The 230686-nt window shown below is 71.4% G+C and carries 183 protein-coding genes, 1 tRNA gene, 4 pseudogenes and 1 riboswitch (1 of these 189 cut by a window edge); of the genes and pseudogenes, 122 read left to right on the plus strand and 66 right to left on the minus strand.

Going from position 1 to position 230686, the window contains the following annotated elements; all coding sequences use genetic code 11:
- Nucleotides 1–115 precede the first annotated feature (115 nt).
- Both AC27LF_RS03795 and AC27LF_RS03800 read left to right on the plus strand, forming a co-directional pair.
- Nucleotides 116–778: a DegT/DnrJ/EryC1/StrS family aminotransferase gene (locus AC27LF_RS03795; protein ID WP_479657863.1), complete on the plus strand. Its 663-nt coding sequence runs from the start codon at nt 116–118 to the stop codon at nt 776–778.
- Nucleotides 779–864: 86 nt separating this feature from the next.
- Nucleotides 865–937 (plus strand) — tRNA-Thr (locus AC27LF_RS03800).
- Nucleotides 938–1010: 73 nt separating this feature from the next.
- Here the strand turns inward: AC27LF_RS03800 and AC27LF_RS03805 are convergent.
- Nucleotides 1011–3758, minus strand: a complete 2748-nt coding sequence (locus tag AC27LF_RS03805) for a SpoIIE family protein phosphatase (RefSeq protein ID WP_479657859.1) — start codon at nt 3756–3758, stop codon at nt 1011–1013.
- Nucleotides 3759–4156: 398 nt separating this feature from the next.
- Between AC27LF_RS03805 and AC27LF_RS03810 the strand changes: the two genes are divergently transcribed.
- The 10 genes from AC27LF_RS03810 (at nt 4157) to AC27LF_RS03855 (ending at nt 19019) form a co-directional block, all read left to right on the plus strand.
- Nucleotides 4157–9616 carry a HAMP domain-containing protein gene (locus AC27LF_RS03810; RefSeq protein WP_479657858.1) on the plus strand — a complete coding sequence of 1820 codons (5460 nt, stop codon included), beginning with the start codon at nt 4157–4159 and terminating at the stop codon, nt 9614–9616.
- A 187-nt stretch (nt 9617–9803) separates the two neighbouring features.
- Nucleotides 9804–10487, plus strand: a complete 684-nt coding sequence (locus AC27LF_RS03815; RefSeq protein ID WP_479657857.1) for a response regulator — start codon at nt 9804–9806, stop codon at nt 10485–10487.
- A 124-nt stretch (nt 10488–10611) separates the two neighbouring features.
- Nucleotides 10612–13326 carry a DNA translocase FtsK gene (locus AC27LF_RS03820; RefSeq protein WP_479657856.1) on the plus strand — a complete coding sequence of 905 codons (2715 nt, stop codon included), beginning with the start codon at nt 10612–10614 and terminating at the stop codon, nt 13324–13326.
- Nucleotides 13327–13595: 269 nt separating this feature from the next.
- On the plus strand, nt 13596–14438 hold the full coding sequence (locus AC27LF_RS03825) for a helix-turn-helix domain-containing protein (RefSeq protein ID WP_479657855.1): 843 nt from the start codon (nt 13596–13598) through the stop codon (nt 14436–14438).
- A gap of 93 nt (nt 14439–14531) precedes the next feature.
- Nucleotides 14532–16031, plus strand: coding sequence for a 30S ribosomal protein S12 methylthiotransferase RimO (gene rimO, locus AC27LF_RS03830; protein WP_479657854.1), 1500 nt, complete (start codon nt 14532–14534; stop codon nt 16029–16031).
- Nucleotides 16028–16771, plus strand: coding sequence for a CDP-diacylglycerol--glycerol-3-phosphate 3-phosphatidyltransferase (pgsA, locus tag AC27LF_RS03835; protein WP_479657853.1), 744 nt, complete (start codon nt 16028–16030; stop codon nt 16769–16771). The genes rimO and pgsA overlap by 4 nt, the downstream gene beginning before the upstream one ends.
- Nucleotides 16768–17313: a CinA family protein gene (locus tag AC27LF_RS03840; protein WP_479657852.1), complete on the plus strand. Its 546-nt coding sequence runs from the start codon at nt 16768–16770 to the stop codon at nt 17311–17313. The genes pgsA and AC27LF_RS03840 overlap by 4 nt, the downstream gene beginning before the upstream one ends.
- Before the next feature lie 109 nt (nt 17314–17422).
- Nucleotides 17423–17797: a helix-turn-helix domain-containing protein gene (locus tag AC27LF_RS03845; protein ID WP_019981938.1), complete on the plus strand. Its 375-nt coding sequence runs from the start codon at nt 17423–17425 to the stop codon at nt 17795–17797.
- A gap of 247 nt (nt 17798–18044) precedes the next feature.
- Nucleotides 18045–18518: a Dps family protein gene (locus AC27LF_RS03850; RefSeq protein WP_479657851.1), complete on the plus strand. Its 474-nt coding sequence runs from the start codon at nt 18045–18047 to the stop codon at nt 18516–18518.
- Between the two features lie 207 nt (nt 18519–18725).
- Nucleotides 18726–19019: a hypothetical protein gene (locus tag AC27LF_RS03855; protein ID WP_479657850.1), complete on the plus strand. Its 294-nt coding sequence runs from the start codon at nt 18726–18728 to the stop codon at nt 19017–19019.
- A 653-nt stretch (nt 19020–19672) separates the two neighbouring features.
- On the opposite strand, the gene AC27LF_RS03860 is transcribed toward AC27LF_RS03855, so the two are convergent.
- The 3 genes from AC27LF_RS03860 to AC27LF_RS03870 form a co-directional block, all read right to left on the minus strand.
- Nucleotides 19673–20437, minus strand: coding sequence for an SDR family NAD(P)-dependent oxidoreductase (locus AC27LF_RS03860; RefSeq protein WP_479657849.1), 765 nt, complete (start codon nt 20435–20437; stop codon nt 19673–19675).
- Nucleotides 20438–20469: 32 nt separating this feature from the next.
- Complete coding sequence (locus tag AC27LF_RS03865) at nt 20470–21312, minus strand: DNA-formamidopyrimidine glycosylase family protein (protein WP_479657848.1); 843 nt, start codon at nt 21310–21312, stop codon at nt 20470–20472.
- A 528-nt stretch (nt 21313–21840) separates the two neighbouring features.
- A complete protein-coding gene (locus AC27LF_RS03870; protein ID WP_479657847.1) occupies nt 21841–26883 on the minus strand; it encodes an ATP-dependent helicase in 5043 nt (1680 codons plus the stop codon).
- 275 nt (nt 26884–27158) lie between these two features.
- On the opposite strand from AC27LF_RS03870, the gene AC27LF_RS03875 reads away from it, so the two are divergent.
- From AC27LF_RS03875 to AC27LF_RS03885, 3 genes are read left to right on the plus strand one after another with little or no spacing between them, the layout of a single operon-like run.
- Nucleotides 27159–28121, plus strand: coding sequence for an AraC family transcriptional regulator (locus tag AC27LF_RS03875; protein WP_479657846.1), 963 nt, complete (start codon nt 27159–27161; stop codon nt 28119–28121).
- On the plus strand, nt 28022–28813 hold the full coding sequence (locus AC27LF_RS03880) for an AzlC family ABC transporter permease (protein ID WP_479657845.1): 792 nt from the start codon (nt 28022–28024) through the stop codon (nt 28811–28813). Before AC27LF_RS03875 ends, AC27LF_RS03880 begins: the two co-directional genes overlap by 100 nt.
- Complete coding sequence (locus AC27LF_RS03885) at nt 28810–29118, plus strand: AzlD domain-containing protein (protein WP_479657844.1); 309 nt, start codon at nt 28810–28812, stop codon at nt 29116–29118. Before AC27LF_RS03880 ends, AC27LF_RS03885 begins: the two co-directional genes overlap by 4 nt.
- Before the next feature lie 83 nt (nt 29119–29201).
- Here AC27LF_RS03885 and AC27LF_RS03890 read toward each other — a convergent pair whose 3' ends face one another.
- A complete protein-coding gene (locus tag AC27LF_RS03890; protein WP_479657843.1) occupies nt 29202–30164 on the minus strand; it encodes a hypothetical protein in 963 nt (320 codons plus the stop codon).
- Between the two features lie 80 nt (nt 30165–30244).
- Between AC27LF_RS03890 and AC27LF_RS03895 the strand changes: the two genes are divergently transcribed.
- Together AC27LF_RS03895 and AC27LF_RS03900 are read left to right on the plus strand one after the other, a co-directional pair.
- Nucleotides 30245–30439 carry a DUF3046 domain-containing protein gene (locus tag AC27LF_RS03895; RefSeq protein WP_404032330.1) on the plus strand — a complete coding sequence of 65 codons (195 nt, stop codon included), beginning with the start codon at nt 30245–30247 and terminating at the stop codon, nt 30437–30439.
- A 60-nt stretch (nt 30440–30499) separates the two neighbouring features.
- Complete coding sequence (locus AC27LF_RS03900; RefSeq protein WP_479657842.1) at nt 30500–31762, plus strand: AI-2E family transporter; 1263 nt, start codon at nt 30500–30502, stop codon at nt 31760–31762.
- Between the two features lie 37 nt (nt 31763–31799).
- Here the strand turns inward: AC27LF_RS03900 and AC27LF_RS03905 are convergent, their stop codons facing one another.
- Nucleotides 31800–32543 carry a hypothetical protein gene (locus AC27LF_RS03905; RefSeq protein WP_479657841.1) on the minus strand — a complete coding sequence of 248 codons (744 nt, stop codon included), beginning with the start codon at nt 32541–32543 and terminating at the stop codon, nt 31800–31802.
- 266 nt (nt 32544–32809) lie between these two features.
- Here AC27LF_RS03905 and AC27LF_RS03910 point away from each other — a divergent pair, with 266 nt between their 5' ends.
- A complete protein-coding gene (locus AC27LF_RS03910) occupies nt 32810–33382 on the plus strand; it encodes a dihydrofolate reductase family protein (protein WP_479657840.1) in 573 nt (190 codons plus the stop codon).
- A 129-nt stretch (nt 33383–33511) separates the two neighbouring features.
- Here AC27LF_RS03910 and AC27LF_RS03915 read toward each other — a convergent pair whose 3' ends face one another.
- Nucleotides 33512–33901: a VOC family protein gene (locus AC27LF_RS03915; protein WP_479657839.1), complete on the minus strand. Its 390-nt coding sequence runs from the start codon at nt 33899–33901 to the stop codon at nt 33512–33514.
- Nucleotides 33902–33969: 68 nt separating this feature from the next.
- Nucleotides 33970–34695: a class I SAM-dependent methyltransferase gene (locus tag AC27LF_RS03920; RefSeq protein WP_479657838.1), complete on the minus strand. Its 726-nt coding sequence runs from the start codon at nt 34693–34695 to the stop codon at nt 33970–33972.
- Nucleotides 34696–35231: 536 nt separating this feature from the next.
- On the opposite strand from AC27LF_RS03920, the gene recA reads away from it, so the two are divergent.
- The gene (gene recA, locus AC27LF_RS03925) at nt 35232–36353 is read left to right on the plus strand and encodes a recombinase RecA (protein ID WP_404032312.1); all 1122 of its coding nucleotides are present in this window, start codon (nt 35232–35234) and stop codon (nt 36351–36353) included.
- A 3-nt stretch (nt 36354–36356) separates the two neighbouring features.
- Nucleotides 36357–37337: a recombination regulator RecX gene (gene recX, locus AC27LF_RS03930; RefSeq protein ID WP_479657837.1), complete on the plus strand. Its 981-nt coding sequence runs from the start codon at nt 36357–36359 to the stop codon at nt 37335–37337.
- Nucleotides 37338–37508: 171 nt separating this feature from the next.
- Here recX and AC27LF_RS03935 read toward each other — a convergent pair whose 3' ends face one another.
- From AC27LF_RS03935 to AC27LF_RS03970, 8 genes are all read right to left on the minus strand, one after another.
- Nucleotides 37509–37925, minus strand: coding sequence for a rhodanese-like domain-containing protein (locus AC27LF_RS03935; RefSeq protein WP_479657836.1), 417 nt, complete (start codon nt 37923–37925; stop codon nt 37509–37511).
- Entirely contained in the window at nt 37922–38476 is a 555-nt protein-coding gene (locus AC27LF_RS03940) for a cupin domain-containing protein (protein ID WP_479657835.1), read from the minus strand. Before AC27LF_RS03940 ends, AC27LF_RS03935 begins: the two co-directional genes overlap by 4 nt.
- A 78-nt stretch (nt 38477–38554) precedes the next feature.
- Complete coding sequence (locus AC27LF_RS03945; protein WP_351741692.1) at nt 38555–38602, minus strand: hypothetical protein; 48 nt, start codon at nt 38600–38602, stop codon at nt 38555–38557.
- 166 nt (nt 38603–38768) lie between these two features.
- On the minus strand, nt 38769–40382 hold the full coding sequence (locus AC27LF_RS03950; protein ID WP_479657834.1) for an FAD-dependent monooxygenase: 1614 nt from the start codon (nt 40380–40382) through the stop codon (nt 38769–38771).
- A gap of 280 nt (nt 40383–40662) precedes the next feature.
- A complete protein-coding gene (locus AC27LF_RS03955; RefSeq protein WP_479657833.1) occupies nt 40663–41565 on the minus strand; it encodes an amino acid ABC transporter permease in 903 nt (300 codons plus the stop codon).
- Nucleotides 41562–42227, minus strand: a complete 666-nt coding sequence (locus tag AC27LF_RS03960; RefSeq protein ID WP_404032297.1) for an amino acid ABC transporter permease — start codon at nt 42225–42227, stop codon at nt 41562–41564. The genes AC27LF_RS03955 and AC27LF_RS03960 overlap by 4 nt, the downstream gene beginning before the upstream one ends.
- A gap of 74 nt (nt 42228–42301) precedes the next feature.
- A complete protein-coding gene (locus AC27LF_RS03965) occupies nt 42302–43138 on the minus strand; it encodes a glutamate ABC transporter substrate-binding protein (protein WP_479657832.1) in 837 nt (278 codons plus the stop codon).
- A 79-nt stretch (nt 43139–43217) separates the two neighbouring features.
- Nucleotides 43218–43994 carry an amino acid ABC transporter ATP-binding protein gene (locus AC27LF_RS03970; protein ID WP_479657831.1) on the minus strand — a complete coding sequence of 259 codons (777 nt, stop codon included), beginning with the start codon at nt 43992–43994 and terminating at the stop codon, nt 43218–43220.
- A gap of 315 nt (nt 43995–44309) precedes the next feature.
- Between AC27LF_RS03970 and AC27LF_RS03975 the strand changes: the two genes are divergently transcribed.
- Together AC27LF_RS03975 and AC27LF_RS03980 are read left to right on the plus strand one after the other, a co-directional pair.
- Nucleotides 44310–44996, plus strand: coding sequence for a response regulator transcription factor (locus AC27LF_RS03975; RefSeq protein WP_479657830.1), 687 nt, complete (start codon nt 44310–44312; stop codon nt 44994–44996).
- A 9-nt stretch (nt 44997–45005) separates the two neighbouring features.
- Nucleotides 45006–46430: a sensor histidine kinase gene (locus tag AC27LF_RS03980; protein WP_479657829.1), complete on the plus strand. Its 1425-nt coding sequence runs from the start codon at nt 45006–45008 to the stop codon at nt 46428–46430.
- On the opposite strand, the gene AC27LF_RS03985 is transcribed toward AC27LF_RS03980, so the two are convergent.
- Complete coding sequence (locus AC27LF_RS03985; protein ID WP_479657828.1) at nt 46420–47418, minus strand: TAXI family TRAP transporter solute-binding subunit; 999 nt, start codon at nt 47416–47418, stop codon at nt 46420–46422. The two genes, AC27LF_RS03980 and AC27LF_RS03985, sit on opposite strands and share 11 nt — an antisense overlap.
- Before the next feature lie 616 nt (nt 47419–48034).
- Here AC27LF_RS03985 and AC27LF_RS03990 point away from each other — a divergent pair.
- From AC27LF_RS03990 to AC27LF_RS04000, 3 genes are all read left to right on the plus strand, one after another.
- A complete protein-coding gene (locus tag AC27LF_RS03990; RefSeq protein ID WP_479657827.1) occupies nt 48035–48439 on the plus strand; it encodes a pyrophosphohydrolase domain-containing protein in 405 nt (134 codons plus the stop codon).
- Nucleotides 48440–48518: 79 nt separating this feature from the next.
- Complete coding sequence (gene miaB / locus AC27LF_RS03995; RefSeq protein ID WP_479657826.1) at nt 48519–50045, plus strand: tRNA (N6-isopentenyl adenosine(37)-C2)-methylthiotransferase MiaB; 1527 nt, start codon at nt 48519–48521, stop codon at nt 50043–50045.
- Between the two features lie 15 nt (nt 50046–50060).
- Nucleotides 50061–50774: a class III extradiol dioxygenase subunit B-like domain-containing protein gene (locus tag AC27LF_RS04000; RefSeq protein ID WP_479657825.1), complete on the plus strand. Its 714-nt coding sequence runs from the start codon at nt 50061–50063 to the stop codon at nt 50772–50774.
- A gap of 64 nt (nt 50775–50838) precedes the next feature.
- Here AC27LF_RS04000 and AC27LF_RS04005 read toward each other — a convergent pair whose 3' ends face one another.
- Complete coding sequence (locus AC27LF_RS04005; protein WP_479657824.1) at nt 50839–51162, minus strand: antitoxin; 324 nt, start codon at nt 51160–51162, stop codon at nt 50839–50841.
- A gap of 262 nt (nt 51163–51424) precedes the next feature.
- On the opposite strand from AC27LF_RS04005, the gene miaA reads away from it, so the two are divergent.
- The 6 genes from miaA (at nt 51425) to hflX (ending at nt 60555) form a co-directional block, all read left to right on the plus strand.
- Entirely contained in the window at nt 51425–52363 is a 939-nt protein-coding gene (gene miaA / locus AC27LF_RS04010) for a tRNA (adenosine(37)-N6)-dimethylallyltransferase MiaA (RefSeq protein ID WP_479657823.1), read from the plus strand.
- A 108-nt stretch (nt 52364–52471) separates the two neighbouring features.
- Nucleotides 52472–52978, plus strand: a complete 507-nt coding sequence (locus AC27LF_RS04015; protein ID WP_479657862.1) for a hypothetical protein — start codon at nt 52472–52474, stop codon at nt 52976–52978.
- A gap of 300 nt (nt 52979–53278) precedes the next feature.
- Nucleotides 53279–54148: a diaminopimelate epimerase gene (gene dapF / locus AC27LF_RS04020; RefSeq protein WP_479657822.1), complete on the plus strand. Its 870-nt coding sequence runs from the start codon at nt 53279–53281 to the stop codon at nt 54146–54148.
- Between the two features lie 283 nt (nt 54149–54431).
- The gene (locus AC27LF_RS04025) at nt 54432–56726 is read left to right on the plus strand and encodes a RelA/SpoT family protein (RefSeq protein WP_479657821.1); all 2295 of its coding nucleotides are present in this window, start codon (nt 54432–54434) and stop codon (nt 56724–56726) included.
- Nucleotides 56727–57191: 465 nt separating this feature from the next.
- Nucleotides 57192–58919 carry a M1 family metallopeptidase gene (locus AC27LF_RS04030; RefSeq protein ID WP_479657819.1) on the plus strand — a complete coding sequence of 576 codons (1728 nt, stop codon included), beginning with the start codon at nt 57192–57194 and terminating at the stop codon, nt 58917–58919.
- A 142-nt stretch (nt 58920–59061) separates the two neighbouring features.
- Nucleotides 59062–60555 carry a GTPase HflX gene (hflX, locus tag AC27LF_RS04035; RefSeq protein WP_479657818.1) on the plus strand — a complete coding sequence of 498 codons (1494 nt, stop codon included), beginning with the start codon at nt 59062–59064 and terminating at the stop codon, nt 60553–60555.
- Between the two features lie 67 nt (nt 60556–60622).
- Here hflX and AC27LF_RS04040 read toward each other — a convergent pair whose 3' ends face one another.
- Both AC27LF_RS04040 and AC27LF_RS04045 read right to left on the minus strand, forming a co-directional pair.
- Nucleotides 60623–61828: a trypsin-like serine peptidase gene (locus AC27LF_RS04040; protein ID WP_479657817.1), complete on the minus strand. Its 1206-nt coding sequence runs from the start codon at nt 61826–61828 to the stop codon at nt 60623–60625.
- Between the two features lie 134 nt (nt 61829–61962).
- The gene (locus tag AC27LF_RS04045; protein ID WP_479657816.1) at nt 61963–63186 is read right to left on the minus strand and encodes a trypsin-like serine peptidase; all 1224 of its coding nucleotides are present in this window, start codon (nt 63184–63186) and stop codon (nt 61963–61965) included.
- 1315 nt (nt 63187–64501) lie between these two features.
- Between AC27LF_RS04045 and AC27LF_RS04050 the strand changes: the two genes are divergently transcribed.
- The 3 genes from AC27LF_RS04050 (at nt 64502) to AC27LF_RS04060 (ending at nt 70201) form a co-directional block, all read left to right on the plus strand.
- Nucleotides 64502–66499 carry an IucA/IucC family protein gene (locus AC27LF_RS04050; protein ID WP_479657815.1) on the plus strand — a complete coding sequence of 666 codons (1998 nt, stop codon included), beginning with the start codon at nt 64502–64504 and terminating at the stop codon, nt 66497–66499.
- An 83-nt stretch (nt 66500–66582) separates the two neighbouring features.
- Nucleotides 66583–67545 (plus strand): GNAT family N-acetyltransferase, encoded by a 963-nt coding sequence (locus tag AC27LF_RS04055; RefSeq protein WP_479657814.1) that lies wholly within the window; start codon nt 66583–66585, stop codon nt 67543–67545.
- Between the two features lie 679 nt (nt 67546–68224).
- On the plus strand, nt 68225–70201 hold the full coding sequence (locus AC27LF_RS04060) for an ATP-dependent DNA helicase (RefSeq protein WP_479657813.1): 1977 nt from the start codon (nt 68225–68227) through the stop codon (nt 70199–70201).
- A 148-nt stretch (nt 70202–70349) separates the two neighbouring features.
- Here the strand turns inward: AC27LF_RS04060 and lexA are convergent, their stop codons facing one another.
- Nucleotides 70350–71129 carry a transcriptional repressor LexA gene (gene lexA, locus AC27LF_RS04065; protein WP_479657812.1) on the minus strand — a complete coding sequence of 260 codons (780 nt, stop codon included), beginning with the start codon at nt 71127–71129 and terminating at the stop codon, nt 70350–70352.
- 507 nt (nt 71130–71636) lie between these two features.
- Here lexA and nrdR point away from each other — a divergent pair.
- Together nrdR and AC27LF_RS04075 are read left to right on the plus strand one after the other, a co-directional pair.
- Complete coding sequence (gene nrdR, locus AC27LF_RS04070; protein WP_479657811.1) at nt 71637–72188, plus strand: transcriptional regulator NrdR; 552 nt, start codon at nt 71637–71639, stop codon at nt 72186–72188.
- A 164-nt stretch (nt 72189–72352) separates the two neighbouring features.
- The gene (locus AC27LF_RS04075; protein ID WP_479657810.1) at nt 72353–75238 is read left to right on the plus strand and encodes a vitamin B12-dependent ribonucleotide reductase; all 2886 of its coding nucleotides are present in this window, start codon (nt 72353–72355) and stop codon (nt 75236–75238) included.
- Nucleotides 75239–75774: 536 nt separating this feature from the next.
- Here the strand turns inward: AC27LF_RS04075 and AC27LF_RS04080 are convergent.
- Nucleotides 75775–76323, minus strand: coding sequence for a TerD family protein (locus tag AC27LF_RS04080; RefSeq protein ID WP_479657809.1), 549 nt, complete (start codon nt 76321–76323; stop codon nt 75775–75777).
- Between the two features lie 150 nt (nt 76324–76473).
- Here AC27LF_RS04080 and AC27LF_RS04085 point away from each other — a divergent pair, with 150 nt between their 5' ends.
- The 3 genes from AC27LF_RS04085 (at nt 76474) to AC27LF_RS04095 (ending at nt 78772) form a co-directional block, all read left to right on the plus strand.
- Nucleotides 76474–77079, plus strand: coding sequence for a YdbC family protein (locus AC27LF_RS04085; protein WP_479657808.1), 606 nt, complete (start codon nt 76474–76476; stop codon nt 77077–77079).
- A 118-nt stretch (nt 77080–77197) separates the two neighbouring features.
- Nucleotides 77198–77857 (plus strand): histidine phosphatase family protein, encoded by a 660-nt coding sequence (locus tag AC27LF_RS04090; RefSeq protein WP_479657807.1) that lies wholly within the window; start codon nt 77198–77200, stop codon nt 77855–77857.
- Nucleotides 77858–77869: 12 nt separating this feature from the next.
- Complete coding sequence (locus AC27LF_RS04095; protein WP_479657806.1) at nt 77870–78772, plus strand: ADP-ribosylglycohydrolase family protein; 903 nt, start codon at nt 77870–77872, stop codon at nt 78770–78772.
- A gap of 284 nt (nt 78773–79056) precedes the next feature.
- Here the strand turns inward: AC27LF_RS04095 and AC27LF_RS04100 are convergent, their stop codons facing one another.
- Nucleotides 79057–80604: an MFS transporter gene (locus AC27LF_RS04100; RefSeq protein WP_479657805.1), complete on the minus strand. Its 1548-nt coding sequence runs from the start codon at nt 80602–80604 to the stop codon at nt 79057–79059.
- Between the two features lie 187 nt (nt 80605–80791).
- Between AC27LF_RS04100 and AC27LF_RS04105 the strand changes: the two genes are divergently transcribed.
- The 3 genes from AC27LF_RS04105 to AC27LF_RS04115 all read left to right on the plus strand — a co-directional run bounded on the left by AC27LF_RS04105 (nt 80792) and on the right by AC27LF_RS04115 (nt 82900).
- The gene (locus tag AC27LF_RS04105) at nt 80792–81415 is read left to right on the plus strand and encodes a TetR/AcrR family transcriptional regulator (protein WP_479657804.1); all 624 of its coding nucleotides are present in this window, start codon (nt 80792–80794) and stop codon (nt 81413–81415) included.
- Between the two features lie 82 nt (nt 81416–81497).
- A complete protein-coding gene (locus AC27LF_RS04110; RefSeq protein ID WP_479657803.1) occupies nt 81498–82199 on the plus strand; it encodes a ribonuclease HII in 702 nt (233 codons plus the stop codon).
- A 68-nt stretch (nt 82200–82267) separates the two neighbouring features.
- Nucleotides 82268–82900: a hypothetical protein gene (locus AC27LF_RS04115; RefSeq protein ID WP_479657802.1), complete on the plus strand. Its 633-nt coding sequence runs from the start codon at nt 82268–82270 to the stop codon at nt 82898–82900.
- Between the two features lie 283 nt (nt 82901–83183).
- On the opposite strand, the gene AC27LF_RS04120 is transcribed toward AC27LF_RS04115, so the two are convergent.
- Nucleotides 83184–83804, minus strand: a complete 621-nt coding sequence (locus AC27LF_RS04120; protein WP_479657801.1) for a hypothetical protein — start codon at nt 83802–83804, stop codon at nt 83184–83186.
- Nucleotides 83805–84084: 280 nt separating this feature from the next.
- The gene (locus AC27LF_RS04125) at nt 84085–86250 is read right to left on the minus strand and encodes a RecQ family ATP-dependent DNA helicase (RefSeq protein ID WP_479657800.1); all 2166 of its coding nucleotides are present in this window, start codon (nt 86248–86250) and stop codon (nt 84085–84087) included.
- 143 nt (nt 86251–86393) lie between these two features.
- Here AC27LF_RS04125 and AC27LF_RS04130 point away from each other — a divergent pair, with 143 nt between their 5' ends.
- The 6 genes from AC27LF_RS04130 to AC27LF_RS04155 all read left to right on the plus strand — a co-directional run bounded on the left by AC27LF_RS04130 (nt 86394) and on the right by AC27LF_RS04155 (nt 95386).
- A complete protein-coding gene (locus AC27LF_RS04130; RefSeq protein WP_479657799.1) occupies nt 86394–87902 on the plus strand; it encodes a DUF4192 domain-containing protein in 1509 nt (502 codons plus the stop codon).
- Between the two features lie 258 nt (nt 87903–88160).
- Complete coding sequence (locus tag AC27LF_RS04135) at nt 88161–88919, plus strand: NUDIX hydrolase (RefSeq protein ID WP_479657798.1); 759 nt, start codon at nt 88161–88163, stop codon at nt 88917–88919.
- Nucleotides 88920–89077: 158 nt separating this feature from the next.
- Nucleotides 89078–91288 carry an ATP-binding cassette domain-containing protein gene (locus AC27LF_RS04140; protein ID WP_479657797.1) on the plus strand — a complete coding sequence of 737 codons (2211 nt, stop codon included), beginning with the start codon at nt 89078–89080 and terminating at the stop codon, nt 91286–91288.
- A 163-nt stretch (nt 91289–91451) separates the two neighbouring features.
- Nucleotides 91452–92339, plus strand: a complete 888-nt coding sequence (locus AC27LF_RS04145; RefSeq protein ID WP_479657796.1) for a FadR/GntR family transcriptional regulator — start codon at nt 91452–91454, stop codon at nt 92337–92339.
- A gap of 444 nt (nt 92340–92783) precedes the next feature.
- On the plus strand, nt 92784–94328 hold the full coding sequence (locus tag AC27LF_RS04150; RefSeq protein ID WP_479657795.1) for an RNA polymerase sigma factor: 1545 nt from the start codon (nt 92784–92786) through the stop codon (nt 94326–94328).
- A 200-nt stretch (nt 94329–94528) separates the two neighbouring features.
- Nucleotides 94529–95386 (plus strand): serine protease, encoded by an 858-nt coding sequence (locus tag AC27LF_RS04155; RefSeq protein WP_479657794.1) that lies wholly within the window; start codon nt 94529–94531, stop codon nt 95384–95386.
- Between the two features lie 108 nt (nt 95387–95494).
- On the opposite strand, the gene AC27LF_RS04160 is transcribed toward AC27LF_RS04155, so the two are convergent.
- On the minus strand, nt 95495–95725 hold the full coding sequence (locus AC27LF_RS04160; protein WP_109495566.1) for a DUF7455 domain-containing protein: 231 nt from the start codon (nt 95723–95725) through the stop codon (nt 95495–95497).
- 440 nt (nt 95726–96165) lie between these two features.
- Between AC27LF_RS04160 and AC27LF_RS04165 the strand changes: the two genes are divergently transcribed.
- The 6 genes from AC27LF_RS04165 (at nt 96166) to AC27LF_RS04190 (ending at nt 103397) form a co-directional block, all read left to right on the plus strand.
- Nucleotides 96166–98289 (plus strand): DNA gyrase/topoisomerase IV subunit B, encoded by a 2124-nt coding sequence (locus AC27LF_RS04165; RefSeq protein ID WP_479657793.1) that lies wholly within the window; start codon nt 96166–96168, stop codon nt 98287–98289.
- Between the two features lie 551 nt (nt 98290–98840).
- Nucleotides 98841–99365 carry a DUF1453 domain-containing protein gene (locus AC27LF_RS04170; protein WP_479657792.1) on the plus strand — a complete coding sequence of 175 codons (525 nt, stop codon included), beginning with the start codon at nt 98841–98843 and terminating at the stop codon, nt 99363–99365.
- Entirely contained in the window at nt 99362–100513 is a 1152-nt protein-coding gene (locus AC27LF_RS04175) for a sensor histidine kinase (protein ID WP_479657791.1), read from the plus strand. The genes AC27LF_RS04170 and AC27LF_RS04175 overlap by 4 nt, the downstream gene beginning before the upstream one ends.
- Nucleotides 100510–101190, plus strand: a complete 681-nt coding sequence (locus AC27LF_RS04180; RefSeq protein WP_479657790.1) for a response regulator transcription factor — start codon at nt 100510–100512, stop codon at nt 101188–101190. Before AC27LF_RS04175 ends, AC27LF_RS04180 begins: the two co-directional genes overlap by 4 nt.
- 69 nt (nt 101191–101259) lie before the next feature.
- Nucleotides 101260–101808, plus strand: a complete 549-nt coding sequence (locus tag AC27LF_RS04185) for a DUF485 domain-containing protein (protein WP_479657789.1) — start codon at nt 101260–101262, stop codon at nt 101806–101808.
- Nucleotides 101805–103397: a solute symporter family protein gene (locus AC27LF_RS04190; RefSeq protein WP_479657788.1), complete on the plus strand. Its 1593-nt coding sequence runs from the start codon at nt 101805–101807 to the stop codon at nt 103395–103397. The genes AC27LF_RS04185 and AC27LF_RS04190 overlap by 4 nt, the downstream gene beginning before the upstream one ends.
- A gap of 45 nt (nt 103398–103442) precedes the next feature.
- Here AC27LF_RS04190 and AC27LF_RS04195 read toward each other — a convergent pair whose 3' ends face one another.
- A complete protein-coding gene (locus AC27LF_RS04195) occupies nt 103443–104135 on the minus strand; it encodes a response regulator (RefSeq protein WP_479657787.1) in 693 nt (230 codons plus the stop codon).
- A 161-nt stretch (nt 104136–104296) separates the two neighbouring features.
- Here AC27LF_RS04195 and AC27LF_RS04200 point away from each other — a divergent pair, with 161 nt between their 5' ends.
- From AC27LF_RS04200 to AC27LF_RS04210, 3 genes are read left to right on the plus strand one after another with little or no spacing between them, the layout of a single operon-like run.
- Nucleotides 104297–105112, plus strand: coding sequence for an ABC transporter ATP-binding protein (locus AC27LF_RS04200; RefSeq protein ID WP_479657786.1), 816 nt, complete (start codon nt 104297–104299; stop codon nt 105110–105112).
- Nucleotides 105102–105965 carry an ABC transporter permease gene (locus AC27LF_RS04205; RefSeq protein WP_479657785.1) on the plus strand — a complete coding sequence of 288 codons (864 nt, stop codon included), beginning with the start codon at nt 105102–105104 and terminating at the stop codon, nt 105963–105965. Before AC27LF_RS04200 ends, AC27LF_RS04205 begins: the two co-directional genes overlap by 11 nt.
- A gap of 60 nt (nt 105966–106025) precedes the next feature.
- Nucleotides 106026–107099, plus strand: coding sequence for an ABC transporter substrate-binding protein (locus AC27LF_RS04210; protein ID WP_479657784.1), 1074 nt, complete (start codon nt 106026–106028; stop codon nt 107097–107099).
- A 33-nt stretch (nt 107100–107132) separates the two neighbouring features.
- On the opposite strand, the gene AC27LF_RS04215 is transcribed toward AC27LF_RS04210, so the two are convergent.
- From AC27LF_RS04215 to AC27LF_RS04230, 4 genes are all read right to left on the minus strand, one after another.
- Entirely contained in the window at nt 107133–107813 is a 681-nt protein-coding gene (locus AC27LF_RS04215; protein ID WP_479657783.1) for a response regulator, read from the minus strand.
- Nucleotides 107810–109504 (minus strand): ATP-binding protein, encoded by a 1695-nt coding sequence (locus tag AC27LF_RS04220; RefSeq protein ID WP_479657782.1) that lies wholly within the window; start codon nt 109502–109504, stop codon nt 107810–107812. The genes AC27LF_RS04215 and AC27LF_RS04220 overlap by 4 nt, the downstream gene beginning before the upstream one ends.
- Before the next feature lie 177 nt (nt 109505–109681).
- Nucleotides 109682–110623 (minus strand): ferredoxin family protein, encoded by a 942-nt coding sequence (locus AC27LF_RS04225; protein ID WP_479657781.1) that lies wholly within the window; start codon nt 110621–110623, stop codon nt 109682–109684.
- A 64-nt stretch (nt 110624–110687) separates the two neighbouring features.
- Nucleotides 110688–111941: a citrate/2-methylcitrate synthase gene (locus AC27LF_RS04230; RefSeq protein ID WP_479657780.1), complete on the minus strand. Its 1254-nt coding sequence runs from the start codon at nt 111939–111941 to the stop codon at nt 110688–110690.
- A 110-nt stretch (nt 111942–112051) separates the two neighbouring features.
- On the opposite strand from AC27LF_RS04230, the gene AC27LF_RS04235 reads away from it, so the two are divergent.
- Entirely contained in the window at nt 112052–113218 is a 1167-nt protein-coding gene (locus AC27LF_RS04235; RefSeq protein ID WP_479657779.1) for a citrate synthase, read from the plus strand.
- Nucleotides 113219–113388: 170 nt separating this feature from the next.
- Here AC27LF_RS04235 and AC27LF_RS04240 read toward each other — a convergent pair whose 3' ends face one another.
- Nucleotides 113389–113625 carry a hypothetical protein gene (locus tag AC27LF_RS04240; protein ID WP_479657778.1) on the minus strand — a complete coding sequence of 79 codons (237 nt, stop codon included), beginning with the start codon at nt 113623–113625 and terminating at the stop codon, nt 113389–113391.
- Between the two features lie 230 nt (nt 113626–113855).
- Nucleotides 113856–114440 (minus strand): DUF6082 family protein, encoded by a 585-nt coding sequence (locus AC27LF_RS04245; RefSeq protein WP_479657777.1) that lies wholly within the window; start codon nt 114438–114440, stop codon nt 113856–113858.
- A 320-nt stretch (nt 114441–114760) separates the two neighbouring features.
- On the opposite strand from AC27LF_RS04245, the gene AC27LF_RS04250 reads away from it, so the two are divergent.
- A complete protein-coding gene (locus AC27LF_RS04250; protein ID WP_479657776.1) occupies nt 114761–115891 on the plus strand; it encodes a CobW family GTP-binding protein in 1131 nt (376 codons plus the stop codon).
- A gap of 180 nt (nt 115892–116071) precedes the next feature.
- Here AC27LF_RS04250 and AC27LF_RS04255 read toward each other — a convergent pair whose 3' ends face one another.
- Nucleotides 116072–118531 (minus strand): DNA gyrase/topoisomerase IV subunit A, encoded by a 2460-nt coding sequence (locus AC27LF_RS04255; protein ID WP_479657775.1) that lies wholly within the window; start codon nt 118529–118531, stop codon nt 116072–116074.
- 311 nt (nt 118532–118842) lie between these two features.
- Here AC27LF_RS04255 and AC27LF_RS04260 point away from each other — a divergent pair, with 311 nt between their 5' ends.
- From AC27LF_RS04260 to AC27LF_RS04275, 4 genes are all read left to right on the plus strand, one after another.
- Entirely contained in the window at nt 118843–120249 is a 1407-nt protein-coding gene (locus AC27LF_RS04260) for a M16 family metallopeptidase (RefSeq protein WP_479657774.1), read from the plus strand.
- On the plus strand, nt 120246–121634 hold the full coding sequence (locus AC27LF_RS04265; RefSeq protein ID WP_479657773.1) for a M16 family metallopeptidase: 1389 nt from the start codon (nt 120246–120248) through the stop codon (nt 121632–121634). The genes AC27LF_RS04260 and AC27LF_RS04265 overlap by 4 nt, the downstream gene beginning before the upstream one ends.
- Before the next feature lie 231 nt (nt 121635–121865).
- Nucleotides 121866–122024, plus strand: a riboswitch (cyclic di-AMP (ydaO/yuaA leader).
- Between the two features lie 11 nt (nt 122025–122035).
- Nucleotides 122036–122788: a M23 family metallopeptidase gene (locus AC27LF_RS04270; protein WP_479657772.1), complete on the plus strand. Its 753-nt coding sequence runs from the start codon at nt 122036–122038 to the stop codon at nt 122786–122788.
- A 188-nt stretch (nt 122789–122976) separates the two neighbouring features.
- The gene (locus tag AC27LF_RS04275) at nt 122977–123672 is read left to right on the plus strand and encodes a GntR family transcriptional regulator (RefSeq protein WP_479657771.1); all 696 of its coding nucleotides are present in this window, start codon (nt 122977–122979) and stop codon (nt 123670–123672) included.
- Between the two features lie 182 nt (nt 123673–123854).
- On the opposite strand, the gene AC27LF_RS04280 is transcribed toward AC27LF_RS04275, so the two are convergent.
- Nucleotides 123855–124136: an HPr family phosphocarrier protein gene (locus AC27LF_RS04280; protein WP_479657770.1), complete on the minus strand. Its 282-nt coding sequence runs from the start codon at nt 124134–124136 to the stop codon at nt 123855–123857.
- A gap of 176 nt (nt 124137–124312) precedes the next feature.
- On the opposite strand from AC27LF_RS04280, the gene AC27LF_RS04285 reads away from it, so the two are divergent.
- The 4 genes from AC27LF_RS04285 to AC27LF_RS04300 all read left to right on the plus strand — a co-directional run bounded on the left by AC27LF_RS04285 (nt 124313) and on the right by AC27LF_RS04300 (nt 130129).
- Nucleotides 124313–127237 (plus strand): GNAT family N-acetyltransferase, encoded by a 2925-nt coding sequence (locus tag AC27LF_RS04285; protein WP_479657769.1) that lies wholly within the window; start codon nt 124313–124315, stop codon nt 127235–127237.
- Nucleotides 127238–127564: 327 nt separating this feature from the next.
- The gene (locus AC27LF_RS04290; RefSeq protein ID WP_479657768.1) at nt 127565–128161 is read left to right on the plus strand and encodes a DUF5998 family protein; all 597 of its coding nucleotides are present in this window, start codon (nt 127565–127567) and stop codon (nt 128159–128161) included.
- Entirely contained in the window at nt 128161–129357 is a 1197-nt protein-coding gene (locus tag AC27LF_RS04295) for an alkaline phosphatase family protein (protein WP_479657767.1), read from the plus strand. The genes AC27LF_RS04290 and AC27LF_RS04295 overlap by 1 nt, the downstream gene beginning before the upstream one ends.
- Before the next feature lie 121 nt (nt 129358–129478).
- Nucleotides 129479–130129, plus strand: coding sequence for a thymidine kinase (locus AC27LF_RS04300; protein ID WP_479657766.1), 651 nt, complete (start codon nt 129479–129481; stop codon nt 130127–130129).
- 227 nt (nt 130130–130356) lie between these two features.
- Here the strand turns inward: AC27LF_RS04300 and AC27LF_RS04305 are convergent, their stop codons facing one another.
- Entirely contained in the window at nt 130357–131157 is an 801-nt protein-coding gene (locus tag AC27LF_RS04305; protein ID WP_479657765.1) for a VOC family protein, read from the minus strand.
- A 317-nt stretch (nt 131158–131474) separates the two neighbouring features.
- Here AC27LF_RS04305 and AC27LF_RS04310 point away from each other — a divergent pair, with 317 nt between their 5' ends.
- Complete coding sequence (locus AC27LF_RS04310; RefSeq protein WP_479657764.1) at nt 131475–132326, plus strand: sulfurtransferase; 852 nt, start codon at nt 131475–131477, stop codon at nt 132324–132326.
- A 77-nt stretch (nt 132327–132403) separates the two neighbouring features.
- Here AC27LF_RS04310 and sepH read toward each other — a convergent pair whose 3' ends face one another.
- Nucleotides 132404–133435, minus strand: coding sequence for a septation protein SepH (sepH, locus tag AC27LF_RS04315; protein WP_479657763.1), 1032 nt, complete (start codon nt 133433–133435; stop codon nt 132404–132406).
- 472 nt (nt 133436–133907) lie between these two features.
- Here sepH and AC27LF_RS04320 point away from each other — a divergent pair, with 472 nt between their 5' ends.
- Nucleotides 133908–134687 (plus strand): hypothetical protein, encoded by a 780-nt coding sequence (locus tag AC27LF_RS04320; protein ID WP_479657762.1) that lies wholly within the window; start codon nt 133908–133910, stop codon nt 134685–134687.
- On the opposite strand, the gene AC27LF_RS04325 is transcribed toward AC27LF_RS04320, so the two are convergent.
- Together AC27LF_RS04325 and AC27LF_RS04330 are read right to left on the minus strand one after the other, a co-directional pair.
- On the minus strand, nt 134611–135930 hold the full coding sequence (locus tag AC27LF_RS04325; RefSeq protein ID WP_479657761.1) for a D-arabinono-1,4-lactone oxidase: 1320 nt from the start codon (nt 135928–135930) through the stop codon (nt 134611–134613). The genes AC27LF_RS04320 and AC27LF_RS04325 overlap by 77 nt on opposite strands.
- Nucleotides 135890–137128 carry an MFS transporter gene (locus AC27LF_RS04330; RefSeq protein ID WP_479657760.1) on the minus strand — a complete coding sequence of 413 codons (1239 nt, stop codon included), beginning with the start codon at nt 137126–137128 and terminating at the stop codon, nt 135890–135892. The genes AC27LF_RS04325 and AC27LF_RS04330 overlap by 41 nt, the downstream gene beginning before the upstream one ends.
- Before the next feature lie 207 nt (nt 137129–137335).
- On the opposite strand from AC27LF_RS04330, the gene AC27LF_RS04335 reads away from it, so the two are divergent.
- Nucleotides 137336–138463, plus strand: a complete 1128-nt coding sequence (locus tag AC27LF_RS04335) for a ferrochelatase (RefSeq protein ID WP_479657759.1) — start codon at nt 137336–137338, stop codon at nt 138461–138463.
- Nucleotides 138460–139296 carry an inositol monophosphatase family protein gene (locus AC27LF_RS04340; protein WP_479657758.1) on the plus strand — a complete coding sequence of 279 codons (837 nt, stop codon included), beginning with the start codon at nt 138460–138462 and terminating at the stop codon, nt 139294–139296. Before AC27LF_RS04335 ends, AC27LF_RS04340 begins: the two co-directional genes overlap by 4 nt.
- A 184-nt stretch (nt 139297–139480) precedes the next feature.
- Here the strand turns inward: AC27LF_RS04340 and AC27LF_RS04345 are convergent, their stop codons facing one another.
- Nucleotides 139481–139654, minus strand: a complete 174-nt coding sequence (locus AC27LF_RS04345; RefSeq protein ID WP_351737074.1) for a hypothetical protein — start codon at nt 139652–139654, stop codon at nt 139481–139483.
- A 414-nt stretch (nt 139655–140068) separates the two neighbouring features.
- On the opposite strand from AC27LF_RS04345, the gene AC27LF_RS04350 reads away from it, so the two are divergent.
- The 4 genes from AC27LF_RS04350 to AC27LF_RS04365 all read left to right on the plus strand — a co-directional run bounded on the left by AC27LF_RS04350 (nt 140069) and on the right by AC27LF_RS04365 (nt 143702).
- The gene (locus tag AC27LF_RS04350) at nt 140069–140722 is read left to right on the plus strand and encodes a response regulator transcription factor (protein ID WP_007387794.1); all 654 of its coding nucleotides are present in this window, start codon (nt 140069–140071) and stop codon (nt 140720–140722) included.
- 6 nt (nt 140723–140728) lie between these two features.
- The gene (locus tag AC27LF_RS04355) at nt 140729–141961 is read left to right on the plus strand and encodes a sensor histidine kinase (RefSeq protein ID WP_479657757.1); all 1233 of its coding nucleotides are present in this window, start codon (nt 140729–140731) and stop codon (nt 141959–141961) included.
- Between the two features lie 471 nt (nt 141962–142432).
- Nucleotides 142433–142729, plus strand: a complete 297-nt coding sequence (locus tag AC27LF_RS04360; RefSeq protein WP_351348258.1) for a DUF4193 domain-containing protein — start codon at nt 142433–142435, stop codon at nt 142727–142729.
- Nucleotides 142730–142742: 13 nt separating this feature from the next.
- Nucleotides 142743–143702, plus strand: coding sequence for a hypothetical protein (locus tag AC27LF_RS04365; protein WP_479657756.1), 960 nt, complete (start codon nt 142743–142745; stop codon nt 143700–143702).
- A 37-nt stretch (nt 143703–143739) separates the two neighbouring features.
- Here AC27LF_RS04365 and AC27LF_RS04370 read toward each other — a convergent pair whose 3' ends face one another.
- On the minus strand, nt 143740–144207 hold the full coding sequence (locus AC27LF_RS04370; RefSeq protein ID WP_479657755.1) for a DUF3093 domain-containing protein: 468 nt from the start codon (nt 144205–144207) through the stop codon (nt 143740–143742).
- Between the two features lie 749 nt (nt 144208–144956).
- Between AC27LF_RS04370 and AC27LF_RS04375 the strand changes: the two genes are divergently transcribed.
- The 10 genes from AC27LF_RS04375 to AC27LF_RS04420 all read left to right on the plus strand — a co-directional run bounded on the left by AC27LF_RS04375 (nt 144957) and on the right by AC27LF_RS04420 (nt 154320).
- A complete protein-coding gene (locus AC27LF_RS04375) occupies nt 144957–145160 on the plus strand; it encodes a hypothetical protein (protein WP_479657754.1) in 204 nt (67 codons plus the stop codon).
- Nucleotides 145161–145171: 11 nt separating this feature from the next.
- On the plus strand, nt 145172–145756 hold the full coding sequence (locus AC27LF_RS04380; protein WP_479657753.1) for a PaaI family thioesterase: 585 nt from the start codon (nt 145172–145174) through the stop codon (nt 145754–145756).
- Between the two features lie 56 nt (nt 145757–145812).
- Complete coding sequence (gene dut / locus AC27LF_RS04385; RefSeq protein WP_479657861.1) at nt 145813–146349, plus strand: dUTP diphosphatase; 537 nt, start codon at nt 145813–145815, stop codon at nt 146347–146349.
- Between the two features lies 1 nt (nt 146350).
- Nucleotides 146351–147115 carry a DUF3710 domain-containing protein gene (locus AC27LF_RS04390; protein ID WP_479657752.1) on the plus strand — a complete coding sequence of 255 codons (765 nt, stop codon included), beginning with the start codon at nt 146351–146353 and terminating at the stop codon, nt 147113–147115.
- 267 nt (nt 147116–147382) lie between these two features.
- Nucleotides 147383–148561: an alginate lyase family protein gene (locus AC27LF_RS04395; protein WP_479657751.1), complete on the plus strand. Its 1179-nt coding sequence runs from the start codon at nt 147383–147385 to the stop codon at nt 148559–148561.
- A gap of 67 nt (nt 148562–148628) precedes the next feature.
- The gene (locus tag AC27LF_RS04400) at nt 148629–149324 is read left to right on the plus strand and encodes an ABC transporter ATP-binding protein (RefSeq protein ID WP_479657750.1); all 696 of its coding nucleotides are present in this window, start codon (nt 148629–148631) and stop codon (nt 149322–149324) included.
- 430 nt (nt 149325–149754) lie between these two features.
- A complete protein-coding gene (locus tag AC27LF_RS04405) occupies nt 149755–152310 on the plus strand; it encodes a sensor histidine kinase (RefSeq protein WP_479657749.1) in 2556 nt (851 codons plus the stop codon).
- A complete protein-coding gene (locus AC27LF_RS04410; protein WP_351737092.1) occupies nt 152307–152993 on the plus strand; it encodes a response regulator in 687 nt (228 codons plus the stop codon). The genes AC27LF_RS04405 and AC27LF_RS04410 overlap by 4 nt, the downstream gene beginning before the upstream one ends.
- Before the next feature lie 133 nt (nt 152994–153126).
- Entirely contained in the window at nt 153127–153525 is a 399-nt protein-coding gene (locus AC27LF_RS04415; protein WP_479657748.1) for an OB-fold nucleic acid binding domain-containing protein, read from the plus strand.
- Between the two features lie 3 nt (nt 153526–153528).
- Nucleotides 153529–154320: a DUF3159 domain-containing protein gene (locus AC27LF_RS04420; protein WP_479657747.1), complete on the plus strand. Its 792-nt coding sequence runs from the start codon at nt 153529–153531 to the stop codon at nt 154318–154320.
- Between the two features lie 681 nt (nt 154321–155001).
- Here the strand turns inward: AC27LF_RS04420 and AC27LF_RS04425 are convergent.
- Together AC27LF_RS04425 and AC27LF_RS04430 are read right to left on the minus strand one after the other, a co-directional pair.
- A complete protein-coding gene (locus AC27LF_RS04425; protein WP_404035086.1) occupies nt 155002–155673 on the minus strand; it encodes a potassium channel family protein in 672 nt (223 codons plus the stop codon).
- Nucleotides 155673–156344: a potassium channel family protein gene (locus AC27LF_RS04430; RefSeq protein WP_479657746.1), complete on the minus strand. Its 672-nt coding sequence runs from the start codon at nt 156342–156344 to the stop codon at nt 155673–155675. The genes AC27LF_RS04425 and AC27LF_RS04430 overlap by 1 nt, the downstream gene beginning before the upstream one ends.
- 389 nt (nt 156345–156733) lie before the next feature.
- Here AC27LF_RS04430 and AC27LF_RS04435 point away from each other — a divergent pair, with 389 nt between their 5' ends.
- Both AC27LF_RS04435 and AC27LF_RS04440 read left to right on the plus strand, forming a co-directional pair.
- Complete coding sequence (locus tag AC27LF_RS04435; RefSeq protein WP_479657745.1) at nt 156734–158782, plus strand: APC family permease; 2049 nt, start codon at nt 156734–156736, stop codon at nt 158780–158782.
- Between the two features lie 233 nt (nt 158783–159015).
- A complete protein-coding gene (locus AC27LF_RS04440) occupies nt 159016–160356 on the plus strand; it encodes a class I SAM-dependent RNA methyltransferase (RefSeq protein WP_479657744.1) in 1341 nt (446 codons plus the stop codon).
- A 188-nt stretch (nt 160357–160544) separates the two neighbouring features.
- Here the strand turns inward: AC27LF_RS04440 and AC27LF_RS04445 are convergent, their stop codons facing one another.
- The 3 genes from AC27LF_RS04445 to AC27LF_RS04455 form a co-directional block, all read right to left on the minus strand.
- A complete protein-coding gene (locus tag AC27LF_RS04445; RefSeq protein ID WP_479657743.1) occupies nt 160545–160820 on the minus strand; it encodes a helix-turn-helix domain-containing protein in 276 nt (91 codons plus the stop codon).
- Nucleotides 160817–161581, minus strand: a complete 765-nt coding sequence (locus tag AC27LF_RS04450; RefSeq protein ID WP_479657742.1) for a hypothetical protein — start codon at nt 161579–161581, stop codon at nt 160817–160819. Before AC27LF_RS04450 ends, AC27LF_RS04445 begins: the two co-directional genes overlap by 4 nt.
- Before the next feature lie 283 nt (nt 161582–161864).
- Nucleotides 161865–162023 carry a hypothetical protein gene (locus AC27LF_RS04455; RefSeq protein ID WP_479657741.1) on the minus strand — a complete coding sequence of 53 codons (159 nt, stop codon included), beginning with the start codon at nt 162021–162023 and terminating at the stop codon, nt 161865–161867.
- Nucleotides 162024–162394: 371 nt separating this feature from the next.
- On the opposite strand from AC27LF_RS04455, the gene AC27LF_RS04460 reads away from it, so the two are divergent.
- Nucleotides 162395–165019: a tetratricopeptide repeat protein gene (locus AC27LF_RS04460; protein WP_479657740.1), complete on the plus strand. Its 2625-nt coding sequence runs from the start codon at nt 162395–162397 to the stop codon at nt 165017–165019.
- A 30-nt stretch (nt 165020–165049) separates the two neighbouring features.
- On the opposite strand, the gene AC27LF_RS04465 is transcribed toward AC27LF_RS04460, so the two are convergent.
- On the minus strand, nt 165050–165952 hold the full coding sequence (locus AC27LF_RS04465) for a serine/threonine protein kinase (RefSeq protein WP_479657739.1): 903 nt from the start codon (nt 165950–165952) through the stop codon (nt 165050–165052).
- 39 nt (nt 165953–165991) lie between these two features.
- Here AC27LF_RS04465 and AC27LF_RS04470 point away from each other — a divergent pair, with 39 nt between their 5' ends.
- From AC27LF_RS04470 to AC27LF_RS04490, 5 genes and pseudogenes are all read left to right on the plus strand, one after another.
- A complete protein-coding gene (locus AC27LF_RS04470) occupies nt 165992–167557 on the plus strand; it encodes a PD-(D/E)XK nuclease family protein (protein WP_479657738.1) in 1566 nt (521 codons plus the stop codon).
- Nucleotides 167554–168699 (plus strand): pPIWI_RE_Y domain-containing protein, encoded by a 1146-nt coding sequence (locus AC27LF_RS04475; protein WP_479657737.1) that lies wholly within the window; start codon nt 167554–167556, stop codon nt 168697–168699. Before AC27LF_RS04470 ends, AC27LF_RS04475 begins: the two co-directional genes overlap by 4 nt.
- The gene (locus AC27LF_RS04480) at nt 168692–172195 is read left to right on the plus strand and encodes a pPIWI_RE_Z domain-containing protein (protein WP_479657736.1); all 3504 of its coding nucleotides are present in this window, start codon (nt 168692–168694) and stop codon (nt 172193–172195) included. Before AC27LF_RS04475 ends, AC27LF_RS04480 begins: the two co-directional genes overlap by 8 nt.
- Nucleotides 172196–172227: 32 nt before the next feature.
- Nucleotides 172228–174996 carry a pPIWI_RE module domain-containing protein gene (locus AC27LF_RS04485; protein ID WP_479657735.1) on the plus strand — a complete coding sequence of 923 codons (2769 nt, stop codon included), beginning with the start codon at nt 172228–172230 and terminating at the stop codon, nt 174994–174996.
- Nucleotides 174997–175201: 205 nt separating this feature from the next.
- Nucleotides 175202–175354 (plus strand): annotated as a pseudogene (locus AC27LF_RS04490) (type I-E CRISPR-associated endonuclease Cas1e); the annotation flags it as partial.
- A gap of 33 nt (nt 175355–175387) precedes the next feature.
- Here AC27LF_RS04490 and AC27LF_RS04495 read toward each other — a convergent pair.
- Nucleotides 175388–176479 carry an IS630 family transposase gene (locus tag AC27LF_RS04495; protein WP_479657734.1) on the minus strand — a complete coding sequence of 364 codons (1092 nt, stop codon included), beginning with the start codon at nt 176477–176479 and terminating at the stop codon, nt 175388–175390.
- Between the two features lie 207 nt (nt 176480–176686).
- A pseudogene (locus AC27LF_RS04500) lies at nt 176687–178376 on the minus strand (ISAzo13 family transposase).
- A gap of 149 nt (nt 178377–178525) precedes the next feature.
- Between AC27LF_RS04500 and AC27LF_RS04505 the strand changes: the two are divergent.
- Nucleotides 178526–178999 (plus strand): annotated as a pseudogene (locus tag AC27LF_RS04505) (IS110 family transposase); the annotation flags it as partial.
- Nucleotides 179000–179169: 170 nt separating this feature from the next.
- Here AC27LF_RS04505 and AC27LF_RS04510 read toward each other — a convergent pair.
- On the minus strand, nt 179170–180132 hold the full coding sequence (locus AC27LF_RS04510; protein WP_479657733.1) for an LLM class flavin-dependent oxidoreductase: 963 nt from the start codon (nt 180130–180132) through the stop codon (nt 179170–179172).
- A 168-nt stretch (nt 180133–180300) separates the two neighbouring features.
- Between AC27LF_RS04510 and AC27LF_RS04515 the strand changes: the two are divergent.
- The 6 genes and pseudogenes from AC27LF_RS04515 to AC27LF_RS04540 all read left to right on the plus strand — a co-directional run.
- Nucleotides 180301–180555 (plus strand): annotated as a pseudogene (locus AC27LF_RS04515) (hypothetical protein); the annotation flags it as partial.
- 376 nt (nt 180556–180931) lie between these two features.
- Nucleotides 180932–181021, plus strand: a complete 90-nt coding sequence (kdpF, locus tag AC27LF_RS04520; RefSeq protein WP_358717709.1) for a K(+)-transporting ATPase subunit F — start codon at nt 180932–180934, stop codon at nt 181019–181021.
- Between the two features lie 8 nt (nt 181022–181029).
- Nucleotides 181030–182691, plus strand: coding sequence for a potassium-transporting ATPase subunit KdpA (gene kdpA / locus AC27LF_RS04525; protein ID WP_479657732.1), 1662 nt, complete (start codon nt 181030–181032; stop codon nt 182689–182691).
- Nucleotides 182692–182810: 119 nt separating this feature from the next.
- Nucleotides 182811–184910, plus strand: coding sequence for a potassium-transporting ATPase subunit KdpB (gene kdpB, locus AC27LF_RS04530; RefSeq protein ID WP_479657860.1), 2100 nt, complete (start codon nt 182811–182813; stop codon nt 184908–184910).
- Nucleotides 184911–184915: 5 nt separating this feature from the next.
- Entirely contained in the window at nt 184916–185584 is a 669-nt protein-coding gene (locus tag AC27LF_RS04535; protein WP_479657731.1) for a potassium-transporting ATPase subunit C, read from the plus strand.
- Nucleotides 185585–186142: 558 nt separating this feature from the next.
- Nucleotides 186143–186826 carry a response regulator gene (locus AC27LF_RS04540; RefSeq protein WP_479657730.1) on the plus strand — a complete coding sequence of 228 codons (684 nt, stop codon included), beginning with the start codon at nt 186143–186145 and terminating at the stop codon, nt 186824–186826.
- A gap of 21 nt (nt 186827–186847) precedes the next feature.
- Here the strand turns inward: AC27LF_RS04540 and AC27LF_RS04545 are convergent, their stop codons facing one another.
- Nucleotides 186848–187690, minus strand: a complete 843-nt coding sequence (locus AC27LF_RS04545; protein WP_479657729.1) for an FkbM family methyltransferase — start codon at nt 187688–187690, stop codon at nt 186848–186850.
- Nucleotides 187691–188173: 483 nt separating this feature from the next.
- Between AC27LF_RS04545 and AC27LF_RS04550 the strand changes: the two genes are divergently transcribed.
- On the plus strand, nt 188174–188893 hold the full coding sequence (locus AC27LF_RS04550; RefSeq protein ID WP_479657728.1) for an FAD binding domain-containing protein: 720 nt from the start codon (nt 188174–188176) through the stop codon (nt 188891–188893).
- A 180-nt stretch (nt 188894–189073) separates the two neighbouring features.
- Here AC27LF_RS04550 and AC27LF_RS04555 read toward each other — a convergent pair whose 3' ends face one another.
- Nucleotides 189074–190156 (minus strand): fatty acid desaturase family protein, encoded by a 1083-nt coding sequence (locus AC27LF_RS04555; protein WP_479657727.1) that lies wholly within the window; start codon nt 190154–190156, stop codon nt 189074–189076.
- Between the two features lie 219 nt (nt 190157–190375).
- Between AC27LF_RS04555 and AC27LF_RS04560 the strand changes: the two genes are divergently transcribed.
- On the plus strand, nt 190376–191194 hold the full coding sequence (locus AC27LF_RS04560) for an SAM-dependent methyltransferase (RefSeq protein WP_479657726.1): 819 nt from the start codon (nt 190376–190378) through the stop codon (nt 191192–191194).
- Between the two features lie 553 nt (nt 191195–191747).
- On the plus strand, nt 191748–193124 hold the full coding sequence (locus tag AC27LF_RS04565) for a cation:proton antiporter (RefSeq protein ID WP_479657725.1): 1377 nt from the start codon (nt 191748–191750) through the stop codon (nt 193122–193124).
- Here the strand turns inward: AC27LF_RS04565 and AC27LF_RS04570 are convergent.
- Together AC27LF_RS04570 and AC27LF_RS04575 are read right to left on the minus strand one after the other, a co-directional pair.
- Nucleotides 193084–193743, minus strand: a complete 660-nt coding sequence (locus tag AC27LF_RS04570; protein WP_479657724.1) for a response regulator — start codon at nt 193741–193743, stop codon at nt 193084–193086. The two genes, AC27LF_RS04565 and AC27LF_RS04570, sit on opposite strands and share 41 nt — an antisense overlap.
- Nucleotides 193744–193746: 3 nt before the next feature.
- Nucleotides 193747–194694: a sensor histidine kinase gene (locus AC27LF_RS04575; RefSeq protein WP_479657723.1), complete on the minus strand. Its 948-nt coding sequence runs from the start codon at nt 194692–194694 to the stop codon at nt 193747–193749.
- A 267-nt stretch (nt 194695–194961) separates the two neighbouring features.
- On the opposite strand from AC27LF_RS04575, the gene AC27LF_RS04580 reads away from it, so the two are divergent.
- From AC27LF_RS04580 to AC27LF_RS04590, 3 genes are all read left to right on the plus strand, one after another.
- Complete coding sequence (locus AC27LF_RS04580) at nt 194962–195243, plus strand: DUF3040 domain-containing protein (protein WP_404038453.1); 282 nt, start codon at nt 194962–194964, stop codon at nt 195241–195243.
- Between the two features lie 494 nt (nt 195244–195737).
- Entirely contained in the window at nt 195738–196952 is a 1215-nt protein-coding gene (locus tag AC27LF_RS04585; protein ID WP_487231264.1) for a cation:proton antiporter, read from the plus strand.
- Between the two features lie 184 nt (nt 196953–197136).
- A complete protein-coding gene (locus tag AC27LF_RS04590) occupies nt 197137–198258 on the plus strand; it encodes a PucR family transcriptional regulator (RefSeq protein ID WP_479662444.1) in 1122 nt (373 codons plus the stop codon).
- Between the two features lie 484 nt (nt 198259–198742).
- Here AC27LF_RS04590 and AC27LF_RS04595 read toward each other — a convergent pair whose 3' ends face one another.
- The gene (locus AC27LF_RS04595; RefSeq protein ID WP_487231265.1) at nt 198743–200002 is read right to left on the minus strand and encodes a cation:proton antiporter; all 1260 of its coding nucleotides are present in this window, start codon (nt 200000–200002) and stop codon (nt 198743–198745) included.
- Nucleotides 200003–200008: 6 nt separating this feature from the next.
- A complete protein-coding gene (locus AC27LF_RS04600) occupies nt 200009–200479 on the minus strand; it encodes a cation:proton antiporter regulatory subunit (protein WP_479661618.1) in 471 nt (156 codons plus the stop codon).
- 154 nt (nt 200480–200633) lie between these two features.
- Here AC27LF_RS04600 and AC27LF_RS04605 point away from each other — a divergent pair, with 154 nt between their 5' ends.
- Nucleotides 200634–201050, plus strand: a complete 417-nt coding sequence (locus AC27LF_RS04605) for a hypothetical protein (RefSeq protein ID WP_479661617.1) — start codon at nt 200634–200636, stop codon at nt 201048–201050.
- 249 nt (nt 201051–201299) lie between these two features.
- Here AC27LF_RS04605 and meaB read toward each other — a convergent pair whose 3' ends face one another.
- The 4 genes from meaB to AC27LF_RS04625 all read right to left on the minus strand — a co-directional run bounded on the left by meaB (nt 201300) and on the right by AC27LF_RS04625 (nt 206929).
- Nucleotides 201300–202307, minus strand: coding sequence for a methylmalonyl Co-A mutase-associated GTPase MeaB (gene meaB / locus AC27LF_RS04610; protein ID WP_479661616.1), 1008 nt, complete (start codon nt 202305–202307; stop codon nt 201300–201302).
- Between the two features lie 6 nt (nt 202308–202313).
- Complete coding sequence (scpA, locus tag AC27LF_RS04615) at nt 202314–204488, minus strand: methylmalonyl-CoA mutase (protein WP_479661615.1); 2175 nt, start codon at nt 204486–204488, stop codon at nt 202314–202316.
- Nucleotides 204488–206296: a methylmalonyl-CoA mutase subunit beta gene (locus tag AC27LF_RS04620; RefSeq protein ID WP_479661614.1), complete on the minus strand. Its 1809-nt coding sequence runs from the start codon at nt 206294–206296 to the stop codon at nt 204488–204490. The genes scpA and AC27LF_RS04620 overlap by 1 nt, the downstream gene beginning before the upstream one ends.
- Before the next feature lie 135 nt (nt 206297–206431).
- Entirely contained in the window at nt 206432–206929 is a 498-nt protein-coding gene (locus AC27LF_RS04625) for a MarR family winged helix-turn-helix transcriptional regulator (protein ID WP_479661613.1), read from the minus strand.
- Nucleotides 206930–207038: 109 nt separating this feature from the next.
- Between AC27LF_RS04625 and AC27LF_RS04630 the strand changes: the two genes are divergently transcribed.
- A complete protein-coding gene (locus AC27LF_RS04630; protein WP_479661612.1) occupies nt 207039–207554 on the plus strand; it encodes a YceI family protein in 516 nt (171 codons plus the stop codon).
- 188 nt (nt 207555–207742) lie between these two features.
- Here AC27LF_RS04630 and AC27LF_RS04635 read toward each other — a convergent pair whose 3' ends face one another.
- Nucleotides 207743–209467, minus strand: coding sequence for a hypothetical protein (locus tag AC27LF_RS04635; RefSeq protein ID WP_479661620.1), 1725 nt, complete (start codon nt 209465–209467; stop codon nt 207743–207745).
- A 220-nt stretch (nt 209468–209687) separates the two neighbouring features.
- Between AC27LF_RS04635 and AC27LF_RS04640 the strand changes: the two genes are divergently transcribed.
- From AC27LF_RS04640 to AC27LF_RS04655, 4 genes are all read left to right on the plus strand, one after another.
- Nucleotides 209688–210107 carry a cell division protein SepF gene (locus AC27LF_RS04640; RefSeq protein WP_404038090.1) on the plus strand — a complete coding sequence of 140 codons (420 nt, stop codon included), beginning with the start codon at nt 209688–209690 and terminating at the stop codon, nt 210105–210107.
- Nucleotides 210108–210461: 354 nt separating this feature from the next.
- The gene (locus tag AC27LF_RS04645; RefSeq protein WP_479661611.1) at nt 210462–211592 is read left to right on the plus strand and encodes an AAA family ATPase; all 1131 of its coding nucleotides are present in this window, start codon (nt 210462–210464) and stop codon (nt 211590–211592) included.
- Nucleotides 211589–211975 carry a nucleotide pyrophosphohydrolase gene (locus AC27LF_RS04650; RefSeq protein WP_479661610.1) on the plus strand — a complete coding sequence of 129 codons (387 nt, stop codon included), beginning with the start codon at nt 211589–211591 and terminating at the stop codon, nt 211973–211975. The genes AC27LF_RS04645 and AC27LF_RS04650 overlap by 4 nt, the downstream gene beginning before the upstream one ends.
- A gap of 173 nt (nt 211976–212148) precedes the next feature.
- Entirely contained in the window at nt 212149–212622 is a 474-nt protein-coding gene (locus tag AC27LF_RS04655) for a DUF6099 family protein (protein ID WP_479661609.1), read from the plus strand.
- A 153-nt stretch (nt 212623–212775) separates the two neighbouring features.
- On the opposite strand, the gene AC27LF_RS04660 is transcribed toward AC27LF_RS04655, so the two are convergent.
- Nucleotides 212776–212970 carry a hypothetical protein gene (locus AC27LF_RS04660; protein WP_479661608.1) on the minus strand — a complete coding sequence of 65 codons (195 nt, stop codon included), beginning with the start codon at nt 212968–212970 and terminating at the stop codon, nt 212776–212778.
- A gap of 180 nt (nt 212971–213150) precedes the next feature.
- Here AC27LF_RS04660 and AC27LF_RS04665 point away from each other — a divergent pair, with 180 nt between their 5' ends.
- On the plus strand, nt 213151–214074 hold the full coding sequence (locus tag AC27LF_RS04665) for an LLM class F420-dependent oxidoreductase (RefSeq protein WP_479661607.1): 924 nt from the start codon (nt 213151–213153) through the stop codon (nt 214072–214074).
- Nucleotides 214075–214211: 137 nt separating this feature from the next.
- On the opposite strand, the gene AC27LF_RS04670 is transcribed toward AC27LF_RS04665, so the two are convergent.
- Both AC27LF_RS04670 and AC27LF_RS04675 read right to left on the minus strand, forming a co-directional pair.
- Nucleotides 214212–214850: a YdcF family protein gene (locus AC27LF_RS04670; RefSeq protein ID WP_479661606.1), complete on the minus strand. Its 639-nt coding sequence runs from the start codon at nt 214848–214850 to the stop codon at nt 214212–214214.
- A 23-nt stretch (nt 214851–214873) separates the two neighbouring features.
- On the minus strand, nt 214874–216301 hold the full coding sequence (locus AC27LF_RS04675) for an NsdA family TPR-like regulatory protein (protein ID WP_479661605.1): 1428 nt from the start codon (nt 216299–216301) through the stop codon (nt 214874–214876).
- Nucleotides 216302–216793: 492 nt separating this feature from the next.
- On the opposite strand from AC27LF_RS04675, the gene AC27LF_RS04680 reads away from it, so the two are divergent.
- Nucleotides 216794–217000 (plus strand): DUF397 domain-containing protein, encoded by a 207-nt coding sequence (locus tag AC27LF_RS04680; protein WP_479661604.1) that lies wholly within the window; start codon nt 216794–216796, stop codon nt 216998–217000.
- Between the two features lie 12 nt (nt 217001–217012).
- Nucleotides 217013–217195, plus strand: coding sequence for a hypothetical protein (locus tag AC27LF_RS04685; RefSeq protein ID WP_479661603.1), 183 nt, complete (start codon nt 217013–217015; stop codon nt 217193–217195).
- 92 nt (nt 217196–217287) lie between these two features.
- On the opposite strand, the gene AC27LF_RS04690 is transcribed toward AC27LF_RS04685, so the two are convergent.
- Nucleotides 217288–217671 (minus strand): VOC family protein, encoded by a 384-nt coding sequence (locus AC27LF_RS04690; RefSeq protein ID WP_479661602.1) that lies wholly within the window; start codon nt 217669–217671, stop codon nt 217288–217290.
- A 200-nt stretch (nt 217672–217871) separates the two neighbouring features.
- Between AC27LF_RS04690 and AC27LF_RS04695 the strand changes: the two genes are divergently transcribed.
- From AC27LF_RS04695 to AC27LF_RS04715, 5 genes are all read left to right on the plus strand, one after another.
- Entirely contained in the window at nt 217872–219332 is a 1461-nt protein-coding gene (locus tag AC27LF_RS04695; protein ID WP_479661601.1) for a 3' terminal RNA ribose 2'-O-methyltransferase Hen1, read from the plus strand.
- Nucleotides 219329–221872 carry a polynucleotide kinase-phosphatase gene (locus tag AC27LF_RS04700; protein ID WP_479661600.1) on the plus strand — a complete coding sequence of 848 codons (2544 nt, stop codon included), beginning with the start codon at nt 219329–219331 and terminating at the stop codon, nt 221870–221872. The genes AC27LF_RS04695 and AC27LF_RS04700 overlap by 4 nt, the downstream gene beginning before the upstream one ends.
- 1005 nt (nt 221873–222877) lie before the next feature.
- The gene (locus AC27LF_RS04705) at nt 222878–224101 is read left to right on the plus strand and encodes an arginine deiminase (RefSeq protein WP_479661599.1); all 1224 of its coding nucleotides are present in this window, start codon (nt 222878–222880) and stop codon (nt 224099–224101) included.
- Nucleotides 224102–224225: 124 nt separating this feature from the next.
- On the plus strand, nt 224226–225233 hold the full coding sequence (argF, locus tag AC27LF_RS04710; RefSeq protein WP_479661598.1) for an ornithine carbamoyltransferase: 1008 nt from the start codon (nt 224226–224228) through the stop codon (nt 225231–225233).
- A 186-nt stretch (nt 225234–225419) separates the two neighbouring features.
- Nucleotides 225420–226883, plus strand: coding sequence for an amino acid permease (locus AC27LF_RS04715; RefSeq protein WP_479661597.1), 1464 nt, complete (start codon nt 225420–225422; stop codon nt 226881–226883).
- Here AC27LF_RS04715 and AC27LF_RS04720 read toward each other — a convergent pair.
- Nucleotides 226843–227295 carry an ATP-binding protein gene (locus AC27LF_RS04720; RefSeq protein WP_479661596.1) on the minus strand — a complete coding sequence of 151 codons (453 nt, stop codon included), beginning with the start codon at nt 227293–227295 and terminating at the stop codon, nt 226843–226845. The genes AC27LF_RS04715 and AC27LF_RS04720 overlap by 41 nt on opposite strands.
- Nucleotides 227296–227608: 313 nt before the next feature.
- On the opposite strand from AC27LF_RS04720, the gene AC27LF_RS04725 reads away from it, so the two are divergent.
- On the plus strand, nt 227609–228430 hold the full coding sequence (locus tag AC27LF_RS04725) for an enoyl-CoA hydratase family protein (protein ID WP_479661595.1): 822 nt from the start codon (nt 227609–227611) through the stop codon (nt 228428–228430).
- 6 nt (nt 228431–228436) lie between these two features.
- A protein-coding gene (locus AC27LF_RS04730) for a bifunctional salicylyl-CoA 5-hydroxylase/oxidoreductase (protein WP_479661594.1) crosses the window boundary here: on the plus strand, nt 228437–230686 show its 5' portion. Its footprint extends 138 nt past the window's final position; the window shows 2250 of its 2388 coding nt (coding positions 1–2250); the start codon lies at nt 228437–228439; its stop codon lies beyond the right edge, outside the window.

Consider the following 230686-nt stretch of genomic DNA (forward strand, 5'->3'; position numbering starts at 1 on the left):
CATTCTTCAAAAGGGTTGGGCTCTGAACTTCGGTTCGGAGCCCAACCCTTTTCTGTTTGCCGTAACTTGACGTTCACGTTGCGCGCTCAGCATCCAGCACATGGGTACTGCTGCCATGCTCAGGGCCGCCGGTGTCGGAGTCGGTGACGAGGTCGTCGTGCCGGCCTTCGGGAACATCGAAGTCGCCGAGGCCGTGACCCTCGTCGGTGCGCTCCCGGTGTTCGCCGACATAGACCCGGTGACGTACTGCCTCGATGCCTCGGCCGTCGAAGCGGCCGTAACCTCCCGTACCGCTGCGGTCGTCGTCGTGCACCGCTTCGGGCGGCGGGCGGACCTGGCGCAGTTGCACGGGACGGGGCAGCGGCACGGGCTCCTGGTGCTGGAACGCACCGAGTCCGAGGTGCCGCACGACGAGATCGCCCAACGGCGGCAGCGGGCCGCCTACCTCGACGCCAGGCTGCGCGGTGTGCGCACCCCTGACAGCGGTGACGGGCACACCTTCCAGCAGTACGTCGTGCGCGTGCCCGGGAACGGCCGGCCGGACCGGGACGCCTTCGCACGGGCCGTACGGGCCAGGGGAGTCGAGTGCCGGGTGCCGGTGAAGACGCCCGTGCACAGGATGCCGGAGTTCCGTCGGTGCGTGTCGCTGCCGGAGACCGAGCGGGCCGCCGACGAGACGCTGGCGCTGCCCGTGGACGCCTCCTTGACGAAGCGGGACATGCAGCGGATCGCCTCCGCGTGCAATGCGCTCGGCGGACTGCTTCAGCCCGCCTTCTGAACGGCGCTGAACGAGTTTGGGAGCACGGCTTCCTTCAGGGTATGCTCTGGACCGTTGCCACGAGGGAAACCTCAAAAAGGCGACAGGCCCCTATAGCTCAGTCGGTAGAGCGTCTCCATGGTAAGGAGAAGGTCAACGGTTCGATTCCGTTTGGGGGCTCCCATGAGAAAGGGCCCCACCCGACCGGGTGGGGCCCTTTCTCATGCCTCGGTGCTTTACCGGCCCTTGCGCTCTACTGGAGTTCCGGGACGCGCATCGCCAGGATGGCCATGTCATCTGAGGGCGCGTCGGAGGCGAAGCGTTCCACCGCGCGCATGATGCGGGACGCGACCGCGCCGGCCGTCAGGCCCGTGCAGGTGGTGAGGACGTCCGCGAGTCCGTCGTCGCCCAACATGCGGGCGCCCTCCCGGCGTTCCGTGACACCGTCCGTGACACAGAGCAGCACGTCGCCCGGGTCGAGGGTGACCGTTTCCTCGTACAGCTCCAGATCCTCGATGACGCCGAGGAGGGGCTGGGGCTCGGCCGCCGGCTCCACCGTGCCGTCCTGGCGCAGCCGCAGCGGGAGCGGATGACCGGCGCACACCACCTTCAACTCCGCGCTGCCGTCCGTCCGCGGGCGCATCTCGCCGTACAGGAGCGTCAGGAACCGGCTGCGGGAACCCTCGTCGAGGATGGCCGAGTTCAGGCGTTCAAGGACCGCAGGGCCGCTCAGGCCCTCGCGGGCCAGCAGGCGCAGCGCGTGGCGGGCGAGGCCGGTGACGGCCGCCGCGTTGGGGCCCGTGCCGCAGACGTCGCCGATGGCGAAGCCGTACGTGTCGTCGCTGATCGGGAAGACGTCGTAGAAGTCGCCGCCGACCTCGTTGCCCTCGCCGGCCGCACGGTAGATGACCTCGACCTCGACGCCCTCGATGTGCGGGGTGCCCGGCGGCAGGAGGCTGCGCTGGAGGGCCTGGCTGATGGCCGTGCGCTCCGAGTACAGCCGGGCGTTGTCCAGGGCCAGGGCGGCCCGGCGGGACAGGTCCTCGGCCAGTTCGAGGATTTCCTGCCGGAAGTGCTCGTCGGTCGGCTTGCCCAGGGTCAGCATGCCGATGACACGGTTGCGGGCGACGAGCGGCAGGACCACGGTCTCACCGCCGACCGCCGAGGCCGTGGCGAGCGTCGGGCCGATGCCGGAGGAGACCTGGTGGGGCTGCCCGCCGGTCAGGCCGAGGCTGCGCATGGACGTGCGCAGCGCCGCCTGGTGGGCCACCTCGCCGGGGGCCGTCCAGACCCGGGCACCCGGGGTGGGCACCGGGTCCGGCGGCGCGATCTTCGACAGCAACGACTTGATGCCGTCGATGAGTTCCTCGTCCTCGTGCAGGACGTACGACAGATAGGGGTCCGATGCCTGGTCGGCGATGGTGTAGACGGCGCACCAGGTGGCCAGGGTGGGCACCGTCATCTGGGCCATCAGGGCCAGTGTCTGGTCCCGGTCCAGGGTGCCGGCGAGCAGGTCGGACGCCTCCACGAGGAAGCTCAGCGAGCCTCGGCGCAGGCGCTCCAGCTCGCCCAGGCGGGCCGATTCCACGGCCAGCGCGATGCGGTCGGCGGCGAACTGGAGGCGCAGCGCCTCCTCGTTGGAGTACCGGCCGGGTGCCTCAGCGGCGACGCCCAGGGAGCCCGTGAGGCGGCCCTCCACCTTGAGCGGGACGGTGACCACCGAGCGCATGCCGGTGCCGGCCAGCAGCGGAACGGCGCCCGGCACGGCCGTGAGGTCGTCGTGGACGGCGGGCATACGGGCCGAGCCGTACCGGCCGGGGCCCGCCTCCACGGGCACGCGCGCGAAGCGCTGACGGGCCGAGGGCAGGCCGGTGGAGGCGCGGACCTCCAGCTCCGTCTCGTCGTCGGTCGCCAGCAGCAGGAAGGCGGAGTCGCCGTCGAGCATGTCGCGGGCGCGCTCCACGGTGCGCTGGAGGAGGCCGTCGAGGTCGTCCGGGGCGGGGGAGCCGATGAAGACCTCGAACGGGTCGGCGCTCTGGCCGTCGGAGACTTGGGGCGTGTCGGAGGCCGGGACGCGCAACGGCGTCTGAAGGACGGCGCGTTCGTGGTCCCGCACCAGCAGGCAGACCGTGGAGGGTTCGCCGCCCGTGTCACGTACCCGCAGGTGCGAGGCGTACACAGAGGTGACCCGGCCGTCGGCGCCGCGGATGCCGTAGCTGCCCTCCCAGCGCGACAGGCGCAGCGCCTCCACGATGCCGGTGCTGGTGCCGGGGGTGTGCGGCCAGGCCGCGAGATCGGTCAGGGGCTTGCCGGTGACCTGGTCGGCGGTGTAGCCGAACAACTCCTCCGCGTCCTCGTTCCAGGACGTGATGGCGCCCTCGCGGTCGATCTGCACGACCGCGACCCGGACCCGGCCGTCGGCGAGCGGGAGCAGGTCGGCGGGCAGGGACGGGCCGGCCGCGCGGGTGCCGACCGGTCGCTCGGGCGGGTCGAGTTGGAACCAGACGTTCTTGTGCGTGGGCGTGTACTCGACACCCCAGCGCGCGGCCAGGGCCGCGCACAGCTGGAGTCCGCGGCCGCCCTCGCGGTCCGGGCTGCCCATGGCGATCGCGGCGCTCTGCACGGGCAGCTCGCGCTCCGGGTAGCGGTCGGCCACCTCGATGCGTACGCCGTCCTCGGTGCGCAGGCACAGCACGTCGGCGTGCGTGCCCGCGTGCACCACCGCGTTGGTGACGAGTTCGCTGGTGAGGACCACGGCGTCGTCGACGATGTCGGCGAAGCCCCAGCCCTGGAGGGTGTCGCGGACGAAGGAGCGGGCGGTCGCGACGGATCGTCCGACGGGCTCGAAACTGGCGGCCGCGCGCGCGGTGATCACAGAACTCCTCGGCCGGTTGTCGACGGGCAGGGCTGCGTGGCCGTCCCGCTCACGCCGCTGCTGCGGCATCCGCGCCCCCTTCGGCCCCTCCGGGGGCTGTCCCCCGGGGATCAGTCCGGTGGTCATGGTTCTGCGGCCGCCCCTCCGATGCCCGGTCGTTCTCCTGCCACCGCCCAGGCCGGACGGACCGGTGCGGCTGGACAGCCGCATGCAAGGTTACTTACCTTCGCCGTCCGGACGGATGCCGGTCGCCGGTCTTTACGCCCCCAGGGTGTGCGGACGATGTGCGAAGCTGCCGAACTGTTATGGCCTGGTTCCGCAGGGGTGAAACACTGGGCAAGCTTCTTGTGAAGGTCCGGACAGGCTGAGTGTGTTCTGTGCACGGGGGGCAGCAGCCCTTGGTGTGGCCGGATCGATCTGGAAGAAATAACCAGCGGTAACCGGTACGCGGCAGTAACCGGAACACCGATCGGCAGTACCCGACGAGCACAGCAGTGACGGTCGACCCCCGCGGGAGGGACACAGTGGAGTCTGGCGCAGCGACGCGGGCCACGAAAACGCGCGCGAAAGGCGGACGCTCCCTGGGCAAGCAGGGCGGCACCACCGCGGTGGACACCGCTGCCCTGAACCGGCTGCTGGCGGCGCTCGTCGCGATGCGCGAGGGGAACTTCCGCAAGCGGCTCACGGTCTCCGGCGACGGCGTGATGTCCGAGATCGCCGCGGTCTTCAACGAGGTGGCCGACCGCAATCTGCATCTGACCGGTGAGCTGTCGCGGGTGCGGCGCATGGTGGGACGTGAGGGAAAGCTCACGGAACGGCTGGAGACGGGGGCCTGCGAGGGCTCCTGGGCCGCCGCGATCGACGCGTCCAACGCGCTCGTCGACGACCTCGTACGGCCCGTCTCCGAGGTCGGCCGGGTGCTGACCGCGGTGGCCGAGGGCGATCTGTCGCCGCGCATGGAACTGCGCACGCACGGGCCGGACGGCACCGGGCACCCACTGCGCGGCGAGTTCCTGCGGGTCGGGCGGACCGTCAACAATCTGGTCGACCAGTTGTCCACGTTCACGGACGAGGTCACGCGCGTGGCCAGCGAGGTGGGCACCGAGGGCAAGCTGGGCGGCCAGGCCCGGGTGCGCGGCATGTCCGGTTCGTGGAAGGACCTGACGGAGTCCGTCAACACCATGGCCAACCGGCTCACCGCGCAGGTCCGGGACATCGCCCTGGTGACCACCGCGGTCGCGCGCGGTGATCTGTCGCGCAAGGTCACCGTGCACGTCGCCGGCGAGATGCTGGAGCTGAAGAACACCGTCAACACGATGGTGGAGCAGCTGTCCGCGTTCTCGTCCGAGGTGACGCGGGTCGCGCGCGAGGTGGGCACCGAGGGCATCCTGGGCGGCCAGGCGCAGGTGCCCGGGGTGGCCGGCGTGTGGAAGGAACTGACCGACTCGGTCAACACCATGGCGGGCAACCTCACCGCCCAGGTGCGGGGAATCTCACAGGTCACCACCGCGGTCGCCAACGGCGACCTGTCACAGAAGGTGACCGTCCCGGCGCGCGGTGAGGTCGCACAGCTCGCCGAGACGATCAACCAGATGACCGAGACGCTGCGGATCTTCGCCGACGAGGTCACGCGCGTGGCCAACGAGGTCGGCGGCGAGGGGCGGCTCGGCGGGCAGGCGAACGTGCCGGGCGCCGCGGGGACCTGGAAGGACCTCACGGACTCGGTGAACACGGTGTTCCGGAACCTGACCACCCAGGTGCGGGACATCGCCGCGGTGACCACGGCGGTGGCGAGCGGTGATCTGTCCCAGACGGTCACCGTCGACGTGGCCGGCGAGATGCTGGAGCTGAAGAACACCGTCAACGGGATGGTGGACCAGCTCTCCGCGTTCGGCGCCGAGGTCACGCGGGTGGCGCGGGAGGTCGGGGTCGAGGGCGAGCTGGGCGGCCAGGCACAGGTGCCGGGCGCCGCGGGGACCTGGAAGGACCTCACGGACTCGGTCAACACGGCGTTCCGCAACCTCACCGGTCAGGTCCGCAACATCGCCCAGGTGACGACGGCGGTGGCCAACGGCGATCTGTCGCAGAAGGTCACGGTCGACGTCTCCGGCGAGATGCTTCAGCTGAAGAACACCGTGAACACGATGGTGGACCAGCTGTCGAGCTTCGCCGACCAGGTGACCCGGATGGCCCGGGACGTGGGCACGGAGGGCCGTCTGGGCGGTCAGGCCCGCGTGGACGGCGTCTCGGGCACCTGGAAGGAGCTGACGGACTCCGTCAACACCATGGCGGGCAACCTCACCGCCCAGGTGCGGGGAATCTCACAGGTCACCACCGCGGTCGCCAACGGCGACCTGTCGCAGAAGATCGACGTCGACGCGCGCGGGGAGATCCTGGAGCTGAAGAACACCATCAACACGATGGTGGACCAGTTGTCCGCCTTCGCCGACCAGGTGACCAAGGTGGCCCGCGAGGTGGGCACCGAGGGCCGCCTCGGCGGGCAGGCGCAGGTGCCCGGCGTGGCGGGTGTGTGGCGCGATCTGACCGACTCGGTGAACGGCATGGCCGGCAACCTCACCGCCCAGGTCCGCAACATCGCGCAGGTGGCCACGGCGGTGGCGCGGGGCGACCTGTCCCAGAAGATCACCGTGGACGCGCGCGGGGAGATCCAGGAGCTGAAGAACACCCTGAACACGATGGTCGACCAGCTGTCGTCGTTCGCCCAGGAGGTCACGCGCGTCGCGCGCGAGGTGGGCACCGAGGGCATGCTGGGCGGCCAGGCGGAGGTCCAGGGGGTCGCGGGCACCTGGAAGGACCTCACGCAGTCCGTGAACTTCATGGCGAACAATCTGACCATCCAGGTCCGCAACATCGCCGAGGTCACCACCGCGGTCGCCAAGGGCGACCTGTCGAAGAAGATCACCGTCGACGCCAAGGGCGAGATCCTCGAACTGGTCACCACGGTCAACACCATGGTCGATCAGCTGTCGTCCTTCGCCGAGCAGGTGACCCGCGTGGCCCGCGAGGTCGGCACCGAGGGGATCCTCGGCGGCCAGGCGCACGTGCCGGGTGTCACGGGCATCTGGAAGGACCTCAGCAACAACGTGAACCTCATGGCCAACAACCTGACCATGCAGGTGCGCAACATCTCCCAGGTCTCGGCGGCCGTCGCCAACGGCGACCTGACGCGCCAGGTGACGATCGAGGCGCGCGGCGAGGTGGCGCAGCTCGCCGACACCATCAACACGATGGTCAAGACGCTGAGTTCGTTCGCCGACCAGGTCACCAAGGTGGCCCGCGAGGTGGGCACGGACGGCATCCTCGGCGGCCAGGCGCACGTCCCGGGCGTGGCCGGCACGTGGAAGGACCTCACCGAGTCGGTGAACCAGATGGCGTCCAACCTGACCGGCCAGGTGCGCAACATCGCCATGGTCACGACGGCCATCGCCAAGGGCGACCTGACCAAGAAGATCGACATCGATGCCCGGGGCGAGATCCTGGAACTCAAGACCACGATCAACACCATGGTCGACCAGCTGTCCAGCTTCGCCGAGGAGGTCACGCGGGTCGCGCGCGAGGTGGGCACGGAGGGCCAGCTCGGTGGTCAGGCACGCGTGCGTGACGTGGACGGGACCTGGCGCGACCTGACCGAGTCCGTGAACGAGATGGCCGGGAACCTGACCCGGCAGGTGCGCGCCATCGCGCGCGTGGCGACCGCGGTGACCCGGGGCGACCTGAACCTGAAGATCGACGTCGACGCCTCCGGTGAGATCCAGGAGCTTCAGGACTACATCAACAAGATGATCGCCAACCTGCGCGACACCACGATCGCCAACAAGGAGCAGGACTGGCTCAAGGGCAACCTCGCGCGCATCTCCGCGCTGATGCAGGGCCGCCGCGACCTGGAGGACGTCGCCTCGCTGATCATGAGCGAGCTGACGCCGGTGGTCTCCGCGCAGCACGGCGCGTTCTTCCTGGCGATGCCGCTGGTCGACGGCAAGGACGTGAACGACGAGCGCGAGGACGCCTACGAGCTGCGCATGCTCGGTTCGTACGGCTACTCGATGGGTTCCATGCCGACGTCGTTCCGCCCCGGTGAGGCGCTGATCGGGACGGCCGCCCAGGAGAAGCGCACGATCCTGGTGGAGAACGCGCCCAGCGGCTACCTGAAGATCTCCTCGGGTCTCGGCGAGGCGCCGCCCGCCCAGGTGATCGTGCTGCCGGTGCTGTTCGAGGGCACGGTGCTCGGGGTGATCGAGCTGGCGTCCTTCACGCCGTTCACGCAGATCCAGAAGGACTTCCTCAACCAGATCGCCGAGATGATCGCGACCAGTGTCAACACCATCTCCGTGAACACCAAGACCGAGGTGCTGCTGAAGCAGTCGCAGGAGCTGACCGAGCAACTGCGGGAGCGGTCGGCCGAGTTGGAGAACCGGCAGAAGGCGTTGCAGGCGTCCAACGCGGAGCTGGAGGAGAAGGCCGAGCTGCTGGCCCAGCAGAACCGGGACATCGAGGTCAAGAACACCGAGATCGAGGAGGCGCGGCAGGTCCTGGAGGAGCGCGCCGAGCAGCTGGCGGTCTCCATGCGCTACAAGAGCGAGTTCCTGGCCAACATGTCGCACGAGCTGCGCACCCCGCTCAACTCGCTGCTGATCCTGGCCAAGCTGCTCGCCGACAACGCCGACTCCAACCTGACGCCGAAGCAGGTCGAGTTCGCCGAGACGATCCACGGGGCCGGTTCCGACCTGCTCCAGCTGATCAACGACATCCTGGACCTGTCGAAGGTCGAGGCGGGCAAGATGGACGTCTCGCCGACGCGTATCGCGCTCGTCCAGCTGGTGGACTACGTGGAGGCCACCTTCCGCCCACTGACCGCTGAGAAGGGGCTCGACCTGTCCGTACGGGTCTCTCCGGAGCTGCCGGCCACGCTCCACACGGACGAGCAGCGCCTGCTCCAGGTGCTGCGGAACCTGTTGTCGAACGCGGTGAAGTTCACCGACTCCGGATCGGTCGAGCTGGTGATCAGGCCGGCCGGCGCCGACGTCCCGGTGGGTGTCCGCGAGCAGTTGCTGGAGGCCGGTTCGCTCACCGACCCGGACGCGGAGCTGATCGCGTTCTCGGTGACCGACACCGGGATCGGCATCGCGGCCAGCAAGATGCGGGTCATCTTCGAGGCGTTCAAGCAGGCGGACGGCACGACCAGCCGCAAGTACGGCGGCACGGGCCTCGGGCTGTCGATCTCGCGGGAGATCGCGCAGCTGCTCGGCGGTGAGATCCACGCGCAGAGCGAACCGGGACGCGGCTCCACGTTCACCTTGTATTTGCCGTTGCACCCGAGCGAACTGCCGCCGCAGGGCTACCAGCAGGCGGCGCCCGCGCTGGCGGCGGGCGACCTGGTGGCCTCCGAGCAGCTGCTGTCCGAGCTGTCCGGCGCCGAGATCGAGACGCCGGCCGAGGTGAAGTCGTACCAGGAGACGCAGAACGGCGCCGCGGCCCTCTTCAGGCGCCGCCGCAAGGGCGCCCCGGCCGTCGAACAGCGGCCCGGGCAGTGGCCGGCCGCGGAGCAGGAGCCGGCTTCGCAGACGCGCCGAGGAGTGCGGTTCGGCGGCGAGAAGGTGCTGATCGTCGACGACGACATCCGCAACGTCTTCGCCCTCACCAGCGTCCTGGAGCAGCACGGTCTGTCCGTGCTGTACGCCGAGAACGGCCGCGAGGGCATCGAGGTCCTGGAGCAGCACGACGACGTGGCGGTCGTGCTGATGGACATCATGATGCCCGAGATGGACGGGTACGCGACGACCACCGCGATCCGCCGGATGCCCCAGTTCGCCGGGCTGCCGATCATCGCGCTGACCGCGAAGGCGATGAAGGGCGACCGGGAGAAGGCGATCGAGTCGGGGGCGTCCGACTACGTCACGAAGCCGGTCGATCCGGACCATCTGCTGACGGTGATGCGGCAGTGGATGCATGAGGAGGCCGTGTGATGGTGTGGGGTGCGGGGAACCATCCGGTTCCCTGCCGCGTTTTTGCTATGTGCACAGTGACATCGCGGTGACAGGGTGTGGCGACGGGCGGGGTGCGGCTACCATGACCGGCACAAGGACGGGCGGCGATAGGGAGTCGTCTGCTGGGGCGGCGCCCGGTGTACCGCCGGGGCGAGGAGGGCGGGCCATGGTGCAGAAGGCCAAGATCCTCCTGGTCGATGACCGGCCGGAGAATCTGCTGGCGCTGGAGGCCATCCTCTCTGCGCTCGATCAGACGCTGGTGCGGGCATCGTCCGGGGAGGAAGCGCTCAAAGCACTGCTCACGGACGACTTCGCGGTCATTCTGCTGGATGTCCAGATGCCGGGCATGGACGGCTTCGAGACCGCCGCGCACATCAAGCGTCGGGAGCGGACGCGGGACATCCCGATCATCTTCCTCACCGCGATCAACCACGGCCCGCACCACACCTTCCGGGGGTACGCCGCCGGCGCGGTGGACTACATCTCCAAGCCCTTCGACCCGTGGGTGCTGCGCGCGAAGGTCTCGGTGTTCGTCGAGCTGTACATGAAGAACTGTCAGCTGCGGGAGCAGGCGGCGCTGCTGCGGCTCCAGTTGGAGGGCGGCGGCAAGGGCGCGGTCGGCCCCGGCAAGGAGCCCGCGGGGCTGCTCGCGGAGCTTTCGGCGCGGCTCGCGGCCGTCGAGGAGCAGGCGGAGGCGCTGTCCAAGCAGCTGGACGACGAGTCCGCGGACGCGGCGGCGGTGGCCACGGCCGCCCATCTCGAACGCAAACTCACGGGGTTGCGCCGGGCGCTCGACGCACTGGAGCCCGGCACCGGCGGCGGTGCCCCGTCGCTGCCGACACAGAACTGACGCCCGCCCGGCCCGTAGTTGCGCATGAGCGTGCGTCAGTTCTGTGCCCCGGTACGAGCGACACGAACGGGTGAAGCTCTGGGCACGCGTGTCCACTGTCGTCTCTCCCGGTAATCTCACATCTATGGCCTCACGTCCCTCCGCAGCCAAGAAGCAGCCCGCCAAGAAGGCGGCTGCTCCGGCGAAGGCTGCGGCGAAGAAGGCCCCCGCGAAGAAAGCTCCTGCCAAGAAGGCCCCTGCCAAGAAGGCCGCGGCGAAGAAGCCGGCGCCCAAACCGGCGCCCAGCCCCACCGGGGGCGTCTACCGGCTGGTGCGCGCGCTCTGGCTCGGCCTCGCGCACGCCGTCGGCGCCGTCTTCCGCGGGATCGGGCAGGGCGCGAAGAACCTCGACCCGGCGCACCGCAAGGACGGCGTCGCGCTGCTGCTGTTCGGCATCGCGCTGATCGTCGCCGCCGGCACCTGGGCCGATCTGCGCGGCCCGGTCGGTGACCTCGTGGAGATCCTGGTGACCGGCGCCTTCGGCCGGCTCGACCTGCTGGTGCCGATACTGCTCGCGGTGATCGCCGTGCGGTTCGTCCGCCATCCCGAGAAGCCGGAGGCCAACGGCCGCATCGTGATCGGGCTGTCGGCGCTTGTCATCGGCGTGCTCGGCCAGGTCCACATCGCCTGCGGCTCGCCCGCCCGCAGCGACGGGATGCAGGCCATAAGGGACGCCGGCGGTCTCATCGGCTGGGCGGCGGCGACCCCGCTGTCGTACACGATGACCGACGTACTGGCCGTGCCGCTGCTCGTGCTGCTCACGGTCTTCGGGCTGCTCGTCGTCACGGCCACCCCGGTCAACGCCGTGCCGCAGCGGCTGCGGGCGCTCGGCGTACGCCTCGGCGTGCTGCACGACGCCGAGGGCGACCGGCGCACCGAGGACGACGACCGCTACGAGGAGCAGTGGCGCGAGGCGCTGCCCGCGCGCCCCCGCGGACGCCAGGGCGGCTCCCCGGCGTACGACCCGGACGGGGCCGAGCAGGAAGCGCTCTCCAAGCGCCGGGGCCGGCCCAGGCGCTCCGCGGTGCCGCAGCCCGCGCCGGACCGGCGACTGGACGCCGTGGACATCGCCGCGGCGGCCGCCGCCGACCTCGACGGCGCCGTCCTGCACGGCATGCCGCCCTCGCCGCTGGTGGCCGACCTCACCCAGGGCGTGAGCGTGGGCGACCGCGAGGAGACCACGCCGACGCCGGTCCCGGTGCCGGCCGCGCGCCCCAAACAGGAGAAGCTGAAGGCCGACGCGGTCGTGCCCGACCTGACCAAGGCGGCACCCGACCAGATCCGCGACCTGCCCCCGCGCGCGGAACAGCTCCAGCTGTCCGGCGACATCACCTACTCCCTGCCCTCGCTCGACCTGCTGGAGCGCGGCGGCCCGGGCAAGGCGCGCAGCGCGGCCAACGACGCGATCGTCGCCTCGCTCACCAACGTCTTCACCGAGTTCAAGGTCGACGCGGCCGTCACCGGCTTCACCCGTGGGCCGACGGTCACCCGCTACGAGGTCGAGCTGGGTCCCGCCGTCAAGGTCGAACGGATCACCGCGCTCACCAAGAACATCGCGTACGCCGTCGCCAGCCCCGACGTGCGGATCATCAGCCCCATCCCCGGCAAGTCCGCGGTCGGCATCGAGATCCCGAACACCGACCGGGAGATGGTCAACCTCGGTGACGTGCTGCGCCTCGCGGACGCCGCCGAGGACGACCATCCGATGCTGGTCGCGCTCGGCAAGGACGTCGAGGGCGGCTATGTGATGGCGAACATCGCCAAGATGCCGCATGTGCTCGTCGCGGGCGCCACCGGCTCCGGCAAGTCGTCCTGCATCAACTGCCTGATCACCTCGATCATGATGCGTGCGACCCCCGAGGACGTCCGCATGGTCCTGGTCGACCCCAAGCGCGTGGAGCTGACCGCCTACGAGGGCGTCCCGCACCTGATCACACCGATCATCACCAACCCCAAGCGGGCGGCCGAGGCGCTCCAGTGGGTGGTGCGCGAGATGGACCTGCGCTACGACGACCTGGCCGCCTACGGCTACCGGCACATCGACGACTTCAACGAGGCCGTCCGGGCCGGCAAGGTGAAGCCGCCGGAGGGCAGCGAACGAGAACTCCAGCCCTACCCGTACCTGCTGGTCATCGTCGATGAGCTGGCCGACCTGATGATGGTCGCGCCGCGCGACGTGGAAGACGCGATCGTGCGCATCACACAGCTCGCGCGCGCGGCCGGCATCCACCTGGTGCTCGCCACCCAGCGCCCGTCGGTCGACGTGGTCACCGGTCTGATCAAGGCGAACGTGCCCTCACGGCTCGCGTTTGCCACCTCCTCGCTCGCCGACTCGCGCGTCATCCTCGACCAGCCCGGCGCCGAGAAGCTGATCGGCAAGGGCGACGGGCTGTTCCTGCCGATGGGCGCGAACAAGCCGACCCGTATGCAGGGCGCCTTCGTCACCGAGGAGGAGGTCGCGGCCGTCGTCCGGCACTGCAAGGAGCAGATGGCCCCCGTCTTCCGGGACGACGTCACCGTCGGCACCAAACAGAAGAAGGAGATCGACGAGGACATCGGAGACGACCTCGACCTGCTGTGCCAGGCGGCCGAACTGGTCGTCTCCACACAGTTCGGATCGACGTCGATGCTGCAGCGCAAGCTGCGCGTCGGGTTCGCCAAGGCGGGCCGGCTCATGGACCTCATGGAGTCCCGCGGCGTCGTCGGGCCCAGCGAGGGATCCAAGGCCCGGGACGTTCTGGTGAAACCCGACGAACTCGACGGCGTGCTCGCCGTGATACGCGGGGAGTCTGAAGGGTAGGGACAGGCCGTTCGGCGGTCCGGAACGGGTGACGGCGGCACCGTGATCCACCCGTTAGAGACCGGCGAGCAACCGTTTCCCTTTGACAAACGTCAAGTTGAGCGAGCGGTCAGCCGCGGACCCCGGAGCGGTCCGGGCCTGACCCGGCATCGGGATGACCGGCCATTCCGATGGCGTACAAAGTCGTACCGCCCGGTTGCCCCACCCTTTTGCACCCCCCCTAGACTGAACTTCCAGCACAGGTGGCTACACGCTCGAAAGGCGCCCCCGTGTCCATCGGCAACTCCCCTGAAGACGAGCGTCCGTTCCCAGACGTGTCCGAGGAATCCCGGGTCTCCGTCGGCCGCGCCCTCCAGCAGGCGCGCATCGCGGCCGGGCTGACCGTCGACGACGTCAGCAGCGCCACTCGCGTCCGCATCGCCATCGTGCACGCCATCGAAGCGGACGACTTCGCCCCGTGCGGCGGAGACGTGTACGCCCGCGGGCACATCCGGACCCTGGCCAAGGCCGTCCGCCTCGATCCCGCCCCGCTCCTCGCGCAGTACGACACCGAGCACGGCGGTCGGCCCGCGCCCACGCCGGCCGCCCCGCTGTTCGAGGCGGAACGCATCCGACCCGAGCGGCGCGGACCCAACTGGACGGCGGCCATGGTCGCCGCGATCGTCGCCGTGATCGGCTTCGTCGGCTTCACCGCGTTCAAGGGCGGCGACAGCGGGAACGACGCCAAGGCGCAGGTCGCCGAGGGCGCCACACCCACGACCAGCAAGCCGGCCACGCCCAAGCCGACCGACACCGTGCCCGCCGGCCAGACGCCCGCGCCGTCCGACAGCGCCATCGCGGCCGCCCCGCAGGACAAGGTGACCGTCCAGGTGAGCGCCGCCGACGGACGCAGCTGGATCTCGGCCAAGGACCACAACGGCCGGATGCTGTTCGACGGGCTCCTGGAGAAGGGCGATTCCAAGACCTTCCAGGACAGCTCGGAGATCAACCTCATCCTCGGCGACGCCGGGGCGATCCAGCTCTACGTCAACGGCAAGAAGATCCAGGACGACTTCAAGCCCGGAGCCGTGGAACGCCTCACCTACACCAAGGGCGACCCCGAGGTCGGCTAGGCGGAGCCCGGGGATGTATCCGTCGACGGGGTCGGTCATGATCGCCAACCCCGTCGACAGGGGCTGTCAGTGAGACGAAGTAGTCTTGAGCGCATGCCTGAACGCCGTACCGTCGCACTCGTCACACTCGGCTGCGCCCGTAACGAGGTGGACTCGGAGGAGCTCGCAGGCCGCTTGGAGGCGGACGGCTGGCAACTCGTCGAGGACGCCACGGACGCCGATGTCGCCGTGGTCAACACCTGTGGCTTCGTCGAGGCCGCCAAGAAGGACTCCGTCGACGCGCTCCTGGAGGCCAACGACCTCAAAGGGCAGGGCAGAACGCAGGCCGTCGTGGCGGTGGGCTGCATGGCCGAGCGGTACGGCAAGGAACTGGCGGACGCCCTCCCCGAGGCCGACGGCGTACTCGGTTTTGACGACTACGCGAACATCTCCGACCGTCTGCAGACGATCCTGAGCGGCGGTATCCACGCCGCGCACACCCCGCGCGACCGGCGCAGGCTGCTGCCGATCAGCCCCGCCGAGCGCCAGGAGTCGGCCGCCTCGGTCGCCCTGCCGGGGCATGCGCCGGCGGACCTCCCCGAGGGCGTCGCCCCGGCGTCGGGACCGCGTGCGCCCCTGCGCCGCCGCCTGGACGGATCCCCGGTCGCCTCGGTCAAGCTCGCCTCCGGCTGCGACCGGCGCTGCTCCTTCTGCGCCATCCCCTCCTTCCGCGGCTCCTTCATCTCGCGCCGCCCGAGCGACGTGCTGAACGAGACGCGATGGCTGGCCGAGCAGGGCGTCAAGGAGATCATGCTGGTCTCCGAGAACAACACCTCCTACGGCAAGGACCTGGGCGACATCCGCCTCCTGGAGTCGCTGCTGCCCGAGCTGGCCGAGGTCGACGGCATCGAGCGGGTGCGGGTCAGCTACCTCCAGCCGGCCGAGATGCGCCCCGGACTGATCGACGTGCTGACCTCCACGCCGAAGGTCGCCCCCTACTTCGACCTGTCCTTCCAGCACTCCGCGCCCGGCGTGCTGCGCGCGATGCGCCGCTTCGGCGACACCGACCGCTTCCTGGAACTGCTCGACACCATCCGGTCCAAGGCCCCGCAGGCCGGCGTGCGCTCCAACTTCATCGTCGGCTTCCCCGGCGAGACGGAGGCCGACCTCGCCGAACTCGAACGCTTCCTGAACCACGCCCGGCTGGACGCCATCGGCGTCTTCGGCTACTCCGACGAGGAGGGCACGGAGGCGGCGACGTACGACGACAAGCTCGACGAGGACGTGGTGGCCGAGCGGCTGGCGCAGGTGTCCCGGCTGGCCGAGGAACTGGTCTCGCAGCGGGCCGAGGAGCGCGTGGGCGAAACCGTGCACGTGCTGGTGGAGTCCGTCGGACAGGACGCCCACGGCGCCGGCGACGACACCGAGGACGGGGTGTACGGCCGCGGCGCGCACCAGGCACCGGAGACGGACGGCCAGGTGCTGCTCACGAGCGGCGCGGGCCTGGGCGTCGGTCGTATGGTCGAGGCGAAGGTGGTCGGTACGGAAGGTGTCGACCTGGTGGCCGAGCCGCTTGAGGGCTCGCTCGCGTGTAGTGAGGAGGCGGGCAGATGACGGGAGTCCCGGCATCCGCCGCGGGCGGCTCCTCCGGCGCGCAGGGGGCCCCGGGCTCCGCCGCCGAAGGACCGGCGGGCGCGGCCGTCCCCGGCGCGCAGGGGGCGACGCGGACCGCGCGCGGCGGGAAGCTGGCCGCGGCGGCCGTCAACCAGGCCAGCGTCTGGAACGTCGCCAATCTGCTGACGATGCTCCGGCTGCTCCTCGTCCCCGGTTTTGTGGCCCTCATGCTGGCCGACGGCGGCTATGACCCGGCGTGGCGCTCGTTCGCCTGGGCCGCCTTCGCCATCGCCATGATCACCGACCTGTTCGACGGCCACCTCGCACGCACCTACGACCTGGTCACCGACTTCGGGAAGATCGCCGACCCCATCGCCGACAAAGCGATCATGGGGGCGGCGCTGATCTGTCTCTCGGCCCTCGGCGACCTGCCCTGGTGGGTGACGGTCGTCATCCTGGGCCGGGAACTGGGCATCACCCTGCTGCGTTTCCTCGTCATCCGGTACGGCGTCATTCCCGCGAGCCGCGGCGGCAAGCTCAAGACGCTCACCCAGGGCGTGGCCGTGGGGATGTATGTGCTGGCGCTGACGGGCTGGCTGGCCACCCTGAGGTTCTGGGTGATGGCGGCGGCGGTCGTGCTGACCGTCGTGACCGGACTCGACTATGTGAGACAGGCCATTGTGCTGCGCAGGCGGGGAATGGCCGAGCGGACGGCGGTGCTGGAGGAGTCGGAAGCGTGAGTTCCGCGGCTGCCGAAGTGGTGCGGCTACTGACCGTGAGGGGCGAGACGCTCGCCGTCGCGGAGTCGCTGACGGGCGGTCTGGTCGCGGCGGAGATCACCGCAGTCGCCGGGGCCTCGAAGTCCTTCCGCGGTTCGATCACCGCCTACGCCACCGACCTCAAACACCGGCTGCTGCACGTCGACGCCGACCTGCTGGACCGCAACGGAGCGGTGGATCCGCAGGTCGCGGCGCAGATGGCGGCCGGGGTGCGCACGGCACTCGGCGCCGACTGGGGCATCGCGACGACCGGTGTGGCCGGGCCCGAACCGCAGGACGGCCGGCCCGTGGGCACGGTGTTCGTCGCCGTCGACGGTCCCCGCGGACCGGGGTCCGGTTCTGCCGGTGGCGGAAAAGTGGAGGCCCTGCGGTTGAACGGTCGGCGTGCGGAAATCCGTATGGAGAGTGTACGGAGCGTACTCGCACTGCTCCTGAAGGAGCTTGTGGGCGAACAGACCGGGAATGAGCGGGCACAGGATACGGAACAGAACGGGGGGTTTTGATGTTTGCAGCCCTGAGTGAACACGACATCGCTCCCCGCACGGCCGCGGCGCGAGGCGGTACGGTGGGGCGAGAAGGATGCGGCTACGCGGTCCGAGGAGGGAGCCACCGATGATTCTGCTCCGTCGCCTGCTTGGTGACGTGCTGCGTCGGCAGCGCCAACGCCAGGGCCGTACTCTGCGCGAAGTCTCCTCGTCCGCCCGAGTCTCGCTCGGCTATCTCTCCGAGGTGGAGCGGGGGCAGAAGGAGGCTTCCTCCGAACTGCTCTCCGCCATCTGCGACGCGCTGGACGTACGGATGTCCGAACTCATGCGGGAAGTGAGCGACGAACTCGCCCTCGCCGAGCTGGCCCAGTCCGCCGCGGCCACCGAGTCCGTGCCCACGCCGGTTCGTCCGATGCTGGGTTCCGTCTCGGTGACCGGTGTGCCACCGGAACGGGTGACCATCAAGGCCCCCGCGGAGGCGGTGGACGTGGTCGCCGCGTGACCCTCACGCGCGTGGCCCTGTAACGCGACACGTGGAAGGCCCCGGCCGGGGCCGCCGCGGGGAGAGAAACCCCGCGCGGCGCGGCCGGGGCCTTCGTGCTGCGGGCAGGCGGGGCGCCTGGGCCTTCATGCCGCGCGGGGGCCGGGCGCCTGGGCCCGCGGAGTTCACTTTGCGCCCATTTGCCGGTACCGGGCAGGGCGGTCATGGTGGAGGGACACATGACCGGGTGAACCAACGGAGGCTGTGGATGTACGTCGTCAAGAGCCCCCTGTCCGACGACGCGGACCTCAAGACCGTGGCCGAGGTGCTGCAAGGAGCCCTCGTCGACCTGCTGGACCTCTCACTGGTGGCCAAGCAGCTCCACTGGAACATCGTCGGCCCTCGCTTCCGGTCCGTCCATCTCCAGCTCGACGACGTCGTCGCCACCGCCCGCACCCACTCGGACACCGTCGCCGAGCGGGCGGCCACGCTGGGTGTCCCGCCCGACGGGCGCGCGGCGACGGTGGCCACCGGCAGCGGCATCGGCGTGACGCCCGAAGGCTGGGTCAGGGACGCCGACGCGGTGCGGACGATCGTGGACGCGCTGGCCGCGGTGATCACACGCATGCGGGAGCGGGTGACCGCGACCGCGGAACCCGACCCGGTGACCCAGGACATCCTCATCGGCATCACAGCCGACCTGGAGAAGCACCACTGGATGTTCCAGGCGGAGAACGGCTGAGCGGGCCGTCCGCGGACGCGCCTCGACCCCGCTCGCGCGGCCTCGGCTTCGAGCGCGGCGGGGCGGCGGTGCGGGGGACAGCGGCGGCCCGGCGCTCTGTGTCCCGGTGGTGCGCGGCGCGGTACGGTGGGGCCGCCGAACGGGGCGCGGCCCGGCATGACGCCGAAGCGTGCCCCTTCGCGTTCGTCGGGTGCAGAGGGGTGGGGCATGGACGTGTTTTTTGCCGTGGCCGGGGTGGCCATCGGCCTGTTGGCCGCCTGCGGCTGCGTGGCGTTGGCCACCGGGTGGCTGCTGCCGTGGCTGCGCGGCCACGTGGTGCGGCCGGACCTGTGGGGCTATGGGGCGGTGTCGCTGGCCACGAGCCTGGCGGTCGGCATGTCCTTCAAAGTGGCAGGGCATTCGATGATCGTGCTGAACACGCTGTTCGCCGTCACCATCGCGTTGGCCGTCCTGGGCGGCCTGCTCCAGAAGCGCTCACTGCGGCGCCCCGTAGGCGGCTGAACGGCCCTTGCCCGCTCGGTCGCTCAGCAGGGTGCGCGGGCACGCGCGGGCCGAGGAGCGGACACGGTCGTCCTGGATGCGGCTCGGGCCCGGCCGGGGGACACTCACACGAAGGACGGCGAATCTCCGGCGCCGACCGGAAGGCAGCCCGAATCCCGCTCCCGGGAAGGCGTTCTGGTGCAGATCCATGGATGATCCGAGGCCTCACCACGGGACGTGCCAGCCGGACGGTCCGGATGGTCTGGACTTCCTGGACTTTCTGGGCGTTCTGGCCGGAGAACGGGCGACGGGCCCGTTCGGTGGGGCCCGTCCGCCCGGAGGCCGTCCGGGTGCGGACCGGAGGGCCCGGTGCCGCATCGGTGAGCCGTCGATGCGCCTCCACGGCGGGTGAGGCGGCGTTCTGGCGTCCGGCTGGAGGTGAACGGCCATGGTGCGGCGGGCAGTGCGGTGGGGGATAGGTCTCGGGTTCGGGGCGGCGTGGTCGTGGGCCGTCGTGCGGATCGTGCTGGGCGCGGACGTGGGGGCGCTGGAGGGCGCCGTCGCGGCCGGCGGGTGGGGGCTCAGCCTGCTGCCGGTGCACTGCATGCCGAAGGCGAGCGCCGCGGGCGCCGTAGGGCCCGAGCGGTGGGTGGCCGCCTGGCGGGCCGGCGATGTCACCAGGGCATCGCGACTCCCCCGTTCGGACGCAGGATCTGGCCCGTCGTGAACGAGGACGCGTCGGACGCCAGGTACAGCACGGCGTGCGCCACCTCCTCCGCCTCGCCGCCCCGGCCCAGCGGCGACATGCGGCTCATCAGGGCCTCCGTGTGGGCCTGTGCCGCGTCGTCGTGGCGGGCGGTCATCGGGGTGCGGATCCAGCCGGGGGCGACCGCGTTGACCCGGATGCCGTGCCGGCCGACCTCGCTCGCCAGCGTCTTCGTGAGCTGCACCACGGCCGCCTTGGCCGCGCCGTAGCAGAGCAGCCCCGGGCCGCCGGTGTCGACGGCGCCCGAGGCCATGGTGACGATGCTGCCGCCCGCTCCACGGTCGAGCATCAGCCGCGCCGCCTCCTGGCAGGCGTGGAGCACGCCCTTGAAGTTGACGTTCAGGACTCGGTCAAGGTCCTCGTCGGTGGTCTCCAGGACCGGGCTGCTGTGCATGATCCCGGCGACCGCCGCCAGCACGTCCAGACGCTCGCAGGACCGTACGGCCTGCCGCAGCCCGGCCCGGTCGGTGACGTCCAGCCGATGGGTGCGGGCGGCGCCGCCCCGGGCCTCGACGCGGGCCGCCGTCTCGCGCAGTCCGGCCGCGTCCCGGTCGGCGCAGTGCACGGTCGCGCCCGCCTCGGCGAGCAGCACGGCGCAGGCACGGCCGATGCCGCTCGCGGCGCCGGTGACGAATGCGGTGCGTCCGGTGAGGTCGTACGCGTCGACGGTCATGAAGTGACCGTACGAGCGTTTCTGACGGGCCGTCAATTGTTGCCGCGGGAGCGGCTTCCGCGGGCCTGCGGGGAACCCGGTGCCGGGGCCGGGCCCCGCTGGCAGCGCGGGCACCAGTACGTGGGCCGCTCCCGTGAGCCGTCGCCCTGGTCGGCCACGTGGATCTGGGTGCGGCAGCGCAGGCAGGGGCGGGGCGCCCGGCCGTAGACGAACAGGTCCTGGCCGCGGCGGCCCGTGGTGGTGCGGACCGGTCGGTCGCGGTTGGCCTCCAGGAGCCTCTTGGCGAGGGCGGGCAGCTGTGCGGCGCGGTCGTCGGGCAGGGCGCCCACCGGCAGCCACGGGGTGACGCCGAGCAGGAAGCACAGCTCGCTCTTGTAGACATTGCCGATTCCCGCCAGGTTGCGCTGGTCGAGCAGGGCCTCGCCGAGGGGCCGGGCGGGGTCCGCGAGCAGATGGGCGAGGGCGGCTTCCGGATCCCAGTCGGGGCCGAGCAGGTCGGGGCCGAGATGGCCCACGACGCGGGACTCCTCCGTGGTGCGCAGCAGTTCCAGCACCGGGAGGCGGTAGCCCACCGCGGTGTGCTCCCCGGCGCCCAGGATGACGCGGATCTGGTGTGCCGGGCCGCCGCTCCAGCGCTCGCCGTCGCCGTACACCTTCCACGCGCCGTCCATGCGCAGGTGTGTGTGCAGCGTGAGACCGCCCTCGATACGGGTGAGCAGGTGTTTGCCGCGCGGCGTGACGTCCAGCACCGTGCGCCCGGTGAGGTCGACCGTGGCGTACCTGGGCACCCGCAGATCGCTGCGGGTCAGCACCCGGCCCGCGAGCGCGCCGTGCAGCCGCCCCGCGGCCTGCCAGACCGTGTCACCTTCAGGCATGCGTCCAGGGTGGCACGGCCGATGGTCGTCGACGCACCCGCCTGTGCGCGGAGTGCGCGCACCTGACGTGGGCTTTGGGCGGCGTGCCTGCCTGTGCTGCTTGTGCGGTGCGCCTGCCGTGGGTGTGGGGCGGGCCGTGCCTGCGCGATCCGGTCCGCGCCGGTGCCGTTGCGTTCCGCGACGGGTTCCTCGGGGGCGGTCACGTCGGAGCGGGTGGGGGGTCCGGGGCGTCCCCATCCGGCCCGGGCGTGATCCGGCCCGGCGCGATTCGGCTGACGCCGAGCCGGCGAGGGCCCCGGCGCGGGGGCACGGTAAGACGTGGCAGCGGTGCCGGGCGGTGTGGGCGGGTCCGGGCGTGCCGCCGGCTCGGCGGGAGCCGGGTAGGTGCGTACGACGGTCCGCTCCCGTTCCGTGTGCCGCCCGACCTCGGCGGCGGCAGGGCGGGCCGGGGCGGGGGCGGGCGGCACCCGGACGCGGCGGGTGGTTGCCTGCCTGGGCGCGGGTCGCGCGGTGGGTCGGCGGCGTTGGTCAGGCTCTGAGGCGCAGGCCGCGCGGGGTCGCCACGAAACCGGCTCCTTCCAGGAGAGTGCCGACGGGCGAGGTGAGCGCCGAGGCGCCGTTCACGCGCTCCACCGTGACCGTGCCCAGGGCGCCCGCGCGGGCGGCGGCGGCCAGGGCGTCCGCGGCGGCCGGGAGGCGGGGATCGTCGGCGGGCTCGGTGTCGGCGGCGGCGGGCCAGGCCAGCAGGGTCTTGCCGCCCCGCTCCATGTAGAGCGTCAGCTCGCCGTCCACCAGCACCACCAGCGAACCCGCCTTGCGGCCCGGCTTGTGCCCGGCCCCGGTCGGCGGGTCGGGCCAGGGCAGGGCCGAGCCATAGGCGTTCGCCGGGTCGGCCGCGGCGAGGACGACCGCCCGGGTGTCGGCGGCGGACGTACGGGTACGGCGGTCGCCGTATCCGGCGCCGTACGGCAGGGCAGGGCCCCCTCGGGGGCCGCCGTGCCCGGGGGAGGCGAGGTCCCTGAGGTCCTTGGGGGAGACGTAGTCGCCCGGTGCGGTGCGGTTGCCGGGCGGCCAGGAGAGGTCTTCCTCCGGGGAGGCCCAGTCGGTCCCGTCCGCCCCGTCGGTTCCTTCCGCGCCGCCCGGCCCGCCGAACGCGCCGGAGGCCCGCTCGAATCCGGTGGCCGGACTGTCGTCGTCGGGCGGGCCGAAGCCCTGGAAGCCCTCGTGCCCGAAGCCGGGGATGCCGTCCCCCGCGGATCCCGGGGCGCCGTTCCCCGCGAAGCCGTGAGGGCTGCCGTTCGCGGCGCCGGGGGCCGGCAGGCCGTCGCCCCGCTCGCGGGCGTTGGCGACCGCTCGCAGCCGGTCGACGGCCCCGTCCATCGCGAACTGCGCGGCGCCCAGCCCTTCGACGACATAGCCGCGCCGGGCCTGTCCGCTCTCCTCGAAGGCCGACAGGATCCGGTAGACGGCCGAGAAGCCGCCCTCCACGCCCTCGGCGGCGACCGCTCCCCGGGTGACCACACCGTGCCGGTCGAGCAGGGCGCGGGCCAGGGCATGGGCGCGCACGGTGCCGTCCGGCTCGCGCTCCGGGAGCAGGGACCAGCGGCCCGCCACGGTCGGTGGTCCGGCGCGGGAGACGGGGCGGGCGGCGGCCGTCAGCGAGCCGTAGCGACCGCGCGGGACGGCGCGCCTGGCCCGGTGGGCCGTGGAGCCCGCCGTACGGCCCGAACCCAGCAGCGAGCGCATCGGGGCGAGCGTGTCGTTCGTCAGCCGCCCGGACCAGGCCAGCTCCCAGAGGGCGTCGGCCAGTTGGGGATCGGTGACGTCCGGGTGGGTGGTGGCGCGGACCTGGTCCGCGATCTGCCGGAAGAACAGGCCGTAGCCGCCGGAGAGGGCATCCAGCACCGACTGGTGCAGCGCGGTCGGCTCCAACGGATGCGGCGGTGGCAGGAGCAGCGGGGCCGCGTCCGCCAGGTACAGCGACACCCAGCCGTCCTTGCCGGGCAGCGCCCCCGCTCCCGCCCAGACGATCTCACCGGCCGAGGTGAGTTCGTCGAGCATCGACGCACTGTAGTTCGTCACCCGCGACGGCAGCACCAGCTTCTCCAGGGCGGACGCCGGGACGGAGGCACCCTGCAACTGCTCGACGGCGCGCACCAGTCCGTCGGTGCCGCGCAGGCCGTGCCCCTTCCCGATGTGCTGCCACTGCGGCAGGAACTGCGCCAGCGCGGGCGGCGGCACCGGCTCCACCTCGTGCCGCAGCGCGGCCAGCGAACGGCGGCGCAGCCTGCGCAGGACGGCCGCGTCGCACCACTCCTGGCCGATCCCCGCCGGGTGGAACTCGCCCTGGACGACCCGGCCGCCCGCCGCGAGCCGCTGGAGGGCCCCCTCCGTGACCGCCACGCCCAGGCCGAAGCGGGCCGCAGCGGTGGCCGAGGTGAACGGGCCGTGGGTGCGCGCGTACCGGGCGAGAAGGTCGCCGAGCGGGTCCTTGACGGGCTCGGTGAAGGCTTCGGGCACCCCCACCGGCAGCGCCGTGCCGAGCGCGTCGCGCAGGCGGCCCGCGTCCTCGACGGCCGCCCAGTGGTCCGCTCCTGCGATCCGCACCCGGATGGCGCGGCGGGCGGCGGCCAGCTCCCCGGCCCACCGCCGCTCGGCGCCACGCTCGGTCAGTTCGGCCTCGGTCAGCGGTCCGAGTAGCCGCAGCACGTCGGCCACGCCCTCGACGTCCTTGACCCGGCGGTCCTCGGTGAGCCACTGGAGCTCCCGCTCCAGCTCGGTCAGCACCTCCGCGTCGAGCAGTTCGCGCAGCTCCGCCTGGCCCAGCAGCTCGGCCAGCAGCCGCGAGTCCAGGGACAGCGCGGCGGCACGGCGCTCGGCCAGCGGGGAGTCGCCCTCGTACAGGAACTGGGCGACGTAGCCGAACAGCAGGGACCGCGCGAACGGCGACGGCTCGGGGGTCGTCACCTCCACCAGACGCACCCTGCGGGACTCGATGTCCCCCATCAGCTCGGTGAGCCCGGGGACGTCGAAGACGTCCTGGAGACATTCGCGGACCGCCTCCAGGACGATCGGGAACGAGCCGAACTCGCTCGCCACCTGGAGCAGTTGCGCGGCCCGCTGGCGCTGCTGCCACAGCGGGGTGCGGCGGCCGGGGTTGCGGCGTGGAAGCAGCAGCGCGCGGGCGGCGCACTCGCGGAAGCGGGAGGCGAACAGCGCCGAGCCGCCGACCTGGTCGGTGACGATCCGGTCGACCTCGCCCTTGTCGAAGGCGACGTCCGCCGCGCCGACCGGCGCCTGCTCGGCGTCGTAGGCCGTGGACGCCTTCATGGGCTCCTGGTCGAGCAGATCCAGGCCCATCAGGTCGGCGTCGGGCAGGCGCAGCACGATGCCGTCGTCGGCGTGCATGACCTGAGCGTCCATGCCGTACCGCTCGGACAGGCGGGCGCCGAGCGCAAGTGCCCACGGGGCGTGCACCTGCGCACCGAACGGGGAGTGGACGACGACACGCCAGTCGCCCAGCTCGTCGCGGAAGCGCTCCACCACGATCGTCCGGTCGTCGGGTACGTGACCGCACGCCTCGCGCTGCTCGTCCAGATAGGACAGGACGTTGTCCGCGGCCCAGGCGTCGAGGCCCGCGGCGAGCAGCCGCAGCCGGGCGTCGTCCTTCGCGAGCGAGCCGACCTCGCGCAGGAACGCGCCCACGGCGCGGCCCAGTTCGAGCGGGCGGCCCAGCTGGTCGCCCTTCCAGAAGGGCAGCCTTCCCGGCACGCCGGGCGCCGGGGAGACCAGCACGCGGTCGCGCGTGATGTCCTCGATGCGCCAGGAACTCGTGCCCAGCGTGAAGACGTCTCCCACCCGCGACTCGTAGACCATCTCCTCGTCGAGTTCGCCGACCCGGCCGCCGCCCTTCTTCGGGTCCGCGCCGGCGAGGAAGACGCCGAAGAGTCCCCGGTCGGGGATCGTGCCCCCGGAGGTGACGGCGAGCCGCTGCGCGCCGGGGCGGCCGGTGACCGTGCCGGCGACCCGGTCCCACACCACGCGCGGACGCAGTTCGGCGAAGGCGTCGGACGGATAGCGGCCGGCGAGCATGTCCAGGACGGCCGTGAACGCCGACTCCGGGAGCGACGCGAACGGCGCGGCACGGCGCACGGTGGCCAGCAGGTCGTCGACCTGCCAGGTGTCCAGCGCCGTCATGGCGACCAGCTGCTGGGCGAGCACGTCCAGCGGGTTGGCGGGAACCCTCAGTGACTCGATGGCGCCGGAGCGCATCCGCTCGGTGACGACCGCGGCCTGCACCAGGTCCCCGCGGTACTTCGGGAAGACGACGCCGGTGGAGACGGCGCCCACCTGGTGACCGGCACGGCCGACACGCTGCAGTCCGGAGGCGACGGAAGGCGGGGACTCCACCTGGACGACGAGGTCGACCGCGCCCATGTCGATGCCCAGCTCCAGGCTGGAGGTGGCCACCACGGCGGGCAGCCGGCCCGCCTTCAGGTCCTCCTCGACCAGGGCACGCTGCTCCTTGGAGACCGAGCCGTGGTGGGCGCGGGCGATGACCGGCGGCGCGCCCTGGGCCGCGCCCGACCCGCCCATCAGCTGGGCGGGGGAGTGGTGCTCCTCCAGGGGCTCGCCGGTCGCCCGCTCGTAGGCGATCTCGTTGAGCCGGTTGCACAGGCGCTCGGCGAGGCGCCGGGAGTTCGCGAACACGATCGTCGACCGGTGGGCCTGCACCAGGTCGGTGATCCGCTCCTCCACATGCGGCCAGATCGACGGCCGCTCGGCGCCCTCGTTGCCGTCGGCGACCGGGGAACCGACCAGCTCGCCCAGGTCCTCCACCGGGACCACGACGGAGAGGTCGAACTCCTTGCCGGACTCGGGCTGGACGATCTCGACCTTGCGCCGCGGCGAGAGGTAGCGGGCCACCTCGTCGACCGGGCGGACGGTCGCTGACAGGCCGATGCGGCGGGCCGGCCTGGGCAGCAACTCGTCCAGCCGCTCCAGGGAGAGCGCGAGATGCGCGCCGCGCTTGGTACCCGCGACCGCGTGCACCTCGTCCAGGATCACCGTCTCGACGCCGGTCAGCGCGTCGCGGGTGGCCGAGGTCAGCATCAGGAACAGGGACTCGGGGGTGGTGATCAGGATGTCCGGCGGGCGCGTGGACAGGGCACGGCGCTCGGCGGCCGGGGTGTCGCCGGAGCGGATGCCGACCTTGACCTCGGGCTCGGGCAGGCCCAGGCGCAGGGACTCGTGTCGGATGCCGGTCAGCGGGCTGCGCAGGTTGCGCTCGACGTCGACCGCGAGGGCCTTGAGCGGTGAGACGTACAGCACACGGCAGCGTTTCTTCGGATCGGCGGGCGGCGGGGTCGAGGCGAGCTGGTCCAGGGCCGCGAGGAACGCGGCCAGCGTCTTGCCGGACCCGGTCGGGGCCACCACCAGTACGTCGGAGCCCTCGCGGATGGCCTGCCACGCGCCCGCCTGGGCCGCGGTGGGCGCGGAGAAGGCCCCCGTGAACCAGCCGCGGGTCGCGGGGGAGAAGCCGTCGAGGGCTCGATGTGCGGAGCTGACCATGCGTCCATCCTGCACCCGAGCACTGACAAACGCCCTGACCTGCGCAAATGCCGCCGGTGCCGGTGCCGGTACGCCGGGTGCCGGTTGCGGTTACGCCGGGTGCGGGGTGCCGTTCGGCGATCGTGGCCGGACCGGCAGGGACCGGGACCCAATCGGCAGGGGCCGCTGACGGCACCGGCGGGGGCCGGGACCGCATCGGTCGGGACCGCGTCAGCGGGGGACCGTGACCGGACCGGCGGCGGGGTCGCGGCGGCGGTGTGACCGACAATGACCGCATGGCGGGGTCGGGCGAGCTGGCGCGGCACTGGCAGTACGAGGAACTGCCCGGTGTCGACCTGCTGCGCGCCCGCTACATCCGCAAGACCTTCCTCCGGCACACCCACGAGCACTTCGTGATCGCGGCCATCGTCGACGGCGTCGAGGTCTTCCACCACCGCGGGTCGGACGTCGTAGCCGGCGCCGGAGCGCTGGCGCTGGTCAACCCGGACACCGCGCACACCGGCCGGGCGGGCGGCCCCGAGGGCTGGCGGTACGGAGCCGTCTACCCGTCGCCCGACGTGGTCGCCGCGATAGCCGCCGAGACCACCGGGATCCGGGGCACCCCCGGCTTCGTCAGCCCCGTCCTCGACGACCCGTACGCGGTCGGCCTCGTCCACCAGGTGCTGCGCGCCGCCGACGAGGGCAACGCGCTCGCCGCCGACACCCTGCTGCGGGTGGCGGTGACCCGGCTGCTGCGGCTGAACGGCGGGCCGGTGCCCCGGCACGAGGTCCGCTCGGCGGGAGCCCGGATCGCGGCACGCGCGCGGGCCGTGCTGGAGGAACGGATGACCGAGCCGCCCACCCTGGAACGGCTCGCCGCCGACCTCGGAACCAGCCCCTTCGCCCTGCTGCGGGCGTTCCGCGACGCCTATGGCATGCCGCCGCACGCCTGGCTCACCGACGCCCGGGTGCGCCGGGCGCGGCGCCTGCTGGACGCGGGCACGACACCCGCCCAGGCTGCCGTCACCGTCGGGTTCACCGACCAGCCGCACCTCAACCGGCACTTCGCCCGGATCGTCGGCGTGCCTCCAGGGGCGTACCAGCGTGAGCGCAAGAACGTACAAGACCCGCGGCGGCGGCTGCTCGTACCGTCCGAGGCGTGCCAGAACAGACAGCGCTCGCAGACATACGCGCCGAAGACCCAGGGAAAGCCGACTCCGCCGTCGTCCGGGACGCGCTCGGAGTCGGAGTCGCCGTAGGACTGTCCGGCTTCGCCTTCGGGGTGACCTCGGCGGGCAGCGGACTGAGCGTGCCGCAGACCTGCGCGCTCAGCCTCCTGGTGTTCACCGGCGCCTCCCAGTTCGCGCTCGTGGGAGCGCTCGCGGCCGGCGGCGGCCCGGTCACGGCCGCGGCGGGGGCCTTCTTCCTGGGAGTGCGCAACGCGTTCTACGGGCTGCGCCTGTCCCAGTTGCTGGCCCTCGGCCGCGTGGTGCGGCCGTTCGCGGCCCAGTGGGTGATCGACGAGACCACCGCGGTGTCGCTGGCGCAGCCGACCCGGCGCGCTGCCCGCCTCGGCTTCCTGGTCACCGGGATCAGCCTGTACGTGCTGTGGAACCTCACCACGCTGCTCGGCGCCCTGGGCGCCGACGCCATCGGGGACACCGACGCGTGGGGCCTCGACGCGGCCGGACCCGCCGTCTTCCTCGCGCTGCTCGCGCCCATGCTGAAGTCCGTGACCGAGCGAGCCGTGGCGGGGCTCGCGGTGGTCCTGGGGCTCGGTCTGCTGCCCGTCCTGCCCGCCGGGGTGCCGGTGCTGGTGGCCGCGCTCGCGGCGCCGCTCGCCCTGTTCGTGGAGGGCCGACGCGGCGGACGGACCCGCGGCGGCACCCCTCGCCCTCAGCCCGCACCAGATGGCACGACACCGGACCGGACGACAGAGGAAGCACGTTGAACACCTGGATCGCCATCGGCGCCACCGCCCTCGGCTGCTACGCCGTCAAGCTCGCCGGCCTGCTGGTGCCCGCGGGCGCCCTGGAGCGTCCGCTCGTCAAACGGCTCTCCGCCCTGCTGCCCGTCGCCCTCCTCGCCGCCCTCACGGCGCAGCAGACGTTCGCGGACGGGCACGCGCTCGTGCTGGACGCCCGGGCGGCCGGGCTCGCGGCGGCGGCCGTGGCGCTGATGCTGCGCGCCCCGTTCCTGCTCGTCGTCGCGGCGGCGGTGCTGGTGACGGCGGGAGTGCGCGCCATGGGCGGCTGACGCCGGGCCCGAACCGACCGGCGCCTGCTCGCCGGCCACGCGCCCGCGCGTGGCGGGCTCACGTCTGTGTCGACCCACATGCGTCAACCCACGTGCCGGCCGTGTGCTCGCAGCGTGCGCAGGGCCTCGATCGTCACCATGGGGCGGGTCTCCAGGGTGATGCCCGGGGCCCACCCGGCGTGACGGGCCGGCCAGCCGCCGTCCTCCTGCTGGAGCGCGGCGAGCAGGTCCAGCGAGCGCGCCATCTCGTCGTCGGTGAACCACGCGCGAGCCAGCGAGTCCGGAGTCCGGGCGAAGTCGTGCGGGAAGTGGTGCTCAGCCGGGTCGGGGCCGGATGCGAGGGCCTGGTGAGGCGTGGCGGGCGGGTCCGCCGCACGGTTCACGTCCAGCGTCGCGAGCCGCTGCTCCCGCACCAGGCGGCCCAGCCGGTCGGCCAGCGCCTCCGCGCGCGGGCGGTCGGGCACGGCGTCCAGGAAGGCCACCGCCGCCGTGATCTCACGGGGGTGCGGCCTCTCCAGCGACTCCACGGCCCGCCAGCAGAAGTCCGTGGCCCGGAACAGCCAGGCGTGCCACACCTCGTTGCGGTGCAGCAGGCCGACCACCGGAGCGGTGGCGAGCAGGTCGCTCGGCAGGCCGTCGACGACCGGCACGGACGGGGCAGTCGGGTAGCCGCGCTGGCCGGGACCGACCGGAGGCAGGGCGCCGTCCGCCGTGGACACCGACGTCAGATAGCGGCACACGCGTTCCACCCGCTGTCCGCCGCAGCGTCCGATGGCGTCCAGGACACCCAGCGCGTGACGGGTGTGCGGTGGCTGGCTGACCGGGCCGCGCAGATCGGGCTCCAGGGCGTGGCCGTACCCGCCGTCCTCGTTGCGATAGGCGTCCAGTGCCGTCTCCACCGGATCGGGGCCGCCGTTCAGGAAGTGGTACGCGAACAGGCGCTGCTCCAGCACGCGCGCGGTGAGCCAGACGAAGTGCTCGGCGCGGAAGAGCGGGGAGTGCGCCGTGGGCGCAGGGGGGAGTGAGGAAGCTCCGGTTTCGGCCATGCGACAGACCGTAGGGCGGAAAGCGGTCTCGGCACGGGGTCCCGGGCAGGGCCCACCCTCAGGGGCGGGATACTGGATTCATGCGGTTGACGGTCTTCTGGCAGCGGATGGCGGACCATTTCGGTCCGGGATACGCCGACACGTTCGCGCGCGATCATGTGATGGCGGAGCTGGGCGGACGCACGGTGCACCAGGCGCTGGACGCGGGCTGGGACGCCAAGGACGTGTGGCGCGTGGTCTGCACCGTCATGGACGTACCAGGGGAAAGGCGCTGATCGGTCACGAAGACCGGAGGGGGCCAGCGGGTTGTCGGTGGCGTGGGCGAGACTTGCACCGTGGCCCCCACTGACGAGACCGGGCAGATGACCCGGCACGCATCCCCGCCCGGCACGACGCCGCCCGCCCGGCCTCCGGCCGACCGCGCCGCGCCGGGCGCCCGCATGCCGCGCTGGCTGCCGCGCGCCATGGTGCTCGCGCTCGCCCTCATCGCCACGTTCCAGCTGGGCAGCTGGGCCTTCCACCAGCTGACCGGTCTGCTGATCAACGTCCTCATCGCGTTCTTCCTGGCCCTCGCCATCGAGCCCGCGGTGAGCTGGATGGCCGGGCGCGGCATGCGCCGCGGGTTCGCCACCTTCCTGGTCTTCCTCGGCCTGGTGATCGTCACGGCGGGGTTCGTCACCCTGCTCGGCTCGATGCTGGCGGGCCAGATCGTCAAGATGGTCGAGGGCTTCCCCGACTATCTCGACTCGGTCATCAACTGGATCAATGAGACGTTCCACACCGAACTCAGACGGGTCGACGTCCAGGAGGGGCTGCTGCACTCCGACTGGCTGCGCAAGTACGCGCAGACCAGCGCCGCCGGGGTGCTCGATGTGTCCGCCCAGGTGCTCGGCGGCCTGTTCCAGGTGCTGACGATCGGGCTGTTCTCGTTCTACTTCGCCGCCGACGGGCCGCGGCTGCGTCGCGCCCTGTGCTCGGTGCTGCCTCCCGCACGCCAGGCGGAGGTGCTGCGTGCCTGGGAGATCGCCGTGGACAAGACGGGCGGCTACCTGTACTCCCGTGGGCTCATGGCGCTCGTCTCCGGGATCGCGCACTACGTCCTGCTCCAGGCCCTCGGCGTGCCCTACGCGCCCGTCCTGGGCGTCTGGGTGGGTCTGGTCTCCCAGTTCATCCCGACCATCGGCACCTACCTCGCGGGTGCGCTGCCCATGCTGATCGCGTTCACGGTCGACCCCTGGTACGCGGTGTGGGTCCTGGTCTTCGTCGTGATCTACCAGCAGTTCGAGAACTACGGGTTGCAGCCCAAGCTCACCGCGAAGACCGTCGACATCCACCCCGCGGTCGCTTTCGGGTCGGTCATCGCGGGCACCGCGCTGCTCGGCGCCGTCGGCGCGCTCATCGCGATCCCCGCGGTCGCCACGCTGCAGGCGTTCCTGGGCGCGTACGTGAAGCGGTACGACGTCACGGACGACCCCCGGGTGCAGGGCCACCGGGCGCGCGGCACGAGCGGGCCCGGCCGTCTCACGCGCGCGTGGACGCAGTGGACGCGGCGGCCGGGACCGGCCGAACCGGAGGCCCAGGAGGAGGGCTCCGCCTGAGGGTCGGGCGCGGCGCCGCGTTCGGTGCGCGTCGCGTTCAGTACGTGAGGACCGCCCAGGCCCCGGCTGCGGCGACCGCGGCCCCATAGCAGCCGATCGCGACGGCCACGGTGCGCCGCCGGGCCCGTTCGCTCCAGGACGTGCGGGACAGCAGCCAGGCCAGCGCCGGCAGCACCAGCACGGCGTGCAGGCTCACCCCGTGCAGAGGCTTGAGCGGGGCCGTCGAATGGTAGGCGGCCTCCTGGTGGCCGGTGCGGGTGAGCACCACACCGCGCGCGATCATCGCGGCACCCGAGGCGAGCGCCACGAGCAGGACGGCGAATCCCGCACGCACCGCCGGGGCCATGCCAGGCGGCCCGGCCGGCCGGTGCCGGAAGGCGGCCACCGCGAACACGGTGAGCAGCACCACGAGGACGCCGCCGCCGATCGCGAGCGTCATGGACACCGCGGTGTCGAAGGGCGTCTCCATGTCGAGGTGCGAGGGCACCCGGCGCCAGGCCTGCAGGGTGATGCCGCCGACCTCCACCACGCAGTCGGCGGCGAACACGGTGAGCAGGACGGCGCGCGACCGTGCCTCGATGCGCAGATACGAGGTGACCCAGGTGATCGCGATCAGCGTCGCACCGAAGGAGAGCCCGAACGTGACGGGTTTGCGCCAGGAGACGGGGCCGTACCAGGGGCCGCCGTCGACGGCGAACACGGCCAGGTGCACGACACCGGAGACAACGAGAAGCAGACCTATCGCGTGGCAGAGACGCTCGACGGGGCGCGGATCATCCATGCGCCAAGACTCCCGAGCGCGTGGCCCGAGGTCGTCGTCCAGCCGGAGACACCGGCCGTACGCCGTGGGAAGCAGCGGTGCGACGGCTTTATCAAGGACTCCGACAACTCAAATCTCCTTGACAATTTTTCTTGTCGGTTCCACTGTGGGGCGTGCTGGACGTCGCTGTGGAGCTGAACCGGACCGTGACGGCTCTCCTCGCGCCGGCGCCACGAGTGCGCACCCAGTGATCGAAACACCGGACACAAGACAGCAAGGAAGCCCCGATGCGTACTGTGATCAGCACCGCCTTCATCTCGCTCGACGGCGTCGTCGAGGCCCCGGGCGGCGAGTCCGGCTACCGGAATGCCGGATGGACCTTCAAGGACATCGAGTTCGTCCCCGAGGCGTACGAGATCAAGGGGCGGGAGCAGGAGGAAGCCGCCGCGATCCTCATGGGCCGGGTCAGCTACGAGGCGTTCAGCCCCGTCTGGCCGGACATGGAGGACTTCGCGGACTACAAGACGATGCCGAAGTGCGTCGTCTCCACCACTCTCACCGAGGACGGCCTGGTCTCGAACTGGGGAGAGACCACGATCCTGCGCTCGCTCGACGAGGTCGCCGCCCTGAAGGAGACCGAGGGCGGCCCGATCATCGTCCACGGCAGCGCATCCCTGAACCACGGCCTGTCCGACGCGGGCCTGATCGACCGCTACCACCTGCTCGTCTTCCCGCTGCTGCTGGGTGCGGGCAAGCGTCTGTTCAGCACCACGGACAAGGACACCCAGAAGCTGAAGCTGGTCGAGCACGACGTCTACGCCAACGGGCTGCAGAAGCAGGTCTTCGACGTGGTCCGCTGATGCGGCGCGGCTCCCGCGCTGCCGTCGCCTGTTCGGTTCGCCCCCGTGGCGGTCTCAGGGCGACGGCGGGTCCGGGAAGCCGGCCGGCCTCAGGGCGGGTCGATGACACGCTGAGCACGGGAACGCCGGTCAGCCGAGGTAGTTCGCGCGTCCCTCGTCGTCCAGCTCGAAGGGGCCCTCGGGGATGATGCAGAACTCATTGCCCTCGGGGTCGGCCATCACCAGGAACCCGCCGTCGGCATACTCCTCCAGCCTGCGCCCGCCCAGCGCCTCGACCCGCTGCTGCTCGGCGGCCGGGTCGGGTGAGGTGATGTCGACGTGCATGCGGTTCTTGCCCGCCTTGCGCTCCACGGACTGCTGGAAGCCCAGGCCCAGGCCGTTCTCGCGCCGCAGCCAGACATACGGTCCGGTACGGCCCACGACCGGCCTGCCCAGCAGAGCGGACCAGAACGCGGCAAGCCGCTCGGGGTTGGTGGCATCGACGATGAGGGCATGGATCCGCATGGGTGAGTGAGCCATGCCCCGAGCCTTTCACGCCCCGCAAGGCCGCACAGCGGCATCGTTTCAGCGGCGTGGATCACTGGCGGTCACGGACGTCGTGCCACGAAGGCGAACTCTCTTCCTGGTCGGTCAGGCGCGTCGCGAACGTCCTCCACCACGTAGCCGTGCGTGACCAAGTCCCGCTCGACCTCTTCCCGTTCTCGGAAACGCAGCGTCGAATCCGACGTCAGCACCTGTCCGTCCGTGGCGAACACGTAGGTACAGCGGAAGGTCACCAAAGGACGGCTCACCTGGATCAGCTGGACCCAGGTCTCGACGGAGCCGACGCCGGGGATCTCCGTCACGCGGTAGGAGATCTCGCGGGTCCACTCTTCCCATCCGCGGCGGGCCGGATCGCGGGTCTCGAAGACGAGACGCCCGCCGGGCCGGAGTGCTTCGTAGGCTCCCCGCAGCGTCTTCTGCCACGTCGGTGGATCAGCGATGGCCTGGGCGGCATTCGCCGTCATCGTCGCGAGGTCGACCCGCAGCGACGGGAGGGCTGTGGCGTCACCGCGGATCCATCGCACTCGCTCGCTGCCCGGTTTGGCCCGAGCGACGTCGATGGACGCAGAGGCGGGATCGATGCCGACGACCTCGATCCCCCGGTCGGCCAGGAGAAGTGCGAACACGCCGGTGCCGCAGCCGATGTCCAGCACTTGGTGCGCCTCGAACTCTTCCGCCATCCGGAGGTAGGCATCGAGATCGCTGCGGTCGGGGTCGAGCGGATCGTAGATCGCGGCGAGTCGTGGATGCCGGAAGCATTCGTCAGCCATGCGGCCGAACGTAGGCAGAGCCGGGCCTGACCGCCATCGAGTTTCGCCGGCGTTCGTCCAGCGGTATCGACCTTGGAGCGGCCTGGTGGCGCCGCCCCTGCCGGGAGCGGTGGCGCCGGGCCGCAACGGGCGCGGCTCACTGAAGCTCTCCATCAGCCGGTCGACGACGTCCTGGCGCAGGCCCCGTCGTCTGCGGGAGCGCGACAGCCACCGCAGGTTCGCCATCAGCCCGCGAAGCCCGCCTGGGCCGACGGAACGGACGTACCGGCGCCGCCCGCTCGCCGATCAGGCTTCGACGGCACAGGACACCAGTGGCTGGACGAGCGTAAGTGCCGTGTGGTGCGCTTGACATGAAAATCGAACATGCATTCTTATGGAGGTCCAGGCGAGGTTCTCGACGGGGGGTTTCGGCCCGGTTCGGGTGGAGAAGTGCCGGAGTTATCCACAGGCCGGGTCGGCGTCGGGACGCATTGTCAGTGGCAGGCGTTAGCGTCTTTGACGTGAAGCGATCGACTCAAGCAAACCGGGTGGAACCCATGGCAGGAACCGACCGCGAGAAGGCGCTCGACGCCGCGCTCGCACAGATTGAACGGCAATTCGGCAAGGGCGCGGTCATGCGCATGGGCGAGCGGTCGAAGGAGCCCATCGAGGTCATCCCGACCGGGTCGACCGCGCTCGACGTGGCCCTCGGCGTCGGCGGCCTGCCGCGCGGACGTGTCGTCGAGATCTACGGACCCGAGTCCTCCGGCAAGACGACCCTGACCCTGCACGCCGTGGCGAACGCGCAGAAGGCGGGCGGCCAGGTCGCGTTCGTGGACGCGGAACACGCCCTCGACCCCGAGTACGCGCGCAAACTGGGCGTCGACATCGACAACCTGATCCTGTCCCAGCCGGACAACGGCGAGCAGGCGCTGGAGATCGTGGACATGCTGGTCCGGTCGGGCGCGCTCGACCTGATCGTCATCGACTCCGTCGCCGCGCTCGTCCCGCGCGCGGAGATCGAGGGCGAGATGGGCGACAGCCACGTGGGTCTGCAGGCCCGGCTGATGAGCCAGGCGCTGCGGAAGATCACCAGCGCGCTCAACCAGTCCAAGACCACCGCCATCTTCATCAACCAGCTCCGCGAGAAGATCGGCGTCATGTTCGGCTCCCCGGAGACCACGACCGGTGGCCGGGCCCTGAAGTTCTACGCCTCGGTGCGCATCGACATCCGCCGGATCGAGACGCTGAAGGACGGCACGGAAGCGGTCGGCAACCGCACCCGCTGCAAGGTCGTCAAGAACAAGGTCGCGCCGCCCTTCAAGCAGGCCGAGTTCGACATCCTCTACGGCCAGGGCATCAGCCGCGAGGGCGGCCTGATCGACATGGGCGTGGAGCACGGCTTCGTCCGCAAGGCCGGCGCCTGGTACACGTACGAGGGCGACCAGCTCGGCCAGGGCAAGGAGAACGCGCGCAACTTCCTCAAGGACAACCCCGACCTGGCCAACGAGATCGAGAGGAAGATCAAGGAGAAGCTGGGCGTCGGAGTGCGGCCGGAGGAGCCCGCCGCCGAACCGGCCGTGGCGGTCGCCGCCGCTCCGGGCGACGCGGCGAAGACGGCGCCCGCCCCGGCAGCCGCCAAGGCCACCAAGCCCAAGGCCGCCGCAGCCAAGAGCTGACCCGTGACACGACGAACCGACTGGGCCGAGTACGCGCAGTTCGACGCCCACCGGGAGCGGACGGGCAGATGTGGCGTCGGCCCCGCCCGGCCGGGCGACGGCCCCGACGGCGAGGGGGCGTTCGCCGGCTACCGGCCGTTTCGGGGCGAACTCAGCGGAGGATCCGGCGCCTTCGGTCCCGACGACCCGCGGGACCCGTACGGTGACGAGCCCCGCAGCGGCCTGCCCCACGACGAGGGACGGTACGGGGACGGCCGCCACGACGAGGGGCCGTACGGGGGCGGCTCGCACGGCGAGGGGACACGAGGCGTGGGGCCCTACGGGGGTGGGCCCCACGGCGAAGGACCACAGGGGGGCGGACCGCCCGGTGGCGGGCGTCGTGGCGGCGGCCCGCGCGGGCGTCGTCGGCGGGGCTTCGGGGGACCGGCCGACGAAGACGGAGGCTCCTTCTCCTTGTCGAGGGCTGACCAGGAGGAGTCTCCAGGGGACCCGGCTGAGCGGGCGCGGGCGATCTGTCTGCGCCTGCTCACCGGGACCCCGCGCACGCGCAAGCAACTGGCGGACGCCCTGCGCAAGAAGGAGATCCCGGAGGACGTCGCCGAGGAGGTGCTGTCGCGGTTCGAGGAGGTCGGCCTGATCGACGACAGTGCGTTCGCCGACGCCTGGGTGGAGTCGCGGCACCACGGCCGGGGGCTGGCCCGTCGCGCGCTCGCCCGGGAACTGCGCACCAAAGGGGTCGACTCGGCACTGATCGACGAGGCCGTGGCCCAACTCGACGCCGAGCAGGAGGAGTCGACCGCCCGCGACCTCGTCGCGCGCAAGCTGCGTTCCACCCGCGGCCTCGACCGGGACAGACGCATACGGCGCCTGGCCGGGATGCTCGCCCGCAAGGGCTACCCCGAGGGCATGGCCCTCCGGGTGGTCCGGCAGGCGCTGGAGGAGGAGGGCGAGGACACGGACTTCCTCGACGGCGAGGAGTTCTGACCAACCGGGGACGGGCCGACGCGATCGGTCACGCGGGCAGGGCCGCCGGGACGCTGACCGGCCTTGCCACCGAGGACCGGTGCCGACGCCGTCCCCCGGCCTCCTCCCGGACCTGGAGGGCCGGACAGGGAGGGCCGGGGGAGCAGGGCCCGGCGGGAGGAAAGCCCTGGATCAGGACGCCACAGGCAGCCCCGCCGCCTTCCATGCCTGGAAACCGCCGATCAGGTCCGTGGCCCGGTGCAGACCGAGCCGGTGCAGAGAGGAGACCGCCAGACTGGACGCGTAGCCCTCGTTGCAGATCACCACGACGCGCAGGTCGTGGCCGGTGGCCTCGGGCACGCGATGGCTGCCCCGGGGATCGAGGCGCCACTCCAGTTCGTTGCGCTCGATGACCAGGGCGCCGGGGATCAGCCCGTCGCGCTCGCGCAGCGCCGCGTACCGGATGTCGACCAGCAGGGCCTCCCCGCCCCGCGCCGCGTCATAGGCCTCGCGAGGCTCGATCCGCCGATAGCCCGCACGCACCCGCTCCAGCAACTCGTCGATGCCAAGCGGCGGTTCGGCCCCGCCCGCGCCCGACGACTCGCTCACTGCCAGTCCTCGGGGCGCTCCACCTGCTCCAGACGCAGTACCTGGCCGCTGCGGCTGTAGCGGCGGATCTGCGGCAGAGGCGGGTAGTAGGCGTGGACGGAGACGGCATGCCGTTCGGTCGACTCGTTGAGCACTTCGTGGACATGGTGCTGACCGAAGGAACGGCCCCGCCCGGCCGGCAGCCGACGCTCGCGGTCCACGCCCTCGGTGAGTTCCAGCGTCTTCCAGCCGTCGGTGGGCAGCCGGGCGGCGAACGAGTTCTCCTTCAACTCGCCCACCGCGGTGAGGAAGGCGCCGATCGACTCGGCGTGGTCGTGCCAGCCGGTACCGGTGCCGGGAGGCCAGCCGATCAGCCATGCCTCACTGCCGCCGGGCCCGTCCAGGTGGACCCAGGTGCGCCCCTCCGGGTCCAGCGGAAGCGAGGCGATCAGTTCGGCGTCGGCGGCGGTCCGCCGGACGAAGTCGAGGAGGTCCGCCTGAGTGGGCGGGGCCGTCGCGGCAGAGGTGGCCGGGGCGGCGGAGGGAGCGGATGCGGAGGGAGAGACAGACACGTACACCGTCCTGTTGAGCGTTCGCCGAAAGCGCGCCGCAGGTCAGGTGGGGCGCGCGGAGGAGAGAGGGGTGCGAATTCAGCAGGTGCGGCGACACACGCAGCCCGCATAGCGGACCAGGTCCATATGGACCCTCCGCCACAGGCGCACACAGGTGTCGATCACGAAGCGGAGTACACCACTGCGGGAGCGCAGCGGTCAACTCATCGTCGGAATGTGGACCGGACCAGGAGAAAGACCAGGAGAAAGACCAGAAGAAAGATCAAGAGAAAGATCAAGAGAGAGGGAAGGGTCAGCGCGCCGCGGAACCCGCCCCCGCGGCGGCCTCGGCCTCCTCCTTCGCGGCGCCGCCCAGCGCCGCCTGCGCGGCCGAGTACAGGTCGGCCGGCCGGACCCCGCCCAGCGCGGTGACCAGGTGCCCGTCGGGGCGGACCAGCAGCACGGTGTGCGCGGGCGCGCCGGGGTAGGACTCGGCGACCAGCAGCTCGGCCGGGTACGGCAGCGCGGCCACCGCCGCCGCCAGACGGGGCATGATCCCGGCGGTCACCCAGTGCTTGCGGTCCCACACCCCCGTGCCCGGGGCGATCAGGACGACCAGCAGCGCACCGCGGCCGAGACGGTCCCGCAGCCGGACGAAGGTGCCGTCCTCCGCGGTGACCCGGACGTCGCTGACCTGGGCGCCCGGCGGAGTGTCGACCGGGACCTCCGCATCGAGGTGCCCGGGCGCGAGCGGGGAGTCGGCGTACGTCCCCGGTGCGCCGAGCTGCCCCCGTCCCAGATGACCGTCCGTGAGCAGCGTGTCGTGGCCGCGGGCGGCGCCGGGGACGTAGGCGCGCAGTCCGCCACCGCCGCGCAGCACCGGCAGCATCTGGTCGGTGGCGCGCAGCCGCGCGGCGACCACGGCGCGCCGCTCCGCCTGGTAGGAGTCGAGCAGCGCCTCGTGCGGGCCGTGGTGCCAGGCCGGCGCCAGCTTCCAGGCGAGGTTGTCGGCGTCCCTGAGCCCCTCGTCGAGGCCCTGGGTGCCGAGCGCGCCGAGCAGATGCGCGGCGTCCCCGGCGAGGAACACCCGCCCCACCCGCCACCGCCTGGCGAGCCGGTGGTGCACCGTGTGGACCCCGGTGTCGAGGAGTTCGTACGGCGGTGTGGTGCCGCCCGTCCAGCCGGCCAGGGTCTCGCGGACCCGGGCCACGAGGAGTTCGGGCGTGACGAGGTCCTTGCCCGGCGGCAGCAGCCAGTCCAGGCGCCACACGCCGTCCGGCAGGGGGCGGGCGGTCACCTCGCCGGCGAACGGCCCGGACGCCCGCCACGGCGGCAGCCGGTGCAGCAAACCCCAGTCGGGCCGGGGCAGTTCGGCGCGCAGTGCGGCCACGGCGTGCCGCTCCACCGCCGTACGGCCGGGGAAGCGGATGTCCTGGAGCTTGCGCACGCTGGAGCGGGGACCGTCGCAGCCGACGAGATAGCTGCCGCGCCACCAGGTGCCGCCAGGGTCCCGGGTGTGGGCGGTGACGCCGGAGCGTTCCTGCTCGATCGTGTCGAGACGGCTGTTCACGGCCAGCCTGGCCAGCGGCTCGTCGGCGAGCGCGGCGCGCAGGGCGCCGGTCAGCACATGCTGCGCGAGATGCAGCGGGCCAGGCTCCTCGTCGTCGAACTCGATCTCGCTCATCACCTGCTTGCGCCGCAGCGACCGCCATCCGGCCCAGCGCAGCCCCCGCTCGGCGAGCGGGACACCGGTGAGCCGGGTCACCAGCGCGGCGGTGTCCTCGCGCAGCACGACGGTGCGCGCGGCGCGCGGTTCGTCCGTGCCGGGACCCTCGTCCAGGACGACGGACGGTACGTCCTGGCGGGCCAGCGCCAGGGCCAGCGTGAGCCCGACGGGCCCCGCTCCGACAATGATCACCGGGTCCACGGCGCGGCGCCCCCTGACCGCAGCTGTGCCTGGACGGACGTGTGTGAACAGGAAGGTGGAGCAGGGTGCACGATCACAGAACGTATGCAACCCATTGGCGGTGTTTGCGTCAAGTGACCGAGGGCAGTGGCGATCATGCCACTGCCCCCGCGGAATTGTCGCTTCGTCAGATCATCGGCCGATCGGGGGCATGGGGCTGATCAGGCGCATCGGGCTCATCGAGCGCGCGCCGCGCCCGTTGCGCCCGATGAGCCCGACGTGCTCGACGGCCCCGTCGGCATCATCCGACCTTTGTCACCTCTTCGTGCTCGCCCGGGGCGGCCAGCTCGGCGGCCGCGTCGGCGCCCAGCACCGCGCCGGTGGACTTCTTGCCCTGCCGCAGCCGTCGCTCAAGCCAGCCCGCGAAGGAGGTGAGCGAGAAGTTGATCGCCACGAAGATCACGGCCACCACGGTGAAGGAGGCGATCGTGTTGGCCCCGTAGTAGGCGCTCATCGTGTTGGCCGAGGCGAGCAGTTCGGGGAAGGTCATGACCGCGCCGCCGAGCGCCGTGTCCTTCACGATCACCACGAGCTGGCTGACGATCGCCGGGAGCATCGCGGTGACCGCCTGCGGCAGCAGGATCAGCCGCATCGTCTGGTTCTTGCGCAGCCCGATCGCCATCGCGGCCTCGGACTGGCCCCGCGGCAGCGACAGGATGCCGGCCCGGACGATCTCGGCCAGGACGGACGCGTTGTACAGCACGAGGCCGGTGACGACCGCGTACAGCGGACGGTCGTCCGAGCTGATGTTGGTGTACTCGGAGTACCAGGCCATCCCGAAGATCATCAGGACCAGGACCGGGATCGCCCGGAAGAACTCGACCACGACCGAGGCCGGGACGCGCACCCACGCGTGGTCCGAGAGTCGGGCTATGCCGAGGACCGCGCCCAGCGGCAGTGCGATGATCATGGACAGGGCGGCGGCCTTGAGGGTGTTCTCCAGACCGGGCCAGATGTAGGTCGTGTAGGCCTCGGTGCCGCCGAGGAACGGCTTCCACTTCTCCCAGGCCAACTGGTCCTTGTCGGCGAGGGCGCTGAACACCCACCACAGGACGGCGGCCGCGGCGAGGGCGAAGACCACCGTGTAGAGGACGTTGCGCCGCTTGGCGCGCGGGCCCTGGGCGTCGTACAGGACGGAACTCATCGCTTCACCGCCACCTTCTTGGCGACCCAGCCGAGGAGCAGACCGGTCGGCAGTGTCAGACAGCAGAAGCCGACGGCGATGATGGCTGAGATCAGCACCAACTGCGCCTCGTTCTCGACCATTTCCTTCATCAGGTACGCGGCCTCCGCCACGCCGATCGCGGCCGCCACCGTGGTGTTCTTGGTCAGCGCGATCAGCACGTTCGTCAGCGGGCCGACGGCCGCACGGAAGGCCTGCGGCAGCACCACCAGGGTCAGCACCTGGGTGAAGTTCAGGCCGATCGCCCGGGCGGCCTCGGCCTGTCCGACCGGCACCGTGTTGATGCCGGAGCGCAGCGCCTCGCAGACGAAGGCGGACGTGTACAGGATCAGGCCGAGCACGGCCAGCCGGAAGCTGATCGTCTTGACGTCGTCCGCACCCAGGCTGACGCTCAGCGTCTGGTAGAGGCCGAGTGAGCTGAACAGGATGATCACCGTGAGCGGGATGTTCCGCACGATGTTCACGTAGGCGGTTGCGAAACCGCGCATCAGCGGCACCGGGCCCACCCGCATGGCGGCCAGCAGGGTGCCCCAGATCAGGGAGCCCACGGCGGACAGCAGCGTCAGCTGCACCGTCACCCAGAAGGCTCCCAGCAGGTCGTAACCCTCAAGAAAGTCGAACACGATCTCCCGCGCTTCCGCGTGTAGGGATGCCCCGGTGCGACGCCGTCACGGCGGCGCACCGGCCGGGCACTGCCTCAGCTCTTGACGTCGCCGATCTTCGGGGCGGGCTCGTTCTTGTAGTTGGCCGGACCGAAGTTGCTGTCCACGGCCTTCTGCCAGGAACCGTCGGAGACCATGTCCTCAAGGGCCTTGTTGATCTTGTCCTTGAGGTCGCTGCCCTTCTTGACCCCGATGCCGTAGTTCTCGTTGGTCATCTTGAGGCCGGCGAGCTTGAACTTGCCCTTGAACTGGGACTGCGAGGCGTAGCCGGCGAGGATCGAGTCGTCCGTGGTGAGCGCGTCGATGACCTTGTTCTGCAGACCGGTCAGACACGCCGAGTACGTCGGGTACTCCTGGAGCTGGGCCTTGGGAGCCAGCTTGTCCTTGACGTTCTGCGCCGAGGTCGAACCGGTCACCGAACACAGCTTCTTGCTGTTGAGGTCCGAGGCCGCCTTGATGCTGTCGTCGTCCGCGCGGATCAGCACGTCCTGGTGGGCCAGCAGGTACGGGCCGGCGAAGTCGACCTGCTGCTCGCGCTCGGGGGTGATCGAGTAGGAGGCGGCGATGAAGTCGACGTCACCGCGCTTGAGCATCGTCTCGCGGTCGGCGCTCTTCGACTCCTTCCACTCGATCTGGTCCTCGCCGTAGCCGAGCTTCTTGGCGACGTACGTGGCCACGTCCACGTCGAAGCCCGTGTAGCCCTGCGGGGTCTTCTGGCCGATGCCGGGCTGGTCGAACTTGATGCCGACGGTGATCTTCTTGCCACCGCCGGAGGAACCGCTGTCGTCCTTGTCGTCGGAACCGCACGCGGTGGCGGCCAGGGAGAGAGCGAGCACGGCGGCCGAGGCTGCGGTGACCTTGCGGAGCTTCATGGTGAACATCCTTCGTGTGGTGAGGAAGCGGGCCGGCGGTGCGGGTGAACCGGTTCGTCCGTGAGGCGTGCGGGTGCCGTCAGTGGTGCAGGATCTTCGACAGGAAGTCCTTGGCCCGGTCGCTGCGCGGGTTGCTGAAGAACTGGTCCGGCGTGGACTGTTCGACGATGCGGCCGTCCGCCATGAAGACCACGCGGTTGGCGGCCGAGCGCGCGAAGCCCATCTCATGGGTGACGACGATCATGGTCATGCCGTCACGGGCGAGTTGCTGCATGACCTCCAGGACCTCGTTGATCATCTCGGGGTCGAGGGCGGAGGTCGGCTCGTCGAAGAGCATCACCTTCGGGTCCATCGCCAGGGCCCGGGCGATGGCCACGCGCTGCTGCTGCCCGCCGGAGAGCTGCGCGGGGTACTTGTCGGCCTGGGTACCGACGCCGACCCGGTCGAGCAGGGCCCGGGCCTTCTCCTCGGCCTGCTTCTTGTCCGCCTTGCGGACCTTGACCTGTCCCAGCATCACGTTGTCGAGCACGGTCTTGTGCGCGAAGAGATTGAACGACTGGAACACCATCCCGACGTCCGCCCGCAGCCGGGCCAGTTCCCTGCCCTCCTGGGGCAGCGGCCTGCCGTCGATCGTGATGGTGCCCGAATCAATGCTCTCCAGGCGGTTGATGGTGCGGCACAGGGTCGACTTACCGGACCCGGAGGGTCCGATGACCACGACGACCTCGCCGCGAGCGATCGTCAGATCGATGTCCTGGAGCACGTGCAACGCGCCGAAGTGCTTGTTGACGCTCTTCAGGACGACCAGATCGCCGGTCGCGGCCACGTCTTCCTTGGCCACCGATACTTCGGTCATCGCTCTCAGGCTCCGTCCTCCTCGGTTTCGGAGGACAGTAGTGAGCCCCTGCGACAAGCGTCATTACATCTGAGGGGAATCTGAGCATCACGATCCGATAGCAATCGGACACGTGTCGTAGCAGTTGCGAGCTGGTCACGTATCGGCCGGGTAACGGATGCGGTGGGTAACCGGAACCCTCTTGACGCCGTCCTCGTCCATCGGCGTGACTGCCATGGTGCACGCGCGCGTGGGCACCATTCTTGTACGCGGGCACCTTCTTAGTGGCCGATGGAGAACCGGGACGGTACGACCGCTGAACCGGAGGGGGCGGGGATGAGACTGCTGCTCGTCGAGGACGACAACCACGTCGCGGCGGCACTGTCCGCGATCCTCGCCCGGCACGGCTTCGACGTCACGCACGCGCGCAGCGGCGAGGAGGCGCTGCGGGCGCTCGTCCCCGAGGGCCCCGGCTTCGGCGTGGTCCTGCTCGACCTCGGCCTGCCCGACCAGGACGGCTACGAGGTGTGCGGCAAGATCCGCAAACGCACCAGCACCCCCGTGATCATGGTCACCGCGCGTTCCGACGTGCGCTCCCGGATCCACGGCCTCAACCTCGGCGCCGACGACTACGTGGTGAAGCCGTACGACACCGGGGAACTGCTCGCCCGGATCCACGCCGTCAGCCGGCGCACCGTGCACGAGGACGCCGCGACCAGCGGCGACAGCGCGCTGCGGCTCGGCCCCGTGCACATCGAACTGCCCACCCGCCAGGTCACGGTGGACGGCACGGTGATCCAGCTGACCCGGAAGGAGTTCGATCTGCTCGCGCTCCTCGCCCAGCGGCCGGGCGTGGTGTTCCGGCGGGAACAGATCATCAGCGAGGTCTGGCGCACCAGTTGGGAGGGCACGGGACGCACCCTGGAGGTGCACGTCGCCTCCCTGCGCGGCAAACTGCGCATGCCCGCACTGATCGAGACCGTACGCGGCGTGGGCTACCGGCTCGTCGCCCCGGCCGCCTAGCGGGCACGGGTGCGCACACGGCTCCTCCCGCTGCTCATCGTCCTGATGGCGGCCGTGCTGCTCGCGCTCGGCGTCCCGCTCGCCGTCAGCAGCGCGGCGGCCGAGCAGCAGACGGTGGTCGTCGACCGGATCGACGACACGGCCCGGTTCGCCGCGCTGGCCCAGTTCGTCACCGACGCGCCCGCCGGGGCGCGCCGTACGACCGAGGACGAGCGCAAGGAGACCCTGCGCCGCGAACTCACCAGCTACTTCGAGGTCTACGGCATCCGCGCCGGCGTCTTCTACCGCAACGCCTCACCGATGGCGAACGCGCCCGGCGACTGGCTGCTGCCCGAGGAGGGCGAGGTGCGCGACGCCTTCGATGAGGCGCTGCTCAGCCGGCGCAGCCACGACCCGGAGCAGGTGTGGCCCTGGCAGCGCAGTCGGCTCGTCGTCGCCTCGCCGGTGATCCGCGACGGCGACGTGGCGGCCGTGGTGGTCACCGACTCGCCGACCGGAGCGATGCGTTCACGGACGCTGCGCGGCTGGCTGCTCGTCGGCGCCGGTGAGATCGCCGCGATGCTGCTCGCCGTCGGTGCCGCCCTCAGGCTGACCGGCTGGGTGCTGCGGCCCGTGCGCGTCCTGGACGCCACCACCCATGACATCGCCACCGGGCGCCTGAAGTCACGGGTCGCCGCGGCCGGCGGCCCGCCGGAACTGCGCAGGCTGGCCCGTTCGTTCAACGAGATGGCGGACAACGTCGAAAGCGTGCTGGAGCAGCAGCGGGCCTTCGTCGCCGACGCCTCCCACCAGTTGCGCAACCCCCTCGCCGCGCTGCTGCTGCGCATCGAACTGCTCGCCCTCGAACTGCCCGAGGGCAACGAGGAGATCGCCTCCGTGCAGACCGAGGGCAGACGGCTCGCCCAGGTCCTGGACGACCTGCTGGACCTGGCCCTGGCCGAGCACGCCGAGGCGGACCTGCGGCTGACCGACATCGGCCAGCTCGCCGCGGAGCGGGTGGCCGCCTGGGCACCGGCCGCCGAGGTCAAGGGCGTCCGGCTGATCGGCGACTGCCCGCCCACCACCGCCTGGGCCGATCCGATCACGCTGTCCAGCGCCCTCGACGCGGTGATCGACAACGCGGTGAAGTTCACGCCCGAGGACGGCACCGTCGAGGTGACCGTCGCCCGCGACGGCGAGACCTCGACGGTCGTGGTCACGGACACCGGGCCCGGTCTGTCCGACGAGGAACTGGCCCGCATCGGCGACCGCTTCTGGCGCAGCGGCCGGCACCAGAACATCAAGGGCTCCGGCCTCGGCCTGTCCATCACCCGGGCCCTGCTCGCGGCGGGCGGCGGCTCGATCGCGTACGGGCACCACGCGCCGCGCGGCCTGAAGGTGACGGTGACGGTGCCCCGGCACGGGCCCGTGGCCGCGAGCGCGCCTACGGTTTGACCGACCGGTAGTACCGTCGTGCGCCCGCGTGCAGCGTCAGGGGGTCGGTGTAGATCGCGGTGCGCAGGTCGACCAGCTGCGCGGAGTGGACGTGGCTGCCGATGTCGTCACGGCTCTTGATCACCGTGCGGGTCAGCCACTCGGTGAGCCGCGGATCCGCGTCCTTGCGGGTCATCAGCAGGTTGGAGACCGCGATCGTCGCCACCGTCATGCCCTGCTGGGCGGACGGGTAGGCGGACTCGGGCATGTTGGTGGTGCGGTAGTAGCGGGTGACGTTGCCCTGGCCGTGCAGCCGGGCCACCAGGTCGGCCCCGATCGGGACGAACCGGAGGGCGAAGGTGCGGGCCACCTCGGACAGCCCCTTCGTGGGCAGACCGCCCGACCAGAAGAACGCGTCGATGTCGCCCCGCTTCAGCCGGTCGGGCCCGGTGTCGATGCCGTCGGCCAGGGGCGTGATGTCCTTGCCGGGATCGATGCCCGCGGCCCTGAGCACCCGGTCGGCGATCAGCCGCACCCCGGAGTCCACCGGTCCTATGGCCACCCGCTTGTGCTTCAGGTCCGCGACCGTCCGCACATCGGAGTCACGCGGGACGATCAGCTGCACATAGTCGTCGTAGAGCCGGGCCACGCCGCGCAGATCCCGTGCGCCGGGCCGGTTGTCGAGCACATAGGTCTCCACCGCGTCGGCCGCCGCGATGGTGAAGTCGGCCTCGCCGGTCGCCACCCGCTGCACGTTCTCCTGTGAGCCGGCGCTGTTCAGCAGCGTCACCTTCAAGCCCGGCATGTCCTTGTCGAGTTCGGTGCGCAGCCGCTCCCCGTACTCCTGGTACACCCCGCGCTGGGTGCCGGTGCTGAAGACGATCGTCCCGGTCGGCGGGTCCTCGCCCAGGGGCAGCAGCCACCACGCCAGCAGGGCGAGGGCGACGACACCGACGGCCGCGCCCTGCACCGCACGGCGCCTGCCGATACGGGGGATCACCTTGGACATGCGCGCGATCCTGCCAGCCCACCCGCGCTCCTGACCAGGCCGGGGGAGGGCGGGGTGGGGGCGGTGACGGTCGGGTCGGGCGGGCCACGAGTGCATTCCAGGAGCGGGTGGGGCGTGGGGTTGGTGTGGTGCGTGGATCCGGTGCGACGTCATGCGGGGGACCCGGTGCGGGGCCGTGGCGGTGTCATGTGTGGGTAGGGTGCCGTGTGTTGGGATTCGAGAGCCGGGCGGGGCACTGTGTTGGGGATGCGAGGGCCGGATCGAATGCGTGCCGCGGTATCCACGCGGGATCGTCTCGCGCGCGTGCACGGCGGCAGCCTGGTCGGCGCGGCGGAACCGGCCCGGCAGCCGTCTCCGCGCGCCTGCATGGCGGTCCCTTGCCGGCCGAGCCCGCGGGTTGTTCCACGATCGCCCCCGCGCGCGTGCGCGGCAGAAGCCAGTGCGACGGCAGAGCTTGAGGCGGGCGAGACCGGGCGCGGGGCATGGCTGGTGTCACGGCCGCCGGGCGGTCAGGGGCCTGCTCGGTGTCGTGCTCACGCTGGGCAGGGCGTGGGCGGCGCCGCAGCCGGTCGGGCGGGCCGCGGGCGATGTCACAGGTGGCCGCTACAGTCGCCGTATGACCTCCTCGCCCGCCGACCTCGTCCGTGAGTTCCATCTGGCCTTCGGCCTCGACGCCCGCAGCAGACCGACCGAGGTGTCCCCCGAACTGGCCGCGCACCGCGGGGACCTGCTCGCGGAGGAGGCCGCGGAGGTCGCCGAGGTCTCGGTGGCCGGCCCCCTCGACCGGCTCGCGCACGAACTGGCCGACGTGGTCTATGTGGCGTACGGCACGGCGCTGGTCCACGGCATCGACCTCGACGCGGTGCTGGCCGAGGTGCACCGCTCCAACATGAGCAAGCGGGGACCGGACGGCCGGGTCTCCCGCCGGGCCGACGGCAAGGTGCTCAAGGGCCAGCACTACGAGGCCCCGGACGTCTCCGCGGTCCTGCGCCGCCAGGGCTGGATCCCCGGCGGCGCCTGACGGCCATGCGGCGCCGTGGGCCGGGCCTCCCGGGGGCCGGGCCGGCAGGGGCCCTCCCCGAAGCGCCTACCCTTGAGGAATGACCAGCAGCAGCGACCGGAGCCCCGCAGTGGACGTTCGAGAATCCAAGAGCTACGAAATCCGGACCTACGGGTGCCAGATGAACGTTCATGATTCCGAGCGATTGTCCGGGCTGCTCGAAGAAGCCGGTTACGTACGCGCCCCCGAAGGCTCCGACGGCGACGCCGATGTCGTCGTCTTCAACACGTGCGCCGTACGCGAGAACGCCGACAACCGGCTGTACGGCAACCTCGGCCGGCTCGCGCCGAAGAAGGCCCGGCGCCCCGGCATGCAGATCGCGGTCGGCGGCTGCTTGGCCCAGAAGGACCGCGACACGATCGTGAAGAAGGCGCCCTGGGTCGACGTCGTCTTCGGCACGCACAACATCGGCAAGCTCCCCGTCCTGCTGGAGCGCGCCCGCGTGCAGGAGGAGGTCCAGGTCGAGATCGCCGAGTCCCTGGAGGCGTTCCCCTCGACGCTGCCGACCCGGCGCGAGAGCGCGTACGCGGCCTGGGTGTCGATCTCCGTCGGCTGCAACAACACCTGCACCTTCTGCATCGTCCCCGCGCTGCGCGGCAAGGAGAAGGACCGCCGCCCCGGCGACATCCTCGCCGAGGTCGAGGCCCTGGTCTCCGAGGGCGTCAGCGAGATCACGCTGCTCGGCCAGAACGTCAACGCCTACGGCTCCGACATCGGCGACCGCGAGGCGTTCAGCAAGCTGCTGCGCGCCTGCGGCGCCGTCGAGGGCCTGGAACGGGTGCGTTTCACCTCGCCGCACCCCCGCGACTTCACCGACGACGTGATCGCCGCCATGGCCGAGACGCCGAACGTGATGCCGCAGCTGCACATGCCGCTCCAGTCCGGCTCGGACACCGTCCTGAAGGCGATGCGCCGCTCCTACCGGCAGGAGCGCTACCTCGGCATCATCGAGAAGGTCCGCGCCGCGATCCCGCACGCGGCGATCACCACCGACATCATCGTGGGCTTCCCGGGGGAGACGGAGGAGGACTTCGAGCAGACCCTCCACGTCGTCCGCGAGGCCCGCTTCACGCAGGCGTTCACCTTCCAGTACTCCAAGCGCCCCGGCACTCCGGCGGCCACCATGGACGACCAGATCCCCAAGGAGGTCGTCCAGGCGCGCTACGAGCGGCTGGTGGCCCTCCAGGAGGAGATCTCCTGGGAGGAGAACAAGAAGCAGGTCGGTCGCACCCTGGAGCTGATGGTCGCGGAGGGCGAGGGCCGCAAGGACGGCGCCACGCACCGGCTGTCCGGCCGCGCCCCCGACAACCGCCTGGTCCACTTCACCAAGCCCGAGCAGCCGGTGCGCCCTGGCGACGTGGTCACCGTCGAGGTGACGTACGCCGCCCCGCACCACCTGCTCGCCGAGGGGCCGGTCTTGGACGTGCGCCGCACGCGCGCGGGCGACGCATGGGAGAAGCGGACCGCGGCCGAGTCCGCCAAGCCGGCGGGCGTCATGCTGGGCCTGCCCAGGATCGGCGTCCCGGAGCCCCTGCCGGCCGCCGCGAGTGCCTGCGGCTGCGACTGACGTACGCTGCCGATCATGCTTGTCGCCGCCGCAGCCTGCCCCTGCCCGCCCCTCCTCGTGCCCGAGGTCGCCGCGGGCGCCGCGGCGGAGCTGGACACCGCGCGCGCCGCATGCGCGGACGCGCTCGGCGTGCTCGCCGCCGCCCGTCCCGACCGGCTGGTGGTCGTGGGGCCCGCGGCACCGGACGGGCGCGGCACCCACCCGCAGGGCGCCCGGGGCTCCTTCCGCGGCTTCGGCGTCGACCTCGACGTGCGGCTCGGGCCGGACGGCGAGCCGGCCCCCGAGCGCGCCCTGCCGCCGTCGCTCGCCGTCGCCGCCTGGCTGCTGGAGCGGACCGGCTGGGCAGATGCCCCGATCGAGGGACTCGGCGTGGGGGAACCGCTCGCACCCGGGCGGTGTATCGAAGTGGGAAGGGAAATCGGCGCGCGGGCCGCGCGGACGGCACTGCTGGTGATGGGCGACGCCAGCGCGTGCCGCACGCTCAAGGCGCCGGGCTATCTGGACGAGCGGGCGGCGCCGTTCGACGCGCGGGTCGCGCACGCGCTGGGGTCGGCGGACCTGGCGGCACTCGCGGCACTGGACGCCGAACTGGCGCAGGAGCTGAAGGCGTCGGGCCGTGCACCCTGGCAGGTCCTCGCCGGCGCCGCCGAGGGCGCGGACCTGACCGGCACACTGCTCTACGAGGACGCGCCCTACGGCGTGGGGTACCTGGTGGCGGCCTGGTCCTAGGGCGACTCCGTAGCGCCATGGCGTGACGGCGGCGGGTCCGCGTCTTGGACGCGGACCCGTGTGATCAGGAGGACGGCGGGGGCGTCTCCGTCGTGCCCGTCGTCCCCTTCGTTTCCGTCGCCCCCGTGCTTCCCGCGGTCCCGCTCGGGCCGGTCGTGCCGCCGGCCGCTTCGGAACCGCCCTTGTGCGCGAGCCGGTCCATGGCGCCCTTGGCCTTGTCGGTGCCCGCGTGGATCTTGTCGCTGTACTTGCCCTTGGTCTTCTCGTCGACCACCTTGGCGGCCTTGTCGATGCCGCCCTGGATCTTGCCCCCGTGCTGCTGCGCGAGGTCGGACACCTTGTCCTTGGCCGGGCCCAGCTTGGCCTTCACATTGTCGAAAAGACCCATGGTCCACCTTCCTTGCGGGACGGTTGCCTGCGGGCACCCGCACCGTCCCCGCCGCTCCCGCGGCTCCCTCGCCACGGCCCCTGCCAGGGTCGCGAGAAGCCGGGCTGAAGTGCCCGCATCCGTTCCATACGGTACCCGTGTGGGCGCGATCCCGCGTGACCCGAGGCATCCCGGGCGTGACACCGCAGCCCCGGGCGGGGCGCCCGGGGGCCGTCGCACCACCCGTTCGAGGCGTGGCCGCGGGGTTTGCGAGACTGGTGCGGTGAGCAGTGCACCCTTGTCCCCCCGAGTCATCGCCGTCGTCGGACCCACCGCCGCGGGCAAGTCCGACCTCGGCGTCCTCCTCGCCCAGCGGCTCGGCGGCGAGGTGATCAACGCCGACTCCATGCAGCTCTACCGTGGCATGGACATCGGCACGGCCAAACTGCCACCGGAGGAGCGCGGCGGCGTCCCGCACCACCTGCTGGACATCTGGGACGTCACGGTCACCGCATCCGTCGCCGAGTACCAGAGGCTGGCCCGCACCCGGATCGAGGCACTGCTCGGCGAGGGACGCTGGCCCATCCTGGTCGGCGGCTCCGGCCTGTACGTCCGTGGCGCGGTGGACAACCTGGAGTTCCCCGGCACCGACCCCGAGGTCAGGACCCGGCTGGAGGACGAACTCGCGCTGCGCGGCTCCGGAGCGCTGCACGCCCGTCTCGCCGCCGCCGACGCCGAGGCCGCCCGGGCGATCCTCCCCAGCAACGGCCGCCGTATCGTCCGTGCCCTGGAAGTGATCGAGATCACCGGCCGGCCGTTCACCGCCAACCTGCCCGGCCATGACTCGGTGTACGACACCGTGCAGATCGGCGTCGACGTGGCCCGCCCCGAACTCGACGAGCGCATCGCGCACCGCGTCGACCGCATGTGGGAGACGGGCCTCGTGGCCGAGGTGCGGGCACTGGAGGCGCGCGGCCTGCGCGAGGGGCGTACGGCGTCGCGCGCGCTCGGCTACCAGCAGGTCCTCGCGGCGCTGTCCGGAGACTGCACCGAACAGGAGGCGCGCACGGAGACCGTACGTGCCACCAAACGCTTCGCGCGCCGCCAGGATTCGTGGTTCAGGCGCGATCCCCGGGTGCACTGGTTGAGTGGGGCCGCGGCGGACCGCTCGGAACTCCCGCACCTCGCACTGGCGTTGCTCGAACGACCGGTCACAGCCTGATCACGTGATGGCATCGGGATGCGCCGCCGGTCATCGGGGCCTTCGGCGCCATGCCATCATCGAGCTTCGATCGACCAAGTGGAGTCCGAGTTGGGAGGGCGCGTGGCGATGGAGGCCGGCCCTCGCGACACCGCACAAGGCACCGAACACGTCACCACCGACGGCGGCGAAGCGGAGCAGGGTGAGGACCGCCTGAGCCCCGACGGACCGGACGAGACGCCGGGCGGCGTGACCGCCGACGGACCCGAGCCCGAGGAGATGTTCGCCGGCGGGCCGGAGGTCGAGGTCGAGCTGCGCCCGCAGCGCCGGCTGCGGATCTGGCAGCTCGCCCCCATCGTGGGCCTGGCCGCGATCGGCTCCCTGATGTTCGCCTTCCCGCTCGCCTTCGATTTCGGGGACAGCGGCGCGGTGATCGCGATGCTGGGCCTGCTGATCTGCTCCTGCTCCGCGGGCTGGGGCATGATGGCCGCCCGCCGCGTCGGCCACACCCTGCCGGGGCTGCCCCCGCGGGGCTCCGGACGCCGCCCCGACTGGCGGGTCGTCCTGGCCTACGTCCTGATCGTGGCCGTGGTGGCGATCCTCGCCGTGTGGCGCGTGGCCCGCCTCCGCCACTGAGCCGAGCACACCGACCTCCGAGCCCCGCTCGGCCACGGGCATCGGCGCAGGCCACCGGGCCGCTGCCCGAGGACCGCGCGGCCGTCACCCCACCCACCCGTCGGGATGCCGCGCCGGTCTCCGAGGGAGGGTGAGGTGATGCGCAGGAGCCCAGAAGACCGGCCGCCGGGCCCGATCGGCTGTGGCCGTCGGCGGGGTGCGGCGTCGGTGCCCCAGGGCCGCTCGGCCGGAGGCGTCGGTGGGGTGGGGCGTGGGTTGCCGGGCGGTGGGGATGTCGTAGTGACCCCGTACGATCGAGGAATGAGCACGCGGATCGCCTTCCTCAAGGGTCACGGCACCGAGAACGACTTCGTGATCGTCCCCGACCCGAAGAACGCCCTGGACCTCACCCCGGCCGCCGTCGCCGCCCTGTGCGACCGCCGCGCCGGCATCGGCGGCGACGGCGTGCTGCACGTGGTGCGCTCCGCCGCGCACCCGGAGGCCGCGGGGATGGCGCCCCGAGCGGAGTGGTTCATGGACTACCGCAACGGCGACGGCTCGGTCGCGGAGATGTGCGGCAACGGAGTCCGGGTGTTCGCGCGCTACCTCCAGCACGCCGGGCATGTGACCGAGGGCGACCTGACCATCGCCACGCGCGCGGGAGTGAAGAGCGTCCACATCGCCAAGGACGGCGACGTCACGGTCGGCATGGGCAGCGCGCGCCTGCCCGAGGGCGCCGTGACGGTGAGCGTCGGCGAGCGCAGCTGGCCCGCGCGGAACGTGAACATGGGCAACCCGCACGCCGTCGCCTTCGTCGACGACCTCGCGCACGCGGGCGACCTCCGCACCCAGCCCCCGTTCAGCCCGGCCGCCGCCTACCCCGCCGGGGTCAACATCGAGTTCGTCGTCGACCGCGGTCCCCGGCACGTCGCCATGCGGGTGCACGAACGCGGCTCCGGCGAGACCCGCTCGTGCGGCACGGGCGCGTGCGCCGTCGCCGTGGCCGCCGCCCGCCGCGACGGCACCGACCCGGCCGTCACCGGAAGCCCGGCCACCTACACCGTGGACGTCCCCGGCGGACGCCTCGTGATCACCGAGCGGCCGGACGGCGAGATCGAGATGACCGGCCCCGCGGTGATCGTGGCCGAGGGCGAGATCGACGCCGAGTGGCTGGAAAACGCCGCCCGCTGACCACGCGAACCGTGGCCCCCGCCGCCCCGGACAGATGGATCCGCGGGCATCGGGGCCCGCGCCGGTTCGAATCCACGGCCGACCGCGGAGCACCTGGCGCAAAACCGTAAACCTCAAGAACGTCGCTCGAATGGGTGATCCGTTTCACGCTCGGCGAGAGGCGGTCAGCCGGGCGTGGTGGGCTCGATAGCATCAAGCACCGGCACGGACGGGGGAACGTCGCCATCCCTGAGCCGCGTACGCCCTGGGGCTCCGTCCGCCGGTCCACGAGCCGGAGGTGCCCATGAGTGCGGAGGCCACGAACCCCGCGACCCCTGGTCCTGTAGCCCCTACAGCGCCCCGCAGGAAGGCCCGCCCCCGGATCGACCTGCGCCGGCTCGGCCGGGCCGCGCTGCTCGGCCCGGCGGCCCGTGACCGGCTGCCCGACGCCATCGGCCACGTCGTCGAAGCCCACCGCGCCCACCACCCCGACGCCGACCTCGAACCGCTGCGCCGCGCCTACGTCCTGGCGGAGTCCTCGCACCGCGGCCAGATGCGCAAGAGCGGCGAGCCGTACATCACGCACCCCCTCGCCGTGACCCTGATCCTTGCCGAACTCGGCGCCGAGACCACGACCTTGACGGCCTCCCTGCTGCACGACACCGTCGAGGACACCGATGTGACGCTGGACCAGGTGCGCGACCAGTTCGGCGAGGAGGTCCGCTACCTGGTCGACGGGGTCACCAAGCTGGAGAAGGTCGACTACGGCGCCGCCGCCGAGCCCGAGACCTTCCGCAAGATGCTCGTCGCCACCGGCAACGACGTCCGGGTGATGTCGATCAAGCTCGCCGACCGGCTGCACAACATGCGCACCCTCGGCGTGATGCGCCCCGAGAAGCAGGCCCGGATCGCCAAGGTGACCCGCGACGTCCTCATCCCGCTCGCCGAGCGGCTGGGCGTCCAGGCCCTGAAGACCGAACTGGAGGACTTGGTCTTCGCGATCCTCCATCCCGAGGAGTACGAGCACACACGGCAGCTGATCGCCGCCAACGCGGCACGGCCCGACGATCCCCTCACCGAGATCGCCGACGAGACCCGCACGGTCCTGCGCGAAGCCGGCATCCCGGGCGAAGTCCTCATCCGGCCGCGGCACTTCGTCTCCGTGCACCGCGTGACGCGCAAGCGTGGACGGCTGCGTGGCGCCGACTTCGGGCGGCTGCTCGTGCTGGTCAACGAGGACGCGGACTGCTATGGCGTGCTGGGCGAGCTGCACACCTGCATGACGCCCGTCGTCTCGGAGTTCAAGGACTTCATCGCCGTACCCAAGTTCAACCTGTACCAGTCGCTGCACACGGCCGTCGCCCGCGCGGACGGCCAGGTCGTCGAAGTCCTCATCCGCACCCACCAGATGCACCGCGTCGCCGAGGCGGGCGTGGTTGCCCTCGGCAACCCCTACGCCCCACCCGCGGACGAGCACGCGTCGGCGGCCGACGGGGAGCGCGCCGACCCGACCCGCCCCGGCTGGCTGTCCCGGCTCCTCGAATGGCAGCGGGGCGCCCCCGACCCCGACACCTTCTGGTCCACGCTGCGCGAAGACCTCGCCCAGGACCGCGAGATCACCGTCTTCCGGCCCGACGGCGGCACGCTGGGCCTGCCCGAGGGCGCCACCTGCGTGGACGCCGCCTACGCCCAGTACGGCGAGGACGCGCACGCCTGCATCGGTGCCCGCGTCAACGGCCGCCTCGCCACCCTCAGCACGGTCCTCAGGGACGGCGACTCCGTCCAGCTCCTCATGGGCCAGGACCCGGCCTCGGAACCCTCCCGGGAATGGCTGGAGCACGCCCACACACCTGCCGCGCGCATCGCCATCCAGCGGTGGCTCGCCGCGCATCCCGAGGATCCGGCGGACGCCCCGGCGGCGGAGCGCACGCGATTCGGTGAGCGCCCCGCCGACTCCGCGAGCGGCGCCGGGTCGGCGTCCGGCCCGCGGACACCGGCGGCGAGTGACCCGACCGCGCCGGCGGCCGACGCCAGCACGGGCGCCGACGACGGACCCGGGGGCGCGGGGGGCGCCCCCGTCCTCCACGCGCCGGGCGCGCGCTCCGGAGGACACCGGGCGCGACCCGGCGTCGACCCCAGACGCGCGGGCGCCGACCTCCTCGTCGAAGGCCCGGGCGCCGGCGTACGCCTCGCCGGATGCTGTACGCCGGTGCCGCCCGACGAGATCACCGGCTTCTCCGTGCGCGGCGGCGTGGTGACCGTGCACCGCCTGCGCTGCGCCGCGGTGACGCGCATGAGGAGCGGGGGGCGCGCGGAGGTCGGCGTGCGGTGGGGCGACAGCGCCGCATGCCGGGTCACACTCGTCGCGGAATCCTTCGGACGGCCCCATCTGCTCGCCGACCTCACCGAAGTGATCGCCCTGGAGGGCGCCGAAATCGTCTCCGCCACCGTCGAACCGCCCAGCGAACAACGCGTCCGCCACACCTACACCCTCCAACTGGCCGACGCGGCCGGCCTCCCCGCCCTGATGCGCGCCATGCGCAACGTCCCCGGCGTGTACGACGTGAGCCGAGCACAACACGAGCCCACACACCCCTGACCCACACCCACCCTCCGGCGCGCCCCGAGCGCCGTCCACCACCTCCCGCGCCACCAAGCACCGCCCACCACTTGGCGCCGCCCGAGCGTTGCCCACCAGCTCCCGCGTCCCAAGCCGCGCCTGCCGGTGGACTTCGCACCCCGTCCGCGCCGGGCGCCGGGCTCGGGCTCTCGCGGGCGGCGCCCGGTACCGCGGCTCCCGGGAACGGGGCCCCCACCACACCCCGTGAGCCTTCAAGCCATGCCCGGCAGCAGACTTCGCGCCGCGTTCTGCGCCGGGCGCCGCCCCGGGGTCTCGCAAGCTGCGCCCGCTCCCGAACCTCGCGCCCCCGAGCGGCGCTCGGCGCCAGACCTCGGCCTGACCGGCTTCCTAAGACTCCTGGCGGCGTCGGCCGGACCAATCCGTTCGAGTGGGCGGCGCGCGCGTCGCCACGGCGGCGCACGGGCGCGCTGGTAGCGGTGGTGCATGCTGCTCACCCCCCAGACCCGGCCGCGCCGGGCCATCCGGCACCGGAAAGCCGCCCTCCTGGCCGCCGCCGTCTCCGTGTGCCTCCTGTCCGCGAGCGCACCCGCCGCCCCGCTGGGCGTCGGCGACCGGCTCTTCCCGTACCTCGGCAACCCCGGATACGACGTGGCGTCGTACGACCTCGACCTCACCTATCCCGGCAGCAACGACAAACCCCTCAAGGCCGTCACCACCATCGACGCCTGGACCACCAGCACCCTGGACCGGCTCAACCTCGACTTCGCGCACGGCAAGGTCGAGTCCGTGGAGGTCGACGGCAGGTCGGCCGGCTTCGCCCGGGCCGGCGACGACCTGGTGGTCACCCCGGACAGGCCGCTGCCCCGGGGCAGTTGGACGCGGATCACCGTCCGGCACACCAGCGACCCGATGCCCGCCAAGGACCGGGACGGCGGCTGGGTGCGCACCACGGACGGCCTCGCCCTGGCCAACCAGGCCGACGCCGCGCACCTGGTCTTCCCGTGCAACGACCACCCCTCCGACAAGGCGATGTTCACCTTCCGGATCACCGCCCCGAACGACTACACGGCCGTCGCCAACGGACTGCCGACCGGCGTGGACCGGATCGGCTCCGCCACCACCTGGACGTACCGCACCCAGCACCCCATGGCCACCGAACTCGCCCAGGTGTCCATCGGCCGCTCCAGCGTCCTGCACCGCTCCGGACCGCACGGACTGCCGGTGCGCGACGTCGTGCCGAGCGCCGACCGCAAGGCCCTCGAACCCTGGCTGGCGAAGACCCCCGACCAGATCGCCTGGATGGAGGGCAAGGTCGGGTCGTACCCCTTCGAGACGTACGGCCTGCTCATGGCCCAGGCCGCCACCGGCTTCGAACTGGAGACACAGACCCTCTCCCTCTTCGAGAAGGAACTGTTCACCGAGCCCGCCTACCCCAAGTGGTACGTCGAGTCGATCATGGTGCATGAGCTGTCGCACCAGTGGTTCGGGGACAGCGTCAGCCCGCGCACCTGGTCCGACCTATGGCTCAACGAGGGGCACGCCACCTGGTACGAGGCCCTGTACGCACAGGAGAAGGCGGACCGGCCCATGGTCGACCGGATGAAGGCGGCCTACGGCGCCTCCGACCGCTGGCGTGCCTCAGGCGGCCCGCCCGCCGCCCCCAAGCCGCCCCAGCCGGGTCAGAAGATCGGGATCTTCCGGTCGAACGTCTACGACGGCGCCGCACTGATCCTGTACGCCCTGCGCCAGGAGATCGGACGCCCCGCCTTCGAGCGGCTGGAACGGCTCTGGGTGCAGAAGTACCGGGACGCCACCGCGACCACGGCCGACTTCGTGAGCCTCGCCTCGTCGGTCGCCGGACGCGATCTGGACGGGTTCTTCAAGGGCTGGCTGTACGGCGAGAAGACCCCGCCGATGCCCGGACACCCGGACTGGAGGTCCACGCCCCCCGAGAAGAAGACCGGGGGTTCCCCCGCCCAGACCACCGCGGGATCGCCCGCGAAGGAAGGCACGGGAACGACCGGGAAGAAGGGCACTGAGGCGTCCACGAAGAAGGGCGCGGGAACGTCCGCCAAGAAGGGCACGGGAACGTCCGCGAAGAAGGACACGGGGGCGTCCGCCAAGGGGGGAAAGCGGGCGCCCGCGAAGCAGGGACAGGGAGCGTCCGCCAAGGGGGGCGCCGCACCGCGCGCGAACGCGCCCGCGGGATGACACCCGGAATAAGCCGGTGACGAGACGGCCCGTGCCGTGCGACCATCGTCAGGTCGGCGCGGCACGGGATACGGGAATCTCCCGCCGTCCTCGTGCGTTGTTCACCATGACCGCCGTGAATCCCCTGCGACGTAAGGACCCAATGACCTCCTCTTCTTCCTTTTCCCAGGACACCAAGCGCCTTGCGCACGACTACCCCGAGGGTCTTCGGGCCGATGCCCTGATGGAAGAGGACGTCGCCTGGAGCCACGAGAGCGACGGAGAGCGGGACGGCGACCAGTTCGACCGCTCCGAGCGCGCTGCGCTGCGCCGCGTGATCGGCCTCTCCACCGAGCTTGAGGACGTCACCGAGGTCGAGTACCGACAGCTCCGCCTGGAGCGGGTTGTGCTCGTCGGGGTGTGGACCTCCGGGACCGTGCAGGACGCCGAGAACTCCCTCGCCGAGCTGGCCGCCCTCGCCGAGACCGCGGGCGCGCTCGTGCTCGACGGCGTGGTGCAGCGCCGCGACAAGCCGGACGCGGCCACCTACATCGGCTCCGGCAAGGCCGACGAACTGCGCGACATCGTCCTCGAAACGGGCGCGGACACCGTCGTCTGCGACGGTGAGCTGAGCCCGGGCCAGCTGATCCACCTGGAGGACGTCGTCAAGGTCAAGGTCATCGACCGTACGGCCCTGATCCTCGACATCTTCGCCCAGCACGCCAAGTCCCGAGAGGGCAAGGCACAGGTGGCGCTCGCGCAGATGCAGTACATGCTGCCCAGGCTGCGCGGCTGGGGCCAGTCGCTGTCCCGCCAGATGGGCGGCGGCAAGGGCGGCGGCCTCGCCACGCGTGGCCCCGGTGAGACCAAGATCGAGACGGACCGGCGACGGATCCGCGAGAAGATGGCGAAGATGCGCCGGGAGATCGCGGAGATGAAGACCGGCCGCGAGATCAAGCGCCAGGAACGCAAGCGGAACAAGGTGCCGTCCGTCGCCATCGCGGGCTACACCAACGCCGGAAAGTCCTCGCTGCTCAACCGTCTCACGGGCGCGGGCGTCCTGGTCGAGAACGCCCTGTTCGCGACCCTGGACCCGACCGTCCGCCGGGCCGAGACCCCGAGCGGCCGGGTGTACACGCTCGCCGACACCGTCGGCTTTGTCCGGCACCTGCCGCACCACCTGGTCGAGGCGTTCCGCTCCACCATGGAGGAGGTCGGCGACTCCGACCTGATCCTGCATGTGGTGGACGGCTCGCACCCCACTCCGGAGGAGCAGCTGGCCGCCGTGCGCGAGGTGATCAGGGACGTCGGAGCCACCGACGTGCCCGAGATCGTCGTGATCAACAAGGCGGACGCGGCCGACCCGCTGGTGCTCCAGCGGCTGCTGCGCGTCGAGAAGCGGTCCATCGCCGTCTCGGCCCGCACCGGACGAGGCATCGACGAACTGCTCGCGCTCATCGACAACGAACTGCCCAGGCCCTCGGTCGAGATCGAGGCCCTGGTGCCGTACACACACGGCAAGCTGGTCGCCCGCACCCACACCGAGGGCGAGGTGATCTCCGAGGAGCACACCGCGGAGGGCACGCTGCTCAAGGCACGGGTGCACGAGGAACTGGCGGCCGATCTCGCGCCGTACGTTCCCGCGCCGCTCGCCTGAGCCACCGCGACACAGGCCGAAGGCCCGCCCCGCCGACCGCGGGAGCGGGCCTTCGGCCTGCCGGGGTCTACTGACCGCCGTACGTCCTGCTCATGTTCTGGTACAGCGCCTCGGCCTCCTGGCCGAGCTGCGGGCCCGCGAGCCAGGTGCTGTCCGTCGGGCCGATCGACGTGTTCGAGACCAGCACGGTCTTGCCGCCCGCCACCCGGAACCAGCCGCCGCCCGACGATCCACCGGTCATGGTGCAGCCGATGCGGTACATGGTCGGCAGCGACGGGCTCAGCGACAGCCGCCCCGGCCGGTCGATGCACTTGAACATCTTCAGACCGTTGTACGGCGGCGCCGCCGGATACCCCCAGGCGCCCATATCGGCCACCTCTGCCGCGGACGGCGCGGAGAAGTCCACGTCGAGCGCCGCGCCGACGGTCTCCTCCAGGGACTTCGACCCGTTCTCCGGCTTCACATGCAGCACGGCGTAGTCGTGTGCGGCGCCCGCGCCGCCCGTCTCCGAACCGCCCTGGATCCACTCGTTCGAGGTGGAGGCCCAGTCCGCCCACCAGGTGCCGTACGGGGCGATCTGTGAGGCCGTCGCCCCCGCAAGCTCCGCCTCGGACGTGCCGAGGTCGTTGTACGACGGCACGAAGGCGATATTGCGGTACCAGCCCCCGTTCTGACCGGCGTGCACACAGTGACCGGCCGTCCACACCAGGTTGGACCTGCCCGGATGGTTGACGTCCTTGACGACCGTGCCGGAGCAGACCATCGAGCCCTCGGGGGAGTCGAAGAAGACCTTGCCGACCGGGGCCGCGTTCTCGTGGTACGGCGTCTTCTCCGCCTGCGCCTGCACGGGCTGCGGCTCCGGGTCGCTGACGCCCTGGTCCGCGGAGGCGTCCTGCGTCGAGATCGTCTTGTCGGCCTCCTCCGCGGACCGCATCCGCTCCGGCTTCCAGAGGCCCTCGATCACCGGGTTGACGAAGTCCTTGGCCTCACTGAGCCACTTGTCCTTGTCCCAGTCCTTCCAGCCGCCGCCGGTCCACCGGTCGACATCAATGCCGCGCTCCTTGAGCCTGCCCGCGATGTCGGCCGGGAGACCGGCCTTGCCGTCATCGGCCCCGGCCGCCCGAGAGGCGCCGGGCTTGTCGCTCGCCTTGTCGTCGTCGGAGCCCCCGCAGCCCGTCGCCGTGAGTGCCAGTGCCGCGACCAGACCGGTTGCCGCGAGGACGGTGCGCCGCCGTCCACGGCGGTGCGTGAAGGGCGTACGTATGGAACGCATGGTGCGATAACCCCCGTTGAAACGTGTGATGACACCCCACTATGCCCGTGGGGCTGGGGACGAACGGCGGCGAGCAGGTGAAGGTTCCCGTGACACCCCGCCGCCGTCCCCGACCTGGCTGTGCCCGCCGGCTCCTACTGCCCGGCGAACTTCTTGCTGACCGCGCTGTACACACCCTCGGCCACGTCACCCAGCCGCGGACCGGCCAGCCAGCCCGAACTCACCGGGCCGATGGAGGTGTTGGACACCAGCGACGGCTTGCCGTCGGAACCGGTCTCCACCCAGCCGCCGCCGGACGAACCACCCGTCATCGTGCAGCCGATGCGGTACATCGTCGGGTCCGACTTGCCGAGCGACAGCCTGCCCGGCTTGTCCTGGCACTGGTACAGCGACTGACCGTCGAACGGTGCCGCCGCCGGATAACCGGTCGCAGTGATGCTCGCGACCTTCGGCACCGCCGGGGCGTCGAAGTCCACCGGAAGCGCCGAACCGACCGTCTCCTCCAACGACTTGCCGCTGCCGCCCTCTTCCGGCGTCACATGGATCACGGCGAAGTCGTACGAGGCACCGTCCCCGCCCGTCTCACCGCCCTGCTCGATCCACTGCTGAGAGGTCTGCGCCCAGTCGCCCCACCAGATCCCGTACGGAGCGATCTGCTCCTTGGTGGCGCTCTGCAACTCCTCGTTGGTCATGCCCTTGTCGTTGTACGACGGCACGAACGCGATGTTGCGGAACCAGCCGCCCTTCTTACCGGCGTGCACACAGTGGCCGGCGGTCCACACCATGTTGGACTTGCCGGGGTTCGCCGGGTCCTCCACCACCGTCGCCGAGCAGACCATCGTGCCCTCGGGGGAGTCGAAGAACACCTTGCCGGCGGTGGCGGCGTTGGTGTGGTACGGCGGCTGCACCGCCTGCGCCTTCACCGGCGTCGGCGTCGGATCGGTCACACCCTGGTCACCGGAGAGGTCGTTGTCGTCCACGCCCCGGTCCGGGTCGTCGGCGTCCCGCATGCGGTCCGGGTCCCACAGGCCCTTGATGATCGGGTTGATGAAATCGTTCGCCTCACGCAGCCAGTCGTCCTTGTTCCAGTTCTTCCATGCGCCGTTCTTCCACTGGTCGAGGTCGATCCCGTGCTCCTTGAGCCGGTCCTTGATGTCCTCCGGGATCTTGATCTTTCCGTCGTCAGCGGCCGCGGAGGCGGTGGCCCGGCCGTCCGCGTTGTCGTCGCCGTCGCCGTTGCACGCGGTGACGGTGAGCGCCAGCGCCGAGACGAGGGCGACGGCGGCCAGCACGGGGGAGGTTCTGCGGCCCGCACTCCTCCCGCGGCGAACGGTGAAGGACGGCCGTATGGATCGCATGCTCTTGACTCCCCCTGGTGGTAAGGAAACTCGGTGCTACGACCGTGATGTCAGGCGGAACCTATGGGCAGTTCACGCCGCACTCACGGCCCTCTGGGAACGGCACCACACACTATGCGTTCGCTGTGGGGGACTTCCCACGGAACAGCAACAGTTGCGTCACGGCAAGGATCTTGAGGCAACCCGTAACCCGGTGGGCGGTCCGGGGTTGTAGCCGTGAGGGGCCTGCTGCCCGTGCCCGGTCCCGCGGATCAACTGGCCTCTGGACAGCGGGAGGACTCCAAGCCGTGGCCGTGACCGATTCGGTGACCGATCCCCAGACCCCGGAGCCATCCGAGCGAGCGCACGCCGCCCACACGGGCACCCCGTCGACCCCGTCGACACGCGGACCGACAGTACGCGGCACCACGCACGCCCTCCCCACCGCCCCCCTGCGATCACCCGTCCCGACCGACAAGCCCCCCAACATCCAAAGCCCCCTCGCCCCCTCCTCCGGCACCGGCACCTGCTCCCGCATCGGCACCGACTCCCGCACCGGAATCGGCAGCCGAACAGACATCGGCACCGGGATCGGCGCCAGCACCGGGATCGGCGCCCAAGCCGACACCAGCGCCCAAGCCGGGACTGGTGCCCGAACCAGGACTGGCACAGGCACCGGCACAGGCACCGGCACCCGAACCGGGACCGGTACAGGGACCGGCATCGGGACCGGTGCAGGCAGAGGCACCGGGACCGGCACAGGCACCAGGACCTGCACCCGAACCGGTACAGGCATCGGGACCGGCACCGCGGGCCACAGCGCCCCTGCCGCCCTGGCTGTCATCCGCGAGGCGCTTGCGCCAGGCACCCCCTTCTCCATACTCGGCCGGGCCACCTCCTCACCCTTGACCTGCCCACCCCCCTCAAAGACGCCGCCACGCCCGAACCGCCCCGCGCCCCGCCGCCTGCCGTCGCCGACCGTGACGGAGCCCGCGTACGGCGCTACGCACGGGCCGGCACGGACACGGGCGCGGCGGCCCTCGCAATGGGCCGGGACGGTCACCGGCCGCCCCCGAATCCTCGCCGCCACCGGCACTCACCCCAGCAGCGATCACGGACACCCCGGCGTGCCCGGCGACGTCTGCGCCGAACGGATCGCCCTCCTGTCCCACCCCGGGACCACGGCTGCCTCTCTGGCACCCGCGGTCGGCTCCGCCCTCCCCGCCCGAACCACCTCCCCTCGCTGTCCGGCCCTCGCCCCGACCCCTGTCGTATGGGGCCGGGCGACGACCCCCAAGGCCATCGCCCCCCTGCTCCGCACGCTCTAGGAACAGTCTTGAACGCCAGCCCCACCTCCAGCGGCCGTTCCCGCACTCCTGACACCACCTCCCACGCCACACAATCCCCGGCCGCGCCGACGGCCGGGAGGGTGCCCGAACAGAGACCCCGGACCGCGGAAACGCACCGCCCGTGGAGCGCATCCCACGACCTCTTGGAACATCCGGATCCCCACACGGTCGCCCAGAGCGCGGCCATGGAGAACCTGCTCCGCTGTTGGGTCCGTGAGACGAGCCTCGCCCCCGACGCCACCCCCCACGCCGACTCCGATTCCGACACCGACGCCGGCACGGACGCCCGCTACGGCACGCTCCGCATCCCACTGCCCCACAGCGGCACGGCCCTGACGGCACCCATCCACTACTGGTCCCCGACCGGCTGGCACCGTTTCGGCCGCCCGCGCCTGGCCGACGCCCCCGCGGACGCCCCACCGGTCGACGCCGTGACCCTCGCGGCGCTGATCGCCAGGGAGACACCCGGCGGCACTGACACCCCCGCCGGTCCGGGTACCGCCGTGCCCCCCAACGGGGGAGACCTGGCTGCACGAGTGGCCGACTCGGTCCGCCGCACCGTCGGCTTCATCAGCGACCGTCGCTCCCACCCCGCCGACGGACCCGACCTGTTTCTCAGTGCCGAACAGGCACTCCTGCTCGGACACCCGCTGCACCCGACCCCGAAGAGCCGAGAGGGCCTGTCCGAAGCCGAAGCCCGCCTGTACTCACCGGAACTGCGCGGCTCTTTCCCGCTGCACTGGATGGCCGTATCACCCTCCCTGCTCGCTACTGACTCCGCCTGGACCGAGCGCGGACGCCCGGTGCGAGCGGAACACCTCACGGCACGGCTGGCCGGCTCGGGACTGCCCCTGCCTGACGGGTTCGCCGCCCTTCCTCTGCACCCTTGGCAGTCACGGGAGGTCCGGCACCGAGACGACATCGCCGCCCTTCTCGACGCGGGACTGCTCCGTGAACTCGGTCCCTTCGGTACCCCGTGGAATCCCACCTCCTCCGTACGCACCGTCCATCAGTCCGGTGCTCCCGCGATGCTCAAGCTGTCGTTGGGCCTGCGGATCACCAACTCCCGCCGGGAAAACCTCCGCAAGGAACTCCACCGCGGTGTCGAGGTGCATCGCCTGTTGCGTTCCGGCCTGTCGCAGCAGTGGCAGGCCGTGCACCCCGGCTTCGACATCGTCCGCGACCCCGCCTGGCTGGCCGTCGACGACCAGGACGGCCTGCCCGTCCGGGGACTCGATGTGGTGATCCGGCACAACCCCTTCGCACCCACCGACGACGTCTCCTGCATCGCCGGTCTCATCGCGCCTCGCCCCATGGCCGTCCCCGCCGCCGACGGGCACCCCACGCCTGCGGGGACACGGCCCCTCCGGTCCCGCCTGGCCCAGGTCCTCACGCGCCTCGCCGAGCGGACCGGTCGTCCCCGTGGAACGGTCGCCGCGGAGTGGTTTCTGCGCTACCTGGAGGCGGTCGTGCGTCCCGTGCTGTGGCTGGACAGCGAGGCGGGGATCGCGCTGGAGGCGCACCAGCAGAACACGCTGCTCGTCCTGGACGACGAGGGTTGGCCTGTGGGCGGCCGCTACCGCGACAACCAGGGCTACTACTTCCGCGAGTCCCACCGCGCCGAACTCGACGCACGCCTGCCCGGCATCGGCGAGCGCAGCGACACATTCGTCTCCGACGAGGTCACCGACGAGCGGTTCGGCTACTACCTCGCCATCAACAACGTGCTCGGCCTGATCGGTGCGTTCGGCTCGCAACACCTCGCCGACGAGCGCCTGCTGCTGGCCGCGTTCCGCCGCTTTCTCGCCGGTGTCGCGGCGGGGCCCACACCGCTGCGGACCTCCCTGCCCGCCCGCCTGCTGGACTCACCCGTCCTGCGCTGCAAGGCCAACCTGCTCACGCGGTTGCACGGTCTCGACGAACTCGTCGGTCCAGTCGACACCCAGTCCGTCTACGTCACCATCGCCAACCCCCTTCATTTCTGAAGCGGACAACACCCACCTCCTTCACCCACCGAATTCACCCTCCGAGGAATGCGAGCCACCTCGGCCTCTGAGAGGAGCGCGCCATGTCCCCTGCCGACGCGAGCACCGACACCGGACCCGTGCCCGTTCGCCCGGGTCTCCCCGATCCCGGAGGGGACAGCGAGGACACCCTGGATCTGCGCCTCCCCGACGAACTCGTGGCCCTCATCGCCGCGGAACGGGAGGACTCCGATGACCGATCCGGTGCCGGTGCCGGTGGTGGCATCGGTACCGCCGGCACCGATGCCGGTCCGCTCGCCGCGGGGGACGAGCGGGGACCGTCTCCGGCGGGGGCCGATCCGGGCTCCGGGACGGATACCGGTCGGCGCTCGGAGTGGGACACCCCGTATCCCTTCGCGGCACACGCCGACTCGCCGTCGGCCGCGAAAGCCGGCCCGCCGTCCGCTGCGGAGGTCGGCTTCTCCGCCGCCGCCGACGACCTGCTCGACCATGTCGCCGGCTGGGGCCCGACCCGTACCCCCGCGGGCCTGTTCCAGTTGGTCCCCGTCCGCCTCGACCACGACCTCCCGCTCATCAGCCGCTGGATGAACGACCCGGCGGTCGCCGCCTTCTGGGAACTGGCCGGTTCCCCGGACAGGACCGAGGAACACCTGACCACCCAGCTGACCGGTGATGGCCGCAGCGTGCCGTGCCTCGGCACGCTGGACGGCACCCCGATGAGCTACTGGGAGATCTACCGGGCGGATCTGGACCCGCTGGCACGCCACTATCCGGCCCGCCCGCACGACACCGGAATCCACCTGCTGATCGGCGGCGTCGCCGACCGAGGGCGGGGTCTTGGATCGGCCCTGCTCAGAGCAGTGGCCGACCTGGTCCTGGGCCGGCGGCCCACCTGTTCACGAGTCGTCGCCGAGCCCGACCTGCGCAATACGCCGTCCATTGCCGCCTTCCTTTCTGCAGGCTTCCGGTTCGCCGCCGAGGTCGACCTGCCCGCCAAGCGGGCCGCCCTCATGATTCGGGACCGGTCACTGCGTGATGTGCTGTAGCGCCGAGTGACGATGCATTCACATGTAGTACACCGCTCGGGCCGCTGGGGTTCCGGGTCGGCCGAAACGAATGCATCGAGCGGGGCAGCCGGGTCGTCTTCAGCGAGGCCACTGGTTCGCCGGCCGCTTCGCGCACCGCCGCGAGCCGAGCAATCCGGACGTGGGCCGGCCCGCGCTGCCCGGCACCGGCCGAAGGCATCCCGCCGCCTGCCGCCGCAGCCGACCGGGCGCGCCCTGGCGATTCCGCCGGACCTGACACGCTCTGCTGATTGAGTCCGGCACCCCCCCGCCTCGGCGGTCCGGCAGCCCCGCGCCCCGCCTCGGCATCCCTTGGATCCCGGTGCTGCCCCGGCCCTTGCCCGGTCGCGCTCCAGCGCCGCCCCGTCCTGATACCCCGCCTCGTCCCTCCCTCCTCAACCCGCTCCGCTCCGCCCCTCGTCCGACACCGCCGAGGAGTCCGCACCGTGATCCGCCCCGGCCTTCGCCGGTCCCGCCCGTGGCTTCTCAGCCAATCCCATGACCCTGGCCCCCGGTCGCTCGACCCAGTTACCCCCGGCAGTAGAGAGGCACCGCCGGCTGATCCGCCGGTCGGCCCGTCCACCGGCGCCGGCCCCGTCCGACCTCTCCTTTCCGACGTGATCCCACGTTTGTCGGTGCCTGGCCGTAGGGTGGTCGGGCTATGACGAAGCCCTCACTCCCCGAACTCCTGCATGCCGCTGTCACAGCCGTCGGCGGCACGGAGCGCCCCGGCCAGGTGACCATGGCCGAATCGGTCGCCGAAGCGATCGACGACGGATCCCACCTGCTGGTCCAGGCCGGTACCGGCACCGGTAAGTCGCTGGGCTACCTGGTGCCCGCGCTCGCGCACGGGGAGCGTGTCGTCGTCGCGACGGCCACCCTCGCCCTGCAGCGCCAGCTCGTGGAGCGTGATCTGCCGCGCACGGTGGAGGCGCTGCACCCCCTGCTGCGCCGCCGCCCGGAGTTCGCCATGCTCAAGGGACGGTCCAACTATCTGTGCCTGCACCGTCTGCACGAGGGCGTACCACAGGACGAGGAGGACGGGCTCTTCGACCAGTTCGAGGCGGCCGCGCCGACCAGCAAGCTGGGCCAGGACCTGCTGCGGCTGCGTGACTGGGCGGACGAGACCGAGAGCGGGGACCGGGACGACCTGACACCTGGTGTGTCCGACCGCGCCTGGGCGCAGGTGTCGGTCTCCTCCCGGGAGTGCCTGGGCGCCTCGAAGTGCGCCTATGGCGCCGAGTGCTTCGCCGAGATGGCCCGGGAGCGGGCCAAGCTCGCCGAGGTCGTCGTCACCAACCACGCGCTGCTCGCGATCGACGCCATCGAGGGCGCCCCGGTGCTTCCTCAGCACGAGGTACTGATCGTGGACGAGGCGCACGAACTGGTTTCGCGGATCACCGGCGTCGCGACGGGGGAGCTGACGCCCGGCCAGGTCAACCGGGCGGTGCGCCGCGCCGCGAAACTGGTGAACGAGAAGGCCGCGGACCAGCTCCAGACCGCGGCCGAGGGCTTCGAGCGGCTGATGGAGCTGGCCCTTCCGGGCCGCCTGGAGGAGATCCCCGAAGACCTCTCCTACGCCCTGATGGCCCTGCGGGACGCCGCCCGCACCGTCATCTCCGCGATCGGCGCGACCCGTGACAAGTCGGTTCAGGACGAGGACGCGGTCCGTAAGCAGGCGCTGGCGTCCGTGGAGACGGTGCATGACGTGGCGGAGCGCGTGGTGAACGGCTCCGAGTGGGATGTCGTCTGGTATGAACGCCACGACCGGTTCGGCGCCTCCCTCCGTGTCGCACCCATGTCGGTCTCGGGTCTCCTCAGGGAGAAGCTGTTCGCGGACCGCTCCGTCGTCCTCACGTCCGCCACGCTCAAACTGGGCGGCGACTTCAATGGCGTGGGGGCCTCCCTGGGCCTGGCCCCGGAGGGCACCGAGGGCGAGGATCTCCCTCAGTGGAAGGGCCTGGACGTCGGCTCGCCCTTCGACTACCGCAAACAGGGCATCTTGTACGTGGCCAAGCATCTGTCCCGTCCGGCGCGGGACGGCGACCGCGCGGACATGCTCGACGAACTGACCGAACTGATTCAGGCGGCCGGCGGTCGCACGCTCGGCCTCTTCTCCTCCATGCGGGCGGCTCAGCTCGCCGCCGAGGAGCTGCGTTCGCGGATCCCCGAGTTCCCGATCCTGCTCCAGGGCGAGGAGACCCTAGGCGAGTTGATCAAGAACTTCGCCGCCGATGCCAAGACCTGTCTGTTCGGCACGCTGTCGCTGTGGCAGGGCGTCGATGTTCCGGGGCCCAGCTGCCAGCTGGTCGTCATGGACAAGATCCCCTTCCCGCGCCCGGACGATCCGCTGATGAGCGCTCGCCAGAAGGCGGTGGAGGATGCGGGCGGCAACGGCTTCATGGCGGTCGCCGCCACTCATGCCGCGCTGCTGATGGCGCAGGGCGCCGGCCGGCTCGTCCGGGCGTCGGGGGACAAGGGTGTGGTGGCCGTGCTGGACCAGCGGCTGGCCACTGCGCGGTACGGCGGTTACCTCAAGGCGTCACTGCCCGACTTCTGGTACACGACGGACCGTAACCAGGTGCGGAAGTCGCTCGCGGCCATCGACGCCGCCGCGCGGCAAGGGGAGGCGAAGTGATCCCGGGTTAGCCTGTCCCGGCGCCGGGACAGGCTAACCCGCGATGCGACGCCGCCGGTCACCGGGGCCGTGCAGCACAGGGCCCCGGAACCGGCGCAGAGGTTCCGGGGCCCGGTCAGGGGAAGAGCCGACGCTCGCCGTCGGGCCGTCAGACGCGGCGCAGGACCGCGACGACCTTGCCCAGGATGGTCGCGTCGTCACCGGGGATGGGCTCGTACGCGGAGTTGTGCGGGAGAAGCCATACATGGCCGTCCTCGCGCTTGAAGCGCTTGACGGTGGCTTCGCCGTCGAGCATCGCGGCCACGATGTCGCCGTTCTCCGCGACCGGCTGGCGGCGGACGGTGACCCAGTCTCCGTCGCAGATCGCGGCCTCGATCATGGAGTCGCCGACGACCTTCAGGACGAACAGTTCGCCGTCGCCGACGAGCTGCCGGGGAAGGGGGAAGACGTCCTCGACCGACTCCTCGGCGAGGATCGGACCACCGGCGGCGATGCGGCCGACGAGCGGGACGTAGGACGCGGCGGGCTTGCCGGCGGTGTCCGTGGGCTGCACGGTCACCGCCTGGTCGGAGCCGCGGACCTCGTACGCGCGCGGGCGGTGCGGGTCGCGGCGCAGGAAGCCCTTGCGTTCGAGTGCCATCAGCTGGTGCGCGACCGAAGAGGTGCTGGACAGCCCGACGGCCTGGCCGATCTCCCGCATCGACGGCGGGTAGCCACGCCGCTGCACGGAGTCCCTGATGACCTCGATCACCCGGCGCTGTCGGTCGGTGAGTCCCGAGCTGTCGGCCCGGATGCCTGGAGGTCGGCCGGGCAGAGAGCGCTTGTGCGCTTCTGGATTCGCGGCTTCGTTCATCGCGTGCACCGGCTCAAGTCGGCCCTGGGAGCGGTCCTGGGCAGTGATGGTGGCTGTGTCTGCGGTGGTGGTCACGTCGGCCCCTCTCGATGGTCTCCCTGCTGGACAACGGTAGTTGCTTTCGAAAGGTTGCGCCAAACACACGTTCGAGTGAAAAAACGCGGTTCGCTTAGCGTGATCACGTGTCTGGGTGTATGGCTAACGCTGCGCCTGGCGGATAAAAGGGTTCATTGTTGTACTCTTCACCGCCGTGGCCGACGACCTCGTGGGTCGCGCGCCCAGTCTGCCACCCGGAGTCCCGTCGACCGGGAGCCGGTCCCCTTCCGTACCGGAGTCGCACGCGTCCTCCGCGTGGCGTCCACGGTATCTCCGTATCCCGCGTCGCGGTACGCATGCGACACGCGCGCGTGTCGATGTATTGCGCCAGGCACCACATCTAGTGGTTGGATTGCTACAGCTGCCCACAAGTTGTGGTCCCCCCGGTCTTCGATGTCCGAGAGATCGCCTATGCTGGGGGCTGCTTCGAGGGGCCATGGAGGTCTTTCGGGGCCATTGAGTCTGCTGTGAGGAGGGTTGGAGATCATGCACTGCCCCTTCTGCAGGCACCCCGACAGCCGTGTCGTGGACAGTCGGACGACCGACGACGGCACGTCGATCCGCAGGCGCCGTCAGTGCCCGGACTGCACCCGCCGCTTCACGACCGTCGAGACGTGCTCGCTCATGGTGATCAAGCGGTCCGGAGTCACCGAGCCGTTCAGCCGTACCAAGGTCATCAACGGTGTGCGCAAGGCATGCCAGGGGCGGCCGGTCACCGAGGACGCGCTCGCCCAGCTCGGCCAGCGGGTCGAGGAGGCGGTGCGGGCCACCGGGAGCGCCGAGCTGACCACCCACGACGTGGGGCTGGCCATGCTCGGCCCGTTGCAGGAGCTCGACCTCGTCGCCTATCTGCGATTCGCCTCCGTCTACCGGGCGTTCGACTCGCTTGAGGACTTCGAGGGCGCCATCGCCGAGCTCAGGGAACCGAGGCGAGTCCCCGCCGCGGACGACGATGACGCGACAGCGGGGAGCCAGGAGGACGAGCGCGGGCGCGGGGGGACTGCCGAGGTCCCCGTGCCCGCCCACGCCGCCGACTGAAGGACGCGCCGGAGCGGACGGGGGTCCGGGATCCGGCGGGACGGCGGCGAGTGAAGACCCGTTGCGGGCGGCAGCGCGTTGGGAGCCCGCAACACAAGACAGAACACCGTGCCACGGGAACATCGGGGCACTTCAGGGCGTTTTAGCCCGTACAGGGAGGCGGCATGACAGAGACGGCGAGCGGTCCGGCACGAGGTTCCCGAGCCAAGGGGACCAAGGCCACCAAGGGGCTGCGTATCGAGCGCATCCACACCACCCCCGGCGTACACCCGTACGACGAGGTCGAGTGGGCGCGCCGTGACGTCGTCATGACCAACTGGCGCGACGGCTCGGTCAATTTCGAGCAGCGTGGCGTCGAGTTCCCCGACTTCTGGTCGGTGAACGCGGTCAACATCGTCACCAGCAAGTACTTCCGTGGTGCCGTGGGCACCCCGCAGCGCGAGACCAGCCTCAAGCAGCTGATCGACCGCATCGTGAAGACGTACCGGAAGGCCGGAGAGGACTACAAGTACTTCGCCTCGCCCGCCGACGCCGAGATCTTCGAGCACGAGCTGGCGTACGCCCTCCTGCACCAGATCTTCAGCTTCAACAGCCCCGTCTGGTTCAACGTCGGCACGCCCCAGCCCCAGCAGGTCTCCGCCTGCTTCATCCTGTCCGTCGACGACTCCATGGAGTCGATCCTCGACTGGTACAAGGAAGAGGGCATGATCTTCAAGGGCGGCTCAGGAGCCGGCCTGAACCTCTCCCGCATCCGTTCCTCCAAGGAACTGCTGTCCTCCGGGGGCAACGCCTCCGGCCCGGTCTCCTTCATGCGTGGCGCCGACGCCTCGGCGGGCACCATCAAGTCGGGCGGAGCCACCCGCCGCGCCGCCAAGATGGTCATCCTCGACGTCGACCACCCCGACATCGAGGACTTCATCGAGACCAAGGTGAAGGAGGAGGAGAAGATCCGCGCCCTGCGCGACGCGGGCTTCGACATGGACCTGGGCGGTGACGACATCACCTCCGTCCAGTACCAGAACGCCAACAACTCGGTCCGCGTGAACGACGAGTTCATGAAGGCCGTCGAGCAGGGCGGAAAGTTCGGCCTCCGCGCGCGGATGACGGGCGAGGTCATCGAGGAGGTCGAGGCGAAGGCCCTGTTCCGCAAGATGGCCGAGGCGGCCTGGGCCTGCGCCGACCCCGGCATCCAGTACGACGACACCATCAACCACTGGCACACCTGCCCGGAGTCCGGCCGGATCAACGGCTCGAACCCCTGCAGCGAGTACATGCACCTGGACAACACGTCCTGCAACCTCGCCTCGCTGAACCTGATGAAGTTCCTGAAGGACGACGGCAAGGGCAACCAGTCGTTCGAGGTCGAGCGCTTCGCGAAGGTCGTCGAACTCGTCATCACCGCGATGGACATCTCCATCTGCTTCGCCGACTTCCCGACCCAGAAGATCGGCGAGAACACGCGCGCGTTCCGCCAGCTGGGCATCGGCTACGCCAATCTGGGCGCCCTGCTGATGGCCACCGGCCACGCCTACGACTCCGACGGCGGCCGCGCCCTGGCCGGCGCCATCACCTCCCTGATGACCGGCACGTCGTACCGTCGCTCCGCCGAACTGGCCGCGGTCGTCGGCCCGTACGACGGCTACGCCCGCAACGCCGACGCCCACAAGCGCGTCATGAAGCAGCACGCCGACGCCAATGGCGCGGCCGTGCGCATGGACGACCTGGACACCCCGGTCTGGGCCGCCGCCACGGAGGCATGGCAGGACGTGCTGCGCCTCGGTGAGAAGAACGGATTCCGCAACTCCCAGGCATCCGTCATCGCGCCGACCGGCACCATCGGTCTCGCGATGTCCTGCGACACCACCGGCCTGGAGCCCGACCTCGCCCTGGTCAAGTTCAAGAAGCTGGTCGGCGGCGGCTCGATGCAGATCGTCAACGGCACCGTCCCGCAGGCCCTGCGCCGCCTGGGCTACCAGGAGGAGCAGATCGAGGCGATCGTCGCCCACATCGCCGAGCACGGCAATGTGATCGACGCCCCCGGCCTCAAGCAGCAGCACTACGAAGTGTTCGACTGCGCCATGGGCGAGCGGGCGATCTCCCCGATGGGCCACGTCCGCATGATGGCCGCGATCCAGCCGTGGATCTCCGGCGCCCTGTCCAAGACGGTCAACATGCCGGAGTCGGCGACCGTCGAGGAGGTCGAGGAGATCTACTTCGAGGCGTGGAAGATGGGCGTCAAGGCGCTTGCGATCTACCGCGACAACTGCAAGGTCGGCCAGCCGCTCTCCGCGAAGAAGAAGGGCGACGACAAGAAGACCGAGGCCAAGGCCGAGGAGGCACCCAAGGTCGAGAAGGTCGTCGAGTACCGTCCGGTCCGCAAGCGCCTCCCGAAGGGACGTCCCGGCATCACCACGTCCTTCACCGTCGGCGGCGCCGAGGGCTACATGACCGCCAATTCCTACCCGGACGACGGGCTCGGCGAGGTCTTCCTGAAGATGTCCAAGCAGGGCTCGACCCTCGCGGGCATGATGGACGCGTTCTCCATCGCCGTCTCCGTCGGCCTCCAGTACGGCGTACCCCTGGAGACGTACGTCTCGAAGTTCACCAACATGCGCTTCGAGCCGGCCGGCATGACCGACGACCCGGACGTGCGGATGGCCCAGTCGATCGTCGACTACATCTTCCGCCGCCTGGCGCTGGACTTCCTGCCCTTCGAGACGCGTTCCGCGCTCGGCATCCACTCCGCCGAGGAGCGGCAGCGCCACCTGGAGACCGGCTCGTACGAGTCGTCCGAGGACGAGGTCGACGTCGAGGGGCTGGCCCAGTCGGCGCCGCGCCAGACCGACCTGAAGGCCGTGTCCACCCCACAGGCCGGCGGCGAGGCGGCCAAGCCCGCGCCGAAGCAGGCGCACACCAGCGCCGAGCTGGTGGAGATGCAGCTGGGCATCCAGGCCGACGCCCCGCTGTGCTTCTCCTGCGGCACGAAGATGCAGCGGGCCGGATCCTGCTACATCTGCGAGGGCTGCGGCTCGACGAGCGGCTGCAGCTGATCCTGTGAGGTGAGGGGCGCCGGCCGCGGGCCGGCGCCCCTCACCGCCCACGGCACGCGCGGCCCTCACCCGTCGCAGCGACGGGGCGGCAGCTTCGTGTGCCCTCCGGCGCGCCGCGTCGACGGGTGTCCCCCGGTGAACCCTGGCCACGGGAACCAGGGCCGGTACACGCCCCGCCCACCCCACGACAGTGCGCTGGATGCGCGTCTGGACGCGGCCGAGCGCCACGCCTCGGCGCCCGCCGGGGCGCACGGCGCAGAGCCCGCCGTCGGGCCCACGCCATCGCGCCCGACACTCGCCGGCTCCTGTGCCATCCGCAGTCACCCAGAGGCCGCTCGACACGGAGGCCGGCACCCGTCGTCAGAGCCTTCCCGACCCGGGCCGGATTCGCCCGCCAGGGGCGTTCGACGCGCTGCGCGGGCAGCGTCTGCTCCATGTCCTGGCGGTCCACGGCGCCTGGACGAGCCGCCGCATCGCGTCATCCCACCGCAGGGCGGCCCCGGACCCACCGGTGTGGGCTCCCACGACCGTCGCCCCTACTCGGGCCGGCCTTCCGGGCCGCCGCGCCGGCCCATGGTCCTGCTGAAGGTCGCGGGGTCGTCCTCGAAGCCATGGACGCCGGATTGGAACCGCCACCCGCCGGACTCGTCACGGACGAACTCAGCGACGGTCGCCGCGGTCGCCCCGGGAACCGATGCGAAGTCGTCCTCGGCGAGGACGGTGTAGCCCTCGCGTATGCGCACCGCCGGATTGAGGACGCCGGCGAACCTGCGCTCCTCGGGCCGCTGCTGGATGACGACACCGACGACCACGCGCGCGTACCGGCCATGGAGCCGGTCGAGTTCCAGCGTCATGACTTCGTCCGAGCCGAAGCCCTTCCCGTCCGCGCTGTCCCGGTTGAGGTAGATCGTTCCGTCGGGGGAGCGGCTGTCGAAGTGCACCAGATAATCCGGGGTGCCGTACGGATCGTCCCGCTCGTACGTGGCGGCGATGAGGTCGAGATCGGTGGGTTGCTGCCCCATGGGGCTCGGATCCCACTTCAACGCGACCTCGACCTTGCGGATCCCTTTGCTCAAGCCGTTCACCAGGCTTCCCCTTCCCCCTCTGGGCCCCTTGTCCCAACTCCCCGGTGGCCAAGGTTCGTTGTCCATCGTGCCACGCGCTGCGGGCCGGTGCGTGGGTGATCTCTCGCGGAGCGTGACCGGGGCCACGCTCCATGGCCTTACGATGGCGCGGTGCTGGTCAAGTGGATTCGCTGCACCGTGGTGGACCGCCGCGGGTTCGAGCGGGGGCAGCGAAAGTGGGCGGGGCTTCTGGGGGAGCCAGGGTTTCGCGGGCAGGGCGGCGGCTGGAGCCGGCAGCGGCCCGGCGTGGCGCACATCTTCGCCTTCTGGGAGAGCCGCGCCTTCTACGACTCCTTCATGGCCCGCTCCCACGACCGTCTCGCGGCGTCGCAAGCGGGCACCTTCAAGGACAGCCAGGCCAAACTGTTCGAGTACCGCTTCGACGTGAAGACCGGCTTCGAACCGAGGTTCGCGGACTCCGACCTGATCCGCGTCGCCCACTGCCGCATCCACGAAGAGCGAGTGGAGAACTTCACCCTGATGCAGGAGAAGGTCTGGAACCCCGCCATGGCCGGTTCGCCCGGCATGATCCGCGGCATGTTCGCCGAGGCCCCCGAGCACGAGTTCCTGATCCTTTCGATGTGGCGCTCGGCCGCCGAGCACGGCAAGTACCGCAGCGAGCGCGTGGAGCGGCTGGCCCTGCGGGCACAGACCGAGGCGGACGTCGCGGCACTCACCGGTGACATCGTGGAACTGGAGCCGACGTGGACGGTCTGACGCGCGCGCCTGTGAAATGTGTGCCTTGAGTGGCCTCCGGTGCCGTATTCGTGTGACCTACGCCGTATGGGGCGCTCAGAATTGCCCGGTGGAGCGTCACCCGATCTAGGGTTTTGGCATGGCACGACCACGGCGCATCGTACTGGTCCGGCACGGCGAGTCGACGGGCAATGTCGATGACTCCGTCTACGAGCGGGAACCCGACCACGCCCTCGCACTCACCGAGCGCGGCTGGCAGCAGGCAGCGGAGACCGGAAAGAGGCTCCGGGAGGTGTTCGACCGGGAGCGGGTGAGCGTGTACGTCTCTCCGTACCGGCGTACGCACGAGACGCTCCGCGCCTTCCACCTGGACCCCGAGTTGATACGGGTGCGTGAGGAACCGCGACTGCGCGAGCAGGACTGGGGGAACTGGCAGGACTGTGACGACGTACGCCTCCAGAAGACCTACCGCGACGCGTACGGGCACTTCTTCTTCCGCTTCCCGCAGGGCGAGTCGGGCGCCGATGTGTACGACCGGGTCGGGGGCTTCCTGGAGAGTCTGTTCCGCAGCTTTGAGGCACCGGACCATCCGCCCAATGTGCTCCTGGTGAGCCATGGCCTGGCGATGCGGTTGTTCTGCATGCGCTGGTTCCACTGGACGGTCGCGGAATTCGAATCCCTGTCGAACCCCGGGAACGCGGAGATGCGCATGCTCGTTCTCGGTGACGACGGCAAGTACACGCTCGACCGGCCCTTCGAGCGTTGGCGGGACCCGCTGCCGCACTGGACCACCGAATAGAGCGGCTGGGCGATGACCGCTGATTCCTCTCGCCCGGAGCGCTTGGACCGTGCCCTGACAAGCCTGCGTGGACTGGCCGTGGGTGACGCGCTCGGCTCCCAGTTCTTCGTCCCGGCGAACTACCCGCTGCTGAAGCGCCGTGAGCCGCCGCCCGGCCCCTGGCAGTGGACGGACGACACGGAGATGGCCTGCTCCGTGGTCGCCGTCCTCGCCGAGCACCACCGCATCGACCAGGACGCGCTCGCCCGCTCCTTCGCCGAGCACCACGACTTCGACCGCGATTACGGACCGGCGGTCAACCGCCTGCTGCGGCTCGTCCGGGAGGGCCACGAATGGCGTGAGCTGGCCGCCGGGCTCTTCAACGGTCAGGGGTCCTGGGGCAACGGCGCGGCGATGCGCATCGCACCCCTGGGCGCCTGGTACTCGGACGACCCGGAACAGGCGACCCACCAGGCGGAGATCTCGGCGTACACCACACACCAGCACCGCGAGGCCGTCGTCGGGGCCATGGCCGTCGCCGCGGCCGCAGCCCTGGCCGCGGCCCCCGGCGGCCCGCCCAGCCCCGACGCACTCCTCGGCGGGGTCGTGGCGCTCGTCCCGAAGAGCGCCGTGAGCGCGGGGCTGCGGCGCGCCCGGGACATGCTCGACTACGAAGACGCGAGCACCGTCGCCGCCGTCCTGGGCTGCGGACGGCGCACCTCCGCCCATGACACCGTCCCCTTCGCTCTGTGGTCGGCGGCTCGCGCGCTCGACGACTACGAGTCGGCGTTCTGGACGACCGCCCAGGTCGGCGGGGATGTCGACACCACCTGCGCCATCGTGGGCGGCGTGCTGGCGGCCGGAAAGGCGGGGGCGCCGCCGCCCGAGTGGCTGGAGCGTGCGGAGACGCTTCCGGACTGGGTGGCGGCGGCCTGACACCCGCCGTCGACCGGCCGCGGAAACTCTGCGTGATTGCCGGGAACTCTGCGTGATGCCTGCGCGTTTTTCCGACATCGGCTGTGCGACGTGCGGGTATGCGCGGTCGGGAGATTCCGTGGGTGGCAGGGGGTGTGGTGATGGCGTTTGTCGTGCTGGTGCTGGTGCTGGTGGTCTTCTTCTCGGCCTCGGCGGCCGTATTGCGGATGGCCGGGCCGTCGCCCTCGCCGTCCGTCCCCCGGGCCGGGTCCGGCCATCCGCGGTCTTGCGGGGAGCCTTCCGGCTCAGCCGATTCCGGGGCCCGCGACTCCGGAGAGGGCTTCGAGGTCGCTCTTGCGCACCCTGATCACGAACCAGGCCGTGGCGAGAGCGAGAACGGCCATCGCGGCGGCGGGTATGAACGCGGTCGAGATGCCGTGCGCGAGCACTTCGTGCCCCCACGGCGCCGGCAACTGGTGGGTCTTGGCGAACTCCGCCTTCTGCGCGGGCGAGCCGTCGGCGAGGAACTTCGGCAGCTGCTTCGCCGCCTCGTCCTTGCTCGCCGAGCCGAAGACCGTGGTCAGGATGGACAGTCCGAGCGAACCGCCCACCTGCTGTGTGGCGTTGAGCAGACCGGACGCCGCGCCCGCCTCGTGCTGGGCGACGCCGGAGACGGCCGTGACCGTCACCGTCACGAAGTTGAGACCCATGCCGAAGCCGAACACCAGCATCGGGCCCAGCACTCCGCCGAGATAGGAGCTGTCGGGGCTGATGAAGGTCTGCCAGGTGAGCCCGACGACCACGAACGTGGCACCGGTGATCATGAACGGCTTGGGGCCGAGCGAGGGCAGGAACCGCTGCGACAGACCGGCCCCGACGGCGATCGCGACCGTCACGGGCAGGAAGGCGAGCCCGGCCCTGATCGGGCTGTAGCCCAGCACGTTCTGCACGAACAGCACGATGTAGAAGAACATGCCGAACATCGCCGCGGCCAGGCTCAACATGATCACGTACGTGCCCGAGCGGTTGCGGTCGGCGAACATCTTCAGCGGCGTGATGGGTTCCGTCGCCCGCATCTCGGTGAAGACGAACGCCACCAGCAGAACCACGGCCGCACCGAAGGACGCCAGGGTCATGCCGTCGCGCCAGCCGTCCTCCGAGGCGCGGATGAAGCCGTACACGAGAGAGGCCATGCCCAGGGTCGAGGTCAGCGCGCCCGCGATGTCGAAGCGTCCCGGGTGCCGCTCGGACTCGTTGATGAACCGCGGTGTGAGCGCGGCGATCAGGATGCCGATCGGCACGTTGACGAAGAGCACCCACCGCCAGTCGAGCCAGTCGGTGAGCATGCCGCCGGCGAGCAGACCGATGGCGCCGCCGCCCGCGGACACGGCGGCGAACACGCCGAACGCCCGGTTCCGTTCCGGCCCCTCGGGAAACGTGGTGGTGATGAGGGCCAGCGAGGTGGGCGAAGCGATCGCGCCGCCCACGCCCTGCAAGGCACGCGCGGCGAGCAGTTGCCAGGGTTCCTGGGCGAGACCGCCGAGCAGCGAGGCGAAGGTGAACAGCAGGATGCCGGCCATGAACACCCGGCGGCGGCCGAGGATGTCACCGGCCCGGGCGCCGAGCAGCAGGAGGCCGCCGAAGGTGAGCGTGTAGGCGCTGACCACCCAGGTGAGGTCCGTGGTGCTGAACTTGAGCGCGTCTTGAATGTGCGGGAGCGCGATGTTCACAATCGTCGCGTCGAGTACCACCATGAGTTGGCAGGCCGCGATGACAGTGAGCGCTATACCGGAGTGCCCCTTCCGGTCGGTTGCTCCTGGTGTTTTGTCCTGGATGAGCTGAGAGGTTGTCACTATGGGTCCCCCACGAAGGCTTTAGTGAACGCTCGCGTTCACTGTCGCGCCAACGGTAGTGAGTCCTCAACAGAGAACGCAAGCGTTCACTTAATCCTTCCTCGCGCGTCGCGTCCCCCGCTGTCGCCGTGTGAGGCGCTCCCTGTGCCGGAATCCCCGCCTCCCCTTGTCTGTTGGAGAAATCCAGATGGTTACCTCGCACTGGAGTGCCGCCCCCGCTCAGGCGGCCTCCCTTCGCCGGCGCGGCGCCGTACTCGAAAGCGCGATCCTCGATGCCGCCCTGGAGCAGCTCAGCACCGTCGGCTGGAACGGCCTCACGATGGAGGGAGTCGCTGCCGGTGCCCAGACCGGCAAGGCCGCGGTCTACCGCCGCTGGCCGTCCAAGGAGGATCTTGTCGCCGACGCCCTGCAGGCCGGTCTGCCGCGGATGGAGGAGGTCCCCGACCTCGGGAGCGTGCGCGAAGATCTGCTGGCCCTGTGCCGCCAGGCGCGCGACGCGATGTTCTCCCGTCCTGGCTTCGCTTTGCGCTCGGTGATTCACGAATGCGACACGATGCAGGCGGAGCGCTTCCACAGTGTGATCATCGGGGGTGTCGTGGAACCGGCGATCAAGCTGCTGCACGAGATCATCACCCGCGGAATCGCGCGCGGGGAGGTGCGTCCCGACGCAGTGAACAGCTATGTCTGCGACGCCATTCCGGCGATGATGATGTACCGCACCAAGATGTGCGCCAGTGAATGGTCCGATCGTGACATCCAAGAGATGATCGACCAGTTGATGCTGCCGCTGCTCCGGCCCGAGGGGACCTGACTGCGGGGTGTGGCCGCACCCCGGCCGCAGTGGCGGGCCGGGGTGTCGCCGGGGGATCCGGGCGGCGTACGCTAAGGGCGCCATGCCGTACGAACCGCCTACTCACACCGTCGAGCGCTCCCTCCGCGCCACGATCGGAGCGAAGGTCATTGCCGGTGTCGACGAGGTGGGGCGCGGCGCGTGGGCCGGACCCGTCACCGTCTGTGCGGCCGTCACCGGACTTCGCCGGCCCCCCGAGGGTCTCACCGACTCCAAGCTGCTCACCGTCAAACGGCGCACAGAGCTGGCTGAGACGCTGCGGACCTGGGTGACCTCCTACGCTCTGGGGCACTCCTCCCCGCAGGAGATCGACGCATTGGGGATGACGGCGGCCTTGCGGCTCGCGGCCGGGCGTGCCCTGGAGGCCCTTCCGGTCCGCCCCGACGCGGTGATCCTCGACGGGAAGTACGACTACCTCGGCACGCCCTGGAAGGTCCGTACGGTCATCAAGGGCGACCGGTCCTGCGTGGCGGTGGCTGCGGCCTCGGTGATCGCCAAGGTTCAGCGCGACAAAATGATGGCCGAACTGGGTATCGACCATGCAGACTTCGGTTTTGCGGACAACGCGGGGTATCCGTCTCCCGTGCACAAAGCCGCACTGGAGGAGCGGGGCCCCACCCCGTACCACCGGTTGTCGTGGGCGTATCTTGATGCGCTGCCCCAGTGGCGGCACCTCAAGAAGGTCCGCAGCTCGGCGGATGGAAGCGTTCCGGAGATCGAGGGCCAGCTCGGCTTCGACTTCTGACGGTTCCACTCGCACTGTTGTGCCACCCGGTCATGCGTACCAGACCGGCGTTTGATAAATATCAGCTCATGCCTCTCATTCCCGAGGAGCCTCAGATTCACGAGAGTGCCCAGGGTCCCCGCGCCACGCCGTCCAGCGGCCGCACCGCGCCGACCCCCCGTCCCGTACCCGGCCCCCGCCCCGCGGCTCCGTCGCGTCCCGGTCGTCCAGGCCCTCTCCGGCCCGCGCCGCCGATGCAACGCACGCCGCGTGACGTGGCCGCCAACAAGCCGGGCCCGTCGGGTCCGGCCGCCTCCGCCGCCTCGGCGGCGAACCCGCAGATCCAACTGATTCCGGCCTCTGCCGAGGGAGCGCTCGATGCCGCCGACGAGGCGGTGGACCTGCTCCTGGAGTCGGGCCGCTCTCCCGGTGATGTGCTGGTGATCACCACCGGTCGGCCGCACCCGTGGGCCGAGCACGAGCTGTCCTTCGGCGACGCCTCCTACTGGGCGCAGCACGATGCCGGCGACGACGTCTTCTACGCGGACGCCGCCGTCGCCTCCCGTGCGGCCTCCCGTCCGGTGGTCGTGGTCGCGGTCAACGGTGCCCCCGACACGGATGCTGCCGCCGCCCTCCCGCTGGCCCATGCCCGAGCCGGTGCCCTGCTGATCGTCTGCGGTGACCCGCAGCAGATCAACGCGGTGCTGGGCACGGGCGTCTGAGCCGGGTCCGGTACCCGGCCGGGACGCCGAGAGCGGCGAGGACGTCGAAGGCACCGCTTCGGCGGCACATGCACGGTGATGCTTTTGGCATGCCCGGAAACCGGAGAACGGCCCTTTCTCCCGGGAAAGCGCCACACCGGTACCGGGCATGGGACTGCGATGGCCCGCGGTCCGTAGCGACCCATCGCGGATCTCGTACCGGCGTCGGTCACACGGGCCGGCACGAGGCCGACCGGCTCCGCCGAGCAGGGAGAGGATCTGCTTGGTCAGAGGACCGTACCGCTCAACGGGCCGCCGCGCGGCGCAATACCTCAGAAACGCCGCCGCCGGTGCGGGGTGAGGGGGCCGGGGCGTCCGCGGTGGCGAAGGGTTCGGGAGTCGAGTCCACGCTCGGGCGACGGCCGCCGCGGCCTTCGCCGAGTACCTGCCAGCCGTCCCGGGTCAGCGTGATGTACGCCCCGCAGCGCAATCCGTGCAGGGTGCAGGCGTCACGCAGGCCCCACATCCATGCGCCGTCCTCCTCCGTCCAACGCGCGTCCCCCTCACGGCAGTAGAGCAGCACTGCCGTGCGCACGGGCGTGCGGCGCCGCAGGTCGTGCGGGATGACCCGGCGCAGTTGGGACAGCAGCGCATTGCGGAACATCCATCCGTCGGCCGGTACTGGGCGGCGGGTGAACGATGCGCTCGCCAGCAGTCTTTCCTCCGGGTCCAGGACCGCGACGACCGCGGTCGCCGCCTTGGGACGGTGCCGGGTGTGCAGCCCGCTGACGACCTCACGGGGGTTGCGCAGCAGCGGAATCCCCGCGGCGGCCCACTCCGCGGGTTCAAGCAGCCGGCTGGTGGAAGCGGCGGACGCGGGCGTCGAGAAGGGTTCCGCCGAGGACGGAGCGAATCCGAAGGTCACGTTTCTCCCTTCGGCTACGCGCCCACACTACGGGCGGGGTCGGACTGGGGACGCGCACCGCAGCAAGGCCCAACCGGATCACGGACGAACCGTGCGGGGAGCGGACTTCAATTCTTCCTGTCGAACTGGAATGCGGCAACGAGCAATTGGGGCCAGCGACACTTATCCAGTGATCTGTGGCTTATATCCCTACCCAGAGAGTCGTCCGGCGATTCGTGGGACCGGCGGTGGTGCCGTTTTCGGACGCCGTGCGCCCGAGCGTGCGCCGGTGTGGCGGATGTCAGCCCTGTACGGCCAGGACCAGCGGCAGCACTCCCTGCGCTCCCGCTCTCCTGAGAAGGCGGGCCGCGACCGCCAAGGTCCAGCCCGTCTCGGTGTAGTCGTCCACGAGCAGGACCGGACCGCTCGCCGTCAGCAGCGCGGAGGCCAGTGCGGGGGGCACGACCAGCGCGCCGTCCAGTGCGTGCAGACGCTGTGCGCTGTTGCTGCGGGACAACCGCGGCGCTTCTCCCACGTACTCCAGCGATCCGAGCAGCGGCAGGCGGCCGACCTCAGCGATGCGCGCGCCCAGGGAATGGATCAGCTGCGGCCGGCTGCGTGAGGCGACGGTGACCACCCCGACCGGCCGCGGCTGCGCGTCGGCGGCCCCCGCGGCCCAGCCGCCGGGACCCTTGGCCCAGTCGGCCAGCACGTCCACCACGGCCCGCGCCACATCGTCCGGCACGGGGGCGTCCGGTGCCGAGGGCGCGAGCATCGGCCGCAGCCGATTGCCCCAGCCGATGTCCGACAAGCGCCCCAACGCACGCCCCGGCGCCGCCTGTTCCCCGGCAGGAATCCGCCCCTTGAGGTCGATGCCGATCGCCGGCAGCCCCGTCGGCCACATGCGCCGGGGCTCGACCTCGACGCCCGCGCGCCGCAGATCGACGCGCGCGGCGTCCAGCGCGGCCACCGTCGTGTCCGCCGAGAACCTGCTACCGGCGCAGTTGTCGCAGCGGCCGCACGGTTTCGCCCCCTCGTCGTCCAGCTGCCGCTGCAGGAACTCCATCCGGCAGCCCGCGGTGTCGGCGTACTCGCGCATGGCCTGCTGCTCGGCCTTGCGCTGGCGGGCCACCCAGTCGTACCGCTCGGCCTCGTACGTCCACGGCTGCCCGGTGGCGACCCAGCCGCCCTTGACCCGCCTGACCGCCCCGTCCACGTCGAGGACCTTCAGCATGGTCTCCAGGCGTGAGCGCCGCAGCTCCACCAGAGGCTCAAGGGCGGGCAGCGACAGCGGACGGTCCGATCCGGCCAGGACATCGAGCGTGCGGCGCACCAGATCCTCGGGCGGGAAGGCGAGCGACGCGAAGTACTCCCAGATGGCCTCGTCCTCCCGGCCCGGCAACAGCAGCACCTCGGCATGCTCCACGCCTCGGCCGGCCCGCCCCACCTGCTGGTAGTAGGCGATGGGGGAGGACGGCGAACCCAGGTGCACCACGAATCCGAGGTCGGGCTTGTCGAAGCCCATACCGAGTGCGGAGGTCGCGACCAGCGCCTTGACCCGGTTGGCGAGCAGATCCTCCTCGGCCTGTTGCCGCTCGGCGTTCTCCGTCTTGCCCGTGTACGAGGCGACGGTGTGCCCGCGCTGCCGCAGGAAGGCGGTGACCTCCTCGGCGGCAGCCACCGTCAGCGTGTAGACGATGCCCGAACCCGGCAGATCGTCGAGGTGGTCGGCGAGCCAGGCCATGCGGTGCGCGGCGTCCGGCAGCCGCAGCACGCCCAGACTCAGGCTGTCCCGGTCCAGCGGGCCGCGCAGGACCAGCGCGTCCGACGGGCCTCCCGTACCCAGCTGCTCGGCGACATCGGCGGTCACGCGGGCATTGGCCGTGGCGGTGGTGGCCAGCACGGGCACGCCGGGCGGGAGGTCGGCGAGCATGGTGCGCAGCCGGCGGTAGTCGGGCCGGAAGTCGTGGCCCCAGTCGGAGATGCAGTGGGCCTCGTCCACGACGAGCAGCCCGGTAGCGGCGGCCAGCTTGGGCAGGACCTGGTCGCGGAAGTCCGGGTTGTTCAGGCGTTCCGGGCTGACGAGCAGGACATCGACGGCGCCCGCCGCGATCTCCGTCTGGATCGCGTCCCACTCCTCGGTGTTGGAGGAGTTGATGGTCCGGGCGTGGATGCCTGCCCGGGCAGCGGCATCCACCTGGTTGCGCATCAGCGCGAGGAGCGGCGAGACGATCACGGTGGGGCCGCTGCCCTGGGCACGCAGCAGCGAGGTCGCCACGAAATAGACCGCGGACTTGCCCCATCCCGTGCGCTGGACGACAAGGGCTCTGCGGCGATCGGCGACCAGCGCCTCGATCGCCCGCCACTGGTCCTCGCGCAGCCGGGCGGCGCCCGTGGCGTCCCCGACCAGCCGGGCGAGGACGATGTCGGCCTGTGCACGCAGATCCGTGTTGCTCGTGTGCTCCATGCGTCCCATCCAACAGGACACCGGCGACAGCCGGACGGCCCCTGTGGACAAACGACGGCCCGACCGGCCGTGGTTGTCGTGACCCTGCCTCGACTTGTCCACAGGCCCGAGCGGAACTTCACGATCCGCGAGATCGTCGGCGCATGACGAATCACAGCGAATCGACCGGACCCACCGAAAACAGCGACGTCACGGAACAAAAGGAACTCGACCGCCGCGCCGCCCACGACGCGCAGGTCACCCTGCGCACCCCGGCCGAACTGGCCGACGCCCTGCCGTATCTGCTCGGATACCGCCCCGAGGACAGCATCGTGCTGGTGGCTCTCCACGACCGGGACGGACGCGGCCGATTCGGCGGCCGGGCAAGGCTCGGCATCCCCGCGAGCAGGGACGACTGGAGTTCGGCCGCCCGGCAACTGGCTCACGGCCTGGTGGCAGGCAGCGAACGCCGGGGATCCCGGCCCGCGCAGATCGTCGCCTACGTCTGCCAGGAACCGGCGAAGGGGGAGACCGGCCGCGAGGTCATGCAACGTCTTCAGCCGCTCGCCCAACTGCTGCGCACCGAATGCGGCGCCCTGGACGTACCCGTCATCGAGGCCGTGTGCATTTCGGACGGTCGTTTCTGGTCGTACTGCTGCCCGAACGTGGGCTGCTGCCCGGACGACGGAACACCCATGGGCCTGCCCGGCACCTCCGTGCTGGCCGCCGCCGCGACCTACGCCGGCCTCCAGGTCCGCGGCACGCTGCGCGAACTGCGGGCCCGGCTGCTGCCCTGGGAGACCTCCGCCGCGCTGGAACAGGAGATCGCCCTGGACACGGCGGGCGCCGCCCTGGTGCCACGGCTTCTCGACGACACGTCCCGCGCAGACGTGGCGGAGGAAACACTGAGCCTCGCCCAGCGCATGCTCACCAGGTTCGCGGCGGCGGCCCCGGTGCCCGGCACACTCCCGGCCGACCTGCGCGACGACGCACTGCTCAGCCACGACGAAGCCGCGCAGTTGATCCTCGGCCTCCAGGACCGCACCACCCGTGACCGGGCCGCCGCATGGATGGAGGGCGACGACGCCGGCCCCGCCCTGCGCCTGTGGCGCGCCCTGGCCCGCCGCTGCGTCGGACCGTACGGCGAACACGCCGCCGCGCCGCTCACCCTCGCGGGCTGGGTCGCCTGGTCCACCGGCGACGACCTGGAGGCCAGGGAAGCGCTGGCCATGGCCCTCGGCGCTGACCCCGACTACCTGTTCGCACGTCTGCTGCACCAGGCATGCAACGAGGGCCTGGATCCGGAGGCGGTCCGCCGCTGTCTGCGTGCCGATCGCGCCGATCGCGCGGAGGCACGGGCCGAAGCGAAAGAGACGACGGGCCGGAAGAAGACGGCACCGGCGGCAGGTGAGGACTGCTCGGAGCCCGGAGCGCGCCGTCGACGCCGCGTACGCGTCCGGGCAGGCGCCGACGGCGACGCCCGTCCGGTACGAGCGGAGGGACGCCGTTCGCGGCTCGCCCCCCGGCGCCCCTCCCGGGGCGAGGGCCCCACACGTCCCGGCGTGCCGGCCGCGGGCGGTACACGAGCGCGTGCTGTCGACAGGAACGACGCGGGACGCGCATCCGCGGGAGGCCCGCGGTCCGGTGGCGACGGCGCCGCGGACGACTCGTGAGCGGGCGCAGCGCGTACCTCTGGGAGAGAGCCCCGAGGAGGTCGCGGACCGCCGTGTTCCGTACGGGGCACCCGCCAAGGGTTCGCGTGATCGAGAAGTCGGCGGACGGCCGGCGACTGGGAGCGTGACCTCGCACGATGCCATTCGGACGAAGAAACGGAAACCGCTCACGCTTCCGGCACCGGATCCGAACGGATCGGCCGCGATGGGGTCGGCGAAGGGCGTGTTTATCGTCAGGCAGACGACTATGATCGCGGCATGCCCTACGACCCGTCAGCGTTCCCGCCCTTCGCCGTCACCGTGGACCTGGTCGTGCTGACCGTGCGCCGCCACGCCCTGTGCGCGCTGGCGGTGCGCAGGGGCGAGGCACCGTTCCAGGGGCGATGGGCGCTGCCCGGCGGCTTCGTCAGGGCCGACGAAGATCTTGCGCAGGCCGCGGCGCGCGAGTTGGCCGAAGAGACGGGTCTGCGCGCCCATGACCCGTCCGCCCCGGCCCAGGACAACGGCGCCCACCTCGAACAGCTCGCGACCTACGGCGATCCCAAGCGGGACCCGCGCATGCGTGTGGTCAGCGTCGCTCACCTGGCGCTCGCCCCCGACCTGCCTGCGCCCCGCGCGGGCGGCGACGCGAGCAACGCGCGCTGGGCTCCGGTGGAGGAACTGCTGCAGCAGGGCGGGTACGGCCGCGACGGCGAACCCCTGGCACCGCTCGCCTTCGATCACGCCCAGATCCTGGCAGACGGGGTGGAACGGGCCCGTTCCAAGATCGAGTACTCCTCCCTGGCGACCGCGTTCTGCACACCCGAGTTCACCGTCGGCGAGCTGCGCCGTGTCTACGAAGCGGTGTGGGGAGTGGCCCTCGACCCACGCAACTTCCACCGCAAGGTGACCGGAACCCCCGGATTCCTCGTCCCCGCCGGAGGTACGACCACACGCCAGGGCGGCCGTCCCGCCCAGCTCTTCCGGGCCGGCGGTGCCACGCTGCTCAACCCTCCGATGCTGCGCCCCGAGGTCTGAGCGGACAGCGCCGGACGGCGCGCGCAGGCCCCCCTTTCCGTACCTCGCACCGGCCCGGACCGGGGAACCGCCGCAAGAACACCAGGAGGAAGACCCCTAGTACTGGTCAGAGTGGGCGATACCCGAAAAAAAGGACTCGGCGCGCTATCTTGCTGCAGGTGATCCAGGCCTTCGGACTGACCAGCAACCCCCGTAAGGCGCACCCGCCCGCCGTCAACGATGTCTCCTTCGAGGCGCACGCGGGCCGTGTCACGGCACTCCTGGGTGCGCCCCGCGCCGGCAAGACAACGGCCCTCAGACTGATGCTCGAACTCCAACAGGGCCGGGGGATCACCCACTTCAGAGGGCGCCCGCTGCACCGGATCACCCACCCGTCGCGCGAGGTGGGCGTCCTCCTCGGCGACGTGCCCGGGCATCCGGCGCGCTCGGTGCGCGGGCATCTGCGCATGCTGTGCGCCGCGGCGGGGGTCCCGGCCCGGCGCGCTGACGAAGTTCTCGAAGTCGTCGGCCTCGTCAGTCTGCGGGAGGAGCGGCTGGGCACGCTCTCGCGCGGCATGGACCGCCGGCTCGGACTGGCCTGCGCCCTGCTGCCCGACCCGCACACCCTGGTGCTGGACGCCCCTGTGGAGGGGCTGTCCGTCCGTGAAGCCCGTTGGCTGCACGGCATGCTCAGGGCGCATGCGGCCCAGGGCGGCACGGTCCTGTTCACCACCGCCGACCCCAAGGAGGCGGCACGCAACGCGGACCGGGTCGTCACCCTGGAGCAGGGCAGACTCGTCGCCGACCAGGAGGCCGCGGAGTTCGCCCGCACACGGCTGCGTCCCCGCGTGGCGGTCCGCACCCCGCACGCCACCCGCCTCGCCGCCCTGCTCGCCAAGGAGGCCCGCACCGACCGGCGGTCCGTCGAGATCGTTCGGGAAGAGGGCAACCGTCTTTCCGTGTACGGCAGTACGACCGCGGACATCGGCGACGTCGCCTTCCGGCACGGCATCCTCGTCCACCAACTCGCGGACGAAGTGGGGGACATGGGACCAGGCGCCGGAGCACGCGCGCATGACGGCGAACACCCGGTCGACGGGTGGAAGACGTCGGGCGGGCCCAAGCCCGCGCACAAAACGCCGGCCGGCGGACAAGAACAGAGCCAAAGGAGGCCGGAAGGAGTCCGGCTGCGACCGGGCCGCGGTCTGTCCGTGCTGAGACGACAGCGGGCGGATCTTGAATCATCCCTGGTGACGGAGGGCCCAGACGATCCTGAGGCTCCACTCCCCATGGGCGCGCGCTCGACGGCGACCCCGCGTGACCTGCCCGGCACACCTCCCGCCGAGGACGCGCCCGCCCCCGCGGACGGCCGCCCCCTGGAATCCGACGACCGCGCGACCGGCGGCCCCGAACCGGCCGCACCCACGCCAGAGGCCGAGACCCCGGCCCCATCACCCGCTCAGACCCCGCAGGCCACACGCAGCTCACCCGGTGCCACGGTGCCGGCCACCGGCAGCGTACCCTCCGCTCGCCCCGGGGCCGGACCTTCGCATCGCGGCACCGGATCGCTCAGCCCCGGCGCCCCGGCCCCCCTCCCTCCCCCCCTCTCCGTCCGCCCCACCCCCAGCCCCCTCCACCCCCTGCGCTACGAACTGCGCCGCGCCACCGGGATCGGCACGGGATTCCTCACCTGCGGTGCCGTGCTCGTCGTCTCCGCGGTCACAGCCGTTCTGCTCGCCCGCATCGGTCACACCCCGCAGGCGCGCCTGTTCGCCGCATGGCCCCGGGAGGCGCCGCTGCCGCCCGCGGCGCTCGGAGCGGGACTGCTCGGCGCGCTGGCCTTCGGGGACGAGTTCCGCCACCCCGCCCTGGCGGCGGACCGCGGTTCGGTGCCCCGCCGGCTGGGCCTGCTCACCGCGAAACTGCTCGTCTCCGGGGCCACGGCGCTGATGCTGGCCTTCCTCACCGTGGGTTGCGACGCCGAAGTGCTCTATGTCGTCTACGGGCGGGAGCTCGCGGAAGTTCCCGCTGACTGGCTTGCGCTGAGTGCGAGTTGGTTCGGGCTGGTGGTCGGGTGCGCGTGGGCCGGGGTGCTGGCGGCGGGCGTCTTCCGGTCCACGACGGCCGGGCTCGCCGCGGTGCTGGCCGTACCGGTCGTGGTCGTCCCCGTCGTGCAGAAGATGGTGGGCGGTCCGGCCGTGCGGACCGCGGCGGGATTTCCGGTCCGGATGCGGGAGGTCTTCCTGCTCCAGTGGCCCTTCGGGGGAGAGCGGTACCTGGCCGTGGTGGCACGGGTGCTCGTCCAACCCGTGGGCGGCGCGCTGACGTTGTCGCTGACCGCCCTGCTCTGTGCGTATCTGCTCACGACGCTGCGCAGCAGGGTCCGATGACGACCGTCCGCGCGCTTCCGATCCGGCTGTGTGCACAACTCCCCCGGAGCGCGCCCATTTCTTTCCGATAAGGCGTCAATTGCGACGGGGTGAGCGATCACCCTTTCGTGTGCTTTTCACCAAAGACCTCAAGGCAGTTGGAGACAGCGCCGACAAAGGATCCGTGAGTACCCTTGCGCACACCATGATGACCGCCGCCCGCTCCACCGACTCAGGTCTGGTCGGACCGGGCGAACTCGACCGCTACCCCTACGCCGAGGGCCCCGCCGCCGACCGGCTCGGAACGCCCGCCTGGGAGGGCGCGGACCCCGACCTGGGCCGGGTGGGACGGCGCGCCGCGGGCAGCCGCGGCCGCGGCCTGCACGGCCAACTCGTCCAGCAGCTGGGCCAGATGATCGTTTCGGGCGACCTGGGCGCGGACCGCCCGCTCGTGCCCGAGGAGATCGGCCAACGCTTCGAGGTGTCCCGTACCGTCGTCCGCGAATCCCTCCGTGTCCTGGAGGCCAAGGGCCTGGTCAGCGCCCGCCCGAACGTCGGCACGCGTGTGCGTCCCGTCAGTGACTGGAACCTCCTGGACCCGGACATCATCGAATGGCGCGCGTTCGGTCCGCAGCGCGACGATCAGCGCCGCGAACTGAGTGAGCTGCGCTGGACGATCGAGCCGCTCGCCGCGCGCCTCGCCGCGGGGCACGGCCGTGAGGACGTCCAGCAGCGCCTCTCCGACATGGTGGAGATCATGAGCCACTCCATGGGGCAGGGCGACGCCCTCACCTTCTCCCGTGCCGACGCCGAGTTCCACACCCTGCTCATCCAGATCGCCGGCAACCGCATGCTGGAGCACCTGTCGGGCATCGTGTCGGCCGCGCTCCAGGTCTCCGGCGGCCCGGTCACCGGCTGTGACCGGCCGAACGACGCTTCCCTGGCCCAGCACGCGCGCATCGTCGACGCGCTCGGCACCGGTGACGGCGCCGCGGCCGAGGCGGCGATGCGTCAACTGCTCACCGTCCACCCCGAGGTGGAGCGTGTGGTGCCCGCGCCGCGCGAGCACTGACCGCGGACCGCGGGCGCTGCGGTCGCGGGCGCACCGCCCTGTGAGGACTGTGCCGGGCCCGGGAGCCGTCGCTCGCCGGACCCCGCCGGACCCCTCCGGGCCCTCCTCGGTCCGGAGGGGTTCGGTGGGGCTCGGCGACAGGGCGATGCGGTCCGACGACGGCGGCGCCGGTCGATGCCGCCGACAGCCACGTCTGACCGTGTCTGACCGTTTTTGGGCACTTACGGGGTGTGACTCGGGCCACGAAGATTGGGCGTAACGCTCGGGGGATCAGCGCGATGACCTAAGAGGTGACAGCCGCGGAGGGAATACGGACGCCATACAAGGCGCTGTGCCTCTCCCGGCACCCGCCCGCGCCGTCGGCCCATCCCCAGGCCGGTGGTCGGCTCCTGTCCGCCGTGGACGGGGCCGGAAGCCGTTTTCCAACGTTCCGAGAGGTTGTTCGTGTCGGCCAGCACATCCCGTACGCTCCCGCCGGAGATCGCCGAGTCCGTCTCTGTCATGGCGCTCATTGAGCGGGGAAAGGCTGAGGGGCAGATCGCCGGCGACGACGTGCGTCGGGCCTTCGAAGCTGACCAGATTCCGGCCACTCAGTGGAAGAACGTACTGCGCAGCCTCAACCAGATCCTTGAGGAAGAGGGTGTGACGCTGATGGTCAGTGCCGCGGAGCCCAAGCGCACCCGAAAGAGCGTCGCAGCGAAGAGTCCGGCCAAGCGCACCGCCACCAAGACGGTCGCGGCGAAGACGGTGACCACCAGGAAGGCCACCGCCACCACGCCCGCCCCGGCCGTGCCGGCTGAGCCCGTCGCCGTCGACCCGGCCGAGGAAGTCGCGCCCGCGAAGAAGGCAGCGGCCAAGAAGGCGACCGCCAAGAAGACGGTCGCCAAGAAGGCCGTGGCCAAGAAGACGGCGGCCAAGAAGACCACCGCCAAGAAGGACGACGTCGAGCTGCTCGAAGAAGAGGTGCTCGAAGACGCCAAGGGTGCGGCGGAGGAGCCCGAAGGCGCGGAGAGCGCCGGCTTTGTCCTGTCCGACGAGGACGAGGACGACGCGCCCGCGCAGCAGGTCGCCGCCGCCGGCGCCACCGCCGACCCGGTCAAGGACTACCTCAAGCAGATCGGCAAGGTCCCCCTGCTCAACGCCGAGCAGGAGGTCGAGCTGGCCAAGCGTATCGAGGCGGGCCTGTTCGCCGAGGACAAGCTGGCCAACGCCGACAAGCTGGCCCCCAAGCTCAAGCGCGAGCTGGAGATCATCGCCGAGGACGGCCGCCGCGCCAAGAACCACCTCCTGGAGGCCAACCTCCGTCTGGTGGTCTCCCTGGCCAAGCGTTACACCGGCCGCGGCATGCTGTTCCTGGACCTCATCCAGGAAGGCAACCTGGGCCTGATCCGCGCGGTCGAGAAGTTCGACTACACCAAGGGCTACAAGTTCTCCACGTACGCCACCTGGTGGATCCGGCAGGCGATCACCCGCGCCATGGCCGACCAGGCCCGCACCATCCGCATCCCGGTGCACATGGTCGAGGTCATCAACAAGCTCGCGCGCGTGCAGCGTCAGATGCTCCAGGACCTGGGCCGCGAGCCCACCCCGGAGGAGCTGGCCAAGGAACTCGACATGACCCCCGAGAAGGTCATCGAGGTCCAGAAGTACGGCCGCGAGCCCATCTCGCTGCACACCCCGCTGGGCGAGGACGGCGACAGCGAGTTCGGTGACCTCATCGAGGACTCCGAGGCCGTCGTCCCGGCCGACGCGGTCAGCTTCACGCTCCTGCAGGAGCAGCTGCACTCCGTCCTCGACACCCTGTCCGAGCGCGAGGCGGGGGTCGTCTCGATGCGCTTCGGTCTCACCGACGGTCAGCCGAAGACCCTCGACGAGATCGGCAAGGTGTACGGCGTGACGCGTGAGCGCATCCGCCAGATCGAGTCCAAGACGATGTCGAAGCTGCGCCACCCCTCGCGTTCGCAGGTCCTGCGAGACTACCTCGACTAGTCCCGCGACCACGTCGATCGGCCAACGATCGGCATCTGGTCGTACGAGGTCGGGTCGCGACCGGTCAAGGTCCGACCGCGGTGCCACGACATCGAAGGCCCGGTCCCCCGCAGTGGGGCGCCGCCGGGCCTTCGTGCTGCGGGTTGCCGTGCTCTGCATGACTCTGGGTGTCTCATAGGCACTCAGAGTGAGGAGCGTGCATGCGACGCCCTATCGCGCGAGCACTGATCCGGCCGCTGGTCCTGGCGGCCGCCGCGACCGCCATACCGCTGACTGCCGCGGCCCCCGGGGCCGCCGGCAGCGTTGTCGTCGGCGGCTTTCCCGTCGATGTCTCCCAGAGCCCCTGGACGGTCGCGCTGTCCAGCCGTGACCGGTTCGGGGGTACGCGGGCGGGGCAGTTCTGCGGTGGCGTGGCGATCGGCCGGACCACCGTGCTGACCGCGGCCCACTGCGTGACCGAGGACGTCCTCGGGACGCCGCCGAACGAGGCGCGCGACCTCAAGGTCATCACGGGTCGTACCGATCTCCTGTCGACCGAGGGAAAGGAGATCGCCGTACGCGAGGTCCGTATCAATCCGCGCTACGACGCGGCGACCAATGCCGGCGATTTCGCTGTGCTCACCCTCACCGCGTCCCTGCCGCAGAGCGACGTCATCGGCATGGCGGCAGCCGGAGACCCGGCCTACACGCCGGGCACGAGCGCCACGGTGTACGGCTGGGGCGACACGACGGGCGCCGGGGACTACCCGCGGCAGCTGCGGGCGGCACGCGTGCGCGTGCTGCCGGACGCCCAGTGCGAGCGAGCCTATCCCGGCGGCCCCGACGGAGCGTATCGTGCCCGATCCATGCTGTGCGCCGGAGAGACCCAGGGCGGCCCCGACGCCTGCCAGGGCGACAGCGGGGGGCCGCTGGTCGCCGAGGGGCGGCTCATCGGACTCGTGTCGTGGGGGAGCGGCTGCGGGCGGGCAGGGAGCCCCGGTGTGTACACCCGGGTCTCCGAAGTCGTCAGAACGGGCGCGGGCGGCGCCGGCGCGAGGACGCCGCACCAGGGCGTCTGAGGCCCTGGGCCGGTTGCTGAGGGACACGACGACGGGCGGCCGCTCCCAGAGGGGCGGCCGCCCGTTCACCGGCTCGTGCCGGGACTGGCTCGTCGTGGATGCGAGATCTCAGCGCTCTTCTTCGGAGGCGGATGCCGGAACGGACGTCAGCCGCTCCGTCTCGTCCTGTATCTCAGCGGCGATCTTCTTGAGTTCCGGCTCGAACTTGCGGCCGTGGTGGGCGCAGAAGAGCAGTTCTCCGCCGCTCAGCAGGACGACGCGCAGGTATGCCTGGGCGCCGCAGCGGTCGCAGCGATCGGCGGCCGTCAGCGGGCTCGCGGGGGTCAGAACAGTAGTCACGTCGCCTCTTCTCTAGCTCGACGAGCTGTCGTACCAGGGTCAACATCCAACCAGCCCGAAAACGTTCCCGCTCGTGGCTCTTCCTCGAAAAAATCTCTCCGGGGCGGCTGTCTGCTGCCGGTTGGCGGCGAATGTGCCGTATTGCGTGTCTATGTGTTTTACGGGTTCGCGCTGTCTATCGGGTTTCGGTCCCCCCGGCTGGCTTGCCGGTTGTGAATGAGGACGTGCCCGGAGCCTAAATGGTTCATGCCTCGAAGGGAACGTGATATGTACTTCACTCCATGGAGAGATCGAACACCCATACGACTGTGGACTAGTGTGAGTTCAGACGAGGGTGGCGTTACAACGGCTCTACCAGGGCTCGGTACCCTCTTGGCGGCGACCGAAGCCGCGCCCTTACCCAAAAGGGCTCACCTGAAATTCAGCGAGGAGCGAACCGCGTGACCGCCGACACGTCCGTGCCGTCCACTGCGCTGCTGGCAGGAGCAGACCGGGACGGCTCCAACTACACCGCGCGGCACCTGCTCGTCCTCGAAGGTCTTGAGGCCGTGCGCAAGCGTCCCGGTATGTACATCGGCTCGACCGACAGCCGCGGTCTGATGCACTGCCTGTGGGAGATCATCGACAACGCCGTGGACGAAGCCCTCGGCGGGTACTGCGACCACATCGAGGTGATCCTCCACGACGACGGCTCCGTGGAGGTGCGGGACAATGGCCGCGGCATCCCCGTGGACGTCGAGCCCAAGACCGGTCTGTCCGGCGTCGAGGTCGTCATGACCAAGCTGCACGCCGGCGGCAAGTTCGGCGGCGGCTCGTACGCGGCCTCCGGCGGTCTGCACGGCGTCGGCGCGTCCGTCGTCAACGCGCTGTCCGCCCGCCTCGACGTCGAGGTGGACCGCGGCGGCCACACCCACGCGATCAGCTTCCGGCGCGGCGTCCCGGGCGCGTTCGCGGCGAACGGCCCGAGTGCCAAGTTCGAGGCCAAGAGCGGCCTGCGCAAGACGAAGAAGATCCCCAAGACCCGCAACGGCACGCGCGTGCGGTACTGGGCCGACCGGCAGATCTTCCTCAAGGACGCCAAGCTCGCCCTGGAAACCCTGCACCAGCGGGCCCGGCAGACCGCTTTCCTGGTGCCCGGCCTGACCATCGTCGTACGCGACGAATTCGGACTCGGCGAGGGCGGCAGCAAGGGCGAGGAGTCCTTCCGCTTCGACGGCGGCATCAGCGAGTTCTGCGAGTACCTGGCCACCGACAAGCCGGTCTGTGACATCCTCCGCTTCTCCGGTCAGGGCACCTTCAAGGAAACCGTGCCCGTGCTGGACGAGCACGGTCAGATGACCCCGACGGAGGTCACCCGCGAGCTGGGCGTGGACGTCGCACTGCGCTGGGGGACCGGCTACGACACGACCCTGAGGTCGTTCGTCAACATCATCGCCACCCCCAAGGGCGGCACCCACGTCGCAGGCTTCGAGCAGGCCGTCACCAAGACGCTGAACGAGGTGCTGCGCGCCAAGAAGCTGCTGCGCGTCGCCGAGGACGATGTCGTCAAGGACGACGCCCTGGAAGGGCTGACCGCGGTCGTCACCGTGCGCCTGGCCGAGCCCCAGTTCGAGGGCCAGACCAAGGAAGTCCTCGGCACGTCCGCGGCCCGCCGCATCGTGAACAACGTGGTCTCCAAGGAACTCAAGGCGTTCCTGACCTCCACGAAGCGGGACGCCGCGGCGCAGGCCCGGGTGGTCCTGGAGAAGGCGGTCGCCGCCGCCCGTACGCGCATCGCGGCCCGTCAGCACAAGGACGCGCAGCGTCGCAAGACGGCCCTGGAGTCCTCGTCCCTGCCCGCCAAGCTCGCCGACTGCCGCAGCGACGACGTGGAGCGCAGCGAGCTGTTCATCGTCGAGGGAGACTCCGCGCTCGGCACCGCGAAGCTGGCCCGGAACTCCGAGTTCCAGGCGCTGCTCCCGATCCGCGGAAAGATCCTCAACGTCCAGAAGTCGTCCGTCACCGACATGCTGAAGAACGCCGAGTGCGGTGCGATCATCCAGGTCATAGGAGCGGGGTCGGGCCGGACCTTCGATCTCGACGCGGCCCGCTACGGCAAGATCATCATGATGACGGACGCCGACGTCGACGGCTCCCACATCCGCTGCCTGCTGCTGACGCTGTTCCAGCGGTACATGCGGCCCATGGTCGAGGCCGGCCGGGTGTTCGCGGCGGTGCCGCCGCTGCACCGCATCGAGCTGGTCCAGCCGAAGAAGGGCCAGGACAAGTACGTCTACACCTACTCGGACCGTGAGCTGCGCGACAAGCTCATGGAGTTCCAGAGCAAGGGCGTGCGGTACAAGGACTCCATCCAGCGCTACAAGGGTCTGGGCGAGATGGACGCCGACCAGCTGGCCGAGACGACGATGGACCCGCGCCACCGCACCTTGCGCCGGATCAACCTGTCCGACCTGGACGCCGCCGAGCAGGTCTTCGATCTGCTCATGGGCAACGAAGTCGCCCCCCGCAAGGAGTTCATCTCCAGCTCGGCGGCCACACTGGACCGCTCGCGGATCGACGCCTAGCGACCGCGCCGCGGCCCCCGCCGGGGCCGCGGCGGACCAGGCAGCGGTCGGCACGGGCCGGGCCTCGGCCGGGTACGGCCCTGGCGTCGGCCGCTTTTGCGCTTTCCGGGGTCCGGCACAGTGGACCCGTGGTCCCCGCCGGATCGCCGCGCCGCGGGCCGGGACACCTGGTTCGGGCAGGTCCACGCTCGGGTGCCGGCACGGTCGCCGGTACCCGCACACCGGCTCACCGTGTCACCGGACCGGACCGTCACAGTCGCCTGGGCCTGGGCCGGTGGCCGGTGCCCGCACGCGGACGACGGCGTCTCACCGGGCCGGGCTGTCCCGGGCGGCCGACGCGACGGCCGCACCCCGCGTCTCCGCGTGCCCGGCCGAGTGGCCGGGGCGGGGCGCAGGGCCCGGTTCTCCACCCGTGGGTGGAGAACGGCCCGCCCCGCGGATCCACCCGTGATCCACCCCGGCTCCGATTCGCTGACCTGCGCCTTTCCGTAGCGTCGTAGGCGTCGGCAGCACCCGCGGTCGACATCCCCCTTCCGCTCACGGAGGCATTGATGTCCGGGCTGGTCAACGCGTTGGCGATCGCGGCCGTGGTAGCGCTGGTACTGGTGCGGCAGTTCCGCGCCCGCGCGATCGACACCGACCGGCGCTGGTGGATCCTGCCCGTCGTCCTGGCGATCGTCGCGCTGCGCGAGCCCGGCGTCGTCGACGCCCACCACCGCACCGAGTCCATCGCGCTGCTCGGCACCGAACTGCTCATAGGCGTGGCGATGGGCGCCGGCTGGGCCTGGACGACACGGATGTGGACCGAGTCGGACGGCGTCGTGTGGACGAAGAGCACCAAGGCGAGCGTGGCCGTCTGGGTGGCCGGCATAGCGCTGCGCGTCGGCCTCTTCGGTCTCGGCGCGGTGCTGGGCATCCATCAGGACAGCTCGGCCCTGCTCCTCGCGTTGGCCGGCACTCTTGCCGTCCGCTCCGGAAACCTGGTCTGGCGGGCGCGGTCCCTCACCGCGGCGACCGGGCCCGGCGCGGCGTACGGTGACGCCATGCGCCGGTCGGCGTGGAAGGAGGGCGTGTGACGCACAACGCCTGGACGCGCTGGCCCTCACGGGAGGCACTGGGCCGCGAGGGGATCACCCGTCCGAGACGCCTGCTCGCCTGGTCGGTGCGGGTGGTGGCCATCGGTGTGCTGGCGTGGGGAGCCTTTGACGCCAACCACGTCCATGGCTGGGGCACGGCAGCGGCGGTGGGCGGGATCCTCCTCACCGCGGTCCTGTCCTGGGGTTTCTACCGCACCACCTTTGACCACCGGCTGTGGCCGTCCCTCATGCTGATCGTTCTCCTTCTGGGCGTGGCCGCGCTCGCTCAGGCGACGGGGTTCCAGGGACCGGCGCTCGTCGTGTGGTGCGGCTGTGCCATCGGCGCGCTGGAGCGGCTTCCGCTCGCAGCGGCGCTGCCCGTGGCCGCGGTCGCCCTCGCCGCGTTCTCCGTGATCAACAATGATGTCTGGCTGACCACCGCCGCCATCGTGACGGGCATGGCGCTCGCCGGATACGTCATGCGTCTGGACGCCGAGGCACGCGGCGGCGCCCAGCGCCTGCTCGCTCAGGAGCGTGCCGCCCGGGCCGCCGAGGCGGAGTCGGCGGCGCTCGCGGAGCGGGCCAGGATCGCCCGGGAGATCCACGACGTCCTCGCGCACAGTCTCTCGGCCCAACTGGTGCACCTGGAGGCGGCCCGGCTGCTGATCGAACGGGACGCGGACCGGGAGCAGATCCTCGAACGGGTGGTGGCGGCGCGCGGCATGGCCCGGGAGGGACTTGCGGAGACCCGGCAGGCGCTGTCCGCGCTGCGCGGAGAGATGACCCCGCTGGAGGACTTCCTGAGCGATCTGGTCAAGGTGAGCGACGGGGCCGAGGTCACCGTCACGGGCGATCGCAGACCGGTGTCCGTCGAGGCGGCACAGGCCGTGCGCCGGGTCGCGCAGGAGGCGCTGACGAACGTCCGCAAGCACGCGCACGGAGCCACTGTCCGGGTGCTGCTGGAGTACGGCGAGCGTGAGGTCAGGCTGGACGTCAGGGACTCGGGCGGTACGCCGGGCGAACTCACCAAGGCCGGTGGCGGGTACGGTCTGCTGGGTATGCGGGAGCGCGCCGAACTGCTGGGTGGCTCACTGGAGGCCGGGCCGGACAAGGAGGGGTTCGCGGTGACGTTGAAGGTGCCGGTATGACGGAGGAGGCAGAGAGGAAGCCCGCGCGGGTGGTCGTGGCCGATGACCAGACCGTCGTCCGCGAAGGCATTGTGATGCTGCTCGGACTCCTGCCCGGCATCGAGGTCGTAGGCGCGGCGGGCGACGGGGAGGAGGCCATCGAACTGGTCGCCGAACTCGCGCCGGACGTGGTGCTGATGGATCTGCGGATGCCGCGCTGCGACGGGGTCGAGGCCACCCGCCGTATCCGCGCGCGACACCCGGGGACCCAGGTCGTGGTGCTCACCACCTTCGCGGACGACGAGTCGCTGTTCCCGGCGCTGCGCGCGGGAGCACGGGGCTATCTCACCAAGGACGCGGGCGGTGACGAGATCGTGCGCGCGGTGGAGAGCGTGCTGTCCGGGGACGCGGGGCTGTCGCCGAGTGTCCAACGGCGGTTGCTGGAGCGGCTGTCCCAGCCGGAGCCCCAGCCGGCGCGGGCCGAACCGCCCGACGGGCTGACCGCGCGGGAGACCGAGGTGCTGGTGCTGATCGCGGAGGGGCTGAGCAACCAGGAGATCGCCCGCAGACTGCATGTCTCCACCGCCACGGTGAAGACCCACATCAACAACCTCTTCGCCAAGGCCGCGGTCAAGGACCGTGCGCAGGCGGTGCGGTACGCCTACGGAAAGGGGCTGGTGCGGCCATCAGCGGACTGAGTCACCTGATGGGGTGAAGAGCGGAGGGAAGAAGAGTCGGGGATCTTCCCGTTCTGTCCATCCTTGGGCATGCAGTCAAGCAACGGTCGTCCCGGCGGGGACAGGGGCGGTCCAGAGAGTTCGGCCGAGGACCACGAAGCGGCAGACATGACGTCCCGTGAGGTGGGGTACGACGATCCCTGGTACGACGCGCTCGCCTCCGGCTGGGGGGAGTCGGACGGCATGGGCGTGCCCGCGCCCTCGGTGCCGGCGGCGCGGGGGACGAGGGAGACGGCTGCCGTTCGCGCCCGTGACATCTACCTGGAGGTGCAGCGCAGCGCGGCTTTCCAGGAAGTGCGCAGCAGGTACCGCAGGTTCGTGGTGCCGGGAGCCGCGGTCTTCTTCACCTGGTACGTGGGCTATGTGATCGCCGCGACGACCGCGCCCGGTTTCATGGCCAGGCCCGTGGTCGGCGCGCTGAACGTGGCCATGCTCGCCGGACTGGGACAGTTTGCGACCACCTTCCTGCTCACCTGGGCCTATGCCCGGCACGCTCGGCTGCGCAGGGACCGGGCCGCGCTGGAACTGCGATGGGACACACAGGAGTTGGCGCGCAGCGCGCAGGGCGGAGCATCGTGACGGGACAGCATCAGACGCTGGCGTTCGTGCTGTTCAGCGTCTTCGTGGCCGTCACGCTGGGGATCACGACGTGGGTGAGCCGCAGGCGGCAGGGCTCCCCGGAGGAGTTCTATGCCGGGGGGCGGCTCTTCTCCCCGATGGAGAACGGTTTTGCCATCGCGGGGGACTACATGTCGGCCGCGTCGTTCCTGGGTGTCACGGGGCTCATCGCGCTGTTCGGCTACGACGGGCTGCTGTATGCGGTGGGCTTCCTCGTCGCGTGGCTGGTGGTGCTGTTCCTGGTCGCCGAACTGGTCCGCAACTGCGGGAGGTTCACGCTGGCCGACGTCGTGGCCGCGCGGATGAGCGAGCGCCCTGTGCGGATCGCCGCGGGAACCTCGTCGGTCACCGTCTCCGTTCTGTATCTGGTGGCGCAGATGGTGGGGGCGGGCAGCCTGGTGGCGCTGCTGCTCGGGCGGACGGGTGCCGCCGCGCAGGCGTGGACGGTGATCGGCGTCGGCGCGCTCATGGTGGTCTATGTGTCGCTGGGAGGGATGCGGGCCACGACCTGGATCCAGATCGTGAAGGCGGTCCTGCTGCTCGGCGGGACCATCGCGCTGACCGTGCTGGTGCTGCTGCGCTTCCACGGCGATCTCGACCGGCTGCTGCTCACCGCCGCGGAGCGCAGCGGGCACGGGGACGCGTTCCTGGCGCCGGGACTGAAGTACGGCGGGGACTGGACCGCCCGGTTCGACTTCATCAGCCTGGGGCTCGCACTGGTCCTGGGCACGGCCGGACTGCCGCACATCCTGTCCCGCTTCTACACGGTGCCGACCGCGCGGGCGGCCCGCCGCTCGGTGGTGTGGTCGATCGGGCTGATCGGCGGCTTCTATCTGATGACGCTCGTCCTCGGCTTCGGGGCGGCCGCGATCGTCGGACCGGAGGCCGTGCGCGACTCGAACGCGGCGGGGAACACGGCGGTTCCGCTGCTCGCCCTCGACCTGGGCGGCGGGGCGGACTCCACCGGCGGGGCGGTGCTGTTCGCGATCGTGGCGGCCGTCGCCTTCGCCACGATCCTCGCGGTGGTCGCCGGGATCACGCTGGCCTCCTCGGCGTCCGTGGCCCACGACCTGTACGCCTCGCTGCGGCGGGGACGCGGCCCGGCGCGCAGCGAAGTGACCGTGGCACGGGTCGCGGCGGTCGGCATCGGGGTGATCGCCATCGCGCTCGGCCTGCTGGCCCGCGATCTCAACGTGGCCTTCCTGGTGGGCCTCGCCTTCGCCGTGGCTGCGTCCGCGAACCTGCCGGTGCTGCTGTACTCGCTGTTCTGGCGCGGCTTCACGACGCGCGGCGCGGTGTGGGCCGTATACGGCGGGCTGGTTCCGGCCTTGGGGCTGGTCGTGCTGTCCCCGGTGGTGTCGGGCAGTCCCGGGTCGCTGTTCCCGGCCGTCGACTTCCAGTACTTTCCGCTGGAGAACCCCGGCATCGTCTCCATCCCGCTGGGTTTCCTCGCGGGCTGGCTGGGCACCGTCACCTCGGACGAGGTCCCGGACGAGGCCAGGCACGCGGAGACCGAGGTGCGGTCGCTGACCGGGGCGGGAGCCGTGTAGGAGCGGCGGTCTGCTCCGCGTACGGGCTCGCGCAGGCGGGGGCCGTCAGGGTGCCACCCAGGCGTACCGGTGCTCGGGGCGTCCCGTGTCACCGTACTTCAGGGACAGACGCAACCGGCCCGCCTGTTCCAGATGGCGCAGATAGCGCTGCGCGGTGGAGCGGCTCAGGCCCGTCTCGGCGGCCACCTCGTGCGCGGACAGCGGATGGTCGGCGCGGTGCAGCACACCGCAGATGAGGTCGGTGGTGGGCTCCGAGTGGCCGCTCGGCAGGCCGGGCGAGCTCGGCGCGGGCGCGGTGCGCAGCGCGCCGAAGATCCGGTCGACCTGCTCCTGGCCGGCCAGACCTCGCCCGCCGACCCGGTCGACGGTGCGGCGCAGGGCCGCGTACGAGTCCAGGCGAGTGCGCAGCGCGGTGAAGGTGAACGGCTTGACCAGATAATGCAGCGCGCCCAGGCGCATCGCCTTCTGCACGGTCGTGACATCACTGGCCGCGGTGATCATGATGACGTCGGTGCCATGGCCCTCTTCGCGCATCCGGTGGACCAGTTCAAGACCCGTCTGGTCGGGCAGGTAGTGGTCGAGCAGCACCAGGTCGATGGCTCCGCGTTCCACGGCGGCCAGGGCCTGGGCGGCACTGTGCGCGCGGGCGGCCACCCGGAAACCGGGAACCTTTCCCACGTACTTGGCGTTGATCTCGGCGACACGGAAGTCGTCGTCCACCACCAGGACGTCAATCATGGGGCCTCATTTCCTCAAGGCCAGGCGGGCGTTAAGCCCGTGTTTCGGCTCCGCAGTTGTAGCGCGAGCAAAACGAGCACAAAAGGCTCCTGCGAGCAAAAGAACGGCTTGCGCTCAGAAGACTGCTGCTGTGGCAGGGGCCACACCTACGGTCCCGGGCCATGAGCGCAGACACCAGCCCCGCCATCGAGCTGCGGGGCGCGAGCAAGATCTTCAAGACCCCGTCAGGGGGGCTGCACACGGCTGTCCGGGGTCTGGACCTCACCATCGGGCGCGGTGAGTTCGTCGCCGTCGTCGGACCCACCGGCTGTGGCAAGTCCACCACGCTGACCCTGGTCAGCGGCCTGGAGGAGCCCACCGAGGGCGATGTGCTGGTGGCCGGGGAACCGGTCTCCGGCGTCGGCGACAAGGTCGGCTTCGTCTTCCAGCAGGACGCGACCTTCCCCTGGCGGACGGTCCTGTCCAACGTCATGGCGGGCCCGCGCTTTCGTGGCGTACCGAAGGCGGAGGCCAAGCAGAAGGCCCGCGAGTGGCTGGCCCGGGTCGGTCTCGCCGCCTTCGAGGACCGCTACCCGCACCAGCTCTCCGGCGGCCAGCGCAAGCGCGTCGCGCTCGCCGCGACCTTCGTCAACGACCCCGAGATCCTGCTCATGGACGAGCCGTTCTCCGCGCTCGACGTGCAGACCCGGGCGCTGATGTCGGACGAACTCCTGGAGCTGTGGGAGGGCACGGGCGCCTCGGTCGTCTTCGTCACGCACGACCTGGAGGAGTCCATCGCGCTGGCCGACAAGGTCGTTGTGATGACCGCGGGGCCCGCCACCGTGAAGCACGTCTTCGACATCGACCTGCCCCGGCCGCGCAAGGTCGAGTCGGTGCGTCTGGAACCGCGGTTCATCGAGATCTACCGCGAGATCTGGGAGTCCCTCGGCGAAGAGGTCCGCATCACCCGCGAGAGGGGTGCCGCTCATGTCGCATGACGTCCTCAGCGCCCCCGTCGCCGGTACGGACAAGCCCACGGACCGCACACGAAGCCGGGCCAGAGCGGCCCGCAGACGCAGGACCGTCGTCATGGGCGGCCGGGCGCTGCTGCTGGTCGCCGTGCTCGGTCTGTGGGAGTGGCTGTCGCGGGCGAAGGTCATCGATCCGTTCAACTTCTCGATGCCGTCGAAGATCTGGGACCAGATCTACACCTGGGTCACCCATGGCACGGCGCTCGGCTCACTGGGCGAGCAGATCTGGTACACGCTGTACGAGGCGTTGCTGGGCTGGGTCATCGGTGTCGTCGCCGGTGTCGTCCTCGGTATCGCGCTCGGGCGGATCACCTTCCTCGCCGATGTCCTTGGTCCATACATCAAGGTGCTCAACTCTATACCGAGGATCGTTCTCGCCCCGATCTTTGTGATCTGGTTCGGTCTCGGCCCCGCCTCCAAGGTCGCGTCCGCCGTGGTGCTCGTGTTCTTCCCGGTCTTCTTCAACGCCTTCCAGGGCGCGCGTGAGGTCGACCGCAACCTGGTCGCCAACGCCCGCATCCTGGGCGCCAGCGACCGCAGGGTGACCCTTCAGGTCGTCATCCCGTCGGCCACCTCGTGGATCTTCACTAGCCTCCACGTCAGCTTCGGCTTCGCGCTGATCGGCGCCATCGTCGGCGAGTACATCGGCGCCACCAAGGGCATCGGCCTGCTCGTCGCGCAGTCGCAGGGCACCTTCAACTCGGCCGGTGTGTACGCCGCGATGGTCATCCTCGCCGTCGTCGCGCTCGTCGCCGAGGGGCTGCTGACCTTCGCGGAACGGCGCATCTTCCGCTGGAAGCCGGCCGACTCCGAGCACTGACGCCCCCCAAGCGCCACCCCCCGTTCCCCGCACCGCATTCTCACAAGGACGTGAACCGCCATGCGCAAGACCGTCAGACTCGCGGCGCTCTCCGCCGCCGGCCTGCTCGCCCTCTCCTCGCTCACCGCCTGCGCCAACGAAGCGGCCAGCACGACCGCCGACAGCGGCAGCGGAGGCGGCGGCAAGGGCAAGGGGGAGAAGGTCAAGATCATGGTCGGTGGCCTGGACAAGGTCATCTACCTGCCCGCGATGCTCACCCAGCGGCTCGGCTACTTCGACGCCGAGGGACTGAACGTCCAGCTCCTGAGCGAGCCCGCCGGAGTCCAGGCCGAGACCGCGCTCGTCGCCGGCCAGGTCCAGGGGACGGTCGGCTTCTACGACCACACGCTCGACCTCCAGGTGAAGGGCAAGTCCGTCGAGTCCGTCGTGCAGTTCTCGCACGCGCCCGGCGAGGTGGAGGTCGTCTCCAACAAGGCGGCCGGTGACATCACCTCGCCCAAGGACTTCAAGGGCAAGAAGCTCGGTGTGACCGGTCTCGGTTCCTCCACCGACTTCCTCACCAAGTACCTCGCCGTCAAGAACGGCGTGAGCGTCCATGAGTTCACTCCCGTCGCGGTGGGCGCCGGCCCGACGTTCATCTCCGCGCTGGAACAGGGCTCCATCGACGGAGGTATGACGACCGACCCGACCGTGGCGACGATCCTGGACAAGAAGGCCGGCAAGATCCTCCTCGACATGCGCACCCCCGAGGGCTCACAGGAGGCGCTCGGCGGCCCGTACCCATCGTCAAGTCTGTACATGCAGACGGACTGGGTGAACGGCCACAAGGACACCGTGCAGAAGCTGGTCAATGCATTCGTCAAGACGCTCACGTGGATGTCCACGCACAGCGCCGACGAGATCGCCGCCAAGATGCCCGCCGACTACTCCCAGGGCAACAAGGCCCTCTACACGGAGGCGATCAAGAGCACGCTGCCGATGTTCACGGACGACGGCGTGATGCCGGAGAACGGCCCGGAGACCGTCGAGAAGGTCCTCAAGTCGTTCAACCCCAACATCAAGAACGCCAAGGTCGACCTGAGCAAGACCTACACCACGGAGTTCGTCGAGAAGGCCGCCAAGTCGGCCGGCTGACCGCCAGGCCGGCAGCCGTCAGGCCGGGAGCCGTCAGGCGCGGGTCGCCCACACGTAACGGTGTTCGGGGCGGCCCGCGTCGCCGTACTTGAGGGTCAGCCGGGCCCGCCCCGTGCGCTCCAGGAGCTTCAGATAGCGCTGGGCGGTCTGCCGGCTCACCCCGGTCCGCTCGGCGATCTCCTGGGCCGACAGCGGGCCCTGGGCGTTCATCAGGCACTGGCGCACCAGTTCGGCCGTGGTGGGGGAGTGTCCCTTGGGCAGCTCCGGCTCCGACGGCGCGGACAGCGCTCCGAAGATCCGGTCCACCTCTGTCTGTTCTGCCTCCCCGCCGCCGTCCAGCGTGCGGCGCAGCCGCGCGTACGCCTCCAGCTTGGTGCGCAGCCCCGCGAAGGCGAACGGTTTCACCAGGTACTGCAGGGCGCCGTGGCGCATCGCCGCCTGCACCGTGGACACATCCCGGGCCGCCGTCACCATGATGACGTCGGTCTGGTGGCCGCGCCTGCGCATCTCCTGGACGACCGCAAGTCCGGTCTCGTCGGGCAGATAGTGGTCCAGAAGGACCAGGTCGAGCCGCGGCAGCGCCTCCACCTGGCGCAGTGCCTCGGCCGCGTTGTGCGCCTCGCCTGCCACGCGGAAGCCGGGAACCTTCTCCACGTAGGCCGCGTTGACCCGGGCGACCCGGGTGTCGTCGTCCACGACCAGGACCTCGATCATCGGGCATCCTCCTCGGTGGCGGTCCGCGCGGGCGCCGTCAGCGCAGGTGCGGGCTCCGGCCGCGGCCCCGGTTCGAGTTCCGGCTCGGCCAGGGCCTCGGGCAGTACGACCGTGAACTCCGCGCCCCCGCCGCCCGCTTCGCCGACCGTGGCGCTCCCGCCCTGCCGCTCGGCGAACCTGCGCACCAGGGACAGCCCGAGACCGCGTTTGCCGTGCGCCGGCGGCTCCTTGGTGGACCACCCCTCGGTGAAGACCAGCTCGCGCCGGTCCGCCGGGACGCCGGGTCCCGTGTCGCGCACCCTGAGCACGGCCGTGCGCCCCTCGGCGCGCAGTTCGACCTCCACGCGCGCGTGCGGGGTCCCGGCGACGGCGTCGAGGGCGTTGTCGACCAGGTTGCCCACGACCGTGACCAGGCCCCTCGGCTCGATCAGCCGGTCCGGGAGCCGGGTGCGGTCCGAGACCCACAGCGCGACCCCGCGCTCCGCCGCGACCGTCGCCTTGCCGACCAGCAGGGCGGCGAGCAGCGGGTCCTGGATCTTCTCGGTGACCTGCTCCGCGGTGACCCGGTGATCGCCGACGACCTCTCCGACGAACTCCACCGCGTCGTCGTACATCTCCAGTTCGAGCAGGCCGAGCAGCGTGTGCATGCGGTTGGCGTGCTCGTGGTCCTGGGCGCGCAGGGCGTCGATCAGGCCGCGTGTGGAGTCCAGTTCGCGGCCCAGCTGCTCCAGCTCGGTGCGGTCGCGCAGGGTGGCCACCGCGCCGCCGTCGCCGGTGGGCATCCGGTTGGCGACCAGGACCCGCTGGCCGCGGACGGTGAGCAGATCGGTGCCGGTCACCCGGCCGGCCAGCACATCGGTCGTGCGTCCCTCGCCCAGCGCCTCGTCCGGGGTCCGTCCGACGGACTCGTCGCCGATGCCGAGCAGCCGCCGCGCCTCGTCGTTGAGCAGACGTATACGGCCGGTGCGGTCGAGGGCGACGACACCCTCCCGGATGCCGTGCAGCATCGCCTCCCGCTCCGCGAGCAGGGCCGAGATGTCGGAGAAGGCCAGGTCCTGGGTCTGCCGCTGCACCCGGCGGGAGATCAGCCAGGCGGCCAGGGCGCCGACCGCGAGGGCGCCGCCCGCGTAGGCGAACAGCCCGGGGATCGCGCTGAGCAGCCGGGCGCGCACGCTGTCGTAGGCGATGCCCACCGAGACGGCCCCGATGATCCGGTGGTCGGCGTCGTACAGCGGCACCTTGCCGCGCGCGGAGCGGCCCAGGGTGCCGTTGTCGATCTCCATGACCTGCCGTCCGGCCAGGGCCGCGCTCGGGTCGGTGGAGACAAGGCCGCCGATCTCCGAGCGCGTGGTGTGCGACCAGCGCACGCCGCGCAGGTCCATCACCACGATGTACTCGGCGTTCGTGGCGTGCCGGATCCGCTCGGCCTCCACCTGCACCGGGCCGTCGATGGACGGCCGCGTGTGCTGGACGCCCTCGGCGATCTGCGGATCCTGCGCCGTGGTCTCCGCGATCGCCAGCGCGCGGCGCATCGCCTCCTCGTCGAGCTGCTTGCTCAACGGGGCCAGGAACAGCCCGGTGGCGAGCACCGCGACTCCGGCGGCGATCGCCACCTGCATCAGCAGAACCTGCGAGAACACCCGCCGCGGCAGACCGAGACGCAGACGGCGTGCGGGGGGAGTGGGGCTCATGCCCATGACGGTACGTGGGCGGGCGGACCGAGCCGTAGGGGGTGTGGCGCGGATCTCTTGACCGATTCTTGGCGAACGGGGCTGCCGGTTCCCGGCGCAACGGTGTCGGCCGTTTCCCGATCGGATCGGGGCAGTCGGCTCCCCGGGCCGACGGGCCGCCACTCGGCGGCGACAGGGTCAGCCCGTCAGGGCCGCGGACGTCAGTTCGCGCACGGACACCACGTCCATCCGCGCCGGCGTGCCCAGCACCGAGGCGCCGCAACTCTCCGGGCGCGGCGGGAGCGAGGCGCCCCGGGCCACGACGACGCGCCAGCGGCGGCCGTCGGCATGGGCCACGGTCACCTCCCAGCGGGGCGCCGCACCGTCGGTGCGCACGACACTCAGCACGCCCGCCGCGTACTCGCCCGCCGCCGTGCGCACGGCCAGTTCGGCCGCCTGACCGGGCTTGTCCCAGGCCGAGTTCCCGCGGCACCCCTGCACGACGACGCGCCCCTCCCGGACGCCCTGCAGGACCTCCTTGACGGTGTGTGCCTCGGCCCGTCCGTAGGCGTAGCCGTACGGCAGGACGAGCACCGTCGGCGAGAAGCGATGTCCACCCACATGGGTGACCTCCCACACCCCCGGTACGCCGGAGGCGGTGAGTTCGGCCGCGAGGGGCCGGCCGAGCAGCGCGCAGCAGCGGTCGCGTTTGCCGTTGGTGCAGACGAGCGCGAGCGGGCCCGCCTCGTGCGCGCGAGCGCCGAGCGCCGTGTCGAACGTACGGTGGTCGCCCGCGCCGAGGGCGGCGTAGTCGAGGTCGAGGAGCGTGCGCGGGTCGCGGGTGGTGGCGGCGCGCAGCCATACCTTTCCCGGAACGGTGTGCGCTGCGTACACCCGGCGCTCGGCGGGGGTTCCGGGGTCGGCGTGGCGCCCGGGGCGCCGGATGAGCGCGATCCGTACGCCGGTGCCGTCGGCGGCGGCTTCCAGGGCGCGGCCGAGGGCGCGGTCCAGATGGCTCGACGTGAGCGCCTTGGCACCCCAGGGGCCGGGCTGTTCGAGCAGCAGCCATGTCGTCGCCGTGGCCGCCGTACCGGAGACGGGCTCGTCGAGGTTCCGGGAGACGGTTGCGCACCTACTCACAGAGGTGAGCCTAACCTGACTTTGCGCGGGGCGACTTCCCGCCCGGTTCTCTCCTGCCCGTGTGCTACTGCGGCGCGGGCTGCGGCGGTCGCGGGCCCACGTAGTGGCCGCTGGGGCGCATCCGCAGCGGGCGCTCGCCGTACTCCTCCAGGGCGTGCGCGATCCAGCCCGCGGTCCGGGCGACGGCGAAGACCGTCTCGCCCGCGGTCGCGGGCATGCCGCAGGCGACGGTGAGCACCGCGAGGGCCAGGTCGACATTGGCGTGCAGCGGGGTGTGCCGGGCCGTGGTGGCGACGATGTCGCGGGCCGCGAGGAGGGCGGGCTCCGCGCGCGGGACGTGCTCCAGGAGGGCGAACAGGGCACGCGCGCGTGGGTCCTCGCCCGGGTAGAGCCGGTGGCCGAGGCCGGGAATGCGGCGGCCGGCGCGGAGTTCGGCCGCGATCACCGGAACGGCGCTGCCCTCGTCCAGCACGTCGAGCAGCAGCCGGTGGGCCAGTCCGCTGGCGGCGCCGTGCAACGGGCCCTCGATCACGCCCAGTCCGGCCGAGACGGCCGCGTACACATGGGCCCGGGCCGATGCGGCGACCCGCACCGCGAGCGTCGAGGCGGCCAGGTCGTGGTCGACCAGCAGGGCAAGCGCCGTGTCCAGGGCGCGCAGTGACGCCTCGTCGGGTTCACGGCCGGTCAGCCGGCCCCACAGGCGCAGGGCGAGCGGGCCCTCGTCCCGGGCGTGCGGGCGGGGCGGCAGGGCGGCGACGAGCGTCGGGATGAGGATCCGCGCCGTCGCGAGGACGGCCTCCTCGGACAGGTCGAAGCGCAGCGGGTCCTCGGTGGCGGCGGCGACCGCGGCGACCCGCAGCCGGTCGGTGGGCTCGGCGTGCTCGGGCAGGGCGGCCACCGCCCGACGGGCGACGGCGGCCGTGGCCTCGGGGGCGGTGAACGTGACGCCCGGGCTCAGCCGCCCGGTCCACAGCCACTCGGCGACCTCCTCGTAGGAGTGGCGCGCGGCGAGTTCCGCGGCGTCGACACCGCGGAAGTAGTACCGGTCCTGGTCGATCAGCGTGACGCGGGTGCGGACGGACATCTCCGCGCCGACGGCTGGGGTGACCTGGCTCTCCCGCCTGTGGCGCCGGGCGAGGGCGTCCACCTCCGCGGCGTCGAAGGTGCTGCCCCGGCCGCCGGGCGCGCGCCGGCTGCTGAGCTGACCGCGGCTCACGTACGCGTACACGGTCTCCGGTTTCACGCCGAGCAGTTCGGCGGTCTCCTTGGTGCTCAGCCTCCGCTCGGGGCCGTGGGAAGCGGGTTCTTGATCGCGCATGAGGGTCACCGTAGTCGCCTTGGTGGCGTATGGACTGAATGTTGATTCAATCAATATTGACAGAGAAATAGTCAAGCATGGACAGTCGGGTCAAGTCCAGGGAGGAAAACATGTCCATCAATAGGTCGGCAGCCACCCTTGTCGATGTGCCGCGCGGGCTCGCGGGCGTCGTCGTCACCGACACCGAGATCGGCGATGTCCGGGGGACCGAGGGCTTCTACCACTACCGCCAGTACTCGGCCGTCGAACTCGCGCGGACCCGCGGCTTCGAGGACGTCTGGCACCTCCTCGCGTACGGCGAACTCCCCGACGCGCGGCGGCGCGCCGCCTTCCTCACCGAGACCGTCGCGCCGCGCCGGCTGCCCGCCGAGGTCCGCGCCGCCCTGCCCGCCGTCGCCGCCGCGAGTCGCGCCTCGGGTCCACTGGCCGGGGCGCGCACGGCGCTGTCGCTGCTCGGCGCGGCCCGGGGCTTGCGGCCCGTGTACGACATCGACGCCGACCGGCGCCGCGCGGATGCCGTCGCCGCCTGCGCGGTCGTACCGACCCTGCTCACCGCGCTGTACCGGCTCGGGCGGGGACAGGAGCCGGTGGAGCCGCGCGACGATCTCTCGTACGCGGCCAACTACCTGTACATGGTGACCGGGGAGGAACCGGACGAGCGGCGGGCCCGTGCCGTCGAGCAATACCTGATCTCAACCATTGACCATGGATTCAATGCGTCAACCTTCACCGCACGGGTCATCGCGTCCACCGGTGCCGATGTGGCGGCATGCCTCGTAGGTGCCCTGGGAGCGCTGTCCGGTCCGCTGCACGGCGGTGCGCCCAGCCGGGCCCTGGACACCCTGGACGCGATCGGCACCCCCGACCGCATCGACGGCTGGGTCCGTGAACGCGTCCTGGCGGGTGAGCGCATCATGGGCTTCGGCCATGCGATCTACCGTACGGAGGACCCCCGTTCGCGGATGCTCCGTGAGATCGCCGAGGGCTTCGGCGGCCCGCGCGTGTCCTTCGCCGTGGAGGTGGAGCGCCGCGTCGAGGCGATCCTCGCCGAGCTGAAGCCCGGCCGCGAACTGCATGCCAACGTCGAGTTCTACGCGGGCGTGGTCATGGAACTGTGCGGGCTGCCGCGCGAGATGTTCACGCCCACGTTCGCGGCGGCGCGTGTGGTCGGCTGGAGCGCCAACATCGTGGAACAGGCCGCCGACTCCAAGATCATCAGGCCGGTGGCCCGGTACGTCGGACCGCCCCCGCCCGCGGCGGTCCCGGCGCCGGCCTGAGGAAAGCCCAGCCCGCTGCCGAAGAGCGGCATCGAGCTGGGCCGGTGCGGGGCGCGGTCCATCCGCGGATCACGGTGCGCCCGATCGGTCGGCGCGCCCGATCGGTCGGCGCGCCCGATCGGTCGGCGCGCCCGATCGGCGGCGCGTCCACCGTGACCGGAGGGCCGCGCCTAGGCGTCCGGAATGTCGGCCTTCGCGCGCACCAGCGTCTCGCGGCTGATCACCACGATCCGCTCGTAGTCGGCGCGTGCGGCGTCCGACGGCAGTTCGGAGTCGAGTGTGTCGGTACGGTCCGTACCGATCACCGCGAAGTTCCCGTCCTGCAGTTCAAAGATGTCCGGGCAGGTCTGCCCGTTAACGCTCCCTCTTTCGCGAGGTGACGCACCAATGCGGCGCACGATCTTCAAGTCGATCCCGGTCCTTGCTTGAATCGGTCATGGGTTTTCCTCGTGCCGGGCGCCGGGGCATGGGTGTGGTCCGGGGCGGCAACGACGTATGGGCCTGCTGTGACGGCGGGTGTGCACGTGGCAGGCGGGGACAACCTAGCCTGCTCAGATCGCGCTTGGGGCCCGGACTTGGGTGTCTGAGCGAGTGATTCGTTTTTGCGGGCCAAGGAGCCCGCTCCCTCGGCTGGGTCTCATTCCTCGGCGGGTCGGTCGCCCACCACCCACCACTCGTCCGTGTCGGCCTCGTCCAGCTCCGCCAGCAACTCGTCGGTCATCTTGCCGATCTCGGCCTCCTCCGAGCCGTCCCGCAGGCTCGCCCGGTGGTGGCGCGTGGCCTCCCAGTAGGCGCGGGCCGTCGGGCTCTGGAACAGCACACGGACGTAGCCGCGCAGTTCGGCCCGGGTGAGCAGGCCGATCCGGTAGCCGTGCAGGGCGTGCACGTACAGGGCGTTGGCGAAGAGGTACTGCTTCTGCACGCGTGGCGGCACGTCGCCCTCGTAGGCGTCGAGCACGGGAAGCAGGTCCTGGTCCTTCATCGCCGCGAGCAGGAGCTGCCGGTGATCGCGCTGGTACTCGGTGCGGTCCGTGCGCCGGGACGCCTGCCGGCGCTGGTCGTCCAGGGCGTCCAGCCGTCGCAGGATCTCGGCGTTCGTGCGGACGACCGCCTCCAGGGCGCGGCGGTACGCCAGGAGGGACGCCGCGGTGCCGGTGATCGAAAGCGCGAGGACCGCGGCGACTGAGCCCGGCCCCCAGTTCCCCGTCTTCTGTGTGGCCATGTCAACCCCCGAATCAGGCGGCCGTCCGCCGGTCGTCGGGGTGCGGGTCGACTGGAGGGGACCGGCGAGCGGTGGGCGGCGCTAGCCGTCTCCCAGAGTGTGCCGAGCGGCTCTGATCGGCGGGGAGGCGGAGAGGCGGCGCACAGAGGGAAGCGAGGGTCGCACACTCCGGCGCCTGCACTTCGTCTGCCCCGCCGTGCCTGCTAACAATCGTTCACTTCGCGGTGTTCTCCCTGCTCGTATCCTGGGTCGGCATGCCATTCCCTCCGTGCGCCGGGCCGTGAGCCCGGTGCACGCGTTCGCGTGAGAGAGGTCGCACCGTGGGGCACCGCCGTAGTCCGCAGCAGATCCCGGTCGTCGTCATCGCCGGATTCCTGGGCTCCGGGAAGACCACGCTCCTCAACCACCTCCTGCACCACAGCGGCGGCAGCCGCATCGGGGCGATCGTCAACGACTTCGGCGCCGTCGAGATCGACGCGATGGCCGTGGCGGGCGCGCTCGGCGACTCCACGGTGTCGCTGGGCAACGGCTGCCTGTGCTGCGCCGTCGACGCGAGCGAACTCGACACGTACCTGGCCCGGCTCGCCGCGCCGGCCACGGGCATCGACGTCATCGTCATCGAGGCCAGCGGGCTCGCCGAACCCCAGGAACTCGTCCGGATGGTGCTCGCCAGCGAGCATCCGGGGATCGTCTACGGCGGGCTGGTCGAGGTGGTCGACGCCGCCGAGTTCGACGCCACCCGCGCCCGGCACCCGGAGATCGACCGGCACCTCGCCCTCGCCGACCTGGTCGTGGTCAACAAGCTCGACCGGTCCGCGGACGGCGCGCGGGTGCTCGGCCTCGTCGGCTCGCTCACCGACCGCGCCGCCGTCGTGCCCGCCGCCTACGGCCGCATCGACCCCGAGTTCCTTTTCGACCGCAGGCCGGCCGAGGAGCGCGTCGGGCAGCTGTCCTTCGACGACCTGCACCGGCACGGCGAGGACGAGCACGCGGGCCATCTGCACACCGGCTACGACAGCCTGTCCTACGTCTCCGAAGTGCCCCTCGACCCGCGCAGGTTGATGCGGTTCCTCGACGGCAGGACCGAGGGGCTTTACCGGATCAAGGGGTACGTCGACTTCGGGGCGTACGACACCGTCAACCGCTACGCCGTGCACGCCGTCGGGCGGTTCCTGCGCTTCTACCCGGAGCCGTGGACGGGGGCCGGGGAGCGGCTGACCCAGCTCGTCCTCATCGGCTCCGGCATCGACACCGGCGCCCTGTGCCGGGAACTGAGGGCCTGCGAGAGCGACGCCCCGCACACCGACGAGCACGGCATGTGGGGCGTCCTGCGCTATGTGGCGGGCCCGGACGAGCAGGACGCCGCACGGCGGACCGCCGGGGAACCGAATCCCGAGGACCCGCCGTTCCTGGACCCCGCCGAGCCCTCCGGGGCACCAGCCCACCCCTGAGGCGCGCCCGCCGAGCCCTCCGGCGTCCCCGCTCAGCCGTCCGCCGACAGCGCCCGGAGGGGGCGCGGGGAACTGCGCGAGCAGCCACGAGGTGCCGCACGACCGGCGGCACGGCGCGGCACACCCGGCGGAGCGGTGCCGCACGACCGGTGGCACGGCGCGGCACACCCGGCGGCGCGCTCAGTAGACCGGGCCCGCCACCACCGACACCGTCTTCGGCAGGGACACGCCCGAGCCGTCGCGACGCGGGTCCAGTTCCGGCAGGTCCACCGGCGTGCCGTTCTTCTGCGCCGCCCGCGCCGGGACGGCCCCGGCCCAGGCCAGGGACAGGCAGTCCTCGCCCTTCAGGAACCGCTGGCAGCGCACGCCGCCGGTGGCCCGCCCCTTGCGCGGGTACTGGTCGAACGGGGTCAGCTTGGCGGTCGTCTGCACCGAGTCGTCCAGCGTGCCGCGCGAGCCCGCCACCGTGAAGACCACCGCGTCCACGGCCGGGTCGACGGCGGTGAAGGAGATCACCTTGGCGCCCTCGGCGAGCTTGACGCCCGCCATGCCGCCCGCCGGGCGGCCCTGCGGGCGGACCTGGGACGCCTGGTAGCGCAGCAGCTGCGCGTCGTCCGTGATGAACACCAGGTCCTCCTCGCCGGTGCGCAGCTCCACCGCGCCGACGATCCGGTCACCCTCCTTGAGCGCGATGACCTCCAACTCGTCCTTGTTGGACGGGTAGTCGGGCACCACCCGCTTGACCACGCCCTGCTCGGTGCCGAGCGCCAGTCCGGGGGACGACTCGTCGAGCGTGGTCAGGCAGACCACCGTCTCCTCGTCCTCCAGGGTGACGAACTCCGCGACGGGTGCCCCTCCGGCGAGGTTCGGCGCCGCCGCCGTCTCCGGCAGCTGCGGCAGGTCGACCACGTTGACCCGCAGCAGCCGCCCTGCGGACGTCACCACACCCACCTCGCCGCGCGCCGTCGCCGGGACCGCCGAGACGATCACGTCGTGCTTGACGCGCTTGGCGCCGGCGTCCACCGGGAAGGGCTCGCCGTTCGCCGTGCGGGCCAGCAGCCCGGTCGAGGACAGCAGCACCCGGCACGGGTCGTCGGCCACCTGAAGCGGCACCGCGGCGACCGGGGTCGCGCCCGCCTCCAGCAGCAGCGTGCGGCGCGGGGTGGCGAACTTCTTGGAGACCGCGGCGAGTTCCGCGGAGACCAGCTTGCGCAGTTCGGCGTCCGACTCCAGGATCCGGGTCAGCTCCGCGATCTCCGCGTTGAGCCGTTCCTTCTCCGCCTCCAGCTCGATCCGGTCGTACTTGGTCAGCCGGCGCAGGGGCGTGTCCAGGATGTACTGGGTCTGGATCTCCGACAGCGAGAAGCGCCGCATCAGCCGCTCCTTCGCCTGCGCGCTGTTCTCGCTGGAGCGGATGAGGCGGATGACCTCGTCGATGTCGACCAGCGCGGTGAGCAGGCCCTCCACGAGGTGCAGCCGGTCGCGTCGCTTGCCGCGGCGGAACTCCGAGCGGCGGCGCACCACGTCGAAGCGGTGGTCGAGGTAGACCTCAAGGAGTTCCTTCAGGCCCAGCGTGAGGGGCTGGCCGTCGACCAGTGCCACGTTGTTGATGCCGAAGGACTCCTCCATCGGCGTCAGCTTGTAGAGCTGTTCCAGGACCGCCTCGGGCACGAAGCCGTTCTTGATCTCGATGACCAGGCGCAGGCCGTGCTCACGGTCCGTGAGGTCCTTGACGTCGGCGATGCCCTGCAGCTTCTTCGTGCCGACCAGGTCCTTGATCTTGGAGATGACCTTCTCGGGTCCGACGGCGAAGGGCAGTTCCGTGACGACGAGGCCCTTGCGGCGTGCGGTCACCGTCTCCACGGTCACCGTGGCCCGCATCTTGAAGGTGCCCCGGCCGGTCTCGTAGGCGTCGCGGATCCCGGAGAGGCCGACGATCCGGCCGCCGGTGGGCAGGTCGGGGCCCGGCACATGCCTGATCAGGGCGTCCAGGTCGGCGTTCGGGTGCCGGATGAGGTGCCGAGCGGCCGCGATCACCTCGCCGAGGTTGTGCGGCGGCATGTTCGTGGCCATACCGACGGCGATCCCCGACGCGCCGTTGACCAGCAGGTTCGGGAACGCGGCGGGCAGCGCCGACGGCTCCTGCTCCTGCCCGTCGTAGTTCGGGGCGAAGTCGACCGTGTCCTCGTCGATCGAGTCGGTCATCAGGCCGGCGGCCTCGGCCATGCGGCATTCCGTGTACCGCATGGCGGCCGGCGGGTCGTCGTTGCCCAGCGACCCGAAGTTGCCGTGGCCGTCGACCAGCGGCACGCGCATCGAGAAGGGCTGCGCCATGCGCACCAGGGCGTCGTAGATGGACGCGTCTCCGTGCGGGTGGAGCTTGCCCATGACGTCGCCGACGACGCGCGCGCACTTCACATAGCCGCGGTCGGGGCGCAGGCCCATCTCGTTCATCTGGTACACGATGCGGCGGTGCACCGGCTTGAGGCCGTCGCGGGCGTCCGGCAGGGCACGGGAGTAGATGACCGAGTACGCGTACTCAAGGTAGGAGCCCTGCATCTCGTCCACGACGTCGATGTCGAGGATTCTCTCCTCGAACGGTTCGTCGGGCGGCGGGGTCTTCGTGCTGCGGCGGGCCATCGCTGCCGGCTCCTCCTGTGTTCGGTCGCTCGCCTATGGGGCGTTCGTGCGGAAGCGTGAACGTGATCTGATGCGGACCATTGTGGACCGCGACACTGACAACCCGGGCCAGGCCCCGGTGTCGGCGGCCCGCCCCGGCGCCGCGGCTGCCGCGGGGGACCGCCCCGTGGCACGACCCCGCAGGCTACGCGATCCGCTGTGGGCGTACGTCCCGCGGGAACTTCGCCCAGGGTGCGCACGCTTGCATACAGTGGCAGGACTGGCAGGAAAACCGCGGTTTCACGACCGCATCCGCGATCGAAGGGACGTACATGCCCATGGGTCACACGGCCACAGCCGAGGCAGGCTCCGGGGGCCTGACAGCGACCGAGCACCGCCTGGCCAACGGGCTGCGCGTGGTGCTCTCCGAGGACCATCTGACCCCGGTCGCGGCGGTCTGCCTCTGGTACGACGTCGGCTCCCGCCACGAAGTCAAGGGGCGTACCGGTCTGGCTCACCTCTTCGAGCACCTGATGTTCCAGGGCTCCGCGCAGGTGCAGGGCAACGGGCACTTCGAGCTGGTGCAGGGCGCCGGAGGGTCGCTGAACGGCACCACCAGCTTCGAGCGGACCAACTACTTCGAGACCATGCCCGCCCACCAGCTGGAGCTGGCCCTGTGGCTGGAGGCCGACCGCATGGGTTCGCTGCTGGCCGCGCTGGACGACGAGTCCATGGAGAACCAGCGGGACGTCGTCAAGAACGAGCGCCGCCAGCGCTACGACAACGTGCCCTACGGCACCGCCTTCGAGCGGCTGACCGCCCTCGCCTACCCCGAGGGCCACCCGTACCACCACACGCCGATCGGTTCGATGGCGGACCTGGACGCGGCCACCCTGGAGGACGCGCGCGCGTTCTTCCGCACCTACTATGCGCCGAACAACGCCGTACTCTCCGTGGTCGGCGACATCGACCCGCGGCAGACGCTCGCCTGGATCGAGAAGTACTTCGGCTCGATCCCCTCCCACGACGGCAAGCCCGAGCCCCGCGACGGCTCGCTGCCCGAGACCATCGGGGAGCAGCTGCGCGAGGTCGTCGTGGAGGAGGTCCCGGCCCGCGCCCTGATGGCCGCCTACCGGCTGCCGCAGGACGGCACGCGCGCGTGCGACGCGGCCGACCTGGCGCTCACGGTCCTCGGCGGCGGCGAGTCCTCCCGCCTGTACAACCGGCTGGTGCGGCGGGACCGTACGGCGGTGGCGGCCGGGTTCGGCCTGCTGCGGCTGGCCGGCGCGCCCTCCCTGGGCTGGCTGGACGTGAAGACCTCCGGTGACGTCGAGGTGCCGGTCATCGAGGCCGCCATCGACGAGGAGCTGACCCGGTTCGCCGAGGAGGGCCCCACGTCCGAGGAAATGGAGCGCGCCCAGGCGCAGTTGGAGCGCGAGTGGCTGGACCGGCTCGGCACGGTCGCGGGCCGCGCCGACGAACTGTGCCGGTACGCCGTCCTGTTCGGTGACCCGCAGCTCGCCCTGACCGCCGTGCAGCGGGTCCTGGAGGTGACTCCCGAAGAGGTCCAGGCGGTCGCCCAGGCCCAGCTGCGTGCGGACAACCGCGCGGTGCTCGTCTACGAACCGCTCTCCGCCGAGTCCGCGGAGCACACCGAGGACGTGGACGTCCCCGAGGACCCGGAGTCCGAAGCCACCGTCGAAGCCGGCGACGACAACAACGAGGAGGCGGCCAAGTGACCGAGCTCGCCGCGATGGAGTTCCACCCGCAGCCCCGCGCGGGCGAGGCGAAGCCGTGGGCGTTCCCGGCCCCCGAGCGGGGCACGCTGGACAACGGCCTGACCGTCCTGCGCTGCCACCGGCCCGGCCAGCAGGTCGTCGCCGTCGAGGTGCTGCTGTCCGCGCCGCTGGACGCCGAGCCGTCCGGTCTGGACGGTGTCGCCACGATCATGGCGCGGGCCTTCTCCGAGGGCACCGACCGGCACTCCGCCGAGGAGTTCGCCGCCGAACTGGAGCGGGCGGGCGCCACGCTGGACTCGCACGCCGACCACCCGGGCGTCCGGCTGAGCCTGGAGGTCCCGGCCTCCCGTCTGGCAAAAGGTCTTGGGCTGCTGTCCGACGCGCTGCGCGCGCCCGCGTTCGCCGACAGCGAGGTGGAGCGGCTGGTCCGCAACCGTCTCGACGAGATCCCGCACGAGCTGGCCAACCCGTCCCGCCGCGCCGCCAAGGAGCTCTCCAAGGAGCTGTTCCCGGCTGCCTCGCGCATGTCGCGTCCGCGCCAGGGCACCGAGGAGACCGTCGCCAAGATCGACGCGGCGGCGGTGCGCGCCTTCTACGAGCGGCACGTACGGCCCGCGACGGCCACCGCCGTGGTCGTCGGCGACCTGACGGGCATCGATCTGGACGCGCTGCTCGGCGAGTCCCTGGGGGCGTGGTCGGGTGCCGCGTCCCAGCCGCGGCCGGTGCCGCCGGTGAGCGCCGACGACCGCGGCCGGGTCGTCATCGTGGACCGCCCCGGCGCCGTCCAGACGCAGCTGCTCATCGGCCGCGTCGGCGCCGACCGGCACGACCGGGTCTGGCCCGCCCAGGTGCTCGGCACGTACTGCCTCGGCGGCACCCTCACCTCCCGGCTGGACCGCGTCCTGCGCGAGGAGAAGGGCTACACCTACGGGGTGCGCGCCTTCGGCCAGGTCCTCAGGTCGGCCCCCGACGGCACGGGCGCCTCGCTGCTCGCCATCAGCGGCTCCGTGGACACCCCGAACACCGGTCCCGCGCTGGCCGACCTGTGGACGGTGCTGCGCACGCTGGCCGAGGAAGGGCTCACCGACGCCGAGCGCGACGTCGCCGTGCAGAACCTCGTCGGGGTGGCGCCGCTGAAGTACGAGACGGCGGCGGCCGTGGCGAGCACGCTCGCCGACCAGGTGGAGCAGCATCTGCCGGACGACTACCAGGCGTCCCTGTACCGGCAGCTGGCCGCCACGGGCACCGTGGAGGCCACCGCCGCGGTGGTGAACGCGTTCCCGGTGGACCGGCTGGTGACGGTCCTGGTCGGCGACGCCGCGCAGATCAAGGAGCCGGCCGAGGCGCTGGGCATCGGAGAGGTGCACGTGGTGTCCGCGGAGTAGGCGGAGCGGTCCGAGGACCGGCACACGCGCGTGGGGCCCTGACGGCTGTGGGAGACCGCCCCGGTCGTCAGGGCCCCTTCCGTTCCGTCGGGATGCCCGAATTGCGGCGGAGGTTGCCTGTCTGCCCTGTGGGATGCGCTACAAAGACCCGGTTCGGTTTGGGGATGGAAAGTTGTCCGCCTTAGCGTCGTCCGGGCTGTTCGTCAGGCAGTGCGCCGCGCCCGCGGCACCGGACAGCCATCGCCGAGTCCCCGTACGGCGCGAGCCAGGGGAGCCGGGGACCCAAGTCCCTGAGGTGAATCGGGAGTACGCGTGGCACGCGCCCTCCTGTAGGAGACCTTCCTGCTCCGAACCTGTCAGCTAACCCGGTAGGCGAGAAGGAAGGAAAGGACCGTCACTCCATGGCGTTCACCCGCGCCACCGGGAAGCACCGCCGTTCCACCCGGATGCACCGCACCACCGCCCGCGCCGCGGGCGTCGCGACGCTCGCCGTCACCGGTGCCATGGGCACCCTCGCGGCCGGTCCGGCGCACGCCGCCACCACCGCGGAGCAGACCGGCCTCACCCCCGTCGTCGGCATCGGTGACTCGGTCGCCGAGCAGATCGGCGCCCAGGCGGCCGCGCAGCGGCAGGCCGCCGAGGAGAAGGCGGCCGAGGATGCCGCGCGCAAGGCGGCGGCGCGGCGGGCGGCCACGGAACGCGCGGCCGAGGTCCGGGCCGCCCGCGAGGCCGAGCGCAGGCGGCTGAACGCCTTCGTCGCGCCGATCGCGCACTCCTACGTCTCCACCGGCTACCGCACCGGCGGCTCCCTGTGGTCCTCCGGCAGCCACACCGGCGTCGACTTCCACGCCGCGGCCGGCACCGCCGTCCACGCGGTGGGTTCCGGCACCGTCGTGTCGGCCGGCTGGGGCGGTGCGTACGGCTACGAGGTGGTGATCCGGATGGCGGACGGCATGTACACCCAGTACGGCCATCTGTCGTCCGTCGGTGTCTCGGTGGGCGAGCGGGTCACTCCGGGCCGGCAGCTGGGGCTGTCCGGCGCCACGGGCAACACGACCGGACCGCACCTGCACTTCGAGGCGCGGACGACCCCGGAGTACGGCTCCGACATCGACCCCGTCGCGTATCTGCGCAAGCACGGTGTGAACGTCTGACGACCGGTGGCGCGTGGGCGCCGCGGCCCCGGCTCGCGAGCCGGGGTTTTCGTCGTTTCGGACGCCCCGATGTCCAAAAAATATCCATGGATTCCGGCCCGCCATCGGAAATTCCGGCTCATTGCCATAGAGTCACGGAACACACGTCAATCGTCGGCGTTTCACGGGGATTAAGGCGGAGGTCGGTCATGCGTATTCCGGCGCACTCGGTGTGCACGGCGATCCGGGACGACATCGTCGCCGGTGTCTACGAGCGCGGCAGCCGGCTCACCGAGGAACTGCTCGCGCGCCGCTACGGCGTCTCGCGCGTCCCCGTCCGCGAGGCCCTGCGCACCCTGGAGGCGGAGGGCTTCGTGGTGACGCGGCGGCACGCGGGCGCGTGCGTGGCCGAACCCACCGAGCAGGAGGCGGCCGACCTGCTGGAGATGCGCCTGCTCCTGGAGCCGCTGGGCGCCTCCCGGGCCGCCCAGCGGCGCACGGAGGCCCATCTCAAGGTGCTGCGCGGCTTGGTCAGGCTGGGGCAGGAGCGGGCCAGGAGGGGCAACAGCGAGGATCTGCGCTCCCTCGGCGGCTGGTTCCACGTGACGCTCGCCCAGGCCACCGGCAGCCAAGCCCTGACCTCGACGCTCACCCAGCTCCGGCACAAGATCGCCTGGATGTACGCGGTGGAGTCGCCCGCAAGCCCCGTCGAGTCCTGGGCGGAGCACGGCGCCGTCGTGGACGCGGTGGCGCGCGGCGACGCGGAGCGCGCGCGGGCGGTCATGACCCTGCACACCGAGCGCGCGTCGGCCGCGCACCGGCTGCGGTTCTCCCCGGGCGCCGACCGCACCGAGCGCGTGAGGAATTCGCAACACGTCGTAAACATGCCGAGTCTGCGGAATTAACACGGGCGCCGTATACAAAGAGGGGAATTCGGGAGAGCGGGTCCTGCCGCCGCCTCTTTTTGGCGTGCCCCGGATTTATGACCGGCTGTCGGGCGTGGGCCGGCTGTGAATTTCTTCCGGCCGGCCGTGAAAACGCGGAAGCCGCGTCGCCTTTTCGGGGCGACGCGGCTTCGGGAACCGGCTCAGACGGTCTCGGGCAGCTCTTCCAGCCCCTCGGCGACCAGCTTCGCCAGCCGGTCCAGGGCGGCGTCCGCGCCCTCGGCGTCGGAGCTGAGGACGATCTCCTCGCCCCCCTGCGCGCCCAGGCCGAGCACGGCCAGCATGGAGGCCGCGTTGACCGGGGCGCCGCCGGCCTTGGCGATCGTCACCGGGACGCCTGCGGCCGTGGCGGCTCGGACGAAGATGGAGGCGGGACGGGCGTGAAGGCCCTCGGCCCAGCCGACGTTGACGCGGCGCTCAGCCATGTGTTGCTGCCCTTCGGTGTTCAGGTTGTCTAGACCAGTTTTCCATTACGGTGAAGCAAGCCCGGAGCGGGCCTGTCACCCGCTCCGGCGTGTCGTCGGACCGCGGCCTCGGCCCGACTCCGTCCCCCACAGACTGCCTCGCGGCGTTGTCATTGGCGAGCCGTACTCTGGGGCCCATGCAGACCCCGGCGGACCGGCGCGACCGGCACGAGTACCCCGCCCACTGGGAGGCGGACGTGGTACTGCGCGACGGCGGCACCGCGCGCATCCGGCCCATCACCGTTGATGACGCCGACCGCCTGGTCAGCTTCTACGAGCAGGTCTCCGACGAGTCGAAGTACTACCGCTTCTTCGCGCCGTACCCCCGCCTGTCCGCCAAGGACGTCCACCGCTTCACGCACCACGACTTCGTGGACAGGGTGGGACTCGCGGCCACCATCGGCGGCGAGTTCATCGCCACCGTACGCTACGACCGCGTCGGCGCCGGCGGAGCGCCCGCCACCGGCCCCGCGGACGAGGCCGAGGTCGCCTTCCTGGTGCAGGACGCGCACCAGGGACGCGGCGTCGCCTCCGCCCTCCTGGAGCACATCGCCGCCGTCGCCCGCGAACGCGGCATCCGTCGCTTCGCCGCCGAGGTGCTGCCCGCCAACACCAAGATGATCAAGGTGTTCAGGGACGCCGGCTACACCCAGAAGCGCAGCTTCGAGGACGGCGTCGTACGCCTGGAGTTCGACCTCGAACCCACCGACCGCTCGCTCGCCGTGCAGCGCGCGCGGGAGCAGCGCGCCGAGGCGCGGTCGGTGCGCCGGCTGCTCGCACCCCGCTCCGTCGCGGTCCTCGGCGTGGGCCGCACGCCCGGCGGCGTCGGCCGCGGCGTCCTCGGCAACATCCGGGACGCAGGATTCACCGGGAGCCTGTACGCCGTCAACACAGCGTTCCCCGAGGAGCTGGAGCAGGTCGACGGCATGCCCGCGTACCGCTCGGTCCGGGACATCCCGGGCCCCGTGGACCTCGCGGTCGTCGCCGTCCCGGCCGAACAGGTCACCGAGGCGGTCACCGACTGCGGCGCACACGGCGTGCAGGGCCTCGTGGTGCTCTCCGCCGGATACGCGGAGAGCGGGCCCGAGGGGCGCGAGCGGCAGCGCGCCCTCCTCCGGCAGGCGCGCACGTACGGCATGCGGCTCGTCGGGCCGAACGCCTTCGGAGTCATCAACACCTCTCCCGAGGTGCGGCTCAACGCCTCGCTCGCGCCCGAACTGCCGCGCCCCGGACGGATCGGCCTGTTCGCCCAGTCCGGGGCGATCGGCATCGCCCTGCTGTCCCGGCTGCACCGGCGCGGCGGAGGCGTCACCGGCGTCACCGGCGTGTCCACCTTCGTGTCGTCCGGCAACCGGGCGGACGTCTCCGGCAACGACCTCATCCAGTACTGGTACGACGACCCGGACACCGATGTCGTCCTCATGTACCTGGAGACCATCGGCAACCCGCGCAAGTTCACCCGGCTGGCGCGCCGGACGGCCGCGGCCAAGCCGCTGGTCGTGGTCCAGGGGGCCGGCACCGCACCGCAGGGCCACGCGGTCCGGGCCACCCGGCTGCCGCGCGCGACCGTGTCCGCGCTGCTGCGGCAGGCGGGCGTCGTCCGGGTCGACACCATCACCGAACTGGTCGACACGGGACTTCTCCTCGCGCGCCAGCCGCTGCCCGCGGGGCCCCGGGTGGCGATCCTCGGGAACTCCGAGTCGCTGGGGCTGCTCACCTACGACCGGTGCCTGGCCGAGGGGCTGCGCCCGGAGCGCCCCCTGGACCTGACGACCGGGGCCACGGCACGGGACTTCCACCGGGCGCTGTCCCGGGCGCTCGCGGACGACACCTGTGACGCGGTCGTCGTCACGGCCATCCCGGCGCTCGGGGAGGGCCCGCCCGGGGACGCGGAACTGGCCGAGGCCCTGCGGTCCGCCGCCGCGGCGGCACCCGCGAAGCCCGTGCTCGTCGTGCATGTCGAACTCGGCGGCCTCGCCGAGGCGTTGTCGGCGGCGTCCGGCACGGCACCGCAGGCCGGGCCGTATGCCTCCGTGGACGAGGTCCGCACCAGCCCGCCGGTCCCGGCCCAGGAGCCGCCCGCCGCGCCGCGCGACCGGGAGAGCAGCGCCTCCGAGGCGCCGCGGGACCGGGAGAGCAGCACCTCCGAGGCGCCGCGGGACCAGGAGAGCAGCGCCTCCGAGGCGCCGCGCGAGGGCTCCCGCCTGATACCCGCCTACCCCGCGGCCGAACGCGCGGTGCGGGCACTGGCGGAAGCCGTCAAGTACGCGCAGTGGCGGCGCGAGGCGGCCGAGCCCGGGAAGGTGCCCGAGTACGAGGACATCGACGAGAAGGGCGCCGCCGAGCTGATCGACGGCCTGCTCACCCGCGGACAGGGCCTCACGCTCGGCAAGGAGCAGACCTGCGAACTGCTCGGGCGGTACGGCATCCATGTGCGCCGCGCGCGTGCCGCCCCCACCCCCGACGCCGCCGCCGAGGCCGCCCGCGCCCTCGGCTACCCGGTCGCCCTCAAGGCGACCGCGCCGCACCTGCGGCACCGCGCCGACCTGGGCGGAGTACGCCTCGACCTGGCCGACGAGGAGCAACTGCGCCGCGCCTACACCGAGTTGACCGAGCTGTTCGGAAAGCCCGTCGAACTGCGCCCGGTGGTGCAGTCGATGGCACCCCGAGGCGTCGACACCGTCGTACGGGCCGTGATCGACCCGGCGGCCGGGGCCGTGCTCTCCTTCGGACTGGCCGGGGCCGCCTCGCAGTTGCTCGGCGACACGGCGCACCGGCTGATCCCGGTGACCGACCGGGACGCGACCTCGCTGGTGCGCGCCATCAGGACCGCACCGCTGCTGTTCGGCTGGCGCGGCTCCGCGCCGGCCGACACGCCCGCGCTGGAGGAGCTGCTGCTGCGCGTCTCCCGGCTGGTCGACGACCACCCCGAGGTGGTGGCGGTCACCCTGGAGCCGGTGGTCGTCGCCCCGCACGGGCTGAGCGTGCTCGACGCCACGGTGCGGCTCGCGCCCCCACCGGCCCGCGACGACCTCGGCCCCCGGACACTGCCCGCGTACTGATCCCCGCCCACACCCCGGCTCCCGACCGGGCCCGGATCGGTCCGACCGCTGTCCGGACCCGCCTTGCCGGCCCGGCCCACCCACGCCCACCCACGCTCGGTCCCGCCGGTTCGGCTCACGCGCGCCCGGAGCCGCCCTGGTGGACGGGCTCTCCCGGGTCCGGAGCCGCCCTGGCGGTGGACCGGCTTTCCCGGGCCCGGGGCTGTCCCGCCAGCTCGGCTTTTCCGTGTCCGCGGCCGTTCTGCCGGGGCGGGCCCTTCACGGCCGGAGGCGACCGCCGGGGCGGTGCCGACGACCGGGGCGGAGCCTGTGGGCCCACGGACTAGGATGGACGCCATGGCCAAGACCAGTACGACGACCCAGGGGCTGCGTGCGGCGATCGAGCGCAGCGGCTACTACCCGGCCCTCGTGGCCGAGGCGGTGGAGGCCGCCGTGGGCGGCGAGCCCATGCGGTCGTACCTGGTCCACCAGGAGACGACGTTCGACCAGAACGAGGTCCGCCGGCATGTGACCGTGCTGGTCCTCACCGGCACCCGCTTCATCGTCAGCCACACCGACGAGCAGGCCGACGACAGCACCTCCCCGACGCCGTACGCCACCACCTCCACGGAGTCCGTGAAGCTCGGCCGGATCTCGTCCGTGGTGGTCAGCCGCGTCGTCGCCAACCCGGAGCAGTACACGCCGGGCACGCCGCCCCGCGAGGTCGTGCTGACCATCGGCTGGGGCGCCGTCTCCCGTATCGATCTGGAGCCCGCCGCCTGCGGCGACCCGAACTGCGAGGCCGACCACGGCTATACGGGCAGCTCGACGGCGGACGACCTCAGCCTGCGCGTCAGCGAGGCCGGGGACGGCCCGGAGACGGTGCGCCAGGCGCTCGCCTTCGCCCAGGCCATCTCCGAGGCGACCGCGGACATCGCGCGCTGATGGTGCAGACAGCCTGGGACCCGCACCCGGAACCGCTCGCCCTCGACACCGCGCCGCCACCCCAGTACGGCAGCGGCTCGCTCGCCGACCTGCTGCCCACCCTGGCCGCCGGGATGGCCGTACCGGGCATGACCGCGGCGATCCCGGAGCTGACCGCCGCCGACCGCAACTGTGTCTTCCTGATCGACGGGCTCGGCTGGGAGCAGCTGGCCGCCCATCCCGCCGAGGCGCCCTTCCTGACCTCGCTGCTCGGCAGCTCTCGCGGCGGCACCGGCCGGCCGATCACCAGCGGCTACCCGGCGACCACCGCGACCTCCCTCGCCTCCGTCGGCACCGGACTGCCGCCGGGCGCGCACGGCCTGCCCGGCTACACCGTGCGCAACCCGGCCACCGGCGAGCTGATGAACCAGCTGCGCTGGCAGCCGTGGACCCCGCCGGCCGACTGGCAGCCGTACCCCACCGTCTTCCAGCTCGCCCACGACGCGGGCGTGCACGCGGCCCAGGTCTCCTCCCCGGCCTTCGAGAGCACCCCGCTCACCAAGGTCGCGCTCAGCGGCGGCACGTTCCACGGGCGGCTCAGCGGCGAGGACCGCGTGGACCTCGCGGCCGAGCAACTGGCCGCCGCCGACCGGGCCCTGGTGTACACGTACTACGCCGAACTGGACGGTGCGGGGCACCGCTACGGCGTCGCCTCCGACACCTGGCGCGGCCAGCTCATGTACGTCGACCGGCTCGCCCAGCGCCTCGCCGAGCAACTGCCGCCGCGCAGCGCGCTCTACGTCACCGCCGACCACGGCATGATCGACGTGCCTTTCGACGAAGAGCACCGCATCGACTTCGACGAGGACTGGGAACTGCGGGCCGGCGTCGCCCTGCTGGGCGGCGAGGGGCGCGCGCGGCATGTCTACGCGCTTCCGGGCGCCGAGGACGACGTCCTGACGTGCTGGCGCGAGGTGCTGGGGGAGCGGTTCTGGGTGGCCTCGCGGGACGAGGCGATCGCCGCGGGCTGGTTCGGGCCGCCCGGCGCCTGCGACGACCGGGTGTACGCGCGGCTGGGCGACGTGCTGGCGGCGGCCCACGACGACGTGCTGATCATCGCCTCCGAGCGGGAGCCGAAGGAGTCGGCGATGGTCGGCAACCACGGTTCGATGACCCCTGCCGAGCAACTGGTCCCGCTGCTCGAAGTACGCTCCTGACGACCCGACCGCCTCCGGGCGCACGCCGTCGTCCACCGCACGATTCAGCCACCTGTCAGCACCCGTCAGCACCGTTCAGCACCGCCCTGTGCCGCCCTCGTCGAAAGGTCCTCGACTTCCCATGCCCGAGCTGGTGTTCTTCTCCGGGACCATGGATTGCGGCAAGAGCACCTTGGCGCTCCAGATGGGCCACAATCGTTCGGCTCGGGGGCTCAAGGGCGTCATCTTCACGCGCGACGACCGGGCCGGTGAGGGGAAGCTGTCCTCGCGGCTGGGCCTGGTGACCGAGGCCGTCGAGGCGGCCGAGGGCATGGACATGTACGCCTACCTGGTCGACCAGTTGTCCCGGGGCGGCAAGGCCGATTACGTGATCGTGGACGAGGCGCAGTTCCTGGCGCCGGAACAGATCGATCAGCTGGCCCGGGTCGTGGACGACCTCGGGCTCGACGTCTTCGCCTTCGGGATCACCACGGACTTCCGCACCAAGCTGTTCCCGGGTTCGCAGCGGCTGATCGAGCTGGCCGACCGGATCGAGACGCTTCAGGTCGAGGCGCTGTGCTGGTGCGGAGCAAGGGCGACGCACAACGCGCGCACGGTGGGCGGCGAGATGGTGGTCGAGGGTGCGCAGGTGGTCATCGGCGATGTGAACCGCCCCGAGGCGGAGATCGGGTACGAGGTCCTGTGCCGCCGTCATCACCGCCGCCGCATGACCGCGGCGACCGCCCGCGCCGGTGCGCTGTCTCCCGATGTCCTGCCCGTGACCTCGGCCTGACCGGCGCACCCGATGACCGGGGCGCTGCGCCGCCGTCGGCGGCGGACGAGGAGTGCGACGGCGCGAGCGGCGGCCCTGACGCCGGGCGTGCTGCCGCTCCCAAGGGCCTGACCGAGTCGGACGAAACGGGGAGTGGGTGCGCTGTGGACGGCTGGGGCCCTCGGCAACGCACCGCGGCCGCGGGGCGCGTGCGCCGCGCACCACGGGGGCGCTCCGCTTTCGGGAGGTCAGCGCGGGCTCTGGATCAGCCAGAACCTGGCCCCTTCGGGGTCCGCCACGGCGGCCACCCGCCCGTGGTCGCTGTCGTGGGCCGGCTTGCGCACCTGGCCACCGAGTTCGACGATCCGGCGCAACGTCGCGTCCATGTCGGCCACTTCGAAGTACGTACGCCAGTGCGGGCCGCGGTCCCGCGGCAGCCCGTGCCCCATGCCGTGCACACCGGCCACCGGACGGCCGTCGATGTGCAGGGTGACATAGTCGAAGCCGGCGGAGACGACCGGCTCCTGCCCGTAACCGAACACCGTCGTGTAGAACTTGACGACGCTAGCCGTCTCGAAGGTGACGAGTTCGTTCCAGGCCGGGGTGCCGGGCACCCCGGTGACGGCCGCACCGGGGTGGGCGCCGCCCTGCCAGATCCCGAACACGGCCCCCGACGGGTCGGAGGCGATCGCCATCCGCCCGGCGTCGGCCGCGTCCAGCGGGCCGACCCCCACCGTGCCGCCGCACAGCCGTACCGTTTCGGCAGTGCGGTCAGCGTCGTTCGAGGCGAGGTAGGGGGTCCAGGCGACGGACAGCGGCCGGTCCGGCGGCAGCCGGCCGATCCCGGCCACCTCCCGCCCGTCGAGCAGGGCCCGCACATAGGGTCCGAGCTGCTGCGGCCCAGGCCGGAACTCCCAGCCGAACAGCGCCCCGTAGAACTCCTCCGTCGCCGTCAGCGCGCGCACCATGAGACTCACCCAGCAGGGCGTGCCGGGCGTGCGCCGGCGCACGCCGCCGTCGGGACCGGCCGGTCCCCGTGATTCGGTCATCGTCACCCTCTCCCCGGCCCCTCACGGTGGCCGTGTCGCTTCCGCTCCGCGGAACCGGTGCGGCGGGGCGGCGCGCACGCTCCGTGCCACCGCTCGCGCCCGTGGGACGGCACGCACGCGGCGACGGCGCCGGCCGGCGGCGCACCGCCGCGAGCTTGCCGGGTCCGCCGTGCCCCTCCCGCGTCCCGGCGACCGCCGGTCGTCCCACCGCCGCACAGCAGGTGCCCGGTCCCGTACGCCACGTGACCGAGCCCGTCCGGCGGAGCACAGTAGTCGGACCTGGACGACGCGGCCACCCCTGACGTATGGATGGGGCCATGGAAGCCATCATCACCGCATCCCGACTCGCGCACGACCTGTCCCGGGACGCCCCGCCCGTGCTGCTCGACGTCCGCTGGCAGCTGAGCGTGCCCGCGGCGAGCGGCGCCCCGGCCTTCGACGGCCGGGCCGAGTACGCGGCCGGGCACATCCCGGGCGCGGTCTTCGTCGACCTCGACCGGGAACTGGCCACGGCCCCCGGGGAGCGCGGCCGGCATCCGCTGCCGGACCTGGCCGAGTTCGGCGCCGCGATGCGCCGGGCGGGCGTGTCGGCGAACCGGCCGGTCGTCGTGTACGACGGCGGCCAGGGCTGGGCGGCGGCCCGCGCCTGGTGGCTGCTGCACTGGACGGGCCACCCGGACGTGAGAGTCCTGGACGGCGGGCTCGCCGCCTGGGAGGGCCCGCTGTCGACCGAGACCCCCGAGCCGGCCGAGGGCGACTTCCGGCCGGTGCCGCGGGAGACGGGACTGCTCGACGCGGCCGGTGCCGCCGCGCTGGCCCGCTCCGGAGTGCTGCTGGACGCCCGCGCGGGGGAGCGGTACCGGGGCGACGTGGAGCCGATCGACCCCGTCGGCGGGCACATCCCGGGTGCCGTGTCGGCGCCGACGAACGAGAACGTGGGCCCGGACGGGCGGTTCCTGTCCGCGGACGAGCTGAGGGCCCGGTTCGCCTCCCTCGGCGCCCTGGACGGGACGCGGGTCGGCGTGTACTGCGGTTCCGGCGTCTCGGCGGCCCATCAGGTGCTGGCCCTCGCGGTCGCGGGCATCCCCGCGGCGCTGTACGTGGGTTCGTGGTCCGAATGGTCCGCGGACCCGTCCCGGCCGGTAGCCGTGGGGCCCGACCCGCAGTGACGGCCTGAAGAAGCCCGACAGCCCAAGGAGGGGGGCCCGGAAGTCCGGGCGCCCCTCCCCATGGGTCGTACGACCTGTCAGTCCTGCTTCTTGCGGCGCGTGCCGAAGACGATCTCGTCCCAGCTGGGCACCGCCGCCCGGCGGCCCGGGCGGACCCCGTCGGCCTCGGCCTGGCGGTCGGTGGCCCCGATGAGACGGTCACGGTGGCTGCCGACCGAACGCGGCATGAGCACGTCCGCGTAGGCGGAACCGGCCGAGGCCGCCGGGGCGGGAGGCTCCTCCGCGGCGGGTTCGGCGACGGGCTCCTCCGCGGGCTCCGCGGGGCGTTCCGGCACCACCATGTCGCCCCGGAAGCTCGGCACCGCCTCCAGCAGGCTGGTCAGCGAGTCCCGCTCGCCCGTGCTCTCCTCGGCGGGCTCGGACGCCTGGGCCGGCAGGCTCGGCCGCTCCCGGTCGAGGGAGCGGTCCAGCGGGCGGTCACGCGGCAGGCGGGCGATGCGCGGTACGAACGGAAAGCTCGGCTCCGGTACGGCGAGATCGTCGGACTCGCCGATCAGCGAGCGCGCCTCGTCGTCGACGGCCTGGACGAGCCGCCGCGGCGGGTCGTACGTCCAGCTCGCCGAGTGCGGCTCGCCCGCCACCCGGTAGACCAGCAGGACCTCCCAGGTGCCGTCGTCGCGGCGCCACGAGTCCCACTGCACGGTGTCCTTCTCGGCGCCGCGCAGCAGCAGTCGCTCCTGGACTGCCTCGCCGAGCAGCGGGCCGGAGTTCTCGCCGGGGCGACGGACCGGGGTCTTGCGGGCCCGCTCCGCCATGAAGGCGCGCTCCGCGAGCACGGGACCCTCGAACCGGCGTACGCGGTCGACGGGGATGCCGGCGAGCTGCGCGACCTCTTCCGCGGTCGCGCCTGCCCGTATGCGCGCCTGGATGTCGCGGGGGCGGAGATGGCTCTCCACCTCGATCTCGATCTGGCCGAGGCGCGGACGGTCGCCGCGTACGGCCGCGCGCAGGCGTTCGTCGATCGGAAGCGTGTACTCCGTGGAGTCGGCAGCCTTGAGCACCAGCCGTGTGCCGTCATTGGAGACGGCCACGACACGCAGTTCGGGCATGGGGACCTCCCGGGTGGTGCCTGCCGACGTCACCTGCGTCGCTGCTTCCGCTAGTCGAGTGTGGCCTGCCCGGGTGCAGCCTGCCACAACCTTGCCGAGTTGCCCGGCGTGTCGGGCACAGGCCCTGGATCGCCGTTATGGCACGGTTACCTATTCGCAACGCTAAGTGACCAACTCCGTCACCCTGTGCAACTAGCCCCCCTCCCGGCGGTCCAACAAGGCCCCGGACACCCTGGCGGGAGGCCGGACCCAGGGCTCGCAACAGTACTCCATTTGGACCACGTGCGTGGATTGGCGCGCCGTCCAACTTCTGGCGAGGAGGGGGAACCGGTCAGCCGCAACCCGGATTTCACGGGCCTGACCGTGGCGAACTTCACGCAATCCACGGAAACGGAACTATCGGTTTCTCCTGTACGTCACCTTCTCGTGCGGTCGGTCGATCACGTACGCGAAAGGCAGGAAGAGTCCGGTGATGCGCGAAAGGCCCGATACCGGTGGTGAGCCGAGCGGGCGGGACGAGGGCGGGGAACCGCGGCGCAGGCGCCTCGACCTGAGCGTCCCCCAGGTCGCGGGCAGCGCCGTGGCCGCCGTCGTGGCCGCCAAACTCGCCTCCTACTTCGGGGTCTACGGCACCATCCTCGGGGCCGGCGTCGTCAGCGTCGTGGCCACCTGCGGCGGCAGCCTCTTCCAGCACTTCTTCTCACGGACCGGCGAACAGATCCGCGGCGCGGCGGTCACCGCCAAGCCCGCCGAGCAAGCCCCGCCCGCGCCCGGCGAGTTCACCGAGGGCACGGTCTACCGCGCGCGGATACGCGGCCGGCGGCGCCCGGCGCTCGCCGCCGCCCTCGTGTTCGGACTCGCCCTGGCCGGCATCACGACGTACGAACTGGTCTCCGGCCACAGCTTCGGCGGCGGCACCGGCACGACGGTCAGCGACGCGGTACGCGGCTCGACCTCGTCGAAGTCCCGTGGCGATGTCTCACCCTCGTCACCGGCGACACCCGACACGTCCTCGTCCCCCTCGGCCGGCCGCCCGGCGGGCACCGGCGGCTCGCCGGGGAGCGACGGCGCCACCGACGGCGGCCCGACGCCCGCACCCAGCGGCTCCCCGCAGCGGCGGCAGGACGGCCGGACGGACCCGGCACCGACGGCCACCCCCACGCCCAGCGGCTCCGCTACGGCCCCAGCACCCTCCGCAAGTAGTCGTTCTGAAACCGCCGTTCCGGATCCAGCCGGTCCCGCAACGCCGTGAACTCACCGAAGCGCGGGTAGGCCCCGGCGAAGTAGGCGGCGTCCCGGGTGTGCACCTTGCCCCAGTGCGGACGGCCCTCGTGCGCGGTGAAGATCCGCTCGGCGGCGGTGAAGTACGCCTGGTACGGCGTGCCCCGGAACATGTGGACGGCGATGTACGCGCTGTCCCGGCCCGAGGCGGTGGACAGGGTGATGTCGTCGGCCGGGGCCGTGCGCACCTCGACCGGGAAGCTGATCCTGAGGCGGGAGCGGTCGACCATCGACTTCAGTTCGCGCAGCGTGTCCACCAGGGCCGCCCGCGGAACGGCGTACTCCATCTCCACGAACCGCACCCGGCGCGGGGATGTGAAGACCTTGTAGGGGATGTCCGTGTAGACGCGCGCGGACAGCGCCCTGCTGGAGAGCCGTGCGATGGCCGGGACGGTCGCCGGCGCCGCCCGGCCGACCCACTGGGCCACCTGGAACACCCCGTTGGAGAGGAATTCGTCCTCGAACCAGCCCGCCACCTGCCCCACCGGCCGCTCCGGGCCCGCGCTGCGGTTGTTGCGCTTGGTGTTGGTGTTGCCGGTGTGCGGAAACCAGTAGAACTCGAAGTGCTCGTTCTCCGCCCAGAGTTGATCGAACTCGGCGAGAACTCGGTCGAGCGGCATCGGCTCCTCGCGGGCCGTCAACAGGAAGACCGGCTCCACGGCGAAGGTGATCGCGGTGACGACACCGAGAGCGCCCAGACCGATCCGGGCGGCCGCGAAGACCTCCGGGTTCTCCTTCTCGGAGCAGGAGAGCACCGATCCGTCCGCCGTGACCAGCTCAAGTCCCCTGATCTGGGCGGCTAGGGAGGCGGAGTTCCGGCCGGTGCCGTGGGTGCCGGTGCCGGTGGCCCCGGCGACGGTCTGCTCCATGATGTCGCCCATGTTGGTGAGCGACAGCCCCTCGCGCGCCAGAGCCATGTTGAGCCTCTTGAGCGGGGTGCCCGCCTCAACGGTGACGGTCATGGCGTCCCGGTCGATCCCGCGGATGCCGGTCAACAGTTGAGGGCGGATCAACACACCGTCGGTGGCGGCGACGGCGGTGAAGGAGTGCCCGGTACCGACCGCCTTGACCCGCAGGCCGTCCTCGGCGGCCTGCCGCACCGCCGACGCCAGCTCCTCCACCGAGGCCGGCACCACCTCACGCGCGGGACGGGCGACGACATTGCCTCCCCAGTTACGCCACGTGCCGTTCTTTCCGCTCGCTGTGCTGCTCAACGACGCCTCCCCGACCCGTGGCCGGCCTGCAGAGCCGGCGGTACCCGAGGAAACCGACCACGACCGCGACGGCCCCGGACACGGCCGGAACCCCGTACCCGGCGCGCGCACCGGCCGTGTCGATCACCCAGCCGGCCACGGAGGAGCCGAGCGCGACCCCGACCGCGAGGCCGGTGCTCACCCAGGTCATGCCCTCGGTGAGCTTCGCGCGAGGTACGTGCTCTTCGATGAGGGACATCGTCGTGATCATCGTCGGCGCGATGGACAGGCCCGCAACGAACAGCGCCACGGCCAGAAGCGGCAGGTTTCCGACCAGTAGGAGGGGGATCATACTCACGGCCATCGCGCACACGCCCAGCAGCCACCGGCGTTCCGCGGCCCCGGAGAAGCGCAGCAGGCCGAACACCACCCCGGCCACGCAGGAGCCCGCCGCGTACAGCGCCAGGACCACGCTGGCGGCGCCCTTGTGGCCGCGTTCGTCTGCGAAGGCGACCGTGACCACGTCGACCGCCCCGAAGATCGCTCCCGTGGCGACGAACGTGGCCACCAGCACCTGGAGGCCGGGCGCGCGCAGCGCGCTGCCGCCGCCGTGGTGCTCGCGCGGGTGCGGCGTCGGCTCGGTGGCGCGCTGGGCGGTCAGCCAGAAGACGCCCACGGCCAGGAAGCAGGCGGCCAGCAGCGGCCCCGCCTCGGGGAACCAGGCGGTGGACAGGCCGATGGAGATGATCGGTCCGAAGATGAAGCAGACCTCGTCGATCACCGACTCGAACGAGTAGGCGGTGTGCAGCTGCGGGGTGCCCCGGTACAGGGCCGCCCACCGGGACCGGATCATCGCGCCCAGGCTGGGCACCGAGCCGATCCCGGCGGCGCACACGAACAACACCCAGTCCGGCCATGAGAAGTACGCGGCGCACAGCAGCCCGGCGGACGCGGCGAGCGCGACCAGGGTCGCGGGGCGCAGCACCCTGCGCTGCCCGTACTGGTCGACCAGCCGGGAGATCTGCGGACCGATCGCCGCGGCCGACAGCGCGATGGTGGCCGACAGCGCGCCCGCGAGTCCGTACCGCCCGGTCAGCTGGGAGACCATCGTGACCACGCCGATGCCCATCATCGACAGCGGCATCCGGCCGAGGAAGCCCGCGGCGGAGAACGCCTTGGTGCCGGGGGCGGCGAACAGGGCGCGGTAGGGGCTGGGCACAGGGGTCTCCGGAGTACGGTGCGGCGGGCGGCCCGGCCGACGGCGGGTACGGGACACGCGTCGGCTCGGTAAGGCGTGAAGAGAGCTGATACAGCTTACGAGTTAGGTCACCCTAATGCACCTGGAAAGTCGCGGGAAATCCGCCCGGAACCGCACTCGTCACCCCGCCGTTTCCCGGCCGTCAGCGCCGGGTGGCAGGATCGAGACATGCCAGACGCGCTCGATGCCAGCCCCTACGACGCCCTGCTCCTGCTCTCCTTCGGCGGCCCCGAAGGCCCGGACGACGTGGTCCCGTTCCTGGAGAACGTGACACGGGGCCGCGGTATCCCGAAGGAACGCCTCAAGGAAGTCGGCCGGCACTACTTCCTGTTCGGCGGGGTCAGCCCCATCAACGACCAGAACCGCGCCCTGCTCGCCGCCCTGCGCAAGGACTTCGCCGAGCACGGCCTCGACCTGCCGGTCTACTGGGGCAACCGCAACTGGGCGCCGTATCTGACGGACACCCTGCGCGAACTGGTCGCCGACGGCCACCGCCGCGTCCTGGTCCTCGCCACCAGCGCCTACGCCTCCTACTCGGGATGCAGGCAGTACCGCGAGAACCTGGCCGACGCGCTGGCCGCCCTCCAGGCGGACGGCCTGGACCTGCCGAGGATCGACAAACTGCGGCACTACTTCAACCACCCCGGCTTCGTCGAGCCCATGATCGACGGCGTGCTCGACGCCCTCGCCGACCTCCCCGAGGACGTCCGCAGCGGCGCCCACATCGCCTTCACCACCCACTCCATCCCGACCTCCGCCGCCGACACCTCGGGCCCCGAGGAGGCGCACGGCGAGGGCGGCGCCTACGTCGAGCAGCATCTGGACGTGGCCCAGCTGATCGCCGACGCCGTCCGGGAACGCACCGGCGTCGACCACCCCTGGCGGCTCGTCTACCAGTCCCGCTCCGGCGCCCCGCACATCCCGTGGCTGGAGCCCGACATCTGCGACCACCTGGAAGAGCGGCACGCCGCCGGGGTGCCCGCCGTCGTCATGGCCCCCATCGGCTTCGTCTCCGACCACATGGAGGTCCTCTACGACCTCGACACGGAGGCGAAGGCCAAGGCGGAGGAACTGGGCCTGCCGGTGCGCCGGTCGGCCACGGTCGGCGCCGACCCGCGGTTCGCCGCCGCGATCCGTGAGCTGGTCCTGGAGCGCGCCGCCGCGGAGAGCGGGCGGGCCGTCACGCGGTGCGCCCTCGGCGCGCTCGGCGCGAGCCATGACGTCTGCCCGGTCGGCTGCTGCCCGGCCCGCGCCCCCAAGCCGGCCGCCGCGGGCGCCGACAGCCCCTACGCATGAGGAGCCCCGTGACCGAGACCCTGCACCCGCAGTACGCGGACCTGCTCGCACTCGCCCGGGAGGCCGCCCGCCGCGCGGGCGAGCTGCTGCGGGACGGCCGCCCGGCCGACCTCGCGGTGGCGCGGACCAAGTCGAGCCCGATCGACGTCGTCACCGAGATGGACATAGCGGCCGAGAAGCTGATCACCGGCCTGATCGCCGACCACCGCCCGGACGACGGCTTCCTGGGCGAGGAGGGCGCCTCCAGCGAGGGCACGAGCGGCATCCGCTGGGTGATCGACCCGCTCGACGGCACGGTGAACTATCTCTACGGGCTGCCGACCTGGTCCGTGTCCATCGCGGCCGAGCAGGACGGCGAGACCGTCGTCGCGGTGGTGGCCGCCCCGATGCGCGGTGAGACGTACCACGCGGTGCGCGGCGGCGGAGCCTGGGCGACCGGCGCCTGGGAGGGCGAGCGCGCGCTGTCCTGCCGCCCCTCTGCGCCCCTGGAGCAGGCCCTGGTGTCGACCGGCTTCAACTACGTGACGCAGGTCCGCACCCACCAGGCCGAGGTGGCCGCCCGGCTGATCCCGCTGCTGCGCGACATCCGGCGCGGCGGCTCGGCCGCGGTCGACCTGTGCGACCTGGCCGCGGGCCGCCTCGACGGCTACTACGAGCGCGGGCTGAACGCGTGGGACATGGCCGCGGGCGACCTGATCGCCCGGGAGGCGGGCGCCCTGACCGGCGGACGCCCCGGAGAGCGGCCCTCCCGCGATCTGACGGTCGCGGCCACCCCCGGCGTCTTCGAGCCCCTCCAACGCCTCCTGGAAGACTTCGGAGCCTGGCACGACTGAACACCCGACACCGGCCGGGCCGTCCGAGCCCGCCGTCCGAGCCCGCCGACCGATGGACAGACCGCGAGACCGCTGCCCATGCCTGCGCAGCGGACGGCAAGGTTTCCGGCCGAGCCCGGCCGACCGGACACGACAGAACCCCGGCGCTGGATTCGCCGGGGTTCTGTCGCTGCGCTACGGGCTGTCAGACGCTGGTCGCGCCGACCTCCACACCGTGTTCGGCGGCGAGGCGCCGCAGGTCGTCGAGCTCGGCCTGCTCCACCTCCACGAGGAAGTCGTCGCCTTCGTCGCGAGCCCGGGACAGGTCGGACTCGGTCGCCTTTATGCGCTGCAGAAGTCCTGCGGTGAATGCGTCCATGCTGCGCCCCCTCGTCCTGGGTCGTGGGTCGGTGGCACGGGGGTGTGCCGTTCGGGAGGGGCGATCACGTCTCCTGCGGGTGCCCAGCGCTGCCCGTGCTGGGCGGCGACGGTGCCGGACACCCACGCCCGCTCTGCGGGAAGCGGACCGCGACGTACCACATGGTGGTACGGCACATGCAGAGCGTGATCGCGGGGTGTAAAGCCGTCCTCCCCCCGCTCCCCTCCGTGGAAACCTCAACCGCGGGAGAAAATCTGGCATTCCCGCTCCAGCACCCCGTTCCGTCCGGTCCGGGCACCCGTCTTACAGCCGACTTATGGCCGAAAAGGGCAGGATGGAGTCACACCCCATGAGGATTCCCACCCGTGCGCCCACGGTTGCGCTACGCGGGTGGACACAGGAAGGACATGCGACGTGCGCGTACTCGTCGTCGAGGACGAGCAACTGCTCGCGGATGCGGTGGCCACCGGGCTGCGCCGGGAGGCCATGGCCGTCGACGTCGTGTACGACGGTGCGGCGGCCCTGGAACGCATCGGCGTCAACGACTACGACGTGGTCGTCCTCGACCGCGACCTCCCGCTCGTGCACGGCGACGACGTCTGCCGCAGGATCGTCGAGCTGGGCATGCCCACGCGCGTGCTGATGCTGACCGCGTCCGGCGATGTCAGCGACCGTGTCGAGGGACTGGAGATCGGCGCCGACGACTATCTGCCCAAGCCCTTCGCGTTCAGCGAGCTGATCGCACGTGTGCGTGCCCTCGGCCGGCGCACCAGCGTGCCGCTGCCGCCTGTCCTGGAGCGGGCCGGGATCAAGCTCGACCCGAACCGCCGCGAGGTCTTCCGGGACGGCAAGGAGGTCCAGCTCGCGCCGAAGGAGTTCGCCGTGCTGGAGGTCCTGATGCGCAGCGAGGGCGCCGTGGTCTCCGCGGAGCAGCTTCTGGAGAAGGCCTGGGACGAGAACACGGACCCGTTCACCAACGTCGTGCGGGTGACGGTCATGACCCTGCGCCGCAAGCTGGGCGAGCCGCCCGTCATCGTGACCGTCCCCGGCTCCGGCTATCGGATCTGATGCATCGTGGCGACGACACCCGCACACCCGCAGGCGCCTCCGAAGCCCACCTGGGATCCGCGCAGACCCCAGTCGCCGTACCCCTGGCTGCGCCCGACCATCCGGATACGCCTGACGCTGCTGTACGGCGGCATGTTCCTGATCGCCGGCATCCTGCTGCTGTCGATCATCTATCTGCTGGCCGCGCAGGCGATCAACACGGGCAACCAGCCCCTGTTCAAGATCGTCAGCTTCTCGGCGCTCAAGGTCTCCAGCGAGAACTGCCCGGCGATCAACACCACCGACTTCAACCAGGCGATCAGCCAGTGCGCCGACCACCAGCGCCAGGTCGCCCTGGACAATCTGCTCAGCCGCTCGCTGCTGGCCCTGCTGGGCCTCGCCGTGATCGCCTTCGCGTTCGGTTACGCGATGGCCGGCCGCGTGCTGTCGCCGCTCGGCCGGATCACCCGCACCGCGCGCGCGGTGGCGGGCTCGGACCTGTCCCGGCGGATCGAGCTGGACGGCCCGGACGACGAGCTGAAGGAGCTGGCCGACACCTTCGACGACATGCTGGAGCGATTGCAACGGGCGTTCACGGCCCAGCAGCGCTTCGTCGGGAACGCATCGCACGAGCTGCGCACCCCGCTCGCGATCAACCGCACGCTCCTGGAAGTGCAGTTGTCCGACCCCGGCGCGCCGGTGGAGCTGCAACAGCTGGGCAAGACGCTGCTGGCCACCAACGAGCGCAGCGAGCAGCTGGTGGAGGGACTGCTGCTGCTGGCCCGCAGCGACAACCAGATCGTCGAGCGCAAGCCCGTGGACCTCGCCGAGGTCGCCTCCCAGGCCATCGACCAGGTGCACGCGGAGGCGGAGGCCAAGGGCGTGCGGATCACGGGCGAGTGCCGGCCCGCCGTGGTGCAGGGCAACGGTGTCCTGCTGGAGCGGATCGCCCTGAACCTGGTGCAGAACGCCGTGCGGTACAACGTCCCCGAGGACGGCTGGGTCGAGGTCACCACCGACGTCCAGCACGGCCAGGCGGTGCTGTCCGTCTCGAACACCGGCCCGGTGGTGCCGGCGTACGAGATCGACAACCTCTTCGAGCCCTTCAGGAGGCTCCGTACGGAGCGCACGGGCAGTGACAAGGGGGTCGGCCTCGGCCTGTCCATCGTCCGGTCCGTGACGCGCGCGCACGGCGGTCACATCTCGGCCGAACCACGCGAGGGAGGCGGGCTCGTGATGCGGGTCACTCTGCCGATGTGATGCGATCTCGCTGGGGATCCCGACGTGGATCATGTGGAGCCCGACGTGGATCCCGGCCGCAGCGGAGGCGATCTTGATCGAGGTGGCCGACACACCCGGGCTTGTTCGCTTTGCGCGGAATTTCCGGGTGGGTCGGCGGGGCTTCGCCTGTGTGATCGATCACATGGGCGGATTTCCAGCCATCTACGCTCCGTGAGCGCAAACCGAGGTGAAAAGCCGGAAAAGTCCTGGTTTTCAAGGGTCTTGATCACGGGAAGTACTCGGTGAGACGCCTTTGAGGTGCGGCATCCGGACCGTGTACGGTCCCCATCGCCATCCAAGCCGATCACTCTTGAGGAGTCCGGTTGGGTGTCGATTGAGTAACAGACCTTGATGTGAGGCAAAATCTCCGCCTCGGGTCGGGCACAAGTCCGGCCTCTCACGCGTTACGTGCGCTGGAGACACCGCAGACACCCAGAGGGGGAGAGCGACATGGCAACCGATTACGACACTCCACGCAAGACCGACGACGACGTCGACTCGGACAGCCTTGAAGAACTGAAGGCCCGGCGGAACGACAAGTCGACCGCCGCCGTCGACGTCGACGAGTTCGAGGCAGCGGAAGGGCTTGAGCTGCCCGGCGCCGACCTCTCGAACGAGGAACTGGCGGTCCGGGTGCTGCCCAAGCAGCAGGACGAGTTCACCTGCATGAGCTGCTTCCTGGTGCACCACCGCAGCCAGCTGGCCCGCGAGAAGAACGGTCAGCCGATCTGCCGCGACTGCGACTGAGGGTGGGTCGGCCGTGACTGGCTCGACCCCTCCTCGGAAGCGCCGCTTCCCCCTGCGGGGAGCGGACCATGGGCCGCGGGACGGCTCGCCCGGCGCGCGTGACGTCGAGCGGGGCTCACCCGGTGCGGGAGCCTCGCTCGAACCGGCGGCCGACCGGGGTGACCGCCCGGCGCCGACGGAGCGGCCCGCGACCGTCGCACCGACGGAGGCGACCCCCGGTCGAACGCGGCGCACAGCATGGGAAAGGACCGAGGTCGTCCGTGGCAGGGCCCGGGACCTGGCCCGGGACGGCGCCCGCAAGGGCGGCAGCCGCGCCAGGGCGGGCCTGGCGTACCTCGCCGACCGGATCATCGACATGGCCCCGCGGATTCCCGTGCGGGACCTCGCGACGCTGCGCCGGCAGTTCCCGGGCCTCGGGCCCGAGCAGATCGCGGACAAGCTCGTGGCGGGCGCGGCCCACGGAACCTCGACCATCGGGGCCGGGGTCGGTGCGGCGGCGATGCTCCCGGTGCCGCCCGCGATGCCGACCGAACTGGCCGCGGAGATCACCGGTGTCGCGGCGATCGAACTCAAGCTGATCGCCGAACTGCACGAGGTCTACGGCCTGCGGCCGCCGGGCGGTCTGATGGCCCGCAGCACCGCGTATCTGTCCTCCTGGTCGGGGGAGCGCGGGATCGACGTGATGAAGCCGTCGACGATCAACACAGCCCTCGGGGGCCACATGAAGCGCGAACTGCGCCAGCAGATCATGAAGCGGATGGTGCGCGACCTGCCGAACCTGATGCCGTTCATGGTCGGGGCCGCCGTCGGGGCGGTCATGAACCGGCGGGACACCAAGAGGCTGGCCGCGCGGATCCGCGCCGATCTGCGCAAGATCCAGGTTCCCTGGGACGAACTGTCCGAGCTGCCCCCGCTGGAGTCTCCCGCCGAACCGCTGACACCGGGGGACTTCACCGGCGAGCCGGGGCGCTGACGCGGCGCCCCTCCGGCCTGTCGCGCGCCCGGGACGATCAGGCCGCCGCGCGGCTGCGGGCCGCCTCGATCGCCGCCGCCAGCTGCTCCGGGGCGCGGGTGGACAGGTACAGGTACGGGGTGGGGTCGGCCGGGTCGGTGACCTCGACGCGGAGCGCCCGCGGGATGTAGGCGCGCAGCAGGAGGAAGGCGCGGGTGTCGGCCTTGTAGGTGCGCCAGGCGCGGGCCTCCTCCGGATCCAGGATCTCCGCCGCGCCGAGCGCCGTGACCGGGATCTTCGCCTCGCCCGCGATCAGGTGGTCGCCCACGACGCGGATGCGGAGCGAGCCGTAGGCGCTGGCCACGACCGCGGCGGCGGCCGTGCCGCCGGCCAGCCCGCCCAGCATCGGCAGCGTGCCGAAGGGGAGCAGGATCAGGGCCAGCGAGACGCCGACCAGAAAGCTGATCAGCCACCACGACCGGGGGGCGGTGAGGCGTTCGTCGTACGGGGTGCCGGAGTCCTCCATGCCCCCAGCTTGGCACGCCCCCCACCCACACCCCGAACCAGGGCACCCGCCCCCACCCTCGTCGGGAAGCGGCCCGCCGGGGCACCACCGGCCGAGGCCGCCGGGACGGGCCGCCGTGCCGCGTCGGACGATGGGCCGACCTAGTGGCCGACCGCGACGCCCGGCCGACGCGGTGGTGTCGGCCGGGCTTTCCAGCCGCTGGGCGAGCCCCGCGCGGCACCGTGTCGGCCGCCGGGTCTCCCGGGCCAGGGTTGGCGGGGCCTCCAGCCGCTCGGCGAGCCCGCCCCGGCACCGTGTCGTCCGCCGGGCGTCCGGGATGGGGCGGGCACCTGCCTGCGCCGCCGGGGGACGCGGCTCGGCGGGGCGCCCTCTGGCGGGGCCGTCGGGATCGACCCGCCGTGCCGGGTCGGGCGGTGTGGTGGTCGGCTGCGATGGTCGGCCGACGCGGTGGTGTTGGCGCGGCCCGGTCGGTGCGCCCCGTGCGGCACCGTGTCGGTCGTCGGGGCATCGGGTTCGGGGCAGCGGCCTGCGCTTCCGGGGGCGCGGCTCGGCGGGGCGCTCCCTGGCGGGGCCGTCGCGGCCGGTCGTCGTGCCGGGTCGGGCGGTGGGCGGGTGTGGTGGGCGGCTGCGATGGTCGGCCGACGCGGTGGTGTTGGGGCGGGCTTTCCAGCCGGTCGGCGCGCCCCGTCCGGCACTGTGTCGGCCGCTGGGCCACCGGGTTCGGGGTTGGCGGGGCCTCCAGCCGCTCGGTGAGCCTCGCACGGCACCGCGCCGGCCGCCGGGTCACCCTGATCCAGGGCATCCCCGGCTTCGTCGGTCGCGGTCTCGACGGACCGTGCGCGGGCGGGCTCGTTCAGCAGGTGCTGTGGGCCGTCGGCGAGGGCGACGTGCCGGCCGCCGACATCCTGCTGTGGCCGGACGTGGGGCGGGTGGTGCGGGGGGCGGGCGGGTAAGGTCTGCGGCTGTGAGTGGTAGTTCCGCGGCTCTTCAGCCCCCTGCCGACGCCGTGACGCCGGTGCGGCATCCCGATGCGCCCGCGCCCGGCGAATCGCTCGGTTCGCATTACGGACAGTGTTTCGGCTGTGGTCACGACCAGCCGCACGGGCTGCGCCTGGAGGCGCGGGCGGGCGAGGGCGTCACCCTGACCGCAGAGTTCACCGTGCAGCCCGCCCACCAGGGCGCCCCCGGCCTCGCGCACGGGGGTGTGCTGGCCACCGCCCTGGACGAGACGCTGGGCTCGCTGAACTGGCTGTTGCGGACGATCGCGGTGACGGGCCGGCTGGAGACCGACTTCGTGCGGCCGGTGCCGGTCGGCACGACGCTGCACCTGACCGCCGAGGTGACCGCGGTCGCCGGGCGGAAGATCTACTCCAGCGTGGTCGGCCGCATCGCAGGCCCCGACGGCCCCGTGGCCGTCCGCGCCGACGCGCTGTTCATCGAGGTCAAGGTCGACCACTTCGTCGACAACGGCCGCGAGCAGGAGATCCAGGCCGCCCTGAGCGACCCGGACCAGGTCCGGCGCGCCCGCGCCTTCGAGGTGAATCCGTGAGCGCCCCGCACCCCGAGCCCCCGGCGGGCTCCGTCGCCCCGGGTCCGCGTGCCCCCGTGGACGTGCTGATCCGGCGCGTCGACCCCGACGTACCGCTTCCGGCGTACGCGCATCCCGGGGACGCCGGGGCCGACCTGCGGACGACGCGGACGTGCGAACTCAAGCCCGGCGAGCGGACCGTGCTGCCCACGGGAGTGTCGATCGCCCTCCCGGAGGGGTACGCGGCCTTCGTGCACCCCCGATCCGGTCTGGCCGCCCGCTGCGGTGTCGCCCTCGTGAATGCCCCGGGGACGGTTGATGCCGGGTACCGTGGGGAGATCAAGGTGATCGTGGTGAATCTCGACCCGCGCGAGTCCGTGCGGTTCGAGCGCTTCGACCGGATTGCCCAACTGGTCGTCCAGCAGGTCGAGAGGGTCCGCTTCCAGGAGGTCGCGGAGCTTCCCGGCTCGGCGCGGGCCGAGGGGGGCTTCGGGTCCACCGGGGGCCATGCCGCGGTGGGCGGCGAGAGCGGCACAAGCGGTCAGGTCGCCGAGGGCGGCCAGGCGGGTGGGAATCGATACGCTTCGGTCGTATCCGACCGGGAAGGACAGTGACGTGTTCGGACGTCGCAAGAAGAAGGGTGCCGCCGAGGACGCGGCCGGCGAGGCCGAGCAGGTCGTCGACAGCGTCGACACCGAGGCGGACGAGGAAGAGGCAGGCGAGCCCGAGCGGCTGCGGCTCGAACCGGAGCCCCGCCCCGAAGGGCCGTGGGACGCCTCCGAGGTGCGCGACCCGGCCGAGGGCCGGGTGGATCTCGGCGGTCTGTTCGTGCCGGGCGTGGACGGCATGGAGCTGCGGGTCGAGGTCGCGGGCGACGCGATCGTCGCGGCGACCGTCGTGCTGCGCGACAGCGCCGTCCAGTTGCAGGCATTCGCCGCGCCCAAGCGCGAGGGCATCTGGGGCGAGGTCCGCGAGGAGATCGCGACCGGCATCACCCAGCAGGGTGGCATCGTCGACGAGGTCGAGGGCCCCCTGGGCTGGGAGCTGCGCGCCCAGGTGCCGGTGCAACTGCCGGACGGCACCGGTGGCTTCCAGGTCGTGCGGTTCATCGGTGTGGACGGCCCGCGCTGGTTCCTGCGCGGCGTGATCTCGGGCCAGGGCGCGGTGCAGCCGCAGGCCGCCGGGCTGCTTGAGCAGATCTTCCGGGACACGGTCGTGGTCCGCGGCGAGGGTCCGATGGCGCCCCGCGACCCGATCGTCCTGAAGCTGCCGAACGACGCCCAGATGGTTCCCGAGGGCGTTCAGCAGGAGGAGTCCTCGCGCTTCTCCGGCGGCATGGGCCAACTGCAGCGCGGACCGGAGATCACCGAGGTCCGCTGAGCGCTCCGCCGGACGCTCCGCTGGACATGCCGCGGTGTGCCGGCGCCCGTACGCGGCAGGCCGTGCCGCGGCGGAGCCGCATATCGACACAGCCGCGCGCCCCTGCGGGGCGCTGTCAGCGGCGAACGCGGCAAGGGCCGCACCCCTGGGGTGCGGCCCTTTCTCGTGTGTGAACTCTTGACGGGGTTTTGGTCTGTACCTATGGTCTCCGGCCAACGCCTCTGTTCATAAAGGCGCTCCGAGTTCACATACGAGAACGGAGTTGCTGTGCGTCGTACCCCCCTCGTCGCGGTCGTGACCGCCCTGGCCCTGGGCGTGTTAGCGGCCCCCGCCGCCCAGCGTGCCGACGCCGCCCCCACCGCCTTCGTCCACCCCGGAGTCACCGTCTCCCAGAGCCAGTTGGATTTCGCCCGCGGCAAGGTGCTGGCCGGCGCCCAGCCCTGGAAGGGCGCCTACGACCAGATGCTGGCGAGCAAGTACGCCGACCTGAACCGCACGCCCAAACCCCGCGCCACCGTCGAGTGCGGCTCGTACTCCAACCCCAACTACGGCTGCACCGACGAACGCGAGGACGCGATAGCCGCGTACACGGACGCCCTCGCCTGGTACATCACCCGGGACGCCCGCTACGCCCAGAAGGCCATCCAGATCATGGACGCCTGGTCGGCCACGATCACCAGCCACACCAACAGCAACGCGCCGCTGCAGACCGGCTGGGCCGGCTCGTCCTGGCCCAAGGCCGCCGAGATCATCAAGTACACGTACAGCGGCGGCTGGGCGAACTCCGGCCGCTTCGCGACCATGCTCCGCGACGTCTATCTCCCCGTCGTCATCAAGGGATCCAACTCCAACGGCAACTGGGAGCTGTCGATGACGGAGGCCGCCGTCGGCATCTCCGTCTTCCTGGAGGACAAGGCGTCGTACGACAGGGCCATGACCACGTTCCGCACCCGCACGGCCGCGTACGTCTACCTGGCCTCCGACGGCGACCTGCCGAAGACCGTGCCCAGCCAGAACCTGAACACCCGGGACAAGATCGTCTCGTACTGGCAGGGGCAGTCCATCTTCGTCACCGGGCTCACCCAGGAGACCTGCCGGGACTTCACGCACACCGGATACGGCATCTCCGCGATCTCGCACATCGCCGAGACCAGCCGGATCCAGGGACAGGACCTGTACGGCACCGACGTCGGCGAACGGCTGCGGCAGGCGCTGGGCTTCCAGTCGAAGTACCAGCTCGGCACGGCCGTACCCGGTTGGCTGTGCGGCGGCTCCCTCGACCTCGGGCTCGGGCCCGTCACCGAGGTCGGCTACAACGCCCTGCACAACCGCCTCGGCATCGCCATGACCAACACCCAGACGCTCACCCAGAACAACCGGCCCGCCGGCAGCAACAACCTCTTCGTCGCCTGGGAGACGCTCACCCACGGTGACAACCCGAACTGACCCGAACCCCTTGGACGGCCGGGCGTCGGACAGCCATACTGGCGCCCGGTCCTAAGGGGGAGCGCGGATGAACGTTCAGGTGGTCACCGAGACGATGGTGCGGGTCGAGGACGTGCACCGGTCGTACGGGCACGGAGCCGCCGCCGTGCACGCCCTGCGCGGGGTCTCCTTCGAGATCCCGCGCGGCGAACTGGTCGCACTCAAAGGGCGCTCGGGATCCGGCAAGACCACCCTGCTGAACGTCGTCGGCGGGCTCGACGCGCCCGACCGCGGACGGATCACCGTGGACGGGCTGGATCTCGCCGCACTCGACGAGAACGGGCTGCTTCAGCTGCGGCGCGACCGGATCGGCTTTGTCTTCCAGTCCTTCGGGCTCGTCCCGATCCTCTCCGCGGCGGAGAACGTCGGCGTGCCGATGCGGTTGCGCCGGGCCGATCCGCGCGAGCGCGAGGAACGCGTCGAGCTGCTGCTCTCCCTGGTGGGCCTCGCCGACCACGCCGCCCAGCGCCCCGGCGAGCTGTCCGGCGGCCAGCAGCAGCGGGTCGCCATCGCCCGCGCCCTCGCCAACCGGCCCGCGCTGCTCATCGCCGACGAGCCCACCGGGCAGCTGGACGCCGAGACCGGTCACGCCGTGATGGAGCTGCTGCGGGCCGTCGTCCACAGCGAGCGGGTCACCGCGCTGGTCGCCACCCATGACACCACCCTGCTGGACCTGGCCGACCGGGTGCTGGAACTGAACGACGGCAAGATCACCGAACCCTGACCCCGCCCCCGCCGAGGCCCACCGCCCGGCCTGGCTGGGGCGGCGGACGGTGGACGGTTCGGCTCGGCGGCGGGCAGCGGGTGGCGGGCGCCCCGCCCCGGCAACCGGCTGCGGGCGGCTCGTCTCGGCTCGGCGGTCGGCGATGCGCGGCGGTCGGCGATGCGCGGTGGCCGGCGCGGCCTGGTTGCCTGCGATGGCCGCCCCAACCGGCAAGGTTCGCGGTCTTTGGCCGCTGGTGGTGGCCGGACCGGCTTGGTGACCCCTGGTAGTCGGTGGGAACCGGGGCCGGGCTGGGCATTTGGGGCGGGGGGAGAGGTCATCAGGGTTGTGTCAAAGTTGCTCGTTGGCTGGATGCGTGTCCCTTTCGTCGCGATTGTGGGCCGTAGGGTCGACGCTGCGTAGGCGGCAGTGACGGGAAGACAATAGGGCCATGGCACGTGGAAAGCTCCGGATCTACCTCGGTGCGGCACCGGGCGTGGGCAAGACCTACGCCATGCTGTCCGAGGCGCACCGGCGCGTGGAGCGGGGCACCGACTGCGTCGTCGCCTTCGTGGAGCACCACGAACGGCCGCGCACCGAGGTGATGCTGCACGGCCTGGAGCAGGTGCCGCGCCGGGAGCTGGAGTACCGCGGCGGGCGCTTCACCGAGATGGACGTGGACGCGGTCCTGGCCCGCAGCCCCCAGGTCGCCCTGGTGGACGAGCTGGCCCACACCAACATCCCCGGCTCGCGCAACACCAAGCGCTGGCAGGACGTGGAGGAACTGCTGGCGGCCGGCATCGACGTGGTCTCCACGGTCAACATCCAGCACCTGGAGTCACTGGGCGACGTGGTCGAGTCGATCACCGGCGTACGGCAGCAGGAGACCGTCCCGGACGAGGTGGTGCGCCGCGCCGACCAGATCGAACTGGTCGACATGTCGCCCCAGGCCCTGCGCCGGCGCATGGCACACGGCAACATCTACCAGCCCGACAAGGTGGACGCGGCCCTGTCCAACTACTTCAGGCCCGGGAACCTGACCGCCCTGCGGGAGCTGGCGCTGCTGTGGGTGGCCGACCGGGTCGACGAGTACCTGAAGCAGTACCGCAGCGAGCACCGGGTCTCCGCGATCTGGGGCTCGCGCGAGCGGATCGTCGTGGGCCTGACCGGCGGCCCCGAGGGACGCACCCTGATCCGCCGGGCGGCGCGGCTCGCCGAGAAGGGCGCAGGCGGCGAGGTGCTGGCCGTCTACATAGCCCGCAGCGACGGCCTGTCCGCGGCCTCGCCGAAGGAACTGGCCGTCCAGCGCACCCTCGTCGAGGACCTGGGCGGCACCTTCCACCACGTCGTCGGCGACGACATACCCGCCGCGCTGCTGGACTTCGCGCGCGGCGTCAACGCCACCCAGATCGTCCTCGGCTCCTCGCGCCGCAAGAGCTGGCAGTACGTCTTCGGCCCCGGCGTCGGCGCCACCGTCGCCCGCGAGTCGGGCCCCGACCTCGACGTGCACATCGTCACCCACGAGGAGATCGCCAAGGGCCGCGGGCTGCCCGTGGCCCGGGGCGCCCGGCTCGGCCGGACCCGGATCGTCTCCGGCTGGGTGGTCGGGCTGCTCGGTCCGGTCGCCATGGCCCTGTGCCTGAACGCCGTGGACCTCGGACTCGCCAACGACATGCTGCTGTTCCTGGCACTGACCGTGGCGGCGGCCCTGCTCGGCGGGCTGCTGCCCGCCCTGGCCTCCGCGGCGTTCGGGTCGCTGCTGCTGAACTACTTCTACACGCCCCCGCTGCACCGGCTGACCATCGCCGACCCCCACAACATCGTCGCCATCGCGATCTTCGTCGGGGTCGCGGTGTCCGTGGCCTCGGTGGTGGACCTGGCGGCCCGGCGCACCCACCAGGCGGCCCGGCTGCGCGCCGAGTCCGAGATCCTGTCGTTCCTCGCGGGCAATGTGCTGCGCGGCGAGACCGGCCTGGAGGAACTGCTGGAGCGGGTCCGGGAGACGTTCGGCATGGAGTCCGCCGCCCTGTTGGAACGGGCGGGCGACGTCGAGCCGTGGACCTGCGCGGGCCGCACCGGGTTCGGGCCGCCGCTCCAGCGGCCCGAGGACGCCGACGTCGACGTGCCGGTCGGCGACCACATGGCGCTCGCGCTGACCGGCCGCGTACTGCCCGCCGAGGACCGCCGGGTGCTGGCCGCGTTCGCCGCGCAGGCCGCCGTGGTGCTGGACCGCCGGCGCCTCCAGGAAGAGGCCGACCGGGCCCGCACGCTGGCCGAGGGCAACCGGATCCGCACCGCGCTGCTGGCCGCGGTCAGCCACGACCTGCGCACCCCGCTGGCCGGGATCAAGGCCGCGGTCACCTCGCTCAGGTCCGACGACGTGGACTGGTCCGAACAGGACCGGGCGGAGCTGCTGGAAGGCATCGAGGAGGGTGCTGACCGCCTCGACCACCTGGTCGGCAATCTGCTCGACATGTCCCGGCTGCAGACCGGCACGGTCACCGCGATCATCCGCGAGGCCGACCTCGACGAGGTGGTCCCGATGGCGCTGGTCGGCGTCCCCGAGGACAGCGTGGAGCTGGACATCCGGGAGACCCTGCCGATGGTCGCCGTCGACCCCGGGCTCCTCGAACGGGCGATGGCCAACCTGGTGGAGAACGCCGTCAAGTACAGTCCGCCCGACCGGCGTGTCATGGTCGCCGCCAGTGCCATCGCCGACCGTGTCGAGGTGCGGGTCGTGGACCGCGGCCCGGGCATACCCGACGAGGCGAAGGACCGGATATTCGAGCCGTTCCAGCGCTACGGCGACGCCCCGCGCGGTGCCGGGGTGGGTCTCGGTCTCGCGGTCGCCCGCGGCTTCGCCGAGGCGATGGGCGGCACGCTGAACGCCGAGGACACGCCCGGGGGCGGCCTCACCATGGTGCTCAGCCTGCGGGCGGCAGGATCGCGTTCCGAGCCCCTTCGTACCGGAGAGGGCGCGGCAGAACCGGAAAGGAAGGCCTCATGACCCGGGTGCTCGTGATCGACGACGAGCCGCAGATCGTGCGCGCCCTCGTGATCAACCTCAGGGCGCGCAAGTACGAGGTCGACGCGGCCCCCGACGGCAGGACCGCCCTCGAACTCGCCGCCTCCCGCCACCCGGACGTGGTGGTCCTCGACCTGGGCCTGCCCGACATGGACGGCGTCGAGGTGATCAGGGGCCTGCGCGGCTGGACCCGGGTGCCGATCCTGGTCCTGTCGGCCCGGCACTCCTCGGACGAGAAGGTCGAGGCGCTGGACGCGGGCGCCGACGACTACGTGACCAAGCCGTTCGGCATGGACGAGCTGCTGGCCCGGCTGCGGGCCGCAGTGCGCCGGGCCGAGCCCGTCGGTCCCGGCGAGGACGACGTGACGACGGTGGAGACCGAGGGGTTCACCGTCGACCTGGCCGCGAAGAAGGTCAACCGGGGCGGCAGGGACGTACGGCTGACCCCCACGGAGTGGCATCTGCTGGAGGTGCTGGTCCGCAACACCGGGCGGCTGGTCAGCCAGAAGCAGCTGCTGCAGGAGGTGTGGGGCCCCTCGTACGGGACGGAGACCAACTACCTGCGCGTGTACATGGCGCAGCTGCGCAGGAAGCTGGAGGCGGATCCCTCGCATCCGAAGCACTTCATCACCGAACCGGGGATGGGCTACCGCTTCGAGCGCTGACGCTCCGCTGGGGGCGGCGGTGTGACGTTGGGCCGGGGCCCCCAGCGCGGCGGAGCCGCATGTCGATACGGTCCCCGCGCCCCTTTGGGGTGCTGCCGGACCGTGGGAGGCCTCGGCCCAGTACGCTTCTGATATGAGTGCTGTTCCGCGTTCCGAGAAGCCGGTGGGCCGGTTCCGGCGCATGCTCGGCCGGCTCTCCTCGTCCCAGGAGGACCTGGAGTCCGAGGAGCTGCGGGAGGACACCGACACGACCGGCTGCATACGGATCGGCGACTGCCGGGACCGGCAGATCGTCACGGTAACTGGTACCTTGCGCACGGTAACGCTGCGCCCGCGCGCCGGAGTCCCGGCCCTGGAGGCCGAGCTGTTCGACGGCTCAGCCGCGTTGGACGTGGTGTGGCTGGGCAGGCGTTCCATCGTGGGCATAGAACCGGGGCGCAAGCTGATCGCATCGGGCCGGATCTCGATGAGCCGGGGCCGCCGGGTGCTGTTCAACCCCAAGTACGAACTGAGACCCCTCGGACGGGAGTAGCCGGTGACGTCACTCGACAAGCCGACCGAAGACACCACTCAGCACGACGACGCCCGGGCGGTGACCGAGGCCGCGCTCTTCGAGGCGTTCGGCGGTGTCAGGGGCATGGTCGAGACGGTCCTGCCCGGGCTCCTCTTCGTCACGATCTACACGATCAACAAGGACCTGCACTGGTCGGCGATCGCCGCGCTGGCCGTGTCGCTGGTCCTGGTCGTGGTGCGGCTGGCCATGAAGGACACCGTGAAGCACGCCTTCAGCGGTGTCTTCGGTGTGGCCTTCGGCGTCGTGTTCGCGATGTTCACGGGCAACGCCAAGGACTTCTACCTCCCCGGCATGCTCTACACCCTGGGCCTGTCCCTGGCGTACATCGTCACGACGCTCGCCGGGGTGCCCCTGATGGGGCTGATCCTCGGCCCTGTCTTCAAGGAGAACCTGTCCTGGCGCACCCGTAACCCCGGGCGCAAGAAGGCGTACGCCAAGGCCAGTTGGGCCTGGGGGCTGATCCTGCTCGGCAAGTGCATGATCCTCTTCCCGCTGTACTGGTGGGCGGACACCACCCAGCTCGGCTGGGTCCTGGTGACCTTGAAGATCCCGCCGTTCCTGCTCGCCGTCTGGCTCACCTGGGTCTTCCTCGCGAAGGCGCCCGCGCCGATCGACGTGTTCGCGGAGATGGAGGCGGAGGAGCGGGCCGAGGAGGAACGGAAGGCCGCGGCGGCCGCGGAGCGCGGCGAGGAGCCGCCCGCCGGCCGACACGGCGACGAATCGCCGGCCGGCCGACACCGCCGCGAGGCATAGCCGAATCCGTCGACGCCGCGAGGACGCGGCCGAAGCCTCCAACGCGGTGAGTGTGTGGCCGTGGTTCTCGGCGTGGCGAGGTGTGGCCGTGGTTCCGATGTGGCGAGGGTGCGGGCGAGGTTCCCGACGTGGTGGGGGTGTGGTCGAGGTAGCCGATGCGGTTGAGGGGCGCGGCTGAAGCCTCCGATGCGGTGGACGCGGCTGGACCGCGGCGCGGGGCGCTCGGACCCGCGTTGGAACTCGTGCACACCGGACGGGTGCCGACCCGGGCCGTGCTCAGGTATGGCTGAAGTTCTCGGCGTGGTGAGGGTGTGGCCGGGACCCCGATGCGGTGAGGTGCGGTCGAAGTCTCCGGCGTTGGTGAGGGCGTGGCCGAGGCCCCGATGCGGTGAGGTGCGGCCGAGGTCCGCCGGGCTCGGCGACCTGTTCGACACCTCCACGGTGTTCGAGAACTACCCGCTGGACATGGCCGCCCTGAGCGAGGCCCGCCGCGTCGGCCTGGACACCGGCACCGTCGACCACGACTCGGTCACCCACTACGCCCTCGTCCTGGACGCCGCCCGGCACCGAGCGGCGTCCGATACCGCGAGGGTGCGGTACCGAAGTCCCCGATGGCGCAGGGGGCGCTTGGGATCGGCGGGCGCCCCCTGCGTCGTACTGCTCGGCCGTGTGCCGCCGCGCTCAGTCGTCCTCGCGGCGTACCGACAGCAGGTCCTCCAACTGCTCCTCGCGGGCCTGGGCGGCCACGAAGAGCAGTTCGTCGCCCGGCTCCAGGGAGTCCTCCTTGGAGGGGGCCAGCACGCGGGTGCCGCGGATGATCGTGACCAGGGAGGTGTCCTCGGGCCACTCCACGTCCCCGACCTGGGTGCCGGCCAGCGCCGACTCCTCCGGCAGGGTCAGCTCGACCAGGTTCGCGTCGCCGTGGCTGAAGCGGAGCAGCCGCACCAGGTCGCCGACGCTCACCGCCTCCTCGACCAGCGCGGACATCAGACGCGGGGTGGACACGGCGACATCGACGCCCCATGCCTCGTTGAACAGCCACTCGTTCTTCGGGTTGTTCACCCGGGCCACGACGCGCGGCACGCCGTACTCCGTCTTCGCCAGCAGGGACACGACCAGGTTGACCTTGTCGTCGCCCGTCGCGGCGATCACCACGTTGCAGCGCTGCAACGCGGCCTCGTCCAGGGACGTGATCTCGCAGGCGTCGGCCAGCAGCCACTCCGCCTGCGGGACCCGCTCGACCGAGATCGCGGTCGGCGCCTTGTCGATCAGCAGGACCTCGTGGCCGTTCTCCAGCAGCTCGCCCGCGATCGAGCGGCCGACCGCGCCGGCACCGGCAATGGCGACCCTCATCAGTGACCGCCCTCCTCTTCGGGGCCCTCGGCGAACGCCGCCTCGACCTTGTCGACGTCGTCCGTCCGCATCATCACGTGCACCAGGTCGCCCTCCTGCAACACCGTCTGCGAGGTGGGCAGGATCGCCTCACCGAGACGGGTCAGGAACGCCACGCGTACCCCCGTCTCGTCCTGGAGCCTGCTGATCTTGTGGCCGACCCAGGCCGGTGAGGTGTGCACCTCGGCGAGTTGCACGCCACCGGTGGGGTCGCGCCACAGCGGTTCGGCGCCCGAGGGCAGCAGCCGGCGCAGCATCTGGTCGGCCGTCCAGCGGACCGTGGCCACGGTGGGAATGCCCAGGCGCTGGTAGACCTCGGCGCGGCGGGGGTCGTAGATACGGGCCGCGACGTTCTCCACGCCGAACATCTCACGGGCCACCCGCGCCGAGATGATGTTCGAGTTGTCGCCGCTGGACACGGCGGCGAAGGCGCCGGCGTCCTCGATGCCGGCCTCGCGGAGGGTGTCCTGGTCGAAGCCGACCCCGGTGACCCGGCGGCCGCCGAATCCCGGGCCCAGCCGGCGGAAGGCCGTGGGGTCCTGGTCGATCACCGCGACCGTGTGCCCCTGCTGCTCCAGGGTCTGGGCGAGGGCGGAGCCCACCCTGCCGCAGCCCATGATGACGATGTGCACGACCGTCCTTCCGATGTCCAGAAAAGTGACTGCTCGGCCCCGTCGGGGTCAGCACCCTCAGGGTCTCAGACCGACGCTCAAGCTACACACGCGCCGTCCGGGGTGGGCACCCCCCGTGCAACCCCGCCCGTGGTCAGCGGCGCGTGATGCTGCGCACGCTCAGCAGCGTCAGGAATCCGAGGCCGACGAGCGAGGCGGCGGCGCCGATCAGCTGTGCGGTCGCGGGCATGGAACCTCCGAGGTGCGGCGACAGGCGGGTTTGCCATCTAGGCACGCGGAACGCGCCGCCCACGGAATCCGAAGTTCCCTGCGCCCCGGAGTTCACTCGTGAGGCAGATCCGGGACGGCAGGTGGGCGGCTGCCAGTTCGAGCCCTTACGATCCTCTGTCGTGTCCAAACTGACCGACGTGCCCAAACGGATCCTGATCGGGCGCGCGCTGCGCAGCGACCGGCTGGGTGAAACGCTCCTGCCGAAGCGGGTCGCGCTGCCCGTCTTCGCCTCCGACCCGTTGTCCTCCGTCGCCTACGCGCCGGGGGAGGTCCTGCTGGTCCTGTCCATCGCGGGCGTGTCGGCCTACCACTTCAGCCCCTGGATCGCGCTCGCGGTCGTCGTGCTGATGTTCACGGTGGTCGCCTCCTACCGGCAGAACGTGCACGCCTACCCGAGCGGCGGCGGCGACTACGAGGTCGCCACCACCAACCTCGGGCCGAAGGCGGGCCTCACGGTCGCCAGCGCGCTGCTCGTCGACTACGTCCTGACCGTCGCCGTGTCCATCTCCTCCGGCATCGAGAACCTCGGCTCCGCGATCCCCTTCGTGGTCGAGCACAAGGTGCTGTGCGCGGTCGCCGTGATCGTGCTGCTGACGCTGATGAACCTGCGCGGGGTGAAGGAGTCCGGCACGCTGTTCGCGATCCCGACGTACGTCTTCGTCGCGGGCGTCTTCATCATGATCGTGTGGGGCGCGTTCCGGGGCCTGGTCCTCGGGGACACGATGCGCGCGCCCACCGCCGACTACCAGATCAAGGCCGAACACCAGGGCCTCGCCGGCTTCGCGCTCGTCTTCCTGCTGCTGCGCGCCTTCTCCTCCGGCTGCGCCGCGCTGACCGGCGTCGAGGCCATCTCCAACGGCGTCCCGGCCTTCCGCAAACCCAAGTCGAAGAACGCGGCGACCACGCTGGCCATGATGGGCCTGCTCGCCGTGACGATGTTCTGCGGCATCATCGCCCTCGCCATGACCACCAAGGTCCGCATGGCCGAGAACCCCGCCGCCGACCTGCTCCACCACGGCGTGGCGCTCGGCTCCGGCTATGTGCAGAACCCGGTGATCTCGCAGGTCGCCGAGGCGGTCTTCGGCAAGGGCAGCTTCCTGTTCGTCGTGCTGGCCGCGGCCACCGCGCTGGTGCTGTTCCTGGCCGCCAACACGGCCTACAACGGCTTCCCGCTGCTCGGCTCGATCCTCGCCCAGGACCGCTATCTGCCGCGCCAGCTGCACACTCGCGGCGACCGGCTGGCCTTCTCCAACGGCATCGTGCTGCTCGCGGGCGCCGCCGCCCTGCTGGTCGTCGTCTACGGGGCCGACTCGACCCGGCTGATCCAGCTGTACATCGTCGGCGTGTTCGTGTCCTTCACGCTCAGCCAGACCGGCATGGTCCGGCACTGGAACCGGCACCTCGCGGTGGAGCGGGACCCGGCCCGGCGCAGCCACATGGTCCGCTCCCGGGCGATCAACGCGTTCGGCGCCTTCTTCACCGGCCTGGTCCTGGTCGTCGTCCTCGTCACCAAGTTCACCCACGGCGCCTGGGTCGCCCTGCTCGGCATGGTGATCTTCTACGCGACGATGACCGCGATCCGTAAGCACTACGACCGGGTGGCCGAGGAGATCGCGGCCCCCGAGGGCCCGAGCGACGACAGCGTACGGCCGTCCCGGGTGCACTCGATCGTCCTGATCTCCAAGATCCACCGGCCCACGCTGCGCGCGCTGGCCTACGCCAGGCTGATGCGCTCGGACACCCTGGAGGCACTGACCGTCAACGTCGACCCGGCGGAGACGAAGGTGCTGCGCGAGGAGTGGGAACGGCGCGGCATAGACGTGCCGCTGAAGGTGCTCGACTCGCCCTACCGGGAGATCACCCGGCCGATCATCGAGTACGTCAAGAGCCTGCGCAAGGAGTCGCCGCGCGACGCGATCTCGGTGATCATCCCCGAGTATGTGGTCGGCCACTGGTACGAGCACCTGCTGCACAACCAGAGCGCCCTGCGGCTCAAGGGGCGCCTGCTGTTCACGCCGGGTGTCATGGTGACCTCCGTCCCCTACCAGCTCCAGTCCTCCGAGGCGGCCAGGAACCGGGCCCGCAAACGGCAGGAGTGGAACGCACCCGGTGCGGTGCGGCGCGGCCCGGCGGAGCAACGCCCGAAGGAACCGAGCACCGGGAACTGAACGTGAGCCTCCGGCACGGGGGCCGCGGGCTTGGGGGCCCGGCGCCGGGGAGTGCCGCGTCGGGCTTGGCGGGGCCGGTGCCGGGGCCGTCGGCTCGGGTGGCTGATGCTGGTGGCTGTCGGCTCGGGTGGCCGGTGCCGGGGTTGGGGGTGTGCGGGAGCACGTAGACTGGTGGGCTGTCGTCGGCCCCCGAGTGGGCCGTTCCCCCTTCCCCGATCTGGAGTCATCCCGCCATGCAGGCAGAACCGAAGAAGTCGCAGGCGGGGCCCCTCGTGGGGGAGGAGTACGAGGTCGAGATCGGCCCCGTCGCACACGGCGGCCACTGCGTCGCCCGTACCGCCGAGGGCCAGGTGCTCTTCGTCCGGCACGCACTGCCAGGCGAGCGGGTGGTGGCCCGGGTCACCGAGGGCGAGGAGGGCGCCCGTTTCCTGCGCGCCGACGCGGTGCGGGTCCTTGAGGCCGCCAAGGACCGCGTCGAGGCGCCCTGCCCCTACGCCGGACCCGGCCGCTGCGGCGGCTGCGACTGGCAGCACGCCAAGCCGGGCGCGCAGCGACGTCTGAAGGGCGAGGTCGTCGCCGAGCAGCTGCGGCGCCTCGCGGGCCTCACCCCCGAGGAGGCCGGCTGGGACGGCACGGTGATGCCGGCCGAGGGCGACAAGCTCCCGGCGGGCGAGGTGCCCCGGTGGCGCACCCGCGTGCAGTACGCGGTCGACGCCGAGGGGCACGCCGGGCTGCGCAGGCACCGCTCGCACGAGGTGGAGCGGATCGACCACTGCATGATCGCGGCCGAGGGCGTCGACGAACTCGGCGTAGAGAAGCGCGACTGGTCCGGCATGGCGTCGGTCGAGGCGATCGCGGCGACGGGCTCGGGGGACCGCCAGGTGATCCTCACGCCGCGTCCCGGCGCCCGGCTGCCCCTGGTGGAGCTGGACCGGCCGGTCTCGGTGCTCAGGGTCGACGAGAAGTCCGGCGGCGTGCACCGCGTCCACGGCCGCCCCTTCGTCCGCGAACGCGCGGACGGCCGCACCTACCGGGTGGGGGGCGGCGGCTTCTGGCAGGTCCACCCGAAGGCCGCGGACACCCTTGTGACCGCGGTCATGCAGGGCCTGCTGCCGCGCAAGGGCGAGATGGCCCTCGACCTGTACTGCGGCGCCGGCCTCTTCGCCGGCGCCCTCGCCGACCGGCTCGGCGAGAAGGGCGCGGTGCTCGGCATCGAGTCCGGCAAGCGGGCCGTCGAGGACGCCCGCCACAACCTCGCGGACTTCCCGCGCGTACGCATCGAACAGGGCAAGGTCGAGTCCGTCCTGCCGCGCACGGGGATCACCGAGGTGGACCTCGTCGTCCTGGACCCGCCCCGCGCGGGCGCGGGCCGCACGACGGTGACCCACCTGGCCTCCCTCACCCCGCGCCGCATCGCCTACGTCGCCTGCGACCCGGCGGCCCTGGCCCGGGACTTGGGCTATTTCCGCGAGAACGAATACCGAGTCCGAACCCTCCGGGCATTCGACCTGTTCCCGATGACGCATCATGTGGAGTGCATCGCGATCCTCGAACCGACCGCGAAGGGGTCTTGACCTGCGGTTTTCCTAGGTTGCTCAGGTGCGGCAGGGGTTGATCGACTTGCTTCCCGGAGTGCATGAGATCGAATCGGTCACGTGGTTGACGGACCGGCTGGGGTGTGGAGAAGCATGGCCGTGCGGCCCCGCGGCTGATGCCGGGGGCCGCACGGTGGTGGGAGACACGAGGCACCTCTTCTTCCTTGTCAGAAGCCGGAGCCCGGGTCGTCCGCGTCCAGATTCAGGTCCACGCTGTACAGCGGACGGTCCTCGATCCCCAGGGCGCGCATCAGATCGTTGGTCGGAATCCTGTACCTGCCTCCTACGCGGAGGACGGGGCAGGGGAACTCGTCCTTGCGGATCAGCCGATACGCGGTCGTCGAGCCGATACCGAGCGCTCGGGCCGCCGTCCGCAGGTCCACTGCAACGGGCAGGTCGAACATCTCGGTGAAACTGAGTCGGCCCTCTGCGGGGTTCTTCATGCTCGCCTCCCCGCAGGGCGGACCAGCCGGGTGCCCGCGCGGGGCCCGGACCGTCGGTTCTTCCGAGGGCTGTGGCACGTCGAACGGTCCCTCCTCTCGTCGTCCGTGTCGGCGAAGGCGCCCTTGCGTAGATGCTCCGGGCGTACCCGGAAGCGCAGCGGGGCGTGCAGTCCGTCCGGACCGTCCGGACGGTCGACCCGCACGTCCAGGCTCTCCTCGGCCGGAGTGCCCGCCTCCCTGTCGCACGCGGTGAGCGCGCGGTCCTGGGCGATGCGCTCGACCTGGGCGGAGGGGAGCTCCCGCAGGCCGTCGCGTGCGAAGCGCCACGCCCTTGTGCGCGCTGCGTGGATCAAGGAGGAGTCGGAGAGGCGGCTCGCGGCGTCCGGGGCCGCCAGTTCCTCCAGGAGGGCCAGGACCATCTCGGCCTCCACGTCGGACCGATCGGCACGCAGACGCGTGCAGATGCGGTGGACCGTCCTGGCTAACCGGGGCAGGGCCAGCCAGATCACCAGGAGCTTTCCGGTGTCATGTGGAGCGAGGTCACTCAGCGCGGTGCGGAGTACCTCTTTCCAGACCGCGGCGGCGAACTGCGGGTCGGAACCCGGACCGTACAAGGCCTCGTGCGTCTCGGCGGCGGTCAGCCGGACCGGCTCCGCCCCCTCGGCATCCGTGGGAACGGTCACGAGGACCGCTTCGCCGACCTGGGGTTCGTCGAAGTGCCGTCTCACCGAGGCGAACAGACTGCTGGATGGTGGATACATCAGGAAATATCCCCTCTCTGGGCTGAAGGCGCTGAGCGTGCTGAAGTCCTGCGAGGTGGTCACATCACGCCAGACGCGGATGGAACGGGAAGAGGCCCCAGGCGCACCACTTTGATGCGTACGTATGCGGTGTTGGTCTTGTCGACCGGGAATCGCCGCCTTCGACCACGAGCATGTGTCAGGGTGCGGAAAGGCCGAGAGCTCGCCGGTCGGAGAAGTTCGGAGGGATGGGGCCGAGGTGGGTGGGTGCCCGCCCGGGACGGGCACCCACGAGTTGTGAAGCTCAGGCGGTCTCGGAGGGCGAGACGTCCGGCGCATCGGTGCGCGGGGTCGCCGGCGTGGTGCCCTCGGTCCGGGCGGCCGCGCGTCGGCGGCGGCTCGGCGGCCAGTCGGGGGACTGGCGCAGACGGCTCGCCCGACGGGTTCGCTGACGGTTGTTCATAGGACCTGCGGTTCCTTCCTGATGGGTCGATGGATGACTACGCCGCCGTCTCGCGCTTCTGCAAGCGGCTGGTGCCATCGTGCCCGGGGACAGGAGGAGGCCGCAGAGCGGAAACTGAGGGAAAACTGAGACCCGGGGCGACGTGGAGGAGCAAGCTCGTGTGAAGCGGCACAGCGCAGCGCGCAGATGAACGGGTGCCGTCGAGGGGCCGGACCACTGCTTGCGCTGTGGAGAAGGGGAAGGCGATGGAGGGGCATGTACTGGGCCCAGTCGAAGCCGAAGGGGACGGTGGCGGAAGGGTCTTCGGAGGTTCGAAGCCGGCCGCACTGTTCGCACTTCTGGTGACATCACCGGGTTACCGGTGCACCAGGATGGAGATCGCCAAAGTCCTCTGGGGCGGCCACGAGAAGGCTAGCGACCTGGTGAACCGTGCCGTTTCCGACCTACGGAAGCAACTGGGTCCGGTGGTCGTGCCCCATGGCGGCAAGTCGGGCTACTGCATGCTCCGCCTGCCGGAGGACAGCGTCGACCTGCTCCGCTTCCGCGACCGGGTGGCGAGGGCCAGGGAGCTGAGCCCTCCGGAGCGGTTCGAGCAACTCGGGGTGGCCCTGCAGGGGTGGGACGGCGGCGAACCCCTGCGTGGACTGACGGAGAGCGGCTTCCAGCTGCGCCGGGAGGAACTGCGGGTCGAGTTGATGGCCGCTGTGTGCGCCCGGCTGGACGCTGCCTACAGGTCCAGAGAGGAGAAATGGCTCCGCGAGGAGACGGAGAAATGGTTCGAGCGCACACCGGAACTGCCCAAGGTCTTCGGGTTCTACCTGCTTGCCCACGACGACCTGCCGCAGCATCGGCGTGAACGGCTCATCGAGGAATGGACGAAGCGCAACGGAAAGCCGGACGCCGACTTGCAAAGCGCCATCGACCAGGTCCGGGGAGTCGCCCACCGGTCGGCCGGGACGCTCCTGCCGCCCGTACCGGACCAGTTGCCCGGCAGCAGACGCAGGCCGGTCGGGCAGGACGAGCTGATCCGCGGCCTCGTCGAAGCCGTGTGCGAGGAACAGAACGCCGGCAACCTGGCGTTGGTTCTGATCAGTGGCATGGCGGGCGTCGGGAAGAGCACGGTGGCCCACCACCTCGCCCGTCGGCTGCGGAAGCGGTTCCCTGACGGCGTGCTCTATGCCGGACTGAACGGGTTCGCCGACGGAGACGTGCGGCCCGCCGAACCGGACGAGGTCCTGAACGGGTTCCTGGCCGCGCTACCGCCCTACACCACAGTGACCGGACCGGAGAGCAAGAGCAATGCGTTGCGGTCGGCACTGGCCCACCGCTCGGTACTCATCGTCCTCGATGACGCGCTCAACGCCCAGCAGGTGCTGCCGCTGCTTCCCGGAGACGGCACCTGCGCCGTGATCATAACCAGCCGCAACGACCTCTTGCGCCTCCAGTCCGAGAGGAAGGTGCTGTTCCGCAAGATGGAGCCGCTACAAGAGGCGGACGCTCTGGAGGTGCTCCAGGAGAACGTGGCAGCCGAGGATCGGGCGAAGTGCGCCCAGAGCTTCAGTGATCTGGTCCGTCTCTGCGGCCGACTGCCGCTGGCCCTCGCCGTGGTGGCCCGGCTCCTGGAAGGCGGTGCGCGTCCGCTACGTACCATCCCCGCCCTCGTGCGGGAGATGGAGGAGGAACGGGCGAAGCTGGACGCCCTGCACCTGCCGGGACACGAACTGTCGGTCCGTGTCGCGCTGAACTGCTCCGTACGCGTGCTCGGCGAGGAGGCCCGGCTACTGCTGTGGCAGTTCGCCGTCCACCCCGGACCCAGCGCCTCCTGGGAGGCGGTGATGGACCTCGGGAGGGCGGCGGGCGAAGCGGCGCGCACCGACCGGGCCCTGGTGGAGCTAGTGGCGGCGAACCTGGTGGAGCACCAGGGGGACCGCTACGGATTGCACGACCTCGTGCGGGCTTTTGCCCGCCAGCACATGCAGCCAGGGCGGGACGGAGAGACGGCGGACATCGAGCGGGCGACCGTACGGCAAGTGCTGGAACACCAGCTGCACAACGTCCGCGCCTGCGACCGGGTGCTCGACCACGAGCGCACCCTGCCCATCGGCGAGCCTGACGGGGTCACGGTCACCGACCCCGCGGAACCGGGGCAGGCGATGGCGTTGCTGGACGAGGAGTATGCCACCGTCCAGCGAGGCATACGATTAGCCATCTGCCAGGGCATCAAACGGTACGAATGGCTGCTGCCGATGGCGCTGGTCACTTATCAGTGGCGCCGCCACCTCCTCGACGACGCGTTGAGAAACCTCGGATACGCCGTCGACGCAGCGGAATCCGCCGCCGCCCCGGTGGATTGCGCCATGGTCCACCGGATGCTGGCAGGGACACAGTGGCGGCTCGGCAGGTACGACGCGGCCGTGGGTCACTTGCGTCGGGCCGTCCGGCTCAGCGAGGAGGACGACACCGAGAAAGGCCGGCTGAGTTTGGCCCGGTCGTTGCACCGGCTCGGGATCACCCTACGCAAGCAGGGCGATCGGACGAGAGCGGAGGAAGCGCTGCGCCGGGCGCTGAAGTTGTGCCGGGAGGTGTCCGATCCGGTCGGGGAGGCGGCCGCCTTGAATGCCCTCGGCGCGCTCCACCACGACCGGGGCGAGCACGAGCAGGCGCTGCGCCGATGCGCCGACGCCCTATATGCCGTGGAGCGCACGGGGGAGCGCAGCGGCCTGGCCGACGTGTTGTTCACCCTGGCCAAGGTGCACCTGGCTCGCTCCGAGCGGGACGAGGCCATCGTCCTGTACCAGCGGGCCTGCGACATTTACCGCGAACAGGAGAACTGGCCCAACGAGGACAAGGCGCGGCGGCTCTTCGCGGAGGTCCTGGTGTCCGCCGGAAAGACCGAAAAAGCGGTATTGGAGCTGGAGAGGGTCATCGTGCTACGCGAGCTGATGGGTGGCGCAGATCTGCGTGAGATCCGAGAGCTGCTGGAAGGACTGAGGTGATCCGCCTCGCTGGCGACGGCCGGGTCACCGTCACAGTCCGGGCGGGTGCGTGCGGTAGTACTCGGTCGGGTCAGGGCGCAGCCGCTTGGACGGTCGCCGTGAGCCCAGCCGGGGCAGGTGCGGTCGGAGCCGGTCGAACACCTCACGGACATCCGCCGGGCGCTCCTCCGCCTCCCACCGGACCATCCACAGCGCGAGGGAGGCGAACTCCGGGGGGAGCTTGGCGAGCAGGTCGGCTGGCAGTACAGGACTGCCCGGTTCCGCCCGCTCCTCCAGTCCCCCGTAGGGCAGTCGCATCACGGTCATCTCCAGCAGAATGCAGCCGAGCCCGAAGATGTCCGCCCGCTGGGTCAGACCTGAGGGGCATGCGTCGGACTGCTCGGGGGAGGCCCAGCCACGTGTACCGCGCTCATAGAGCGTCGGCTTGCCCGCCATGATGGCGTGGCCCATGTCGATGAGACGGAGACGGCCGTCCGGTTGCACGATGACATTCTCGGGTTTGAGATCGCAGTGCACCAGATTCCGCTCGTGAACTTTCCACAGAATTTCGCACAGCTGACCGATGACGGACGCGACGGTCCCGGGATACCTGACGGGCCGGGCGGCCAACAGGACGTTCTGCAATTGGCGTCCCTCGACGAATTCCATGACCAGGCATCGGCGCCCGCGGTGCGTCCCGGTGGCGATGATTTCAGGAATCGCCTTAATTCCCGTCAGCATCTTCATTCGGGAACCCTCTTCGAGAAGGCTCCTTCCGGCCGAGTGGAAAACGCTCTCTGGGCCGAGATCCCGGGCCTTCTGCAGCTTCAGTGCCACCCTCTCCCCGCTCCTGCGGTCGCGGCTGAGGAAAAGGTCGCCCTGGCCGCCGTCACCGACCATGTCCAGCACTTCGTAGCGCCTCTCCACATCGCCGATCTCCTCGATCTCCTTCATGGCCACCCTTCTTTCCCCGGTTCAGAAATGGAGCAGGAAATGTCACAGCCATGGCTGCCCCCTGACGGGGTGACCCGCACCTCCGAAGTCATCACGGTATCCGCTGGAATGTTCAAGGGAGGAGAATTCCGGTGCCCCGCCGCCGACGCCCTCAAGGCCCGCGGCTACCACACCGCCGACCCGGTTCCGCGCCGCCGCGAGCGGTTGGAGCACTTCGCTCTCGGCCCCTTCATGGCCGCCTGCGACGCCCGCTCCCGGCCCTCCGGCAGCCCGGCCCGGACACGTACCGCGCCCCCGCACGACGGCTTGAGGACTTGGTCGGACCATGGTGTGAAGGCCTACGAAGCGGCCTTCCCCGCCGACCCGGAACGCCCCCTGAACGAGGTTCCAGAGCCATGGACGTACCGCTACCGGCCATCCGGCCCCGACCCGCGGAACGCCCAGGAGTACCGCTTCACCGTGTGGGGCCGCTGCCTGGCCTCCGCCGACGGCGCCTACCGTGAAATCCGTCTGCCCGTGCACCGACTGAACCGGGACCTGCCGCCCGATGGGTTCACCGCCGCCGTCGCCCTGGTACTGGCCGAGGGCGCCCCTGGGCCGCCGCCGGAGCACCTACGGATCGTGGAGTTCGCTCTGTTCGACGGCCGTACACGAGAACTCTTCGCCGGCAGTCGGGCGCAGGCACTCGCCCGATACCGCGTGCACGGCCCCGACGCCCTGGCCGGCTTACTGGACGGACGGGAATACCGCCCCGGTTCCGCCTGCGGCGGATGCTCCTACCTGTCGGTCTGCCCGGCCCTGCGCGCGGCGCCAGGACTGCTGGGCATCGAGGCGTCGGACCGGCCCCGCCGCACCTGGTCGGTGACCAACGGACGCAACTACCGGGCCTGCCCGGCCCGCGACCACATGCGCCGGCTGCACCTGCCCACGGCGGACTCCATCGAGCGCGAGGTGACGGCCGAGCGCGGCAGGGCCCTGCACGCCTACCTCGCCGACCGGCACGGCCACGGATCGCCTCGACCGTGCACGGTCGAGGTCCCCGAAGAGTGGGTGCCGGACGGATTCGACCTGCCCGACCACGAACGCGCGCTCGGCGCACTCCTGTTGCGGCGGCATGCCGCGGTCTGCCCGCTGCGGTGTGTGGGGGACGGGACGGACGTGCGGACCGAACCACGGGTGGTGCGGCACGACGCCGCCGCCGACGTGGTGGTCATCGCCGCACCTGACCTGCTCTACCGGGACGCCGACTCATGGGTATGGCGCGAGACCAAGACCTCCGCCAACGACCGGCGGTCCCACCGCCCTCTGCTGGAGCTCTACCCCCAACTGGCCCTGGCGGTCGTGCTGATCGCCCGAGGTGACCTGGGCGGCGCTCCGTCCCGTGCCCGGGTCGAGTTGGAGGTACTGCGCCCCGGCGGTGCCGACCTGGAGATCATTGACCCCTTCGCCTCAGTCAACCGGACCGCGGCGGAGGGGATCCTGCGAACGATGGTGGCCGACTGGCACGGAGACGACCACTACGCGGCCGTGCCCGGACGCTCCTGCGAGCGGTGCGAAGTGGCCCGCTGGTGCTCGGCGTCGCCCGCCACCGAGGCCGCGGCATGAGGGCAGTGGCGGCCCGCCGGGCCGGCTGGCCGGACACCGGGGAGGCGTCCGAGGGCGTGGGCAGCGAACTCTTCCGCGAGCTCGCATGCATGGTGGCGGCCCTTGCCGAAGTCCAGGGACTCCGCTCGTTCGCTCTGCCCTATCCCGGCCTCGCCCAGCGTGCGCTGGACCACACGGTGATGCACTGCCTCGATGTCGGCGAGGCACCGCCGAGGAGCCTTCCGGAGCTGTGGGAGTGGTGCCGGACCAGGCCGGCGGGCGATCCGTTCTTCGCGGTTCCTGCCTCACTGGTCACCCCGGGTGCGACGCTGGTACATCCGGTTGGCCGGATGCCGACCCGGTCGTGTCTCGAAGTCGCCTCGCACGGACCGGACGGGGGCGTTGCGGCGCACGCCCGCGCGCTTCTGGGTGACCTGGAGACGCGGTGCGGAACGGGCGAGCGCTACCGGCAGTGCCGGAGGTTCCTGGCCCGCCACCCGGTGGTCCAGCAGCAGGACCGCTTCAGGCCCGGCTGGAGCAAGGCCGTCTGGAGCCGGGTCAAGTACCTCTACGGGCCCCTGCCCGAATCCCTGCTCGTCGACGGTGTCTTGCTGCGCTGCCCCGTGTGCGGCCTCCCCGCGCTGCCCCGGGACGGGGCCGTGCCCGTACCCGGGCTGTCCGCCACCGATGGGGACTTCTGGTGCGAAGGCGAGGAATGCCCACGCGACGACCCTCCGGAACTGGTCCGCGAGCCGGACCAGGCATGGATCCTGCGGCGCTCGCTGCGCATGTTCCTCGCACTGCCGCACCGGACCGAGGAAGCCGCCCGGGACGCACTGGACCACGCCGGGATCGACCACGAGGCCCTGCTGGGGCCTCTGTCCGCCTACCGGCTGACGGACACCGGCTCCGGAACTGTAGACATCCAGGTGTACGACCGCCTGCAGCCGGCCCTCCTTGCCGCACATCTCACCGAGGGCTCACGGCTCGCGGACCGCACCTTCGTCGTGGTGCCTGACGCGCTCGCCGGGCGGGACGGCTACCGGGAGACCTTCGCCGAGGCCCTTCCCGCGCTCCTGCGGGACCGGCTGGTGCTCACCACACCCGTGGACCTTGTGCCCGACCTGGGACGGGGCCGGAACAAGGAGAAGGACGATGCGTAGCATCACCCCGCCCCTGAGCGACGTACTCCGCACACTCAAGGCGCTCCTGGGGCCGTCCGTCCCCAAGCCCGCCCTGGAAGCCCTCTGCCAGGTGGAACTCGGCCTGTACCTGCAGCAGAAGCTGATGCCGGACAGCCCCGCGGGCAGCGCCTGGGTGCTGTTCAGCGGATACGGGTTCGCCGAGGCGTACGGAGCGCCGCTGCCACCGGACACCGCGCGGACGCTGCGTGTCGCCCGGTACTCGCTGTGGACGCTGCGCAGGAGCCGTACCTGGCGCGAGGCGCTGGAGAGCTACCAGATGTTCGACGCCAGGGTACGCGGCTACGAAGTACCGGACACTGAGTCGCCCGCCACCCGCCGCGAACTCTCCGTCGCCGGCGACCGCTTCCACGTCTACGAGCAACTGCTGCGTGCCGCACCGCCGCTGGCGGGCAAACGCATGCCGGTCGCGGGCCAGGGCCCGCATGCCTTCCCCATCAGCCGCACCGTGGCCGTCGTCGACCTGCCACCCGTCCCCCACACACCCCTCGTCGCCCACGACATGGACATGGAACCGGCCGGCGGCGGAGAGCCCCTGGTCTTCACGAGGAAGACCCTGGAGCGCACCGCAGCGGAGATGGACGCCACGCACGCTCGTGCCGGCGGGGGAAGGCCGCCGCGCTGGCTGGAGCGGCTGCGGGCCTTCGACCTGTCCACCAAGGAGAACGGCACGTTCCAAAAGGCTGGCAAGGACAAGAACTTCACGTTCACGGTCGACAGGATCCAGCACCTGCTCGGCATCGTCGGCGCGGGCAAGAGCACGCTGCGCGACATCGTCGCCGTCCACCTCGCCAAGCTCGGCAAGCGCACCACCATCGTGGTCACCGATGTCGCGGAAGTGCTGAAACTCGTCCGGCTCTACAATCTCTACACCGACGGCGCCGCCGCACCCGTGCTCGGCTCCTCCGGCCGGGAGCGGCACGCCCAGCGGCTGCACCGCCGACTGGCGGGCCGGGGCGAGCACCGGCTGCTCGCCCATGACGACCCCGCCTTCGCCTACCTCGGGACCTCCTGCGTGCTCAACGTTAGGCGGCAGGGCGCCACTTCGTCCACCGAGCCGCTCGCCTTCGGCGAGGCACCCTGCTCTCGGCTCCGGCCACCGTCGGAACCACGGCGCGACAAGGGCGGCGGACGGGCCTCCGAATGGCAGAAGGCGGCTACAAGCTGCCCGTACTGGTCCGCCTGCCCCCGGCATCACGGAGCTCGCACCCTGGTCGGCGCCATGATCTGGGTGGCCACGCCGGCCGGACTGATCGACGCCTCGCCGCCCCGCCCCCAGAACGGCGAGCGCATCCGCTACCTCGAACTCGCCTGCCGACGCAGCGACCTCGTGATCATCGACGAGGCCGACCGTGTGCAGATCCAGCTCGACCAGACCTTCGCACCTGCCGTCGTCCTCGCCAGCGACGAGGACAAGGGCCTCATCGACCAGCTGAGCCGGCACAAGATCCGGGAACTCGCGGCGAGCGGACGCACCCAGCTCTCCGAACGGGACGTGGAGACCTTCGCCGCCGCCCTCAATACAGCCGGAGCGGCCACCGACCGGCTGTACGCGATGCTCGTCGCCGGGTACGAGCTGCGCAACTGGGTGCGCACGGGATACTTCAGCGCCTGGACGCTCCAGCTCGGTCTACTCGACGAACGCTACGAGCTCCCCGAGGGCAGCGGGCCGGAACACCGCAACCACGCACCCAGACAGGCCCTCGGCAAGCTTCTCGACGCCTTCCGCGACAACCCCTTCGGCGACCGCCGACGCAGGACGGAAGAGGACTTCAGTCGGCTGACCGCCCTGCTCAACGAACTGCTCCACACCGGCAACCCGGAGAACACCCGGCGCCACCTGACCGAGGTCATGGACGAGGTCTTCCACATCGACCCGCAGTACATGGCCGCCCGAACGCAGGAGTACAAGGAGGAGTACGAGAAGTGGCAGCGCGAGGAGGAAGAGCGGCAGAAGAAGCGCGGGCGCCGCCGCAAGCCCAAGTCACCGCCCCAGACCCCCGAACAGTGGCGGCAAAAGCTCGCCGAACGCTTCGAGTTCACGCTGCTGCTCAGCGCTCTTGAACCCCGGCTCGCCATGATCAACGCAATGTGGCCCCGTGTCGAAGCCGCCCTTAGCCTGGGCTACAACTCGATGTACCGTCGGCCGCTCGACTACGGCCCGATGGTGCCCGAGGCCCCGATGGGCAACGTACTCGGCTTCCAGTTCCGTGTCCCCGGCGAGGACGAGGGCGGAGTCCGCAGCGGCGAGCTGACCTTCTTCCGCTGCAGCGGGGTCGGCCGTGAACTGCTGCGCGCCATGCCGCACCTCGCCTCCGTCGACGGCAGGCCCAGCGCCCATCTGCTGCTCATGTCCGGCAGCAGCTGGGCGGGCGCGTCCAGCCGCTACCACGTCTGCGTGCCGGTCGGTGTGATCATCGAGCCGCCGGCCGAGGTGACCGAACGTATCGCGGATGAGAGCCTGATGCGCTTCGAGTTCATCGACGACGGCGACGAGAAGCTGCGCCTGTCAGGAACCCACCCGGACGACCGCCCCGAGAAACTGCGCCGCATCGCCACCCACCTCGGCACAGGGGAGTACGACGCCCTCGAAGGAGGCCCGCTGGAGCGTGAGTTGCTCTCCCTTCCCCCGGGCCGCGACCAGATCCTCCTGCTGGTCGGCAGCTACGCCGAGGCGCGCATCGTGGCCGACACCCTGCACAACCTCAACTCCCGATGGCGCGACAGCGTGCTGTGCCTGGTCTCGGACGACGAGGAGATCGCCTCGGAGGACGAAGCGCCGTCCGCCTACCGCGCCCGGTCGTTGCGCCGGGGCGACGTCGAGCACCTGAAGGACCTAGACGCGGACATCCTCGTGGCGCCCCTGCTGGCCGTGGAGCGGGGCCATAACATCCTCAACGACGACGACGAGGCGGCCATCGGCACGGTCTACTTCCTGGTGCGGCCCAATCCGCACCCCGAGGACCTGTCCCTGGCCGTCCACGCCGTCAACGACTGGATCGTCCGCGCCATCACCGGCGGTGACTTCGACACCTGGGTACGGGGGCAGGCCACCGTCGAGGAAGGTGCCGATGAGGTCCGCCGCCTCGCCCGTTCGCGCTGGTACCAGGTGCTCGCTCGCTCAATGGCGTGGAGCCGCCTCGACGACGAGGCCCGGGAGCAAGTCACTTGGGACGTGCTGGTCCTGATGTGGCAGGTGATCGGGCGGCTGGTGCGCGGCGGCGTACCGGCCCGGGTGGTCTTCGTCGACGCCGCCTTCGCCCCGAACCGTGCGGCCGTGCCGGCGCGAACCGACACCCCCGCCTCCAGCCTGCTGCACAGCGTGCTCGACGTGCTGAACCCGTACTTCGACGGTGACACGAAGAGCGCGGAGGAGCAGTTCATCGCCCGCACCCTGTACGAACCGCTCCGGCGCATGCTCACTCGCCTGCTCGTCCCTGCCCCCGCCCATCCCTAAGCGCCGAACTCCAGCCTTCAGGAGGCAATTTCGTGTATCACACCATTCGCGTCGCAGCCTACGAACCCGACCCGCTGCATGGACCGTGGCGGGAGGAAATGAGGGTGCTGCGACTCGGCGAGGAGTTGCACACCGAGCTCGCCAGGATGCACGCCGAGGCAGATAAGGGCTCCATCCGCCCCGACCGGCTTCCTGTACGCAGGCTCAACTCCCTGCTCCAGGCGATGGCCCCCGGTGTCATCGCGACCGGCCGCAACGCCGGAACGGATGGCCACCTGCCGTGGCTCTACGCGCGGGAAGCCGTCCCGCCGGAGGTACTGGCCCCGGTGATCGGCGCCTGGGCGGCGGGCATGTACCAGGAGGAGGACGACACCGAAGGGGCCGATCTGGAGGACAGGCTCCGGTCCGACAACCCGGCCGATGCCGTCCATCTGCCACACTGGGAGGCCGAATCGGTCGACCTCGCCGAGACCGTGACCTCGGCGGGCGGAACCGCCGAACCCGCCGCGCGACTCTACAGCCTGCTGCCCGAGTGGGTCGCCTTCCGGCTGGCCGCCCGGGTGTTCCGCACCGGGGGCACCACACTCCACTTCCGCGTCGAGAGCTCGGGCAACGGCGCGCGACTGGTCTCCTGGCCGCCCCAGCGGTACGAGCGACGCGGGCAGACCTGGTACTACTCGGCCTGCCTCAACATCACCGTCCACACCGTGCCGTTTGCCCCACGGTTTCGCGTCCATGTGTCCGCCCAAGTACGCCGGTGGGCCACCCAGCTTGACGTACGCCCCCACCAGCTCGGCGGCACGACCGTCCTGCTCGATGCCCCGCTGCCGTGGCCGGGAGGGCCGGACCGGGGCCACCGGCTGATGGTGAACACCCTCGGCTACGACCGGCGGCTGAAGGAACTGGCCTGGCGCCACCACAGCCCCGCACCGCTCGTGCCCGAACTGGACATCGTACGCAACTACCCCCAGCCTGCGGCGCTCTTCACCCATCCGGAACGCTGGATCAACGGGACCGGGGACGTGGCCGCCGGCATCGTCTATCACCCGTCGATCGGCCCGCACAAGGTCGGACCCGGGCTGATGCCACGGGAGCGGGCGGATCTGGACGCCTGGGTCGAGGAAGGGATGCGCCCCATGCTGACGCGGGTCCCCGACCTCACGCGTGTCACCCGGAGCAACACCCCCTCGCTGTTGCCCCGTTCGGGTGCCGGACGTGGTCCGGGCGTCCGGGAAGCCCAGCTGGCCTTGCAGCGGCGGGCGGCGCTGGCACGCGCACTGGACGGCCGGCCCCTGGAGATCGACGTCTTCTGGCAGTCCCCGAAGACCCGTGCCGCACTGCTCGCGGAACTGCCGAAGCTCATCGGCCTCCCTCCAGGGGAGAGAGTGGGGCCGGCCGATGACGACACCTGGCGGTGGCGGGGCGAGGGAGTCGAGATCCGCGTACGAGCCCGCCCCGCGGGGCCCCTGGCCGACGCCCTGCCGGTCTCCCGGGAGCGCAGGCGCCCCAGGGTCGTCCGTCTGGCCGAAGCAATCGAAGGGCGCTGCCGGCTCGTGGCGGACCGGATGGTCCCGCGACCCGACGGGGCCGGAGTCGTGATCGCGGAGATCGCCGGCAAGGAGCGCTTCGCAGCGGTCCCCGACTCCGACCCCAAGCATGCGCTGCGCATCGCCTGGGCGCGGCAGGGCCGGCTGAGCCAGTTCGTCAACCTGCCCGACGACACCGACAGCGGGCTGGAGCACCGGGCCAGGTGGACCTGGCTGGATACCTTCCGGCAGCTCGGCGCGATCAGCCCGCCCGCCCACAAGGTGGGAGCCGGAGTTCCTGGCGATCTCCAGTACGTGGCGCTCTGGCTTGTACGTCACACCAGGAAGGGGCCCACGCGGTGTCCCCTCCACCAGCTGGTCGCGGTGCGGGTCCGCCCCGGGGACGGACCAGGCGTCATCGACGGGTGGGACGCCGAGCGTGCCGAATGGGTGCCGTACCCGAAGCTGTTGCTGCTGCTCTCCCAGGCGGCGGAAGCGGTGGCGGAGGCGAGGCAGGGGGAGGAAGCGGCAGGCCTTGGCGATGTCGCGGCCGCCCGGGGAGGACTCCGGCGCGCTGCCCGCCCGGGCGTGGAGCAGCACAGGCAGCGGGAGACCGAGCGGCAGATCCGCGCGCTGCTCTTCCAACTCCGCGACCGCCCCACGCTCCTGCTGGCGGACGCCGGCAACCTGCGCCAATGCTGGCCCGGCCTGCGCAACGGCGTACTGGACCGCGACATGCTCGGTTTCGGCACCGAGCCCGCCCAGCGCCACACGCTCTACGGCGACGACCTGCGGGTGGTGCTCGTACGGAACGCCAACGCGCGTGACGAAGTGGCGGAGTGGTACGCCCACGATGGCAAGGGCAGGGTCGGCTTCGCCGAAGGAGTGTGGGGGACGGCGGAGACGGAGAGCCGTGTCTTTGCCAGTACGGCCTCGACCCCTCATACGGCAGCGAAACTGCCGAAGGGACTCATGAAGCTGGCGCCCATGGCACAGGGGCGGACAGCACCCGAGAAGACCGCTTGGAATCCCGGGCAGCTGGAGATCACCGTGTTCGGCTGCCTGTCGGAAAAGGCGCTGGCGGACTCGGGGCGTGACGGGGAACTGCCCGACCGGCCGGCGGAGTGGGCGACGCTCACGCACCAACTGCGCTACCACGACGACTACCCGCCGCTCGCCCGGCCCCTCCCACTGCACCTGGCGCGTCTCGCCGGTGAGTACGTGCTTCCGGTGGCCAGAACGAAGGGAGAGGGGAACACGTCATCCACTCCATGAGCGAGGCGCCGCCTGCATAGGACGTTCCAACGAGCCTCGGTGTTGAGGTCACTTGGCGCTTGTCGCGGGGATGCGACGTTGCGGGTGGTGAACGTGTGCGGACCGAGGTCAGGAGACTCGACGGATCCGCGATCCGACGCAGGACGTTCACAGCACGCGCTTTCATGGGGGTCCGTGGTCGCCTGCGGGACCGGAACGACGGGCACAAGCCATCACCGCCGCCCAGTGCAGGTACGGCAGCGCACACGCCGTCGTCACCTCACTCGGCTGTAGCTCAGCCCTCGGCCTCTTCCGCTCTGGCCACGAACTCTCCTTCGTCCTCGACATCGCCGATCTCTGCAAAACCGGCATCGGCATCCAGTACCCACGAGCAGACTTTGCACCCAACTGACTAGTGTCCTGAGTCAGGGATTCGGTTCAGATATCCGGCGAGGCGTTCGAGGATGTCGTCCGCGGTCTTCGTCCAGACGAAGGGTTTCGGGTCTTCGTTCCAGGTCTTGATCCAGGTGCGGATGTCCTTCTCCAGCGCCTGGACGTTCTTGTGGACGCCTCGCCGTATCCGCTTGGTCGTCAACAGTGCGAACCACCGCTCGACCTGGTTGAGCCAGGAGGAGCTGGTGGGCGTGAAGTGCACGTGGAAGCGGGGATGGGCGGTCAGCCAACGCTGGATGGCCGGGGTCTTGTGCGTCGCAGCGTTGTCGCAGATCAGGTGCACGTCCAGGCCGGCGGGCACCTCCTTGTCGATCCGGATCAGGAACTTCCTGAACTCCACGGCGCGATGCCGGCGGTGGATCTGGCCGATCACCTCGCCGGTGGCGGTGTTCAGCGCGGCGAACAGGGTGGTCACGCCGCCGCGCACGTAGTCATGGGTGCGGCGCTCGGGCATCCCCGGCATCATCGGCAGCACGGGTGCCGACCGGTCCAGTGCCTGGATCTGCGTCTTCTCGTCCACACACAGCACCAGCGCATGCTCGGGCGGGGCAAGATACAGCCCGACCACGTCACGGACCTTCTCGATGAACTGCGGATCCTTCGACAGCTTGAAGGTGTCCACCAGGTGCGGCTTGAGGCCGAAGGTCCGCCAGATCCGCGCGATGGCCGACTGGGACAGGCCCACCTCCCTGGCCATCGACCGCGTCGACCAGTGCGTGGCGTCCTTCGGCGTGGCCTCCAGCGTCCTGACGACCACTTCTTCCACCTGGGCGTCCGTGATCTTCCGCGGTCCGCCCGGACGCGGTTCGTCCGCCAGGCCCTCCAGCCGGTCCCGGACGAAACGGGCCCGCCACCTGCTCACCGTGTGCACTGCGACACCCAGCCGGGCCGCAACGTCTTTGTTAGAAGCGCCCGTTGCGCTTTCCAGCACGATCCGGCACCGCAGAGCCAGCGCCTGGGAAGACGTCCGGCGTCTCGCCCAACGCGTCAACGTCTCGCGCTCGTCGTCGGTCAGCACCAGCTCGGCTTTCGGCCGTCCCGTCCTCGCCACCCGGCCATCATGCCGAACCAGCACTAACTTACGCAGTGAATTCCCGACTCAGGACACTAGTGAGGATGTGACGTGGCGACGCTGCGGGTGGGTCTGACTCGCCAACTGGCTGACGTCTCGACTGTCCTGTTGGGGATTTGCCGGCCCGCCGGGCGCCACCACGCACGCGGCCGGACGGGCGTTTGTGACCTTAGGGCGTGCAGATCTTTAACACGCTTTCTTGATCTTGCAGGTGGGCTTGGAAGCGAGGAACGTCGCGATATCGGTTGGTGTGCGGAAGCGAGCGGTGGAGGCGGTGATGTGGTGGCCGTGCGCTTCCAAAAGTGGACGGACTTCCTGTTTCGCCCGACTGATGGTCATGGCGGTGACGCCGAAGAGTTCGCCGAGGAGGTCCATGGTGGCGAGCTTGCGCAGGTGGAGCACGGTGACCAGGATCCGGTCGGCTGGGGCGAGTTTGGCCTTGGCGCCTGTGCCGGGGGCGACCAGGCGCTCGTGACCGCGACGTGTGCGGAGTACCTGCTCGCGTTGAACCTCCAGCGCGGGAGTCGGTGTGTCGATGAGTGCGCTGAGCTGCCGGCGGGTCATACCGGTCAGTTCCGGGTCCTGCAGTAGACGCGGCGCGAGCTCATGTGATGTGTCCGCGAGGGCCTGGCCCGGCGTGCGGTTGGTCGGTGTTGCGTCCAACAGCTGCTGCGGGTGGAGGGTGTAGTTCCAGTCGCCGTGGAAGCAGTGACGTGTGATCGGCAGGGCGGCGATCTCGTCGTCGCTGACCTGGATGCCGGTGGGGTATGGGTCGGTGTCGAGTTCGGCGTGCACCGTCAGGCCGGTCTTGGTGGTGGTCGCGGCGATGCTCTGGACGATGACTTCGTGGCTGGTCAGGGGCCTGCCACGCCAGTTCATGGTGATGTGGGAGAACAGCCGGTGCTCGATCCGGTTCCACTTCGAAGTACCGGGAGGCAGGTGGCAGACAGTGATCGTCAGGCCGGACTCGGCTGCGAACTGGGCGAGCTCGGTCTTCCAGGTGCGGGTGCGGTAGCCGTTGGAGCCGCCCGCGTCCGCGGTGATCAGCAGCCGGCCGGCCGTCGGATAGGCGGCCCGCCCGGCTCCGTTCCACCAGCGGCGGATCGACTCGACGGCGAACGCGGCAGTGTCGTGGTCGGTGCCTACGTTGACCCAGCCGGTGTTCGCGGCGACATCGTAGATGCCGTAGGGAACCGCCCTGCCCAGCTCGCGGTCGGGGAAGTCGTGGGTGTCGACCCGCACCGGCTCGCCTCTTGGCTCCCATTCACGGCCGTTGTTCTTGAACGGGCCGACCAGTTCCTTCTTCTTGGTGTCCACGCTGATCACCGGCGTCCCGCTGTCTTGGTGGTTGCGGGCCTGCTCGTTGAGATAGTGGAACTGCGCGTCCCGGTCGGGGTGCTGCTTGCCTTCCAGGGTCTTGGCGTTGCTCTGCAGGCTGAAGCCCTCCTCTCGCAGGAGGTCGCCCACCGTATCCGCGCAGACCCTGTGGCCCTGGCGGGTCAGTTCCTCGGCGAGCTTGCGGGTGGATTTGGTGGTCCAGCGCAACGGCGACATCGGGTCTCCGCGCACGTCGGGCTCGACCAGGGCGAGGAGCGCCGCCCGAAGGGCGGGGTTCAGGTCGACGACGCGTTTGCGGCCGCCGCCGGGCCTGCGGACCCGTCCCAACGGAGCCTCGCCGGAGTCGAGTTCCCGCACCCCGAGCGACACAGTCGCCTCACGGACACCCGCGGCACGGGCCACCGCCCTGATTCCGCCGTGGCCGAGCGACCGGGCCTCCGCCCCTATCAGCAGACGACGCTGCCGCTCGTTTTAGATGCGGCAGGATCGCCTCGAACTTGGCTGCCAGCACGGCCCGTTGCCCTTCCAACCCGCTCATACCAAAGCAACGACCCATCGAGCGGAAAGCCACGGGTTAAAGATCTGCACGCCCTTATAGGAGCTTGGTCCAGAAGCCCCGTCACTGTCTTGTCCACCCGCCCGACCGGCGCGTGCCGCTCTCGGAACGGACAGGCCACAAGGACGGACATGACCAGCATGACGCACGACGGCCCGCGGATCACTGGTGGAGTTGACACCCACGGCCTGACCCACCACGCGGCCGTGATGGACCCGGTCGGGCGGCACCTGGCCGACTGGGAGTTCCCTGCCACCGTCCGCGGCTACCGGGACCTGCCGGCGTGGATGCGCTCGCACGGTGAGCTCACCGCGATCGAGGTGGAGGGCACCGGCGCTTATGGAGCCGAACTCGCCCGGGTGCTGACCGCGGCAGGGGTCACCGTCGTCGACGTGGCCCGCCCGGACCGCAAGACGCGCAGGATGAAGGGCAAGTCCGATCCCATCGACGCGTACGCCGCCGCGACGGCGGTGCTGTCCGGGCGGGCCACCGGCGTCCCCAAGAGCCGGGACGGTGTGGTCGAGGCGGTGCGGGCGCTGCGGATCGCGCGCCGCAGCGCAGTCAAGGCCCGCACCCAGGCCATGAACCAGATCCGCGGCCTGCTCGACCGTGTCCGTGCGGCACGCAGATGGTGATCTGGTTCGACGGCGACAGCTCCGTCGCGGCGGAGCCTGTCGGCGCCCATATCAGGGCCCCGAAGGGGCGCGGGGCACTGCGCGGCCGGCCATGTGCCGCGTACGACCGGCGGTGCCGCGTGGTGGTTTCGGTGGAGCGGTCAGAGCACTGCCGCCAGGGCGTCCAGTGATGTCAGGTGGTCGGGGCCCAGGGGGGTGAGGACGGCGCTGGTGACGCCCGCCTCGAACAGGTCCGCCAGTCTGGACCGGGCCTGCTCCGAGGTGCCCGCCACGGCGAGTTGGCGGACCCATTCGTCCGGCAGGGAGCGGGCGAACTCCTGTGGGTCGGCGCAGCGCGCGCGTAGCGAGACCAGGTCGTCGTGGAAGGGGAGCGGGGCGATGTGGGGCCGCCAGTCCGGCTCTCCGACCACCTCCAGGGCGGGCCGGACGGCCGCCAGCGCGACGGCGGGGTCGTCGTCGATCGCCGCGATGTTGTAGGCGGCCAGCCGGTGCGGGCGGGCCGGGGCGATGTGCCTGAGGGCTTCTCGTACGTAGGCGGGTGTCACCGGTTCCGCGAGGAGGGTGCCGTCGGCCACGTCGCCGGACACGGCCAGGGATCTGGGGCCGCGCACGCCGGCCAGGACGGCGGGGACCGCCGCCGGTACGGCGCTCTCGTGGAGCTGCAGAGCGTCGACGCGTACGTACTGACCGTCGTGGTGGACGGGCCGGCCGCTCAGCAGTGCCTTGAGGACGGTGATGTACTCGGTCAGGAGGGTGAGGGGGCTCTTGGGCCAGGCGCCGACACCGCGCATCCAGGCCGGCATGCCGTGGCCGACGGCGATGTCGATGCGGTGGGGATGCAGTTGGGCGAGGCCCGCGATGTCCATCGCGGCGAAGGCCACGTTGCGGGCGGCGGCCGGCAGCAGTCCCACGCCGACGCGGATCCGGGTCGTGGCGGCGAGGACGGTGGCCGCCTGGGTCAGTCCTCCCCGGTAGCCGAGGTCTTCCACCACCCACAGCTCGTCGAAGCCGTGTGTCTCCGCGCGTCGGGCGAACGGGACGATGTCCGGTGCCGGAATGTCGCGCGGCATGATGACGCCGATCGTGCCTTCGTGTCTCGTCATGGTGATCTCATCCCCAGCGGGTTCGGGTTCCATGAGCATGGTCCCGGAGCATTGTCGTGGCCGGTGCGTCTCGGTCTGCCCGCGGGTGATACCAGGGCGGAACTGAGTACCTGCGCTCTGGGCGGGGCGCGGGCGGCGGAGACGCTGAGGGCATGCGTCAGGAAATGCGGGCCGTACGCGGCATGGCAGGTGATCGGGCTGGTGCTGACCCTGCTCGCGGCGGTGTACTGGGCGGCGTCCCGGCGGCACGTCGTCGGGGCCGTGCTCGGCACCACGGCGGGGCTCACGGCTGCCGCCTATGACGACTGGTCGGACGACGCCAGTGGCCTGTTCGTGGTCGGGGTGGGGCTGGTCATGATGGGGAGCCTCGCGGCGACGGCGGTCGTTTCGGCGGTGATCGTTTCTGCGAAACGGGACCACTGACTGCGGCCGGGGGAACCGATGGGGCGCCGTCGTCTGTCTGCGGCTGGGCGTGTGGTTTCTCGCGTCTCTTGGAGCATCTGCGGCTGCGTCGTGGCTGGACGCGCAGTTCCCCGCGCCCCTTCAGGGCGCGCCCGTGGGTGGGGGGTCGCTCCGTTGGGGGGCTCGGGTGGCGTAAGAGGGGCGTCAAGGGTGTGCTGGGTGCCGTATGGGGGCCGTCAACGCATGGTCCGTTTCGGTCAGTGACGCGCTTTCCTCGATCTGTCCGATTCTGTCGAACCTCACTCCAGGAGTTCGCGATGGCCGATGTGGCCTTCGTCGTCGCCACGATCGCGGTGTTCGCACTGGTGGCCCTTGTCGCCCGGGGGGTGACGAAGCTGTGACCGCCGAGAACGTCGTAGGCCTGGTCGTGGCCGTCGCCCTGCTGGGTTATCTCGTCCTCGCCCTGTTCTTCCCGGAGAGGTTCTGAGCCGCGCCATGAGTTCCCAACTCGCCGCTGTCCTGCAGCTGCTGGCGCTCATAGGCGCGCTCGCGCTGGTCCACGTCCCCCTCGGCGCCTACATGGCCCGGGTCTACTCCTCCGACAAGCACCTGCGCATCGAGAAGTGGATCTACCAGGGGATCGGCGCCCACCCCGACACCCAGATGCGCTGGCCTGCGTATCTGCGGAGCCTGCTGGCCTTCTCCGCGGCCGGGGTCCTGTTCCTGTATCTGCTGCAACGCCTCCAGGGCGTGCTGCCCGGCTCGCTCGGCTTCTCCTCCGTCAGCCCGGCGCAGTCGTTCAACACGGCCGCCTCCTTCGTGACGAACACGAACTGGCAGTCGTACTACGGGGAGCAGACGATGGGCCACGTCGTGCAGACCGCGGGTCTCGCGGTGCAGAACTTCGTCTCCGCCGCCGTGGGCATCGCCGTCGCGGTGGCGCTGGTGCGGGGCTTCGCCCGTGCCCGCACCGGCGAGCTGGGCAACTTCTGGGCCGACCTGGTGCGGGGCACGGTGCGCGTCCTGGTGCCGATCGCCGCCGTCGCCGCGGTGGTGCTGGTCGCCTGCGGGGCGATCCAGAACTTCTCTGGCATTCACGAGGTCGGCCAGTTCATGGGCGGCTCCCAGCAGTGGAACGGCGGCGCGGTCGCCTCCCAGGAGGCGATCAAGGAGCTGGGCACCAACGGCGGCGGCTACTTCAACGCCAACAGCGCGCACCCCTTCGAGAACCCCACCCCCTTCACCAACCTCTTCGAGATCTTCCTCATCCTGGTGATCCCGTTCTCGCTGACCCGCACCTTCGGTGTGATGGTCGGTTCGGTGCGGCAGGGGTACGCGATCCTCGCCACCATGGGCACCATCTGGGTCGGCTTCGTCGCCCTGATGATGTGGACGGAGTTCGCCCACCACGGTCCGGCGCTCCAGGCGGCGGGCGCGGCGCTGGAGGGCAAGGAGGTCCGGTTCGGGGTCGGCGGCTCGTCGATCTTCGCGGTGTCGACCACCCTGACGTCGACCGGCGCGGTGGACTCCTTCCACTCCTCGTTCACCGGCCTCGGCGGCGGCATCACCATGCTCGGCATGATGCTGGGCGAGATCGCGCCCGGTGGTGTCGGCTCCGGACTGTACGGCATGCTGATCATGGCCGTGATCGCGGTGTTCATCGCGGGTCTGATGGTCGGCCGTACCCCCGAATACCTGGGCAAGAAGATCGGCTCCCGCGAGATCAAGCTGGCGGCCGTCTACATCCTGATCACCCCGGCCCTGGTGCTCGTCTTCTCGGCGGCATCCATGGCGCTGCCGACGCCACCGCACTCGATGCTCAACTCGGGCGCGCACGGATTCTCCGAGGTCCTGTACGCCTTCACCTCCGCCGCGAACAACAACGGCTCCGCCTTCGCCGGCCTGAACGCGAACACGGACTGGTTCAACACCATGACCGGGCTCGCGATGCTGCTCGGCCGCTTCCTGCCGATGGTGTTCGTGCTGGCGCTGGCCGGCTCGCTCGCCGAGCAGCAGCCCGTTCCGGTCACCGCGGGCACCCTGCGCACCGAGAAGCCCCTGTTCACCAGCCTGCTGGTGGGCGCGATCCTGATCATCACCGGTCTGACCTACTTCCCGGCCCTGGCGCTGGGTCCGCTCGCCGAGGGGCTGGCGTGAAGACCACCCGCACAGACGTGAAGCGCACCCGCAGAGACGCGAAGCGCACCGGCAAAGGCGACGTGAAGCGCACCCGCGAAGACGTGCAGACCACCCGTAGAGAGAAGTCAGAGGACGTCATGTCCACAGCCACTCCGACCAGGGCGCCGCACAGCGACGTGCCCACCGGGCACAAGCCGGCCGAGGGCCGTGTCGGCGCGGGTCTCTTCGATCCCAAGCAGCTCGTCAGGTCCCTGCCGGACGCCTTCCGCAAGCTCGATCCACGGGTGATGGTCAAGTCTCCCGTCATGTTCGTGGTGTGGATCGGGTCCGTCCTCACCACCGTGTTCTCCTTCACGGATCCCGGGGACTGGTTCGGCTGGGCGATCAGCGCCTGGCTGTGGCTGACCGTGGTCTTCGCCAATCTCGCGGAGGCCGTCGCGGAGGGCCGGGGCAAGGCGCAGGCGGACACCCTGCGCCGCGCGAAGACCGACACGGTCGCCCGCAGGTTGAGCGCGGGCCGCGAGGAGCGGGTGCCGGGCACCGGGTTGCGGATCGGCGACCTGGTGGTGTGCGAGGCCGGGGACGTCATCCCCGGTGACGGTGATGTGATCGAGGGTGTCGCCTCGGTCGACGAGTCGGCGATCACGGGGGAGTCGGCTCCGGTGATCCGTGAGTCGGGCGGCGACCGGTCGGCGGTCACGGGCGGTACGAAGGTGCTGTCGGACCGGATCGTCATCAAGATCACGACGATGCCGGGTGAGACGTTCATCGACCGGATGATCCGCCTGGTCGAGGGCGCGGCGCGGCAGAAGACGCCGAACGAGATCGCCCTGAACATCCTGCTGGCGTCGCTGACGATCGTGTTCCTGCTGGCCTGTGCGACGCTGCCGCCGTTCGCCGCCTACGCGGGCACGCATCTGTCGATGGTGGTGCTGGTGGCGCTGCTGGTGTGCCTGATCCCGACGACCATCGGTGCCCTGCTGTCCGCGATCGGCATCGCGGGCATGGACCGGCTGGTGCAGCGCAATGTGCTGGCCATGTCGGGCCGTGCGGTCGAGGCCGCCGGTGACGTCTCCACGCTGCTGCTGGACAAGACCGGCACCATCACCCTCGGCAACCGGCAGGCCGCCGAGTTCGTGCCGGTGCACGGCACCACCGCCGCCGAACTCGCCGACGCCGCCCAGCTCTCCTCGCTGGCGGACGAGACACCGGAGGGCCGTTCGGTCGTGGTGCTGGCCAAGGAGCGGTACGGGCTGCGGGAGCGGCACCAGGGCGAGCTGGCGCAGGCCGAGTGGATCGCCTTCACCGCGCAGACCCGGATGTCGGGCGTGGACGTGGACGGCCGGATGATCCGCAAGGGCGCGGCCGGCTCGGTCACCGCCTGGGTCGAAGGGCGCGGCGGCACGGTCGCCGAGGACGCGGGGGCGATCGCCGACCGGATAGCCGAGGCCGGCGGTACGCCGCTGCTGGTGGCGGTCCACGACGACAAGGGCGCCCGCGTCCTCGGCGTCATCCACCTCAAGGACGTGGTCAAGGACGGGATGCGGGAGCGGTTCGAGGAACTGCGCCGCATGGGCATCAAGACCGTCATGATCACGGGTGACAACCCGCTGACCGCGCGGGCGATCGCCGAGGAGGCGGGGGTGGACGACTTCCTCGCGGAGGCCACGCCCGAGGACAAGATGGCGCTGATCAAGCGGGAGCAGGCGGGCGGGAAGCTGGTCGCGATGACCGGCGACGGCACCAATGACGCGCCCGCGCTGGCCCAGGCCGACGTCGGGGTGGCGATGAACACCGGTACGTCGGCCGCCAAGGAGGCCGGCAACATGGTCGACCTCGACTCCAACCCGACCAAGCTGATCGAGGTCGTCGAGATCGGCAAGCAGCTGCTGATCACGCGGGGCGCGCTGACCACGTTCTCCATCGCCAACGACGTGGCGAAGTACTTCGCGATCATCCCCGCGCTGTTCGCGGCGGTCTACCCGGGCCTTGACCGGCTGAACATCATGCACCTGTCCTCGCCCGACTCCGCGATCCTGTCCGCGGTCGTCTTCAACGCGCTGATCATCATCGCGCTGGTGCCGCTGTCCCTGAAGGGCGTGCGGTACCGGCCGGTGAGCGCCGACCGGATGCTGCGCCGCAACCTCGGGATCTACGGCATCGGCGGGCTGATCGCCCCCTTCATCGGCATCAAGATCATCGACCTGCTCCTCTCCCTCATCCCCGGAATCGGCTGATCGCCATGAACAACTCCGTAACGAACACGGCCCGGTTGCTCGGGGCGGGCCTGCGTGCCCTCCTCGTGCTCACCCTGGTGACCGGGGTCCTCTATCCGCTGGCCGTCACCGGCATCGCCCAGGGGCTGTTCCGCGACCAGGCGAACGGCTCGCAGATCACGGCGAACGGCACGGTCGTCGGCTCGTCCCTGATCGGGCAGTCGTACCAACTCCCGCTGGAAAAGGGCCGGCAGACCCCGGAGGCGGACCTGAAGTGGTTCCAGGGCCGGCCGGCCAACGGCCTCGGCAGCAACAGCCTCAACACGCAGTACAAGCTGATCCTGTCCGGTGCCACCAACCTCTCCGCCGACAGCAAGGTCCTCATCAAGCAGGTGCGGGACGCCAAGGCCGCGGTCGTCAAGGACAACTCGGTGCCCGGTCACACGGTGCGCCCGGCGGACGTCCCCGCCGACGCCGTCACCTCCTCCGGCTCCGGCCTCGACCCGGACATCTCCCCGGCCTACGCCGAACTCCAGGTCCACCGGGTCGCCGCGAAGAACGCCCTTCCGGTCGCCCAGGTCGACAAGCTCGTGAAGGACCACACCAGCGGCCGCACCCTCGGCTTCATCGGCGAGCCCCGGGTGAACGTCCTCGAACTCAACATCGCGCTCAAGGACCTTGTGGCGAAGCACTGATGGGGTTACGCGACACGCACAGGAGCCGACGGCCGGGGGTGCGCCCCGGACCGCCGGCTCCCGCTGTCCTGAAGCCGGCGGCCTCGCGTCGGGCGGGTACCCCGGTGGCTTTGCGTCGGGCGGGCGCCCCGGTGGGTTTGCGTTGGGCGGGCGCCTCGGTGGTTTGGCGTCGGGCGGGTACCCCGGTGGTTTGGCGTTGGGCGGGCGCCTCGGTGGCTTTGCGTCGGGCGGGCGCCCTGGTGGCTTCGCGTCCGGCGGGCGCCCCGGCCGCCTTACCGGCCGCCGCCGGACCGCCGGCGCCGTGCTGACCGCCGGTCCGGCCGGGGCCGGCACGGCCCGGGTGGTTCGTGCCCGGCCCGGTCCGTGGCGTCGGCGTGATCCGCGGTGCCCGCACGCGGCCCCTGACGGCCGGCCCGCTGCCGCGCGGCCCCCGTGGCGGGGGCCCGGCGGGCGGCCGCGATCCGCCCCGCGCCGGGGTGCGCGCCACCGGATGGCACTCGGCGTCCACAGCGCGCGGGCCACTGCCCGGCCCGGCGACGACAGGAAAGGCATACGCCCATGACCAGGGTGCTGGTGGCGGAGGACGACCCACAGCTCGTACGGGCCCTCGTCATCAATCTGGAAGCACGCCACTACGGCGTGGACGCCGCCCCCGACGGGACCACGGCCCTGCGGCTCGCCGCCGCGCGACAGCCCGACGTGGTGCTGCTGGACCTCGGCCTGCCCGACATGGACGGCGTGGACGTCATCAGGGCCCTGCGCGGCTGGACCCGCGTGCCGATCCTGGTGCTGTCCGCGCGGCAGGCATCCGAGGAGAAGGTCGCCGCGCTCGACGCCGGCGCCGACGACTATGTCACCAAGCCGTTCGGCATGGACGAGTTGCTGGCCCGGCTGCGGGCCGCCGCCCGCCGCGGCGAGGGCACGCCGTACGTCCCCGAGGCGACCCTCGTCGAAACGGAGCACTTCAGCATCGACCTGCTCGCCCGACGGGCCGTACGGGACGGGCGGGACGTGCGGCTGACGCCGACGGAGTGGCAGCTGCTGGAGATCCTGGTGACGCACCCCGGCCGGCTGGTCACACAGAAGCATCTCCTCCAGGAGGTCTGGGGGCTCGCGCAGCACAACAAGACCCATTACCTGCGGGTCTACATGGCACAGTTGCGCCGGAAACTGGAGGCGGACCCCTCCCACCCGCGCCATCTGATCACCGAGCCCGGCATGGGCTACCGCTTCGAGGGATGACGGGGCCCGCGGCAGGCTCCGTCAGTCCTGCGGGGTGAACAGCAGGTTCCGGGTCCCGGGCGGCCTCGGCGCGTACGAGGGCACAAGGGTGCCGTCGTCCTCGGTGACCCAGTGGGAGTCGTAGCCGAGCGGTTCGAACTCGGCGAGGAGCGGGGTCAGGGGCGCGTCCACCAGCGCCTCCAGGATCACCGTCGGCCGGTCGCGCTTCAGCACCTGCCGGGCCCCGCGCAGCACCGACATCTCATGGCCCTCCACGTCGATCTTGACGAGGTCCAGCCTGGCGTCGGCGAACACCTCGTCAAGCGCGCGGAGCCGGACGCGCTTGAGCTGCGCGTCGGCGGCGGCGTGCTCCAGCGTGGAGCCGGTCGACAGGAGGTTCCCGGAGAAGCGGACACCGATGTCGGCCCAGCCCGGCTCGCTGGACACCCCCGCCTGGTAGAGCCGTACGTTCTGGACGTTGTTGGAGCGGAGATTCACCGAGAGCCGGGCGTGGACCATGTCCACCGGCTCGAAGGAGTGGATCTTCGCCTTCGGGTTGGCGAGCGCGGCGATCAGCGAGAAGTACCCGACGTGCGCGCCGACATCGGCGATCGTCGTGCTGCTCGCCGCCAGCCGGGACCAGGTGGCGAGGCTGCCCGGTTCATAGCCGAACCGCCCGTTCCACAGGGTGTCCAGGGCGACCGCGTCGTCGTTCACGCAGAACATGACGAACGGCGCGCAGTACGGGGAGTCGATCTCGACATATCCCCGGTAAGGGTGTTTCTTGCGATGGGTACGGATGATGTCGCCCGTGGAGACCGGCCGGACGGATGGTGCGTGGGCCAGCATGCGGGCATTGGCTTCTTGGAGCTGGGCGATACGCATTGCGCGATGGTAACGCCTTGGCCGGAACATTTCGCCGGCTTGGCAGAAGACAAAAAGTCCGGCTCGGGTACGGGTGTGAGCCGGCCTTTCGCGGGTGTAGCGGCGAATTCGCCTCGAATTAACCCGGCGCTCAGAGGGCCCGGCGCGGTCGGCCGTGCAGCGTCAGATACCGATGTGCGGCTCACCACGCGAACGGGACGGACGCGGTGCCGCGACTCGGCGTATTCGGCGATCGGGCTATTTCGCGGGATTTCCCCGGGTGTCCCGCCGGACTCCGCGCCCGCGAATTCAGGCCCTGTTCCATTGCGCGGAAGGCGGCTGATTCGTTCCCTTTCTGAGGAACCGTCAGTTTTCCTGGTCATGCTCATGTGAGCCCTGTACGCGCCCCCCGCTGTGCGGAGAAGATGCGCCGTGCCGGTGGGGCGAAGGGCGACCCCTCGCCCCTCCCGCCTTCACCTCCCCACGAAAGGCAGGTCGGTCGCCGTGCTGCTGCGGTTCCCCCTCTCCGTGCCCGAAGCCCAGGAGTGCCTGGCGGCGCAGGCCGTCCCGATCGGCGGGGCGACACTGGTGTGGGCCACCTGGCAACGCGACGGCTTCCCCCAGCAAGCCATGTCCCTGCGCGACCTGCCGGAGGCCAACGTCATCGGGCGTGAGTCCCTGGGCGGCGCCGTCGTCCTGAACCGGGTGGACGAGCGGGTGCCGGACGTGCTGCGCCTGGCCGCCGCCACCATCGGCACCGGCGCCGTGCGCCGGACGGCGACCGTCGGCGGCAACATCGTCGGCAGCGCCCTGCGGTGCCTGCTGCCCGCGGCCCTCGTGCTGGACGCCCGCGCCCGGGTCCTGGAGGCCGACGGCATCCGCGAGACCGACCTGGCCGAGGTCACCGCCAAACGCCCGCTGCTGCTCAGCCTCCACTGGAGCGCACCGCTGGCCAGCGCCTACCGCAAGCTGCCGGGCGAGGTCGGCGGGCCGCCGCCGCTGGTCGTCGCGGCGGCGCTGCACGCGGACGCCGACGGCCGCAACCGGCTGAGGGTCGCCGTCCGCGACGGCTACGACGTGCTCAGCGGCAGCGCGGCCTGTGCGGCCGACACCGACGCCGGACAGGTGCTGCGGGCACTGCGACGGCAGCACCTCGGCGACCTCCCGGACGAGGCGTGGCCCACGATCACCGACCAGGTCGCAGACCTCCTGAGCCGACAGTGACGCTCCCCGCGGCGTACGCGGGGACCCCTTCCTGACGGCCGCGACGAAGACGGCCCGGCCGTCGACGGGGAACAGGCGCGTCGGCCCGTGGCACCGTGCCGTCCCGCACGGGGGCGGCGCCTGCGTGGTCGTCGAGGACTGCCACGCAGGCGCCGCCGTGAGCGTTGCCGCAGGAACCCGTCAGGACGCCCTGCGCTGCCGCCTGATCGGTTCCCCGACCCGGTGCATATGGGTCAGGGCCTCGCGGTACGAGCGGATCAGCCCGGTCTCGTGGTAGGGCACGCCGATCTCCGCGCAGTACGCGCGCACGATGACCTGGGCCCGTCGCAGATGGGGCGTGGGCATGCTCGGGAAGAGGTGATGCTCGATCTGGTAGTTGAGGCCGCCGAGCATCACATCGGTGAGCGGGCCGCCGGTCACATTGCGGGAGGTGAGCACCTGGCGGCGCAGGAAGTCGGGCCGCTCGTCCCCGCGGAAGGTGGGCATGCCCTTGTGGTTGGGTGCGAAGGTGCAGCCGAGGTACACGCCGAACAGGCACTGGTGCACGGCGAGGAACGCCACCGCCTTGCCCGGTGAGAGCACCAGGAACAGCGCTGACAGATAGCCCGCGATGTGCAGGAAGAGCAGGGCGCCCTCCAGGAGGCGGTTCTTCATGGACGGCGAGCGCAGCGCCCGCACGCTGGCCACATGCAGGTTGAAGCCCTCCAGCGTCAGCAGCGGGAAGAACAGCAGGGCCTGGTGGCCGCCGATGAGCCGGGCCAGGCCGCGGCTGTGCCGGGCCTGCTCGGTGGACCACACCAGGATGTCGGGGGCGACGTCGGGATCGAGTTCCTCGTGGTTGGGGTTGGCGTGGTGGCGGGTGTGCTTGTTCATCCACCAGCCGTAGCTCATGCCGATGCCGAGGTTGCCGAAGAGACGGCCCCACAGCTCGCTGGGCCGACGCCGCCGGAAGACCTGCCGGTGTGCCAAGTCATGGGCTACGAGGGCTACTTGACCGAACATGAGCGCCATGAAGGCGGCGACCGCGAGCTGCCACCAGGTGTCGCCGAGCGCGAAGAACACCCCCCAGCCCGTCGCCAGCAGCGCGATCACCAGGCCGAGCCGTGCCGTGTAGTAGCCGGGCCGCCGTGCCAGCAGGCCCGCGTCCGTGATCCGCTGGGAGAGCCTGGCGAAGTCGCTGCCCGCCGCGGCGCCGGAGCCGGGCGCACGGCGGCGGGGGGCGGGCGGTCCGGCCGCGACAGAGGTGTCCGTGGAGATCGTCATGCTGTCGAGTCTCGGGACGGGCGGCCGGCCGGGACAGCCTGCCAGGCACCCGAAGCGGCCGGGGGCTGTCCCCAGCAACCCCAGGGGGCTGCCACCACCCCAGGGCGCCGACCTGGGTATTTCCCGTATCTCGAACTAGCCCTGGCTCAGGACACCTTGATGATCAGAACGTGGGTTAGTGTGCTCGCGTCGGCACACGCGAGCGAGTAGGACCGAACGATGAGCGACAGACTGACCGGCGGCATGGCACCCTTCAACTCGTCGGTGGCGCACCCCGCGCGCGTCTACAACGCGTGGCTCGGTGGCAAGGACAACTACCCGGCGGACGAGGAGGCGGCCCGCCTCGCGGCGACGGCGAACCCGCAGATCATCCCGGCCGTCCGGGCCAACCGTGCGTTCCTCGGCCGGGCCGTTCGCGAACTGAGCCGCGCCGGCATCCGGCAGTTCCTCGACATCGGCACCGGCATCCCCGCCGCCGACAACACCCATGAGGTGGCGCAGCGGGCCGACCTGGGCGCGCGGGTCGTCTACGTCGACAACGACCCGGTCGTGCTCGCCCATGCCCAGGCCCTGCTGGTCAGCACGCCGGAGGGCGCCACCGACTACCTCCAGGCGGACCTGCGGGATGTCGACCGCATCCTCGCGCAGGCGCGCGACACCCTCGACCTGTCCCGGCCTGTGGGTCTGATGCTGGTGGCGATCCTCCAGTACATCCCGGACGCGGACGACCCGTACGGGATCGCGCGGCGGCTGGTGGACGCACTCCCGGCCGGCAGCTACCTGGTCCTGTCGCACCCGGCATCGGACATCGGGGCCGACGAGGTCTCGGAGTCCATGCGCGTCTACAACGAGCGGGCCGCCGAACAGGCGGCGCCGCGCACGCATGCGCAGGTGTCCCGGTTCTTCGAGGGCACGCGGATCCTCGACCCCGGGGTGGTCGAACTCCCGCACTGGCGCCCCGACGCCGACACCGTCTCCGAGGGCGGCCCCCTGCCGATGTGGTGCGGCGTGGGCTACAAGGACCCCACCGAACAGTGACCTGACACAGCCTCCAAAGCAACACGAAGAACACCGCAACCAGCTACGACGCCGGCCCCGCTCGAAGGTCGGCCTGGCGCCCGTGAGGGGCGCGGGGAACGGCGCGATCAGCCACGAGATTGCCGCGGTCGAAGGCCGGTCTGGCGCCCGTTGGGGGCGCGGGGAACTGCGCGATCGGCCACGACGGTGGCGGCGGTCGAGGGTCGGCCTGGCGCCCGTGAGGGGCGCGGGGAACGGCGCGATCAGCCACGAGATTGCCGCGGTCGAAGGCCGGTCTGGCGCCCGTTGGGGGCGCGGGGAACTGCGCGATCAGCCACGACGGCTGCCGCAGCCGAAAGACGGCCCGGCGCCGGCAGAGGTGCCGCAGCCGAAAGACCGGCTCCGCAGGGCCGGGATGAGGGTCGGCCCGGGGCCGAATTGGGGGTCGGCACCGATGGCCGCTTCGCGGTCAACCCTGTGAGGGTGGGGTGTGCCGCAGCGCGGGCGCGAGGCGTGACGCCGCCGCGGCAGACCGGATCCCGTCCCGAGACCGCGGTGCGGAAGGCGGTGGCCCGTGGGACATGCCGACACACTGCTCGCCATGGGCGGCGCCTTCGTGGGCGCCGCCCTGCTCGCCCGGCTCGGCGCCCGTATCGGGCTCCCCACGATTCCGCTGTTCATGCTCGCCGGCATCCTGCTCGGCCCGCACACCCCCGGACCGGTCCTCGTCGAGGACGCCCACGACTTCGCCATGCTCTCCGCGCTCGGACTGGTCCTGCTGCTGTTCTGCCTGGGGCTCGAATTCCACCTGGACGACCTCAGGAACGGGGGCAGGCGGCTGCTGACCGCCGGCGGTGTCTATCTGCTGCTGAACGTCGGCGCGGGCCTGGCCTTCGGCTTCGCGCTGGGCTGGGGCGTGCGGGAAGCGCTGGTGCTCGCCGGTGTGCTGGGCATCTCGTCGTCCGCGATCGTCACGAAGATCCTCATCGACCAGGGTCGGCTGGGCCATCCGGAGACCCGGCTGATCCTGGGCGTCATCGTGGTCGAGGACATCTTCCTGGCGCTGTACCTCGCCGCGCTCCAGCCGGTCGTCGGCGGCGCGCAGGGCATCGGGGACGCGGTGGCTCAGGGCGCGAAGGCGTTCGGATTCCTGCTGGTGCTGGCCGCCGCCGCCCGCTACGGCACCCGGCTCGTCGGCCGTCTGATCGTGACCCGGGACAACGAACTGCTGGTCATCAGCTTCCTGGGCGCCGCGGTCCTGATCGCCGGGGTCTCCGAACTCCTAGGCGTGGCCGACGCCATCGGGGCCTTCATGGTCGGCCTCATCCTGGCCGGCACCCCCTCCGGCCGGCGTATCCGCGCGCTGGTGCATCCGCTGCGCGACGCCTTCGCCGCGATCTTCTTCTTCGCCTTCGGGCTCGCCATCGACCCCGGGGACCTCGCCACCGTCGCCGTACCGGTGGCCGTCGCCGCCGCGCTGACCCTCGTCATGAACGTCGCCGCGGGCCTGTGCGTCGCCCGCCTCTACCGCTACGGCCCGGAGCCCGCCGCGGCGATCGCCACCACCCTCGTGGCCCGCGGGGAGTTCGCGCTGATCCTGGCGTCCATGGCGGCCGGCGCACGCCTGGACGGCCGTCTCGCCCCGTTCATCGCCGGGTATGTGCTCGTCCTCGCGGTCCTCGGCCCCGTCGTGGCGGGACACGCGCGGCTGTTCGCCCGCGTCCTGCGCCCCGGGCACCGTCCGCACGCCCCCGCGCCCGATTCCCCAGGCGCGTCCGGATCCCCCGGCGCCCCTCGCCGCTCCCCGTCCGCGGTGGCCGCCGAAGCCGAACGGCAGCCCGCCCGGCAGACGCCCGGCCGGTGCTCCGCCACCGCCGCGCACCGCACGCCCGGGCCCGGCCAGGGCCCCGTCAGGGCTCGATCAGACCGACGCGGATCGCGTACCGGGTGAGTTCCAGCCGGTCCTTCAGGCCCAGCTTCTGCAGCAGATTGGCGCGGTGGCGCTCCACCGTCTTCGGGCTGATGACGAGCAGGTCGGCGATCTCCTGCGAGGTGTGCCCCTCGGCGACGAGCTTGAGGATCTCCTCCTCGCGGTCCGTGATGGCCCGCGCCGGCAGCGCACGGCCCTCCCGGGCCAGATCCAGATAGGTGCGTACGAGGGCGTTGACGGCCCCCGGGTAGAGGAACGGTTCGCCGCGCATGGTGGCGCGGCACGCCTCGACCAGGTCGCGGTCGGCGACGGACTTGAGGACGTAGCCGGAGGCGCCGGCGCCCAGCGCCTCGAAGAAGTACTGCTCGTTGTCGTACATCGTCAGGATGAGGATCCGCAGGTCGGGCTCGCTGCGGGAGAGTTCACGCGCGGCCTGCAGACCGGTCAGCCGGGGCATGGCTATGTCGAGGATGGCCAGGTCCGGGTGGTGGGCGCGGGCCTGTGCGACCGCTTCGGCGCCGTTGTCGGCCTCGGCGACGACGGTCAGATCGGGCTCGCTCTCCAGGATGAGCCGGACCCCGCGGCGGACCAGGGCGTGGTCGTCGGCGAGCAGGATGCGGGTGGGTGAGGGCTGGGGCATGGTTCAGGGATTCCGGTCGGGTACGGGGACGGCCAGACGTACTTCGGTGCCTCCGCCGGGCCCGGGGCCCACCCCGAGATCGGCGCCGATGAGCAGGGCGCGTTCGCGCATGCCGTGGATGCCGGCGCCCTCGGGCGCACCGCCGATGCCGCGGCCGTCGTCGCGGATGCGCAGCTCCACTCCGGTGGCCGTGCTCCGGAGGCTGACCTCGGCGCGGCGCGCCTGGGCGTGCCGGGCGGTGTTGGTCAGCCCCTCCTGGGCGACACGGTAGACGACCAGCTCGGACGCGCGGGCCAGCGGCGGCAGCTCCGCGTCGAGCCGGGACTGCACGGACAGGGCGGGCCCGGTGAACTCGGCCGTCAGCGCTTTGAGCGCGCGGGTCAGGCCCAGCTCGTCGAGGACGCCGGGGCGCAGCCGGCGGGCGATGCGGCGGATCTCGTCCAGGCTCGCCCGGGTGGTCTCCTGCACCTCGTGCAGCTCGGCACGGAGTTCGGACGGGGCGTGCCGGGCGACCCGCTCCAGTTCCAGCAGGACGGCGGTCAGGGTCTGCCCGACTTCGTCATGCAGCTCGCGGGCGATGCGATGGCGTTCGGCCTCCTGGGCGGAGAGCGCGCGGGCGCTGCTGGTCGCCCGCTCGTCCTCAAGCCGGTCGAGCATGGTGTTGAACGCCGTGATCAGCTCGGCCACCTCGCCGTGCCCGCCGACCGGCGGGCGCCGCCCCGGCCGCAGCAGATCGGCCGTGGTCATGGCGCGGGTGAGGCGTTGCAGCGGGGCCAGGCCGACGCGCAGCAGCAGGGCGTTGGCGACCAGCATGGCGGCCAGGCCCACGGCGAGGATCGCGGCCTCGGTGAGCAGCACGGGAGTGGACACGGTGACCGGGCCGAGCAGCAGAGCGGTGGCCACGACCAGCACGACGGCGTTCAGCAGGAAGATCCGCCAGTACAGGGGCACCGCGTTCCGCCTCCTCGACATGGACTCCGCTGCCACCAGGGTGGTGGGCTTCCGGCCGGTGCGCCATCGGTGGCAGCACCCATCTTCCGGGTCGTACGCCCGTTATGCGTGACCGCTTCCGTGTGGGGCAACCACCAGGAAGGATGAGGGCCGCACCTGATGGCGGCAGGCCGCGGGCGGGGGAGAGCCTGGAGGTCCGGCGGACCGGTCGCGTCGTATGTGACGGGCCGGCTCCTGACGGGTGTCAGGTTCGGGAGGGATGGAGCCGTGACCCAGTTCGACGACGAACGCCTGGTCGACCTCGCCGCACGGCTGGAGCGGGACGATCCCCGCTTCGCCCGCGCCCTCGGATCCGGGCGTCCCGCGCGGCCCCGCGAGTACCGGCGTACCGGCGCCTGGTGGGGGCTGGCCGGCGGTGGCGCCGCGCTCGCCCTGGGCGTCTTCCTGCCCCACGGGCTGCTGATCGCCGCCGGCCTCGTCGTCATGGGCATCGCCGTTCAGCTCCTCGACCCCGACCGGGCCCGGCGGCGGTCCGGTTCGTCGCGGTGAGTTTCCCCGCGCGCCCATGTGGACGTTCTGACGTTCTCCTGAGGGGCCGTTCCGGCATGCGATAGACTTCTTTACCGAGTGCTTACGCTCTGTTGAGCGTAGGCATGCTCGGTCGTTGGTGGTCGCCGGTTCCCGGCCGACGTGATGGGGGGCGTGACATGGACCGACCCGTCCGCGCGCGTGCCGCCGTCCGGGTCCGCGTCGGCAACACCGCCCGCGACAGCGTTCCCGATACCGACAGCGCCGCCTTGAGCGACCACCGCTCCCGCTGACGCCCCGGATCCTCCGCCGATCCGGTCCCTCTTCCACCGCGGGATGCGCCCGACGGCACCCGCACTCACCGCCCGGCACCCTCCCGCCGTGGGACGGCATCGAGCCGCCGGGCCGGCCAACGGACATGCGCACGCGCAACGGCACGGACGACCCGTCCGACGCCCGGTAACCGCGAAGGCACAGACGCCGCCACCGAACCGATCGACGGAGGTCAGACGCCCGTGCACGACACCACCGCCATGCTCATCGAACTCGGGGCGATCATTCTCGTCCTGGGCCTGCTGGGCCGCATCGCCGGGCGGGTGGGCTTCTCGCCCATACCTCTGTATCTGCTCGCCGGGCTCGCCTTCGGACAGGGCGGCATCCTGCCCCTGACGGCCAGTGAGGAGTTCGTCGCCACCGGCGCCGAGATCGGGGTGATCCTGCTGCTGGTCATGCTCGGCCTGGAGTACAGCGCCTCCGAACTCGTCACCACCCTGCAGACCCAGTTCCCCTCCGGGGCCGTCGACTTCGTCCTCAACGCGGTCCCCGGCGCCCTGGCGGCGCTGCTGCTCGGCTGGGGCCCGGTCGCCGCCGTGGCGCTCGCCGGGGTGACCTGGATCTCCTCGTCCGGGGTGATCGCCAAGGTGCTCGGCGACCTGCGCAGGATCGGCAACCGGGAGACCCCCGTCGTCCTCGGGGTGCTCGTCCTCGAAGACCTGGCCATGGCGGTCTACCTGCCGATCCTCACCGCCCTGCTCGCCGGGGTGAGCCTGGCCGGCGGCACCGTCACCCTGCTGATCTCGCTGGGCACGGTCGGCGCCGTCCTGTACGTGGCGCTGCGGCACGGCCGCCTGGTCAGCCGCGCGGTCTCCTCCGACAACGCCGAGATGCTGCTGCTTGTGGTGCTGGGGCTGACCCTGCTGGTCGCCGGGGTCGCACAGCAACTCCAGGTCTCCGCCGCGGTCGGGGCGTTCCTCGTCGGGATCGCGCTGTCCGGGGAAGTCGCCGAAGGTGCCCACAACCTCCTCGCGCCCCTGCGGGACCTGTTCGCCGCGGTGTTCTTCGTCTTCTTCGGTCTGCACACCAACCCCGCGGACATCCCGCCCGTGCTGCTGCCCGCGCTCGCGCTGGCCGTCGTGACCGCGCTCACGAAGATCGCCACCGGGTACTGGGCCGCCCGCCGGGCCGGGATCTCCGCCAAGGGCCGCTGGCGGGCGGGCGGCACCCTCGTCGCCCGCGGCGAGTTCTCCATCGTCATCGCCGGACTCGCCGTCGGCGTCGAACCGCGCATCGGCCCCCTAGCGACCGCCTATGTGCTGCTCCTGGTGATCCTGGGCCCGCTCACCGCCCGCTGGACCGAACCCCTGACCCGCCGCCTGACCCGTCGCCCATGGCGCACGGCGCCCGATGTGGCCGCGGCCGACCAGGTGGAGGTGGCCCGTGCCAAGGGATGAGCGGGCTGGCCGAGACATCCACGCGTACGGCGAGAGCCACGCGTACGGCGAGCACGGGACGCGGTCCGTCGGGCCCGTGGGCCTTGGCCGGCGCCGGGACCGGGGCGGAGCCGGTGGTTTCGGGGAGTATGGGAAGCAGACGGGGCGCGGGGGCCCCGACGGGCGTACGGGGACGGGGGACACGGTGACCGTGGGCGGCTTCCGGATGATCGAGGAGACGTATCCGAACACACCCCGGACGCGGCCCGCGTCCGCGCCGGAGGCGACCACCGAGGCGTTCCTCGACGGCTTCCAGGAGATCCTGGCGGACGCCGCTGTCACCGGCCGCCGGCTGACCCGCGACGAGATCGAGTCCCGGCGCCACCTCGGCGCCCGCGCGGCGGAGGCCGGACACGGCTGGCGGGCCATGGTGCGCGCGCACCTCACGGCGAGCCGGTCCGGCCGGCCCGCCGGGGCCGACGCGGACAGCGTCCTCGCCGTCGTGGAGCAGGCGGTCGACGCGTTCGCCGACGGGTACGAGCGCGCGCAGCGGCACGTCGTCCGCAGGGAGGAAGCCGCCCGCCGCGAGTTCATCGACGACCTGCTGCACGGCCGCGGCGACCCGGGCCAACTCGCCTCCCGCTGCGAACGGTTCGGGCTGCGCCTGTCCCGCACCCACTCCGTCGCGGTGGCCGGCGGGCCGGAGGGCTACGACGAGTCCGACCCCGTACCCCGGCAGGTCGCCGACGAGTTGTTCGCCCGCTTCGAGAACCGCCGCATCCTGTTCACCACCAAGGACGGGCGGATGGTGTGCATCGCCCCCGGCGACCAGGACGACGTGCTGACCTGGTTCGGCAAGCTCGTGCACGCCCGGGTCGAGGGCAGCCAGGTCGCCGTCGGGCGGTCCCGGCCGGGCGCGGTCGGCATCGGGCACAGCTACGAGGAGGCGCTCAACGCCCTCGACGTCGCCCAGCGGATGGGTTTCGACGATCCGCTGCTGCGCGCCGCCGATCTGCTCGTCTTCCCCGTCCTGGCCCGGGACCGGCCGGCGCTGGTGGATCTGGTCCGGCACACCCTGGGCCCGCTGGAAGGGGCCCGCGGCGGAGCGCAGCCGCTGATCGACACCCTCACGGCGTACTTCGACAGCGGCTGCGTGGCCACGGTGGCGGCCCGTGAACTGTCGCTCAGCGTGCGCGCGCTGACCTACCGGCTGGCCCGGATCCACGCCCTGACCGGCTCCGATCCCACCGACCCCGGCGACCGCTACACCCTCCAGACCGCAGTCATAGGAGCCCGCCTACTGGCCTGGCCAACCCGCCCCCTATGACCCGTGCAGCCCCCGGCACAGCAGGCGCCCCAAAGGGCCGCGGGGAACAGCGCGACCAACCACGACGGCGCGGCAGCCGAGGCCGCAAGGCGGGCGGTGCCGTGTAGTCCGTGGTGCGGGCAGGCGCCCTGAAGGGGCGCGGGGAACGGCGCGAGCAACCACGACGGCGCGGCAGTCGGGGCCGCAAGGCGGGGGGTGGCGTGTAGTCCGTGGTGCGGGCAGGCGCCCCAAAGGGGCGCGGGGAACGGCGCGAGCAACCACGACGGCGCGGCAGCCGGGGCCGCAAGGCGGGGGGTGGCGTGTAGATCCCGGTGTGGGCGGGCGCCCTGAAGGGGCGCGGGGAACGGCGCGACCAACCACGACGGCGCGGCAGCCGAGGCGGCCGCGATGCCGAGGGCACCGTGTGGGCGGGGAACGGCGCGAGTAGCCACGACGGCGCCGCAGACAATCGACGGCCGTGGTCGACCGCCAACCGGACCGGAGGTCAAGCGCGGCCCACCGCGTCCTGATCCTCCGCCGAATCCCGCGGCCCCGCGACAGCGACCTCGGCCTCGGCCGGCGCTTCCCCCGCGACCGCCGGCTTGCCGAACCGCCGCACCAGCCCCAGCGCCAGCGGCTCGGTCCAGCGTGCGCTGAGCGGACCGAGGACGACGAGGATCAGCACGTACGCCGTGGCGAGCGGGCCGAGCGAGGGCTCGATCCCGGCGGTCACGGCGAGTCCGGCGATGACGATGGAGAACTCGCCGCGGGCGACGAGGGTGCCGCCCGCCCGCCAGCGGCCCTTGGCGGAGATCCCGGCCCGGCGGGCGGCCCAGTACCCGGTGGCGATCTTCGTGAGCGCGGTCACGACGGCCAGCGCGAGCGCGGGCAGCAGCACGGGCGGGATGTCCGCGGGGTTGGTGTGCAGACCGAAGAAGACGAAGAACACCGCGGCGAACAGGTCCCGCAGGGGCGCGAGGAGGTTGTGGGCACCTTCGGCGACTTCCCCGGACAGCGCGATCCCGACGAGGAACGCCCCGACCGCGGCGGAGACCTGGAGTTGCTGTGCGACCCCGGCGACCAGCAGGGTCAGCCCCAGCACCACGAGCAACAGCTTCTCCGGGTCGTCGCTGGAGACGAAGCGGGAGATGTGCCGCCCGTAGCGCACCGCGAGGAGCAGCACCAGGCCCGCGACCCCGAGGGCGATGGCCAGCGTGACGCTGCCCGCGGCCAGCCCGGTGCCGGCGAGCAGGGCGGTGAGGATCGGCAGGTAGACCGCCATGGAGAGGTCTTCGAGGACCAGGATGCTCAGGATCACCGGGGTCTCGCGGTTGCCGAGCCGCCCCAGGTCGCCGAGCACCTTGGCGATCACCCCGGACGAGGAGATCCAGGTCACCCCGGCGAGGACCACGGCGGCGACCGGGCCCCAGCCGAGCAGCAGCGCCATCACCGCGCCGGGCAGCGCGTTCAGCGCCGCGTCCACCAGGCCCGCCGGGTACTGCGTCTTGAGGTTGGAGACCAGATCGCTCGCCGTGTACTCAAGGCCGAGCATGAGCAGCAGCAGGATCACACCGATCTCGGCACCGGTGGCGACGAACTCCTCACTGGCGTCCAGCGGCAGCAGCCCGCCCTCGCCGAAGGCCAGACCGGCGAGCAGATACAGGGGGATCGGTGAGAACTGCAGCCGCCCGGCGAAGCGGCCCAGCAGACCGAGGCCGAGCAGAACCGCGCCGAACTCGATCAGGAAGATCGCGGAGGAGTGCACGGACCGTCACTCCCGACCGAGGATCTCGGCTGCCGCGTCCACGCCCTCGCGGGTGCCGATCACGATCAGGGTGTCGCCGCCGGCCAGCCGGAAGTCCGGGCCGGGCGAGGGGATCGCCTCGGCCCGGCGCATGACGGCCACGATGGACACGCCGGTCTCCGTCCGCATCCGGGTCTCGCCCAGCAGCCGCCCGTTCCAGTGGGACGTGGCGGACAGCTCGACCCGCTCGGCGACCAGTCCCAGCTCGGTCGTCGACAGCAGGCTCGGGCTGTGGTGCTTGGGCATCAGCGCGTCGATGAGCGCGTCCGCCTCGCCGGAGGCCAGCCGGACCGACAGGGCGCAGGCGTCCGGGTCGTCCGCGCGGTAGGCGCTCAGCGTCCGGGAGCCGTCCCGGTGGGCCACCACCGACAGGCGCCGTTGCTCCCGCGTGGTCAGGTCGTAGCGCACTCCGATGCCCGGCAACGGCGTGCTGCTCATGCGTGCGGCGCCCACTGTGGCCCCCTGTCTGGTTTGACTGTTCCTTTGCAAAACGGTTGGTGACACTCTAACGAGCGTCCCGGAACCAGCCGACGGTGCCTGCTCAGGCACCGCCCTGCGTCGGCACCGGGCAGGACCGGAAGGAAGCGTCAGCATGATCGAGTGGGTGTCATTCCGCTCAGGGGCCGCCCCCGTCCCCGAGCCCGTCGCGACGCCGCTGGTGTGGGCCGGGGCCGTCGGCGGCGCATCGGTACTGGTGGCGCTCCTCAACCACCTCGTGGGCCCGTACCGGCCCACGCTCGCGCTGACCGTGCTGTCCCTGCTGGCCGCGCTGCTCGGGCTGTGCGCCCGTTTCGTGGCGGCGCCCGGCACGGCGCTGCTGTGCTGGCTGCTCCTCAACGGCTTCGGGATTCCACCGGCGGGCACGCTGTCCTGGGCCTCGCACCGTGACGGGTTCTGGCTCACATGCCTGTTCGGCGCCACGCTCGTGGGCACGGTGCTTGCCCGTCTGGTCAATGCCCACGCCGCGTATCGGCGGCTGTCCACGGACGCTCCGCGGGTTGGGCCGTGATGTGTCGTCGGTCGGGTGCGGCTTCGTTGTGGCCGGTCGCGCAGTTCCCCGCGCCCCTTCGGGGCGCTGTTCGTTCCGCGGGTGAGGTGAGTTTGGGGGCAAGGGCCGTGATGCGTCGTCGGTCGGGTGCGGGTGCTCGTGGTTGGGCGCGCAGTTCCCCGCGCCCCTTTGGGGCGCGTGGCGGTGGTGCGTGGTCGGGGGCGGGTGTGTTGTGGCTGGGCGCGCAGTTCCCCGCGACCCTTTGGGGGCTTAGTTCCCCGTGCTTCTTTGAGGTGGGGGGTCGGTGAAGGCGGTCAGGATGTGTTGTGCGGCCAGGGTCGCCGTCAATGAGCCGTCCCTGACGCGTTGTTCCAGCTCGGGGGCGATGGCGCGGACCGCCGGGTCGGCGTGCAGCCGGCCCAGCAGTTCGTCGCGGACCATGGACCAGGTCCAGCCGACCTGCTGGTCGCGCCGCTTCGCGGTGAGCCGGCCGGTGGACTCCAGCAGCGCACGGTGCTGTTCGAGCCGCTGCCACACCGTGTCGAGCCCGGTCGCCTCCCGCGCGCTGCAACTGAGCACGGGCGGCGTCCACGCCGCGTCCCTGCCGTGCATCAGCCGCAGCGCACCCGCCAGTTCCCGCGCCGCCGCCCGGGCGTCACGCTCGTGCGGGCCGTCCGCCTTGTTCACGGCGATCACGTCGGCCAGCTCCAGGACGCCCTTCTTGATGCCCTGCAACTGGTCGCCGGTGCGGGCCAGGGTGAGCAGCAGGAAGGAGTCGACCATGTCGGCGACCGCGGTCTCCGACTGGCCGACGCCGACGGTCTCCACGAGGACCACGTCGTAGCCCGCCGCCTCCATCACCACGATCGACTCGCGGGTGGCCCTGGCCACCCCGCCGAGCGTGCCCGCGCTCGGGGAGGGCCGTACGAACGCCGCCGGGTCCACGGCCAGCCGCTCCATCCGGGTCTTGTCCCCGAGGATCGAGCCGCCGGTGCGGGTCGAGGACGGGTCGACGGCGAGCACCGCCACCCGGTGCCCCAGCGAGGTCAGCAGCGTGCCGAACGCGTCGATGAACGTGGACTTTCCCACGCCCGGCACCCCGCTCACGCCGATCCGCCGGGCCCGGCCGCCGTGCGGAAGCAGCTCGGTGAGCAACTCCTGTGCCAGCGCGCGGTGGTGCGGCCGGGTGGACTCCACGAGGGTGATCGCGCGGGCCACGATCGCCCGCCGCCCGTCGAGCACGCCCTTCACATAGGTGTCGAGATCGATCGCCGCCATGGCGCCCTACAGTTCGTGGCCGAGGTCGGCCGACAGCCGCTTCACCAGGTCGTACGCCGCGTCCGGGATCACCGTACCGGGCGGGAACACGGCCGTGGCACCCATCTCCAGCAGGGCCGGCACGTCCTGCGGCGGGATCACCCCGCCCACCACGACCATGATGTCCTCCCGGCCCTCCGCGGCCAGCCGCTCGCGCAGCGCCGGCACGAGGGTGAGGTGGCCGGCGGCCAGCGAGGACACCCCGACCACATGCACGTCCGCCTCGACCGCCTGCCGGGCCACCTCGGCGGGGGTCTGGAACAGCGGGCCGACATCGACGTCGAAGCCCAGGTCGGCGAAGGCGGTCGCGATCACCTTCTGCCCGCGGTCGTGGCCGTCCTGGCCCATCTTGGCGACCAGGATGCGCGGCCGGCGCCCCTCGGCCTCGGCGAAGGCGTCCACCAGGGCGCGGGTGCGGTCCACGGAGGGTGACTCGCCTGCTTCGTTGCGGTACACGCCGGAGATCGTACGGATCTGGCCCGCGTGCCGGCCGTACACCTTCTCCAGGGCGTCGGAGATCTCGCCGACGGTGGCGTGGGCGCGGGCCGCGTGCACGGCCAGCTCCAGCAGGTTGCCGTCGCCGTCGGCGGCCCGGGTGAGCGCGTCCAGCGCGTCCCGGCAGGCGGTCTCGTCCCGCTCCGCGCGCAGTCTGCGCAGCTTCTCGATCTGCTGGGCGCGCACGGCCGAGTTGTCGACCTTCAGCACCTCGATCTGCTCGTCGCTGTCGACCCGGTACTTGTTGACGCCGATCACCGGCTGCCGCCCCGAGTCGATGCGGGCCTGGGTGCGGGCCGCCGCCTCCTCCACCCGGAGTTTGGGGATGCCGGCGTCGATGGCCCGCGCCATGCCGCCCGCCCGCTCGACCTCCTCGATGTGCTGCCACGCCCTGCGGGCGAGGTCGTACGTCAGCCGCTCGACGTAGGCGCTGCCGCCCCACGGGTCGATGACCCGGGTGGTGCCGGACTCCTGCTGGATGAGCAGCTGGGTGTTGCGGGCGATGCGCGCGGAGAAGTCGGTGGGCAGGGCAAGCGCCTCGTCGAGCGCGTTGGTGTGCAGCGACTGGGTGTGGCCCTGGGTGGCCGCCATCGCCTCCACACAGGTGCGGATGACGTTGTTGAACACGTCCTGCGCGGTCAGCGACCAGCCCGAGGTCTGTGAATGCGTGCGCAGGGACAGCGACTTGGTGTTCTTCGGCTCGAAGCGCGACACCAGCTTGGCCCACAGCAGCCTGGCCGCCCGCAGCTTGGCGATCTCCATGAAGAAGTTCATGCCGATCGCCCAGAAGAACGAGAGCCGGGGCGCGAACGCGTCCACGTCAAGGCCCGCCTCCCGGCCCGCGCGGATGTACTCCACGCCGTCCGCGAGCGTGTACGCCAGCTCCAGGTCGGCCGTCGCGCCCGCCTCCTGGATGTGGTAGCCGGAGATGGAGATCGAGTTGTAGCGGGGCATCCGCCGCGAGGTGAAGGCGAAGATGTCGGAGATGATCCGCATCGACGGCTTCGGCGGATAGATGTACGTGTTGCGGACCATGAACTCCTTGAGGATGTCGTTCTGGATGGTCCCGGCCAGCTTCTCGGGCGGCACACCCTGTTCCTCGGCCGCCACGATGTACAGCGCGAGCACCGGCAGCACGGCGCCGTTCATCGTCATCGACACGGTCATCCGGTCCAGCGGGATGCCGTCGAACAGCTGCCGCATGTCGTAGATCGAGTCGATGGCCACGCCCGCCATGCCGACGTCGCCGGTCACCCGCGGGTGGTCGCTGTCGTAACCGCGGTGCGTGGGCAGGTCGAAGGCGACCGACAGGCCCTTCTGGCCGGCCGCCAGATTGCGCCGGTAGAACGCGTTGGACTCCTCGGCGGTGGAGAAGCCCGCGTACTGGCGGATCGTCCAGGGCTGGTTGACGTACATCGTCGGGTACGGGCCGCGCAGATACGGCGCGATGCCCGGATACGTGCCCAGGAAGTCCAGGCCCTCCAGGTCACGGCCGGTGTACAGCGGCTTGACGCCGATGCCCTCGGGCGTCTCCCACAGCGGCTCCGCGCCCCCGGCGGCCCGCCGCATGGCCGTACGCCACTCGGTTGCGTCGCCCGCCGGGTCGCAGCCGCCCAGGTCGATGGCGGAGAAGTCGGGGATTCCCATCAGGACACTCCCATGCGGTCGAGGGTCGCGGACAGGACGGCGACGGCGTCACAGCCCGCGAACACATACGAGTCGACGCCCGCATACCCGGCGGGCCGGCCCGCCAGGGACACATGCCGGGCACCGGCCGCCCGCAGGTCCGCCGCGGCCCGCTCGGCCTGTTCCGCGTAGAGCGCGTCACTGGAGCACAGCACGGCCTCGGTGGCGCCGCTGTCCGCGAAGCCGCCCTCGGTGACCGGTTCGACGCCGCCCGCCTGGAAGAGGTTGGCGGCGAACGCGGCGCGTGCGGTGTGCGCGGCGGCCGGGCCGATCGTGGCGAGGAAGATCCGCGGCCGGGCGCCGGTCGCCGCCAGATGGGCGTCGGAGCGGGTGCGCAGCGCCTCGAACGCCTCGTCGCGGCGGACCCGCGGCAACCCTCCGGACGGCGGCTCGGGCGCCGGTTCGCGGGTCACGGGCTGCTCCGCCAGATGCGGGAACTCGCTGACGCCGGTGACGGGTTCGCGCCGGGTGGCGAGCCGCGCCGTGCGCTCCTGCCAGGTCTTCGCCAGGGCCGCGCGGATCCGGCCCGAGCGCAGCACGGCCGCCTGGCCGCCGGCCCGCTCGATCGACCGGAAGAACTCCCAGCCCGCACGGGCGAGTTCGTCGGTCAGCCGCTCCACGTACCAGGAGCCGCCCGCCGGGTCGATCACCCGGGCCAGATGCGACTCCTCCACCAGGATCGTCGAGGTGTTGCGGGCGATGCGGCGGGCGAACGCGTCCGGCAGGCCCAGCGCGTGGTCGAACGGCAGCACGGTCACCGCGTCGGCGCCGCCGACCCCCGCGGCCAGGGCCGCCACGGTCGCCCTGAGCATGTTCACCCACGGGTCGCGACGGGTCACCATGACCGGCGATGTCACGGCGTGCTGGAGCTGCGCGCCCGCGTCGGCCACCCCGCACACCTCGGCGACCCGCGCCCACAGCCGGCGCGCCGCGCGCAGCTTGGCCACGGTCAGGAACTGGTCGGCGGTGGCCGCGTACCGGAACTCCAGCTGGGCGCAGGACTGTTCGACGGTCAGCCCGGCCCCGGTCAGCTCGCGCAGATAGGCGACGCCGGTGGCGAGCGTGGCGCCGAGTTCCTGCGCGGCGGAGCCGCCGGCCTCGTGGTACGGCAGCGCGTCCACGGTCAGCGCCCGCAGCCCCGGGTACGCGCCGGCGCAGCGCTCGGCGAGCGCCGCGACCGGGGCGAAGTCCTGCCGGTCTCCGGTGCGGGCCTCGTAGCCGAGCGGGTCCGCGCCGAGGTTGCCGCGCGCCGCCTCGGGGGCGATGCCCCGCCGCGCGTACAGCCCCAGCAGCTCCCGGGCGGCGGCCTCGACGTCCCGGCCCGCGTCCAGCACGACCGGCGCCAGGTCGAGAAGGACGCCGTCGAGCGCGCGGCGCAGCCCGGAGACCGGGATGCCGCCCGCGCCCACCAGCAGCCAGAGCGAGGTGGCGCCGTTCTCCAGGTCGGTGAGGACCGCGCCGTCGGCGAGCGCCGCGTGCCGCTGCCGTACGTCCCAGCCGGCCACGGTGTGGCCCTGAGGGCGGCCGCCGCGCACGAACGGGGCGAAGCCGGGCAGGCCGGGCTCGGGCGCGGTGTCGCGCGCGGTGTACAGGGGGCGGGTGCGCAGCCCGTCCTCCAGCGTCGTGGACAGGGCGTCCTCCGCCGCCGCACCGGAGACTTCCTGGCCCGACTTGCGCAGCACACCCTCGACCAGGCGTTGCCACTGCTCGTGTGTCGCGTCAGGGAACTCGGCGGCCAGGGAGAGCCCGTCGTCAGGCAGGACCGTCATGCTCGGATGCTAGGCCAGCACGCTCGCACGGCAGTGCAGCACGCGCTGTGACGTTTCCCTCCCCGGCCCTGTGACCTGAGCCTCCCCGCGGGTCTCCTGGGGCGCCTCGCGGGACGGGGGTCGCGGCTGGGACGTTCAGCGGGTGCCGTCCGCGAGTCCGGGCAGCAGGCCGAGCACGGCCGCGCGCTGGGCCGGTCCGACGGACTCGGCCAGCGCGTCCTTGACCGCCTCGGCGAGCAGTCCTGAGGACTCCCGCAGCAACCGCCGTGCCTTGTCGGTCAGGGTGACCTCCACGCCCCGCTTGTCGCCGCAGACGGCTCTGCGGGTGACCAGGCCCGGCCGCTGGAGGCAGGCGATCTGGTAGGTGAGCCGGGTCTTGGGGCGGCCGAGCAGGTCGGCGATCCGGGTCATGCGCAGGCCGCCCTGCGGCTGTTCGGCCAGCAGGCACAGGATCAGGAACTCGTCGTGCGAGACGTCCAGGGTCTGTTTCACCACGGACCGCAGCCGCTGCTCCGCCGCCGCGGTCGCGGCCAGCAGCAGCATCCAGGCGCGCAACTCGCCGGGGAGCAACCCTGTTCCCTCCGCGGAGGGGCATTCGGGCTGGTCGGCGGGGGGTTGGTGGTGGGCGGCCATGAGAGTGAGTCTACCTGTTGTCCAAATTTGGATCGTGGGCTAGCGTTGACCCACAGCTCATCCAAATTTGAACCATCTACTCGAATCCGTCATTCGAAGGAGCACGACCATGACCGTCGCCGTGGAAACGGGTCTCTGGCAGGTCGACCCCGCCGCCTCCGCCGTCACCCTGCGGCACAAGACCTTCTGGGGCCTGGTCACCGTCAAGGGCACCTTCGCCGCGGTGGCCGGACAGGGCGAGGTCCGGCCCGACGGCTCCGCCACCGGCACCGTGACCCTGGGCGCCGCCTCCCTGGACACCAAGAACGCCAAGCGCGACGCCCATCTGCGCTCGGCCGACTTCCTCGACGCGGACAACCACCCGGAGATCACCTTCACGGTGCAGGGCGCCGAACTCCGCGACGGCGACACCGCCGAGGTCACCGGCCGGCTGACGGTACGGGGCATCAGCAGGCCGCAGACGCTGACCGCGAGGGTCGTGCGGGCCGATGCCGACGCGCTCTCGCTGGAGGCCGAATTCACGGTGGACCGGGAGCAGTTCGGCCTCGGCTGGAACCAGCTCGGCATGATCCGCGGCCTGACGACGATCACCACCATCCTCCGCTTCACCCACACCCCGGCCTGAACCGCCCCACCGGCTCCCGCCCCGGCCCCGGCTCGGTCGCGGGTCGCGCGGCGGCGAGAACCGGCCGTCGGCTCGCGCCTCCCGCCCCCGGCTGCCTCTTCGCGCGCCCGTCGCCGCGAACTGGCCGGTGGCGCGTGGTGCCGGTGCCGGTGGTCGCTTGGGCTGTGGCGGTTCGCGTGTGCCGGATGTCAGCCCGAGGGGTCGAGGGTTCGTAGGTGTACGTCCTGGCTCGACAGGGTTTGGGGGGTGGCGGTGAAGGCGCGTAGGCGGATTCGTGTGTGCGGGCCGGGGACGGTGAAGCGGCCCTTGGGCGGGCGGAGTTCCAGGGTCGCCGTGCCGTGGGCGGGAAGGGTCGCCGGGCCGCGTACCAGGGACCAGTACCGGTTCATGCCCTGCCCCGTGGTGAGCGTGAAGTGCGGGGTGAGCGCGTCGCCCGCCGAGTTCGTCACCCGCAGGGTGAGCGCCGAGACCACGCCGGCCGAGGCGTTCCGCACCGAGGCGACCCGCATGCGCAGCGGCGGCGTGCCGGTCACCGCGAGGGCCGCGCTCAGCAGCGCAGGCGAGACCAGCAGCGCGCTCACGGCGGCCAGCGCCGGCCCGCGGCGTACCCCCGTCAGCGGCCGGGGCCGCGGCTGCCAGGCATGCTCGAACTCCGCGGGCGCCGCGGTCACCGCACCCGCCAGCCACAGCGGCGTCATCATCAGGTAGTAGCCGTCCTGGGAGCGCGTCGCCAGATAGAAGGCGCACCAGGGCAGCACGGTCGCCGCGGGACCCAGCCGCCGGACGAACAGCACGAACAGCGCGAGCAGCGCGGCCGCCAGGAACATGCTCGCGTGCGCGTACCAGTCAAGCCGGTCGCTGCCGTCGGTGAAGTACAGCGAGACGCCCACCAGGCCCTGCCCGTGCAGCACCGCGCCCTGGGTGAGCGGCAGCGCGATCCCCTCCAGCCAGGGGCCCGGCTGCCGCACCAGGAAGTACGTGTTGATCAGCAGCCAGCAGATGGCGGCGACCCCGGCCAGTCGCAGAATCAGCAGCCCCGCCGCCCGGCCGCCCAGCTCACCGCGGCGCACGGCGTAGATGCCGGCCAGCAGGAACGGCGCGAGGAACCAGGGCAGTTGCTGGGCGGCGCAGGCCGCGCCCAGACAGGCCGCCCGGGCGATCCCGGCGGCGCCCAGCCGCCCGCCCCGCCCGATCCGCGGCCAGCGCACCACCACCGGCACCAGCAGGGCCAGCCCGATGATCGCCGGGTAGCCGAGCCGCGCGTACGTCGGCAGGAAGCCGAAGCCCAGGCAGGCCATGGTCGCCGCCGACCGCCACGGCGCGGGCAGCATCCGCCACAGCGTGACCGCGCCCACGACGAGGGCTGCGGTGCTCACCGCCGTGGCGGGCGCGCCGCCATGGCCCAGCCACAGCAGCGGCGCGGTCAGCAGCGGCGCCAGCGGCGGATAGCCGTACGTCAGGTCGTAGCCGCCGCTGGTCGTCGGTGTCAGGGCCACGCCCTTCCCGGTGAACAGCCAGGGCCAGGGCTGCCCGTAGACGGGGTGCCCGGCGGCGAGTTCCCGGGCGGCCTGGGTGGTGAGGACCGCCTCGTCGCCGCCGCTGTGGTTCAGCGCCCAGGTGCACAGGACCAGCGTGACCGCCGTCACCAGCACCACCAGGTCGAGACGGGCCAGCGAACGGGTCCGACGGACCGTCAGGGCCAGCACCCCGGTGACCAGGACGGCCGCGTAGCACACGGAGATGACGGCCGCGAGGACCATGCGGTGCGTGGCCGCCTGCGTCCACACCGACCGGGTGCCGATGAACAGGCTCACATCGGCCAGGAGCGTGAGGACGCGGTGCCACTGCGCGGGAGTGCCGGGTTTCTCCCGGGCGGCGGACACCACCGACTGCGTCCGCCGCCCGGGTGTCACCTGCTGTGTTTCTGCCAAGTGCACGGCATGGGACCGTAGTCGCGGTCGGTGAGCGGGGCGTCACGGGAGGCGAAGAGTCCGGTGTGAGGGCGGTAAGAACCGGGCGTATGGGTACACGTGCTCGAAGTTCCGCCGGCGGTGGGGTGGCCGGAGTCGGTCGCGCTTCGTGTCGCTGTTGGGCCGAACGGGTGACTTGGCGTAAGAATTGGCCGGTGAAGGCATGGACTGCGAGTCAGATCGGGGGGAGCCGGTGAGCCGTTACGACGCCACCGATGAACAGTGGGAAGGGCTCGCCCAGGTCGTGCCGCTGCGGGGCCGGGACGCCTGGCCGTCCGCGGTGGACCATCGTGCGCTGCCCGAGGCGGAGACCGAGACCCGCCGCCGGTTCGTGGTCCTGCGGATCAACGTGTTCGCGGACGCCCGCGAGGTCGCCGAGACCGTGATGGCCGGCATACCCGTCCTGCTCGACCTGAGCAGCGCCGAGACCGACGTCGCCAAGCGCGTCCTCGACTTCAGTACCGGCGTCGTCTTCGGACTGGGCAGCGGCATGCACCGCGTCGACCGCAATGTGTTCCTGCTCACCCCGCCCGGCATCGAGGTCAGCGGACTCATGGCGGGCGCCGGCGTCTCCGGCGGCTGAGCCCGGTCCCCCGTTCGTAGGAAGGTGCCGCGGACGGAACGGTTCGCCCGGGCACCGGAGTCCTAGGGTCCGGACATGGCCGAGCCCCGCGCGTCCGCCGCGCCCGTCCCGCACCCAGCGCACCCCCGAACCGGCGGGCTGCCGCCGCCGGGCGCCCCCACACCACCGGGTTCCCGCGCGCCGTCGGATTCCGGTACGCCGCCGGGTGCCCGCCTGCCCTCGGGTTCTCGCGCGCCGTCGGGTGCTCCCGCGCCTCCGGGTTCCCGCGTCCCCTCGGATTCGGGTACGTCGTCGGGTGCTCGCCCGTCCCCGGGCTCCCGGGTCCCCTCGGGTCGACCGGCGCGGCCCGAGGGGATGGTGCGGCCGGGGCTGACCGAACTGCGGCTGTCCGCGTTCGCAGGGCACCGCCGTGCCGGGTTCCCGCTGGGGCCGCTCACCCTGCTCGCGGGGCCCAGCGGGAGCGGCAAGACGACCGCGCTGCGGGCGTACGAGGCGCTGGCCCGGCTCGCCGGCGGCGCCCCGCTCGCGGACGTCTTCCCGGACCCGGCCGACTGCGTGCCCGAGCGGGCAAGACCCGACGCCCAGCGCCGCCGCGGCTTCCGCATCGGATGCACCGCGGACGGCCCCGAGGGCCCGGTCCGGCTGGACGTCGCCGTCCAGGCGGAGCCCGAACTGCGCATTGTGGGCGAGCGGTTGACGGCGGGCGGGCGGACCCTCCTGGAGACCGCGCTGCGCGACCCCGCGCGGCACGCCGTTCAGGCCGCCTGGCACACGGCGGGCACGGCCCCCGTCACCCGCGCCCCGCTCCCCGACGACCGCCTCGGCACCGCGCTGCTGCCGCTGCGCGTGGCCGGCAAGACCGACGGACAGCGGCAGGTGCTCGCCGCCGCGGAGCAGACCGTGGTCGCCCTGCGCTCCGTCTTCGCCTGTGATCCGCGGCCCGACCGGATGCGCGGGCCCGTCCCGCTGGGCTCCGGGCGGCTGCTGCCCGGCTGCGACAACCTCGCCGACGTCCTGTGGCGCACCCGGTCGGAGTGCGGGCGCCGGTACGCGCAGCTCGTCGCCGCGGTGCGCGAGGGCTGCCGCGGCCCCGTGACCGACCTGCTCGCCGAGCCGCTGGGCGACGGCACCGTACGGGCGCTGCTCGACCGGGGCGACGGCGTCCGCTCCGACGCCGGCCGGCTAGGCGACGGCGAACTCCGCTATCTGGCACTGGCTTTGGTGCTGCTCACCGGGCCGGGCGTGCTCGATGTCGACGCGCCGGGCGAGGTGCCCGACGCGATGCGCGGCCTCACCGTCCTCGCCGACGGCCTCGACCGGGCCCTGGACGGGCGCCAGCGCGGCGGGCTGCTGCGGCTCGCGGCGCGGATGTGCGCGCTCGGGCACATCCGGTTCGTCGGGGCGGTGAGCGACGCCTCGTGGGCCGCCGGGACGGACGGGGTCACGGTGGTGGACATGGACCCGGTGGTACACCTGGAACCGTGACGGAACACCTGGACGTGGCCACACTGCAGCGCCGCCTGGCCGAGTTCGCGGCCGCCCGGAACTGGCAGCCCTACCACACCCCCAAGAACCTGGCGACCGCCCTCAGCGTGGAAGCATCCGAACTGGTCGAGATCTTCCAGTGGTTGACGCCCGAGGAGTCGGCCCGCGTCATGGCCGACCCGGACTCGGCGCACCGGGTCACGGACGAGATCGCCGACGTCCTCGCCTATCTGCTCCAACTGTGCGAAGTGCTGGGCGTCGACCCGCTGTCCGCGCTGGACGCGAAGATCGACCGGAACGAGCGGAGGTTCCCGGTGCCGGGGGACGGCGCCGGGGGCGGAACGCAGCGCGGACCGGTGAGCGGCGGGGGCGCGGGCACGTAACCTTACGCTCCGCTTTCACTCTCCGGAGTCAAAGTAGCCGTCGAATCCGAATTGTTGTCCACAGATTTCCGTCTTCCTCTGGCTTTTCGTCCCACGGGCCTTCACTCTGGGTAGTGGACGGCGCAGCGAGGGCGAGACGTGCGAGGAGCACGTCGGAGGGACGGGGGCAGCGCATGGACGCGGTGCGGCTCATCGGGACGAGCAGGCGCGCCCTGACCGCGGGCGGTGACGCGCCGCAGACCCTGGCGGAGGTGTGGCAGGCACAGGCCCTGGCCCAGGCGATCGGCAGCCGTCTGGCGGTCTCCGGACCACCCGAACTGCGTGGCGAGGCACTGGGCCTGACGGAGCTGGCGGGCCGGGGCTGCGGCGTCCTGGACGCGCCGGACCTCGACCCCGGGGACCTGCGCGCGGCCCAGCTCACCGAACTGGACGACGCCCGCCACACGCTGCTGTGCCTGGGCGGCCTGCTCGCGGAGGTCGGCATCGCCCTGGTCGGGCTGGCCAGCGCCGCGGCCGACGAGGCGACGTACTGGCAGTGCATGGAGGCGATCGACGCGGCGGACGAGTCCCGCGACCGGGTGCGGGAGATGCTGCGCAAGCTGGCCGCCAGAGAGGAGGCGGCGATGCCGGAGACGGAGGTGGGCTAAGCAGGTCCAGTGAAGTCCGCTGCGGTTCGACAGCGCCCCGAAGGGGCGCGGGGAACTGCGCGAGCAGCCACTACGGTGCCGCAGACGATCGACGGCATATCGCGGCATGTCCAGCGGAGCGCTTGGCGCGGGCCGGCGCCGACCGGCCGCGCCTCAGCCGAGATCGGCCTCGTCCGCGGGCGCGCGGCGGTGCGCCCCGGCCGACTGCAGATCCACCCCCAGAGCGGACAGATCCGCGTTCAGAGCGGACAGGTCCGCGTTCAGGGCGGCCATCAACTCCTCCATCTGCTCCAGCAACCCCTTCGGCTGCCCGGACCCCGCAGGGAGCGGCACGGACTCTTCCGACATGACGGCCTCCTCGCGGACGCCGGACGGTCCGGCCCCCACCGCCCAACGATGATCGCGGGGGCCGGTCACCGCCGCCACGGCAGCGGGGCGCGCGGTTGACGTGATTTCACCCGCCCGGGGACTGCGGTGACCGGGGGTGCCGGTGGGGTCGGGAAGGGCGACGGCGTGCAGGATGGATGTATGGACCTTCGCATCTTCACCGAGCCCCAGCAGGGGGCGACCTACGACACCTTGCTCGCCGTGGCCAAGGCCACCGAAGACCTCGGCTTCGACGCGTTCTTCCGCTCGGACCACTACCTGCGCATGGGCAGCGTGGACGGGCTGCCCGGCCCCACCGACGCCTGGATCACCCTGGCCGGGCTCGCCCGCGAGACCAAGCGCATCCGGCTCGGCACGCTGATGACCGCGGGCACCTTCCGGCTGCCCGGCGTCCTCGCCATCCAGGTCGCGCAGGTCGACCAGATGTCCGGCGGCCGGGTCGAACTGGGGCTGGGCGCGGGCTGGTTCGAGGAGGAGCACAAGGCGTACGGCATCCCGTTCCCGAAGGAGAAGTTCGGCCGCCTTGAGGAACAGCTGGCCATCGTCACCGGACTGTGGGAGACCAAGGTCGGGGACACCTTCGACTTCCACGGCACCTACTACGACCTGACCGGCTCGCCCGCGCTGCCCAAGCCCGCCCAGGCGAAGATCCCGGTGCTGATCGGCGGGCACGGGGCGACCCGTACGCCGCGGCTGACCGCACGCTACGCCGACGAGTTCAACATGCCGTTCGCCTCGATCGAGGACAGCGAGCGGCAGTTCGGCCGGGTCCGTGCCGCCGCGGAGGCGGCCGGGCGTGCCGCCGACGACATCACGTACTCCAACGCCCTCGTCGTCTGCGTCGGCCGGGACGACCAGGAGGTCGCCCGCCGGGCCGCCGTGATCGGCCGCGAGGTCGAGGAGCTGAAGGCCAACGGCCTGGCCGGCTCCCCGGCCGAGGTCGTCGACAAGATCGGCAAGTACGCGGAGATCGGCTCCGAACGGATCTACCTCCAGGTCCTGGACCTCACCGACCTGGACCACCTGGAACTGATCGCATCCCAGATCCAGACCCAGCTGTCGTAACCCCTACCCCGCCCCGCCTGGCCCCTCCACCCACGTCGCACCCCACCACCCTGACCCCACGCGGCACCTACGCGGGGCAGGGTGGGGGAGTGCCCAGGCAGCCGGGGCGGTCCTTCCTGGTGGCCGGTACGGGCCTTTCATGTTTCTGGCGGACCGTCGGGTCCGGTTCGGCTTCGCCAGGCTCCATCGACAACAGTGACGTCCCTGAAAATTCCCTCTGAGACCCGCCGGGGGACTTCTTCCCATTCGCGGATCACTCGGCGCTTGCCGTCGGGAATCTCAGGCCAATCCGTGCGACTGATCACCGTGCCCGCGTAGATCGGGTCCCAGGAAATTCCGTAAAAGGGGCCAATTTCGGGTATTAGCGTTGCCAGGCAATGAAGAGTTCGGCGATGATACCACTTACTAACTGCGGTGAGCTTCAATCCCGATTCCAGAGCTTCCCGCAGGTGAGGGAGGGAGAATTCTACGTTTTGCCATGTATTGACTGCGTGATCTTCGCACCGAATTACATTGTCAGGGACTCCACGTTCAATAAGAAGCTCGCGGAACATGTGGGCTTCCACGATTCCTGTGTGCCGATTGATTCCTCCGGTTGCGATGATCAGTGGCGCAAGTCCTTTGTGATACCGCTGTGTCGCGATTTCGACCGGCTGAGGCTGGTTCGTCCCGAACAAAAAGTGGGCGGTTGGTTCGTCCTGTGGCGGTGGTGCCTCAATGTCCACGAAACTGACGATTTCACGAATCTGCTCCGCGCTGAGATCGGTACCGCTCATTGCGCCCCTCCGAGAGTGAATGACTAGATGATGTTTCCGGTTAGTTGGCCAGTCACTTCCAGATATCGAGCTTGGTACTCCTCTACCTGCTTAGCGTTGGCGAAGTCACGTTCAAGCACGCGGCTGAGTTTTCCGGCAAGAGTTACCGTCGGCCATGCCGGACGGCTTCCCGCGAGCGCGTAGTACCCGGCGGACACGGCTTCATCCAGGTTTCCGGCTCCTGCTTGGGCAAGCCCCAGGATGAGCAGAGCGCGGGCGTAACTCGATGGGTGTTCACCGCGCTGCCGCGCTTCGGGTCGATAGAGCGTTTGCAGTACGCGGGTGGTGGCAGTCACTGCCTCTTCGTGGCGCCCCAGCAGCATCAACGATGTGGCTGTGTACGGAGGGTCTTCCCCAGGGGAAATAGAGAAGGCCCCCGTGACCTTCACATCGTCAGGCAACTTCTTCATTTCCTTCGAGGCATAGCGCCTTGCCGTTTCCGTGCGGCCTGCGTCGCCGGTCATCGCTGCTGCCCGCATTTCTTGTGTGGCTAGTTTCGCATGAACCAGAGTCCCCGACGTGGTGACACTCTGACCTTGGGAGGTCAGCGCCACGGACTGGTGAGGTCGTCCCTGGTAGAAGGCAATCAGAGACTTTGTGAGAACAGCCCATCCCGACAATTCCGGGTGCCCGACTTCTTGGCTTCGCCGTTCGGCGTCACTGCACCAGATATGCGCTGCTGCATGCGCACCCATGTCGCACGCAGCGATGCCTAGGAGGCAGGAAAGCCAGCCGACAGACAGCGTGATGTCCCTTCGCTGCCCACCAGGCATGGCAGTTTCGAGAAAGCTGCTTGCATAGTCCCTGACGGTGAGTAGTTCTTCATAAACCTCTGTCGGTGGCATGGAGTAAATCGTCAGGGTGTAGTGATCGATAAGCTCACCGAGAACAACAGGAAGCATGTTCGCACTGTCATTGCTCATTACTTCGAGAGTCTGAATGACGCGTTGCCCCCGGTTGATCTGTGTCGCAGCAGCTGACAGAGCGGCAGCAGAAGCAGAGACGAAAACGCGCCGGTCGACGCCTACCGCCTCCCCTCGTTGTGGCGCTGTTCCTTCAGAGGCATGGTAAATCTCGGCGTCAGGCTGTGCAGGGCTGCTGTTGCATTCCCACGAGCGCGTCGGCAATCCGAGCATTTCCCCTGGGATGCCGAATCCATCCGCTACACGTTCGATGACTTCTCGCCCACGGATGCCCCTGACGCCACGGATGATGTCACTGACCCGAGAACTGGTCATCTTCCCGATAGCTGCCGCCATCCCAGCGTGACTTGATCCGGTACGGCGATTGACAAGCCGGAAGATCTCTTGGAAGTTCCGGGCGGCACAGGCTTGCCGCATGGCTTCGCTGTTGAGGAGCGCGTCAGGAATCGTCAGCGGATATCCGCTCCGCTGAGCCGCGCGGTCATCCATGTAGCCACCTACCAAACCGAAGTGATCTAGGGCCAGCGTAGCCCCAGGGCTCCAGCGGGGAACCCCGAACGAGCCGATACGGGGTTCCCCAAATGGGCTTGCGGGGTTCCCCGTTCGCTGTTCCGTGAGGAGCCCCGCCCGGCTGAAGCTCTTCCGGCGGCGCCACCCGCGCGCTGGACAACACGAACCCCCGCGACCGTGGCGACGGTCCGAGGGCGTGGCCACCAACCGGTAAGGGGTTGACGACATGCTCAAAGCTACAACCAGACTCCCCCAACGGCAGCGGCGGACGGAAGCGGGGGAATGCTCGCCCGCCGGGACGCAACCCCGATCGTGGCGTACTGGCACTCGGATTGCGCCCTGAAACGGGTGGCGCAGTGATCCCCATGGACCAGTACAAGAGCGCACGCGCTGAGGCGGAACACACGACGGCACTGCTCCGGGCTGCGCTGCAACGCGCCGGACTCCCCGAGCACGAAGCCGCGCGGGTGCGTGCCCTGGTCACCAGCAAGGGACGCGCGTTCTACGGCGTGCACGTACAACAACAACGACCCGCGCTGTGTCGAGGTGGCGACGAACGTTTTCGGCAAGGTTGCGGTCCGCAGTTCCAAGACCGGTCTTACGGTCGAGTTCACGGCGGTCGAGTGGACCGACTTTCTGACCGGTGCCAAGCTGGGCGAGTTCGACGTCACGGCGTAGGGAGTGGTTCTCATGGGGCAGTGTCCGCAGTGTGGCAGCGGCGCAGAACCCGACCCGGAACACTCCGGGGTGCTGTGGTGCCTGTCGTGCTGGCACGTCTGGACGCTGCCCCGTGAGCAGGTCTGCCCCGGCTACCGGCCGACGCTGAACAGCGCGCTGCGCAAGCTGGACGAGTACCGGGACCTACACCAGTGAGCCTGGTACTCGCTGAACCGCCTCAGACGCCAAAACGCCCCGTGCGGCCCAAGTGCCGTGCGGGCTTCTGTGTTGTCTGACGTGCCGTGGGGTCAGAGGGGCTGGAGGCGGGTGTGGAGGAGGCAGAACTCGTTGCCTTCCGGGTCGGCCAGGACGTGCCAGGTTTCGGTGCCGCTCTGGCCGACGTCGGCGGGCCTTGCGCCGAGGGCGAGCAGCCGCTCCAACTCGGCGTCCTGGTCGCGGTCGGTGGCGTTGACGTCGATGTGCAGCCGGAGCTTCCCGGGCCGCGGGTCGCTGCTGGGGCTGATGACCAGGGTGGGCTGCGGCCCGCCGAAACCGACGCCGGGCGGCCCGATCTCGATGCTTCCGTCGTCTTCCCGGCCGAGTTCGACGTAGCCGAGGACATCGCTCCAGAACGCGGCGAGTCGGTCGGGGTCGGCGGCGTCGATGACCAGCTCACTGATGCGGCATGCCATGCCCGCGAGTGTACGGAGCCGCCCCGGGAGGGGGAATCGAGTATCCGCAGCCGACCCGAGGCAATGCGGCCGGCCCGAGGCAATGCAATCGTGCCGAGGAATGCAGCCGTGCCGAGGCAATGCAGCCGACCCGAGGCTATGCAGTCGGCCCGAGGTAATTCAGTACCGCCGCGGGTCCGCCGACACCCATACTCGCTCACGTGTTCCTGACGATCTCCACCACGGGCGACGACACCAACCCCGCCACCGACCTCGGGTTTCTGCTGCACAAGCATCCCGACAAGGCGCAGACGTTCGCCACCTCCCTCGGCACCGCGCACGTCCTCTACCCGGAGGCGAGCGTGCGGCGCTGCACGGCGGCGCTGCTGCTGGAAGTGGATACGGTGGCGCTGGTACGGCGGGGCAAGACGAAGGGCCGCGGCGGCGCTCCGGACGCGGCGCTCGCGCAGTACGTCAACGACCGCCCCTACGCGGCCTCCTCGCTGCTCGCCGTGGCCCTGGGCAACGTCTTCTCCAGCGCCATGCGAGGCGTGTGCCGCGCCCGCCCCGAGCGGGCCGCCGCACCGCTGCCGCTGCGCGTGCAGGTCCCGGCGCTGCCCGCGCGCGGCGGCCCCGACCTCGTACGACGCCTCTTCGAACCGCTGGGCTGGACGGTCACGGCCGAACCGGTCGCGCTGGACGCCCAGTTCCCCGAGTGGGGCGATTCGCGGTACGTCGGACTCGTCCTGGAGTCGCGGACCCTGACCCTCGCCGAGGCGCTGCGCCACCTCTACGTGCTGCTCCCGGTCCTCGACGACGCCAAGCACTACTGGGTGTCGTCCGACGAGGTCGACAAGCTGCTGCGCGCGGGCGAGGGCTGGCTGCCCGGCCATCCGGAGCAGCGGCTCATCGCCAGCCGCTATCTGACCCGCCGCTGGTCGCTGACCCGGCAGGCGATGGAGCGGCTTGAACTGGTGCGGCTGGCCGAGGCCGACGACAGCGCGGTCGAGGACATCGACAACGCGGTCGCGCAGGAGACCGAGACCGAGGAGAAGCCGACCCCGCTCGCCGTGCTGCGCCGGCAGGCGATCCTCGACGCGCTGAAGCGCTCCGGCGCGACCCGGGTCCTCGATCTCGGCTGCGGACAGGGCCAGTTGGTGCAGGCGCTGTTGAAGGACCCGTCGTTCACCGAGATCACCGGCGTCGACGTGTCGATGCGGGCGCTCACCATCGCCTCCCGGCGGCTGGGACTCGACCGCATGGGCGAGCGCCAGGCATCCCGCGTCCGGTTGTTCCAGGGCTCGCTCGCCTACACCGACAAGCGGCTCAAGGGCCATGACGCCGCCGTGCTCAGCGAGGTCGTCGAGCACGTCGACCCGCCCCGGCTGTCCGCCCTTGAGTACGCGGTGTTCGGCGCGGCCCGCCCCCGCACCGTCCTCGTGACCACCCCGAACGCGGAGTACAACGTCCGCTGGGAGACGCTTCCCGCCGGGCACCTGCGGCACGGCGACCACCGGTTCGAATGGACCCGGCAGGAGTTCCGCGCCTGGGCCCGGGCGGTGGCCGAACGGCACGGCTACGACGTGGAGTTCACGCCGGTCGGAGCGGACGACCCCGAGGTCGGACCGCCCACGCAGATGGCCGAGTTCACGCTGGGCGCAAAGGAGGCGAAGGCAGCATGACCGAGACACCGCACAAGGGACGGGTCCTGCCCGTCACCGACCTCTCCCTCGTCGTGCTCGTCGGCGCGTCCGGCTCCGGCAAGTCGACCTTCGCGCGCCGCCACTTCAAGCCCACCGAGGTCATCTCCTCGGACTTCTGCCGCGGCCTGGTCAGTGACGACGAGAACGACCAGGGCGCCACCCGGGACGCGTTCGACGTGCTGCACTACATCGCCGGGAAGCGGCTGGCCGCGGGCCGCCGCACCGTCGTCGACGCCACCAGCGTGCAGCAGGACAGCAGACGGCAGCTGATCGAACTGGCCAAAAAACACGACGTCCTGCCCATCGCCATCGTCCTCGACGTGCCCGAGGAGGTGTGCGCCGAGCGCAACGCGGCCCGCGCCGACCGGGCCGGCATGCCGCGCCGGGTCATCCGTCGGCACACCCGCGAACTGCGCCGCTCGCTCAGGAGCCTGGAGCGCGAGGGCTTCCGCAAGGTGCACATCCTGCGCGGGGTGGACGAGGTCGAGGGTGCGAGCGTCGTCACCGAGAAGCGTTTCAACGACCTCACCCACCTCACCGGCCCGTTCGACATCATCGGCGACGTCCACGGCTGCTCCGCCGAACTCGACGCCCTGCTGACCAAGTTGGGCTACACGGACGGCGTGCACCCCGACGGCAGGACCGCCGTGTTCGTCGGCGACCTCGTCGACCGCGGCCCGGACAGCCCGGGCGTACTGCGCCGCGTGATGGCGATGGTCGCCGCGGGCAGCGCGCTGTGCGTGCCAGGCAACCACGAGAACAAGTACGGCCGGTACCTGAAGGGCCGCAGGGTCCAGCTCACCCACGGGCTCGCCGAGACCGTGCGGCAGATGGCGCAGGAGAGCGAGGAATTCCGGCAGCGGGTGGGGGAGTTCATCGACGGACTCGTCAGCCACTACGTCCTCGACGGCGGGCGGCTCGTCGTCTGTCACGCGGGACTGCCGGAGAAGTACCACGGGCGCACCTCCGGACGGGTCCGCTCGCACGCCCTGTACGGCGACACCACCGGCGAGACCGACGAGTTCGGGCTGCCGGTGCGCTACCCGTGGGCGGAGGACTACCGGGGCCGGGCGGCCGTGGTCTACGGACACACACCGGTGCCCGAGGCGTCCTGGCTGAACAACACCATCTGCCTGGACACCGGCGCCGTCTTCGGCGGCAAGCTGACCGCGCTGCGCTGGCCGGAGCGGGAACTGGTCGACGTACCGGCCGAGCGGGTCTGGTACGAGCCGGTGAAGCCGCTGCGCGGCGAGGCGCCCGGCGGACGGGAGGGCCGGCCGCTCGACCTCGACGACGTGCGCGGCCGGCGGGCCGTGGAGACCCGGTACGCGGGCCGGGTCGCGGTGCGCGAGGAGAACGCGGCGGCGGCGCTTGAGGTCATGAGCCGGTTCGCGGTGGATCCGCGGCTGCTGCCGTACCTGCCGCCGACCATGGCGCCGACGGCCACCAGCCGGGTCGAGGGCTATCTGGAGCATCCGGCCGAGGCGTTCGCGCAGTACGCCGGGGACGGTGTCGCGCGGGTCGTGTGCGAGGAGAAGCACATGGGCTCGCGGGCCGTGGCCTTGGTGTGCCGGGACGAGGAGACGGCGCGCGTGCGGTTCGGGGCGGAGGGGGTGACCGGGGCGCTGTACACCCGCACCGGGCGGCCGTTCTTCGACGACCAGGCCGTGACCGAGCAGGTTCTCGGGCGGCTGCGGTCGGCGGCGGACGCGGCCGGTCTGTGGGACGGGCTGGACACCGACTGGCTGCTGCTGGACGCGGAGCTGATGCCGTGGTCGCTGAAGGCGTCGGGGCTGCTGCGCAGCCAGTACGCGGCCGTGGGCGCCGCCTCCGGGGCGGTGTTCCCGGGGGTGCTGGCGGCGGTGGAGGGCGCGGCGGCGCGCGGTGTCGACGTGGCCGGGCTGCTCGCCCGCCAGCGGGAGCGGGCCGCCGACGCGGCCGCGTTCACCGACGCGTACCGGCGCTACTGCTGGCCCACCGAGGGACTGGACGGGGTGCGGCTCGCCCCGTTCCAGCTCCTCGCCGTGCGCGGACGCAGCCTGGCCGGTCTGCCGCACGACGAGCAGCTGGCCCTGATCGACCGGCTTGTCGAGCATGACGGGAGCGGGCTGCTGCGGACCACGCGCCGGCTGTACGTGGACACCGGGGACCCGGAGTCGGTACGGGCCGGCGTCGACTGGTGGCTGGAGCTGACCGGGCGGGGCGGCGAGGGCATGGTCGTCAAACCGGTGGCCGCGCTCGCCCGCGACCCGCAGGGCCGGCTGGTCCAGCCCGGCATCAAGTGCCGGGGCCGCGAGTACCTGCGGATCATCTACGGTCCCGAGTACACCCGCCCGGACAATCTCGCCCGGCTGCGGCAGCGGTTCCTGAACCACAAGCGGTCGCTGGCGATCCGCGAGTACGCGCTGGGCCTGGAGGCCCTGGACCGCCTGGCGGACGCCGAGCCGCTGTGGCGGGTGCACGAGGCGGTGTTCGCGGTCCTCTCCCTGGAATCAGAGCCAGTCGACCCACGCCTGTGACCAACCTGACCCGGGCAGGGGGCAACACACAACCCCCTGCCCGCCGCCCCGCCCACCAAAGCGCCCCAACCCCGGACCCGCCCCACCCCTGCGGTCCCGCTGACCGGCGTCGGCCTGTCCGCAGGCTGTTCTGTCGGGAATTGTCGTGGGGTGGCGGCTGATTTGGCCCGCCCGCGTGCCCCGATTCCTCTTGGCGCGCGGGCTCCGGACCTGCCCCGGCCTTGCGACCTCGCTGACCGGCGTCGGCTTGTCCCTCCGGGGCCGCCCCGGTTTTGCGGCTCCGCTGGCCGGCGGCGGCCTGTCCGCAGGCTGTTCCGTGGGGAATTGTCGTGGGGTGGCGGCTGATTCGGCTCGCCCGGGTGCCCCGGTTCGTCTTGGCGTGCGGGCTCCGGGCTCGCCCCGGCCTTGCGGCCTCGCTGGCCGGCGTCGGTCTGTCCCGCTCGGCCTGTCCTTCCGGGGCCGCCCCGGACCTGCGGCTCGGCTGACCGGCGTCGGCCCGTCCGCACGGCCTGCTGTTTGGGGTGGGTCCGGCTGGTGGCCGCGGGACCCGAGCCGGGCGCGAGCCTGTTCCGTGCGGAGCTGCCGTCGGCCGGCGGCGGATCCCCGCGGCCCCCGCCCAGCAGGCGCCGCCGCCGTGCGCAGGCCCCCGCCGCCCGGTGCCGCATCGGCTCCACAGTGTGTGCATCCGTACCGTCGCTGACGGCGCCCGCCCCCGTGGCGCGACGCTCGGGTGCGCGACGCTCGGGACGGATGACGTCGGCCCGGGGCAGGCGGTCCTCGGCCGTAGGAAGGCAGCGCGGGCCGGACAGACCCGCTTCTGCCGCATCGACCGCGTCCGCCCCCGGCACCGGGGCCGTCGGCAGCCGTGTGACGCGTCGGACATGGCCCAGGTTCAGCCGGGCGGCGTTCAGCGCGAGGTCTTGTCGTCGGGGGGACGAGGATAAGAACGGGCGGAAACTCGGGGGAGGGAGGGTGAAGCCGGGGTGGGGCGGCCAGGATGGAGGCATGGGATTCCATGTCGACTCCGAGGCCGGGCGGCTGCGCCGCGTCATCCTGCACCGGCCGGATCTGGAGCTCAAGAGGCTCACCCCCAGCAACAAGGACGCCCTGCTCTTCGACGACGTGCTGTGGGTGCGCCGGGCGCGCGCCGAGCACGACGGCTTCGCCGACGTGCTGCGCGACCGCGGGGTCGCCGTCCACCTCTTCGGCGACCTGCTTACCGAGACCCTGGACGTGCCGCAGGCAAGGGGTCTCGTCCTGGACCGGGTCTTCGACGAGAAGGAGTACGGCCCGCTCGCCACCGACCACCTCCGGGCCGTCTTCGAGGCCATGCCCGCCCGCGACCTCGCCGAGGCCCTGGTCGGCGGCATGACCAAGCGGGAGTTCCTGGACGCCCACGAGGAGCCGACCTCCGTCCGTTTCCATGTGATGGACCTCGACGACTTCCTCCTCGACCCGCTGCCCAACCACCTCTTCACCCGGGACACCTCCGCCTGGATCTACGACGGCGTCTCCATCAACGCCATGCGCTGGCCGGCCCGGCAGCGCGAGACCGTGCACTTCGAGGCGATCTACCGGCACCACCCGCTGTTCCGCGGCGAGGAGTTCCACATGTGGTCCGAGGGGCAGGCCGACTACCCGTCCACCATCGAGGGCGGCGACGTCCTGGTCATCGGCAACGGCGCCGTCCTGATCGGCATGAGCGAGCGCACCACACCGCAGGCCGTGGAGATGCTGGCGCACGAGCTCTTCGCCGCCGGGTCGGCCCGGACGATCGTCGCGCTCGACATGCCCAAGCGGCGCGCGCTGATGCACCTCGACACCGTGATGACGATGGTCGACGGCGACGTCTTCACCCAGTACGCCGGCCTCGGCATGCTCCGCTCGTACACCATCGAACCGGGCGCCGTCGACAAGGAGCTCAAGGTCACCGACCATCCGCCGGAGCACATGCACCGCGCGATCGCCGCCGCCCTCGGGCTGAGCGAGATCCGTGTGCTGACCGCCACCCAGGACGTGCACGCGGCCGAGCGCGAGCAGTGGGACGACGGCTGCAACGTTCTCGCCGTCGAGCCCGGAGTGGTCGTCGCGTACGAGCGGAACTCCACCACCAACACGCATCTGCGCAAGCAGGGCATCGAGGTGATCGAGATCCCGGGCAGTGAACTGGGGCGCGGCCGGGGCGGGCCGCGCTGCATGAGCTGTCCGGTGGTGCGCGACCCCGTATAGACCCGTCGTACGGACCCGTCCGTATATAAATGCTGAGCATCGTATAGACTTCCACCGTCTACAGGTCTTCCACAGTGCCCCCGGACCCCCGGCCCCCGTCCTCGTATCCCCTGGAGCGCCCCTCATGGCGACAGTCCCGACCGCCCTCGCCGGCCGCCACTTCCTCAAGGAGCTGGACTTCACCGAGGAGGAGTTCCGCGGTCTGATCGAGCTGGCCGCCGAGCTGAAGGCGGCCAAGCGGGCCGGGGCCGAGAGACGGCGGCTGACCGGCAAGAACATCGCGCTGGTCTTCGAGAAGACCTCGACCAGGACCCGCTGCGCGTTCGAGGTCGCGGCGGCCGACCAGGGCGCGCACACCACCTATCTGGACCCGGCCGGCTCGCAGATCGGGCACAAGGAGTCCGTGAAGGACACCGCCCGGGTGCTCGGCCGGATGTTCGACGCCATCCAGTACCGCGGCCACGGCCAGGGCGTCGTCGAGGAGCTGGCCGCATACGCCGGGGTGCCCGTCTACAACGGCCTCACCGACGAGTGGCACCCCACGCAGATGCTCGCCGACGTGCTCACCATGACCGAGCACAGCGACAAGCCGCTGACCCGGATCGCGTTCGCCTACCTCGGCGACGCCCGCTACAACATGGGCAACTCCTACCTGGTCACCGGCGCCCTGCTCGGCATGGACGTGCGTATCGTCGCCCCGCGGCTGCTGTGGCCGGACGAGACGATCGTCGAGGTGGCCCGGCAGCTCGCCGGTGCCTCCGGCGCCCGGATCACGCTCACCGACGACGTGAAGGAGGGCGTACGCGGCGCCGACTTCATCGCCACCGACGTATGGGTGTCGATGGGCGAGCCCAAGGAGGTCTGGGACGAGCGCATAGCGCTGCTCGGCCCGTACGCGGTGACCATGGACGTGCTGCGCGCCACCGGCAACCCGGACGTCAGGTTCCTGCACTGCCTGCCGGCCTTCCACGACCTCGGCACCGACGTCGGCCGCGAGATCCACGAGCGGCACGGGCTGACGGAGCTGGAGGTCACCGACGAGGTCTTCGAGTCCGAGCACTCCGTCGTCTTCGACGAGGCGGAGAACCGGATGCACACCATCAAGGCGGTCCTGGTGGCCACCCTGACCTGACCACCGCACCCCCTCGTTCACCACCGGCCCCACCGGCCCCACTACCCCGCCGGTTACACCGCCCCGTTCGTCCTACCCGCACCGCCCACCAGGCCCCGCCCTGACCGGCGGCCCGGCGCCACCCCCGCCGGGCCGCCGCGGCGACCCACCCGTCGCCCCGCACCACCAGAAACGAGCACCACCCCCATGCCCGCTCCCCGCACCACGCTGCGCGTCAAGTCCCCCCAGCTCCTCGTCGCCGAATCCGGCGCCGACCGCGAGGGCCACGGCCTGCGGCGCACCATGGGCCTGTCCCAGCTGATCTGCTTCGGCGTCGGCGCGATCGTCGGCACCGGCATCTTCGTCGGCCTGTCCGGCTCGGTCGCCCAGGCCGGCCCGGCCGTCGTCGTCTCCTTCGTCCTCGCCGCGATCACCTGCGTGTTCACCGCCCTGTCCTTCGCCGAGCTGGGCGGCGCGATCCCCGTGTCCGGCTCCTCCTACTCCTTCGCCTACGCGGGCCTCGGCGAGCCCACGGCCTTCCTGGTCGGCTGGTGCCTGCTGCTGGAGTACGGCGTCTCCGTCTCGGCCGTGGCCGTCGGCTGGAGCCAGTACGTCAACGAACTGCTGCACGGCCTCACCGGCCGGCAACTGCCCGCCGTGCTCAGCGCCGGGCCGGGCGACGGCGGCATCGTCAACCTGCCCGCCGTGATCGTCATCGCGCTGGCCTGTCTGCTGCTGGTGCGCGGCGTGCGGGAGAGCGCCCGGGCGACCGCCGCCATGGCCGCCGTCAAGCTCGCGATCCTGCTCGCCTTCTGCGCGATCGGCTACAGCGCGTACAAGGACGGCAACCTCACCCCGTTCTCCCCGGCCGGGCTCGGCGGCATCGGCGCGGGCACCACGGCCGCCTTCTTCTCGTACATCGGCTTCGACGCGATCACCACCGCGGGCGAGGAGGCGAAGAACCCGCGCCGGGACGTCCCGGTCGCGATCCTCGTCTGCATGGGCCTGGTCACCCTGCTGTACTGCGCGGTCGCCGTCGCCGCGATCGGCGCCGTCGGCGGCGACCGGGTGGCCGGCCGGCCCGCCGCGCTGTCGTACGTGGTCGACGGGGTCACCGGGTCCACGATCGGCGGCGGGATCATCGCGTTCGGCGCGGTCGTCGCCATCGCCTCGGTGGTGCTCGCCGTGATGTACGGCCAGACCCGCATCCTGATGTCGATGTCCCGGGACGGTCTCGTCCCGCGTGTCTTCGAGAAGGTCTCCCCGCGCACCGCCACCCCGGCCGCCGGAACCCTCGTCGTCGCCGTCGTCTTCGCGCTCCCGGCGGCCTTCGCCTCGCTGGACGCCGTGATGAACCTGTGCACCATCGGCACGCTCGCCGTCATGGCCGTCGTCAACATCGCGGTGATCGCCCTGCGCCGCCGGGAACCGGGACTCGCCCGCACCTTCCGGGTGCCGCTGCACCCGGTGCTCCCGCTGCTCGGTGTCGGCTTCTGCCTCTATCTGATGTACGAGACCGGCCCGCGGACCTGGATCCAGTTCGCGGTGTTCCTCGCCGTGGGGCTGCTGGTGTACCTGGGCTACGGCCGCCGGCACTCCACGCTCGCCGGGACCACCCGCGCCGCCGAGGTCACGTCCGACGCCGCTGACGCGGCACGGCAGGCAGCCTGAACCACACCGCCTTGCCGGACTCGGTGGGGCGGTGGCCGCAGGACGAGCTGAGGGTCCGGATCAGCAGCAGTCCGCGCCCGCCCTCCTGCCACAGATCGGGCTCCTCGGCGCTCGGACGGGTCAGGTTGCCGGGCGGCGCCGGGTCCGGGTCGTGCACCTCGACCTGGCAGCCGGACGGCCGCACCTCCACCACCAGCTCGATCGGGCCGCGCCCGGTGGTGTGCTCCACCGCGTTGGCGACCAGCTCCGCCGTCAGCAGCTCCGCGGTGTCGCGGTCGGCCGCGTGCTCCAGCTCCGCCAGGGCGTTGCGCACCAGGGCACGCGCGACCGGCACGGCCGCGGTGGTGTGCGGCAGCGCGATGCGCCAGGAGGCCGAGGCGGAGGGGCGTTCGTGCACGGTGGTTCCGTTCATGGAGCAGGCTGTCCAGCTTGCAACCTCAGAAAGGGTACGGTGCCCGTTCCCTGATGGACTGGACGGGTACCGTCCGGGGCGTTCGGCCCCGCTGTGAGCTGGCCTACCCGGGCCGGCGGTCCACCTCGCACCTGCGGTCACATTGTTACCGGGCTCTTGACGAGCCGTGACGGATGTGGCCGGATCTCGACGCTCCACGGCCCCGCCCAGCCCCCGCTCTGTCGCGCTGTCCTGACGGTGGTCAGAATTCGGTGATAGCTTCTCGGGGTAGAGCTACGTGAGGAACCGTCCGCGCCCGAGGAGGCCGCACCTCATGAGCCCCTTCACCGGCTCCGCCGCCCGCACCGCCGCCTGGGACCACCTCAGGGTCGACCGCGCCGAGGGCGTCGCCACCGTCACCCTCGCCCGCCCCGAGAAGCTGAACGCGCTCACCTTCGGCGCCTACGCCGACCTGCGCGACCTGCTCGCCGAACTGTCCCGCGAGCGGTCCGTGCGCGCCCTGGTGCTGGCCGGCGAGGGACGCGGCTTCTGCTCCGGCGGCGACGTCGACGAGATCATCGGCGCCACCCTCGCCCTGGACACCGCCCAGCTCCTCGACTTCAACCGGATGACCGGCCAGGTCGTGCGGGCCGTAAGGGAGTGCCCGTTCCCGGTGATCGCGGCGGTGCACGGGGTGGCCGCCGGTGCCGGGGCCGTGCTGGCGCTTGCCGCCGACTTCCGGGTGGCCGACCCGAGCGCCCGGTTCGCCTTCCTGTTCACCCGCGTCGGACTGTCCGGCGGCGACATGGGCGCCGCCTATCTGCTGCCCCGGGTCGTCGGCCTCGGCCACGCCACCCGGCTGCTCATGCTCGGCGAACCGGTGCGGGCTCCCGAGGCCGAGCGGATCGGCCTCATCAGCGAACTGGCCGAGGACGCCGACGCGGCGGCACAGGCACTCGCCAGGCGGCTGGCCGCAGGCCCGGCCCTGGCCCACGCGCAGACCAAGGCGCTGCTCACCGCCGAACTGGACATGCCGCTGGCGGCGTCGGTCGAACTGGACGCCTCGACCCAGGCGCTGCTGATGAACAGCGAGGACTACGCCGAGTTCCACGCGGCCTTCACCGAGAAGCGCCCCCCGAAGTGGCGGGGGAGGTGAGCGTCGATGCCGACCTCGGGCGAGCCGCCCTTCGGGGCGGTGCGAGGCCGAGTCGATGGGGGGCTCCGCCGCGGGGCGCGACACACCACGGCTGACCCGCGGCCGCCGACGGCGACCGGCGATCCGCGACGCATAGCGATCATCGGTGGCGGTCCCGGCGGCCTCTACGCGGCCGCACTGCTGAAACGGCTGAACCCCGGGAGGGACGTCACCGTCTGGGAACGCAACGCCCCCGACGACACCTTCGGCTTCGGGGTCGTCCTCTCCGACGAGACCCTGGGCGGCATCGAACACGCGGACCCGGTGGTCCACGAGGCACTGCGACGGGAGTTCGTCCGCTGGGACGACATCGACATCGTCCACCGCAACACCCGCCACACCTCGTCAGGACATGGCTTCGCCGCGCTCGGCAGGCGACGGCTGCTGGAGATCCTGCACGAACGGTGCCGCGCCCTCGGCGTCGACCTCCGCTTTCGCAGCGAGGCGCCGCACCCGGCGCGGCTTGCCACGGCGTACGACCTGGTCATCGCCGCCGACGGTGTGCACAGCACCACCCGTGAGGCATACGCCCATGTGTTCCGCCCCCATGTGGTCGGCCACCGGTGCCGCTACCTCTGGCTCGCCGCCGACTTCGCCTTCGACGCCTTCCGCTTCGAGATCGCCGAGACCGAGCACGGCGTCATGCAACTGCACGGCTATCCGTTCGCGGCCGACGCCTCCACGGTGATCGTGGAGATGCGCGAGGAGGTGTGGCGGGCCGCCGGCTTCGACGGACTCGGCGCACAGGAATCCGTCGAGCGCTGCGCCAAGACCTTCGCGGACGCGCTCGGCGGACGGCCGCTGCGCTCCAACAAGTCCGTCTGGACCACCTTCCGCACGGTCGTCAACGACCACTGGTCGCACGGCAACGTCGTCCTGCTCGGCGACGCCGCCCACACCGCCCACTTCTCCATCGGCTCCGGCACCAAGCTCGCCGTCGAGGACGCCCTGGCCCTGGCCGCCTGTCTGACCGAGCACCCCACTACGGCCGGGGCGCTCGCGGCCTACGAGGCCGAGCGCAGACCGGTCGTCGCCTCCACCCAGCGCGCCGCCCGCGCCAGCCTGGAGTGGTTCGAGGACCTTGACCGGTACCTCGACCAGCCGCCCCGCCTCTTCGCCTTCAACCTGCTCACCCGCAGCCGCCGCGTCACCCACGGCAACCTGCGGCTGCGCGACGCCCGCTTCACCGAGGCCGCCGAGCGCGCGTTCGGCTGCCCGCCGGGCACACCGCCGATGTTCACCCCGTTCCGGCTGCGCGGCCTGACCCTGCGCAACCGGGTCGTCGTCTCGCCCATGGACATGTACTCGGCCACCGACGGCATCCCCGGCGACTTCCACCTCGTCCACCTGGGCGCCCGCGCCCTCGGTGGTGCCGGGCTGCTGATGACCGAGATGGTCTGCGTGAGCGCCGAGGGGCGGATCACCCCCGGCTGCACCGGCCTCTACACCGGCCGGCAGGCCGAGGGCTGGCGGCGGATCACCGACTTCGTGCACGCGCGGGCGCCGGGCACCGCGATCGGCGTGCAACTCGGCCACAGCGGACGCAAGGGCTCCACCCGGCTGATGTGGGAGGGCATCGACGAGCCGCTGCCCGAGGGCAACTGGCCGCTCGTGGCCGCCTCGCCGCTGCCGTACAAGCCGGGCAGCCAGACCCCGCGCCCGCTCTCCCGCGCCCAGCTGACCGACGTCCGCGAGCAGTTCACGGCCGCCGCCCGGCGGGCCGCCCGGGCCGGCTTCGACCTGCTCGAACTGCACTGCGCGCACGGCTATCTGCTGTCCGGCTTCCTGTCCCCGCTCACCAACCGGCGCACCGACGCCTACGGCGGCTCGCTCGCCAACCGGCTGCGGTTCCCGCTGGAGGTCTTCGACGCGGTGCGCGCGGTGTGGCCCGAGGAACGGCCCATGACCGTGCGCATCTCCGCCACCGACTGGGCCGACGGCGGGACCACGGCCGAGGACGCCGTGGCGATCGCCCGCGCCTTCGCCGCGCACGGCGCCGACGCGATCGACGTGTCGACCGGGCAGGTGGTGGCCGACGAGCGGCCCGAGTTCGGACGGTCGTACCAGACGCCGTTCGCCGACCGCATCCGGCACGAGACCGGTGTCCCGGTGATCGCGGTCGGCGCGATCAGCTCCTGGGACGACGTCAACTCCCTGATCCTGGCCGGGCGCGCCGACCTGTGCGCGCTGGCCCGGCCGCACCTGTACGACCCGAAC

This window comes from Streptomyces diversicolor, assembly GCF_057537855.1.

Coding starts and splice junctions, on each gene's coding strand:
- AC27LF_RS04660 (WP_479661608.1), bottom strand. CDS start 212,970: ATGTCGGAAGAGTCCGTGCCGCTCCCTGCGGGGTCCGGGCAGCCGAAG.
- AC27LF_RS04630 (WP_479661612.1), top strand. CDS start 207,039: ATGACCGTCGCCGTGGAAACGGGTCTCTGGCAGGTCGACCCCGCCGCC.
- kdpB (WP_479657860.1), top strand. CDS start 182,811: ATGTCCACAGCCACTCCGACCAGGGCGCCGCACAGCGACGTGCCCACC.
- AC27LF_RS03870 (WP_479657847.1), bottom strand. CDS start 26,883: ATGGTCAGCTCCGCACATCGAGCCCTCGACGGCTTCTCCCCCGCGACC.
- AC27LF_RS04060 (WP_479657813.1), top strand. CDS start 68,225: ATGACGAAGCCCTCACTCCCCGAACTCCTGCATGCCGCTGTCACAGCC.
- AC27LF_RS04045 (WP_479657816.1), bottom strand. CDS start 63,186: ATGCGATCCATACGGCCGTCCTTCACCGTTCGCCGCGGGAGGAGTGCG.
- AC27LF_RS03895 (WP_404032330.1), top strand. CDS start 30,245: ATGCGGTTGACGGTCTTCTGGCAGCGGATGGCGGACCATTTCGGTCCG.
- AC27LF_RS04480 (WP_479657736.1), top strand. CDS start 168,692: ATGCGTAGCATCACCCCGCCCCTGAGCGACGTACTCCGCACACTCAAG.
- AC27LF_RS04700 (WP_479661600.1), top strand. CDS start 219,329: ATGACCGAGACACCGCACAAGGGACGGGTCCTGCCCGTCACCGACCTC.
- AC27LF_RS03820 (WP_479657856.1), top strand. CDS start 10,612: ATGGCCTCACGTCCCTCCGCAGCCAAGAAGCAGCCCGCCAAGAAGGCG.
- AC27LF_RS04425 (WP_404035086.1), bottom strand. CDS start 155,673: ATGAGGGTCGCCATTGCCGGTGCCGGCGCGGTCGGCCGCTCGATCGCG.
- AC27LF_RS04620 (WP_479661614.1), bottom strand. CDS start 206,296: ATGACGGTCCTGCCTGACGACGGGCTCTCCCTGGCCGCCGAGTTCCCT.
- AC27LF_RS03905 (WP_479657841.1), bottom strand. CDS start 32,543: ATGGATGATCCGCGCCCCGTCGAGCGTCTCTGCCACGCGATAGGTCTG.
- AC27LF_RS04690 (WP_479661602.1), bottom strand. CDS start 217,671: ATGGCATGCCGCATCAGTGAGCTGGTCATCGACGCCGCCGACCCCGAC.
- AC27LF_RS03985 (WP_479657828.1), bottom strand. CDS start 47,418: ATGTCCAAGGTGATCCCCCGTATCGGCAGGCGCCGTGCGGTGCAGGGC.
- AC27LF_RS03845 (WP_019981938.1), top strand. CDS start 17,423: ATGATTCTGCTCCGTCGCCTGCTTGGTGACGTGCTGCGTCGGCAGCGC.
- AC27LF_RS04105 (WP_479657804.1), top strand. CDS start 80,792: ATGGTTACCTCGCACTGGAGTGCCGCCCCCGCTCAGGCGGCCTCCCTT.
- AC27LF_RS04335 (WP_479657759.1), top strand. CDS start 137,336: ATGCCAGACGCGCTCGATGCCAGCCCCTACGACGCCCTGCTCCTGCTC.
- AC27LF_RS03920 (WP_479657838.1), bottom strand. CDS start 34,695: ATGGCTGACGAATGCTTCCGGCATCCACGACTCGCCGCGATCTACGAT.
- AC27LF_RS04675 (WP_479661605.1), bottom strand. CDS start 216,301: ATGGATGACCGCGCGGCTCAGCGGAGCGGATATCCGCTGACGATTCCT.
- AC27LF_RS04625 (WP_479661613.1), bottom strand. CDS start 206,929: ATGGCCGCCCACCACCAACCCCCCGCCGACCAGCCCGAATGCCCCTCC.
- AC27LF_RS04440 (WP_479657744.1), top strand. CDS start 159,016: ATGCAGGCAGAACCGAAGAAGTCGCAGGCGGGGCCCCTCGTGGGGGAG.
- recA (WP_404032312.1), top strand. CDS start 35,232: ATGGCAGGAACCGACCGCGAGAAGGCGCTCGACGCCGCGCTCGCACAG.
- AC27LF_RS04670 (WP_479661606.1), bottom strand. CDS start 214,850: ATGAGCGGTACCGATCTCAGCGCGGAGCAGATTCGTGAAATCGTCAGT.
- AC27LF_RS04275 (WP_479657771.1), top strand. CDS start 122,977: ATGCGTATTCCGGCGCACTCGGTGTGCACGGCGATCCGGGACGACATC.
- sepH (WP_479657763.1), bottom strand. CDS start 133,435: ATGCCCGAACTGCGTGTCGTGGCCGTCTCCAATGACGGCACACGGCTG.
- AC27LF_RS04705 (WP_479661599.1), top strand. CDS start 222,878: ATGGGATTCCATGTCGACTCCGAGGCCGGGCGGCTGCGCCGCGTCATC.
- dapF (WP_479657822.1), top strand. CDS start 53,279: ATGAGCACGCGGATCGCCTTCCTCAAGGGTCACGGCACCGAGAACGAC.
- AC27LF_RS04075 (WP_479657810.1), top strand. CDS start 72,353: ATGACAGAGACGGCGAGCGGTCCGGCACGAGGTTCCCGAGCCAAGGGG.
- AC27LF_RS04540 (WP_479657730.1), top strand. CDS start 186,143: ATGACCAGGGTGCTGGTGGCGGAGGACGACCCACAGCTCGTACGGGCC.
- AC27LF_RS03910 (WP_479657840.1), top strand. CDS start 32,810: ATGCGTACTGTGATCAGCACCGCCTTCATCTCGCTCGACGGCGTCGTC.
- AC27LF_RS04310 (WP_479657764.1), top strand. CDS start 131,475: ATGGAAGCCATCATCACCGCATCCCGACTCGCGCACGACCTGTCCCGG.
- AC27LF_RS04185 (WP_479657789.1), top strand. CDS start 101,260: ATGCAGTCAAGCAACGGTCGTCCCGGCGGGGACAGGGGCGGTCCAGAG.
- AC27LF_RS03970 (WP_479657831.1), bottom strand. CDS start 43,994: ATGACCGAAGTATCGGTGGCCAAGGAAGACGTGGCCGCGACCGGCGAT.
- AC27LF_RS04655 (WP_479661609.1), top strand. CDS start 212,149: ATGGACGCGGTGCGGCTCATCGGGACGAGCAGGCGCGCCCTGACCGCG.
- AC27LF_RS04030 (WP_479657819.1), top strand. CDS start 57,192: ATGCTGCTCACCCCCCAGACCCGGCCGCGCCGGGCCATCCGGCACCGG.
- AC27LF_RS04220 (WP_479657782.1), bottom strand. CDS start 109,504: ATGAGCCCCACTCCCCCCGCACGCCGTCTGCGTCTCGGTCTGCCGCGG.
- AC27LF_RS04300 (WP_479657766.1), top strand. CDS start 129,479: ATGCCCGAGCTGGTGTTCTTCTCCGGGACCATGGATTGCGGCAAGAGC.
- AC27LF_RS04555 (WP_479657727.1), bottom strand. CDS start 190,156: ATGACGATCTCCACGGACACCTCTGTCGCGGCCGGACCGCCCGCCCCC.
- argF (WP_479661598.1), top strand. CDS start 224,226: ATGGCGACAGTCCCGACCGCCCTCGCCGGCCGCCACTTCCTCAAGGAG.
- AC27LF_RS04090 (WP_479657807.1), top strand. CDS start 77,198: ATGGCACGACCACGGCGCATCGTACTGGTCCGGCACGGCGAGTCGACG.
- AC27LF_RS04210 (WP_479657784.1), top strand. CDS start 106,026: ATGCGCAAGACCGTCAGACTCGCGGCGCTCTCCGCCGCCGGCCTGCTC.
- AC27LF_RS04245 (WP_479657777.1), bottom strand. CDS start 114,440: ATGGCCACACAGAAGACGGGGAACTGGGGGCCGGGCTCAGTCGCCGCG.
- kdpA (WP_479657732.1), top strand. CDS start 181,030: ATGAGTTCCCAACTCGCCGCTGTCCTGCAGCTGCTGGCGCTCATAGGC.
- AC27LF_RS04285 (WP_479657769.1), top strand. CDS start 124,313: ATGCAGACCCCGGCGGACCGGCGCGACCGGCACGAGTACCCCGCCCAC.
- AC27LF_RS04470 (WP_479657738.1), top strand. CDS start 165,992: ATGTCACAGCCATGGCTGCCCCCTGACGGGGTGACCCGCACCTCCGAA.
- AC27LF_RS04445 (WP_479657743.1), bottom strand. CDS start 160,820: ATGAAGAACCCCGCAGAGGGCCGACTCAGTTTCACCGAGATGTTCGAC.
- AC27LF_RS04535 (WP_479657731.1), top strand. CDS start 184,916: ATGAACAACTCCGTAACGAACACGGCCCGGTTGCTCGGGGCGGGCCTG.
- AC27LF_RS04130 (WP_479657799.1), top strand. CDS start 86,394: ATGACGAATCACAGCGAATCGACCGGACCCACCGAAAACAGCGACGTC.
- AC27LF_RS04135 (WP_479657798.1), top strand. CDS start 88,161: ATGCCCTACGACCCGTCAGCGTTCCCGCCCTTCGCCGTCACCGTGGAC.
- AC27LF_RS04405 (WP_479657749.1), top strand. CDS start 149,755: ATGGCACGTGGAAAGCTCCGGATCTACCTCGGTGCGGCACCGGGCGTG.
- AC27LF_RS04725 (WP_479661595.1), top strand. CDS start 227,609: ATGAGCCCCTTCACCGGCTCCGCCGCCCGCACCGCCGCCTGGGACCAC.
- AC27LF_RS04455 (WP_479657741.1), bottom strand. CDS start 162,023: ATGAACAACCGTCAGCGAACCCGTCGGGCGAGCCGTCTGCGCCAGTCC.
- AC27LF_RS04320 (WP_479657762.1), top strand. CDS start 133,908: ATGCGCGAAAGGCCCGATACCGGTGGTGAGCCGAGCGGGCGGGACGAG.
- AC27LF_RS04360 (WP_351348258.1), top strand. CDS start 142,433: ATGGCAACCGATTACGACACTCCACGCAAGACCGACGACGACGTCGAC.
- AC27LF_RS04340 (WP_479657758.1), top strand. CDS start 138,460: ATGAGGAGCCCCGTGACCGAGACCCTGCACCCGCAGTACGCGGACCTG.
- AC27LF_RS04450 (WP_479657742.1), bottom strand. CDS start 161,581: ATGTATCCACCATCCAGCAGTCTGTTCGCCTCGGTGAGACGGCACTTC.
- AC27LF_RS04215 (WP_479657783.1), bottom strand. CDS start 107,813: ATGATCGAGGTCCTGGTCGTGGACGACGACACCCGGGTCGCCCGGGTC.
- AC27LF_RS03975 (WP_479657830.1), top strand. CDS start 44,310: ATGAGACTGCTGCTCGTCGAGGACGACAACCACGTCGCGGCGGCACTG.
- nrdR (WP_479657811.1), top strand. CDS start 71,637: ATGCACTGCCCCTTCTGCAGGCACCCCGACAGCCGTGTCGTGGACAGT.
- AC27LF_RS03865 (WP_479657848.1), bottom strand. CDS start 21,312: ATGCCTGAAGGTGACACGGTCTGGCAGGCCGCGGGGCGGCTGCACGGC.
- AC27LF_RS04645 (WP_479661611.1), top strand. CDS start 210,462: ATGGTGCGGCCGGGGCTGACCGAACTGCGGCTGTCCGCGTTCGCAGGG.
- AC27LF_RS04400 (WP_479657750.1), top strand. CDS start 148,629: ATGAACGTTCAGGTGGTCACCGAGACGATGGTGCGGGTCGAGGACGTG.
- AC27LF_RS03855 (WP_479657850.1), top strand. CDS start 18,726: ATGGACGTGTTTTTTGCCGTGGCCGGGGTGGCCATCGGCCTGTTGGCC.
- AC27LF_RS04205 (WP_479657785.1), top strand. CDS start 105,102: ATGTCGCATGACGTCCTCAGCGCCCCCGTCGCCGGTACGGACAAGCCC.
- AC27LF_RS04345 (WP_351737074.1), bottom strand. CDS start 139,654: ATGGACGCATTCACCGCAGGACTTCTGCAGCGCATAAAGGCGACCGAG.
- AC27LF_RS04005 (WP_479657824.1), bottom strand. CDS start 51,162: ATGGGTCTTTTCGACAATGTGAAGGCCAAGCTGGGCCCGGCCAAGGAC.
- AC27LF_RS04370 (WP_479657755.1), bottom strand. CDS start 144,207: ATGGAGGACTCCGGCACCCCGTACGACGAACGCCTCACCGCCCCCCGG.
- AC27LF_RS04180 (WP_479657790.1), top strand. CDS start 100,510: ATGACGGAGGAGGCAGAGAGGAAGCCCGCGCGGGTGGTCGTGGCCGAT.
- AC27LF_RS03815 (WP_479657857.1), top strand. CDS start 9,804: ATGGTGCAGAAGGCCAAGATCCTCCTGGTCGATGACCGGCCGGAGAAT.
- AC27LF_RS04200 (WP_479657786.1), top strand. CDS start 104,297: ATGAGCGCAGACACCAGCCCCGCCATCGAGCTGCGGGGCGCGAGCAAG.
- AC27LF_RS04460 (WP_479657740.1), top strand. CDS start 162,395: ATGGAGATCGCCAAAGTCCTCTGGGGCGGCCACGAGAAGGCTAGCGAC.
- AC27LF_RS03915 (WP_479657839.1), bottom strand. CDS start 33,901: ATGGCTCACTCACCCATGCGGATCCATGCCCTCATCGTCGATGCCACC.
- AC27LF_RS04665 (WP_479661607.1), top strand. CDS start 213,151: ATGGACCTTCGCATCTTCACCGAGCCCCAGCAGGGGGCGACCTACGAC.
- AC27LF_RS04170 (WP_479657792.1), top strand. CDS start 98,841: ATGTCCGGGCTGGTCAACGCGTTGGCGATCGCGGCCGTGGTAGCGCTG.
- AC27LF_RS04560 (WP_479657726.1), top strand. CDS start 190,376: ATGAGCGACAGACTGACCGGCGGCATGGCACCCTTCAACTCGTCGGTG.
- meaB (WP_479661616.1), bottom strand. CDS start 202,307: ATGGCGGCGATCGATCTCGACACCTATGTGAAGGGCGTGCTCGACGGG.
- AC27LF_RS04640 (WP_404038090.1), top strand. CDS start 209,688: ATGGACTGCGAGTCAGATCGGGGGGAGCCGGTGAGCCGTTACGACGCC.
- AC27LF_RS03850 (WP_479657851.1), top strand. CDS start 18,045: ATGTACGTCGTCAAGAGCCCCCTGTCCGACGACGCGGACCTCAAGACC.
- AC27LF_RS04685 (WP_479661603.1), top strand. CDS start 217,013: ATGGGGCAGTGTCCGCAGTGTGGCAGCGGCGCAGAACCCGACCCGGAA.
- AC27LF_RS03875 (WP_479657846.1), top strand. CDS start 27,159: ATGGCGGGGTCGGGCGAGCTGGCGCGGCACTGGCAGTACGAGGAACTG.
- AC27LF_RS04545 (WP_479657729.1), bottom strand. CDS start 187,690: ATGCGTATCGCCCAGCTCCAAGAAGCCAATGCCCGCATGCTGGCCCAC.
- AC27LF_RS04195 (WP_479657787.1), bottom strand. CDS start 104,135: ATGATTGACGTCCTGGTGGTGGACGACGACTTCCGTGTCGCCGAGATC.
- hflX (WP_479657818.1), top strand. CDS start 59,062: ATGACCTCCTCTTCTTCCTTTTCCCAGGACACCAAGCGCCTTGCGCAC.
- AC27LF_RS04605 (WP_479661617.1), top strand. CDS start 200,634: ATGATCGAGTGGGTGTCATTCCGCTCAGGGGCCGCCCCCGTCCCCGAG.
- AC27LF_RS03795 (WP_479657863.1), top strand. CDS start 116: ATGCTCAGGGCCGCCGGTGTCGGAGTCGGTGACGAGGTCGTCGTGCCG.
- AC27LF_RS03990 (WP_479657827.1), top strand. CDS start 48,035: ATGACCTCCTCGCCCGCCGACCTCGTCCGTGAGTTCCATCTGGCCTTC.
- AC27LF_RS04230 (WP_479657780.1), bottom strand. CDS start 111,941: ATGCGCGATCAAGAACCCGCTTCCCACGGCCCCGAGCGGAGGCTGAGC.
- AC27LF_RS04025 (WP_479657821.1), top strand. CDS start 54,432: ATGAGTGCGGAGGCCACGAACCCCGCGACCCCTGGTCCTGTAGCCCCT.
- AC27LF_RS04295 (WP_479657767.1), top strand. CDS start 128,161: ATGGTGCAGACAGCCTGGGACCCGCACCCGGAACCGCTCGCCCTCGAC.
- AC27LF_RS04260 (WP_479657774.1), top strand. CDS start 118,843: ATGCCCATGGGTCACACGGCCACAGCCGAGGCAGGCTCCGGGGGCCTG.
- AC27LF_RS04410 (WP_351737092.1), top strand. CDS start 152,307: ATGACCCGGGTGCTCGTGATCGACGACGAGCCGCAGATCGTGCGCGCC.
- AC27LF_RS03965 (WP_479657832.1), bottom strand. CDS start 43,138: ATGAAGCTCCGCAAGGTCACCGCAGCCTCGGCCGCCGTGCTCGCTCTC.
- AC27LF_RS03860 (WP_479657849.1), bottom strand. CDS start 20,437: ATGACCGTCGACGCGTACGACCTCACCGGACGCACCGCATTCGTCACC.
- AC27LF_RS04415 (WP_479657748.1), top strand. CDS start 153,127: ATGAGTGCTGTTCCGCGTTCCGAGAAGCCGGTGGGCCGGTTCCGGCGC.
- AC27LF_RS04255 (WP_479657775.1), bottom strand. CDS start 118,531: ATGGCCCGCCGCAGCACGAAGACCCCGCCGCCCGACGAACCGTTCGAG.
- AC27LF_RS04290 (WP_479657768.1), top strand. CDS start 127,565: ATGGACGCCATGGCCAAGACCAGTACGACGACCCAGGGGCTGCGTGCG.
- AC27LF_RS04570 (WP_479657724.1), bottom strand. CDS start 193,743: ATGCCCCAGCCCTCACCCACCCGCATCCTGCTCGCCGACGACCACGCC.
- AC27LF_RS04270 (WP_479657772.1), top strand. CDS start 122,036: ATGGCGTTCACCCGCGCCACCGGGAAGCACCGCCGTTCCACCCGGATG.
- AC27LF_RS04000 (WP_479657825.1), top strand. CDS start 50,061: ATGCTTGTCGCCGCCGCAGCCTGCCCCTGCCCGCCCCTCCTCGTGCCC.
- miaB (WP_479657826.1), top strand. CDS start 48,519: ATGACCAGCAGCAGCGACCGGAGCCCCGCAGTGGACGTTCGAGAATCC.
- AC27LF_RS04040 (WP_479657817.1), bottom strand. CDS start 61,828: ATGCGTTCCATACGTACGCCCTTCACGCACCGCCGTGGACGGCGGCGC.
- scpA (WP_479661615.1), bottom strand. CDS start 204,488: ATGGGAATCCCCGACTTCTCCGCCATCGACCTGGGCGGCTGCGACCCG.
- AC27LF_RS04055 (WP_479657814.1), top strand. CDS start 66,583: ATGTCCCCTGCCGACGCGAGCACCGACACCGGACCCGTGCCCGTTCGC.
- AC27LF_RS04155 (WP_479657794.1), top strand. CDS start 94,529: ATGCGACGCCCTATCGCGCGAGCACTGATCCGGCCGCTGGTCCTGGCG.
- AC27LF_RS04510 (WP_479657733.1), bottom strand. CDS start 180,132: ATGACGAGACACGAAGGCACGATCGGCGTCATCATGCCGCGCGACATT.
- AC27LF_RS03955 (WP_479657833.1), bottom strand. CDS start 41,565: ATGAGTTCCGTCCTGTACGACGCCCAGGGCCCGCGCGCCAAGCGGCGC.
- AC27LF_RS04125 (WP_479657800.1), bottom strand. CDS start 86,250: ATGGAGCACACGAGCAACACGGATCTGCGTGCACAGGCCGACATCGTC.
- AC27LF_RS04095 (WP_479657806.1), top strand. CDS start 77,870: ATGACCGCTGATTCCTCTCGCCCGGAGCGCTTGGACCGTGCCCTGACA.
- AC27LF_RS03805 (WP_479657859.1), bottom strand. CDS start 3,758: ATGACCACCGGACTGATCCCCGGGGGACAGCCCCCGGAGGGGCCGAAG.
- AC27LF_RS04600 (WP_479661618.1), bottom strand. CDS start 200,479: ATGAGCAGCACGCCGTTGCCGGGCATCGGAGTGCGCTACGACCTGACC.
- AC27LF_RS04475 (WP_479657737.1), top strand. CDS start 167,554: ATGAGGGCAGTGGCGGCCCGCCGGGCCGGCTGGCCGGACACCGGGGAG.
- AC27LF_RS04235 (WP_479657779.1), top strand. CDS start 112,052: ATGTCCATCAATAGGTCGGCAGCCACCCTTGTCGATGTGCCGCGCGGG.
- pgsA (WP_479657853.1), top strand. CDS start 16,028: ATGACGGGAGTCCCGGCATCCGCCGCGGGCGGCTCCTCCGGCGCGCAG.
- AC27LF_RS04015 (WP_479657862.1), top strand. CDS start 52,472: ATGGAGGCCGGCCCTCGCGACACCGCACAAGGCACCGAACACGTCACC.
- AC27LF_RS04280 (WP_479657770.1), bottom strand. CDS start 124,136: ATGGCTGAGCGCCGCGTCAACGTCGGCTGGGCCGAGGGCCTTCACGCC.
- AC27LF_RS04305 (WP_479657765.1), bottom strand. CDS start 131,157: ATGACCGAATCACGGGGACCGGCCGGTCCCGACGGCGGCGTGCGCCGG.
- AC27LF_RS04110 (WP_479657803.1), top strand. CDS start 81,498: ATGCCGTACGAACCGCCTACTCACACCGTCGAGCGCTCCCTCCGCGCC.
- AC27LF_RS04720 (WP_479661596.1), bottom strand. CDS start 227,295: ATGAACGGAACCACCGTGCACGAACGCCCCTCCGCCTCGGCCTCCTGG.
- AC27LF_RS04465 (WP_479657739.1), bottom strand. CDS start 165,952: ATGAAGGAGATCGAGGAGATCGGCGATGTGGAGAGGCGCTACGAAGTG.
- rimO (WP_479657854.1), top strand. CDS start 14,532: ATGCCTGAACGCCGTACCGTCGCACTCGTCACACTCGGCTGCGCCCGT.
- AC27LF_RS04115 (WP_479657802.1), top strand. CDS start 82,268: ATGCCTCTCATTCCCGAGGAGCCTCAGATTCACGAGAGTGCCCAGGGT.
- AC27LF_RS04715 (WP_479661597.1), top strand. CDS start 225,420: ATGCCCGCTCCCCGCACCACGCTGCGCGTCAAGTCCCCCCAGCTCCTC.
- AC27LF_RS03890 (WP_479657843.1), bottom strand. CDS start 30,164: ATGGCCGAAACCGGAGCTTCCTCACTCCCCCCTGCGCCCACGGCGCAC.